At 66.7% G+C, this 230,686-nt stretch carries 217 protein-coding genes, 1 tRNA gene and 14 pseudogenes (2 of these 232 running past the window's edge); 121 read left to right on the top strand and 111 right to left on the bottom strand.

Going from position 1 to position 230,686, the window contains the following annotated elements; genetic code table 11:
• Positions 1-1,467, bottom strand: the 5' portion of a protein-coding gene (locus tag EET10_RS04295; protein ID WP_063466607.1) for a GH92 family glycosyl hydrolase. 1,176 nt of this gene lie to the left of the window's left edge; 1,467 of the gene's 2,643 nt are visible here — the first part of the coding sequence; its start codon is at positions 1,465-1,467; its stop codon lies off the left edge, out of view.
• 203 nt (positions 1,468-1,670) lie between these two features.
• Between EET10_RS04295 and lpqN the strand changes: the two genes are divergently transcribed.
• The 4 genes from lpqN (at position 1,671) to EET10_RS04275 (ending at position 4,736) form a co-directional block, all read left to right on the top strand.
• Positions 1,671-2,348: an envelope biogenesis lipoprotein LpqN gene (lpqN, locus tag EET10_RS04290; protein WP_063466608.1), complete on the top strand. Its 678-nt coding sequence runs from the start codon at positions 1,671-1,673 to the stop codon at positions 2,346-2,348.
• 246 nt (positions 2,349-2,594) lie between these two features.
• Positions 2,595-2,966 (top strand): group I truncated hemoglobin, encoded by a 372-nt coding sequence (locus EET10_RS04285; RefSeq protein WP_036398509.1) that lies wholly within the window; start codon positions 2,595-2,597, stop codon positions 2,964-2,966.
• A gap of 215 nt (positions 2,967-3,181) precedes the next feature.
• On the top strand, positions 3,182-4,171 hold the full coding sequence (locus EET10_RS31565; RefSeq protein WP_036398510.1) for a PE family protein: 990 nt from the start codon (positions 3,182-3,184) through the stop codon (positions 4,169-4,171).
• 79 nt (positions 4,172-4,250) lie between these two features.
• A complete protein-coding gene (locus tag EET10_RS04275) occupies positions 4,251-4,736 on the top strand; it encodes a hypothetical protein (RefSeq protein ID WP_063468169.1) in 486 nt (161 codons plus the stop codon).
• Positions 4,737-4,785: 49 nt separating this feature from the next.
• On the opposite strand, the gene EET10_RS04270 is transcribed toward EET10_RS04275, so the two are convergent.
• Complete coding sequence (locus EET10_RS04270) at positions 4,786-5,547, bottom strand: Mut7-C RNAse domain-containing protein (protein WP_036398513.1); 762 nt, start codon at positions 5,545-5,547, stop codon at positions 4,786-4,788.
• Between the two features lie 89 nt (positions 5,548-5,636).
• On the opposite strand from EET10_RS04270, the gene EET10_RS04265 reads away from it, so the two are divergent.
• The 13 genes and pseudogenes from EET10_RS04265 (at position 5,637) to EET10_RS04205 (ending at position 16,839) form a co-directional block, all read left to right on the top strand.
• Positions 5,637-6,791, top strand: a complete 1,155-nt coding sequence (locus EET10_RS04265; RefSeq protein WP_281279995.1) for a CapA family protein — start codon at positions 5,637-5,639, stop codon at positions 6,789-6,791.
• A 75-nt stretch (positions 6,792-6,866) separates the two neighbouring features.
• The gene (gene ald, locus EET10_RS04260; RefSeq protein ID WP_036398514.1) at positions 6,867-7,982 is read left to right on the top strand and encodes an alanine dehydrogenase; all 1,116 of its coding nucleotides are present in this window, start codon (positions 6,867-6,869) and stop codon (positions 7,980-7,982) included.
• Positions 7,983-8,116: 134 nt separating this feature from the next.
• Complete coding sequence (locus EET10_RS04255) at positions 8,117-8,431, top strand: ANTAR domain-containing protein (protein ID WP_036398515.1); 315 nt, start codon at positions 8,117-8,119, stop codon at positions 8,429-8,431.
• 114 nt (positions 8,432-8,545) lie between these two features.
• Positions 8,546-9,907, top strand: a complete 1,362-nt coding sequence (locus tag EET10_RS04250) for a nicotinate phosphoribosyltransferase (RefSeq protein WP_036398516.1) — start codon at positions 8,546-8,548, stop codon at positions 9,905-9,907.
• 65 nt (positions 9,908-9,972) lie between these two features.
• Positions 9,973-10,422 (top strand): cytochrome P450 family protein, encoded by a 450-nt coding sequence (locus EET10_RS04245; protein WP_063468167.1) that lies wholly within the window; start codon positions 9,973-9,975, stop codon positions 10,420-10,422.
• A gap of 25 nt (positions 10,423-10,447) precedes the next feature.
• Positions 10,448-10,840 (top strand): hypothetical protein, encoded by a 393-nt coding sequence (locus EET10_RS04240; protein ID WP_122501916.1) that lies wholly within the window; start codon positions 10,448-10,450, stop codon positions 10,838-10,840.
• Positions 10,831-11,736: a radical SAM protein gene (locus EET10_RS04235; RefSeq protein WP_051490197.1), complete on the top strand. Its 906-nt coding sequence runs from the start codon at positions 10,831-10,833 to the stop codon at positions 11,734-11,736. The genes EET10_RS04240 and EET10_RS04235 overlap by 10 nt, the downstream gene beginning before the upstream one ends.
• A 64-nt stretch (positions 11,737-11,800) precedes the next feature.
• Positions 11,801-12,733 carry a leucine-rich repeat domain-containing protein gene (locus EET10_RS04230; RefSeq protein ID WP_063468164.1) on the top strand — a complete coding sequence of 311 codons (933 nt, stop codon included), beginning with the start codon at positions 11,801-11,803 and terminating at the stop codon, positions 12,731-12,733.
• Between the two features lie 38 nt (positions 12,734-12,771).
• Positions 12,772-13,218 carry a carbamoyltransferase N-terminal domain-containing protein gene (locus EET10_RS04225; protein ID WP_063468163.1) on the top strand — a complete coding sequence of 149 codons (447 nt, stop codon included), beginning with the start codon at positions 12,772-12,774 and terminating at the stop codon, positions 13,216-13,218.
• Positions 13,128-14,237, top strand: coding sequence for a carbamoyltransferase C-terminal domain-containing protein (locus tag EET10_RS04220; RefSeq protein ID WP_244601834.1), 1,110 nt, complete (start codon positions 13,128-13,130; stop codon positions 14,235-14,237). The genes EET10_RS04225 and EET10_RS04220 overlap by 91 nt, the downstream gene beginning before the upstream one ends.
• Positions 14,170-15,392: pseudogene (locus tag EET10_RS04215) on the top strand (MFS transporter). The gene EET10_RS04220 and the pseudogene EET10_RS04215 overlap by 68 nt, the downstream one beginning before the upstream one ends.
• A gap of 157 nt (positions 15,393-15,549) precedes the next feature.
• Positions 15,550-15,984 carry a CBS domain-containing protein gene (locus EET10_RS04210; RefSeq protein WP_036398523.1) on the top strand — a complete coding sequence of 145 codons (435 nt, stop codon included), beginning with the start codon at positions 15,550-15,552 and terminating at the stop codon, positions 15,982-15,984.
• A gap of 438 nt (positions 15,985-16,422) precedes the next feature.
• Positions 16,423-16,839 carry a hypothetical protein gene (locus tag EET10_RS04205; RefSeq protein WP_081260752.1) on the top strand — a complete coding sequence of 139 codons (417 nt, stop codon included), beginning with the start codon at positions 16,423-16,425 and terminating at the stop codon, positions 16,837-16,839.
• A gap of 49 nt (positions 16,840-16,888) precedes the next feature.
• On the opposite strand, the gene EET10_RS04200 is transcribed toward EET10_RS04205, so the two are convergent.
• Complete coding sequence (locus EET10_RS04200; RefSeq protein WP_036399503.1) at positions 16,889-17,320, bottom strand: DUF2267 domain-containing protein; 432 nt, start codon at positions 17,318-17,320, stop codon at positions 16,889-16,891.
• Positions 17,321-17,556: 236 nt separating this feature from the next.
• On the opposite strand from EET10_RS04200, the gene EET10_RS04195 reads away from it, so the two are divergent.
• From EET10_RS04195 to phoU, 4 genes are read left to right on the top strand one after another with little or no spacing between them, the layout of a single operon-like run.
• Positions 17,557-18,888 (top strand): phosphoribosyltransferase family protein, encoded by a 1,332-nt coding sequence (locus EET10_RS04195; RefSeq protein ID WP_063468161.1) that lies wholly within the window; start codon positions 17,557-17,559, stop codon positions 18,886-18,888.
• A 12-nt stretch (positions 18,889-18,900) separates the two neighbouring features.
• Complete coding sequence (locus EET10_RS04190; protein WP_063468160.1) at positions 18,901-19,323, top strand: archease; 423 nt, start codon at positions 18,901-18,903, stop codon at positions 19,321-19,323.
• Positions 19,324-19,335: 12 nt separating this feature from the next.
• A complete protein-coding gene (locus EET10_RS04185) occupies positions 19,336-20,757 on the top strand; it encodes an RtcB family protein (RefSeq protein ID WP_063468159.1) in 1,422 nt (473 codons plus the stop codon).
• A 23-nt stretch (positions 20,758-20,780) separates the two neighbouring features.
• Entirely contained in the window at positions 20,781-21,446 is a 666-nt protein-coding gene (phoU, locus tag EET10_RS04180; RefSeq protein WP_036398527.1) for a phosphate signaling complex protein PhoU, read from the top strand.
• Positions 21,447-21,456: 10 nt separating this feature from the next.
• On the opposite strand, the gene EET10_RS04175 is transcribed toward phoU, so the two are convergent.
• The 4 genes from EET10_RS04175 to EET10_RS04160 all read right to left on the bottom strand — a co-directional run bounded on the left by EET10_RS04175 (position 21,457) and on the right by EET10_RS04160 (position 25,061).
• Entirely contained in the window at positions 21,457-22,260 is an 804-nt protein-coding gene (locus EET10_RS04175) for a ribosome hibernation promotion factor (RefSeq protein WP_036398528.1), read from the bottom strand.
• Positions 22,261-22,340: 80 nt separating this feature from the next.
• Positions 22,341-24,419, bottom strand: a complete 2,079-nt coding sequence (locus tag EET10_RS04170) for an adenosylcobalamin-dependent ribonucleoside-diphosphate reductase (RefSeq protein WP_036399506.1) — start codon at positions 24,417-24,419, stop codon at positions 22,341-22,343.
• 30 nt (positions 24,420-24,449) lie between these two features.
• Positions 24,450-24,716, bottom strand: a complete 267-nt coding sequence (locus tag EET10_RS04165) for a DUF1918 domain-containing protein (RefSeq protein WP_063468171.1) — start codon at positions 24,714-24,716, stop codon at positions 24,450-24,452.
• Positions 24,717-24,845: 129 nt separating this feature from the next.
• On the bottom strand, positions 24,846-25,061 hold the full coding sequence (locus EET10_RS04160; RefSeq protein WP_244601833.1) for a hypothetical protein: 216 nt from the start codon (positions 25,059-25,061) through the stop codon (positions 24,846-24,848).
• A gap of 237 nt (positions 25,062-25,298) precedes the next feature.
• Here EET10_RS04160 and istA point away from each other — a divergent pair, with 237 nt between their 5' ends.
• Positions 25,299-26,558, top strand: a complete 1,260-nt coding sequence (gene istA / locus EET10_RS04155) for an IS21 family transposase (protein WP_036398116.1) — start codon at positions 25,299-25,301, stop codon at positions 26,556-26,558.
• Positions 26,555-27,370 carry an IS21-like element helper ATPase IstB gene (gene istB, locus EET10_RS04150; protein WP_051490151.1) on the top strand — a complete coding sequence of 272 codons (816 nt, stop codon included), beginning with the start codon at positions 26,555-26,557 and terminating at the stop codon, positions 27,368-27,370. Before istA ends, istB begins: the two co-directional genes overlap by 4 nt.
• A 545-nt stretch (positions 27,371-27,915) precedes the next feature.
• Here istB and EET10_RS31560 read toward each other — a convergent pair.
• From EET10_RS31560 to EET10_RS31555, 3 genes and pseudogenes are all read right to left on the bottom strand, one after another.
• Entirely contained in the window at positions 27,916-29,850 is a 1,935-nt protein-coding gene (locus EET10_RS31560) for a serine/threonine-protein kinase (protein WP_081260756.1), read from the bottom strand.
• Positions 29,851-30,447: 597 nt separating this feature from the next.
• The gene (locus EET10_RS30490) at positions 30,448-30,699 is read right to left on the bottom strand and encodes a hypothetical protein (protein WP_244601836.1); all 252 of its coding nucleotides are present in this window, start codon (positions 30,697-30,699) and stop codon (positions 30,448-30,450) included.
• A pseudogene (locus EET10_RS31555) lies at positions 30,596-30,838 on the bottom strand (P-type ATPase actuator domain-containing protein); the annotation flags it as partial. The pseudogene EET10_RS31555 and the gene EET10_RS30490, both read right to left, overlap by 104 nt.
• 156 nt (positions 30,839-30,994) lie before the next feature.
• Between EET10_RS31555 and EET10_RS29460 the strand changes: the two are divergent.
• The 3 genes from EET10_RS29460 (at position 30,995) to EET10_RS04130 (ending at position 32,504) form a co-directional block, all read left to right on the top strand.
• Positions 30,995-31,159, top strand: a complete 165-nt coding sequence (locus EET10_RS29460) for a hypothetical protein (RefSeq protein WP_167480126.1) — start codon at positions 30,995-30,997, stop codon at positions 31,157-31,159.
• A gap of 57 nt (positions 31,160-31,216) precedes the next feature.
• Entirely contained in the window at positions 31,217-31,495 is a 279-nt protein-coding gene (locus tag EET10_RS32590; protein WP_484200464.1) for a hypothetical protein, read from the top strand.
• 292 nt (positions 31,496-31,787) lie between these two features.
• On the top strand, positions 31,788-32,504 hold the full coding sequence (locus EET10_RS04130; protein WP_122501915.1) for a YoaK family protein: 717 nt from the start codon (positions 31,788-31,790) through the stop codon (positions 32,502-32,504).
• Positions 32,505-33,627: 1,123 nt separating this feature from the next.
• Here the strand turns inward: EET10_RS04130 and EET10_RS04120 are convergent.
• On the bottom strand, positions 33,628-33,870 hold the full coding sequence (locus tag EET10_RS04120) for a hypothetical protein (protein ID WP_136624710.1): 243 nt from the start codon (positions 33,868-33,870) through the stop codon (positions 33,628-33,630).
• A gap of 408 nt (positions 33,871-34,278) precedes the next feature.
• Between EET10_RS04120 and EET10_RS30480 the strand changes: the two genes are divergently transcribed.
• Positions 34,279-34,488 (top strand): hypothetical protein, encoded by a 210-nt coding sequence (locus EET10_RS30480; protein WP_425461703.1) that lies wholly within the window; start codon positions 34,279-34,281, stop codon positions 34,486-34,488.
• Between the two features lie 103 nt (positions 34,489-34,591).
• Positions 34,592-36,388 carry an IS1634 family transposase gene (locus EET10_RS04110; RefSeq protein WP_425461682.1) on the top strand — a complete coding sequence of 599 codons (1,797 nt, stop codon included), beginning with the start codon at positions 34,592-34,594 and terminating at the stop codon, positions 36,386-36,388.
• Positions 36,389-36,578: 190 nt separating this feature from the next.
• On the opposite strand, the pseudogene EET10_RS04105 reads toward EET10_RS04110, so the two are convergent.
• The 4 genes and pseudogenes from EET10_RS04105 to EET10_RS04090 form a co-directional block, all read right to left on the bottom strand.
• Positions 36,579-36,995: pseudogene (locus EET10_RS04105) on the bottom strand (ArsR/SmtB family transcription factor); the annotation flags it as partial.
• A gap of 48 nt (positions 36,996-37,043) precedes the next feature.
• Complete coding sequence (locus EET10_RS04100) at positions 37,044-38,126, bottom strand: galactokinase (protein WP_036398545.1); 1,083 nt, start codon at positions 38,124-38,126, stop codon at positions 37,044-37,046.
• The gene (gene galT / locus EET10_RS04095) at positions 38,123-39,193 is read right to left on the bottom strand and encodes a galactose-1-phosphate uridylyltransferase (protein WP_122502740.1); all 1,071 of its coding nucleotides are present in this window, start codon (positions 39,191-39,193) and stop codon (positions 38,123-38,125) included. The genes EET10_RS04100 and galT overlap by 4 nt, the downstream gene beginning before the upstream one ends.
• Positions 39,194-39,235: 42 nt before the next feature.
• Positions 39,236-40,117, bottom strand: coding sequence for a haloalkane dehalogenase (locus EET10_RS04090; protein ID WP_036398547.1), 882 nt, complete (start codon positions 40,115-40,117; stop codon positions 39,236-39,238).
• A gap of 253 nt (positions 40,118-40,370) precedes the next feature.
• Between EET10_RS04090 and EET10_RS04085 the strand changes: the two are divergent.
• Together EET10_RS04085 and EET10_RS04080 are read left to right on the top strand one after the other, a co-directional pair.
• A pseudogene (locus EET10_RS04085) lies at positions 40,371-41,534 on the top strand (FAD-binding domain).
• 296 nt (positions 41,535-41,830) lie between these two features.
• Positions 41,831-43,192, top strand: a pseudogene (locus tag EET10_RS04080) (HNH endonuclease signature motif containing protein).
• Positions 43,193-43,294: 102 nt separating this feature from the next.
• Here the strand turns inward: EET10_RS04080 and EET10_RS04075 are convergent.
• Both EET10_RS04075 and EET10_RS04070 read right to left on the bottom strand, forming a co-directional pair.
• Positions 43,295-44,689, bottom strand: a complete 1,395-nt coding sequence (locus EET10_RS04075) for a cytochrome P450 (RefSeq protein ID WP_122501913.1) — start codon at positions 44,687-44,689, stop codon at positions 43,295-43,297.
• Positions 44,690-44,914: 225 nt separating this feature from the next.
• Positions 44,915-45,370 (bottom strand): DUF5994 family protein, encoded by a 456-nt coding sequence (locus EET10_RS04070; protein WP_051490205.1) that lies wholly within the window; start codon positions 45,368-45,370, stop codon positions 44,915-44,917.
• Between the two features lie 504 nt (positions 45,371-45,874).
• On the opposite strand from EET10_RS04070, the gene EET10_RS04065 reads away from it, so the two are divergent.
• Positions 45,875-46,078 (top strand): cold-shock protein, encoded by a 204-nt coding sequence (locus EET10_RS04065; protein ID WP_036398548.1) that lies wholly within the window; start codon positions 45,875-45,877, stop codon positions 46,076-46,078.
• A 639-nt stretch (positions 46,079-46,717) separates the two neighbouring features.
• Positions 46,718-47,086 carry a DUF5994 family protein gene (locus EET10_RS04060; RefSeq protein WP_425293901.1) on the top strand — a complete coding sequence of 123 codons (369 nt, stop codon included), beginning with the start codon at positions 46,718-46,720 and terminating at the stop codon, positions 47,084-47,086.
• A gap of 73 nt (positions 47,087-47,159) precedes the next feature.
• Here EET10_RS04060 and EET10_RS04055 read toward each other — a convergent pair whose 3' ends face one another.
• From EET10_RS04055 to EET10_RS04035, 4 genes are all read right to left on the bottom strand, one after another.
• Positions 47,160-48,647 carry a wax ester/triacylglycerol synthase domain-containing protein gene (locus EET10_RS04055; RefSeq protein WP_036398554.1) on the bottom strand — a complete coding sequence of 496 codons (1,488 nt, stop codon included), beginning with the start codon at positions 48,645-48,647 and terminating at the stop codon, positions 47,160-47,162.
• Positions 48,648-49,304: 657 nt separating this feature from the next.
• Entirely contained in the window at positions 49,305-49,544 is a 240-nt protein-coding gene (locus EET10_RS04050; protein ID WP_036398556.1) for a hypothetical protein, read from the bottom strand.
• A gap of 210 nt (positions 49,545-49,754) precedes the next feature.
• Positions 49,755-50,078, bottom strand: a complete 324-nt coding sequence (locus EET10_RS04045; protein WP_244601831.1) for a metal-dependent hydrolase — start codon at positions 50,076-50,078, stop codon at positions 49,755-49,757.
• A gap of 818 nt (positions 50,079-50,896) precedes the next feature.
• The gene (locus tag EET10_RS04035; RefSeq protein WP_082273154.1) at positions 50,897-51,307 is read right to left on the bottom strand and encodes a DUF2784 domain-containing protein; all 411 of its coding nucleotides are present in this window, start codon (positions 51,305-51,307) and stop codon (positions 50,897-50,899) included.
• 389 nt (positions 51,308-51,696) lie between these two features.
• On the opposite strand from EET10_RS04035, the gene EET10_RS04030 reads away from it, so the two are divergent.
• The gene (locus EET10_RS04030; RefSeq protein ID WP_036398560.1) at positions 51,697-52,704 is read left to right on the top strand and encodes an SDR family oxidoreductase; all 1,008 of its coding nucleotides are present in this window, start codon (positions 51,697-51,699) and stop codon (positions 52,702-52,704) included.
• 505 nt (positions 52,705-53,209) lie between these two features.
• Positions 53,210-54,013, top strand: a complete 804-nt coding sequence (locus EET10_RS04025; RefSeq protein WP_036398562.1) for a mycofactocin-coupled SDR family oxidoreductase — start codon at positions 53,210-53,212, stop codon at positions 54,011-54,013.
• A gap of 216 nt (positions 54,014-54,229) precedes the next feature.
• Here EET10_RS04025 and EET10_RS04020 read toward each other — a convergent pair.
• Positions 54,230-54,838: pseudogene (locus tag EET10_RS04020) on the bottom strand (LLM class flavin-dependent oxidoreductase); the annotation flags it as partial.
• A 763-nt stretch (positions 54,839-55,601) separates the two neighbouring features.
• On the opposite strand from EET10_RS04020, the gene EET10_RS04010 reads away from it, so the two are divergent.
• Positions 55,602-56,324 carry a DUF523 domain-containing protein gene (locus EET10_RS04010; protein WP_036398564.1) on the top strand — a complete coding sequence of 241 codons (723 nt, stop codon included), beginning with the start codon at positions 55,602-55,604 and terminating at the stop codon, positions 56,322-56,324.
• A 21-nt stretch (positions 56,325-56,345) separates the two neighbouring features.
• On the opposite strand, the gene EET10_RS04005 is transcribed toward EET10_RS04010, so the two are convergent.
• A complete protein-coding gene (locus tag EET10_RS04005; protein ID WP_036398566.1) occupies positions 56,346-56,945 on the bottom strand; it encodes a TetR/AcrR family transcriptional regulator in 600 nt (199 codons plus the stop codon).
• Between the two features lie 131 nt (positions 56,946-57,076).
• On the opposite strand from EET10_RS04005, the gene EET10_RS04000 reads away from it, so the two are divergent.
• The 3 genes from EET10_RS04000 (at position 57,077) to EET10_RS03990 (ending at position 58,144) form a co-directional block, all read left to right on the top strand.
• Entirely contained in the window at positions 57,077-57,388 is a 312-nt protein-coding gene (locus EET10_RS04000) for a YybH family protein (RefSeq protein WP_036398568.1), read from the top strand.
• Positions 57,389-57,513: 125 nt separating this feature from the next.
• Positions 57,514-57,750, top strand: coding sequence for a hypothetical protein (locus EET10_RS03995; protein WP_036398570.1), 237 nt, complete (start codon positions 57,514-57,516; stop codon positions 57,748-57,750).
• 1 nt (position 57,751) lies between these two features.
• Positions 57,752-58,144, top strand: a complete 393-nt coding sequence (locus EET10_RS03990) for a PIN domain-containing protein (RefSeq protein WP_036398572.1) — start codon at positions 57,752-57,754, stop codon at positions 58,142-58,144.
• Between the two features lie 280 nt (positions 58,145-58,424).
• Here EET10_RS03990 and EET10_RS03985 read toward each other — a convergent pair.
• Positions 58,425-58,508 (bottom strand) — tRNA-Tyr (locus EET10_RS03985).
• Between the two features lie 66 nt (positions 58,509-58,574).
• On the opposite strand from EET10_RS03985, the gene EET10_RS03980 reads away from it, so the two are divergent.
• The 4 genes from EET10_RS03980 to EET10_RS03970 all read left to right on the top strand — a co-directional run bounded on the left by EET10_RS03980 (position 58,575) and on the right by EET10_RS03970 (position 61,899).
• Entirely contained in the window at positions 58,575-59,066 is a 492-nt protein-coding gene (locus EET10_RS03980; protein WP_036398574.1) for a YajQ family cyclic di-GMP-binding protein, read from the top strand.
• Positions 59,067-59,199: 133 nt separating this feature from the next.
• A complete protein-coding gene (locus EET10_RS29455; RefSeq protein WP_036398579.1) occupies positions 59,200-59,715 on the top strand; it encodes a hypothetical protein in 516 nt (171 codons plus the stop codon).
• Positions 59,709-60,326 (top strand): RES family NAD+ phosphorylase, encoded by a 618-nt coding sequence (locus EET10_RS03975; RefSeq protein WP_051490208.1) that lies wholly within the window; start codon positions 59,709-59,711, stop codon positions 60,324-60,326. Before EET10_RS29455 ends, EET10_RS03975 begins: the two co-directional genes overlap by 7 nt.
• A 76-nt stretch (positions 60,327-60,402) precedes the next feature.
• The gene (locus EET10_RS03970) at positions 60,403-61,899 is read left to right on the top strand and encodes a flavin-containing monooxygenase (RefSeq protein ID WP_036398580.1); all 1,497 of its coding nucleotides are present in this window, start codon (positions 60,403-60,405) and stop codon (positions 61,897-61,899) included.
• A gap of 51 nt (positions 61,900-61,950) precedes the next feature.
• On the opposite strand, the gene EET10_RS03965 is transcribed toward EET10_RS03970, so the two are convergent.
• Complete coding sequence (locus EET10_RS03965) at positions 61,951-63,495, bottom strand: trypsin-like peptidase domain-containing protein (protein WP_122501912.1); 1,545 nt, start codon at positions 63,493-63,495, stop codon at positions 61,951-61,953.
• Positions 63,496-63,663: 168 nt separating this feature from the next.
• Here EET10_RS03965 and EET10_RS03960 point away from each other — a divergent pair, with 168 nt between their 5' ends.
• The 4 genes and pseudogenes from EET10_RS03960 to EET10_RS30115 all read left to right on the top strand — a co-directional run.
• Entirely contained in the window at positions 63,664-64,689 is a 1,026-nt protein-coding gene (locus EET10_RS03960; RefSeq protein ID WP_099188645.1) for an NAD(P)H-dependent glycerol-3-phosphate dehydrogenase, read from the top strand.
• Between the two features lie 243 nt (positions 64,690-64,932).
• Positions 64,933-66,483 (top strand): SulP family inorganic anion transporter, encoded by a 1,551-nt coding sequence (locus EET10_RS03955; protein ID WP_081260787.1) that lies wholly within the window; start codon positions 64,933-64,935, stop codon positions 66,481-66,483.
• A gap of 294 nt (positions 66,484-66,777) precedes the next feature.
• Positions 66,778-68,367, top strand: a complete 1,590-nt coding sequence (locus tag EET10_RS03950) for a SulP family inorganic anion transporter (protein ID WP_081260786.1) — start codon at positions 66,778-66,780, stop codon at positions 68,365-68,367.
• 217 nt (positions 68,368-68,584) lie between these two features.
• Positions 68,585-68,889, top strand: a pseudogene (locus EET10_RS30115) (NAD(P)/FAD-dependent oxidoreductase); the annotation flags it as partial.
• 17 nt (positions 68,890-68,906) lie between these two features.
• Here the strand turns inward: EET10_RS30115 and EET10_RS03940 are convergent.
• A complete protein-coding gene (locus EET10_RS03940) occupies positions 68,907-70,640 on the bottom strand; it encodes an IS1634 family transposase (protein ID WP_036398586.1) in 1,734 nt (577 codons plus the stop codon).
• Between the two features lie 124 nt (positions 70,641-70,764).
• Here EET10_RS03940 and EET10_RS03935 point away from each other — a divergent pair.
• From EET10_RS03935 to EET10_RS03910, 7 genes and pseudogenes are all read left to right on the top strand, one after another.
• Positions 70,765-71,715 (top strand): annotated as a pseudogene (locus EET10_RS03935) (FAD-dependent oxidoreductase); the annotation flags it as partial.
• 455 nt (positions 71,716-72,170) lie between these two features.
• Complete coding sequence (gene lpqS / locus EET10_RS32585) at positions 72,171-72,572, top strand: putative copper homeostasis (lipo)protein LpqS (RefSeq protein ID WP_484200455.1); 402 nt, start codon at positions 72,171-72,173, stop codon at positions 72,570-72,572.
• 180 nt (positions 72,573-72,752) lie between these two features.
• On the top strand, positions 72,753-73,022 hold the full coding sequence (locus tag EET10_RS03930; protein ID WP_036398589.1) for a hypothetical protein: 270 nt from the start codon (positions 72,753-72,755) through the stop codon (positions 73,020-73,022).
• A complete protein-coding gene (locus EET10_RS03925; protein ID WP_122501910.1) occupies positions 73,009-74,079 on the top strand; it encodes a PPE family protein in 1,071 nt (356 codons plus the stop codon). The genes EET10_RS03930 and EET10_RS03925 overlap by 14 nt, the downstream gene beginning before the upstream one ends.
• A gap of 394 nt (positions 74,080-74,473) precedes the next feature.
• The gene (locus EET10_RS03920; RefSeq protein WP_036399537.1) at positions 74,474-75,094 is read left to right on the top strand and encodes a cation efflux transmembrane domain-containing protein; all 621 of its coding nucleotides are present in this window, start codon (positions 74,474-74,476) and stop codon (positions 75,092-75,094) included.
• A 104-nt stretch (positions 75,095-75,198) separates the two neighbouring features.
• Positions 75,199-76,161, top strand: coding sequence for a cation diffusion facilitator family transporter (locus EET10_RS03915; protein WP_036398591.1), 963 nt, complete (start codon positions 75,199-75,201; stop codon positions 76,159-76,161).
• Between the two features lie 398 nt (positions 76,162-76,559).
• The gene (locus EET10_RS03910; RefSeq protein ID WP_036399539.1) at positions 76,560-77,228 is read left to right on the top strand and encodes a YoaK family protein; all 669 of its coding nucleotides are present in this window, start codon (positions 76,560-76,562) and stop codon (positions 77,226-77,228) included.
• Between the two features lie 189 nt (positions 77,229-77,417).
• Here the strand turns inward: EET10_RS03910 and EET10_RS30110 are convergent, their stop codons facing one another.
• Entirely contained in the window at positions 77,418-78,053 is a 636-nt protein-coding gene (locus EET10_RS30110; RefSeq protein ID WP_218028433.1) for a hypothetical protein, read from the bottom strand.
• A 577-nt stretch (positions 78,054-78,630) separates the two neighbouring features.
• Between EET10_RS30110 and EET10_RS30105 the strand changes: the two genes are divergently transcribed.
• The 6 genes and pseudogenes from EET10_RS30105 to EET10_RS32140 form a co-directional block, all read left to right on the top strand.
• On the top strand, positions 78,631-79,047 hold the full coding sequence (locus EET10_RS30105; RefSeq protein ID WP_218028431.1) for a hypothetical protein: 417 nt from the start codon (positions 78,631-78,633) through the stop codon (positions 79,045-79,047).
• A 155-nt stretch (positions 79,048-79,202) separates the two neighbouring features.
• Positions 79,203-79,607 (top strand): hypothetical protein, encoded by a 405-nt coding sequence (locus EET10_RS03900; RefSeq protein WP_036398593.1) that lies wholly within the window; start codon positions 79,203-79,205, stop codon positions 79,605-79,607.
• Between the two features lie 60 nt (positions 79,608-79,667).
• The gene (locus tag EET10_RS03895) at positions 79,668-80,864 is read left to right on the top strand and encodes a hypothetical protein (RefSeq protein WP_051490210.1); all 1,197 of its coding nucleotides are present in this window, start codon (positions 79,668-79,670) and stop codon (positions 80,862-80,864) included.
• Positions 80,865-81,111: 247 nt separating this feature from the next.
• Positions 81,112-81,393, top strand: coding sequence for a DUF1490 family protein (locus EET10_RS03890; protein ID WP_036398596.1), 282 nt, complete (start codon positions 81,112-81,114; stop codon positions 81,391-81,393).
• A 10-nt stretch (positions 81,394-81,403) separates the two neighbouring features.
• Positions 81,404-83,644, top strand: a complete 2,241-nt coding sequence (gene ctpC, locus EET10_RS03885) for a manganese-exporting P-type ATPase CtpC (protein WP_122501909.1) — start codon at positions 81,404-81,406, stop codon at positions 83,642-83,644.
• Positions 83,645-83,850: 206 nt separating this feature from the next.
• Positions 83,851-84,060, top strand: a pseudogene (locus tag EET10_RS32140) (DUF732 domain-containing protein); the annotation flags it as partial.
• Positions 84,061-84,325: 265 nt separating this feature from the next.
• On the opposite strand, the gene htpX reads toward EET10_RS32140, so the two are convergent.
• Both htpX and grcC1 read right to left on the bottom strand, forming a co-directional pair.
• Positions 84,326-85,186 carry a zinc metalloprotease HtpX gene (htpX, locus tag EET10_RS03875; protein WP_036398597.1) on the bottom strand — a complete coding sequence of 287 codons (861 nt, stop codon included), beginning with the start codon at positions 85,184-85,186 and terminating at the stop codon, positions 84,326-84,328.
• Between the two features lie 96 nt (positions 85,187-85,282).
• The gene (grcC1, locus tag EET10_RS03870) at positions 85,283-86,290 is read right to left on the bottom strand and encodes a nonaprenyl/(2E,6E)-farnesyl/geranylgeranyl diphosphat synthase (protein WP_063468305.1); all 1,008 of its coding nucleotides are present in this window, start codon (positions 86,288-86,290) and stop codon (positions 85,283-85,285) included.
• Between the two features lie 21 nt (positions 86,291-86,311).
• On the opposite strand from grcC1, the gene menJ reads away from it, so the two are divergent.
• Both menJ and EET10_RS03860 read left to right on the top strand, forming a co-directional pair.
• Positions 86,312-87,532, top strand: coding sequence for a menaquinone reductase (menJ, locus tag EET10_RS03865; RefSeq protein ID WP_036398599.1), 1,221 nt, complete (start codon positions 86,312-86,314; stop codon positions 87,530-87,532).
• Between the two features lie 49 nt (positions 87,533-87,581).
• The gene (locus tag EET10_RS03860) at positions 87,582-87,920 is read left to right on the top strand and encodes a DUF732 domain-containing protein (protein ID WP_036398601.1); all 339 of its coding nucleotides are present in this window, start codon (positions 87,582-87,584) and stop codon (positions 87,918-87,920) included.
• Here the strand turns inward: EET10_RS03860 and EET10_RS03855 are convergent.
• From EET10_RS03855 to EET10_RS03820, 8 genes and pseudogenes are all read right to left on the bottom strand, one after another.
• Positions 87,917-88,615 carry a demethylmenaquinone methyltransferase gene (locus tag EET10_RS03855; protein WP_036398603.1) on the bottom strand — a complete coding sequence of 233 codons (699 nt, stop codon included), beginning with the start codon at positions 88,613-88,615 and terminating at the stop codon, positions 87,917-87,919. The genes EET10_RS03860 and EET10_RS03855 overlap by 4 nt on opposite strands.
• A gap of 89 nt (positions 88,616-88,704) precedes the next feature.
• The gene (locus tag EET10_RS03850) at positions 88,705-90,567 is read right to left on the bottom strand and encodes a PE family protein (RefSeq protein ID WP_122502737.1); all 1,863 of its coding nucleotides are present in this window, start codon (positions 90,565-90,567) and stop codon (positions 88,705-88,707) included.
• Positions 90,568-90,783: 216 nt separating this feature from the next.
• The gene (locus EET10_RS03845) at positions 90,784-91,935 is read right to left on the bottom strand and encodes a glycosyltransferase family 4 protein (RefSeq protein WP_063466993.1); all 1,152 of its coding nucleotides are present in this window, start codon (positions 91,933-91,935) and stop codon (positions 90,784-90,786) included.
• Positions 91,936-91,997: 62 nt separating this feature from the next.
• A complete protein-coding gene (locus tag EET10_RS03840; protein WP_036398604.1) occupies positions 91,998-92,510 on the bottom strand; it encodes a DUF3592 domain-containing protein in 513 nt (170 codons plus the stop codon).
• Positions 92,507-94,156: a 2-succinyl-5-enolpyruvyl-6-hydroxy-3-cyclohexene-1-carboxylic-acid synthase gene (menD, locus tag EET10_RS03835; RefSeq protein WP_036398606.1), complete on the bottom strand. Its 1,650-nt coding sequence runs from the start codon at positions 94,154-94,156 to the stop codon at positions 92,507-92,509. The genes EET10_RS03840 and menD overlap by 4 nt, the downstream gene beginning before the upstream one ends.
• Positions 94,157-94,190: 34 nt before the next feature.
• Complete coding sequence (locus tag EET10_RS03830; RefSeq protein WP_036398608.1) at positions 94,191-94,979, bottom strand: alpha/beta fold hydrolase; 789 nt, start codon at positions 94,977-94,979, stop codon at positions 94,191-94,193.
• Positions 94,976-95,892 (bottom strand): annotated as a pseudogene (locus EET10_RS03825) (o-succinylbenzoate synthase). The gene EET10_RS03830 and the pseudogene EET10_RS03825 overlap by 4 nt, the downstream one beginning before the upstream one ends.
• Before the next feature lie 50 nt (positions 95,893-95,942).
• The gene (locus EET10_RS03820; protein WP_036398610.1) at positions 95,943-97,547 is read right to left on the bottom strand and encodes an amidohydrolase; all 1,605 of its coding nucleotides are present in this window, start codon (positions 97,545-97,547) and stop codon (positions 95,943-95,945) included.
• Between the two features lie 77 nt (positions 97,548-97,624).
• Here EET10_RS03820 and fadD8 point away from each other — a divergent pair, with 77 nt between their 5' ends.
• From fadD8 to EET10_RS03760, 12 genes are all read left to right on the top strand, one after another.
• A complete protein-coding gene (gene fadD8 / locus EET10_RS03815; protein ID WP_099188001.1) occupies positions 97,625-99,226 on the top strand; it encodes a fatty-acid--CoA ligase FadD8 in 1,602 nt (533 codons plus the stop codon).
• A 99-nt stretch (positions 99,227-99,325) separates the two neighbouring features.
• A complete protein-coding gene (locus EET10_RS03810; protein WP_122502736.1) occupies positions 99,326-99,781 on the top strand; it encodes a nitroreductase family deazaflavin-dependent oxidoreductase in 456 nt (151 codons plus the stop codon).
• A gap of 18 nt (positions 99,782-99,799) precedes the next feature.
• Entirely contained in the window at positions 99,800-100,702 is a 903-nt protein-coding gene (locus EET10_RS03805) for a 1,4-dihydroxy-2-naphthoyl-CoA synthase (RefSeq protein ID WP_036398612.1), read from the top strand.
• A 24-nt stretch (positions 100,703-100,726) separates the two neighbouring features.
• Positions 100,727-101,614: an SDR family oxidoreductase gene (locus EET10_RS03800; protein ID WP_122501908.1), complete on the top strand. Its 888-nt coding sequence runs from the start codon at positions 100,727-100,729 to the stop codon at positions 101,612-101,614.
• 13 nt (positions 101,615-101,627) lie between these two features.
• Positions 101,628-102,257, top strand: a complete 630-nt coding sequence (locus EET10_RS03795) for a maleylpyruvate isomerase family mycothiol-dependent enzyme (protein ID WP_036398614.1) — start codon at positions 101,628-101,630, stop codon at positions 102,255-102,257.
• 24 nt (positions 102,258-102,281) lie between these two features.
• Positions 102,282-102,689, top strand: coding sequence for a VOC family protein (locus EET10_RS03790; protein WP_063466988.1), 408 nt, complete (start codon positions 102,282-102,284; stop codon positions 102,687-102,689).
• A 97-nt stretch (positions 102,690-102,786) separates the two neighbouring features.
• Complete coding sequence (locus tag EET10_RS03785; protein ID WP_036398616.1) at positions 102,787-104,034, top strand: inorganic phosphate transporter; 1,248 nt, start codon at positions 102,787-102,789, stop codon at positions 104,032-104,034.
• Positions 104,031-104,315 carry a hypothetical protein gene (locus tag EET10_RS03780; protein ID WP_036398618.1) on the top strand — a complete coding sequence of 95 codons (285 nt, stop codon included), beginning with the start codon at positions 104,031-104,033 and terminating at the stop codon, positions 104,313-104,315. Before EET10_RS03785 ends, EET10_RS03780 begins: the two co-directional genes overlap by 4 nt.
• Before the next feature lie 52 nt (positions 104,316-104,367).
• On the top strand, positions 104,368-104,673 hold the full coding sequence (locus EET10_RS03775) for a DUF3349 domain-containing protein (RefSeq protein WP_036398621.1): 306 nt from the start codon (positions 104,368-104,370) through the stop codon (positions 104,671-104,673).
• 59 nt (positions 104,674-104,732) lie between these two features.
• Positions 104,733-105,818 carry an o-succinylbenzoate--CoA ligase gene (menE, locus tag EET10_RS03770; protein ID WP_218028501.1) on the top strand — a complete coding sequence of 362 codons (1,086 nt, stop codon included), beginning with the start codon at positions 104,733-104,735 and terminating at the stop codon, positions 105,816-105,818.
• An 11-nt stretch (positions 105,819-105,829) separates the two neighbouring features.
• Entirely contained in the window at positions 105,830-107,182 is a 1,353-nt protein-coding gene (locus EET10_RS03765) for a hypothetical protein (protein ID WP_036398625.1), read from the top strand.
• Between the two features lie 8 nt (positions 107,183-107,190).
• Positions 107,191-108,438, top strand: a complete 1,248-nt coding sequence (locus EET10_RS03760) for an APC family permease (RefSeq protein ID WP_036398627.1) — start codon at positions 107,191-107,193, stop codon at positions 108,436-108,438.
• Positions 108,439-108,441: 3 nt separating this feature from the next.
• On the opposite strand, the gene EET10_RS03755 is transcribed toward EET10_RS03760, so the two are convergent.
• The 3 genes from EET10_RS03755 to EET10_RS03745 are packed head-to-tail and all read right to left on the bottom strand — an operon-like array spanning position 108,442 to position 111,704.
• Complete coding sequence (locus EET10_RS03755; RefSeq protein ID WP_036398633.1) at positions 108,442-109,104, bottom strand: TIGR04282 family arsenosugar biosynthesis glycosyltransferase; 663 nt, start codon at positions 109,102-109,104, stop codon at positions 108,442-108,444.
• Positions 109,101-109,757 carry a glycosyltransferase family 2 protein gene (locus tag EET10_RS03750; protein WP_036398635.1) on the bottom strand — a complete coding sequence of 219 codons (657 nt, stop codon included), beginning with the start codon at positions 109,755-109,757 and terminating at the stop codon, positions 109,101-109,103. The genes EET10_RS03755 and EET10_RS03750 overlap by 4 nt, the downstream gene beginning before the upstream one ends.
• 33 nt (positions 109,758-109,790) lie before the next feature.
• Positions 109,791-111,704, bottom strand: a complete 1,914-nt coding sequence (locus tag EET10_RS03745) for a DUF7159 family protein (RefSeq protein WP_122501907.1) — start codon at positions 111,702-111,704, stop codon at positions 109,791-109,793.
• A gap of 313 nt (positions 111,705-112,017) precedes the next feature.
• Between EET10_RS03745 and EET10_RS03740 the strand changes: the two genes are divergently transcribed.
• Positions 112,018-113,607 carry a DUF7937 domain-containing protein gene (locus EET10_RS03740; protein WP_122502734.1) on the top strand — a complete coding sequence of 530 codons (1,590 nt, stop codon included), beginning with the start codon at positions 112,018-112,020 and terminating at the stop codon, positions 113,605-113,607.
• A 3-nt stretch (positions 113,608-113,610) separates the two neighbouring features.
• Here EET10_RS03740 and EET10_RS03735 read toward each other — a convergent pair whose 3' ends face one another.
• Both EET10_RS03735 and EET10_RS03730 read right to left on the bottom strand, forming a co-directional pair.
• Entirely contained in the window at positions 113,611-114,651 is a 1,041-nt protein-coding gene (locus EET10_RS03735; RefSeq protein WP_036398637.1) for an NAD-dependent epimerase/dehydratase family protein, read from the bottom strand.
• A complete protein-coding gene (locus EET10_RS03730) occupies positions 114,648-115,424 on the bottom strand; it encodes an S-methyl-5'-thioadenosine phosphorylase (protein ID WP_218028430.1) in 777 nt (258 codons plus the stop codon). Before EET10_RS03730 ends, EET10_RS03735 begins: the two co-directional genes overlap by 4 nt.
• A gap of 65 nt (positions 115,425-115,489) precedes the next feature.
• Between EET10_RS03730 and EET10_RS03725 the strand changes: the two genes are divergently transcribed.
• Positions 115,490-116,362, top strand: coding sequence for a 1,4-dihydroxy-2-naphthoate polyprenyltransferase (locus EET10_RS03725; RefSeq protein ID WP_036399541.1), 873 nt, complete (start codon positions 115,490-115,492; stop codon positions 116,360-116,362).
• A 104-nt stretch (positions 116,363-116,466) separates the two neighbouring features.
• Positions 116,467-117,483: a beta-ketoacyl-ACP synthase III gene (fabH, locus tag EET10_RS03720; RefSeq protein WP_036398638.1), complete on the top strand. Its 1,017-nt coding sequence runs from the start codon at positions 116,467-116,469 to the stop codon at positions 117,481-117,483.
• A 10-nt stretch (positions 117,484-117,493) separates the two neighbouring features.
• Here fabH and EET10_RS03715 read toward each other — a convergent pair whose 3' ends face one another.
• On the bottom strand, positions 117,494-117,853 hold the full coding sequence (locus tag EET10_RS03715; RefSeq protein WP_122501905.1) for a DUF4229 domain-containing protein: 360 nt from the start codon (positions 117,851-117,853) through the stop codon (positions 117,494-117,496).
• Positions 117,854-117,899: 46 nt separating this feature from the next.
• On the opposite strand from EET10_RS03715, the gene EET10_RS03710 reads away from it, so the two are divergent.
• A complete protein-coding gene (locus EET10_RS03710) occupies positions 117,900-118,046 on the top strand; it encodes a hypothetical protein (protein WP_089025030.1) in 147 nt (48 codons plus the stop codon).
• Positions 118,047-118,062: 16 nt separating this feature from the next.
• Here the strand turns inward: EET10_RS03710 and EET10_RS03705 are convergent, their stop codons facing one another.
• The 7 genes from EET10_RS03705 to hemL all read right to left on the bottom strand — a co-directional run bounded on the left by EET10_RS03705 (position 118,063) and on the right by hemL (position 125,371).
• On the bottom strand, positions 118,063-119,361 hold the full coding sequence (locus tag EET10_RS03705) for a MinD/ParA family ATP-binding protein (protein WP_081260495.1): 1,299 nt from the start codon (positions 119,359-119,361) through the stop codon (positions 118,063-118,065).
• Positions 119,362-119,409: 48 nt separating this feature from the next.
• Positions 119,410-120,384: a c-type cytochrome biogenesis protein CcsB gene (gene ccsB / locus EET10_RS03700; RefSeq protein WP_036398644.1), complete on the bottom strand. Its 975-nt coding sequence runs from the start codon at positions 120,382-120,384 to the stop codon at positions 119,410-119,412.
• Positions 120,381-121,925 carry a cytochrome c biogenesis protein ResB gene (locus EET10_RS03695; RefSeq protein WP_036399544.1) on the bottom strand — a complete coding sequence of 515 codons (1,545 nt, stop codon included), beginning with the start codon at positions 121,923-121,925 and terminating at the stop codon, positions 120,381-120,383. The genes ccsB and EET10_RS03695 overlap by 4 nt, the downstream gene beginning before the upstream one ends.
• Positions 121,926-122,071: 146 nt before the next feature.
• Positions 122,072-122,836, bottom strand: coding sequence for a cytochrome c biogenesis CcdA family protein (locus EET10_RS03690; protein WP_036398646.1), 765 nt, complete (start codon positions 122,834-122,836; stop codon positions 122,072-122,074).
• Positions 122,833-123,435, bottom strand: a complete 603-nt coding sequence (locus EET10_RS03685; RefSeq protein ID WP_036398648.1) for a TlpA disulfide reductase family protein — start codon at positions 123,433-123,435, stop codon at positions 122,833-122,835. Before EET10_RS03685 ends, EET10_RS03690 begins: the two co-directional genes overlap by 4 nt.
• Positions 123,432-124,040, bottom strand: coding sequence for a histidine phosphatase family protein (locus tag EET10_RS03680; RefSeq protein WP_036398650.1), 609 nt, complete (start codon positions 124,038-124,040; stop codon positions 123,432-123,434). Before EET10_RS03680 ends, EET10_RS03685 begins: the two co-directional genes overlap by 4 nt.
• Positions 124,040-125,371, bottom strand: coding sequence for a glutamate-1-semialdehyde 2,1-aminomutase (hemL, locus tag EET10_RS03675; protein WP_122501904.1), 1,332 nt, complete (start codon positions 125,369-125,371; stop codon positions 124,040-124,042). The genes EET10_RS03680 and hemL overlap by 1 nt, the downstream gene beginning before the upstream one ends.
• 104 nt (positions 125,372-125,475) lie before the next feature.
• Between hemL and EET10_RS03670 the strand changes: the two genes are divergently transcribed.
• The 4 genes from EET10_RS03670 (at position 125,476) to EET10_RS03655 (ending at position 127,570) form a co-directional block, all read left to right on the top strand.
• Entirely contained in the window at positions 125,476-125,928 is a 453-nt protein-coding gene (locus EET10_RS03670) for a hypothetical protein (protein WP_136624708.1), read from the top strand.
• Between the two features lie 210 nt (positions 125,929-126,138).
• Positions 126,139-126,630, top strand: coding sequence for a YflT domain-containing protein (locus tag EET10_RS03665; RefSeq protein ID WP_122501902.1), 492 nt, complete (start codon positions 126,139-126,141; stop codon positions 126,628-126,630).
• Positions 126,631-126,681: 51 nt separating this feature from the next.
• Positions 126,682-127,248, top strand: coding sequence for a peroxiredoxin-like family protein (locus EET10_RS03660; protein WP_122501901.1), 567 nt, complete (start codon positions 126,682-126,684; stop codon positions 127,246-127,248).
• 4 nt (positions 127,249-127,252) lie between these two features.
• Positions 127,253-127,570: a glutaredoxin family protein gene (locus tag EET10_RS03655; RefSeq protein WP_036398654.1), complete on the top strand. Its 318-nt coding sequence runs from the start codon at positions 127,253-127,255 to the stop codon at positions 127,568-127,570.
• Here EET10_RS03655 and EET10_RS03650 read toward each other — a convergent pair.
• On the bottom strand, positions 127,567-127,860 hold the full coding sequence (locus tag EET10_RS03650) for a DUF427 domain-containing protein (protein ID WP_036398655.1): 294 nt from the start codon (positions 127,858-127,860) through the stop codon (positions 127,567-127,569). The genes EET10_RS03655 and EET10_RS03650 overlap by 4 nt on opposite strands.
• 102 nt (positions 127,861-127,962) lie before the next feature.
• Between EET10_RS03650 and EET10_RS03645 the strand changes: the two genes are divergently transcribed.
• Genes EET10_RS03645 through EET10_RS03635 form a run of 3 tightly spaced genes read left to right on the top strand, consistent with a single transcriptional unit; the run spans position 127,963 to position 130,460 of the window.
• Positions 127,963-128,358 (top strand): nitroreductase family deazaflavin-dependent oxidoreductase, encoded by a 396-nt coding sequence (locus EET10_RS03645; RefSeq protein ID WP_122502733.1) that lies wholly within the window; start codon positions 127,963-127,965, stop codon positions 128,356-128,358.
• Positions 128,359-128,367: 9 nt separating this feature from the next.
• On the top strand, positions 128,368-129,525 hold the full coding sequence (locus tag EET10_RS03640; protein WP_036398657.1) for an enolase C-terminal domain-like protein: 1,158 nt from the start codon (positions 128,368-128,370) through the stop codon (positions 129,523-129,525).
• An 11-nt stretch (positions 129,526-129,536) separates the two neighbouring features.
• On the top strand, positions 129,537-130,460 hold the full coding sequence (locus tag EET10_RS03635; RefSeq protein ID WP_036398659.1) for a ketopantoate reductase family protein: 924 nt from the start codon (positions 129,537-129,539) through the stop codon (positions 130,458-130,460).
• 354 nt (positions 130,461-130,814) lie between these two features.
• On the opposite strand, the gene EET10_RS03630 is transcribed toward EET10_RS03635, so the two are convergent.
• From EET10_RS03630 to EET10_RS03585, 9 genes and pseudogenes are all read right to left on the bottom strand, one after another.
• Positions 130,815-131,813 (bottom strand): Rv1681 family radical SAM protein, encoded by a 999-nt coding sequence (locus EET10_RS03630; protein ID WP_036398661.1) that lies wholly within the window; start codon positions 131,811-131,813, stop codon positions 130,815-130,817.
• On the bottom strand, positions 131,807-132,631 hold the full coding sequence (locus EET10_RS03625; RefSeq protein ID WP_036398662.1) for an Rv1680 family SBP-like protein: 825 nt from the start codon (positions 132,629-132,631) through the stop codon (positions 131,807-131,809). The genes EET10_RS03630 and EET10_RS03625 overlap by 7 nt, the downstream gene beginning before the upstream one ends.
• A gap of 8 nt (positions 132,632-132,639) precedes the next feature.
• Positions 132,640-133,761 carry an Rv1679 family acyl-CoA dehydrogenase gene (fadE16, locus tag EET10_RS03620; protein WP_036398663.1) on the bottom strand — a complete coding sequence of 374 codons (1,122 nt, stop codon included), beginning with the start codon at positions 133,759-133,761 and terminating at the stop codon, positions 132,640-132,642.
• Positions 133,761-134,669 (bottom strand): Rv1678 family membrane protein, encoded by a 909-nt coding sequence (locus EET10_RS03615; protein ID WP_036399548.1) that lies wholly within the window; start codon positions 134,667-134,669, stop codon positions 133,761-133,763. Before EET10_RS03615 ends, fadE16 begins: the two co-directional genes overlap by 1 nt.
• Before the next feature lie 11 nt (positions 134,670-134,680).
• Positions 134,681-136,030 carry an amino acid permease gene (locus EET10_RS03610; protein ID WP_036398666.1) on the bottom strand — a complete coding sequence of 450 codons (1,350 nt, stop codon included), beginning with the start codon at positions 136,028-136,030 and terminating at the stop codon, positions 134,681-134,683.
• A 100-nt stretch (positions 136,031-136,130) separates the two neighbouring features.
• Positions 136,131-138,884 (bottom strand): annotated as a pseudogene (locus EET10_RS03605) (cation-transporting P-type ATPase).
• Between the two features lie 154 nt (positions 138,885-139,038).
• Positions 139,039-139,918: pseudogene (locus EET10_RS03595) on the bottom strand (universal stress protein).
• Positions 139,919-140,123: 205 nt separating this feature from the next.
• Positions 140,124-140,867 (bottom strand): class I SAM-dependent methyltransferase, encoded by a 744-nt coding sequence (locus EET10_RS03590; RefSeq protein WP_122502732.1) that lies wholly within the window; start codon positions 140,865-140,867, stop codon positions 140,124-140,126.
• Between the two features lie 202 nt (positions 140,868-141,069).
• Positions 141,070-142,212 carry an LLM class flavin-dependent oxidoreductase gene (locus EET10_RS03585; protein WP_036398668.1) on the bottom strand — a complete coding sequence of 381 codons (1,143 nt, stop codon included), beginning with the start codon at positions 142,210-142,212 and terminating at the stop codon, positions 141,070-141,072.
• A 274-nt stretch (positions 142,213-142,486) separates the two neighbouring features.
• Here EET10_RS03585 and EET10_RS03580 point away from each other — a divergent pair, with 274 nt between their 5' ends.
• Both EET10_RS03580 and EET10_RS03575 read left to right on the top strand, forming a co-directional pair.
• A complete protein-coding gene (locus tag EET10_RS03580; protein WP_051490216.1) occupies positions 142,487-143,398 on the top strand; it encodes an alpha/beta hydrolase in 912 nt (303 codons plus the stop codon).
• 10 nt (positions 143,399-143,408) lie between these two features.
• Positions 143,409-145,586: an acyltransferase family protein gene (locus tag EET10_RS03575; RefSeq protein WP_063466974.1), complete on the top strand. Its 2,178-nt coding sequence runs from the start codon at positions 143,409-143,411 to the stop codon at positions 145,584-145,586.
• A 263-nt stretch (positions 145,587-145,849) separates the two neighbouring features.
• Here the strand turns inward: EET10_RS03575 and EET10_RS03570 are convergent, their stop codons facing one another.
• Together EET10_RS03570 and EET10_RS03565 are read right to left on the bottom strand one after the other, a co-directional pair.
• Positions 145,850-146,524, bottom strand: a complete 675-nt coding sequence (locus tag EET10_RS03570) for an Rv0518 family GDSL lipase (protein ID WP_063466973.1) — start codon at positions 146,522-146,524, stop codon at positions 145,850-145,852.
• A 77-nt stretch (positions 146,525-146,601) separates the two neighbouring features.
• Positions 146,602-147,819 carry an acyltransferase family protein gene (locus EET10_RS03565; RefSeq protein ID WP_423793614.1) on the bottom strand — a complete coding sequence of 406 codons (1,218 nt, stop codon included), beginning with the start codon at positions 147,817-147,819 and terminating at the stop codon, positions 146,602-146,604.
• 445 nt (positions 147,820-148,264) lie between these two features.
• On the opposite strand from EET10_RS03565, the gene EET10_RS03560 reads away from it, so the two are divergent.
• Entirely contained in the window at positions 148,265-148,714 is a 450-nt protein-coding gene (locus EET10_RS03560; RefSeq protein WP_036398676.1) for an STAS domain-containing protein, read from the top strand.
• On the opposite strand, the gene EET10_RS03555 is transcribed toward EET10_RS03560, so the two are convergent.
• The 12 genes and pseudogenes from EET10_RS03555 to EET10_RS03500 form a co-directional block, all read right to left on the bottom strand.
• Complete coding sequence (locus EET10_RS03555) at positions 148,711-148,995, bottom strand: hypothetical protein (protein ID WP_036398678.1); 285 nt, start codon at positions 148,993-148,995, stop codon at positions 148,711-148,713. The genes EET10_RS03560 and EET10_RS03555 overlap by 4 nt on opposite strands.
• Positions 148,992-149,531 carry a hypothetical protein gene (locus EET10_RS03550; RefSeq protein ID WP_036398680.1) on the bottom strand — a complete coding sequence of 180 codons (540 nt, stop codon included), beginning with the start codon at positions 149,529-149,531 and terminating at the stop codon, positions 148,992-148,994. The genes EET10_RS03555 and EET10_RS03550 overlap by 4 nt, the downstream gene beginning before the upstream one ends.
• 11 nt (positions 149,532-149,542) lie before the next feature.
• On the bottom strand, positions 149,543-150,523 hold the full coding sequence (gene hemB, locus EET10_RS03545) for a porphobilinogen synthase (protein ID WP_036398682.1): 981 nt from the start codon (positions 150,521-150,523) through the stop codon (positions 149,543-149,545).
• A gap of 223 nt (positions 150,524-150,746) precedes the next feature.
• Positions 150,747-152,414, bottom strand: a complete 1,668-nt coding sequence (locus EET10_RS03540) for a bifunctional uroporphyrinogen-III C-methyltransferase/uroporphyrinogen-III synthase (protein ID WP_099188639.1) — start codon at positions 152,412-152,414, stop codon at positions 150,747-150,749.
• Positions 152,415-152,430: 16 nt separating this feature from the next.
• On the bottom strand, positions 152,431-153,384 hold the full coding sequence (gene hemC / locus EET10_RS03535; protein WP_036398684.1) for a hydroxymethylbilane synthase: 954 nt from the start codon (positions 153,382-153,384) through the stop codon (positions 152,431-152,433).
• Positions 153,385-153,397: 13 nt separating this feature from the next.
• Positions 153,398-154,804 carry a glutamyl-tRNA reductase gene (locus EET10_RS03530; protein WP_063466971.1) on the bottom strand — a complete coding sequence of 469 codons (1,407 nt, stop codon included), beginning with the start codon at positions 154,802-154,804 and terminating at the stop codon, positions 153,398-153,400.
• A gap of 50 nt (positions 154,805-154,854) precedes the next feature.
• A pseudogene (locus tag EET10_RS03525) lies at positions 154,855-155,192 on the bottom strand (glutaredoxin family protein).
• A 102-nt stretch (positions 155,193-155,294) separates the two neighbouring features.
• Positions 155,295-158,342, bottom strand: coding sequence for an MMPL/RND family transporter (locus tag EET10_RS03520; protein ID WP_246013597.1), 3,048 nt, complete (start codon positions 158,340-158,342; stop codon positions 155,295-155,297).
• Positions 158,339-158,776, bottom strand: a complete 438-nt coding sequence (locus tag EET10_RS03515; RefSeq protein ID WP_099187995.1) for an MmpS family transport accessory protein — start codon at positions 158,774-158,776, stop codon at positions 158,339-158,341. The genes EET10_RS03520 and EET10_RS03515 overlap by 4 nt, the downstream gene beginning before the upstream one ends.
• A gap of 262 nt (positions 158,777-159,038) precedes the next feature.
• On the bottom strand, positions 159,039-161,216 hold the full coding sequence (locus tag EET10_RS03510; RefSeq protein ID WP_063466967.1) for a xanthine dehydrogenase family protein molybdopterin-binding subunit: 2,178 nt from the start codon (positions 161,214-161,216) through the stop codon (positions 159,039-159,041).
• Positions 161,213-162,190, bottom strand: a complete 978-nt coding sequence (locus EET10_RS03505; RefSeq protein WP_122501899.1) for an FAD binding domain-containing protein — start codon at positions 162,188-162,190, stop codon at positions 161,213-161,215. The genes EET10_RS03510 and EET10_RS03505 overlap by 4 nt, the downstream gene beginning before the upstream one ends.
• Before the next feature lie 3 nt (positions 162,191-162,193).
• Positions 162,194-162,784: a (2Fe-2S)-binding protein gene (locus EET10_RS03500; protein WP_167480124.1), complete on the bottom strand. Its 591-nt coding sequence runs from the start codon at positions 162,782-162,784 to the stop codon at positions 162,194-162,196.
• 168 nt (positions 162,785-162,952) lie between these two features.
• Here EET10_RS03500 and EET10_RS03495 point away from each other — a divergent pair, with 168 nt between their 5' ends.
• From EET10_RS03495 to cmaA2, 3 genes are read left to right on the top strand one after another with little or no spacing between them, the layout of a single operon-like run.
• A complete protein-coding gene (locus EET10_RS03495; RefSeq protein WP_036398695.1) occupies positions 162,953-163,861 on the top strand; it encodes an HAD family hydrolase in 909 nt (302 codons plus the stop codon).
• A 45-nt stretch (positions 163,862-163,906) separates the two neighbouring features.
• Positions 163,907-164,407 (top strand): FAS1-like dehydratase domain-containing protein, encoded by a 501-nt coding sequence (locus tag EET10_RS03490; protein WP_036398697.1) that lies wholly within the window; start codon positions 163,907-163,909, stop codon positions 164,405-164,407.
• 33 nt (positions 164,408-164,440) lie between these two features.
• Complete coding sequence (gene cmaA2 / locus EET10_RS03485) at positions 164,441-165,349, top strand: cyclopropane mycolic acid synthase CmaA2 (protein WP_023370452.1); 909 nt, start codon at positions 164,441-164,443, stop codon at positions 165,347-165,349.
• Between the two features lie 95 nt (positions 165,350-165,444).
• On the opposite strand, the gene EET10_RS03480 is transcribed toward cmaA2, so the two are convergent.
• From EET10_RS03480 to EET10_RS03440, 9 genes are all read right to left on the bottom strand, one after another.
• On the bottom strand, positions 165,445-166,521 hold the full coding sequence (locus EET10_RS03480; protein ID WP_036398699.1) for a lysophospholipid acyltransferase family protein: 1,077 nt from the start codon (positions 166,519-166,521) through the stop codon (positions 165,445-165,447).
• Between the two features lie 15 nt (positions 166,522-166,536).
• Entirely contained in the window at positions 166,537-167,673 is a 1,137-nt protein-coding gene (locus EET10_RS03475; RefSeq protein ID WP_063466965.1) for an SDR family oxidoreductase, read from the bottom strand.
• 78 nt (positions 167,674-167,751) lie between these two features.
• The gene (locus tag EET10_RS03470) at positions 167,752-167,853 is read right to left on the bottom strand and encodes a 30S ribosomal protein bS22 (protein ID WP_003402602.1); all 102 of its coding nucleotides are present in this window, start codon (positions 167,851-167,853) and stop codon (positions 167,752-167,754) included.
• A 179-nt stretch (positions 167,854-168,032) separates the two neighbouring features.
• Entirely contained in the window at positions 168,033-168,290 is a 258-nt protein-coding gene (locus EET10_RS03465; RefSeq protein ID WP_023370446.1) for a helix-turn-helix domain-containing protein, read from the bottom strand.
• A gap of 140 nt (positions 168,291-168,430) precedes the next feature.
• The gene (gene proC / locus EET10_RS03460; protein ID WP_174719672.1) at positions 168,431-169,303 is read right to left on the bottom strand and encodes a pyrroline-5-carboxylate reductase; all 873 of its coding nucleotides are present in this window, start codon (positions 169,301-169,303) and stop codon (positions 168,431-168,433) included.
• A gap of 28 nt (positions 169,304-169,331) precedes the next feature.
• Entirely contained in the window at positions 169,332-170,177 is an 846-nt protein-coding gene (locus EET10_RS03455) for a thioesterase family protein (protein ID WP_036398703.1), read from the bottom strand.
• A 1-nt stretch (position 170,178) separates the two neighbouring features.
• The gene (locus tag EET10_RS03450; protein ID WP_036398706.1) at positions 170,179-171,021 is read right to left on the bottom strand and encodes a sugar phosphate isomerase/epimerase family protein; all 843 of its coding nucleotides are present in this window, start codon (positions 171,019-171,021) and stop codon (positions 170,179-170,181) included.
• Between the two features lie 15 nt (positions 171,022-171,036).
• Positions 171,037-172,086: a hypothetical protein gene (locus tag EET10_RS03445; RefSeq protein WP_099187993.1), complete on the bottom strand. Its 1,050-nt coding sequence runs from the start codon at positions 172,084-172,086 to the stop codon at positions 171,037-171,039.
• A complete protein-coding gene (locus tag EET10_RS03440) occupies positions 172,083-173,117 on the bottom strand; it encodes a Ppx/GppA family phosphatase (protein WP_036398709.1) in 1,035 nt (344 codons plus the stop codon). Before EET10_RS03440 ends, EET10_RS03445 begins: the two co-directional genes overlap by 4 nt.
• A 141-nt stretch (positions 173,118-173,258) precedes the next feature.
• Between EET10_RS03440 and EET10_RS03435 the strand changes: the two genes are divergently transcribed.
• Positions 173,259-174,056 carry a DUF3109 family protein gene (locus EET10_RS03435; RefSeq protein WP_036398711.1) on the top strand — a complete coding sequence of 266 codons (798 nt, stop codon included), beginning with the start codon at positions 173,259-173,261 and terminating at the stop codon, positions 174,054-174,056.
• A gap of 116 nt (positions 174,057-174,172) precedes the next feature.
• A complete protein-coding gene (locus tag EET10_RS31550; protein ID WP_276862740.1) occupies positions 174,173-174,295 on the top strand; it encodes a hypothetical protein in 123 nt (40 codons plus the stop codon).
• A 175-nt stretch (positions 174,296-174,470) separates the two neighbouring features.
• Here EET10_RS31550 and EET10_RS03425 read toward each other — a convergent pair whose 3' ends face one another.
• A complete protein-coding gene (locus tag EET10_RS03425; RefSeq protein ID WP_036398713.1) occupies positions 174,471-175,193 on the bottom strand; it encodes a FadR/GntR family transcriptional regulator in 723 nt (240 codons plus the stop codon).
• A 44-nt stretch (positions 175,194-175,237) separates the two neighbouring features.
• Here EET10_RS03425 and EET10_RS03420 point away from each other — a divergent pair, with 44 nt between their 5' ends.
• The 4 genes from EET10_RS03420 to EET10_RS03405 all read left to right on the top strand — a co-directional run bounded on the left by EET10_RS03420 (position 175,238) and on the right by EET10_RS03405 (position 180,425).
• Entirely contained in the window at positions 175,238-176,197 is a 960-nt protein-coding gene (locus EET10_RS03420) for a hypothetical protein (RefSeq protein ID WP_122502731.1), read from the top strand.
• Positions 176,194-176,523 (top strand): hypothetical protein, encoded by a 330-nt coding sequence (locus EET10_RS03415; RefSeq protein ID WP_036398715.1) that lies wholly within the window; start codon positions 176,194-176,196, stop codon positions 176,521-176,523. Before EET10_RS03420 ends, EET10_RS03415 begins: the two co-directional genes overlap by 4 nt.
• A complete protein-coding gene (locus EET10_RS03410; RefSeq protein ID WP_036398718.1) occupies positions 176,520-178,400 on the top strand; it encodes a GMC family oxidoreductase N-terminal domain-containing protein in 1,881 nt (626 codons plus the stop codon). Before EET10_RS03415 ends, EET10_RS03410 begins: the two co-directional genes overlap by 4 nt.
• A gap of 108 nt (positions 178,401-178,508) precedes the next feature.
• Complete coding sequence (locus EET10_RS03405) at positions 178,509-180,425, top strand: PE family protein (RefSeq protein ID WP_122501898.1); 1,917 nt, start codon at positions 178,509-178,511, stop codon at positions 180,423-180,425.
• 180 nt (positions 180,426-180,605) lie between these two features.
• On the opposite strand, the gene regX is transcribed toward EET10_RS03405, so the two are convergent.
• From regX to EET10_RS03375, 6 genes are all read right to left on the bottom strand, one after another.
• Positions 180,606-181,289 (bottom strand): two-component sensory transduction protein RegX, encoded by a 684-nt coding sequence (gene regX, locus EET10_RS03400; protein ID WP_036399571.1) that lies wholly within the window; start codon positions 181,287-181,289, stop codon positions 180,606-180,608.
• Positions 181,290-181,338: 49 nt separating this feature from the next.
• Positions 181,339-182,565 carry a sensor histidine kinase gene (locus tag EET10_RS03395; protein ID WP_099187987.1) on the bottom strand — a complete coding sequence of 409 codons (1,227 nt, stop codon included), beginning with the start codon at positions 182,563-182,565 and terminating at the stop codon, positions 181,339-181,341.
• Between the two features lie 136 nt (positions 182,566-182,701).
• On the bottom strand, positions 182,702-183,457 hold the full coding sequence (locus EET10_RS03390) for a phosphoglyceromutase (RefSeq protein ID WP_036398720.1): 756 nt from the start codon (positions 183,455-183,457) through the stop codon (positions 182,702-182,704).
• 13 nt (positions 183,458-183,470) lie between these two features.
• Positions 183,471-184,034, bottom strand: a complete 564-nt coding sequence (locus EET10_RS03385) for a type III secretion system chaperone family protein (RefSeq protein ID WP_174719671.1) — start codon at positions 184,032-184,034, stop codon at positions 183,471-183,473.
• Positions 184,031-185,374, bottom strand: coding sequence for a D-inositol-3-phosphate glycosyltransferase (gene mshA, locus EET10_RS03380; protein ID WP_081260489.1), 1,344 nt, complete (start codon positions 185,372-185,374; stop codon positions 184,031-184,033). Before mshA ends, EET10_RS03385 begins: the two co-directional genes overlap by 4 nt.
• Before the next feature lie 58 nt (positions 185,375-185,432).
• A complete protein-coding gene (locus EET10_RS03375; RefSeq protein ID WP_063466961.1) occupies positions 185,433-186,734 on the bottom strand; it encodes an ROK family transcriptional regulator in 1,302 nt (433 codons plus the stop codon).
• A 174-nt stretch (positions 186,735-186,908) separates the two neighbouring features.
• Between EET10_RS03375 and EET10_RS03370 the strand changes: the two genes are divergently transcribed.
• Positions 186,909-187,667 carry an SDR family NAD(P)-dependent oxidoreductase gene (locus tag EET10_RS03370; RefSeq protein WP_036398722.1) on the top strand — a complete coding sequence of 253 codons (759 nt, stop codon included), beginning with the start codon at positions 186,909-186,911 and terminating at the stop codon, positions 187,665-187,667.
• Here the strand turns inward: EET10_RS03370 and EET10_RS03365 are convergent.
• Together EET10_RS03365 and EET10_RS03360 are read right to left on the bottom strand one after the other, a co-directional pair.
• Positions 187,645-188,967 carry a L,D-transpeptidase gene (locus EET10_RS03365; RefSeq protein ID WP_423793627.1) on the bottom strand — a complete coding sequence of 441 codons (1,323 nt, stop codon included), beginning with the start codon at positions 188,965-188,967 and terminating at the stop codon, positions 187,645-187,647. The genes EET10_RS03370 and EET10_RS03365 overlap by 23 nt on opposite strands.
• A 95-nt stretch (positions 188,968-189,062) precedes the next feature.
• Positions 189,063-190,175: a UDP-N-acetylmuramate dehydrogenase gene (locus EET10_RS03360; RefSeq protein ID WP_036398724.1), complete on the bottom strand. Its 1,113-nt coding sequence runs from the start codon at positions 190,173-190,175 to the stop codon at positions 189,063-189,065.
• 26 nt (positions 190,176-190,201) lie between these two features.
• Between EET10_RS03360 and EET10_RS03355 the strand changes: the two genes are divergently transcribed.
• Genes EET10_RS03355 through EET10_RS03345 form a run of 3 tightly spaced genes read left to right on the top strand, consistent with a single transcriptional unit; the run spans position 190,202 to position 192,660 of the window.
• A complete protein-coding gene (locus tag EET10_RS03355) occupies positions 190,202-190,726 on the top strand; it encodes a DUF2505 domain-containing protein (protein WP_036398726.1) in 525 nt (174 codons plus the stop codon).
• A 39-nt stretch (positions 190,727-190,765) separates the two neighbouring features.
• The gene (locus EET10_RS03350) at positions 190,766-191,596 is read left to right on the top strand and encodes a carbon-nitrogen hydrolase family protein (protein WP_036398728.1); all 831 of its coding nucleotides are present in this window, start codon (positions 190,766-190,768) and stop codon (positions 191,594-191,596) included.
• Positions 191,593-192,660, top strand: a complete 1,068-nt coding sequence (locus EET10_RS03345) for an LmeA family phospholipid-binding protein (protein ID WP_063466960.1) — start codon at positions 191,593-191,595, stop codon at positions 192,658-192,660. Before EET10_RS03350 ends, EET10_RS03345 begins: the two co-directional genes overlap by 4 nt.
• A gap of 6 nt (positions 192,661-192,666) precedes the next feature.
• Here EET10_RS03345 and deoC read toward each other — a convergent pair whose 3' ends face one another.
• The 6 genes from deoC to EET10_RS03315 all read right to left on the bottom strand — a co-directional run bounded on the left by deoC (position 192,667) and on the right by EET10_RS03315 (position 196,989).
• A complete protein-coding gene (deoC, locus tag EET10_RS03340) occupies positions 192,667-193,347 on the bottom strand; it encodes a deoxyribose-phosphate aldolase (RefSeq protein ID WP_063466959.1) in 681 nt (226 codons plus the stop codon).
• On the bottom strand, positions 193,347-193,787 hold the full coding sequence (locus EET10_RS03335) for a DUF2599 domain-containing protein (RefSeq protein WP_036398730.1): 441 nt from the start codon (positions 193,785-193,787) through the stop codon (positions 193,347-193,349). Before EET10_RS03335 ends, deoC begins: the two co-directional genes overlap by 1 nt.
• Before the next feature lie 4 nt (positions 193,788-193,791).
• On the bottom strand, positions 193,792-194,079 hold the full coding sequence (locus EET10_RS03330) for a DUF2516 family protein (RefSeq protein ID WP_023370391.1): 288 nt from the start codon (positions 194,077-194,079) through the stop codon (positions 193,792-193,794).
• Between the two features lie 132 nt (positions 194,080-194,211).
• Complete coding sequence (hbhA, locus tag EET10_RS03325; RefSeq protein WP_036398732.1) at positions 194,212-194,826, bottom strand: heparin-binding hemagglutinin HbhA; 615 nt, start codon at positions 194,824-194,826, stop codon at positions 194,212-194,214.
• A 300-nt stretch (positions 194,827-195,126) separates the two neighbouring features.
• Positions 195,127-195,543, bottom strand: coding sequence for a helix-turn-helix domain-containing protein (locus tag EET10_RS03320; RefSeq protein WP_036398734.1), 417 nt, complete (start codon positions 195,541-195,543; stop codon positions 195,127-195,129).
• A gap of 84 nt (positions 195,544-195,627) precedes the next feature.
• On the bottom strand, positions 195,628-196,989 hold the full coding sequence (locus tag EET10_RS03315; protein ID WP_036398736.1) for a DUF445 domain-containing protein: 1,362 nt from the start codon (positions 196,987-196,989) through the stop codon (positions 195,628-195,630).
• A 137-nt stretch (positions 196,990-197,126) separates the two neighbouring features.
• Between EET10_RS03315 and EET10_RS03310 the strand changes: the two genes are divergently transcribed.
• Together EET10_RS03310 and pcaA are read left to right on the top strand one after the other, a co-directional pair.
• The gene (locus EET10_RS03310; protein ID WP_063466956.1) at positions 197,127-197,834 is read left to right on the top strand and encodes a TetR/AcrR family transcriptional regulator; all 708 of its coding nucleotides are present in this window, start codon (positions 197,127-197,129) and stop codon (positions 197,832-197,834) included.
• Positions 197,835-198,001: 167 nt separating this feature from the next.
• Positions 198,002-198,865: a cyclopropane mycolic acid synthase PcaA gene (gene pcaA / locus EET10_RS03305; protein WP_036398739.1), complete on the top strand. Its 864-nt coding sequence runs from the start codon at positions 198,002-198,004 to the stop codon at positions 198,863-198,865.
• 33 nt (positions 198,866-198,898) lie between these two features.
• On the opposite strand, the gene EET10_RS03300 is transcribed toward pcaA, so the two are convergent.
• The 3 genes from EET10_RS03300 to EET10_RS03290 all read right to left on the bottom strand — a co-directional run bounded on the left by EET10_RS03300 (position 198,899) and on the right by EET10_RS03290 (position 202,331).
• Entirely contained in the window at positions 198,899-199,762 is an 864-nt protein-coding gene (locus EET10_RS03300; RefSeq protein WP_036398741.1) for a 3-hydroxybutyryl-CoA dehydrogenase, read from the bottom strand.
• 210 nt (positions 199,763-199,972) lie between these two features.
• A complete protein-coding gene (gene aceA / locus EET10_RS03295) occupies positions 199,973-201,259 on the bottom strand; it encodes an isocitrate lyase (RefSeq protein WP_063466955.1) in 1,287 nt (428 codons plus the stop codon).
• Between the two features lie 274 nt (positions 201,260-201,533).
• Complete coding sequence (locus tag EET10_RS03290; RefSeq protein ID WP_036398743.1) at positions 201,534-202,331, bottom strand: acyl-[acyl-carrier-protein] thioesterase; 798 nt, start codon at positions 202,329-202,331, stop codon at positions 201,534-201,536.
• Between the two features lie 163 nt (positions 202,332-202,494).
• Between EET10_RS03290 and ramB the strand changes: the two genes are divergently transcribed.
• Together ramB and EET10_RS03280 are read left to right on the top strand one after the other, a co-directional pair.
• Positions 202,495-203,919: an acetate metabolism transcriptional regulator RamB gene (ramB, locus tag EET10_RS03285; RefSeq protein WP_036398745.1), complete on the top strand. Its 1,425-nt coding sequence runs from the start codon at positions 202,495-202,497 to the stop codon at positions 203,917-203,919.
• Positions 203,916-204,482, top strand: a complete 567-nt coding sequence (locus tag EET10_RS03280) for a carboxymuconolactone decarboxylase family protein (protein WP_036398747.1) — start codon at positions 203,916-203,918, stop codon at positions 204,480-204,482. The genes ramB and EET10_RS03280 overlap by 4 nt, the downstream gene beginning before the upstream one ends.
• Positions 204,483-204,486: 4 nt before the next feature.
• Here the strand turns inward: EET10_RS03280 and EET10_RS03275 are convergent, their stop codons facing one another.
• On the bottom strand, positions 204,487-204,762 hold the full coding sequence (locus EET10_RS03275; RefSeq protein WP_036398749.1) for a hypothetical protein: 276 nt from the start codon (positions 204,760-204,762) through the stop codon (positions 204,487-204,489).
• 8 nt (positions 204,763-204,770) lie between these two features.
• Positions 204,771-206,165, bottom strand: coding sequence for a dihydrolipoyl dehydrogenase (lpdA, locus tag EET10_RS03270; protein WP_036398751.1), 1,395 nt, complete (start codon positions 206,163-206,165; stop codon positions 204,771-204,773).
• Positions 206,166-206,515: 350 nt separating this feature from the next.
• On the opposite strand from lpdA, the gene EET10_RS03265 reads away from it, so the two are divergent.
• From EET10_RS03265 to EET10_RS03255, 3 genes are all read left to right on the top strand, one after another.
• Positions 206,516-207,259, top strand: coding sequence for a hypothetical protein (locus EET10_RS03265; RefSeq protein ID WP_122501897.1), 744 nt, complete (start codon positions 206,516-206,518; stop codon positions 207,257-207,259).
• 366 nt (positions 207,260-207,625) lie between these two features.
• Complete coding sequence (locus EET10_RS29085) at positions 207,626-208,789, top strand: hypothetical protein (RefSeq protein ID WP_136624707.1); 1,164 nt, start codon at positions 207,626-207,628, stop codon at positions 208,787-208,789.
• Between the two features lie 371 nt (positions 208,790-209,160).
• A complete protein-coding gene (locus tag EET10_RS03255) occupies positions 209,161-210,453 on the top strand; it encodes a PPE family protein (protein WP_122501895.1) in 1,293 nt (430 codons plus the stop codon).
• On the opposite strand, the gene EET10_RS03250 is transcribed toward EET10_RS03255, so the two are convergent.
• The 5 genes from EET10_RS03250 to EET10_RS03230 form a co-directional block, all read right to left on the bottom strand.
• Positions 210,450-211,016 carry a hypothetical protein gene (locus tag EET10_RS03250; protein WP_036398753.1) on the bottom strand — a complete coding sequence of 189 codons (567 nt, stop codon included), beginning with the start codon at positions 211,014-211,016 and terminating at the stop codon, positions 210,450-210,452. The genes EET10_RS03255 and EET10_RS03250 overlap by 4 nt on opposite strands.
• Positions 211,009-211,287, bottom strand: coding sequence for a putative holin (locus tag EET10_RS03245; RefSeq protein WP_036399587.1), 279 nt, complete (start codon positions 211,285-211,287; stop codon positions 211,009-211,011). The genes EET10_RS03250 and EET10_RS03245 overlap by 8 nt, the downstream gene beginning before the upstream one ends.
• 20 nt (positions 211,288-211,307) lie before the next feature.
• On the bottom strand, positions 211,308-211,796 hold the full coding sequence (locus EET10_RS03240) for a DUF779 domain-containing protein (protein WP_036398756.1): 489 nt from the start codon (positions 211,794-211,796) through the stop codon (positions 211,308-211,310).
• The gene (exaC, locus tag EET10_RS03235; RefSeq protein ID WP_036398758.1) at positions 211,796-213,319 is read right to left on the bottom strand and encodes an acetaldehyde dehydrogenase ExaC; all 1,524 of its coding nucleotides are present in this window, start codon (positions 213,317-213,319) and stop codon (positions 211,796-211,798) included. Before exaC ends, EET10_RS03240 begins: the two co-directional genes overlap by 1 nt.
• Before the next feature lie 68 nt (positions 213,320-213,387).
• Positions 213,388-213,990, bottom strand: coding sequence for a TetR/AcrR family transcriptional regulator (locus EET10_RS03230; protein WP_167480123.1), 603 nt, complete (start codon positions 213,988-213,990; stop codon positions 213,388-213,390).
• A 55-nt stretch (positions 213,991-214,045) separates the two neighbouring features.
• On the opposite strand from EET10_RS03230, the gene EET10_RS03225 reads away from it, so the two are divergent.
• The 14 genes and pseudogenes from EET10_RS03225 to EET10_RS03175 all read left to right on the top strand — a co-directional run bounded on the left by EET10_RS03225 (position 214,046) and on the right by EET10_RS03175 (position 226,690).
• Positions 214,046-215,221, top strand: coding sequence for an acyl-CoA dehydrogenase family protein (locus EET10_RS03225; protein WP_051490222.1), 1,176 nt, complete (start codon positions 214,046-214,048; stop codon positions 215,219-215,221).
• Positions 215,218-216,072, top strand: coding sequence for an amidohydrolase family protein (locus tag EET10_RS03220; RefSeq protein ID WP_051490223.1), 855 nt, complete (start codon positions 215,218-215,220; stop codon positions 216,070-216,072). Before EET10_RS03225 ends, EET10_RS03220 begins: the two co-directional genes overlap by 4 nt.
• 10 nt (positions 216,073-216,082) lie before the next feature.
• Positions 216,083-217,234: an acyl-CoA dehydrogenase family protein gene (locus EET10_RS03215; protein WP_063466950.1), complete on the top strand. Its 1,152-nt coding sequence runs from the start codon at positions 216,083-216,085 to the stop codon at positions 217,232-217,234.
• Positions 217,231-218,265 (top strand): zinc-dependent alcohol dehydrogenase, encoded by a 1,035-nt coding sequence (locus EET10_RS03210; protein ID WP_099187985.1) that lies wholly within the window; start codon positions 217,231-217,233, stop codon positions 218,263-218,265. The genes EET10_RS03215 and EET10_RS03210 overlap by 4 nt, the downstream gene beginning before the upstream one ends.
• Positions 218,262-219,038, top strand: coding sequence for an enoyl-CoA hydratase/isomerase family protein (locus EET10_RS03205; RefSeq protein ID WP_036398766.1), 777 nt, complete (start codon positions 218,262-218,264; stop codon positions 219,036-219,038). Before EET10_RS03210 ends, EET10_RS03205 begins: the two co-directional genes overlap by 4 nt.
• Positions 219,031-220,179, top strand: a complete 1,149-nt coding sequence (locus EET10_RS03200) for an acyl-CoA dehydrogenase family protein (protein ID WP_036398767.1) — start codon at positions 219,031-219,033, stop codon at positions 220,177-220,179. Before EET10_RS03205 ends, EET10_RS03200 begins: the two co-directional genes overlap by 8 nt.
• A gap of 20 nt (positions 220,180-220,199) precedes the next feature.
• Positions 220,200-221,267, top strand: coding sequence for a zinc-binding dehydrogenase (locus EET10_RS03195; protein ID WP_063466997.1), 1,068 nt, complete (start codon positions 220,200-220,202; stop codon positions 221,265-221,267).
• Positions 221,268-221,377: 110 nt separating this feature from the next.
• A pseudogene (locus EET10_RS32135) lies at positions 221,378-221,695 on the top strand (alcohol dehydrogenase catalytic domain-containing protein); the annotation flags it as partial.
• A gap of 184 nt (positions 221,696-221,879) precedes the next feature.
• Positions 221,880-222,197, top strand: coding sequence for a zinc-binding dehydrogenase (locus EET10_RS31545; RefSeq protein ID WP_211191050.1), 318 nt, complete (start codon positions 221,880-221,882; stop codon positions 222,195-222,197).
• Positions 222,197-222,394, top strand: coding sequence for a zinc-binding dehydrogenase (locus tag EET10_RS31540; RefSeq protein WP_211187886.1), 198 nt, complete (start codon positions 222,197-222,199; stop codon positions 222,392-222,394). Before EET10_RS31545 ends, EET10_RS31540 begins: the two co-directional genes overlap by 1 nt.
• Positions 222,395-222,622: 228 nt before the next feature.
• Positions 222,623-224,629: a prolyl oligopeptidase family serine peptidase gene (locus EET10_RS03185; protein ID WP_246013596.1), complete on the top strand. Its 2,007-nt coding sequence runs from the start codon at positions 222,623-222,625 to the stop codon at positions 224,627-224,629.
• Positions 224,630-224,969: 340 nt separating this feature from the next.
• Positions 224,970-225,137, top strand: coding sequence for a hypothetical protein (locus tag EET10_RS29450; RefSeq protein WP_167480122.1), 168 nt, complete (start codon positions 224,970-224,972; stop codon positions 225,135-225,137).
• A gap of 76 nt (positions 225,138-225,213) precedes the next feature.
• Positions 225,214-226,164: a crotonase/enoyl-CoA hydratase family protein gene (locus EET10_RS03180; protein ID WP_051490225.1), complete on the top strand. Its 951-nt coding sequence runs from the start codon at positions 225,214-225,216 to the stop codon at positions 226,162-226,164.
• A 76-nt stretch (positions 226,165-226,240) separates the two neighbouring features.
• The gene (locus tag EET10_RS03175) at positions 226,241-226,690 is read left to right on the top strand and encodes a DUF5078 domain-containing protein (protein ID WP_036398774.1); all 450 of its coding nucleotides are present in this window, start codon (positions 226,241-226,243) and stop codon (positions 226,688-226,690) included.
• A 95-nt stretch (positions 226,691-226,785) separates the two neighbouring features.
• Here the strand turns inward: EET10_RS03175 and EET10_RS03170 are convergent, their stop codons facing one another.
• The 3 genes from EET10_RS03170 to EET10_RS03160 form a co-directional block, all read right to left on the bottom strand.
• A complete protein-coding gene (locus tag EET10_RS03170) occupies positions 226,786-229,764 on the bottom strand; it encodes an MMPL/RND family transporter (protein WP_082273166.1) in 2,979 nt (992 codons plus the stop codon).
• Positions 229,761-230,207 carry an MmpS family transport accessory protein gene (locus EET10_RS03165; protein WP_099187983.1) on the bottom strand — a complete coding sequence of 149 codons (447 nt, stop codon included), beginning with the start codon at positions 230,205-230,207 and terminating at the stop codon, positions 229,761-229,763. The genes EET10_RS03170 and EET10_RS03165 overlap by 4 nt, the downstream gene beginning before the upstream one ends.
• A 253-nt stretch (positions 230,208-230,460) precedes the next feature.
• On the bottom strand, positions 230,461-230,686 hold the final stretch of the coding sequence (locus EET10_RS03160; RefSeq protein WP_036398777.1) for a TetR/AcrR family transcriptional regulator. It continues 461 nt past the right edge of the window; the window shows 226 of its 687 coding nt (coding positions 462-687); its start codon lies beyond the right edge, outside the window; its stop codon occupies positions 230,461-230,463.

Genomic DNA, 230,686 nt, shown 5'->3' with positions numbered 1-230,686 from the left:
GCCGGCGATCCGGCCATCGGTGCGGAACTCCGCCGTCTGGGGCCCGTAACCCAGCTGCAGGTAGGTGGCGATTCCCGGGCGCTCCACATAGCCGCCCAACCCGGCGCCACCCTCGGTCGCGCCCCGCACCATGTAGCGTAGCGCCGTGTCGACATCAAAGTCCTTGCCGCCGAAGGTATATAAGTTCACGATCAGCGGCACCACGTTGTCCCCGGTCATCATGCCTGTCGCCGAATTCGCCAGGGCCCAGCGCGGATAGGACCCGCTCTGCTCGGCATCGTTGACCAATGATTGCGCCATGTCGCCGGCACGCTCGGGGAAGAGCAGGCCCTGCAGGGGAGCCAAACTGCGGTAGGTGTCCCAATCGGAAAAGTTGGCGTACTGGGTATGTCCTTGGGCAACAGCGTGGATGAGACCGTCGAACCCGAGGTAGCGACGGTCCGCGTCGTTGAATGTGTTGGGGTGCAACAGTGACCGGTAGAGGCAGGTGTAAAAGGTCGACACCTCACCGGGATCCCGCCCGGCCACCCCGATGCGCGACAGGGCGTTGTTCCATTCGGTGGCTGCGGCCGCGCGAACGTCGTCGAAGCTTGTGCCACCCTCGGCGGCGAGGTTTGCCCGGGCCCCGTCGATGCTCACGTAGGAGATCGCGGTCCGCACTTCGAGCACCGAGCCGGCCGGAAACTCCACGTATCCCCCGCTGTAACGCGACTGCGCCCGGCGGGCACCGGCGTACACCGCATAGCCGTCCCAGGTGCCATAGGAGGTGAACGGCCTGCTGAACCGCATAGCGAAGTACACCGTGTAGGTGTTTTTCTTGCCGCAGAACCCTCCGCTGGTGGCCCAACCGGTGATGGTGGTGTTGTCCGTGCCGATCTCGATGGCCGCGCGCGAGTTTCCGGCGAGTGACGCGCCCGAGCGCACCCGAAACGACGCCGGCCGGCCGTCACGCGGATAGCTGAACCGGCCGAAGCCGGTGCGGGTGGTGGCGGTGAGTTCGGCGGTCACCCCGGTCGCGGGGAACCGCACCGTGTAGTAGCCGGGCACCCCGACCTCGGTGTCGTCGTGGGCGATCCGCTCCGCGGCGCGCCAGGGTTGCGCACCGATTGCGGTCGTGGTCGGCAACATCGAAATGTCGCCGAAGGCAGCGCAACCCACCGAGGCGTGGGTCATGCTGAAGCCGGTGGAACGCGAATTCTGGTACTGGTAGCCGGCGTAGGTGTGGGTGGTGTCCGGTGAGTACTGCACCATGCCGAACGGCACCGACGCGCCGGGGAAATTGTTGATCTCCCCGACGATCTCGCCCCCGGAACCGGTGCCGACGAGCGTGTCGACGTGGTCAACCGGATTGGCGACGAAGGTCGGTTCACCGTCGTAGGCCGTGGGCGAAGCCGCAATCAACGGCACGAAAAGACCCAGCACCGCGACGAGTGCCACCAGGGCCCGCAGCGACCTCCGTGACCGCATAGCTGTCTCTTACTGCACGTGGCGCCCTCTCGTGGCTGTTTCGAGGCGATTGACACCGACAAGCGGCCGGAGATTTCCGCCGGTGCAACGGTATGCGTCAAAGTCGTGCACTGATACCGGCCGCGTTTCGCGCGGGTTCGGCTAGTCTCAGTGCCGACGTCGCCGGTGCAGGTACCGGGACCCAGATTCGGGAGATGCAATATATGAAGCACCTGACCGCGGTAGTCGCAGTCGCAGCGGTGAGCCTGGCGCTGGCCGGTTGCGGCTCAAAGACCGAAACCAAGACCTCCACGTCGACGTCATCGACGACGAGTTCCACGTCGACAACCTCCGCGTCTTCGACCAGCGCGACACCGGGCGCACAGGCCAAGAAGACCATCTCCGACTATCTCAACGAGAACCACATCACCGAAACCCCGGTCCACCTGGGTGATCCCGGCTCGCCGACGATCAATTTGCCGATGCCCAACGGCTGGCAGACAGCCAACGACAGCAGCACCTCATACGGCGCCATCGTCTACAGTCAGCCGGCCGACCCCAAGGACCCGCCCACCATCTCCGCACTGGTCTCCAAACTCACCGGCAACGTGGACCCGGCGAAAATCATCGAGTATGCCCCCGGCGAACTGCAGAACCTGCCCGGATACCAGGGTTCGGGCAACGGGTCCGCGTCCACGCTCAGCGGTTTCCATGCCTGGCAGCTGGGCGGCACCTACGTGCGGGACGGCAAGACACGCGCCGTCGCCCAGAAGACGGTGGTGATCCCCGGTCAGGACGCCGTTTACGTGCTTCAGCTCAACGCCGACTCACTGGAAAGCGAGCAAGGCCCGTTGATGGATGCGACCAGCGTCATCGACGAGCAGACCACGATCACGCAGTAACGCAGTAGCTGGCCAGCGCCTGGCCCGCCGGCGGGAGCCGGCGAGCCACGCGTCGGTGCGTCACGTGTGGCGCGAGACGACCGGCCTGTGGCGGCGCACTCACGCCGGAATCGCATGGCTTTGACTGTGGCACAACACCATCGGCGGCAGTCGACAGCACGCCTTGCTTCGGATTCACTACACTGAACGACAATCTGGATCGACAAGTGCAGGTGTCCCGCACCAACGCAAGCCGAACGGACGACGATGAGCAACAGAACACTCTACGAACGGTTGGGCGGTTACGACGCCATTTGCGCTGTGAGCCACGATCTCGTGGACCGCTTGCAAAATGATCCGCAGCTCGGCCGTTTTTGGCAGCACCGCGGCGAGGACGGCCTGAAGCGGGAACGCCAACTGCTCGTCGATTTTCTATGCGCGGCAACCGGCGGCCCCATGTATTACCGGGGCCGAGACATGACCCTTGCCCATCGAGGCATGCGTATCAGTGAAAGCGATTGGGCCATTTTCCTCCAGCACGCCGACGCAACCCTGAAGAGATTTGAAGTCCCTCAAGCCGAACACGACGAAGTTGTCGCGTTCATCCAGACCACAAAAGGGGAAATCGTCGAAGTGTGAACCCCGGCTCGCAGCCGGGCATCGACCGCGACGCATTGCCGCGTGATCACCGCCATCAGCTCACCACGACCAGCGGCCCGACAAGGCCAGCCCGAAGGACGGTGATTTGGGCCAGGAAAGACTTCACGTTTTCCGCCCGTATCGCGGGCTCGCCATTAAGCTGACCGTCGTCTCGATGACCAGCGACCGCGGTAACGAATCGATGGGAGGCAGAAATGTCTTTTGTGCTCACGCCGGAGACGGTGACAACGGCAGCACAAGATTTGGCGGCCATGCATTCCACATTGGGCGAGGCGAGTGCGGCCGCTGCCGGCCCGACAACAGCATTGGCAGCTGCGGCAGAGGACGAGGTATCGGCCGGGATCGCGGCGCTGTTCGGCGCTTTTGCCCAGGAATATCAATTAGTCAGCTCCCAAGCTCAGACATTTCATGAGCGGTTCGTCAAACTGTTGAATGCGGGCACCAGCGCCTACTGCAGCGCCGAGGCCGCCAATGTGAGCTCATTCACCGCCGCCGCAGCATCGGCGGGCACCGATCCGTTGCAGAACCTCGTCGCGAATACCACCGCCAATCTGCAAAGAATCAGCAATACCTGGACTAACAAGACGGCACCTTCCCTGCTTAAAGCGGTCACCGGGTACCCGCAGCTGATCTCCACGTCGCTGACGACCGGAAATCCGCTGCCGCTCCTGGGCATACCCGTACGCCTCGCTCAGGGTGGCACCACGCTGTATCAAGCGATCTCCGCACCGATGTCGCTGTCGCCGTCCCTGACTTTGTCGGGCCTATCACTCGAGTTGAATCCCGGACTGCCAGAGCTTTTGGGGCTCAACGCCTTAGGTGCACCGTTCAACGCGGCCGTGGCGGCCGGAACAAGCGCCACATCATTTGTCGGCGCTGTGTTCACGGGGGACCCGGTGGGAGCGGCCACCGCACTCTTGGGTGCACCGGCCCACATTGTCGACGGTTTCCTCAATGGCCACCAGACCCTATCGACGCAGCTACTGCTGCCGGGACTCACCGTGACGGCCACTGTCCCGCTAAACGGGCTTCTCGGTCCGCTCGAACCGCTGACCGCGACGGCCACGCTGCCCGGTCTGCCGCTACTCAATACACTCACCGTCACCGGCTCACACTTCGGCGGCCTCGTCCCGACCCTGTTGGAATATGTACCAGAACTGCTCGTGACGGCACTGGGTCCCTAAGTCGCTCACCAGCGGACCGGGCAAGGAGAGAGTGCGGCAAACCCCCCGCTACCAGCCCGCATTGCCCTACGGTATTGGCATGACAGAACAGTCGTACGCGGTGGACGTCGGTCACCCGCCTTCGGCCCTGCTTCGGGCCGTCAACCCGGTTCTTGGCTTCCTCCTGGGCACTCCGCTGGCGGGCCCGATACGCAAACAACTGATGGTGCTGAACTTCACGGGGCGAAAGACGGGACGGCAGTTTTCACTTCCGTTGAGCGCCCATGTGATCGACGACGAGCTGTATGCGCTGACCGGCGCCGGGTGGAAGCAGAATTTCCGCGGCGGCGCGCCCGCGCAGGTCCTCTACGACGGTAAGACGACCGCCATGCGGGGCGAGCTCATCCGGGACCGCGAAGTGGTATCAGATCTTTTCCTGCGCTGCGCCCAGTCCTACGGTCCCAAACGCGCCCAACGGATGATGGGATTGAAATTCCGTGACCCACGCATCCCAACACTCGACGAGTTCGCCGAGGCGGTCGACCGATTGAAGCTCGCCGCGGTCAAATTGACTCCGGCCAGCTAGTACGGAATCGGTTGTGCGCCAGCGCCTTCAGTGCCTCGTCGTCGTTGATTCATCCGGCATAGCTGGACAACTGATCAAGAAGTCGTCCGACCAGGCGGACCAGCCGCGCATGATGTGAACCGGCCCAATAGATCCGGCCGCAGTCCAGGCAGCGGTTGAATTCCTGGTAGTAGCGGCGGGTCAGCGGCTCGAGACGGTCCATCACCTCGTCCTTGGAGACCGCGGCCAGCCTGCCGTTGCATCGCACGCAACGGGTGAACGGCGCCAGCCGTTGTCGCACGTCCAGTCGCCGGATCACCTCGAGCGTCTGCTCTTCCGGATTCTGGGAGTGGACGAACAACCCATGGGTGACGGCGCGGCGCTTCAACAGACCACGGTCTCGGGTCAACAGGATTCGCTGCTGCGCCACGCTGACGTCGACCAGGGTCGGGTCATCGGCGGCGCTTGACCACCACACGTCCAGGCCGAGCAGTCGAAGCAGCCGCGCCAGCCGGCCGAGGTTCACGTCCACCACGAACCGCGGATTACGCAACGGCACCGACCGCAGCCTGGTCGTCGACTCGATGTCGAGCGCCTCGAACATCGGATAGGCGGCAATGCGGTCCCCCGCGGCCGGCCGGTGGCTGAAATCAGCTGGATGACCGTTCACCAGGATGAGGTCCACCTCGGTATGCGGAATGCCCATCGCTTCCAGGACATCCTTGACCGTCTGATGGCTGCGGAACGGTCTGCGCACAGTCAGACCGCGCGACTCCGGGTCGACGAAGTCGTTGAGTTCCGCGTAGGCCCGCACATCCACGTAACCGACCACTCCTCATGTTCTACCGCTTGCGGGGAAGCTGGTTGGTAGGTACACCGAAGTGCGGTGTTCCGATTGACGGTGGACGGCGGTGGTTCGGCGTGGTCTCTGCTGTGGTGACGCTGCTGGGCGGCGACGTCATGCTCGGCCGCGGTGTCGATCAGATCCTGGCGCACCCCGGCCACCCGGAATTGCGTGAGCGGTACCTGCGGGATGCGACGGGGTATGTCCGACTGGCCGAGCGGGTGAACGGGCCCATTCCGCGTCCCGTCGATTGGCGGTGGCCGTGGGGTGAGGTGCTCGATGTCCTCGACGACGTCGGCACCGACGTCCGCGTGGTCAATCTGGAGACGACGATCACCACCGGCACAGAATTCGCAGACCGCAAGCCGGTGTGTTACCGGATGCATCCGGATAACCTGGCGGCGCTGACGACGTTGCGACCGGACGCATGCGCGCTGGCCAACAACCACATTCTCGACTTCGGCTACCAGGGGCTGACCGACACCGTCGCGGCCCTCGCGGCCGCCGGCATCCGGGGCGCCGGGGCGGGTCCCGACCTGCCCACCGCTCGCCGCCCGGCGGTGGTCACGGTCGGCGACCGGCACCGGGTCGTCATCGGCTCGGTCGCGACCACGTCGAGCGGTGTCCCCGAATCCTGGGCCGCGCAACACAACCGGCCCGGTGTGTGGCTGGTCCGTGACCCGTCACAACGCGAGGCCGCCGATGACGTCGCGGCACAGGTGCTGGCCGGCAAGGGCGACGGCAAAGGCGATGGTGTCACCGTCGTCTCGGTGCACTGGGGATCCAATTGGGGCTACGCGGTAGCGCCGGGTGAAATCGCATTCGCGCACCGGCTGATCGACGCCGGCATCGATATCGTGCACGGCCACTCGTCGCACCATCCCAGGCCGATCGAGATCTACCGCGGCAAACCGATCATGTACGGGTGCGGTGACGTCATCGACGACTACGAGGGCATCGGCGGGCACGAATCGTTCCGCGGCGACCTCAGGCTGCTGTATTTGACCTCCACCGATCCTGCGACGGGAAATCTGTTCTCGCTGAAGATGATTCCGCTGCGGGTCAAGCAGATGCGCCTGCACCGAGCCTCCTCGACCGACACCGAGTGGTTACGCCGCACCATCGAACACGTCAGCCGCAGGTTCGGGATTCGGGTCACCGCCGGGCCCGACGATCTGCTCGAGGTCTCCTCAGCCGGGGACACCCATTCCCCGGTGGCGGTGCGGGGCTGAGGCCACACCACCGGCCAGACGTGCGCACCCGCCGGATATGGTCGTCGGCGTCATCGACCAACCCCAGGAGTTGCCATGCGCGTCGGCGTCCCGACCGAGATCAAGAACAACGAGTTCCGCGTCGCCATCACCCCGGCCGGCGCCAGGGAACTGACCCGGCGGGGCCATCAGGTCACCATCCAGGCCGGCGCCGGTGAAGGATCGTCGATTCCCGACGCCGACTACGTCGCGGCCGGCGCCAAGATCGCCGCCGCCGCTGAACAGGTATGGGCCGACGCAGAGCTGCTGCTGAAGGTCAAAGAGCCCATCGAGATTGAGTACGGACTGCTGCGCCGCGGGCAGATCCTGTTCACCTACCTGCACCTTGCCGCGTCGTTACCGTGCACCGAAGCGCTGCTACGTTCGGGGGTCACGTCGATCGCCTACGAGACGGTGCAGACGGTCGACGGCGAGTTGCCGTTGCTGGCCCCGATGAGCGAGGTCGCCGGCCGGCTGGCCGCCCAGGTAGGGGCCTACCAGCTGATGAAGCCGGCCGGCGGACGCGGCATCGTGATGGGCGGGGTGCCCGGTACCGGGCCGGCCGATGTCGTCGTGATCGGCGCCGGCACCGTGGGCTACAACGCGGCGCGAGTCGCCGCCGGGATGGGCGCGCACGTCACCGTCCTCGACGTGAATATCGAGCGGCTGCGCCAGCTCGACGCCGAGTTCGGTGGGCGGATCCGCACCCGGTATTCCACCGGCCTGGAACTCGAGGGTGCGGTCATGCGGGCCGACCTGGCGATCGGCGCGGTCCTGGTACCCGGGCACAAGGCACCCAGACTCGTGTCGAATTCGCTTGTGGCGCAGATGAAACCAGGCGCGGTGCTGCTCGATGTCTCGATCGACCAAGGCGGTTGCTTCGAGGACTCCCGGCCCACCACTCACGACGAGCCCACGTTTCGCGTGCACGACACGGTGTTCTACTGCGTGGCCAACATGCCCGGCGCGGTGCCGCGGACATCCACGTTCGCGCTGACCAACGCGACGCTGCCCTATGTGCTCAAGCTGGCGGACCAGGGCTGGCAGTCCGCGTGCCGGTCCGATGTCGCGCTGGCTAACGGCCTGTCCACCCACGAGGGTTTGCTGCTCAGCGACGAGGTGGGCGCCGACCTGGAGTTGCCGTTCACCGATCCGGCGCAGCTGTTGAGCTGACCGATCGGGAGGCTTCGGCCGGTCGGGCCGGCACCGGGATGCCCTTCGGCCCCACGTTGATGGGCCTTATGACTCTGCCCACACCACGACGCGGCTGGCCACTATCGAGAGCATCGCCAACAAGGGAGCACACGGTGGAACTACGACAGACCGACCGCGCGCGCGATGCTCGCCGCGGTGGCCAGCGAAGGCTCGGCGCCGCCGAGGGTGTGCTGGTTGCGCTGCGGCATTGCAGCCTCGACGAGGCGTTCACCGACATCGTGCAAACGGCCCAGCGGCACAATGTGGCCCCGATGGAATTGGCCGACGGGTTGGTGGCGATCGCCGAGAACGACGCGACGTACGACGTTGACGACGCCGTCGTCGCCGCCGTGAGCCGCGCCTGGGGCGACCTGTTGGCCAGGCCCGGGCAGGATCGGTACGGCGAACCCGCGCCGCAATCGCACTAGCCGATGCCGGTGGCTCCATTGGCCTGCCAAATTCATTGGACACCAATGATGTTCGAAGTTCTTGTCCGCACGTGTAGACGTTACGAGCCGAGAGGCAGAGGGTAACCGGCAGCCATGGCCATCCGTCAGGATATCGGGGCGTTGTTCACCGATCTGTACGAAGTGGCGATGGCGCAGGCCTACTGGACCCAAAGAATGTCGGGCACAGCGGTTTTCGAAACGTTTTTCCGCAAGCTCCCGCCGGGCCGGTCGTACGTGATGGCCGCCGGCCTGGCCGACGTGACCGACTACCTGGAATCGTTTCGATTCGACGATCAGGACCTGGACTACCTTCGTGGTCTTGGCCAGTTTTCCGACGAGTTCCTGCGGTGGCTTGCCGGCGTGTGCTTCACCGGAGACGTCTGGGCGGTGCCGGAAGGAACCGTGGTCTTTCCCAACGAGCCGATTGTCGCGGTGATCGCGCCGATCATCGAAGCGCAGCTCGTCGAAACCTTTGTGCTGAACCAGATTCACCTGCAAAGTGTGCTCGCGAGCAAGGCCGCGCGGGTGGTCGGCGCCGCACGCGGACGGCCGGTGGTGGACTTCGGTGCCCGGCGCGCCCACGGCGCCGATGCGGCCCTGAAGGTGGCGCGCACCAGCTACCTTGCCGGTGCCGCGGGCACGTCGAATCTTCTGGCGGCCCGCCACTACGGGATTCCCGCGTTCGGCACGATGGCCCACAGCTATGTGCAGGCCTTCGACAACGAGAGCGACGCCTTCGACACGTTCGCCCGCCTCTACCCCGGCACCACGCTGCTCGTCGACACCTACGACACGCTGCGCGGCGTCGACCGGGTCATCGAGCTGGCGCGACGACTCGGCGATCGCTTCGACGTGCGGGCGGTCCGGCTGGATTCGGGAGACCTCGGCGCACTGTCGACGGCAGTGCGCGCACGGCTGGACGCCGCGGGTCTGCACCAGGTCGAGATCTTCGCCTCGTCGGGCCTCGACGAGCACCGCATCGCCGCGCTGGTGGCTGCAGCCTGCCCGATCGACGGCTTCGGCGTGGGCACCAAGCTGGTCGTCGCGGCCGACGCGCCCGCCCTCGACATGGCCTACAAGCTGGTGGAATACGGCGGCATCGGCCGCACCAAGTTGTCCAGCGGCAAGGTGATCTATCCGGGTCGCAAGCAGGTGTTCCGCACCCTCGAGCACGGGAGGTTCCACGGGGACATGCTCGGCCGGCACGACGAAAAACTGCCCGGTGAGCCGTTGTTGGCGCCCGTCATGAGCAACGGCCGGCGCCTCGCGCAGCACGTGTCCGACTTGGCTGCCGCACGCAACCGCGCGCGGCAGCAGACCGACGCGCTGCCGCCGGAGCTTCGTTCACTCGAGGACACCGGCTACACATACCCGGTGGTCGTCAGCGACGCGGTGGTGGGTGAACTCGAGCGGATACGGCACTCCGGCGCGGCAATGCCGGGGCCGCCGAGGTGATCCGGTTTCGGCCACAAAACCCCGAACTACCGACAAAAGCGCGCTCGCGCAAGACAATCGAACGCATGCAGCTCGATATCGACCCCGAAGCGCCGGACTATATCGAGGACCCATACTCGTTCTTCGCCCAACTACGTGCCGAAGCACCCGTCTGCTACAGCCAGTCGCGGCGATGCTGGGTCGTATCCACATACGACGACGTTGCGGCGGCGCTTCGCGCACCCGCAGTGTTCTCCTCGGCGATCAACCCCGCGGGTGGCATGGATCAGTTCACGGCAGGGCTGGCGCCGCCGCTGCTGTGCGACGATCCGCCACGCCACACCTTCCTGCGCCGCTTCCTGCGGCCGCACTTCACCCGGAAGGTGCTCGCCGCCTGGGAACAGCGGGCGCGTGCCGCCGCCGAGGCTCTCATCGGTGAGATGCAACAGACATCCGCGGGGGGCAACCGGTCGACTTCGTGGCGTCGTTCGCGAGACCGCGCTGTTGATCGGCGGCGAGCCATTGCTTTTCCCTGACCGGATCCGGGCCTACGTGGAAGGCATGGAATACGTCTCGTTATCGACCAACGGCATGCGCCGGCTGCCGCGCGAGGGGTTCGAGCGCGTCCAGTTGTTCGTCACGGTGTTCGGCGGTGACGCCCTCGACGACGAGTGGCGGGCAATCCGCCCCGGCGGCAAGCGCTTCACCGGACTGTTCCAGACCGCGCTGGACAACGTGCGCGACGACCCACGCGCGATGTTCATCGTTCACCTTGCCGAGCAACCGATTTCGAGCATCGAGCCGACGGTGGAGCGCATCGCCGACAACGGCAACAGGGTGACACTCGGCCTCTACGGCGCCTACGACGAGCACGACCCGATCGGACTTCGAGACCCGGATCGGCTGATCGACGAGGCGCTGCGGGTCAAAGAGCGGTTCCGGACGTGGTGCTGAACACGCCCTACTACCTGCGGGCCATCGTCACCGGTACGGCACACTTCGGGCGCTTCGGTTACGACGCCTGCCCCAGCATCGGCTGCAATCGACCGACCTGCAAATTCTGCATGTGCTCCCTGATGCCCAAGACCGAGAGCTACGTGCGCGAGCCCGCCGACATCCTCGCCGACATCGACGAGGCGGGAGACAAGTACGGCGCAGCGGTGGAGAAGGTGTTCTTCACGCTCGCCAGCGCGCTCTGCGCGCCGACGGACACGCTCCTTGCGGCGGCCGGCCCGCTGCCGGGAACGGTTCCCGAACCTGCGGCAGATATCGCGTCCTACGCCCACCCGCTCGACATCCTGCGCAAGACCGACGATGAGCTGCGGGCGCTGGTTGCCGCCGGGCTCAAGCGGATCTACGTCGGCGTCGAGTCGGGCAGCGACACGGTACTGCGAGCCGTGCACAAGGGCGGTAGATCCGCGCAGGTGGAACGCGCTTGCCTACGGGCGATCGATGCCGGGCTGGAGCTGTCGTGTCAGGTCATCCTCGGCCTCGGCGGGGTCCGGCACACCGACGATCATGCCGAGGCCACCGCACGCATCCTGACCAACGTCTCCCCCGACTACGTGGGCTTCCTCAGCCTGATGGTCACGCCGCGCACCAAGCTGGCCGAGGAGGTCGAGGCGGGTACGTTCCAGCTGCTGGACGAGAAGCAATACCTGGACGAGTTCGAGCGGATCATCGAGGGCACCCGCCCGCGGCGGCCCATGGTGGTGCGATCCAATCACCCGTCCAACCACCTCACTGTGCGGGGGACGCTGCCGCACGATCGCGACAAGATCCTGGCATCGTTCCACACGGCGCGATCGGGAAACCTGCGCCGCAACGAAGAGTTTATGCGCAACCTGTAAGTCGGAGGGAGACAACACCATACGAGAGAACCCGCCCGGCGAAGAGCGACGCGCACTCGACGACTTGGCGGCCGCACTGGGCGAAGAACTCCCGGTACACCCGAAGCTGGGCGTCGACGGGTTCGGTGTGACGGTGCGGGACGGCCATGTCGTCACGATCAACGTGTCGACGCATCGGCTGCGCGAATTGCCGGAGTCGATCGGCGCGTTCACCCGACTCGAGCAGCTCGACGTCGAGAACAACGAGCTCACGCGCCTGCCCGAGTCGCTGCTGGAGCTGCGGGCGCTGGAGGTGCTCGGGTGCGCTCGCAACCCGATCTCGGCGCTGCCGCTGGGTTTTGGCGCGCTTACCCGGCTCCGCGCGGTGACGCTCGCCGGAAACATCTTGCGGCAGTTGCCCGACAGCATCGGCCGGCTCGAGTCGCTGCGCGTGCTCGACCTCGACAACGACGAACTCGAGCGGCTGCCCGACGCATTCGGCGGGCTGCGCGCGCTCGAAGACCTCAACCTGGGGGCTAACCGGCTCTCGACATGCCAGGAGAACGCCGGCGGCGGACTCGGATTCAAGATGCTGGGACTCACCACGCAGACGCCCATGCAGGCGCTCGGCGGCGTGGAAGTCATGACGGATCTCCCGGAAACCTTGCTCGGCCTGCAGGCGCACCTGCTCGGCATGCGCTACAACCGGCTGACCGAGCTACCCGAGTCGTTCGGTGAGCTGCAGGCGCTCTCGACGCTGTCGATGGTCAACAACCGGCTGACACGGCTGCCCGACTCGTTCGGCACGTTGACGTCGCTGCACGTCGCGAACCTGCGCGCAAATCGGCTCAGCGCGCTGCCCACCTCCATGACGGGCCTTACCGCGTTCGAGGAATTGGACCTGCGGGACAACGCATTCACCGCGCGACCGGCCGTCCTCGACGAGCTGCCCAGCCTCAGCCGTGCGCGCTTGGAGGGCAATCCGATCGCGGCGGCAACGCCGGTGGCGGTTGCCTAGCCCGGCCGGCGCTCTCGCCTTCGATCGCCGCTGATTGCATGCGCACGCTCGGCATCGCATTCGGCGGCATCAGCGCCGAGCACGAAGACAACATCCTGCCCGGCTTCAGCGGCCACGACGCCGCGGCGGCGCTCATGGTCGACGGGCGGGTGGTCGCCGCGGTGGAGGAGGAGCGGCTCTCGCGCCTGAAACACTCGAACTTCTTCCCGGCCCGCGCCGCCGCATTCTGCCTCGCTCACGGCGGACTCACCAGCGAGGATGTCGACGCGGTAGCCGTCAGCCTCTCGCGGACATCCGCCGATGGATACGCGCGACGGATGGCACTGGAAGATACCCGCGCCACCGAGCGCGACGGCGTGTCCTGGATCGCGGGCCTGTTCCGTCGCCACCTCGGGTGGGAGGTCGCCCCAAGTTGCGCTTCTGCGCACACCACGAGGCGCACGCGTGGAGTGCGTTGCGGTGTGCGCCTTTTGACGAGTCGCTGATTCTCGTGCTCGACGGGATCGGGGAGGACGGCACGGGCGGGTATGCCTCCGGGTTGGTGGCCGACGGGCGCCGCGACGGCCCGGCGATCCGGCGCACTTTTACGCTGGAACAGTCGCTCGGGCTGTTCTACCAGCGGATGATCGGTGTCGTCGGATTCGGCGTGTTCGACGAGTACAAGGTGATGGCGCTCGCCGCCGACGGCGACGCCGGGCTGTATGGGGATCTCTTTGCCTCGATGTTCGAACTTCTGCCCGACGGCGACTACCGATTCGCCACGCCCGCAGCACAATTCGACCGGCTGGCCGGTGCGGGACTGATCGGGCGGGCTCAACTGCCCGCCACGCACACACATCTGGGGCACATGAACGTCGTCGTCGAGGTGCGGCCCGACCGGCGCGCGGCCCTCGCAGGCCAGACCGTTGCCCGCGCGGACAATCCCCGGCTGTGGGAGCTGCTTGAGGCGTTGGGCGAACGCACTGGCGTGCCCGTCCTCATCAACACGTCGTTCAACCGTGCGGGCGAGCCACTCGTCGACTCACTTGACGACGCCGTCGACGCGTTCCTCGGCATGGGCCTGGACCGCATGGTCCTCGGTGAGCGCCTCGTCGCGCACGTCGGCTCGTTGGACACCACCCTTCCCTCGCTCACCCTCGGCCTCGCGCCCTACAAAAAGGTGGTGCGGCGCGCCTTGTCGTTTCGGATGGCGGGTTTCGGCACGCCATCGAAAGCACCGCGTCCCGCTTTTTCGACGACGTCAGCGTGTGTGTCTCACCGGCTGCGTTCGAACTGCTGGTGCGCTGCGACGGCAGCCCGACCGTCGGCGAACTCCGTATCCGATGGGGTGGCGACGAGCGCCAATGGGCAGACCTTGTCGCCGAATTGCTCGACCTCTGGCGTCGGAGGGCGATCGTGCTCCGGCCGCCGAATGCGAATCACTGAGTACCCGGCCCTTGTCCGCATTGTCGCGCCGCCCGGTCTATCTCATCCTGTTGGCGGCCCTGACCGCCGCGGCGGGTAACGGTATCTCGATGGTCGCGTTTCCGCGGCTGGTGCTGCAGCGCACCGGCAGCGTGGTCGATGCGTCGATCGTCGCCGGCGCCGCGTCGTTGTCGCTGCTGCTCTCCACGCTGATCGCCGGCGCTGCGGTGGATTACTTTGGACGGCAGGGTATTTCGATTATCTCGGATGCGATTTCGGGTAGCAGCACGGCCGCGGTGCCGTTACTGGCCGTCGGCCTGGGTCCCCAGAGCGTCACCGTCGGCGTCCTCGCGGTGCTGGCCGCATTGGGCGCGGTGTTCAAGCCGGTAGCGATTAGCGCGCGGATATCGATGCTGCCCGAGGCCGCCGCGCAGGCGGGGTGGACGCTCGATCGTGCCTACCAGGCCAGCTACCATGTCGCCTACATCATCGGGCCCGGAGTCGGCGGCATGCTGATCGGGACCATAGGCGGGGTCAACACGATGTGGTCACCGCCAGCGCGTTCGGCCTGTCCATCTCGGCGATCAGCGTGTTACGGCTGGCGGGCGCCGGACCGGTCAGCAAGCGACCGGCACAGGCGTGGTCCGGGATGGTCCGGGGGCTGCGGTTCGTGTGGAACGTCACCGTGCTGCGCACGCTGGCGCTGATCGACCTGGCGATGACCGGGCTGTACCTGCCGATGCAAAGCGTGCTGTTTCCCAAGTACTTCACCGACCGCAACGAACCGGCGCACCTGGGTTGGGTGCTGATGGCACTGAGTATCGGCGGGTTGACCGGCGCCACGGCCTACCCGTTGCTGGTCCGGTGGCTGAGCCGGCGCACCATGCTGCTCGTCGCCACGCTGACGCTCGGTGGGTGCACCGCACTGTTTTCGTTGTCGCCGCCGCTGGCGGTGCTCTTGCTGCTGTGCGGGCTCATCGGATTGGTCTACGGGCCGGTCGCGCCGATCTACAACTACGTGACCCAGATCAAGTCGCCCCCGCGGCTGCGGGGCCGCGTCGTCGGCGTCATGACCTCGCTGTCTTATGGGGCCGGCCCGGTGGGCTACCTGCTGGCCGGCCCGCTCTTCGAAACCACCGGAATGCGGCGGACGTTCCTGGTGCTGGCCATCCCGATGATCGCGATCGGCGTGGTGGCACTGCGACTGTCCTCGCTGCGGGAGCTGGATCCCGTCGCGGAGACGTCGAGCAGGTGACGGCGGTGCGTTTTCGTGAGTCTCACGGCTACCTTTCCGGGCCCAACGTCGTCGCCCCGAAGGCCCAATGGCCCTAGAACGGCGCGATCGGCATGTCTAGATTTCAGACTGCCGCACCGTCGAAACCTAGCGTTACCGAAGTTACAGGAGAAATGCCATGAGCACCGCCAAAGACATCATGCACATCGGAGCGACCTGTATCGGCGAACATGAGACCCTCGCCGCTGCGGCCGGGCACATGCGTGACCTGGGGGTGGGCGCCCTGCCGATCTGCGGGGACGACGACCGCCTGCACGGCATGATCACCGACCGCGACATCGTCACCAAATGCATTGCCGCCGGCCACGACCCGAACACGATGACCGCCGGCGAACTGGCCCAGGGCAGCACCTACCACGTCGAGGCCGACGCCAGCATCGAAGCGATGCTCAACGTGATGGAAGAGCATCAGGTGCGACGGCTGCCGGTCATCGAGGGTCACCGGCTGGTGGGCATCGTCTCCGAAGCCGATATCGCCCGGCACTTACCGGAACACGCAATAGCCCAATTCGTCAAGGCGATCTGCGCGCAGCAAGCAATCACCAGTCGCTGACCCCTCGGAGCAGATGGCAAGCCACGAGTGTTCATCGAAGACGGGAAGTCGCCCGCCCGTGAACCGATGGTGGACACAGTGAGGCCTGGGAAGTGAGGAGCATATGGTTGCCCACCCGCAATGCGCACGCTGCAAACAGTCGATTGAAGCCGGATGGCTCTACATCACCGTACATCGCCGCGGCCAAGCCGCAACGTCCGAAGACAGCACAGTCCTCATCCATGTGCCCGGCGAATGTCCACGGCCCGGGGAACACGTTCCGCCAAGCTAGCCAGTCGCCCGGGTGGTCGAACAGGTGCGCCGAAGGGGCTTAAGGCCGGTACAGGAGAACGCTAATGTGTTGTCCAACAACGTTTCTGGAGGAGGAATGAGCAGCGGCGTGCCGTGGCGACATTGTGTCATTACAGCAACCGGTGATTCATAGAGAGGGCAACGCCAATGGCTGAGCACGCCACGGAACAACAGAAGCCGCAGAAGAAGACGAGCGCCAAGAAGACGACCGCCAAAGCAAAGAAGGCCGTAGAGCACCCCGGCGCCAGGAAGGCGGGGCAGAACGCAACGGCGAAGACGGCAGTAGAACGCGGTGCGAGGATCCTGGTCCTTACCGATGATCCCCGCAGGAGCGTCGTGATTGTGCCCGGTTGCCACATCGATTCCATGCGCCAAGAAGGCGACGCGTACTTCTTCGAGGACGGCAATGCGCTGGTTGGGATGATCGTCGAGGGCGGCACCGTTGAGTATCACCGTGCCGACCGCACATATGTCGTGCGGCTCACCGACGGAAGGCATACGGCTGGGTCATCTGCCGAATGTTCATCGGCGCGTCGATCGACCCCGTTCGAAGGTCAGCGATGAAATTACTTCCGGCCCCGGAACTTCATGCGCATCCGAAGTTGTGCCGCGGCTACGCCTGGGGCTGCAGCAGCAACCGGATTTCGTTCGGGAGCTGATCGAGAGCCTTGGCCACCTGGGCCGGTGGCAGGAAGTGCAGTAGGGCAGCGGTAACCGCACGAGCCGCGTTGTCGACGTCCCGGAGCGAGATGTTCGCGTCACGGGCAAACCGGGCGATGTAGGCCTCGGCGTTGTACTTCACCGGGACGCCACTGGGATCCCAACCCGCGTAGAAGATGCCCCTGATCAGGTCCGGCAGTTGGGCCGCAAAGTGCGCAGCTGCCTCCACTGGAAGCCGATCCCGAAGTGTATGCAGCCATGCCCGCAGCACTCCATAGGCGAACTCGCGATCATCGGTGCCGAATTCTTTGGCCACTTCGTTAACCCACGTGTGAGCAACATGCATCGCATGGTCGAGCGCCGAAACCTTCGTGTTGGCGGGCATGACTACCTCCTCGCGGCTGTCTCCAGCACACACCGGCCGCCATTCCACCCGCCAGGGGCCGAAAGTCACTACTTACTAACGCCGCACAAAGCCAATGGGACGACAACATGTCACCGATCTCCGCAGTCGTTCGCCCCGGCCCGCTGCGTGACACCGCCGGTCCAAGGGACCGTGGTCAGTCACCCAAGGGACCTAATTCCATTCCGCTGGGCCTTACATCGCGACACACTCGGCAGATGAGCCCATTTGCGGATCGCCGCGACGCCGGACGGCAGCTAGCGCAGCGGCTCAAGCATCTGTACGGCCAAGGCGTGGTCGTCCTCGGGCTACCGCGCGGCGGGGTGCCGGTGGCCTTCGAGGTCGCCGAGGCACTGCAGGCACCACTCGACGTCCTCGTGGTACGCAAGCTCGGGGTGCCGTTTCAACCGGAATTGGCCTTTGGAGCCATCGGGGAGGACGGCGTGCGAGTGCTCAACGACGGCGTCGTTCGCGCGGCAAGCCTCGATGACGAAGACGTGCGGGCGGTCGAATGCACGCAACGGATCGAACTGCGACGTCGCGTGGAACGCTTCCGCCGCGGACGTGACCGGATCCCTTTGACCGGACGGATCGCGGTAATCGTCGATGACGGTATCGCGACCGGCGCGACGGCCAGGGCGGGCTGCCAAGTCGCCCGCGCGCAGGGGGCCAGCACGGTGATCCTGGCCGTTCCCATTGGCCCCGACGACATCGTCGCGCGATTCTCCGGATATGCCGACGAGGTGGTGTGCCTGGAAACCCCGCCGCTTTTCTTCGCCGTCGGACAGGGTTACCGCAACTTCGCCCAAACCTCCGACGACGAGGTGATCGCGCTCCTCGATCGCGCCCGGAAAGACTTTGCCTCGGCTGCGGCGATCGACACCGGGGCCGACCCACCCCTTCGAGACGAGGAAGTCCGGGTGCTCGCTGGCCCCGTCTCGGTGGCCGGACACCTGATCATTCCCGAAAACCCCAGGGGAATTGTAGTTTTCGCTCACGGCAGCCGAAACAGCCGGCACAGTCCACGCAATCGGTACGTGGCCGATGTCTTGAATGGAGCCGGTCTTGGCACGCTGCTGTTCGACTTGCTCACGCCCGCAGAAGAACGCAACCGGGCCAACGTCTTCGACATCGAGCTGTTGGCTTCTCGACTCGTCGACGTAACCCGTTGGCTGGCCACCCGGCCAGACGCCGGGGACCTGCCGGTCGGCTACTTCGGCGCGAGCACCGGGGCGGGCGCAGCGCTGGTCGCGGCCACTGACCCGCGAATGGAGGTGCGAGCGGTGGTGTCCCGCGGTGGTCGGCCCGATCTCGCGGGTCGCTCGCTGTCGAACGTCACGGCGCCGACCCTGCTGATCGTGGGTGGACGCGATCACGTGGTCCTCGAGCTGAACCGACAGGCGCAAGCGGTGATCCCTGGGCCCTGCGAGCTCGCGGTGGTTCCCGGCGCGACGCACCTGTTCGAAGAACCGGGCACGCTCGAACAGGTCGCGAATTTGGCGTGCGACTGGTTCATCGATCACCTGAGCCGCGCCGTCACCACCGGGTAGATGTGAGAAGCCATGCGCCACAACGTATCAGGGCATCGAAGTGTCCCGCACACGGCGGATCTCCGCATCGAGGCGTGGGCACCCACCCGCAACGGGTGCATCAGGCAGGCGGTGCTCGGCACGGTGGAGAGCTTCCTGGATACATCGTCGGCCACGGCACAACAGACCCGGCGACGCCGGATCACCGCGAACCGCGACGACGACCTGCTGGTCGCGGCCCTGGAGGAGGTCATCTACCTGTTGGAGACGACCGGCCAGGCCCCGGCCGACCTGAGACTGAGCGAGGCTGACGGCGGTGTCGACATGACGCTGGAGATGATCGATGCCGGCGCGGTTGCTCAGGTGGGAGCGGTGCCAAAGGCGGTGTCGCTCAACGACCTTTGCCTGGTACGCGACGAGCATGGCTGGCAATGCTCGGTAACTCTGGACGTCTGACGGGGCCGCCGCATGAGGCTGATCGAAGAGACTCCATACCGGTTCCGGATCGAACAAGAGGGCGCCATGCGGGTGCCGGGGATCGTGTTCGCGTCTCGCGAGCTGCTACCCGACGCACCCGGGGACCAGGCATTGGCTCAGGTGGCCAACGTGGCGACCCTGCGGGGCGTCGTCCGGGCCTCCTTTGCGATGCCCGACGTGCACTGGGGATACGGTTTCCCGATCGGCGGTGTGGCCGCAACGGATATTGACGACGGCGGCGTCGTCTCCCCCGGCGGCGTCGGATTCGACATTTCCTGCGGGGTCCGCCTGCTGGTGAGCCCGGAGCTGGACCGCGACCGGCTGCAGTCACGGATCCGGGCGGTGATGGACCGCCTCGATGCGGCCATACCGCGCGGAGTCGGCACCAAAGGTGTGTGGCGCCTGCCGGACCGCCGCGCGCTGGAGCAGGTCCTCACCGGCGGCGCCCGCTTCGCGGTGGACCAGGGCCACGGCGTCACACGGGACTTGCAGCGCTGCGAAGACGGCGGCGTGCTCGACGGCGCCGACTCGGCCACCGTCAGCGAGCGGGCGATCGAACGCGGCCTCGGTCAGATCGGCAGCCTGGGTTCTGGCAACCACTTCCTCGAGGTGCAGGCCGTCGATCGCATCTACGATGACGGCGCGGCCGCGAGCATGGGGCTGGCCGCGGGCGGGGTCTGCGTCATGATCCACACCGGCTCCCGGGGCCTGGGGCATCAGATCTGCACCGATCACGTCCGGCAGATGGAAAATGCCATGGGCCGCTTCGGCATTGAGGTGCCCGACCGACAGCTGGCATGCGTGCCGGTCGACTCCCCCGAGGGTCGGGCCTACCTAGCCGCGATGGCAGCCGCGGCCAACTACGGACGTGCCAACCGTCAACTGTTGACCGAGGCGGCCCGTCGCGTGTTCGAACAGGAGACCGCCACGACGCTGGACGTGCTGTACGACGTGTCGCACAACCTGGCCAAGCTCGAAGAGCATCCCGTCGACGGCCAGTTGCGCACCGTCTGTGTGCACCGCAAGGGGGCGACTCGCTCGCTGCCGCCGCACCATGCCGACCTGCCCCCCGACCTGTCCGCGGTCGGCCAGCCGGTGCTGATCCCAGGCACCATGGGCACAGCCTCCTATGTCCTGGCGGGAGTACCGGACAACCCGGCATTCTTCTCGACGGCGCACGGAGCCGGCCGAGTGCAGAGTCGGCACCAGGCGGCCCGCCACACCGACGCCGACGCGCTGCGCAGTGGTCTGGAACGGGCCGGCATCCTCGTCCGCGGCAGCTCACGGCGGGGGCTGGCCGAAGAGAAGCCCGAGGCATACAAGGACATCGACACCGTCATCGAGACCAGCGACCGCGCCGGGCTGGCGCGTAAGGTCGCGCGGCTGGTGCCGCTGGGCGTCGTTAAAGGCTGACCACACAAGGAGGGCACAACACCATGCGAACCGTCTACCATGAGCAACTCACCGACCTGGCTGATCAGCTGGGCAGGCTATGCGGTTTGACCGCGGCGGCCATGGAGCGTGCAACGCGGGCGCTGTTGCAGGCCGACGCCGCCGCTGCGGAGCAGGTCATCAGTGACCATGACCAGCTGGCGGTGCTGCGAAAACGCGCCGAGGAGAGCGCCTTCAGCTTGCTGGCGCTGCAGCAGCCGGTGGCCGGCGAGCTGCGCAGCATCGTCGGCTCCATCCAGATCGTCGCCGACCTGGACCGGATGGACGCGCTGGCGGTGCACGTCGCCAAGATCGTCCAGCGGCGACAGCCAGAACACGTGCTGCCCACCGAAGTTGAGCATGGTTTCGCCGAAATGGGCAGGGCCGCAGCAGAGCTGGCGCATTGCGCACAGGAAGTGGTGATGACCCGTAATACCGACATGGCAGCCCACATTCGCGAACAAGACGACGAGATGGATGAGCTGCACCGACAGCTCTTCACCACACTGATGGACCGCGACTGGAAGCACGGGGTCAAAAGCGCTGTCGACATCGCATTGCTGGGCCGCTTCTACGAGCGCTTCGCCGACCACGCCGTCGAGATCGGCAGGCGCGTGGTGTTCGAAGCGACCGGTGCTGTTCTTCCCGAACAGGAAATCGGGACGTATTAAATTTAGGCCGTTAGCCTGCCGGGGTGATCAACCCGTAATGACCGTCGTAGCGGTGATACAGGACGCTGGCACGGCCCTGGGCGGCATCGATGAAGAACAGGAACGGCAGCCCGAGCAGGCCCAGCCGCTCGGTGGCCTCCTCGAGACTCAGACACGGCGCCGGTTGCGTGCTGATGGTCACGTCGAGCTCGAACGGACTGAGCTGATCCGCGGGAACGGGGGCTACCAGCGCCAGGCGGTAGCCCGTCGGACCACCACGGTAAAGGACGCCCGCGGTGGCGGTGGACTTCTCGGTGAACAGGTGAAAGTCGTAGTCGAGCATGTTCATTTCGAGCACGGCCTCGTCGACCGTGCAGGGCGCCATGGTGAACGACTTGCGTCGGATGACGCGGCGTTCGTCGGCCGGACGGGGAAAGTGGCTCGGCCGGTGGCTGGGCTCCGATACATGGCGCCACTCGTGCGGGCCGGCTGCCGGTTGCTCGCCCCGCCGCGACTCCCAATGTTCGGCTATCCTTTCCAGCCGATGCCGCAACCGCGACTCGAGCAGATCGATCGCTTCCTGCGCGGTCTCCCCCTGAGCTTGGGCCCGCACCAGCCGGCCGTCGACGTCGAGGTTGCCCTGCGCGACCACGGGTCGATCTACCGCGGGGTCACGATGCTCGGTAACCCTGACGCGCGCGCGCAGCACCGGTTGGTGGGCGAGCCGGCCCAGTTGGCCGATCTTGGTGCGGGCGTAATCGGCCGCTCCGGGAAGCTCGCCGCGGGTGGTCACGTCGACCTCGATGGCTGGTGGTAATTCTGTTTCGTGGCGCATGTCCTCCTTACTACGCCGCGAATCTGCGTGCGGGCCAGGGCCAAAGGTCATCACGAAGCCGAGAGCGGCCGAGGGCACGGTCAGAACTCGCAAGACCGCCCGGCGCAGCCGCCGCTGAACTCGGTGTCGGCCCGGGCCAGCACCGGCTCCGGGGCAGCGTAGGACAACACCTGACCTTCCCGACTGCCGTAGCGATAGACCGTGATGCCCTTGACCTTGGCCTGCCACGCGGAGAGATAGACGGCCCGGACGTCGTCGACCGTTGCGGCGGCCGGCAGATTGACCGTCTTGGATACCGCGGCGTCGACGTGGCGCTGCACGGCGGCCTGCATGCGCAGGTGCCACTGCGGCGCGATCTCGGCCGCGGTCGGAAACGCCGCACGCACCTCGGCGGGCAACCGGGGATAGCCGCGTACTCCGCCGCGTTGCGCGATCTCGGCGACCAGCTCGTCACGGTAGAAACCCTGATCGCGGGCCAGCCGATCGAAGCACGGGTTCACCTCCAGCAGATGTCTGCCGACGATGGCGCGGGTGAAGGCGATGGCGAACATCGGCTCGATCCCGGCCGTGGTGCCCGCGATCAGTGAGATGGTGCCGGTCGGGGCGACAGAGGTGACTTGTGCGTTGCGCCGCGGGCCGGAACGGACCAACCGGCTGTCGGCGAACGCCGGGAAGGAACCCCGGTCTTCGGCCAGCCGCCGCGACGCCAGGTGCGCGTGCCGCTGGATGCGACGCATGACCTGGCCGGCCAACCGCACACCCTCGGCACTGTCGTACGGGATGCCCAGTGTGGCAAGCAGTTCCGCCAAACCCATGACCCCCAGCCCGACCTTGCGGGTGGCGCGGGCGGCCTCGGCCAGCTCGGGGAAGGGATAGCGGCTGACGTCGATGACGTCGTCGAGGAACCGCACCGCCACTTCGGTGACCGCCCCGAGCCGGTCCCAGTCGACGTGGCCATTGGTGATCATCCGGGCCAGGTTGATCGAGCCGAGGTTGCAGGACTCGTACGGCAGCAGCGGCACCTCCCCGCACGGGTTGGTCGCCTCGATCCGGCCGCGTGCCGGCACCGGATTGGCTCGGTTGATCGTGTCGAGAAACACCAGCCCGGGGTCGCCGCAGGCGTGCGCGGCGTGGCAGATCGCGTCGAACAGTTCGGCCGCGGGCATCCGTGCGACCGTCTTGCCGGTGCGCGGGTTGACCAGTCGGTGCGCGCCGCCGCGCTCGACGGCGCGCAGGAACGCGTCGCCGACGCCGACCGACAGGTTGAAATGGGTGAGATGACTGGGCGATTCGGACTTGGCGGTGATGAAGTCGCAGATATCGGGGTGCGACGCGTCGAGCACTGCCATGCAGGCGCCGCGCCGTCGACCGCCCATCGAGACGACACTGGCGGCGGTGTCGTACAGCCGCAGAAACGAGACCGGCCCGCTGGCCGTGCCGCCGGTGCTGGCCACCCGGTCCCCGGCGGGCCGCACCCGGCTGAACGCGTAGCCGGTGCCGCCGCCGGCGCGCTGCACCTCGGCAGCCTGTCCCAGGGTCGCAAAGATCGACCGCAACGAATCCTCAACCGGCAGAACGAAACAGCCGGCGAGCAGCCCCAGGTCGGTGCCGGCGTTCATCAGGGTGGGCGAATTGGGCAGAAATTCGAGGCTGCGCAACAACGTCGCAAACCGCTCGGCCCACTGCCCCGACGAGCCGATCCGGTACTCGTCCTCGGCCGCGGCGACACAGCGCGCCGCCCGGTCCATCATCTCGCCCGTCGACTCGGTGGGCCGGCCGCGCGCGTCGCGCAGCAGATAACGTTCTCGCAGGACCGTCACGGCCGCCAAACTCAGCTTCAGCTCGTCACGCACACCAAGCAGTGCCTTGCCCGCGCGCAATTCGGCGCGGCGCTGCCGGTAGATGATGTATGCGCGGGCGACGTCGTCGAGACCTGCCTCTCCGAGCCGTGCCTCGACGAAGTCCCCAACGCGCTCAACGGACGCAATCCGGGGACCCAATGTGTCGGCGACGGCCCTGGCCACGGTGGCCGGCATGTCGGGGTCGTCGTAAGCGACCTCACGGGCGGCCCGCGCCACCGCGGCTTCGATCCGCGCGATATCGAACGGCACCAACGTGGCGTCTCGGCGTCGAACTTGTGCCGGCCATCGAGCCGCCATGGCCGACTCCATCGCCCGAGCCGATGCTGCCTACGTGCTCTTGCCGTGCAAAATCGCCGACTGCACGACCCCGAACCGATGCTGGGCGCGCTCGTCGGCCGCCTTCTGCTCCGCTGCGGTAACGACGACCGCGTCCGGACCGGGCACCACCGTGGCCACGTGATCGGTGTCGAGCCATCGCACGACGTAGGGCGGTGAGCCATCGGCTGAATGCACTTCGATGATCAACCCGCGGTGGTCCGGTCGGTCGATCGTCGTGCCCTTGATCACCAGCCAGTCTCCGACATTTGCCTTCATCAACATCCCCCTTCCTCGCACGAGTCCAATCGTCCGCTCATCCGGCGCGCTTGCGGGAGGGCAGTAGGCCACTAGCTCCGGTGGCCGAAAGTCCCTCGGCACGCCGGTTCTGCTGGCTCAGTCACGGCATCATTGCCATCTCAGATCGTCGTCCAGCTCGTCGCGTTGGTTGCCGTGCTGATCCGCCGGCCGGGTGTCAATCGTGACCTCCTGCCAGTATGACGGACTGTAGAGATGAATATCGTTGCCGCTGAGGACCTTTAGTACACCGCCGGTGAGCACTTCGTAGGAGGTGCCGTCCGGGAACTCGGCATCGTCGTCGCGGTCTCGAATTTGTATCCACATTTTCATACTGCGAGCAGTCCCTCGGCATCGACAGATCAGGATTCTTGACGCTACCGCACTACCATGCCGGCGATTGGGAAAGTCCCTCGAGCACACGGCACTCCTAGCAGGCCCGCCACCACGCGGCTTGGGCCGGCCAACGCTGTCGGCGACGCCTGAAAACTGACCCCGTGTCGACGCCCGAATTTTGACCCCCTTCGTCTGAGTCTCGGCTTACGAGCCGAGAGGAGAAGGGAGTTGTTAGCTGTGGAGGACTGGGCTGAGATCCGCAGGTTGCATCGAGCGGAAGGGTTGCCGATCAAGACGATCGCCAGGACGTTGAACATCTCGCGCAATACGGTGCGCTCGGCGTTGGCCGCTGAGGGCCCGCCGAAGTATGAGCGCAAACCGGCGGGCTCTGCGGTGGATGCATTCGAAGACGCGATCCGTGCCCAGCTCAAGGCGGTGCCGACGATGCCAGCGACGGTGATCGCCGAGCGGGTCGGCTGGACGCGGGGGATGACGGTGTTCAAGGAGCGCGTGCGGGAGTTGCGGCCGGCGTTTTTGCCGCCGGACCCGGCGGGGCGTACGACGTATGAGGCCGGCGAGATCGCCCAGTGCGACTTCTGGTTCCCACCGACCACGGTCCCAGTCGGCTATGGGCAGGTCCGTACCCCGATGCAGCTTCCGGTGCTGACGATGGTGTGCGGGTATTCGCGGTGGCTGGCCGCGATCTTGGTTCCGTCGCGGTGCGCTGAGGATCTGTTCGCCGGGTGGTGGCAGTTGATCCACGCGCTGGGGGCGGTGCCGCGCACCCTGGTCTGGGACGGGGAGGGCGCGATCGGACGCTGGCGCTCAGGCCGGGTCGAGCTCACCGGCCAGTGTCAGGCGTTCCGCGGGGTTCTGGGTGCGAAGGTGGTGGTCCTCAAACCTCGAGAACCCGAGCACAAGGGCATCATCGAACGCGCCCATGACTACTTGGAGCGCTCGTTTCTGCCGGGCCGAACCTTCAGCGGTCCCGGCGATTTCAACCACCAACTCCAGCAGTGGCTGCAGACGGTGAATCGGCGGACCCGCCGGGTACTGGGCTGCGCCCCGACCGAGCGCATCGGCGCGGACCGTCAGGCCATGCTGGCGCTGCCGCCGGTGGCGCCGGCGACCGGTTGGCGCGCCACCACACGGCTGGCGCGCGATCACTACGTGCGGTTGGACTCCAACGACTACTCCGTGCACCCGGGCGTGATCGGGCGGCGCATCGAGGTCCTGGCTGATCTGGACCGGGTACGGGTGTTCTGCGAAGGCAAGCTGGTCGCCGATCACGAGCGGGTGTGGGCGTGGCATCAAACCATCACCGACCCCGAACACCGCGCGGCGGCGAACATGCTGCGCTGCAACCGCATCGGCGCGCTGCGTCCGGTGCGTGAACCTGCGGATCAGATCAGCGTGGAACAGCGGGCGCTGGCCGACTACGACACCGCCCTGGGCATCGATCTCGGCGAAGGCGGGCTGGTGTCATGACCACCACCAAAACCACGCGCACGACCGTGGCGTCCTCGAACCACCGGGACCTGAGTGCCGAGATCAGCTTTTTGACCCGCGCCCTGAAAGCACCCACGATGCGCGAAGCAGTCGCCCGATTGGCCGAGCGGGCCCGCACCGAATCCTGGACTCATGAGGAATTCCTGGTGGCCTGTCTGCAGCGCGAGGTTTCGGCTCGCGAGTCCCATGGCGGTGAGGGCCGCATCCGCGCGGCCCGGTTCCCATCGCGGAAGTCGTTGGAGGAGTTCGACTTCGACCATGCCCGCGGCCTCAAACGTGACCTGATCGCGCACCTGGGCACCCTGGACTTCGTCACCGCCCGTGACAACGTGGTCTTCCTGGGGCCGCCGGGCACCGGCAAGACCCACTTGGCGATCGGAATCGCGATCCGGGCCTGTCAGGCCGGCCACCGGGTGTTGTTCGCCACCGCCTCCGAATGGGTCGCCCGGCTAGCCGAAGCCCACCACGGCGGGCGGCTTCAACCCGAACTCCTCCGGCTGGGACGCTACCCACTGCTCGTCATTGACGAAGTCGGCTACATCCCCTTCGAACCCGAAGCCGCCAACCTGTTCTTTCAGTTGGTGTCATCGCGCTACGAGCGGGCCAGCCTGATCGTCACCTCCAACAAACCGTTCGGCCGCTGGGGCGAAGTGTTCGGCGACGACGTCGTAGCCGCGGCCATGATCGACCGCCTCGTCCACCACGCCGAAGTCATCGCCCTCAAAGGCGACTCCTACCGCATCAAAGACCGCGACCTCGGGCGCGTCCCGGGATCGACCACCGAAGAATGAACACCAAGGGGGTCAATTTTCAACCGTCGAAAAGGGGTCAATTTTCGGCCGCCGTTGACAAACACAGCGTTCGATCTTCAAAACGCCGCCGAGACTGTGCCAAAGTCGCCTTGGGCACGTACAACTGACCACCACGCAGATCTACCTGACCCCCTCACAAGGAGGACGTCGTCCAACGCGTGCTGGCCACCACGGCAATCCACGATCGGCGGTCAGGTCCAGCCCGTTGGGGTGCATAACACGATCATCGGCCACGATACCGGGCTGCGAGGGCGTGCCCTGTCGGGCGGCGTGCTGGATTGTCCGACACCGCACCGAATGCGCGCAGAACGAATAACCCAACCTGACCGCCTTCAAGAAACCCCGGGGTTTCCGGAGCGCAGCGATTGGGCACCCAGGCCGGGATAGGAAAATTGGACAAACAGTGCCGTCGCAAGGTAATTCGGCACGCGCAACCACGCGTCAATCCCAGCCGACTCCTCACCGCTTAATGCGCTCGGCGAGGTGGAGCATCGCCGAGCGCCCCGACCGGCCACGAACTAACCTCAATCGCCCGTGCGCTCGAATGTTTCCTCGAATTCTGTGATGTGGGTGCATGACCCAGACTGTTGGTGGTGACCGTGCCCGGTGAGCCGAATGATCGGATCCTGCGGTGGTTGAGGCGGGGCAAACTCCGCGGTATTTTCCACATGCGACGTGCCGCCGTTTCGGCACTTCACGTGGTCCTCGCTGGACAACACCCAGGTTCTGCCGCCAAATACCAGCGGCTTGGAGCTATTAGGCGGTGCATGGAAGTAGCTCATGCACCGATCCCCCATGCGCAGACAGTGAGTGGAGACCACCCAGTCGTACTCCTGTTTGGGCTCTTCCGCCCAGTTGATCGTGTCGTGGTAGCGGCCGCGCAGCGCTTCGGCTGGAGACACCACCCGTGGCGGCTGGCCCGCAGGGTCGGAAACGCTGTTGATGTCGACGTCCCCGGTGCGTGTGAAGGTCACGGGACTTTTCATGCCGCAGCCATTGGCGCTGGTTTTACTGATTTCGCCAGCCAGGGTGCTGTCGGGACGTTGTTGCAGGGTCATCACCACCCAGAATTCACCGGGAACATCGAGGCACGTGTCGGTGCCGGTGCCTACAGCCAGCCAGCGTCCGCCGACGTCGTCGAACACCATCGTCGACAGCATCGTGGTTTCGCCGCCAACGCGTGACGCCGTCGCCACGCACCCAGTGGGGCGGCACACCGAACGCACGCCCCACGTGGTCGTCGATGGCCTCGAACCTTCAACAGGCCCACCGTCGATCCCGATGGCAGGGCCATAGTCGCCCCGGTAGGTGCCGGTGAAGGGACCCGCTGCGGTCGGCGCCGCGCTGTTCGGAGGTGCGGAAGCGTTTGGACTCTGGTGTGTGGAGAGCTTGATGACCGCAAAGATGCCCCCTCCGATTAGCAACGCGATGGCCGCGACGACGGCAACCACGAGGCGGGGGCGTCGCCCCTGTCGCTTACCGGTGGGTGGTGATGGTGATGGCGGTGGCGGTAATGGCGGCCGGACGGGCGCGTATCCGTTGAACGCAACTTGTGTCTCTTGGGTGTTGGCCACGTAGGTCGGTTTTGGTGCGGGTTGGCGGGCGGGGTTGCCGGCGACCCAATCCAACCCGCGTTGCAGCTGCGCAGCGAAGTCGTGGCAACGGGTGAACCGCTCGGCCGGATTCTTGGCCATCGCTCTGACGAACACCGGCTCAAGCGCTGCCAGCTCGGGGCGGTATTCGCCGATCGCAGGCGGCGGGGCCATCACGTGTTTGGTGATGACGACCGCAGCGCTGGGATAGTCGTAGGGCTGCGTCCCGGTAAGCAGGTGAAAAGCTGTGCAGGCCAATGCATACTGATCGGCGCGCCCGTCGACCGGCTGGCCCATCAGCTGTTCGGGCGCGGCATAGGCAACCGTACCCATGGCCACATTGGTGGCGGTGAGACCCGCGGTGTCATCGAAATGCCGTGCGATGCCGAAGTCGGCCAAAAACACCCGTTGCGCCTCCGACCCAGGGTCGGCGATCAAGATGTTCGCCGGTTTGACATCACGATGCAGCAGACCGCGCTGGTGCGCGTAATCCAGGGCCGACGCCATCGCGGTAATGATCTGCACCGCCAGGCCTACTGGCATCCCGCCGGGATAGCGCTCGCGCAGCAACCTGGCTGCATCAGTGCCATCGACAAAATCCATCGCGATCCAAATTTGGCCGTCGCACTCGCCGCGGTCATGGATGCCGAGAATGTTTGGATGCGACAGGCTGGCTGCAATGTCCGATTCGCGCACGAACCTGGCCCGGTACTCCGGTTCAGCGGTGAGGGAAGCCGCGAGCACCTTCAGGGCGTCGCGGCGCGGCAAGCGCGGATGTTGGGCCAAATATACCGTGCCCATCGCGCCCGCACCGAGCACCCGCAAAATGGTGTATCCCGCGAACACCTCACCAACCGCCAACGGCATGGGCAAAATCATAGGTCCTATGCGCCGGGAAGCGGGCGAAACACCGGCAGAATCCGGTGTCGCGAGGATGAGGCTGGCCTGGTCGTCGTACCGGTCATCCACCACTCCGTCATGGGCGATCGCCGCCGCGGCGTCAGCGGCGGACAAGGTGATTCCGGTATCTGCAGCTGGTGGTAAAAGCGCTGGCTGCCGACGTGCCAGGCCAGTGTGGCCACGATCCTGGACCGCGTCAGCCGTCGACGGGTTTCGACGATATGCACATCAATCAGGCCGTCGTCCGTGCGGGTAAGCCGGGACGCTCCGCTGCGCTGCACATGTTGGCGCCCAACTTCTTTGACTTCAACACACGCGTCGATTACAACGATGAACCTGACCGACGAACCGATACCGGGCCACTGGCGGCGGGTGTGGTCGCTGGCACGACGTGCACGTGTGCTCGGCCTCGACCTCTGCGGGGCCGGCGACCCAGCCGTGCATCAGCCTTCGCTGGTTGACCAGCCGATCCACGCCGCGGTGAGGTCTTCGGGAGGCGCTGTGACCAGCCGGCGAGCAGAGGCTCCGGAACGACGGCCATGGCGCGACCGTCGATGATGCCCTCTAGATCGAGTCCCTGCGTGGGGTGGGGCCCTCGACCGCGGGAAGCTCGCCGACCTTATCGGCGAGCCCCCTTGGCGATCGCTTTCCCGATGGGGCGCTCTGAGGCATCCTCGAGTGCACCCGCAGTCGCAGCAACTCATCGGGCTGTTCACCATCGGCGGTAACGACGTCGAACAGTCTCAACACGCCGGTGGTGATGGAACCGGTCTTGCTGCGCAGGATCGTGTCCATGCGCGGCGTCGATTGCAGCATCTCGGACTGCTTGGTCAGGATTCGCGCGCTCGTTTCGGCCGTCGACGATTACCGTTGCGTCGATCCCTCGGTCGTCATGCCGGATCTCCACCGGCATGGATTCTCCGGTGAGCATCGACGCGTCCACTGCCGAAGAGCTCTCGACGACGCCGCCCGCGGGTTACCGCCAGTTGTAGGGACACCGGGACTGTGTGCCCGGCTGCGCTCGAACGTCTGCAATGGACGCTCCGCCAAGGAGATCCGCGACAGCTGGTTCGTGATCGAACTCCCACCTTGATATAACGAAGACACTCCAATGCCTGCAACGAACCAGGCCGATGGCGACCATCGGCGCTATCATGCCATGCGTGTAGACATCGTCGACACCAATGGCCTCGGCCAGCAGCGTCATCAAACGTCCCGAGAAGTCAGCCTGGTCGACCGGGGGTCGGGCTTCGATGACAGGCAAGGCAAGCCGTGACAACAACGGGCTGTAACCCCAGGTTTCCAGCACCCGCCGTGCGCGAGCTGAGCCTGATTGGCGCCCTTTCGCGGTCGAGACCAGTGCGGGGCGCCGCATGCTGTCCATGTGCTGCCGGCGTCATTGGGTGGTGAGTTCGCCCTCAACGTTGATCACCCGCACGTGGACAGCGGCTCGTCCTCGGCTCACCCGATCTGCGAACTGTCCAGCGTGCTATGCGCGCCAATGATCAGAAGCCTGCCGACTAACCACACCACCGCCGCCACCACAGCCACGGGTCGGCACCGTAACCGACCGATGCTGTCGGGCTCATACGCCTCACCGCGGCAGCGCTGAAGGCCAGACAACCGCTGGACTGGAGGCCGTGTGTGCCGACTCGTGATCCACCCCGCGGCGCGGCGATGTGCAGCACGTCATGACCACTACCCAGCAGCGGCGTATCGAAGCGTCGAACAGGCACACGCTCATGCGTGATATACCCTATGGAGGTATACGCTAAACCCATCGCCTCGCCGTTTGATGCGGGCGAGGGGTTCGATCGCATGCCCATGGCTAATGGGTGCCAGTACTTCACTGAGACCAGGTGATCGCTGATAAGCCCCGGCCGATCACTAGACAGGAAGAGACGATGGCCACTTCGCCCGATTCCAGCACCGGGGACCCAGCGGTATTGCTGCTGGCTTTCACCGGGGCGCTCGCTGGCATCGCCGGGTTTGTCAATTCGGTGGCTCTGCTGGTGTGGGCGTTTCCGGTAGGGAATCTCACCGCCTTGACGACTAAGGCGGGTATGCACAGCACATATCCGCTTCTTTATCAGGGCCGCATGATCGCGGCGATCGTGGCCGCATTTTTTGTCGGAGCCGCCGCCGCGGGTGCGGTGCTGGCTGCTGCGCGCACCGTGACCGGCCCGCGTCATGCCGCGGTCTTGCTGGCTGAGGCCACGCTGCTAGTCGCCGCAGCTGGCGTCGAGCACCCGATCGCCAGAGCGGCCCTCGCCGCCAGCGCTTGCGGGCTGCAAAATGGGATGAGCTCCAACTTTTCTGGGATGCCGATTCGCACCACGCACTTCACCGGCACCATCACCGACCTCGCGCTGCTGGTGGGCCGCAGCTCGCGCCACGGCGTGGACAAGTGGAAAACCACCGTGCTGTCCACGACCGTGGTGCTGTTCGTCGCTGGCGCGGCGGCGGGTGTGCTGCTGGGCAACCGAATCGGCGACCACGCGCTGCTACCACCTGCCGTCGCCTGCCTGGCTCTGGCCACAGCCATTATGCTGCACCGACGGCGCAGGGGCCATGCCACTCCGATGACCGCCGCGATCGAGCCTGCACAACAAAAATTTTGACGTCTCGGCGCGCCATGGGCCTGGCTCTTACTCCGGTCGTCACCGCCGCCGACGCGCGCGTCGGTCAAAATTGACACGAGTCAGGTCGCCCCCTTCATCGGCGCACCGTCTGCGGCTTGCCCCGATAGGCGGGCACGTGATGACATCGACAGCCCACTACCCATGCCTGGCGTAGATCACCGTTTCGCGGGCATTCCTACTTGATGCACCGAGGGTTGTTCGCGGGCACTTTTCGTGATGCTCGTCGAGGTGCTGCAGAAGGTGTGGGCGGCCTCGGGTGGGCAGTGCGGCCGGTGCTTGGCCGCTCGATCGCCCGACCCAAACACGGTGGTCCATGGTTTGGTGGCCAACCGGTGGTCCCATCCTCGTGGCAAATGACATGTCGGTCGGCCTACCACCAAAAATCAACGTCGAAAATGGTCGCGGCTCGACACCATCAGCCCATCGGTTGGATTCAGGTTTAGATACTGGTGTCGTTGGGTACTACCTGGGGGTATGAGGCAAAAACACAGTATGATACAAGCTGGGCGCTTCGCCGCAGCGATTGCCATCTTGACCGCTGGCCTAAGCGTGGCAGGTTTGGGGGCGGCCGCTGACGTCAGCGCCCAACCAGGTTCCCTGTCAGCTTCCAGCTGCCCCTGGTATAACCCCTACTGCCACGGCGGCGGTCATGGCGGCGGTCATGGCGGCGGTCATGGCGGCGGCCATGGCGGCGGCCATTAGCACGCTAATACCGCAGCTGTAGTTCGGGATTGGCGTGTTGTGGCGTGGCTGCGCTGGTCGTCCGGAGCGGTGGTCGCGGCATTGTTCGGAGTTTGTGCAGACTTCTGGATATGCCGCGGTCGCCGCGGTTCATAGAGTAGACCCTCAGCGGTGGTGGACTGAGTTCTCGGCGGTGATTGAGCGGATCGCGCTGCCACGGCTGCAGGTCTGTTGCCGAGCGCTCAAAATGGGGATGAGAGCGGCACTTTCGGTGAGGACGAACAGCCGTAGTTGGTGTTCATGCTGAGGTGTTGTTGTTCACGGTGACGGCGTGGGGTCGGCGTTGGTGTTCATCGTGCCGGTCGGAGCCGGGCATGCGACATCCCAGGCCCCGGCCGTCGGGTCGGGCCTTTGGAGGGGCTCAGCCGGGCGTCGCGAGGAGGCGCCCGCCGGTGTAGAGCCCGATGAGTGTCCATACGGGCTCGGTGATGCCCAGCCGGCAGCGTGCCCACCAGGCCGCGGCGGCCAGAATGGTCAGGGTATCGCGCAGCCGGTTGCCGGTGCTGGCAAGCGCGTTGAACGCGTCTGCGTTGAGCCGGATCAGCTGTTGGGCTCCGTGTTGCCAGAGCCGGTTCAGATGAGCGGGATCGCGGGCGCGACGCAACCTGCGGCGCACGGTAGATGGCGAGCGGCCCTGGCTATCTAAGGACCTGTGTTGAACGGCACCCGGTATGGGGACCACAGCGTCTGTGGGTGAGGATGAGAAGTGCGGTCGTGCGCGGCGGCATGATGACCACGACCAGGGGCAGCCCGGGAACGGGCGGATACCAGATCCCTGGTCGGTGTTCATGGTGACGGTTGCCGGCAGGGGAGATCAGCTGGCGCAGAGCCGATTCCGAACCGGGCACTCCCAACACGAATTGGCCCCTTGCTCGACGAGGACGTGATAGACCACGCTGATGGCTGATGTCACTCGTATCGCTCGATGATCATCGTGCGCGCCGCCGAGGCAGCCGAGCAGGACCTGGCCGACGGGACCATGCGCTGACCCCGCCGCGGATGCGGCGACACCCTGCAGCGGTGGGGACACGGCAGGCGCCGACGCATCCGCGGCTTGGGCACGGACCCGATCGACGTGCAGCCGCGGCGGGTGCGCTGCCGCGGCTGCAAAGTCACCCAGATCCTGCTGCCGGCCGCGTTGCAGCCCCGTCGGGCCGATTCGACCGAGGTGATCGGCATCGCACTGGCCCGCAAGGCTAACCCGAAGTTGCGACGGTTTTGACTGGGGATTAGTGGTTTGAACTGACATTATGGGTGCTGTTGTGTGCTCATATGTAGTCACGAATAGATGCGTGTCGTTGCTATCATTTCAACGGAATCAGGCTATGATTCTTGGTGTGCCACGCAATACTGGCAAAGCTCACGTAGTCAGAGTTAAGAAGACTCACGTGGATAAGCACGGCCACGAGCGCGTCTATGAGTCTGTGCTGTTGCGCCGCACCTACCGGGACGGGGCCAAGGTGCGCAACCAGACCGTGGCCAACCTGTCGATGCTGCCGCCGCAGGCCGTCGATGCGATCGAGGCGACGCTGAAGGGCCACACGCTGGTGCCGGCCGGCTCGGAGTTCAGCAAGTCCCGGTCGCTGCCGCATGGGGACGTGGCGGCGGTGGCCGCGATGGCGCGCAAGCTCGAGCTGGCCGCACTGCTGGGCCCGCCGTGCCGAGCCCGCGATATCGTGCTCGCCTTGATCATCTCGCGGGTGGTGCGGCCCACCTCGAAGCTGTCCACCCTGTCGTGGTGGCCCAACACCACCCTCGGCGTGGATTTCGGGGTGGCCGAGGCCTCCACCGACGAGATCTACGCCGGGATGGACTGGCTGGCCGACCGGCAGGACAAGATCGAAAAGAAGCTGGCGGCAAAGCATTTAAACGAGTCGGTGAACCCGGGCCGGATGGCGTTGTTTGACCTGACTTCCTCGTGGGTGACCGGCCGATGCTGCCAGCTGGCCGCGCGCGGCTACTCCCGCGACGGCAAGAAGGGCTGCCAGCAGATCGAATACGGGGTGCTCACCGACCCTGAGGGCCGCCCGGTCGCGGTGCGCGTGTTTTCCGGTGCCACCGCCGACCCGACCGCGTTCACCCAGATCGTGCAGGTGATCAAAGACAAGCTCGCCATCCAACAGCTGGTGCTGGTCGGCGATCGCGGCATGATCACCACCGCCCGCATCGACGCGCTGCGCGAACTCAACGACAACCCCGACACCCCAACCGCCTTCGATTGGATCACCGCGCTACGTGCACCCGCGATCGCCAAACTCGCCCGCGACGACGGGCCGCTGCAGATGAGCCTGTTCGATACCCAAGACCTCGCCGAGATCACCCACCCCGACTACCCCGGCGAACGGCTGATCGCCTGCCGCAACCCCACCCTGGCCGCCGAACGTGCCCGCAAACGCCACGACCTGCTGGCTGCCACCGAGAAACAACTGGCCCACATCGCCCAACGCGTCACCAAAGCCACCCTGTCCGGCGCCGACAAGATCGGCATCGCAGTCGGCAAGGTCAGCGGAAAATTCAAGGTGGGCAAGCTCTTCCACCTCACGATCACCGACACCGAATTCACCTACCACCGCGACCAGGCCGCCATCGACGCCCAAGCTGCCCTCGACGGCATCTACGTGCTGCGCACCAGCGTCAACACCAAGGTCCTCGACCCCGCCGCCGTGGTGCAGGGTTACAAAAACCTCGCCAACATCGAACGCGACTTTCGCATCATCAAGACCGACGACCTCGACCTACGCCCCATCCACCACCGCCTCGAGGACCGCGTCAAAGCCCACGTGCTGATCTGCATGCTGGCCTGCTACCTCATCTGGCACCTGCGCAAGGCCTGGGCGCCACTGACATTCACCGACGAAACACCACCGCATCGGGACAACCCCGTCGCCCCCGCGCAGCGTTCCCCAGCCGCACACGCCAAAGCCTCCACCAAACACGACGCGGCCGGCAACCCAGTACGAAACTTCCGCGACCTGCTCAATCACCTGGCCACCCTCACCCGCGACCGGATCCGCTACCACCACACCAACATCGAAATCGACAAACTCACCGAGGCCACCCCCACCCAGCGCCGCGCCTTCGACCTCATCGACGCCCCGATCCCAGTCACCATCACCGCGTAGCCAGAACCACCACCCACCCAAACCAGCCAATACCCAGGTCAACCCAGGAATTCAGCCAGTTCAATAGCCTTAACTTCGGGCTAACGACCTGGGATACCGGCGCATCGCTGTCGCGCTGAGGGTATCTCCTGGCCTGCGCAGCTTTTTCGGTGCGTTTGATCGGGCCTTTCGGCGGTGGTCAGGCGGGTGGCGCCACGGTCATCCAGCGGCGCCGGTCTAGCCGAGTGATCAGCGCGAAGGCCTCGTCGGGATCCAACGGCACGAGTACCTTTTCGTATGGCATCGCGATTCGTACCGCATCGCGAACTCCCCTTGCGGTAACGGGTAGTCGTTGGCATCGACGACGAGGCGGTCGAGCTCCTGGCTCCAAAACGACTCGAAAAGCGAACGCAACCGCCGCAACCCCCGCTCATCGAGCCGGTAATAGCGTTCACGCTCCTGCTTCCGGCACGTAACCAACCCCCACCTCGGCGAGGATCGCGAGATGTTTCGAGATCGCCGACAGGGTAGCCGGAAACCCCGACGCGAGCTGGGTAACGGTGCGTTCACCAGGTGCCAACAGTTGAAGTAGCCGACGCCGAGTCGGCTCTGCCGCGACTTCCAACAAGTCGAGCACACGCCAATACGTTGGCCGCTGCTAACTGCTCGCAGGGCCTCAACCCGGACCCGCGCCCGCAGCAGCATGGGTCCGGCTGACCAGCGGCTGTTGGTAGCCGGCGTCGCGCACCGTCCGTCGCACCGCCTGCCCCACGCCCTCCACCCGGCCATGCGGCACCAGGGCGATCACGCAGCCACCGAAACCGCCGCCGGTCATCCGGGCACCCAGCGCACCACTGCGCACCGCGGTGTCGGCGATCAAATCGAGGTGTTCGGTGGTGATCTCGAAGTCGTCGCGCATGGACGCATGCGAGGCGGTGAGCAGGCGGCCCGCCTCGGCGAAATCCGAAACCGTCAACGCGGCAACGAAATCCAGCACGCGCTGGTTCTCGGTGAGCACATGTCGGGCACGCCGGGCGTCGAGCCGGTCGCCGATCGCGGCCAGCGACGAGACGTCACCGATGTCGCGCAATGACGAGACCTGTAGAGCCGCGGCTGCCCGCTCACATGACGCGCGGCGCTGCGCGTATTCGCCGGCGGCGTGACGATGCCGGGCCCGGGAGTCGATCAGCAACAATGTGATCCCGGCAGCGTCGGGGTCGAAGGGCACCGGCCGGATGGCGAGGTCGCGGAAGTCGATCAGCAGCGCCGTCGACGGCTCCCCGAACAGCGCGGCCAATTGGTCGAGTAAACCCGTTGGTGCGCCGACGTAGTCGTTTTCGCCGTGCTGGGCGAGCCGGGCCTGCTCGATCCGGTCGATGCGGACGCCGGCCGCGGTTGTGATCGCGCCCAGGACAGCGCATTCCAGCGCCGCCGAGGACGAGAGCCCAGACCCGATCTCGACGTCGCTGGCGATCGACATCTCTCCCCCGGGTACCGGATGGCCGGCGCCGCGCAGCGCCCACATCACCCCGGCCACATAGCCGGCCCAGCCGGTCACCCCACCGGGGGCGGTGTCCAGCGGTATGCGCTCCGCGGCATCCACGCGGTCGCTGCGCACCGTGATCGCGCCGCTGCCGTCGGGTGCAAACGTCGCCACCGTGCGCTGCGGCAGCGCGATGGGCAGCGCCCAGCCGAGGTTGTAATCGGTGTGCTCGCCGATCAGGTTGATTCGCCCCGGTGCGGCGTAGCGGATGGTCATGCCAGGTCTCGCAACCGCTCGGCCACGCTTTCCGGCGTCACGTCGCTGATGAACGCATCCATCGCCGACTCGGAGCCGGCTAGGTATTTCAACGCGGTAGCGCTGCGGCGGATCGACATCAACTCGACATGAAAGTAGCCCTCCGGCTGCGCATCGGTGTATTGGTGCAGCGCTGAAATATAGGGGAGCGGTACGGAATACATGCGGTCGAAGCGGCGCAGCACGTCCAGATAGAGCTGCGCGAACCCGTCCAGCTCGTCGGCGTCGAGTTCGATCAGGTTGGGCACGAACCGGTTCGGGTAGATGTGCACCTCGACGGGCCAGCGCGCGGCGAACGGCACGAACGCGGTGAACAGCTCGTTGCGAGCGATGACACGACTACCGTCGGCCACCTCATGGGCCAGCAGATCTTGGAACAGGTTGCTGCCGTGCCGCATTCGATGCTCGCGTGCCTGATGCAGCATGGTCGCCGTCCGCGGGGTCAGATAAGGGTAGCCGTAGATCTGACCATGCGGATGGGTCAGCGTCACACCGATCTCCTCGCCGCGATTCTCGAAGCAGAACACCTGCTCGATGCCCGGCTGACTCAACAGCTCGGCGGTACGATGCCGCCACGCCTCGACGACGAGGCGGGCGTGCGGCGCTTCCAGGCCGGCGAACGAACCGGTGTGGTTGGCCGAGAAGCAGATCACCTCACAGCGACCGTGGCCCGGCGCCGAGGCGAACCCGTCGCCGACCGGTGGGAGTCCGCCGGCGCCGGACAGGCTCGGGAACCGGTTCTCGAAGACGACGACGTCGTAGTCGCGCGCGGGCACCTCGCTGGTCAACCCCGTCGGACCCGGACACAGCGGGCACTGATCGGGCGGCGGCTTGTAGGTGCGGTCTTGACGCAACGCCGCGATGATCACCCACTGACCGGTAGACCGGTCGAACCGCAACTCCGAATGTTGCTTGTCTCGCGGCGGCAGCGGCCGACGATCGGGAACTTGTTGCGAACGGTGACCGGGCAACGCGAAGAACAAGATGTCACGGCCATCGGCCAGCTTCGCCCGCGTCGGCGCCGTCACGTTTCGAACATTAACCGACCGATGGGCCGAGGCCGCGCTCACTCAGTCCAGTGTGGCGAGCCAATCGGCTATCGCTTGCCCAATCTCGTGCGGGCTGTCCTCCTGAATGAAGTGACTGCCACGCACCGTCACCTCGGTGAGATTGGCCCAGCTGCGGCAGAACTCGCGCTGCGCCCCCGTGAGAATGGCTCCGGGGTCGGCGTTGACGAAAAGCTTCGGAAAGTCAGCTGCGGGCAGCCACTGGGCGTAGCCGGCAACGATCTGGTGAACGTCGGCGGGCTCGCCTTCGATCGGGATCTCGCGTGGCCAGGTGAGGGTCGGCCGGCGGTGTTCTGGCTCAGTGAACGGGCGTCGGTATTCGTCATGCTCCGCGGGTGTGAGGCTGCGCAGAATCGCGCCGGGCAGGACCGCCTCGACAAATAGGTTCTTCTCGATGACCATCTGTTCTCCCGCATCGGAGCGAAACCCCTGAAAGATTCCGGTCACGGCCTCAGGCCACTCAGCCCAGGTGAGCGGCCGGACGATCGCTTCCATGAAAGCGATGCCGCTGACGCGGTCACGGTGGCGGTTGGCCCAGTCGAAGCCGAGGGCGGAACCCCAGTCATGGACGACCAAGACGACATCGTCGCCGAGGTCGAGCTGATCAAGAAGTCCGTCGAGGTAGTGGCGGTGCTGGGCGAAGCGGTAACTGCACGGACCGGTGTCGTCGAGCTTGTCCGAGTCGCCGTGGCCGATGAGATCGGGCACGAGGCAGCGACCGCGATCGACAACGTGCGGAATGACGTTGCGCCACAAGTACGACGACGTCGGGTTGCCATGAAGGAATACGACCGGTCGGCCCTGCCCGGTCTCGTGGTACGACATCCGCTTGCCGTCGACGACGAGGTACCGTTTGCTGAGCGGGGTGGGATCGATCGCAGTCAAGGGGTCTCCTGGCGCACTTCATCAAAAGAACCGGCAGGTTGCTTGCTGACGGCGATCTTAGCCGGGCGGCGGCAAGGGGGCTTCAGGCCCAAGGAGTCGAGACCGCAAGGCTGCGGGCAGCTCAGCAGGTCGTCAGCGGCAGCCTGCGGCACCTTGCCAGCGCGGCGCGAATCCCGATCCGGAAGCGTTGGATCCGATTAGCGTCGGTAGGCGCGGCCTTGAACCGAATTTTGCCATAGGGCACAATTGCATTATGCAAGTAGCGATCAGCGGTGCTGGAGTCGCGGGAGTCGCGCTCGCACACTGGCTGCAGCGCACTTGCCACACCCCTACGGTGATCGAGCAGGCGCCGCAATTCCGCACCGGCGGCTACCTGATCGACTTCTGGGGCGTGGGCTACCAAGTGGCCAAGCGGATGGGCATCGAAAGCACTCCCAACCGCCGGGTACCAGGTTGAGCGGCTGCGTTCGGTCGGCTCCGGCGGCCAGATCCAAGCCGAGGTTCGCATCGACGTCTTTCGACGGATGGTCGGCCCGGACCTCACCAGCCTGCCCCGCGGCGATTTGGCCGCCGCGATCTACGCCACCGTCAACGGCAAAGTCGAAACCATGTTCGGCGATAGCATCACCAAGGTCGATCAGCGTGACGACTGTCAGGCTGACGTTCAGCAATTGCGCTCCAAGGGATTTCGACCTTGGTCGTAGGCGCCGACGGGCTGCACTCAAACGTGCGTCGGTTGGTCTTCGGCCCGGAGCGCTCCTACGAGCACTACCTCGGCTGTAAGGTCGCAGCCTGGGTCGTGGAGGGCTACCGGCCACGCGACGACCTGAGCTACGTCACCTACAACACTTCCGGCCGGCAGGTGGGGCGGTTCGCGCTGCACGGCCACCGCACGATGTTCGTCTGCATCCTTCGCGCCCCGCGCTGCGGCGTCGATGAGGCGCCAAAAGGCCAGCTGCACAACGCGTTCGGCGGGGCCGGCTGGGAATGTCCTGAGATCCTGGCCACCCTCGACGATGTCGACGACCTCTACTTCGACGTTGTGAGTCAGATCCGAATGGAAGGTTGGTCACGCGATCGGGTTCTGCTCATCGGCGATGCGGCCGGGTGCATCTCGCTGCTCGGCGGCGAGGGTACCGGCCTGGGCATCGCCGGGGCTTATGTACTGGCCGGGGAACTGGCGCGGGCTAGCGGCGACCACCACCGCGCCTTCGGCGCCTACGAGCAGCGGCTGCGCCCGGTCATCGCGAAGAAGCAAGCCCCCGCGGCGAGATACATCGGGTTCTTCGCCACCCGGACCCAGCTCGGGCTGTGGTTTCGCAACGTGGCGATGCGCGCGATGAACTTCGGACCGCTTGCCGCGCTGTTGGCCGGTAGCGTGCACGACGACTTCGAATTGCCTGACTATGGCATCTAGTGCCACTGCTGGTGTAGTCCCCGGCTGGTTGTCGTGCTCGAGTAATCCTGGTCACTTGAGTCACTTCAGTCAGATGGGTGGGCACACTCACTGTTGGTCGATGGGTGACCGGTGTGGCGGGGTGGCTCACGTTGGCGTCGGGGTGATGAGATCGGTTGTCGGACCGCTGCGTTGGTTTGCGGTGGGCACCGGCGAATCCAGTGCGTTGTTCGCTGTGGGTGAACATGTGAAATCGGTTGTTCGGCAGTCACTTTCTGCCCGGGTTTGTGTCAGAGGCCGCCGATAGGTTGGGTGTCATGGCGGAGCGCGAAGCGATCACGGCGGCCTTCGACGGGTTGGATGCCGCGCTGGATGTGGTGGTGGGTCTGGACTTTGACGCGTTGACCACGTTGGAGTGGTTGGCGTTGCTGGAGCGCTGCGAAAAAGTGCGCCGGCGCCTACCCGTACCCGAGCACCAGCTGATCAACCACCTGGCCCGCCAAGCCAGCGCCGAAGAGCTGGGCGGCAAACTGTCGCATGCGATCGCCGAGTGGACACTGACCAGCCGCGCCGAGGCCACCCGGCGCATCAACGCCGCCGCCGATCTGGGGCCACGGCGCGGGCTCACCGGTGAACCGATCGCCCCGGCGCTGGCCGCCACCGCCGCCGCCCAACGCGACGCCAAGATCGGCGCCGAACACATCACCGTGATCCGCCGGTTTTGCCGGCAGCTGCCCGGCTGGGTCGACCAGCCCACCCGCGAGCGCGCCGAAGCCCAACTGGCCCGCCAAGCCAGCCAGTTTCGCCCCGAACAACTCGCCGAGCTGGCCGCCACCCTCGCCGACTGCCTCAACCCCGACGGCACCTACACCGATCAGGATCGGGCGCGGCGGCGCGCTCTGACGTTGGGCAGCCAACACGCCGACGGCATGTCGGAGCTGCGGGGACTGATCACCCCCGAACTACGCGCCACCCTGGAAGCGGTGCTGGCCAAACTGGCCGCCCCGGGCATGTGCAACCCCGAATCTGAAAGCCCATGTGTCGAGGGCACCCCCAGCCAAGACGCCATCGACGCCGACACCCGCTCGGGCGCGCAGCGCCACCATGACGGGCTGCTTGCCGGGCTGCGCACCCTGCTGGCCTCCGGAAACCTGGGCCAACACAATGGGCTGCCCGCCTCGATCATCGTGTCCACCACGCTCAAGGATTTGGAGTCGGCCGCCGGCGCCGCACTGACCGGCGGGGGCACCATCGTGCCGATGTCGGATGTGATCCGCCTGGCTCGCCATGCCCACCACTATTTGGCGGTTTTCGACCAAGGCAAAGCGTTGGCGCTGTATCACACCAAGCGGCTGGCTTCCCCGGGGCAGTGAATCATGTTGTACGCCAAGGAACGTGGCTGCACCGCCCCAGGCTGCGACGTCAAAGGCTACTACGGTGAAGTCCACCACGTGATCCCCTACGCCCAATCGCCCACCACCGACATCAACCAACTCACCTTCGCCTGCGGACCCCACCACAAACTCCTCGACAACGGCTGGACCACCCGCAAAAACACCCACGGCGACACCGAATGGCTCCCCCCACCCCACCAAGACCGCGGCCAACCCCGCACCAACACCATGCATCACCCCGAAAAACTGCTCCGCCACGGAGACGACGACGACGAACCCCCATAGCCGGCACCGCAATGACATTGCAGCGCAACGCCGTACCGCGGCAGACGCAAACCGCAAACAGGCCGGCCAACCGCCCTCAGCGGATCGGCGCCACCGCGGGCTTCAGGTCGCGCCGCGCACGCCGCTGGCACCGTGAGTCGCGGGCAGGGCCGCGGCACCCCGTACCGGCGGCAGGTCATTGATCGCCCGGACGCGGATGCGCGCGCCGCGATGCGGCACCACGACGACGTGCTTGAGCTTCTGCCGTTCGCCGGGCTCGGTGGTGGTCGTCAACACGGCCCGCCGCAAGATCTCCCGCAGGACCACCCGCATCTCGACCAGGGCGAAGGTCGCGCCGAGGCAGCGCCGGTTGCCGCCGCCGAAGGGGAACCACGTGGCCGGACTCAAAGTCGCGCCGAGCATGCGATCCGGATCGAACCGGTCCGGTTCGGGGTACAGCGTGGCGCTGCCATGCACCAGACCGATCCCCGGAGCAACCATGGTTCCCGCGGGCAGTCGATAACCGGCCAGATCCGCCGGTTTCGTCAGGATCCGGCCCACGTCGAACACCACCGAGCGGATCCGCAGCGTTTCCTTTGCCACCGCATCCAGATACTCGTCGCCGGCCGGGTCACCCACCGCGCTGGCATCGGCGGCTCGTACAGCCTTGGCGAGGACGGCCGGGTGGCGGGTCAGCCGCTCCAGCGCCCAGGACAACGCGGTCGCGGTGGTGTCGTGGCCTGCCACCAGCAACGTCATCAACTGGTCGCGAAGCTCACCGTCGGTCAGCGAATCTGTGTCGTGGTGTGCGCCGCGGACCAACATGGCCAAGGCGTCGGTGCGTGTCGTGAGATCGGGATCGACACGGCGATCAGCGATTTCGGCGTAGAGCAGTCGGTCGGCTTCCGCGATGCGCCGGCGTAGCCCGCGCCACCCACGATGACGCAGCAACTCCGGCTTGACCAATGCCGGCGACTCCCACGGACGTACGCGAAGCAGCCGGGGCATGACGTCGCGCAGCGCAGCCAACCGGACCGGGTCGCTGGCACCGACCACTGTTCGCAGGATCACCTCGAGGGTGATCTGGGACATCTTGGGCGCCACCGCGAAGTCGCGTCCCACAGGCCAGGTGGCAATGTTCGCCGCGGCGATCTCGGCCATCAGCGCGGCCTGCTGTGCGACGGCATCGCGGTGGAATGGCGGCAGCATCATGCGGCGACGATCCCGGTGCAGGTCGTCGTCGATCACCAACAGGGAGCTGTCGCCGAGCAGCCCTCGCAAAATCGAATTCGCTTCGCCGGCGTGAAAGACGCTCGGGTCACCGCCGAACACGGCCTTGATATCGGCGGGGTCAGCCAGATAGACGATCTTCCCCACCCCGACGACCCGCAAGGTGAAAGCGGCACCGTAGCGGCAGTGACATGCGGCCACGAAATGCGACCCGCGGGTCAGCATCATCAACGCCTGTACCCATCGGGGCAGCCGAGGTCCGCGCGGCAGTGACCTGGAATCGCCCATCGGTACAAGTCTAGGTCGGTACCGGCCCGGCCAGCAGCGCGCCGGCACATTGACGGCGTTCCGCCTGGGTGCGCGTTGGCCGCGCTTCCGGTTCCTGGCACTCCCTGGAAACGTCCGCTGTCGTCGTCGGATCCACTGCCCGGGCGGACTCGGCGAACGCGCACAACCGCATCGATGCCATAGGGCTTCGCGCTATGAAATGTTTCAATCAGTCACGAATGAAGCTCAATTCCCTGTCTGTGCCGATCCGGCGTCGTGGAACCGACGATTACGCAAGAACTTTTCAGCGCGAGCGGCGCGCACAACGTTTTCGCTGGTCCGAAACGCTTGAGTGCTGCGTTCGATGGGCATGATCGGCAGGGTCGCGGCCTGACGCAACACCATAATGGCGAGGGCAGGAGAAGTTCGGCACGGTACCACTAGGAGATTCGCCGATTCTTCAACGCCCGTGACCCTCATCAGCCGTTGGTGGCCGATGATTCCGCCGGGGTTCGCCATCCTCATGCAGTTCATCAAGTCCAGGTCTGGTGAACCCGCCACCGACGACCAGTTGATGCTGATTGCGGCAATCTCGCCCAGCCGCGTCGACAGCGCATCAATCAGCTCGGGAAGCTCCCCAGCTATCGAAGCCTTGTGCGGCCACCATCCCCCGTCCAGTGGTGCGCCCAGGTTCGTCGCCAAGGTAAGCCGAACCGGGCTGGCCAGGCGTCGTCCGTGTACTGCTGCGTTCACGGAACGGACGCAGTTTCCAACCGAACCGCGCGCGCAGTTCGGGCGGTGACACGAGGGTGCGCGGCGAACTCCGGCCCGGCGGGTATCAACGAAATCGTCACTGCCAGTGGGCGATCCCGACATTGCCCAAGGAGATTCATCGCAGATCCCTCCGCCTAGGTCTGACCCGGCACAGGTATGTGAGGGACGACAAACGAAGCCAATCAATGATCGTCACGCCCGCAGTGGTCGCACCCGAGGATCCAGTTTGGCTAAGGAACGTTCATCAGCAACGCTACACCTCGCGGGGACTCGAACCGCAACATATTCGAAAAGTATTGAGCGAACTACTAATTCGCCAACGACCAGGTGAGGATGCACGCATGGTACAGCGAGCCTCACCGAACGTGCTACCTTGATGAAGGATGTCCTTTCCGTACATCCGTTTCTAAGAAGAGAGAAGTAGAAAAAGTTATGACACAGGGGACTGTGAAGTGGTTCAACAGCGACAAAGGCTTCGGTTTCATCGCTCCTGACGGCGGTGCAGAGGATGTATTCGTTCACTACACAGAAATACGCGGGAGCGGTTATCGATCACTCGAGGAGAACCAGCGGGTTCAGTTCGAGGTCGGCCAGGGTGCCAAAGGACCCCAGGCAATGGGAGTGACACCCGTCTAAGCTAAGAGACCGCTTCATCAGGTGGGCTGGCAGGCAGTGTCCCGCCGGCCCACCTCGGTTTTGCTGTACTAGCCTTTATCCGCCGGAGCGGCGTACGATCCTGAAACCGGGACCAACCAGGCCCCATACGAAGGGTCAGTCGCGTCCGATAAGTCTCCCCGCCAATCTCTGGGCAAGAAATCCAGCCAGACGCTTAAGCAGAAGTGTGCCGCCAAACGTGCCAAAGCAGAACACGGTCGCCAGGGACGATTCGCTGAAGCCGAATCGCCACTGAGACAGTGGCTTTCGCGGCCATGGCCCTTAAGTCTCGCCCGGTAACTCTCACGACATCGCATTGTTTGTCTGAAAACATCGGCGTGCAATGCTTTTCGATCCAAATCGGCAATCAGCGCGCCGGGGAATAAGCACCCCGAACACAGCAAACAGGCGGGTGCGCGCCGGCTGCCGGCTGCCGGCTGCCGGCTGCGAGTAGTATCTGACCATCGGCGGTACCTCGCACGCGACCATCTGAGATTGCGTCATCACCGAAATGGTTTGGCCGGACCGCGGCCGAGACGGGAGCGTCGGATGACGCGAAAACGAGACTCAATCACAGCCGGCTCCCGGCACACACCGCCGGAGAACACCCCGCGCCTGCGCTTGAAACCCAAGGCGCCAACTACCGGGTACGTCGATGGGGCATGGTGGCCGCACGGCGACGACCTTCCGATTGAACTGCCCGACCTGCTGGCAGTACTGTCCGTACGGCTCGGACCCATCGACCGCGTGACATACCACCTGGCCGAATGGGCGGAAGCACCGGCAAAGATGCGCGTCGGTCAACGACTGGTAAAACTGTCCGGTTACTACCGGCAGCCGCCGAATACCATCGAAGTGTTCGGTGTGAACCAAAAGATCGTCCTGCTGGTAGTTCCCCATCACACCGACCCGCACCACGCACAAGACTCCATGAGGGCGGCTGCCACCCGCGATAACGCCTCGACAACCGACTGCCTGCTCCATGACTAGTACCCGAGACGGACAATAGGTGCCTTCGGTTTAGGTTGTTATGCAACGAGTTCGGGCACAGACTGCACCGTTGTTACTGACGCCGGCTACGCGAATGCTTCGTCACGTGTGACGTCATTTGCGTTACGACTGAGCGGCCCTGCCCCCGGGGGAATTCACGTGCGGCCGCCACAAGAATGTCCACCGAATCGGCGATACCGTTTGCTATGGCATCGACGGCGGGTACGTTGTCCGGACACACGCACACGCTCAGATCCAGCACGTCGCCGCGAGCGGTCATCGCGATGTTCAGCCCGCAATCTCCTTGTAGCGGGTCCACCGTTTGCATACCAACAACTTTGACACCTGCGCAGTATGCCGGCACCGGCTGGCCGGAAAAATACGATACGTTGCCATGACAGTTTCCCGGAGGCCGTTGCCGCAAGCCCAGGCTGGCATCAAGTCGCTTCGCCGCCTGACGGATAGCCGACTGGAATACCGCCGCGATGCTCGCCAAATCTAAACTTGGCCTTGATTTTTCGGGATTGCGCAGCCTCGCTGAGTTCAGCCTGTCGGTGGCAGTGTGGAGATTGACCAGCACCTGAACGGGATCGCTGAGTTGTACTGGGATACCAATTCGACCGACGGCCAGCGCATTACCACAAGATGCGGGATTACCCCCTGACAGCGGCAGCGGCACCCGCATCAGCAGCGGCTTGTCAGGCACAGTGTCGTAGCGTTCGAGCCAGGCGCGCAAGGACAATGTGCACGCCGCCAGAAAAACGTTGGTGACGGAACCGCCAAACGCATGGCTCACCGCATCCAGGTCGGCTCGCTGTATCGAGGCGAAGGCCACCGCCCGCCGCCTGGTTAGCGGCGCATTGAACACACAGTCCGGCACCGGCGAGCTCCTCGACGACACCGCCGGCGGCATCTGAAGGAGTTCACTCAAGCCGGACAACATACCGCGAGCGGCCAGCACCACGTCGCTTGCGGACCCTGCCAGCTGCCAAAGGCTGCTGACATAATTCTCAACGAGCCCGCTAATTGCATCGGCAACGAATTCGCCGAAGCAGGGTGCGCCAGTGCCCGGCCCAGCCGACTGAGGATCAGCGGGGTCTTCGTGTGGGCTCGACCGAAGTAGCCGCGACCACACGTACTCTGGGCCACTCCCGGCAATATCGAGTGCGGGCGACGTCGCCACCACCAGCGCCCGCCGACTGCCAGCCAAACCGTCGATGATCCAGGCTTTCCACCCGGCCTCCGGGCGATCATATGGTTCGACAATCAACTGCGCTATGAAGTCGGCCAACTCACGTTGTCCGCCGGGCGCGCAAATCGTCGCGCTGCGAATCGGCGACGTTGGGTCGTCGTCATCGATCTGGGAACTCAAGCGCTTTGCCAGTCTCAGGGGCGTGGCAGCCAACCGGCTGCCGAAGCGGTCCGGCTGTGCCAACGACGAGTCGATCAGCTGATGTAATCGCTGATGACTGAGCCGATCGGATGGCTCCATGACAATCACTGCAATCGTGCCGGACGGCATCGCCGTTCGGAAGTAGCGCCGCACCCCATCTGCGTTCACAGTGCGGGTACCATCAGCATGGTCTTGCCTTGTCAGCTGAAAGCTGTTGTGACACAGCCTCTATAGCGCCTGGCGAATATCGGCGATGAGGACTGGCCACTTCGATGGAGGCTTTGGGGGCCAGACATGTCAGCACCTGGGCTGTCATATTCCTAGTTGTTCCTGCTTCAGCTCGCTGAGTTGGTCCCGAGTTCAGCCAGGGCACGTGTGGTGACTCTTGGTGCCAGAGCCGGCGTGCAGCTGCACTACCGCTCTACGGTGGCCGCATGCGAGACCGTTGCTTCCGACGGTACGTCGTCAGTGCGAAAACCGCTACGCGTCCTGACCGCCGGGTTTCGCTAACTTGTCAGTTGTGGGCGGCAATTCGAGCACGAACTACAACACGACTGCGATCGATGGCCGCGCGGCAACGGCCCGGGTCACTTGGTACCGATCGCATTCGCTTGAATCTTGTGCCCCGCTGATTGCGGCTTGACTGGCACCTGGAGTCGAAGCGTTCGGCGTTTGGGTATTTGCCGAGCCCTTAGCTTAGGTAGCGGATGCCCCGGGCCCGGTCGCGCTCGACGAACTGCTCAACCCGGCCCTCATGACGCTCCCAGCCTCGACCGTGCGTGGCCGGCAGCGGGTGCGGGTCGTCGTCGCCGCGGAACACCTGGTTCAGTGGTGTTGCATACCTCGCTTGCCTGCCAGACGCTTGCCCTGCATGTCCTCGCCCGAGGCGGTGAGCGCGAGCGCGATCATCACGTCGGCGTAGGTGACAAAAAGCCCGATCCAGTACGCCCACTTCATCGTGGAATCCGGCTGCGACACGAAAAACATGACCAGGAAAATCGGCCCGACAATGCCGAACACGAACATCATCAGCTGAATGACGACGTAGCGCCGCAAGGTTGCCACTCTGCAAACTCCCATCCTGCTGGGTGGCGGGTCGGCTCACCTTACCGCTATTCCCCGGGGACCGGTCGTCGTCCGAATCTTCTTGTGCCCGAGCTACCTTCTGCCGAGCAGCTGTCGCGGCGGGCGAATGTTCGAGGTAGTCCATTACCATCTGCGTCGTCGTCTCGGTGCTCGGGGGATGGCTGGGCCGCAGGTAGCGGATCGGCACCGTCACCAGAATCCGCCACGGCCTGGCGAGTTGTACTGGCGGGCCGCTGGCAACCAGTCCCGCCAGCGCCACTTCGCCTCGATGGTGGGGTCGTTGGCCATCAGGTAACGGGCTCCGGCGATCCACGACGACACGAACAGCGGGGCCGTCATCAGCATCGAGACCGCTCTGATCATGTAGTTTCCGCAGATGTTTTGGTTTTGGTAGACGTCGTATACCAACGCGCGGTGCTCGATCTCCTCGGGCCCGTGCCAGCGCAACAGGTCCAGCATGACCGGGGTCCGTTCCTGCGTCGTCCAGGCCCCGTTTTTTGGCTCTACTGCCATGAATGTGGATGACGGCCCGCGTGGTATGGCAGTTCGAGATTGCCACGACGAGTCGACCTTACGCGTGTCGTAGCGTTGCCGTGTCGTGAACTCGCATCGTGGACACGCCAGCCGCCGCCTGCACAACCCGACCCTCACCCACAGCTCGCCGTCAACTACAGCAGTCTTGCCGGCCCGCACACCGGGCAGCTCCAGGACAGCATTGAGTAGGGTTGACGCGCGCACGGACGGCTCCAGAATCGATCGGGGTCAGAGCCATCGAACCTAGATCACGTCCGTGCGCCCCCAGCTCACCGGCCACCGCCCATACCACACGCTCCCCGACCCACACCTACGTCAGCAGAGCCCGTTTTTTTGAATTACCCACTGGCCGAGCACCGCGGTGAAGTGTTCCAGCGCTGCCCCGTCGGCCACCCGGCGATAAAGCCACCATCGTCGTAACGGCTGGGGCCAGTTGGTGATCAGCCGCTCCTCCCACCTAGCCGAGGCGTGTCATGTGTCGGCACCAGAGCGGCCGCCCCCGGCCTCGGACGTCGCTGCCAGCACGGCAGACCGGGCGGCGCCCGCTGACCGCATCCGGATATACCCGCGGGAACCGACGGTGAAACCACCTACCGTCCCTGCGTGACGATGAGGTGGCGGTGCCGACTTCGGCAGGAGATTAATCACGTTGGGGCACAAGGTATTACGACGATGCGGCAGCGCGCCGTTGGCCGTCCGCCACGCGGGTCCGCTGGCGCGGCCCGACACCAGTGTACGGTGACCCGGCCCATGTGCGATCGATGCGCGCGGGTTCTCCTGTCGAATCGTCCGGCCGCTTACCCGGTGATCTCGAGCAGACCGGGTGCCCGCCGCCTTCTCTTCGCATGGGCCGTTCGGCAGCGCACCTGCCACCCGACGACCAGCAGCCACGAGATGGCGACGAGCGTGAAGACGGCTATCGCGACCTTGACGGACCACTCGGACGGATACACCACTCCGGTGATGTAGTGCGCAATGAAGCCGTCCGGCGACAGCGGCGCCATCCCGGCATGCGCTCTGCCCCATCGCTCAAGGCCTGTCAGCGGACAGTTGAGGTGCTCGGTGACGCTCACCATCGACCACCCCACCGCCAACGCGTGACAGGCAATCGTCCGAGGCCATCGCAACGCGACGAACCCGCCGGCCACCAGGTAGGCCAGGTGGGCAAAGTGGACGGCAACCGCCGCGACGACTACGGCGATGTACACCAGCGAACCGTCCGGTCTGCGGTCAACGCGTGCACCCTTCCGTCGCGCATCCGAGGGGGCCCCTTACCACGGTAGATCGGATGTCCGCCGATTTCACCGAGGTTGCGCACGGGTTGCGGTACGGCACACCCGGCGAGAGGCATTCATCAATTTCCGTGACTCAACACCTCCCCAACGGGGTAACCGGTTGGCGTGACGAGAAGCGCCCAGTGTCTCGATGAGCAATCCGGCCAGGCCGGACGCGAGCCGATATACCGCTGGCGGTTGTCCACACAGTCGTGTCCGCGGTGTCCGGCCGGCTAACGCATCCGGCCTAATAGCTGGCCCCACAAGAAGCACAAAAAGCACCACAAAAAGCACCACAAGAAGCAGTAGTAAAGGAGCATTTCGTGACACTCTCAAAATCCCCGTCGACGGTGGTCATCACCGGAGCCAGCGCCGGTGTCGGGCGTGCCGCCGCCCGCGAATTCGGCAAACACGGTGCCCGGGTAGGACTGCTGGCCCGCGGCCAAGCCGGACTGGATGCGGCCGCCGCGGAGGTGGAGGAAGCCGGCGGGCAGGCGCTGGCCATACCGACCGATGTCGCCAGCTACGACGAGGTCGAGGCGGCGGCCGAACAGGTGGAGGACTGGTTCGGGCCGATCGACGTCTGGGTCAACGTGGCGTTCACTTCGGTGTTCGCGCCGTTCCATGAGATCACTCCCGACGAATACCGTCGCGCGACCGACGTGACCTACCTGGGCTTCGTCTGGGGCACCATGGCGGCGTTGCGCCGGATGCGGCCCCGCGATCACGGCACGATCGTTCAGGTCGGGTCCGCCCTGAGCCACCGCTCAATACCGCTGCAATCGGTCTACTGCGGGGCCAAACACGCGGTCAACGGATTCACCGAGTCGCTGCGCACCGAGTTGTTGCATGACAACGGCAACGTCCAGGTGACCGTCGTCCAGATGCCGGCGCTGAACACGCCGCAGTTCTCCTGGGTGTTGTCCCGGCTGCCGCGACAGCCGCAACCGGTACCACCGATCTACCAACCGGAGGTCGCGGCGCGAGCGGTCTACTATGCGGCCAACCACCCCAAGCACAAGGAATACTGGGTAGGCGCCAGTACCACCGCCACGCTGTTGGGTCAGCGACTGTTTCCCGCCCTGCTCGACCGCTATCTGGCCCGCAACGGCTACTCGTCGCAGCAAACCGACCAGCCCAACACTGAAGCCGCTAACCTGTGGCAGCCGGTGGACGACGGGGACGGCAAAGATTATGGCGCGCATGGGGTTTTCGACGGCCGTTCGCACGCGGTCAGCGCACAATGGTGGCTGCGCGAGAACGCCAAGCCGCTGGCGGTCGCGGCCGGCGCGGTACTGGCCAGCATCGCCGGCGCCGCCGCTCGGCACTGATCGCTGCGAGGGATGCCCATTCCGGCCGCCGATATGCACCGACGCGGCTCGGCACCTCACGTTTGGCAACCTGTACTACCCTACAAACAAACACTAGGTATAACGTTAAGATATTTACTGAACTCACGCCGCTGGCCTTTAGGTTTAGGAGGCGAATCCGGTGGTCGCTCTCAAGATGCTGCTAGTAGGCGCGTTCGCCGCAGGCGTGGTGGTGGCGAACGAGCCGATGGCGCAGCCCGACCCGCTGACCCCTGGCCAGACGCAGTACCTCAGCGACGGCGAGGACGATCGGCCTTGCCCGGATGGGACATGCCAGCGGCCACGCCAAGCTACCAAGCCACCTCGCGGTGTCATGGGGTGTGTCAGGGGTGCCTGCGTTCCCCGGCGCGTTCGCCCATGACCAACTGAACTGCTGGCTGGCGCGAAATGCCCTCCCCTGCAATTGGTTTCGCGGCCAAGCCGGTGGTGTGTCGATAGCCGAGCATGGCTGCTAACCTAGCCGGCTATGGGTGCCTTGGATGGACGCGTGGCCTTCATCACCGGCGGGGCTCGAGGGCAGGGGCGTGCACACGCCTTGGCCCTGGCGGCCGAAGGGGCGGACATCGTCATCGGCGATGTGCCCGCGCCGATGGCGAACCTGAGCTATCCGCTTGGCACCGAGGAGGAGCTGCACGACACGGCCAAGCGAGTCGAAGAGCTGGGCCGGCGGTGCCTGCCGATCACCCTCGACGTTCGCGACCCCGACCAAGTTAGCGCCGCGGTGCAGCAGACGCTCGACGACCTGGGCAGCCTGGACATCGCGGTGGCCAATGCCGGCGTCGTCAGCACCGGGCCGTTGGATGAAGTCAGCGATCAGGTGTGGCAGCAGCTGGTGGACACCAATTTGAAAGGCACGTTTCATACTCTGCGGGCGGCCATTCCGGTGATGCGGCGCCAGCGCTACGGCCGGATCGTGGTGACATCCTCGATGGGCGGGCGAATGGGCATCCCCGAACTCGCCGCATACAACGCCACCAAATGGGGTGTCATCGGACTGGCCAAGTCGGTGGCGCTGGAGGTCGCCAAAGAAGGCATCACGGTCAACGTCGTCTGCCCGACAACCACCCAGACACCGATGGTGCAGCCGACTGGAAGTGACGACGTTCCCGACGATTTGGTGCGCCGCATGATGAAAGCCAACCCGATACCGCTGCCCTGGCTGCAGCCCGAGGATGTCAGCCGTGGAGTGGTCTACCTGGTCACCGACCCCGGGGTCATCACCGGCAGCGTCTTGGAGATCGGCCTTGGCGGCAGCGCCCGCATCCACTGACGTGGCGTTGTGATCGGCCGGTAATGTCGGCGACGGGGCCTGACCTAGCCGCTGCGGGATGCGAACTCCCGAAGTGACCGCGCCACCCGACCGGTGGCCCAGAGTCCTTAGCCGGCCGCGTATTTGGAGACCAGAACCGACACGGGAGCGAGGACCACGTGGCGCCCGAGCCTCGCGCTCGGTGGCCGCGATCACCATGAAGCGGTGCAGCGCAGGTGTGACGGCGGCTGGGTTTCGCCCGGCAGCGCGGGCCGCGGTTCGTACCGTCGCCAGCTTGTCCGCGTACTCGTGCGGCGACACCACCGCAGTGGGGTACCACCCGTCGCCGTAACGTCCGGTCAACGCGAGCATGCGCGGACCATGGCCGGCGATCCAGATCTCCGGCACCCTGCCCGTTGCAGGCTTGAGGTCCACCGTCGCCCGGTCGAGACGAAAGTACTTGCTGCAGAACGTGATCGGTCCTCGTACCGACAGGCACAGCCGGACGATCTGCAGGGCCTCCTCCAGGCGGGTGACCGGGTGGGCGAAGTCCAGCCGGTAGGGGTCGATGTTCATCCGTTCGCCGGCCCCGATACCGAGGATGGGCGCGCGTTTGGTGAGATGCGACAGCGTCATCATGGCCCGGGCAATCAGAACCGGGTGCCGCCGAATCGATTCGGTCACCCCGACGCCCAGACGCATCCTTTCGACACGTGACGCGAGGTAGCCGAGCAACACCTGGTAGTCGAAGAATTCGTGCGGCGTGGGGCGTCTTGCGGCGAGCCAGGTCAGCTCCTGATCCCAGATAGCGCTGGGAAAGACTTTCTGGAAATGGTCGATGAGCATCACGGAGTCCAGCCGCATCGCCCGTGCTCCGAGGAGAAAGGCGCGAGTGGCGCTCAATGGAGGCTGGGTGCCCAACTGAAGCCCGATCGAGATTCCCGCGCTGCTCACGACGTACTCACCGGTTATCGCGCGACTGCCCGAGGATCCAGGCCCCAGCGAGCGTCGCAATCGGCATCACCCGTCTCCTTTATACCGGTGTTGCCGCAAGTCAAGTCCCGGCCGGGCTTACCGGGCTAGTGCCGAAAGTCCTTGGGAGTGTGACCATGTGGATCCGCGCTCGGGGTCGCGGGCAGCAACCGTGCCGCACCTGGTGACGCCAGTGCGCTGCGCCCTATGCCGCGCGGTGATGACCTGAATTCTGCCCGCTGGGGACTTCGGTCCCTAGCGACCGGTACCGCGTGAGCCAAGACTGAATTGGCAATGTCCGTGCAGCGGCGACTTGGCCCGCGTCCGTCACCGACGTGAGGTAGTGAAAGGGGAATGCCATGAATCGCGAGGTGTGCAAGTTTTTCTCCGGGTCGTTCGCTGCGCTCGCCTACGTCCACGCCGCGTATGCGGTGGCGACCTCTCGTGGGATCGTCGACGAGCCGGTCTTCCTGGGCAGAAGGTGGGGGGCATCGGACATATGTGGGCTGAGGCCGGTGTCTACGCTGCGGTCAGCCTGGCGCTCGGGTATGCCGGCGGGATTGCTAAACCTCAACTGCCGCAACATGAATCGACAATGACCAACATCGACTGTTCGCAGCTCGCGACATATTGACCCATGTCGAAGTCCGGTGAATCAGCCCGGCTGCTGCTCAACCAGCTGGCAGACGAACGCAGCCGACGCGTCGTCCCGGTATCGCACCGCCTTCTCAACGAGAACACCCGCTACGCCGGCGGCGCTACCCGCCCCGGGGCGGTGACCGAGGTGGTCGACGAACTGATCACCGCACGCGTCGGTATCCACCAGCTGCCCTGCCCCGAACAGCTGGCGTGGGGCGGCGTGCTCAAACGCCACAGCCTGCGGCTCTACCACTCCAAGGGCGGACCGCTGTATGCGGTGCGCGGCGCGTTGCTGAGCGCATTCATCGTGTGGACCAAGGTGGTTTACCGGCATCTGGCCCGGCGGGTCGCGCGTCAAGTGGCCGATTACCACCGGGCCGCGATCACGGTCGCCGGCATCGTCGGAATCGGCGCCTCACCTTCTTGCGGAGTGAGCACCACCCTTGATATGCGCGCTTCCCTGGAGGTGGTGGCCGCTTGCCCGGCGGCCGCTCTCACCCGAGACGTCATGAACGAGCAGGCCGTTCTGGGCTGCCGGTGCTGCGGGCAGGGCTTGTTCATCAACGCGCTCGACCGCGAGCTGACCCGCCGCCGACTGACCCTGCCCGCGTTCGAACACGACCTCGCCGCCGAACTACGCGGCCAACCCCAAGCGGTGCCCGCCACACCGGCGCCGAGAACACTGGGTACTGCGGCAGCGGCCGCAGCCCAGGGCCATTAGGTCAACCCGCACCCGGAACGCTCACTGCGCCAGGCCGGCGATCCGCTTGGCCAGTTTTTCGGTGAGCGCCGGACGGTCCAGGGGTCCCAATTGCCGAAGACGGGCGCGGCTGGGCTTCTCGAGCGTGGCCATGCCGTGCATGCCCACCCAGAGCAGGAAGGTATCTTCGTGCGGATCCGCGCTGGTCGACAAGCCGGCCGCGACGCAGTCCCGCAAGGCGTCTTCGATGCGAACGAAGATGCTGATGGCTTGCGGGGCAAAGCCGTTGGCCGCGGTCATGAATCGGTAGCGCGACCGATATGCCCACCCGTACCGGACGTACGCCAGGCATCCGGACACTAGCCGCGCTTGCGGTGTTTGTTCCTTCGACATGGTCTTGGCCACCGTCGCATCGAGGTCGGCGAAGCTACGCTCCAGGACGGCGTCGAGAATGTCGCGGAGATCGCGGAAATGCGGGTAGATCGACGGGGCGCTGATTCCGGCTTGGCGGGCTATGCCTCGCAGGGTCACCGATGCGGGATCCTCAGCGGCATCGACCAATGCGCTCGCGGCGACGACGATGCTGTCGCGCAGCTTCTCGCCCTCCCCGCGCCGGTTTCGGCCACGCGGCACCTCGCTCATACCTTGACCCGCTTTCCATCTTCGTCAGGGCAGTTGCGCCGCAAGTCTAACGGTCGTAAGCTAACGGACGTTAGGTTACCATCTGTTAGTTTACGGTTGTTAGACGATCCGGCATTGCAGGAGCCCGCCGGGTGAACCCTCACACCAGCTCGACCCCGCCCGACATCGTCGGACTCGAACCGTTCGACGAGGCTGATCGCGCGGCCATCACCCGAACACTGACCCGGCTCTTCGCCGGGTTCGCCCACCGCGACGCCGGCCTGTTGACGGACGTCTACGCCGACGACGCGGATTGGATCAACGCGTTCGGCACGGTGCGACGGGGCAGTGAGCACATCACGGCTTACCTGCGGGGCCTGTTCGCCGACAAGAACTTCAACGACGGACGCATCGTCATCGGCCTCGGTGCACGGTGCGCCGGCTCGACCGAGACCATGCGCTGATCCACGCGCACCTGCAGATCGAAGGCCAGGGACTCGTCGCAGGGATGGTGTGACTCTCGACGGGTCGAAGATTCGGAAGCCTTGTGGCAAGTGAAGCCGGAGCGCTAGTGGGCTATAGTCAGCACATGCGACTGCACATCACCGTCGATGACGAGCTCGTTGCCGAGCTCGATCGGCGGGCCGGAAGCAGGCGACGCAGCGCATTCATTGCAGAGTTGATTCGCCGCGGACTCGATGACGAGCGGCGATGGGACGATATCGAGGCAGCGCTCGGGGCGATCGCCGACGAAGGCCACGAATGGGATGACGATCCCGGTGAATGGGTCCGCCGCCAGCGCTCCGACCGACGTCGCGTCGGCTGACGTGGCAAGGATCCTGCTCGACTCGACCGTGCTTATCGACGCTCTACGTGGCCGTCCGGCCGGCGAGCGCCTACGCGCTCTGCGTCGCCAAGGTGACGAGCCCTGGACTTGTGCGATCTCGATCGAGGAGATCTGGCGCGGACTGCTTCCCGGCGAAGAAGCCGTAGCACAACGGCTGGTGCGCGGCCTACGGTGTGCACCGTTGGGTCCGTCCGAAGGAATTCGCGCTGGACGGTGGCGCCGCCAGTTCGCCGGACGAGGGATCACACTTCACCAGGCCGACTGCCTGATTGCCGCAGCCACCGCCGGCATCGATGCCCGCTTGGCCACGGGCAACCCCGCTGACTTCCCCATGGACGACATCACAGTCGAGCACTGGCCCGTCGGGCGCTGAAGCGTATTCGCCAAGGACACGACTGCGGCACCCGACATATGTGCACTGCCAGGAGCCTGCGCCGGCAGACGCAGCGCGCAGGTTGGCCCGCGCACATCGAAGCGCCCTCGCAGTCCCGGCTGGCGGCTTCAGCGGCTACCGATTGTTAGCTGAGCTGAACCGGCGTCCGCCCTACAGCACCGCATGGTCAGCCGCGAGTTGTGACAACCCCGTGCCAATTTCACTGTCGACGCAGAAAGCCGCGGCTCGACCAAAATACCCTGTGACCTGCTGAAGTAAGTGGTGGCAGGTACAGGATTCGAACCTGTGAAGCTTTCGCGACGGATTTACAGTCCGCTCCCATTGGCCGCTCGGGCAACCTGCCGCCTAGCAGGTTACAACGACCGGGTAGACAAAGCACAAAAGGGTATCGGAAGAAGGGACGGACCGTATGGCGGACTCATCGTTCGACATCGTCAGCAAGGTTGACCGGCAGGAAGTCGACAACGCGCTCAACCAGGCGGCCAAGGAGCTGGCCACGCGATTCGACTTCCGCGGCACCGACACCAAGATCGCGTGGAAGGGTGAGGAGGCCGTCGAACTGACCTCGTCCACCGAGGAGCGCGTCAAGGCCGCCGTCGACGTCTTCAAGGAAAAGCTGATCCGCCGCGACATCTCGATGAAGGCCTTCGATGCCGGCGAGCCGCAGGCCTCCGGCAAGACCTACAAAGTCACCGGCGCCATCAAGCAGGGCATCAACAGCGAGAACGCGAAGAAGATCACCAAGCTGATTCGTGACGAGGGACCCAAGACCGTCAAGACCCAGATCCAGGGCGACGAGATTCGCGTCACCAGCAAGAAACGCGACGACCTGCAGGCCGTGATCGCGATGCTGAAGAACGCAGACCTCGAGGTTGCGCTGCAATTCGTCAACTACCGATAGGCCCGAGCCGCATCGAGCGTGACGTCACTGCGGGATCAGACGCCTTGGATCCAAGCGGTGGCGTCACGCTCGTCGTGCATTCGCTTCGTGCGGTATCCTGGAAGTGCATGAATCGAACGCAGGAGCCGTGTGCATGACCCCCGTCAAGACCCTGGACGAGCTGACCGCGGCGGATCGGCGCCTCCGCGAGAGCGCTCAGGCGGTGGGCGCCGCCTTGTCGTCGGTCGCGGTGTACACCGAGCCGGCGGTTGCGCGCGCGGTGCAGGCCGAACAGAACCTCTACGCCCGAATGGAGGCCGAGTTCGGCTTGCTGACCAGCACCGAAGCCGGCAAACGGATGGGCTCACGATCCAGCGCGCCACGCAATCTGGCCACCACCGCACACCGCAACAAGGCGCTGGTCGCCATCCGGCGCGGCAACTACCTCGCCTACCCGGGGTTTCAATTCGGGGCAGACGGCAAACCCCTGCCCGCCATCGAGCGCTTGCGTGACGTCGCGGAGACCAACGGCTGGTCGGAGACCGGCCTGGTGCAGTGGCTGTGCGCACCCACCACCTATCTGGATGGGGACCGCCCGGTGGATCACCTGCTCACCGAACCCGACCGGGTCGTCGCGGTGGCGGCGGAGGCCATGGCCGTGTCTTGGTAAGGCGGCCGCCGGACCCGTTCGAGCCGGCCACCGCGACCCTGCCGGCCGGGCAGCTGCTCTATCGCGTGCTCTCGTCGTCGCGCACCGCCACCGACTTCAACCCCGGCATCGGCGCGCCGACGCGGTTCGGCTTCTTCGGCACGCCGGTGGTGCCGATCATGTACGCCGCCGAGACCGAAGACGCGGCCATCGCCGAGACGCTGCTGCACGACATCCCGGTGTCGGGCGGCGTGCTCCCCTACGACCAATACGCCGACAAGGTGCTGGTGCGGCTGAAAGTGACCCGCCGGCTGCAGGCCGGGGTGCTGCACGGCACCGGCCTGCGCCGTCTGAAGGTGACCGCCGCCGAGCTCACGTCCAGCCCGGCGTCCAGCTATGCCAGCACCGTGTTGTGGGCCGAAGCGGCCCATGATGCCGGCCTGGACGGGCTGGTGTGGATGTCCCGGCAATGCAACGACGCCAAGGCGTACGTGTTCTTCGGCGACCGGTGCGCGGGTGCTGTGACGCAGGATCGCACCCATGCCCGGATCTTCGCCAGCCCGGCCGACCAGATCTGGCTCATCGACCGCTGCGCGCCCCTGCACGTCGACGTGCTCATGCGGCCTGCCTGAGATACCGCCAGCTGGCCCGACCAACCGGTCGGTGCCTACTCTGGTGAGCAATACCCGAATTCAAGCGAGGTTTGGCATGACCGTGAGCCCCCGAGAAGCCATCGACACGGCCTACTTCGACGTCGTCATCGTCGGTGCCGGGATCTCCGGCATCGGCGCGGCCTACCGGCTGCTGCAACGCAACCCCCAACTCAGCTACGCGATCCTGGAGCGGCGCGAACGGATCGGCGGCACCTGGGACCTGTTCCGCTACCCGGGGGTACGCTCCGACAGCAGCATCTTCACCCTCAGCTTTCCCTACGAGCCGTGGACCCGGGAAGAAGGCGTGGCCGACGGCGAGCACATCCGCGAGTACCTGACCACCACCGCTCACAAGTACGGCATCGACCGCCACATCCGGTTCGGCAGTTATGTCTTGGCAGCAGACTGGGATTCGGCCACCGACACGTGGACGGTCACCTTCGAGCAGGGCGGCGTCGCACAGCAATGCTGCAGCCGGTTCGTGTTCTTCGGCAGCGGTTACTACAACTACGACGAGGGCTACACCCCCGACTTCCCCGGCATCGAGCAGTTCGGCGGCACCGTCGTGCATCCACAGCACTGGCCGGACGACCTGGACTACACCGGCAAGAAGGTCGTGGTGATCGGCAGCGGGGCCACCGCCGTCACGCTGATCCCGTCGATGGCCGAAAAGGCCGCCAAGGTGACCATGCTGCAGCGCTCGCCCACTTACCTCATCTCGGCGTCCAAGTACAGCAGGTTCGCCGCCGCTGCTCGTAAAGTACTGCCCTGCAAGACTTCTCATTTGGCCATCCGGATGTACAACGCGCTGCTGGAGGCAGTGCTGTGGTTCCTGTCCCGCAAGACGCCGCGACTCATGAAGTGGCTGCTGCGCCGCACGGCGATCAAGAACCTGCCCGCCGGCTACGACGTCGACACCCACTTCAAGCCCAGCTACAACCCGTGGGACCAACGGCTGTGCCTGATTCCCGACGCCGACCTCTACACCGCTATCGCCGACGGGCACGCCGACGTCGTCACCGACCACATCGACCATTTCGACGCCACCGGCATCGCGCTCAAGTCCGGCGAACACCTCGATGCCGACATCGTCGTCACCGCCACCGGCCTGCAGCTGCAGGCACTGGGCGGCGTCAAGATCAGCCTGGACGGCGTCGAGATCAATCCCTGTGACCGCTTCGTCTACAAGGCGCACATGCTCGAAGACGTGCCCAACCTGTTCTGGTGCGTGGGCTATACGAATGCGTCCTGGACGTTGCGCGCCGACATGACGGCGCGGGCGACAGCAAAGCTGTTGGCGCACATGGCCGCTCACGGCTACACCCATGCCTACCCGCACCGCGGCGACGAGCCGTTGACCGAAAAGCCCTCCTGGGACATTCAGGCCGGCTATGTGCTGCGCTCGCTGCACGCACTGCCCAAATCAGGCACCAAACGGCCGTGGAATGTGCGGCAGAACTATTTCGCCGATGCCCTCGACTACCGGTTCGACCGCATCGACGAGGCGATGGTGTTCGGCCGTGCCGCCGACCGGGCGGCAGTAGCGGGCTAAAAGCGGGCTAGAGGCCGGTTAAAGGCCGGTTGCCGGTGGGCTGAAGGCGGGCTAAGCGGGTTTCGCCGATTCGCCGGCCGGGATTTTCCTGCCGCAGTTCGGGCAGAACTTCTCGGCAGGGTGAAGCGCCGCTCCGCAGTTGGCACAGAAGTGCGGCTCACTCGACGGTGCGGGAACAAGACCCAGCGGCCGGACCGTGCCGGTCGCCCGCGGTGGCCGCGCATCCGCAGCGGTGGCTTCCGCGGCGGCTTCGGCGTGTCTTTCGGCTTCGGCTTCCGCTTCGGCGATAGCTTCGGCTTCGGCTTCCGCCTCGGCCATGGCTTCGGCTTCGGCTTCGGTGCGACGCTGCCGACGGCTCTTGCGCACCATGAAGGTCACCCAGCCGCCCACCGTGAGCAGCAGCAAGACGCCGCTTACCGTGTACCACACCGGTTTTGATCGAAGAAACACCGGCGCGTCACCGTACTGCTGACGTAGGTTGGCCGCGCTCGTCTTGAGATCGGCCACGCCCGGATAGTCGGGTGACAGCGCCAGGGCCTGGTCGAAGTCGTAGATCGCGTCGCTGTACTGGCCCGAGAAATAGTGGTTGAGCCCTTGACGGTAGTACAGGTCGGCGGGCCCGAGCATCGGCTTGACACCCTTGCCGGCCAGTAGCGCCGCGAGACTGTCTGCGGGCGCGATGAAGTTGAACGGCTGCGGCTCGCCGACGGGGCCGAAACTGTTCACGCCGATCACCTTGCCGTTGAGTTCGACGGTCGGGCCGCCGCTCATGCCCTCGGCGACGGGGGCGTCGATCTCATAGATCGGACTCGATTCCATGGTCGACTTCTTGCTCACCTTGCCGCTCTTGTTCGTCGGGTCCAGCGACATACCGGTGACCCGTTGAGTCGTCTCGGGGAAACCCACCGCCAGAACCGGTGCCCCGATGCTGACGTCGGCGTCGGTGCCGAGCTCCGACGACGGCAGGTTGTGCTTTTGCACCTTGAGCAGCGCGACATCGCCTTTGCCCATCGGCCGGAAGTCCACGACGGTGGCCGGGAGCTTCTCGGCGAGCTTCGTCCCGGTTCCGTATCCCAGCATGAGGCTGATCTCGGGCCCCCGATCGGGGGTCTGACCTTCGACGCGCGCATTTTTGGTGAGCCAGTCCAGCGTCGCGGCGGGGTTCTGGCCCGCGGGCGAGTTGGGAAGCTGAGTCAGGAATTCCGTGACGGCGCGTTTGAGGATCAGCTGTTTGGCCGTCTGCGGATCGACGCAGTGACCTGCGGTCGCCACCCAGCCGTCGGGATTGACGACAAAACCCGTGCAGGTCCACGTCGCCGTGAAGGGAATACCCGAACCTTCGCCGAGCGCCGACAGCAGCTGGCCGTCGGGCAGCCGGACCTGACCGTGAGCCTGGGCCGCAAGGTACATGACGGCCGGCCGGATCATCGCCGCCGCTCGTTGTTCCGGGTTAGCCTGCGGGCGACCGCCGTCGGCGAAGGCAATACCCGGCGACCCGGCCAGCAGCGCCAACGCGGCCGCGATCAGCAGTACGAACGTCCGGACGCAACACGACGGCAGATACCTCTCGCGCGGCCGGCTCGCTCGTCGCGCCATGATTCCTCCTCGATAGAACAGCTATCTTTCACGATCCCGGCGTGGTCGCCCCGGCGGGTAGGGACCGAAGTCCCATGCTCGGAGGTCGTTGGTTTCGACTTCGTCTCGGGGCCGCGGGCGGCGATCAACCGCTGTCAAATGTCGGGCTACCGCAATAGGCTGTGCCCCATGGCAGCTGCGAAGCGCGAACCCAAAGTCGTTGTCCTCGGTGGCGGTTCCTGGGGGACCACGGTGGCGTCCATTTGTGCACGGCGAGTGCCGACGTTGCAGTGGGTGCGCTCGGCGGCGACCGCAAGCGACATCAACGACAATCACCGCAATAGCCGCTATCTCGGCAACGACGTGGTGCTCAGCGAGACCCTGCGCGCCACCACCGATTTCTGCGAAGCCGCCAACAGCGCAGACGTCGTCGTGATGGGAGTGCCCTCGCACGGCTTCCGGGGTGTGCTCACCGAGCTGAGCAAGGAACTACGGCCCTGGGTACCGGTGGTGTCCCTGGTCAAGGGGCTCGAGCAGGGCACCAACATGCGGATGTCGCAGATCATCGAGGAGATCCTGCCCGGTCATCCGGCGGGCATCCTCGCCGGTCCCAACATCGCCCGGGAAGTCGCCGAGGGCTACGCGGCCGCGGCGGTCCTGGCCATGCCCGATCAACATCTGGCCACCCAGCTGGCAGCATTTTTCCGGACCCGCCGCTTCCGGGTGTACACCACCGATGACGTCATCGGCGTCGAGATGGCCGGGGCGCTCAAGAATGTGTTCGCCATCGCGGTCGGCATGGGCTACTCGCTGGGCATCGGCGAGAACACTCGAGCGCTGGTGATCGCCCGCTCGTTGCGCGAAATGACCAAACTCGGTGTCGCGATGGGGGGCGACACCGAGACCTTCCCCGGACTGGCCGGTCTGGGTGATCTGATCGTCACCTGCACCAGCCAGCGCAGCCGTAACCGCCACGTCGGCGAACAACTGGGCGCGGGCAAGCCCATCGACGAGATAATCGCGTCGATGAACCAGGTAGCCGAGGGTGTCAAGGCGGCCAGCGTGGTCATGGAGTTCGCCAACGAGTACGGGCTGAACATGCCCATCGCTCGTGAGGTCGACGCCGTGATCAACTACGGCTCCTCCGTCGAACAGGCCTATCGGGGCCTGATGCTCGACGAGCCCGGACACGAGGTGTACGGCTCAGGGTTCTAAAGCATGGCGTTCCACCTAGTCAGCGCCCATCGCATCCGAAATCTGCGTTCGGTATGCGCGCTGCGCGCCAGCTTGACCCCTGTTGAGCTGCCCGAATACTGTCAAGGGCAGTGGCGGGCGCCTGCAGAATACCTTCAGCCGAATGTATTCGCCGGTGCGCCAACGATTTACGAATAGGTGACCAAGTAGTGCGGGGGCCGTTGTCGGACCGTCCCCCGCAATGCCCAGACGGGGGAATGACCGATGCAGCCCAGCGAACCACCCAGCCAGGCCCCGGACAAGGGCCCGCCAGTGTCGCGGACTGACCGACTGCGATCGATCATCCGGCACGACTTGCCCTCGTCGCTGGTGGTCTTTCTGATCGCACTCCCGCTGTCGGTGGGGATCGCGATCGCTTCGGACGCACCGGTGCTCTCGGGCCTGATCTCGGCAGTCGTCGGAGGCATCGTCCTCGGAATCATCGGCGGGTCGCCGTTGTCGGTGAGTGGTCCGGCGAACGGGTTGATGGTCGTTACCGCCGGTCTCGTCGCCCAGTTCGGTTGGCGGGCGACGTGTCTGATCACCGTGGCCGCCGGTGTCCTGCAGCTCATCTTGGGGCTCAGCCGGATTGCCCGAGCGGTACTGGCGATCTCGCCGGTCGTCGTGCACGCGATGCTGGCCGGCATCGGCATCACGATCGCACTTCAACAAACGCACGTCCTGCTGGGCGGGGAGTCGCACAGCACATCGTGGGAAAACGTCGTTCAGTTGCCGGGACAAATCATCGGCGCACACAAGCCCGGAATGTTTCTGGGTGTGTTGGTGATCGCCATCATGGTCGCCTGGCGCTGGGCCCCGGCCAAATTGGCTCCCATTCCGGGTCCGCTGGTCGCCATCGTGACGGCAACCATTATCTCCGTGGTGTTTCCGTTCGACTTGGCCCGGATCACCCTCACCGGGTCGCCGCTGGACGCGTTCCAGCTGCCGGCCCTTCCCGAGGGGAAGTGGGGAGCCTTCGCGGTCAGCGTGCTCACTGTTGCCTTCATCGCCACCGTCGAGAGCCTGCTGGCATCGGTGTCTATCGACCGGATGCATCCCGGGGCGCCCACCAACTTCAACCGCGAGTTGACCGGACAGGGCGTCGCAAACATCACCTCCGGGATGATCGGCGGCCTCCCGATCGCCGCCGCCATCGTCCGTAGCTCCGCGAATGTGCAAGCGGGCGCCAAGAGCCGCGCCTCGACGATCATGCACGCCGTCTGGATCCTCGTCTTCACGCTGTTTTTTGCCGGGCTGATCCAGCAGATCCCCACCGCCGCACTTGCCGGCCTGCTCGTTTTCGTCGGGATCAGGCTGCTGCAGCCCGCCCATATCGAAACCGCCATGCGAAACGGGGACCTGGCCGTCTATCTGGTGACCGTCGTCGGTGTCGTATTCCTCAATCTCATGCAGGGCGTGTTGATCGGACTCGTCCTGGCCATCGCGCTGACCGCATGGCGGGTGATGTGGTTCAGGATCCATGCCCAGCCCGCCGGTGACGAATGGCACGTAGTCGTTGAAGGGGCGGCCACCTTCCTCTCCCTGCCCCGGCTGACCCAGGTGCTGGCGTCCATTCCCGCCGGCAAGACGGTCAACGTCACCATGTCGGTCATCTACCTCGATCACGCCGCGCATCAGGCGATCGCCGACTGGCAGCGACGGCATCAGGCGACGGGAGGGGTGGTGCACATCCATGGCGGGGTCCATACCGGCCACCGCGCTCGTCGGGCGATGGACGACCTCGTCGACGCCGAAGGACCCGAAACGGCGGCATAGCGAGGGGCTTGAGAGCGAAGGCCGGAATATCGCCGGCTTGTGCCAGGCCAATGCATTCGGGCTTGAGAGCGTCGGCGCGGCCACAAAAATTTGCGTTCGCTATGCAGCTAGCGCGTCCGGTTGACCCTTGCTTCGCCGGCAAAATACCGTCGAATTCCGGAGCCAACGGGCGCCTGCCTCGAACATTGGAGTTTGGGCAGATTTAACTGCCTGTGCGCCAATCATTTACGACTACGTTACGTAATTCGGGGCGGGATCATCGGAACGTCCCCCACGGAAACGAGGGAGCTACCGATGCAGCACACAAAATACCGCGGCAAGCCGTGTCTTGACCGCAGCGATCGGCTTGACCCGGGTAGCCAAGACATCGTTTCGCGCCAGGTGGCGCAGTCGCGAACCGATCGAGTTCGATCGGTCATCCGCCACGACCTGCCGTCTTCGATTGTTGTCTTCCTGGTTGCGCTGCCGTTGTCATTGGGCATCGCCATCGCATCCGATGCGCCGGTACTCGCAGGTCTGATTGCCGCGATCGTCGGGGGAATCGTCGGCGGAGCTATCGGCGGATCACCGCTGCAGGTCAGTGGCCCCGCTGCCGGGCTGACCGTGGTGGTCGCCGATCTTATCGCCCAATTCGGTTGGGGATTAACCTGTTTCATCACCGTGATCGCCGGGCTCATGCAAGTCTTGTTGGGGCTCAGTCGTGTTGCCCGGGCCGCCCTAGCCATCTCGCCCGTGGTCGTGCATGCGATGCTGGCCGGCATCGGGATCACCATCGCGCTTCAACAAACGCACGTGCTGCTCGGCGGCGAGTCCCATAGTTCGGCCTGGGACAACGTCGTTGAGCTGCCCGCGCAGATTCTGGGTGCGCACAAGCCCGGAGTGGTGCTCGGCCTACTGGTGATCGCCATCATGGTCGCCTGGCGCTGGGCCCCCGCAAAGGCAGCCGCCGTTCCCGGTCCGTTGGTCGCCATCGTGGCGGTCACCGTCGTCTCGGTAGTGTTTCCGTTTCACGTGTCGCGGATCGTGCTTGAGGGTTCACTGCTGGATGCACTGCAACTTCCGGTAATTCCGCACGGAAACTGGGGTGCCGTCGCTATCGGGGTCATCACGGTCACACTTATCACCAGCGTCCAAAGTCTGCTGACGGCGGTCGCGACGGACAGGATGCACAGTGGCGCGCGGTCCCAACTGGACCGCGAGCTGATCGGGCAGGGCGCCTCGAACATGGTGTCGGGAGCGATCGGCGGCCTCCCCATCGCCGGCGTCATCGTCCGCACGTCCGCAAATGTCAAGGCAGGAGCCAAGACTCGTGCGTCGACGGTCTTGCACGGATTCTGGGTGATGTTGTTTGCGCTTCCGTTCGCAGGTCTCATCGAACTGATTCCCAGTGCCGCGCTCGCCGGATTACTGATCGTCATCGGAATTCAGCTACTTCAGCCGGCACACATCGAAACCGCGGTCAAAACCGGCGATTTCGCCATCTACCTGGTAACCATTGTCGCCGTCGTGTTCCTCAATCTCCTGCATGGGGTGATGATCGGGCTTGTTCTGGCCATCGCGATGACCGGATGGCGGGTGATACGGGCCAAGATTGACGCTCACCCGATTGGCGACGAATGGCGTGTGGTAGTCGAGGGTACCTGCACCTTCCTGGCGCTGCCCCGCCTGACGCAAGTGCTGGCCGCCATCCCGCAACGCACCACAGTCACGCTTCATATCGCGGTCAACTACCTCGACCACGCAGCGCACCAAGCGATTACGGACTGGCAGCGTCAGCACCACGCCACCGGCGGGAATGTGCACGTCCATGGTGGCCTGACGAGGGGCCATTCGTCGCGGAAGGTACCACTAATCGAAGGGGAAACGCCCGAAGCTGCCGGCTGATTGACGATCCGCCGGATTCGTGCATATGCACGCGCGGTCCGGCATTCATCAGGGGCCGCTCCGCGCTCCCCAAGACAATAGGCCTCCGCGAATCTGATCGTGCGGGTGCTGGCGTATTCGAAATGGTGCACGTGCCCACATCGAATTGGCTCTCCCGGGAAATAGGACACCGCTAACATTAGAAGGGAAGCAAAACCGTGCCACCAATAAGCTCGTTATTCTCGGTGTCGGCGTCGGCGGACTCAGCGTCATCAAAGAACTCACCGAATCCGGCGTCCTCTCGATAATCTCGACATCACCGTCATCGACGAAGACTTCTCCCACTATCTGGGCTTCACCCTGCCATGGGTGATGCGCGGCTGGCGCGGCCAGGCCAGCGTGCCCATTCGCCCCACCCCCGACGCACTGCCCGGGCTCACGACCATCACCGGCTCAGTCGGCAGCATCGACCCCGTCGCGCGCACCGTCACACTAGCCCGAAGTTCCCCCTGCTGTGTTGACGAATGGGTGCTGACCTGCGGTTTTGGCTTGTTCACTGACTACATGTAGCCCAGGCGGTGGGTGAGGCCGAGGAGTTCGAAGGCTCGTCGCTGCAGTGGGGTGGGGGTGGTGAGTTTGGTGAATGTTGGCATGTCGTCGGCGGGTTGAATGTGGTTGGCGCAGATGGTTTCCAGGTCGGTGAGCAGGCTGGTGAAGCTGTGCACTGGGGTGCCGTCTTGGGTATGTTTGCGGGCGGCCTTGGCTAGTGCGGCATCGGAGCGTTGGGCCGCGGCAACGGGATTGGTGCGTGTGGCGGCGGCGGCGGGTTTGTCGTGGTCGACAAACAGGATCGGGGCCAGGGCTTGTTTCATGTGCCAGCTGATGTAGTAGGACAGCATCCGCAAGAACATGTGGGCGCGGACCCGGTCGGCGAGATGGTGGCGGATGGGGCGCACGTCGAGTTCGCTGTTGCAGGTGCGGAAGAAGCGTTCGACGTCTTCGAGTCCCTTGTAGCGCAACACGACGTCGCCCGCGACGAGGGTGTCGGCGGGCAGGCTGGTGCGTATCACGTAGATGCCGTCGAGGGCGGCCTCGGCGGCGATGCTGTCTTGGTTGCGGGTGTAGGTGAACGTCTCGTCGGTGATCTCGGTGTGAAAGTGCTTGGCCATTTTGTAGTGGTTGATCACCTTGCCCACCTTGAGCGCGATCTTGTCTTGGCCGCGCAGCGGGCGCCGTGCTCGGGTGGTGGCGGCGGCGATGAGGGCGAGCTGTTTTTCGGTGGCGGCCAACAAGTCTTGGCGTTTGCGGGTGCGCTGGGCGCCCAGGACCGGGTTGTGGCAGCACATCAGCCGCTCCCCGGGAAAGTCTGGGGAGGTGATCTCGACGAGGTCTTGTTGGTCGAACAGGGTCAGCTGCAGCGCGTCGGCCTCGACGAGGGCCTTGATCTGCGGGGCGCGCAGCGCGGTGATCCAATCCAGCTCGGCGGGGCGCAGCTCATCGCGGATGCGCGCGCAGGTGAGCATGCCGCGGTCCCCGATCAAGCAGACCCGGGTGAGCCCGAAGCGTTTTTTGAGCTTGGTGATCTGGGCGCTCAGGGTTTTCGGGTCGGCGGTGTTGCCGTCGAACACCTCGATCGCTATCGGTATCCCGGCGGTGCTACACAGCAGCCCGTAGACGATCTGCGGCCGGCCTTTGACCCCGTCGCGGGCGTGCCCGATCTTGCCCAGCGGGCAGGTGTGGCCCTCAAACGCCGCCGAGGACACGTCGTAGAGCACCAGGGTGCCGTTGGCCAAATGCCGTGCGGCCAGCTTGGTTTCGATGGCGTCCTTGCGCTGAAGCACCCAGTCCATCGCCGCATAGAGGTCATCCTCATCACAGCCGGACACGCCCAGCACGTCACCGAGAGAGCTGGTCGCGGTCTCAGAACGCAACCCGCGCGCCACCGCCAGCTTGGAGCCTGGGTCGATCACCTGGGCCACCAACATGGCGGTCACCAGATTCCGCCGCCGCGAGGGCGCCGGGTCGATCAACTCCTCCACGCCGAGTGCCCGCGCGGTGCCCAGCACCGCGGCCACGTGCCCGTGCGGCAGGCTGCGGGTGATCTCGAACGCCTCGGCCAGCTCCACCGTTGGCGACAGTCCCTTAAGCACCCGCGATAGCGCATCCACCTTGGGCGCCGGCCAGCGGGTCAGGTTGGCCAGGGTGCGGTTTTTCACCTTTCCGCCTTCGCGGTAACTTTCCCGCAGCAGGATCGCCGGCGGTGACCCCCGGTTCGGCACCCGCGCCACGTACATGTCTACTTTATAGCATATCGATAGGAGTTATAACGCTTATTCAATTGATGACGCGCCGTACGAGTCTATCGTGCACATGTCTACATATTCGCCTTTACGTGGGCGCAAAAACACCTGCTCACAAACCACATCGGCGACTCAGACCCCACCTAACGGGGGGAACTACGGACTAGCCGACTCCACCGACATTGCATTCGACGCATTGGTCATCGCCACCGGCGCCCGCAACGCCGTCGACAAGGTGCCGGGGCTGTCAGCCGCTGTGGACAACGGCACCGCAGTCCATTACTACAGCGCCGACGCCGCCACTGACGCGCACCGCGCCTTGCGTAGCTTCGCCGGTGGCAAGCTGGTGTTCCTTGTAACCTCCCAGCCGTACCGCTGCCCAGTAGCCCCCTACGAAGGAGCCCTCCTGGCGGCAGACCTTCTCAGTGAGAACGGCTCCCGCGCCGCGACGCAGATCTCCGTATACAGCCCAGAAAAACAACCCATGCCCTCGGCGGGCCCCTATGCAGGCCCCGAACTCGTCGCGCTACTCCACGCCAACAACATCGATTTCTACGGCGAACACAGCGTTGCCCGCGTCAACAACGACACCCGGGTCATCGAGTTCCAAGACGGCGCCGTCGTCGAGTTCGACCTTCTGGTGTTTATACCCCCGCACGAACCGGCGCTCACGCTCGACGGACCGGGCTGGATCGGTGTCGACGCTACCACCATGCAAACCCAATACCCCGGAATTTTCGCGATCGGAGACACTACCGCGATCACGTCCCCATCCGGCCGACCTCTGCCCAAAGCGGCGATCTTCGCCAAGAACGGCGCCAAAGCCGCCGCGGAAAATGCACTCCGCTACCTTCGCCAGACCGACCACGCTGGTGTCCTGTCGGGGCGGGGATACTGCTTTATCGACACCGGAGCACACACCTCCGCCCAAGGCGCGGGAGACTTCTTCGGCCTGCCTCACCCCGCCATCCACCTCACCCCGCCGTCCGAGGAGCTACACCAGGACAAGCAGAAAGAAGAACACGACTGGCGAGCCCTCTGGGAACACCCCGTCTCGGCCACGCAGTAAAAGGCCGCACCAGTATCGACGACCCAAGTACCTTTGGCTAGATTCCGGCGGGGCGAAATAGTCCCCGGGGCGGGGCGGTGCTCGCCGCGCTGGGCACGAGCACGCGGTTGTCAGTATCGGGGTATGAGCTTCGTGGTGTTTGCACTATCCACGCTGCCAATCCGCGTGACCGACTGCGGGCGGCGTGATGGGCCGGCGATCCCGCTGACATGAGGAGATGTTCACCGGCATGCACAGCAGCCGCTTTGGCGGCTGGAGAAGAGGCACGTCGAGCTGTCGCGCCTGGCCTTGGCGCAGCCTGTGGGGTAGCGCGGGCGGCATTGCACCTGTTTTGGGGCGGGCCGCGAAGGCTGTGCGGACACCGGCGTGTGGCCATGCCGATCTGATAGACACCTGGCATCAGGGCTGCAACGTCGGGTGCCTGCGTTGCAAGTGCTGCTACATTCGAGGGCATTGTGCGGAGCGGCCTACTTGGACAGTCACTGCTGCGATCGGCCATTGCCATCGTCGCGGCGCTCTGGTTGCTGGGCGGTGCCGTCGAGCACGCGTGGCACGCGGCTGTCTCGCTTGATGGGGCCCATGGGTCGGTTAGCTCATCTAGTGGTGCACTCGCCGTTACTGGCGATCACGCGCAGTGTGATAGCGGACTATCGCCGTCGTGTCTCGTATCGACTGCGGCGGTGGATCTCCCGCGGTGGGACACTGCGCTTCTCGCTTCCGCCGCGGCCGCGACGGTGGCCACTGTCGGTTGGCGCTTTGACCGGGTACGGCAGGCCAGACGCGGCCCGCCCCGGGGCCCTGCCACGCCCATCGCAGGTCAAAAGCTGTTGAGACAGTTGTGTCTCGCACGGCGTTGATAGGTCAGCGTCAGGTCATTCGACGCTGCGCTTTCCGCTGGTAACCGCTTGCCCATTCGACAGCCCTGGCTTATTGCCGGAATCGGTTGCCGACCTGCCGACACATTGAGTCGATACGGAAGCGCACTGCGTCGAGTCATCTGACGTCCGAGCTGACAGCCCGGCCAAAAACGATCGGTCATGCCTGAGAACACCGAAGTGGACCACGCCGAGTGTGTTGCTTCGTCTAAAGCCCATATCTTCACGGAGAACTCAATGTCTCATCGCACCATCAAATTCAAGTCACTGGCCCCGGTTGACGATACAGGCGTCAGCGGGCCGCCGGGCTCTACGGCGGGCGCCGGCGCAGCGCCTGTCATCGAGGCGGCTGTCTGTGCCGCCGGCGTGCGCGCGCTGGTGATCACTGCGCCATTCCACCACTACGGCCCGCTGAGCAATGGCGGCCAGTAACATGGATTTTGGAGCATTACCGCCGGAGGTCAACGCAGCCAGATTGTATTCTGGTCCCGGCTCGGGACCGATGTTGGTTGCTGCTGGCGCTTGGGAGGGCCTGGTCGACGGGTTGTATTCCACCGCCGCCTCGTTCGAGGCGGTAATTTCTGGGCTTGGCGACGATTCGTGGCGAGGCTCCGCGGCGGCGGCGATGGCGGAGGCGGTGGCGCCATATCTGAAATGGATGCTCGCCACTGCCGGGCAGGCGCAGCAGGCCGCCGCCCAGGCCAGGCTGGCAGCAACTGCCTATGAAACGGCGCTGGCGATGATGGCCTCCCCGTCGGTGATTGCGGCCAACCGTGACCGCGTGGCATCGCTGGTGGCGGCCAACTTTCTGGGTCAAAACACTCCTGAGATCGCGGTCACCGAGGCCCAGTACAGTGGCATGTGGGCCCAGAATGCCGATGCGATGTATCGCTATGCCAGCAGCTCGGCGGCGGCTTCCCGGGTGACTCCGTTTACCGCACCTCCGGTCGAATTGAGGGCCGCTTCGCCACGAGCCTCGGGCGACGACACGTCAGCGGCGACGAACACGCTTCCGATGGTGGCGGCCGATCCGGGGTTGTTTTCCGCGGTGCCTGCTGCGCTGAACCAGCTTGCATCGCCGGCGGTCTCGTCGTCTGGCTTGGATCTGTCGACATTGAGTTTGGTTGGCGGTGAAGCGGATTCGGGTTGGGCTTCGCCTTGCTCGATGTTCTCATCTCTGGTCTCTCGGGTGACGTCGGCGATAGCGGGTGGTGTGGCTGGCGAACGCTTTCGGGTGAGGGGCCGGCCGGTGTCGGTGCGGGCGTGGTTTGGGGGCAAGTGTGCGGACTGGATGAGCCGACGTCGTGGGCCCGCAGGCCGCGATGAGGCGCTGTCGCACACGAACATCGATCCGCCGACTATCGTCGGGAAGTTGTTGGTGCCGCAGTCCTGGCTTGTGACCGCCACAACAGAGTGCGTTGAAACAGCCTCGGGGGCAACCAAATTCATCCTCCCTTCCGAGGTGCCGGCCGTAATGGGATGGAGATAACCGTGAGAAGACAACCGCTTGCCGCACGCTGGACCCCGGTGACCATCTCGGGAGTCCAGCCGACCACGACAACCGGGAGCTTTAGCAGATCTTCAGGCGCCGGACGGTCACCGTATCAGCGTGTGAACCAGCATTTGCGGTGGTGGCCCTACGTTGCCAATGGTGCCAGCCCAGGCATCTGCCCGGCCATCTTGAAACGACCTGACATCAGGCAGGCTTGGATAGGGCAAATGGTCAGGGCCAACGACTGTAGGCTCGCGCCACGAGCAACGCCGAAGTACGTGCTGATGCTCGGCGCACCCGCAGAGCGGCCCTCATGACATCGCTTGATTCAGCCGCCACCCCGGCAATCGACGACGACATCTGTTGTACTGCAACCACTTGCGTATCACAGATGGCATCTCGTCGCGATGCCCGGTGGCACCGGGCCGCGCGATGGGCGCGAGGGCTGGCCTGGGCCAGCCTGGTTTTTGTGGTCGCCGACGGGGCGGTCGGCTTGTGGCAGGGCGTGGCCGCGGGATCCGTCGCTTTGACTGCATGGGCGTTAGGAAGCGTGCCTGAAGCGATGGCCAGCCTGATCGTGATTTGGCGGTTCAGCGGCGCGCGGGCCCTGTCCGAAACAGCCGAGCTTCGCGCGCAACGCGGTGTGGCGGTAACGTTTTGGCTCAGCGCCCCCTACATCGCCGCTGAATCCATGCACCATCTGCTCAACGAGCACGCATCGCATGCCACGCTGGGCGGCGTTTTGTTGACCGCGGCCGCATTGGTGCAGATGCCGATCCTAGGCCGTGCGCAGCACAAACTGGGTGCACGGTTGGGTTCGGGCGCCACGGTCGGCAAAGGCATCCAAAGTTATCTGTGCGCCGCCCAGGCTGCCGCAGTTCTGCTTGGCCTGGCGCTCACCCTCAGGTGGCCCGGCGGGTGGTGGTTGGACCCTGCCATCGGGCTGGCCATCGCCGGCATTGTCGTCTGGCAAGGTCTGCGATCGTGGCGCGGCAAGGACTGCGGATGTTGAAGAACGAGGATGGTAAACAGCGCCGGAATACTAGACATCCTGATTGCATATATCGCGATGTACGCATAGTTTGTGGGCATGGGTCAGGCAGCGCGAGTGCGGCGATGAGCGCCGGACATAGCCACACGCATGGGCATGCGTCGCCGGATGCTGACCGCCGCTGGCTGAGCGGTGCGCTGGCGGTGATCGCCGCGTTCATGCTGGGCGAGGTGGTGGTGGGTCTCGTCGCGGGGTCCTTGGCGTTGCTTTCCGATGCGGCGCACATGCTCACCGATGCGGCCTCGATTGCGCTGGCGCTGTGGGCGATTCGGCTGGCCGCGCGCCCGGCGTCGGGGCGAATGACCTACGGGTGGCGGCGCGTGGAGATTTTGTCCGCGCAGGCCAACGGCGTGACCTTGCTGGTGTTGGCGGCATGGTTGGCCTACGAGGCGATCAAAAGGCTGATTCATCCGCCGCAGGTCACGGGCATGCTGGTGCTGATCACCGCGCTGGTCGGTGTGGTTGTCAACCTGGGGGCGACGTGGATGATCAGCCGGGCTAACCGGGCCAGTCTCAATGTGGAGGGCGCTTTTCAGCACATTCTCAACGACTTGTTCGCATTCATCGCCACTGCGGTGGCCGGGGTGGTGATCGTGGTCACCGGGTTCGGGCGTGCGGACGCGATCGCCACGTTGATCGTGGTGGCGCTGATGCTTCGAGCCGGTGTCGGATTGGTGCGTGCGGCCAGCCTGGTTTTCCTGGAGGCCGCCCCGGCGGGTATTGAGCCGGGCGCGATCGGGCAGGCGATGGCCGCCCATGACACGGTCGTGGAGGTTCACGACCTGCACGTGTGGGAAATCACCTCAGGGACACCGGCGCTGTCGGCACACGTGATTGTCGCCGCGGCCCGCGACTGCCACGCCACCCGAAATGACTTGGCGCAGCTGCTGGCCCGCGAGCATGGCATCTCCCACGCCACGTTGCAGCTTGACCACGCCACGTCTGGAACCGGCAAGCAGGGTGCGACTGGCGGGTGTGCGTACTGCGAGGATCCGCACGGTCCGACGCATCGCTCCACCGGCACATAACAGACAGGCACCGACCGCAACCATGGCATCGTGGTGCTCAACGCAGGTCGTGACCGCCGCTCAGGGCACAAGTCGGCCGGGAGCGTCACTCAACGTCGATGAGCAGCGCTCGCTCTGTGGGCGACGAGCGGCGGCAATCTGTAAGCACGAGAAGGGGGACTTTAATTTTTATGGCCGATCACGGATTTGATCAGGACAAGGAATCACGCCCGCAGTGTGGGCGCTGCGATACACAGGTGCTTGCGCGGCCACAGTGGGCGGTGACCGTTCACCCGTGCACAGGCTGCGGGGACGCCGTCGTTGATTGGGCCGAGCTGGACTCATCCGTCGATGCAGCGGCGGTGAGCGACCCGGTGCGGCAATCCGCGGCAGCTTCGCCGGCGTCCGCGCATAGTGCGATCTTCGGCCGTGAAGCGCGGTTGTCTTGGGTGCTGGCGGGGTTGGCGGGATTAATCGGGGCGGCGGCGTTTACCCACTCCGCGGGCTACTTTGTCACCTTCATGACGGGTAATAGCGAGCGCGCCGTATTGGGACTCTTTCGCAATGAGCAGTGGCTGTCGATCGCGGCGGCGTTGTTGTTGGCGTCTTTTGTCGGTGGTGTCGTGACCGCATCGCTGTGTCGCCGGCACTGGTGGCTGGCGCACCCGCATGGCCCGACCGTGCTGACCGCCCTGTGCCTCTTCGTGGCCGCCGGCGTCGATATCGCCGTGGACGGATGGTCCACCAATCAAGTCTCCTTTGTCCCGGTGCTGTTCGCCGCGTTTGGGATCGGCGCGTTAAACACCTCCTTTGTCAAAAACGGCGAGGTCTCGATCCCGCTGAGCTACGTCACGGGCACGCTGGTCAAGATGGGTCAAGGAATCGAGCGTCACCTCAGTGGCGCAAGCGCGAGGGAATGGCTTGGATACTTCCTGCTGTGGTTCAGCTTCATCGCCGGCGCGGCGACCGGCGGCGGTATCAGCTTGGTAGTCAGTGGGTCCCAGATGCTTGCGGTCGCGGCCCTCGTCTGCACGCTCACCAGTGGCTACACCTTTTTTCACGTCGACCGTCGCGCACTGCGCAACTAAATCCCACACGCGCGCAGACGGCCCACCCAACCAGATTTCCAGCGAGGCCAGCCTCGGACCGCCGAGGTGGGCGGTTAGGTGGGGTGGGTTCGTTGCCGGTTAGCTGCCGGTTGAGAAGCGGTCCGAGCCTGCCCTCACGTGCGCCGCGCCGGGATTGGTCGCTGGTCAGGACCGGTTTGACCGAGCAGGCTAAGGGTCATGGCTGCGGCAGTGACGGTCAACGATGTGCTTGATGGGCATGTGGTTCTGGATTTGGACTGCATGGATCGGATCTGTCTCAATGGCTATGTGCCCAATCTGCAGGTGGGCGGGCAGGTGGTGTCGTTTATGACCGCGCACCTGGGTTATCCGATCCCGTCGCCGGCGATCATCGAGAAGATGGGCACCACGTTTCGCCGGGCGGTCGAGCGCTTCGCTGCCGACAACACCATCCCGGTGGTCAGGTTCGGCAAGGACGACCGCAAGATTGAGGTGATGCGCCCATATTTGGTTGGACAGGCGGGTACAGGCCGCTCCGGGGTGGTCGCAGTCGGGATCGGCCAGGAGTTCCAGAATGTGTTCGCCTCGGCAAAACACATCGGCAACAACGGTGTGCCGTGGTTTTCGTTCTACAAGGCAGACCGGCGGGTCACGTGTTTTTATTTTTATGTCTGGGACATCGATTTCGGGCCGGCGTTCATCAAGATTTGCACATCCTTCCCGTACCCGATCAAGGTGTGGCTCAACGGCCATGAGTACGCCAAACGGCAGGCCGCCAACGCCGGCATCGGGTTTGACGAGCTGTCCAACGGGTTTGCCGCCTGTGCGGATCCCGCCGCGCTGCAAGCCATCTGCGACCGGCTGGGCCCAGGCGCCATCGAGGTATTTTTCGAGCGTTGGATGAGCCAGCTGCCGCTGCCGCTGACTGACGCCGACCGGGCGGCGGGCTACTGGTGGGAACTGTCGATGCGCCAGGTCGAGGTGTCACGGACCCTGGTTTTCAACGCCCCACGCCACGCCCGCTCATTCTTTGAAGCCCTGGTCGCCGATAACCTCGACATCGGACGTCCCGACACCGTGGAACTGATCTTTTACGGGCCCCGCCGAGGCGGTCGGCCCCCGAAACTCGACTGTGTGCCCAAGACGAAAGTCGTCACTCGCGGTACCGAGGTCACCGTCAACGCGTTCTACAAGAGCTCACGCATCAAGCAGTATTTGAAAGGCGGGCGGGCGCTGCGGATCGAGACCGTGATCAACTCACCCGATGACCTACGCTGCCAGCGGCGCCTGGTCCATCTCGATGAGTTGCAGGCCCGCGCGCGTGCAATCAATCGGCGCCTGCTCGATACTGAGCGTGTCGGCCAGGGCTGCGTCCTTGCGAGTCCAGCCTTTGAGCGGATCGCGCGGCCGACCCTCACCGAGGATGGCGCGAAGACCCCGGCCTTACGGTTCGGCGATCTTCGGGGTCCAAGCCCTGGCCGGCGCCCTGTGCACGACGATGCTCGCTGTCACCGGCATCACCAACAAGAGCCTGCGTGCCTTGATGACCGGACTGCTCGACGGCACCGCCTACACCACCAACCAGGCCAGCTACGACCTCACCCGGTTACGCGTCAACGGCCTGATCACCCGAATCCCGGGCCGCAACCTCTACCGCCTCACCGGCGACGGGCTGCGGTTTGCGATCTTCTACACCAAACTGCACAACCGTCTACTGGCGCCCCTCATGGCCGCCGACCAGCCACCCGCACCACCGCCATTACGAAACGCATTGCGCACCATCGATACTCACATCACACAACGCACCGACGCCGCCAGACTGCTACCCAAAGCAGCCTGAAACTCAAGACAATCCTCAAGGTCCTAGCGACCAAGGGTCCCTAGCGACCAAGGGTCGCCAAGGGTCGCTACGCCGCCGCCGGGACTTCGCCCGGCGGCGGTGGCCCTTCGGGCAGTTTGACCTCGCGCGGGCGGGTGGTTTCGTAGGTTGAGCGGGTGTCTGGGGACGAGTTCAGCCTGCGGTATTCGGATTTGGTGACCGGCAGCTATGACTGCGTGGATCGGATCGTGCTCAACGCGTTCTTCCCGTTGGGGTATGACCCGGGCGGGTTGCGTACCTGGTGGCGACGATTGCACGGCGGCAGCGACGCCGAGCTGGACAACACCCATTTAATGCGGATGGCGGGCCGGTGCGCGCGCCGGGTCAAGGCCTGGGGTGCAGCCAACGCGGTACCGGTGATCTTCTGCAAGGCAGGGGAACGCAAGCATCGCATCGCCGAGGAGTACCTGGCCACCCATGAGGTCGGCATTGGGGTGTTTTTGGTGCTGGTGGCCAAGGCGCCGGCACCGGTGTGGAAGGTGAAACGCTCACCGAACACCGGCCGGATCGTCAACATCTAGAGGAGGCGCGAATACGTCAACCACTATTCGTTTCACATCATCGACCCCGATTGGGGGCGTGTGACGATCAAGATGTCGGGGCATCCGCCGTTTGGCGCGCAGATCATGCTCAACGGGCATGAGTTCGTGGCTCGGCAGGCCGCCGCGGCGGGGATAGCATTTAGCAAGGTCGGCAACTGTTTCACCGCGGTGGCCGACCCGGCGGGCCTGGCCCGGATCGCAGATGCCTTGTCGCGCGATGCGGCTGTAGGGCGGCTGGGCCAGGTCTGTCACCGGTGGATTTATTCGGCCTGCCTGTGCTTCGGGCTGGATCTTGACGAGCAACAGCGAAGCGGATTCGGCTACGGGTTGGCCGTCTATCAGCTTGAGTACAGCCGCAACCTGATCTTCGCCGACGGCCCAACGATGCAACGGGTGTTCGACACCGTGGTGGATCGCACCCGCTCGCGGTTGGACGTGCCCAAGATCCGCACCATCTTCGGCACCGCGCAGCGTCCGCGGCGCACCCGCAAACGCTCCTCGGTGATCGAGGCCGCGATCGAGACACCTACGTATGACCTGACCGTGTTCAAGCTGCACTTCGGGCGCCTGACCGGCAAGGCCTACACCAAAGGCGAACGCGTGCTTCGGTCCGAGGCGATCGTGCACAACACCGCCGAGCTGCGCTGCGGGCGCATGATCGAGCACTTCCCCGAGATCGTGACCCGCCTCGCCGGCATCGCCGACCGGTTCGCCACCGCGCTGGACTGTGTGGACACCGGATTCCTCCGCGACGGCGTGCTCGATGAGCTGCCGACCGGCACCCAGTTGGGCGCCACCCGCGTCGGCCGTGTCGACCTCAACAAACCCCGCATGCATGACGCGCTGCGTGCCGCCCTCGCGTTGGCCCCGGCCCCCAACGGCTTTACCGTCTCCGAGTTCACCGCCAAGGTGCACGCCCTCACCGGCCACGACCACTCCGACTACAGCGTCCGTCAGGCGGCCTACGACCTGCGCAAATTGCGCGGCAAACAGCTCGTTGACAAGCCCAGCCGCGCACGTCGCTACCTCGTCCCGCCGCTGGCTGCGCGCACGATCGCGGCCCTGCTCACCTTGCGTGACCAGGTCATAACCCCGATCCTCGCCGGAGTGCGTAGCCCCAGGATGGGACGCAAACCCGCGCACTGGACACGCGTGGACCGTGACTACGAACAGATCCGGATCGACATGCAAACCCTCTTCAATGACCTGGCCATCGAAACACCGCTAGCCGCTTGAGGATTCGCCACAAGCCAACCATTTCACATCGACAACAAATTGTCGAAAGTCAATCCTCAAGCGGCTAGACACCTCAATAGCGGGCGCCAAAAGCGCGAGCAACTGCGATTCGATCCACCCACGCCCAACGCGGTCGTCGTCCAATCCGAAAGAAATTCATAGTCATATTGCGATGTATCTATGTTATACTCGGGCGTGGCAGCGATAAAGCTGTGCTCAACTGGACCCAAACACGAGGAGGAAATCGATGTTTCCGCACGCGCTAGCGGCAAAGGCAGCCGCCACGGTGGTCACGGGATTGGTGGGCGTGAGCGCCTATGAGTTGTTGCGGAAGGCGGCCGGCGCGGCGCCGGTGCGTCGGGCGACGGTCGCGGCCGCGGAATTGGGTCTGCGAGGAACGCGGCGCGCTGAAGTGGCAGCGGAATCGGCGCGGCTGAAGGTGGCCGATGTGGTCGCCGAGGCGCGTGAACGCATCGGTGAAGAGGCTTCCCCGCCGGCTGCCGCCGCAGACGACGACCACGACCACTGATCGCTCAACGATGGCTGTTGTCGATGACACCACCGTAAGAATTCTTTCCGACGCGGCGGGGCGGATGCGCGTGCATGTGCCGTGGGTTCGTTCGGATTCCCGCCGTGCGGTGGCGGTCGAAGAAACGGTGGATATGCAGACCGGGGTGCGCGCGGTGCATGCCTATCCCCACACCGGATCGGTCGTGGTGTGGTATTCCCCCAAGCGTTGTGATCGCTTGGCGATCGTGGCGGCCATCTCGGCGGCTAAACACGTCGCGGCTGAGTTGATTCCGGCACGTACGCCGCGCTCGGCCGATGTGCGCAACACCGAGGTGCTGCGGCTCGCGATCGGCGGGGCCGCACTGGTGTTGCTGGGTGTGCGCCGCTACGGTTTCCGACGCCCGCCCCTTCTGGGCCCCAAAGCTCAGCTGGTGGCCACCGGTGCGACGGTGTTCATGGGCTATCCGTTCTTCCGCGGGGCGCTGCGTTCTGGTCGCGTGGGCACCGACACGCTGGTGACGGTGGCCACGGTGGCCAGCATGGTGTTGCGGGAGAACGTGGTCGCGCTCACCGTGTTATGGCTGCTCAACATCGGCGAGTACCTGCAGGACCTGACGCTGCGGCGGACGCGCCGGGCCATCGCCGACCTGCTACGCGGCACCGCGGACACCGCCTGGATCAGGGCTAATGATGGCAGCGAAGTCCAGGTGCCCATCGACACCCTGCAAATCGGTGACGAGATTGTGGTCCACGATCACGTGGCGATCCCGGTGGACGGCGAGGTGCTCGACGGGGAAGCGGTGGTCGACCAGTCCGCGATCACCGGGGAGACGCTGCCCGTGAGCATGGTCGTCGGCTCCCGCGTGCACGCCGGATCGGTGGTGGTACGCGGACGCCTAGTGGTGCGCGCCGCCGCTGTCGGCAACGAAACCACGATCGGGCGCATCATTTCCCGCGTCGAAGAGGCCCAGCACGATCGGGCACCGATTCAAACGGTCGGTGAGAACTTCTCCCGCCGGTTTGTTCCGATCTCGTTCATCGTGTCCGCGGCCACGTTGGCTTTCACCGGGGACATTCGGCGCGCGATGACCATGCTGTTGATCGCGTGCCCGTGCGCGGTGGGGTTGTCGACCCCGACCGCGATCAGCGCCGCGATCGGCAACGGCGCGCGCCGCGGCATCCTGATCAAGGGCGGATCTCACCTCGAACAAGCCGGCCGGGTGAACGCCATCGTGTTCGACAAGACCGGAACGCTCACCATTGGGCGCCCTGTCGTGACGAATGTTGTTGCCTTCCAGAAGGACTGGCAACCTGAAGAGGTCCTGGCCTACGCGGCCAGCTCAGAGATCCACTCTCGCCATCCGCTGGCCGAAGCGGTGATCCGCTCAACTAACGAACGCCACATCGCTATCCCGCCCCATGAGCAGTGCGAAGTGTTGGTCGGCCTGGGCATGCGCACCTGGGCTGATGGCCGGGTTCTGCTGCTGGGCAGCCCCTCGCTGCTACGCGCCGAAAAAGTCCGGGTCTCCAAGAAGGCAGCCGAGTGGGTGAGCAAACTGCGCCGTCAAGCCGAGACCCCGCTGCTGCTGGCCGTGGATGGCACGCTGGTCGGGCTGATCAGCCTGCGCGACGATATTCGTCCCGAGGCGGCCGACGTGCTGAACAAGTTGCGCAGCAACGGCATCCAGCGCATCGTGATGCTCACCGGTGATCATCCCGAGACCGCTGAGGTCGTCGCCGGCGAACTCGGTATCGACGAATGGCGCGCCGAGGTGCTACCCGAAGACAAGCTTCAGGCGGTGCGCCAACTCCAAGACGAAGGCTACGTCGTCGCCATGATCGGTGACGGCATCAATGACGCTCCGGCGCTGGCAACCGCCGACATCGGGATCGCCATGGGCCTGGCCGGCACCGACGTCGCAGTGGAAACCGCCGATGTCGCACTGGCCAACGACAACCTGCACCGCCTGCTTGACGTACCCGATCTGGGTGCGCGGGCCGTCGCGGTGATCCGGCAGAACTACGGCATGTCTATCGCCGTCAACTCTGTTGGCCTGTTGATGGGTGCTGGAGGTGTGCTCTCGCCGGTGCTGGCCGCGATCCTGCACAACGCGTCCTCGGTCGCGGTGGTCACCAACAGCTCTCGACTGATCCGCTACCGCCTGACCAACGGTCAATCTGCGACCGCCAACGGGCACTCGACGACAGCGCCGGCACCAATCTCTCGCACGGTGAGGAGGCCAAATGAGTCCATCAAAAGTGTCGGCTGAGCAGGCGGGGCGCGGCCGGTAACCCATCTCTCTCTCTGAGCTGCTGCGCGCTCCGGTACTGGCACGCGGGTCGTGACTAGGACGACGGGACTTTCAGAGCTACCTGGCAAAAGTGCGCCCACTCACGTTGCCGCGCCGAGGCTCATTGGTTCTGATCATTGCCCCGTGCTCGACCCGGAGCCCAGCTGCCGCCGTGAAGGGAAACCGTGACCCAAACGAAGGCAGAGTTTGGGAAGTGGTCGATAATCAGCGCGATCCTGCTCTCCGCCGCCGCGCTGATCTCCGCAACGCCAGCAGCAGCGGATCAAACCGATGATGAGTTCTTCGGGGCGCTCAAGAAACACGGGATCGTCTTTGCGAACCGCAACGCCGCGATTGCTATGGCCCATAGCATGTGCGCCGGATTGGACAAAGGCCAAAAGCCAACGCTCCTGGTGAACCGTCCCCGGTTTCCTGCACACCTCTTTACGTGTGACCGGTGTGCTCCCCGGCCTGGAGTCGAGCGTAGTACTCGGCCTCGGCTTCCGCGGGTGGGATGCGGCCCAGGCGGTGCATCAGCCGGGTGGTGTTGTACCAGCTAACGCTAAATCTGATGGCGCGGGCGCTAGCGTATTCGCGGCTTTCCACGGAAATAGGACTCCGCCAGATGCGATAGCGCAGGTGCTATCACAATAAAAACCGTTAACCGCGGGCCATCGCCTCCAGGCGGCGGATGCGGTCCTCGATCGGCGGGTGCGTCGAGAACAACGACCCGATCCGCTCGCCTGCCCGGAACGGGTTGGCGATCATCAGGTGCGCCTGGCTGGCCAGTTGCGGCTCCGGCGGCAACGGAGCCAGCTGCACGCCACCGGAGATCTTGCGCAGCGCCGACGCCAACGCCAGCGGGTCGCCGGTCAGGACGGCACCCGATTCGTCGGCCTGGTATTCGCGGGACCGCGACACCGCCAACCGCACCACCGTCGCGGCGATCGGGCCGAGCAGCGAAACCAGAAGCAACGCAAAAGGATTGCTGTTTTCTCGGTTTCCGCCGAACATGCCCATCCACATGGCCATATTGGCCAGGGCGGTGATCACGCCGGCCAGCGCGCCGGCCACGCACGAGATGAGGATGTCGCGGTTGTAGACGTGCGACAGCTCATGGCCCAGCACCGCACGCAACTCCCGCTCGTTGAGGATCTGCAGGATGCCGGTGGTGCAGCACACCGCGGCGTTACGTGGGTTGCGGCCGGTGGCGAACGCGTTGGGCGCCGCGGTGTCGCTGATGTACAGCCGCGGCATCGGCTGATGGGCAGCGGTGGCCAGCTCGCGCACGATCCGGTACATCAACGGCGCCTGCAGCTCCGAGACCGGCTGCGCATGCATGGCCCGCAAGGCCAGCTTGTCGCTGTTGAAGTAGACGTAGACGTTCATCCCGACGGCGAACAGCACCGCCAACCACATTGCCGTCGTGCCGAACAGCCGGCCGGCGAACACGATCATCGCTGACATAACGACCAACAGCAGGAAGGTCTTCAGTCTGTTGGCATGCGGATGCCAGGTCATCTGTGTGTGTCCTCCTACGAACACCTCGGCTTGCCGATTTACTGTTGACTCAACGCCCGGAGGGTCCGCCGGGTTCCGCGGGTCCGATAATCCCCGCTAGCCGTGCCGGCTCACGGTGTAGTCGACCAGCGCCGCCAGTGCCTGCCGACCCGGAACCTCGGGCAGCAGGTCCAGCTCATGACGCGCCGCGGCAGCGTATTTGCCCAGCACCTCCTTGGCCATGGCCATCCCCGGCGACGCGCGCAACAGCGCCAGCGCCTCGAGCACCGCGTCGTCGTCGTGGATGGGTCCGGCCAGCAGCGCACGCAGCCGTGCGCCGTCGGGCCCGGTATCGCGCAGCGCGTAGAGCATCGGCAGCGTGCGCACGCCTTCGCGCAAGTCGGTGCCGGGCACCTTTCCCGACTCGTCGGATTCGCTGTCGATGTCGATGATGTCGTCGGCGATCTGAAAAGCCGTGCCGACGATGCCGCCCAGGCGGCTCAGCCGCTCGACCTGATCACCGTCGGCGCCGGAGAACATGGCACCGAACCGGCCCGCGGCCCCGATCAGGCTGCCGGTCTTCTCATGCACCACCGTCAGGTACTGCTCGATCAGGTCCGCGCCTTCCGGGGCGCCGCGAGTCTCACGCATCTGACCGGTCACCAGGGCAGCGAAGGTGTCGGCGACGATCCGCACCGCGGCCGGCCCCAACCGGGACACCAGCCGTGACGCCGTCGCCAGCAGGTAGTCGCCGGCCAGAATCGCGACGTTGTTACCCCACCGTGCGTTGGCGCTGGGGGCGCCGCGGCGGACCTCGGCCTCGTCCATCACGTCGTCGTGGTAGAGCGTCGCCAGATGGATCAGCTCGACGACCGCGCCGGCGATGATCACTTCCTCAGCCTCCGGGTCCGGCCCGACCTGGGCCGACAGCACGGTGAACAGCGGCCGGAACCGCTTACCCCCGGCCTTGAACAGGTGCAGCAGCGAGTCGATCATCACCACGTCGGCGCTACGCAACTCGGTGTCCATGAGCTGCTCGATCCGCGCGACACCGTCACGCACAGCCGTGGCGAACCGGGCATCCCCGAAGTCGACGCCTGCCACCACCGTCGCCGGAGTTTTCATCCGACCAACATACTGGTGAGCATGAAGACCGGAGCCGACCTGGTAGTCGTGGGCGCCGGACCGGCCGGGTCGGCAGCGGCCGCCTGGGCTGCCCGCAGCGGCCGGGACGTACTCGTCATCGACTCGGCCGGTTTCCCCCGCGACAAAGCCTGCGGTGACGGCCTGACGCCGCGAGCGATCGCCGAACTGGAACGGCTGGGGCTCGGCCGGTGGCTGGCCGGCCGCATCCGCCACCACGGCCTACGGATGAGCGGATTCGGCGGCGAGGTGGAAATCGCCTGGCCCGGACCGTCCTTCCCGGCGCACAGCAGCGCGGTGGCCCGCACGGAACTCGACGACCGGATCCGCAAAGTCGCCGAGGACTGCGGGGCCCGCATGCTGCTTGGTACGAAAGTCGTTGCAGCGCATCATGACTCGTCGCGGCGAGTGGTGTCGGTCAGGTTGGCCGACGGGACCGAGGTGGCCTGTGGGCAGTTGATCGTCGCCGACGGCGCGCGGTCGCCGCTGGGCCGCAAGCTGGGCCGCCGATGGCATCAGGAGACGGTCTACGGCATTGCCGCACGCGGCTATTTGACGACCGAGCGCGCGGACGATCCGTGGCTCACCTCGCATCTGGAACTGCGCTCTCCCGACGGCGCCGTGTTGCCCGGCTACGGCTGGATTTTCCCGCTGGGCAACGGCGAGGTGAATATCGGCGTGGGAGCGCTGTCGACCACCAAACGACCGGCCGAGCTGGCGCTGCGGCCGCTGATGTCGTACTACACCGACCTGCACCGCGACGAGTGGGGCTTTCCCGGCGAGCCCCGGGCGGTGGCGTCGGCGCTGCTGCCGATGGGCGGCGCGGTTTCCGGGGTGGCCGGGCCGAATTGGATGTTGATCGGCGATGCCGCGGCGTGCGTCAACCCGCTCAACGGCGAGGGCATCGACTACGGGCTCGAGACCGGGCGGCTGGCCGCCGAAGTGCTGGACGCAGCCGACCTGTCCCGGGTGTGGCCGTCGCTGCTGCACGACCACTACGCCCGGGGATTCTCGGTGGCACGCAGGCTGGCGTTGTTGCTGACTTTCCAGCGGTTCTTGCCCACCACCGGTCCCGTGGCGATGCGCTCCACCACATTGATGACGATCGCCGTGCGCGTGATGGCCAATTTGGTCACCGACGACGACGCCGACTGGGTGGCGCGGGTGTGGCGCGGCGCCGGTCGGGCGTCGCGGCTGATCGATCGCCGGCCGCCGTTCAGTTGAGCCCTGCTGCGCCTCTTGCGACGTGCAGCAGAGGTGTATAGTCCGGCTAATGAAGGGAACGGGGCTGGCTCTTATCGCCTCCACAGCCGCGGTCACCGTCGTGCTGGCCGCACCCGCGCGGGCCGACGACTACGACTACACATTCAAGCAAACCGTCAACGGTTTCGGCGTTTACGGCCCGCAGGACCAGCTCGCGTGGCTGGCCAAGATCAGCTGCGAGCGGCTGGAACGAGGCGTCGACCACACTGCCTACAACTCGGCGACCTTCCTGCAGCGCAACCTGCCGCGCGGGACCACGCAGGGGCAGGCGCTGCAATTCCTGGGTGCCGCCATCGACCACTACTGCCCCGAGCAGGTCGGCGTTCTGCAGGGTGCCGGCATCAGCTAATCGGGTTCGCCGGTCTTGTACCCGGCATGCAGCGCCACGATTCCGCCGGTCAGGTTGCGCCACCGCACCGCCGACCACCCGGCCCGCGAAATGTGGGCCGCCAGGCTCGCCTGGTCCGGCCATGCCCTGATCGACTCCGCGAGGTACACATAGGCGTCGGGGTTGCTGGACACCGCACGCGCCACCCGCGGCAACGCCCGCATCAGGTATTCCTTGTAGACCGTGGCGAACAACGCGCTTGTGGGCGTGGAGAATTCGCACACCACCAACTGGCCCCCGGCCCGGGTGACCCGGGCCATCTCGCGCAACGCGGCCGGGAAGTCGGCCACATTGCGCAGCCCGAAACTGATGGTGACCGCGTCGAATACCCCGTCGGCGAACGGCAGCCGAGTGGCGTCACCGGCGACCTTGGGCACCTTGCGGGCCCCGCCGGCGGCCAGCATCCCGACCGAGAAGTCGGCCGCCACACACCATGCGCCGGACTTCGCCAACTCCACGGTGGACACCGCCGTGCCCGCGGCCAGGTCCAGCACCGTGTCGCCGGGACCGATCCGCAACGCCGACCGGGTGGCGCGCCGCCAGTACCGGTCCCGGCCCAGCGACAGCACGGTATTGGTCAGGTCGTAACGGCGGGCGACACCGTCGAACATCGACGCGACGTCCCGGGGATTCTTGTCCAGGGCGGCGCGGCTCACCAGCCAGACGCTACCCGCCTCAGGCGGACTGCGAACTGCCGGCGCCGTTCGTTCGCCGCCCCCGCCAGCGCGGGCCCGTCAAGCGCGTATCACCCGGGCCGGCCGTCGTCGCCGGTCGCCCCGGTCTGACCGGCCTGACCGGCAACGCCAGTCGACAACCCCGCCCCGAAAGAACCTCCGGACCCCGGGTTGCCGCCGGTGCCGCCGGCACCCGCGCTGCCGCCGGCGACCGACGCGCCAGCATGGCCCCAAAGCCCGCCTGCCCCGCCAATACCGCCGCTTCCGCCGTTGCCACCGGCACCTCCGGTGCCGCCGTTGCCGCCATTGCCGCCATTACCGCCGGCACCGGCCAGGTTCCCGACAACCAAGCCGGTGTTGCCGCCGCCGCCGCCGGCGCCGCCGGTGCCGCCCATGCCGCCGCCGCCAGCGTTTCCCCCGATGCCACCGGCGCCGCCATCACCAATCAGGAAACCACCGTGGCCACCGGCACCTCCGGCGCCGCCCGTGCCGCCGGTGCCCCCGGTACCTCCGACACCCCCAAAACCACCCGCTCCGCCGTTACCGTTGGCGCCTCCACCCGCGGCGGGTGCGGCGCCGCCGCTGCCGCCGGAGCCACCGGCACCGGCGGTGGCGCCGGTGCCACCGGCACCGGCGCCACCACCCACGCCACCGGATCCGCCATTGCCGATCAGTAGGCCGCCATGACCGCCCGCGCCTCCGGCGCCCCCGGAGCCGCCGGAGCCACCCGCGGTGCCAACACCGCCCGGCCCGCCCGAACCGCCACCGCCGCCCACGAAACCCGGCCCGCCGGTGCCCCCGGTGCCGCCATCCGCGCCGGTACCCCCAGCGCCCCCGGTGCCGCCGGTGCCGGCGTGTCCTGAGGAAGTAAAGGAAGTACCGCCCCACGCACCGCCGGTGCCACCCTGCCCTCCCGCGGCGCCCGCACCGCCGTTGCCCCCGTTAGCGCCATTGCCCGCTTCCGAGCCGCCAAAGCCGCCATCACCGCCCGCACCGCCCGGGGCGCCCACCCCGCCGTTACCCCCGACACCCCCATTACCCCCGTACGTAGTACCGCTGCCGCCGACGCCGCCGGTACCGCCGGCCTGCCCCTGGGTGGGGCTGCTGACTCCATTGGTGCCGGCTCCACCGTTCCCACCGAAGGTTCCAGCGCTACCCGGTGAGCCGTCGCTCGCCGGGGGGCCGGCAGGCAGCGGGCCTGGGTTGACGCCGTCGGCACCGGTGGCACCCAGTCCGCCCGCCCCACCGGCCCCGCCCTGACCGAAGAACCAGGCCGATCCCCCGCTGCCACCCGCCCCGCCATTCTGGCCAGGCATGATGGCGTTGCCACCGGCCCCACCGGCCCCACCGCCGCCGAACCACAACCCGCCGCTACCGCCATTGCCCCCGGGCGCACCCGGCGCACCCAGACCACCGCTGCCACCCCAACCGAACAACCCGGCGTCACCGCCGTTGCCGCCACCGGGATGGGTACCGCCACCGGATCCGCCATTGCCGCCGTTGCCGAACAGCAGCCCACCGGCCCCGCCGTTTTGCCCCGTCCCGGGCGCCCCATTGGCGCCGTTACCAATCAGCGGGCGTCCCAGTAGCAGCTGTGTGGGCGCATTGATCACACCCAGTACCTGCTGCTCAAGGACCTGCAGGGGTGCGACGTTAGCGGCTTCAGCGGCGGCATAGGCATTCCCGGCAGCAGTCACGGCCTGGACGAATTGGCCATGAAACGCCGCCAGCCGCGCGCTCAGCGCCTGGTAGTTCTGGGCGTGCGCAGCAAACAGAGCCGCGATAGCCGCAGACACCTCGTCAGCACCCGCCGCCGCCAACGCCGTTGTCGGAGCGGCCGCCGCGGCGTTGGCCACACTGATTACCGACCCAATGCCCGCCAAATCCGTTGCGGCGGCTGTCACCAGATGCGGTACGGCGATCACATACGACACCACGCCGATCCTCCTCGCCAGCCCACCAACCGCAGCATCAGCCGCTAGGGGCCCGAACACGCCGATGCTATCGCCATGCCGGGATGTGCATCGGCACATTAAGCAACTTAGGCGCCCAATACCGCGACCCGGAATTGGACCCGCCACGAACCCGCATCCATGAGCACCCACGACGAGAAAGACTCCGAGCATCGAAACCTGAAACGTGCCTTAGGCTTAGGCACGACGCGTTCGCCACACCGAATCGCGCGCCCGCGCAGCCGGCGAGAGCACCGCCGCGTAGTGGCCCAGCAGCTCGTCGCAGATCGCCGGCCAGCCCCGGCCCAGCACACTGCGCCGCGCCGCCGGTGCGTAGCGGCTGCGTTCGGACACCAGGTGCGCGACGGCAGCCGGCAACCGGGCCTCGAACTCGGCGACCGGCAGCAGCAATCCGGTGCGGTAGGGGACAACCAGGTCGCGGGGGCCGCCGGCGTCGGGGGCGATAACCGGCAGCCCCGACGCCAGCGCTTCCTGCACGACCTGACAGAACGTCTCGTGTTCGCCGGGATGCACGAAGACGTCCATGCTGGCATATGCCCTCGCGAGCTCGTCACCGTGCAGAGCTCCGGTGAAAAGTGCTGTGGGCATTGCCGATTCGAGTTTGCGACGGTCGACTCCGGCGCCTACGATGACCAGCCGCACCGCGCCGGAGGCGCTCAGCGACGCGAGCCGCTCGACATGCTTCTCCGGGGCCAGACGGCCGACAAAACCGACAATCGGCCTACCGTCGGGCGACCAGTGCCGGCGCAGCGCCGCGTCGCGGGCGGACGGCACGAACCGCAGCAGGTCGACTCCGCGCGCCCATCGGTGGACTCGCGGGATACCTTGGACGGCAAGGTCTTCCATGGTTGCCGTGGACGGCGCGAGGGTACGGTCGGCGAGGCTGTGCAGGTGGCGAAACCAGACCCACGCGGCCCGTGACGCCAGCGGAATGCCGTAGCTGGCGGCGAACCCCGGTACGTCGGTCTGGAACACCGCGACCGTCGGGGCGCCGAGACGGCGGGCCGCGCGCAGCCCGCCGTAGCCGAGCAGCGCCGGTGACGCCAGATGCACCACGTCGGGGTCGAAGCCGCGCAGCACCCGAAGGATCCGCGGGGTCGGCACACCCAGTGGCAGCGTGGTCACCTTGGGGAACATCCGGGCCGGCACCCGGTGGACCCGGAGACCGTCATGCAGCCGGTCGGCGCGCGGCTCGCCGGGCGGGTTGTCCGGGGCAATGACGAGGGCCTCATGACCGGTGCGGCGCAGATGCTCGAGTATGTGGAGCACCGAGTTGCTGACGCCGTTGACGTTGGGCAGGAACGACTCGGCGACGATCGCAACGCGCACCCGGCTACGGTGTCAGGCCTGATTGTCGGCAAGGTTTCGCACGGGCATACGCGGCGCGAAAACTAGCCGCACGGCGGGCTGTTCAGGTGCTTGTCCAGCCGCCGGTCCAGCAGGGCCAGACCGATCAGCGCGACCGCCGCGGCCAGCCAGGCCACGACCGCGATAGACCCTGCCGGGATGATCGCCAGGCTCGCGTTGCGGTGCTGCACCCGGACCAGATTGGGATCTTTCTTGTTGTATTCGACGTAGATCCGCATACCGGTAGCCAGCTCGGAGGGATACAGCACGCCGAGCTCGGGGCGATAGGTGATCCGCTCGGGTGTGACGAACTCGATGGTGGAACGGCGCGGGCCGGCACTGAGCACCTCGGCCTGCGCGACGCCCATGTTGCGTTCGATGGCCAGGTCGTTACGCCAGGCGCCGGCCACCAGCAGCACCGACTGCAAGGTGACCAAGGCGGTGATGATCAGGACGGTGATGCGGACCCACCGCACCACCCGTCGCGGCCAGGTGTCCGGCAGTTCTTCGCTGGTGCCATGGATCAGGATGCGCAGCAACAGCTTTGGCGAAATCACAGGGCCGCCTTGATAGCGGCGTGCAATTGCCGCAGCGACGACCGGTCCGCTTTGACCTCGAGCACCCGCAGTCCGGGGTTGGGTTCGTCCAACGCGGCCCGCAGCTGCTGGACCTCGATCTGGCGGCTTTCCACGTGGTAGGCGCGACACAGCGCGCCCACGTCGACGTCGTGTGGGGTGCCGAAGATCCGCGACGACACGTCGGAGAACCGCGGGTCACCCTGCTCGAGCAGTTCGAAAATGCCGCCGCCGTTGTCGTTGGACACCACGATCGTCAGGCGCTGCGGCGTCGGCTCGGTGGGACCGATCAGCAGCCCGGAGCTGTCGTGGACGAAGGTCAGGTCTCCGATCAGGGCGATGGTGCGACCTTGGTGCGCCGTCTCATAAGCCCGCTCATAAGCTAAAGCCGCGCCGATGGCCGTGGAGACGGTGCCGTCGATACCGGCGACGCCGCGGTTGGACCGGACCTGGATGCCCCGGGTGTTCAGCCCGACCAGGGCCGCGTCGCGCACCGGGTTGGACGCCCCGAGGACCAGCTGGTCGCCGGGCCGCAACGTGTCAGCCACCGCCGCGGCGACGTGCAGACCGGTGGTCAGCGGGTGGGCCGCCAGCTGCTCGCGCACCGCGGCGAGCGCGTGGCGATTCAGGTCCGCACAGCGCTGCAGCCACTTCGGGTTGGGCGTGCCGCACAGGACCGCCCTGGTGCCGGTGGCCTGTGAGTTGCCCGAGACGTCCGGCCAGCGCGGCCCGGTCGTCAGCGCGTAGACCGGCACTGCCGGGTTGGCCAGCAGGGCCGACACCGGGCGATGCAGCGTCGGGCGGCCCAGCATGATCACCTGTTGGGGACGCAGCAGCGGCAGGGTGAGCGGATGCAACGGGTTGGGTGCGTACGGCGCGGTCGGCTCCGCGACGGTCGGCAGCTCCGCCAGATTGCGGTTCACCCCGGCGCCGTGTCCGGCGATGACGACGGTGTCTGCCGACACGTCGATGTCCAGCGGCTGGTCGAAGGTGACCGGCGGTGTGTAGGTCCACGGTTTGCCGTCCGGCCGGCCCGGGGGCACGGCGGCGCCGTGGGGCTCCGGGTCGGGAACCAGCGGTTCGCGCAACGGGATGTCGAAATGCACCGGTCCGGCGTTGGCGGTACGAGAACCCTTGGCCGCCACCAATACTCGGCAGGTTGCCGATCGCCACGTCGCGTTGAGGGCGGGCAGGCGCTCGGGCGCATCCTCGGCCAGACCCAGGCTGATAGTCGCGCGGACCTGGGTGCCGAAGTAGCCGAGTTGCTCCATGGTCTGGTTGGCGCCGGTGCCCAGCAGTTCGTAGGGCCGGTTGGCCGAGAGCACGATCAGCGGCACCCGGGCATAGTTGGCCTCGACCACGGCCGGGCCGAGGTTGGCGACGGCGGTGCCCGACGTCATCGCGACACATACCGGTGCGCCCGCCGCGACCGCCAGCCCAATCGCCAGATAACCGGCGGTGCGTTCGTCGATGCGCACATGCAGCCGAACCCGGCCGGCCCGGTCGGCGTCCTGCAGCGCGAATGCCAGCGGCGCGTTTCGTGAACCCGGACAAAGAACCACGTCGCGGACGCCGCCGCGAATCAGCTCGTCAACGACGACGCGGGCCTGTGTCGTCGAGGGGTTCACCAGTACAGGGTGTCACAACCCGCGGTCAAGGCGTTCAGGCCTTGACGCTGGCGAAAAACCGCAGCACCGCGGCGTTGACGGGCTCCGGCCGCTCGAAGAAGCCGAGGTGGCCGGCATCGGGTATCTGCAGGTAGCGACCGTTGGGCAGGGCGTCAGCGACCTCTCGTCCCAAGTGCGGCGGGGTCACGATGTCATCGGCGAAGCCGATCACCAGCACTGGCGCGGCAATATTGCGGTAGGCGGGCAGCCGGTTGGTCTGCGGCGAGCAGTCCAATTGACACCGAAGTCCCGGTGTCTGCTTGACCGGCCACATGGAGAACATCGCGATCCAATCGGCCACGGCCGTGTCGTCGTTGAGCGTCTTGCGCGAAAAGCTCTCCAGCAGGCGAGCTCTCGCATCGTATGCGAGCGGCAACTGGGTGCCGGAGTCATACAGCTCGGCCTCGGCGGCGCGGAAGAACTGCCGGGCGCGGTCCAGCCGGCCGCGGGTGGCCATCAATACCGCGGCGCTGACCAGTTCGGGCCGCACCACCATCAGCTCCTGGGCGATATAAGCGCCCATGGATACCCCGACGATGCGCACCGGGGCGATACCCAGGGATTCGATCAGCGCCGCGGTGTCGTTGACCATGGTCTGCGTGGTGAAGCCCTCGGCGTTTTCGGTGGCGCCGACCCCGCGATTGTCAAACGTGATGCAGCGATATCCGGCGGCCAGGAACGCCGGGACTTGGTGAGGATGCCAGGTGCGTCCGGCACCGCCGCGACCGGCGATAAAAAGGACCGGGTCACCGGTCCCTTTGTCGTCGTAAGCCAGGTTGATCACCCGAACGACGGTACAGCAGCGGGTAGCAGGCCTTGATCCGATCGATCCACCATTGCCGCCGGTCAGGCGGCGCGGCCAGGGCGTGCAGCCGCGCCGGGTCGGGCGTGACCGGCCCGACAGCCACAGTGCCGTCGACGGGCATGACCGGATCGGTGACATCCTCGACGAACAGTCCCCCGGTGCCCAGCCCGCAGGCGTGATCGAGCTCGGGCAGGGCCGCGGCGGCGGTGAGGCCATGGCTTATGCCCACGGCCGAATCCAGCGCGCTGGAGATCACCACCGGGATGTCGATCTGCGCGGCGATGTCCAGCAATGCCGAAACTCCGCCCAGTGGAGCAACTTTCAGCACGGCGACATCGGCGGCCCCGGCGCGGACGACGGCCAGCGGGTCGTCGGCCTTGCGGATGGATTCGTCGGCGGCAATGGGCACATCGATCCGCCGGCGCAGCTCGGCAAGTTCGGCGACGGTCGCGCAGGGCTGTTCGAGGTATTCCAGCGGGCCGTCGGCCGTCAGGGCGGCAGCGGCCGCCACGGCCCGGGCGACGCTCCAGCCGCCGTTGGCGTCCACCCGCACCGTCGGGACCAGCCGCCGTACCGCGTTGACCCGCTCGACGTCGTCGGCCAGGCTCTGTCCCGGCTCGGCGACCTTCACCTTGGCGGTGCGGGCGCCGGGGAACCGGGCCAGCACCTCCGGCACCTCGGCGGCGGCGACGGCGGGCACGGTGGCGTTGATGGGGATACGGTCGCGTCGCACCGGCGGCGGCTCACGATAAGCGGCCTCTAGGGCCGAGGCCAGCCAGGCGGCGGCTTCCGGCGGCTGGTATTCCAGGAATGCTCCGAATTCGCCCCAGCCGGCAGGGCCGTCGATCAACGCCACCTCACGGGTGGTGAGGCCGCGAAAGCGCACCCGCATGGGCAGAGCCACGACGTGTACGCGGTCCAGCAAGTCCGCCAGCGCGGGCGTCACTGCCGATAGACCTGCCGGCCCGCCAGAAATGTCGCCCGCACCTCGAGATCGGCGATCTCCTCGGGCGGAACCGTCCGCGGATCCGCCGACAGCACCACCATGTCCGCGTACTTGCCCACCTCGAGCGAGCCGACGACGTCGTCGGCGAACATCTGCCAGGCGGGATCGAGGGTCTGCGCACGGATCGCCTGCTCGACCGTCAAACACTCCTGGGGGCCCAGCACCCGACCGCTGGGCGCCACTCTTGTCACAGCCACGCTGATGTTGCGCAGCGGTTCTTCCGGGGTCACCGGCGGATCGTTGTGCAATGAGATCCGCATGCCGGTGGCCACCGCGGACCCGGCCGGCATCCAGCGGGATCCGCGTTCCGGCCCGAACAGGCCGTCGACCACGACGTCACCCCAGTAGTGGATCTGGTCGACGAAGATGCTGCAGGTGACGCCGAGTTCGGCCGCCCGCTGCAGTTGGTCGGGCCGGATGGCGCCGACGTGCTCGAGTCGCAGCCGGTGATCCTCGCGCGGGTGCGCGCGCAGCACGTCTTCGTAGACATCGAGGATGGTGTCGACACCGGCGTCGCCCTGCACGTGACAGGCCATCTGCCAGCCCTTGGGGAAGTAGGCGTGCACGATTTCGGTGAGCTGCTCGCGGGTGTAGTTGGCGCAGCCACACGAGCCGGGTGGCACACCGATGGTCCGGGTGGCTGCGGTGTCCAGGTAGGGAAAAGACAGGTCAATGTTGCCGACATACGGGGAACCGTCCACCCAGATCTTGATTCCCACCTGACGCAGGATGTCGTCGCCCTGGCCGGGCGTGGCGTCGGTGGACATCCGCGCAGTGGACATCTCGTAGGTGCGTAACCGCACCGTCAGATCGTCGCGGACCTGCTCGACCAGTGGCCCGTAAGCCGGATCGAAGGCCATTTCCGAGCACATGGTCAGGCCTGCACGGTTGAGCCGGACACATTCGGCCCGCAGCATCGCCGGGTAGTCGTCGGGTTTGATCGCATCGCCCAGCAGGGAGAACACCGCCCCGATTTCCACGGCGGTGCCGTCGAGTTCCCCGTCGGCGTCGCGGCCGTAGCTGGAGCCCTTGGGATCGGGAGTGTCGCGGGTCAGGCCGTTGATCCGGGCCGCGTGCGAGTTGAAGAAGGCCTTGTGGCCGGAGTTGTGGATGATCACCAACGGCCCCTCGGGCGCCGTCTCGTCGAGCCAGGCCAGCGTGGGTTTCGGAAGACCCGACTGCAGCAGCGGGTCCCAGCCGTTGAAGTAGGCGCCCTCGGCTCCGCGTCGGGCGACTTCGCCGCGGATCGCCTCGACGACGGCGTCGGCCCTGCCGATGGTGACCGGACGGATGTCGACGAACCGGTCTGACAGCGCGACCGCTTCCATCAGCGGATGGCCATGGGCCTCAACGAAACCCGGCATGACACAGCCCGAACCCAGGTCGATGGTCCGGGTGTCGGCGCCGATGAGGTCGTTGACGTCGGACCGGTTTCCGACGGTGACGATCCGGCCGTCGGTCACAGCGAGCGCTTCGGCGGTGGGGCGGGACTCGTCGACGGTGAGCACGGTTCCGATAATGACGAGATCTGCATGGCCCATGAGCGGCGATCCTAGTGATAACTGCGGCCCGCGAGGGTGCGGTAAGCCCGAATTGCAACACGTTCTAGTCTTGCCACATGAGTGACGAGTCGTTGCGCAACCCGGTCCATAACGGCCATCTGCTGGTGGGCGCACTCAAGCGCCACACGAACAAGCCGGTGCTGTTCCTGGGCGACACCACCCTGACCGGCGGCCAGCTGGCCGACCGGATCAGCCAGTACATCCAGGCCTTCGAGGCGCTGGGTGCCGGTACCGGCGTCGCCGTCGGCCTGCTGTCGCTCAACCGTCCGGAAGTGCTGATGATCATCGGCGCCGGGCAGACCCGCGGCTACCGGCGCACCGCGCTGCACCCGCTGGGGTCGCTGGACGACCACGCCTACGTGCTCTCCGACGCCGGGATCAGCTCGCTGATCATCGACCCCAACCCGATGTTCGTCGAGCGCGCGCTGGGGCTGCTGGAAAAGGTGGATTCGCTGAAGCAGATTCTGACCATCGGGCCGGTGCCGGACGCCTTGAAAGAGGTGGCTGTCGACTTGTCCGCAGAGGCGGCCAAATACCAGCCGCGGCCGCTGGTGCCCGCCGACCTGCCGCCGGACCAGGTCATCGGGCTGACCTACACCGGGGGCACCACCGGAAAGCCCAAGGGCGTGATGGGGACCGCGCAGTCGATTGTCACCATGACATCGATTCAGCTCGCCGAATGGGAATGGCCGGAAAACCCGCGGTTTCTGATGTGCACGCCGTTATCGCACGCCGGCGCGGCGTTTTTCACGCCGACCGTGATCAAGGGCGGCGAAATGGTGGTGCTGGCCAAGTTCGACCCCGCCGAAGTGCTGAAAGTCATTGAGGAGCAACGCATTACAGCTACGATGCTGGTGCCGTCGATGCTCTACGCGCTGCTGGACCACCCGGACTCGCACACCCGCGACCTGTCGTCGCTGCAGACCGTCTATTACGGCGCCTCGGCGATCAACCCGGTGCGGCTGGCCGAGGCGATCGCGCGGTTCGGCCCGATCTTCGCCCAGTACTACGGCCAATCCGAGGCCCCGATGGTGATCACCTACCTGGCCAAGGGTGACCACGACGAGAAGCGGCTGACCTCGTGCGGGCGCCCGACCCTGTTCGCGCGGGTGGCGCTGCTCGGCGAGAACGGCACGCCGGTGCCGCAGGGCGAGCCGGGCGAAATCTGTGTCAGCGGACCGCTGTTGGCCGGTGGTTACTGGAATCTGCCTGACGCGACGGCCGAGACATTCCGGGACGGCTGGCTGCACACCGGCGACATGGCCCGCGAAGACGAGGACGGGTTCTACTACATCGTCGACCGGGTCAAGGACATGATCGTCACCGGCGGATTCAACGTGTTCCCCCGCGAGGTCGAAGACGTGGTCGCCGAGCATGCTTGCGTTGCCCAGGTGTGTGTGGTCGGTACGCCCGACGAGAAGTGGGGCGAGGCCGTCACCGCGGTGGTGGTACTGCGGGCCGACGCCCCCCGCGACGAGGCGGCCATCGAGGCGATGACCGCCGAAATCCAGACCGCCGTCAAGGAACGCAAGGGTTCGGTGCAGTCGCCCAAGCGGGTGGTGGTTGTCGACTCGCTGCCGTTGACCGGGCTGGGCAAGCCGGACAAGAAGGCGGTGCGGGCGCGGTTCTGGGAGGGTGCGGGCCGCGCCGTCGGCTGATGCTGGGCTGGTGCGGCGCCCAGCGTGACGCTGCAGGCGCGTTCGCGGCCGGGCGTGACTGTGGCGTCACGCTCGGGGGTGGTGACTACTGTGGCAGCCATGACTGACGGTGACCGGGTCAAGCCGCCGTGGTGGCTGAAGGCGACCAACAGGGTCATGATGACCGTGTCGCGACTGGGACTGGCTGCTGGCGCGGAAGATCCGGCCGTGTTGACGGTGCCCGGCCGCAAGTCCGGCATTCCGCGATCGACGCCCGTCACACCGATGGTTGTCGACGGAGCCAGGTATGTCGTGGCCGGCTTCCCGGGCGCCGACTGGGTCGAAAACGTCCGTGCCGCAGGCGAAGTCACCCTGACCCGGGGCCGCAGGTCCGAACGCCTGCGGCTGGTGGAGCTGCCGCCCGCGCAGGCCCGTCCGATCCTGCGCGCCTTTCCGGCCCACGTGCCCACGGGCGTGCGGGTGATGAAGCGATGCGGCCTGATCACCAAGGGCAGCCCCGACGAACTCGAGGCAATGGCCGGGCGCTTCGTCGTCTTCCGGTTCGAGCCCGCGTGAGAACGGAGTCCACAAGATTTGAGCGACAACCCCTTTGACCCTAACGTGTGGCGGCCGGTCGACGGATTCGGCGACCTGACCGACATCACCTACCACCGCCACGTCAGCGACGCCACGGTCCGGGTGGCGTTCAACCGTCCCGAGGTGCGCAACGCCTTCCGGCCGCACACCGTCGACGAGCTCTACCGGGCGCTGGACCACGCGCGGATGTCACCCGGCGTGGGCGTGGTCCTGTTGACCGGCAACGGGCCCTCCCCCAAAGACGGCGGCTGGGCGTTCTGCTCCGGCGGTGACCAACGCATCCGCGGGCGTAGCGGTTACCAGTACGCCTCCGGCGAGACCGCGGACACCGTCGACGTAGCCCGCGCCGGGCGATTGCACATCCTCGAGGTGCAACGGCTGATCCGGTTCATGCCCAAGGTGGTCATCTGCCTGGTCAACGGGTGGGCCGCCGGCGGCGGGCACAGCCTGCACGTCGTGTGCGACCTGACCCTGGCCAGCCGCGAACACGCCCGATTCAAACAGACCGACGCCGACGTCGGGAGCTTCGACGGCGGCTACGGCAGCGCGTATCTCGCCCGTCAGGTCGGCCAGAAATTCGCCCGCGAGATCTTCTTCCTGGGCCGGCCGTACACCGCCGAGCAGATGCACCGCATGGGCGCGGTCAACGAGGTGGTGGACCACGCCGGGCTGGAGACGGCCGGTCTGCAGTGGGCGGCGGAGATCAACGCGAAATCGCCTCAGGCGCAACGGATGCTGAAGTTCGCGTTCAATCTGCTCGACGACGGTCTGGTGGGTCAGCAGCTGTTTGCCGGTGAGGCCACCCGATTGGCGTACATGACCGACGAGGCCGTCGAGGGCCGCGACGCGTTCCTGCAGAAGCGCCCGCCGGACTGGAGCCGGTTCCCGCGGTACTTCTAGGGCCGCCCCCTAGACTGCCCACCTGTGAGCAAGAGTCCGCTGCGCCGGTTGGCCGAGCAGATCTCGCTGGCCACCATGCGGCCGCCGGCGTCACCGCAAGTGCTGGTCAACCGGCCCATGATCAAACCGGTAAACCTGGCCGGGAAGCGCATCCTGATCACCGGCGCCTCCTCCGGCATCGGCGAGGCAGCGGCCGAGTTGTTCGCCCGCCGCGGCGCCACCGTTGCCGTCGTCGCCCGCCGCAAGGATTTGTTGGACGCCGTGGCAGACCGCATCACGACGTCCGATGGAGTGGCGCTGTCGATGCCCTGCGACCTTTCCGACATGGAGGCCGTCGACGCCCTGGTGACCGACGTGCAACGGCGCATCGGCGGCGTCGACATCCTGATCAACAACGCCGCGCGGTCCATCCGTCGTCCGCTGGACGAATCGCTGCAACGCTGGCACGACGTCGAACGGACGATCGCGCTGAACTACTACGCCCCGTTGCGGCTGATCCGCGGACTGGCGCCGGGGATGCGCGAGCGCGGCGACGGCCACATCATCAATGTCGCGACGTGGGGCGTGTTGTCGGAAGCGGCACCGCTGTTCTCGGTGTACAACGCGTCGAAGGCCGCGCTGTCGGCGGTGAGCCGAACCATCGAAACCGAGTGGGGGCGCAACGGGGTGCATTCCACGACGCTCTACTACCCTTTGGTGTCGACTCCGATGATCGCACCGACGAAGGCCTACGAGGGAATGCCCGCCTTGACGCCACGGGAGGCGGCCGAGTGGATGGTGACCGCCGCGCGCACCCGGCCGGTGCGGATCGCGCCGCGGATCGCCCTGGCAGCCAAGGCACTGAACACCATCGGCCCCCGCTGGGTCAATGCCCTTATGCAGCAACGCGACAACCAGCTCGACGGCAACTAACCCGGGAGTTTTCATGGCCGACATCTGGACCACCATTGCGGCCGAGCGCGGCGCGCTCGCCGACGACCTCGCCACCCTGACACCCCCGCAGTGGGACACCCCGTCGCTGTGCACCGGATGGACGGTGCGCGACGTCGTCGCGCACCTGTCGGCGACGGCAGCACTGAACCCGGCCAGCTTCATGCTGGCGTTGGCCAGAGCGGGGTTCAACTTCGACAACTTCGCCGAGGGCCAGATAGCCAAGCGCCGCGGCCCCGATGCGGCCGCCACCCTAGAGGAGTTCCGCCGCTTGCAGCATTCCACCTCCGCCCCGCCCGGGCCGAAGACGTCGTGGCTCGGTGAGGTCGTCGTGCACGGCGAGGACATCCGTCGTCCGCTGGGCATCTCGCACGCCTATCCGCCCGACGCGGTTGCACAGGTGATCGACTTCTACAAGGGCTCAAACATGCTCATCGGCTCCAAGAGCCGCATATCCGGGCTGGCGTTGCGGGCCACCGACCACGACTGGCAGCACGGCCGAGGCGACAAGGTCGAGGGTCCGCTGCTGTCACTGCTGCTCGCCACGACGGGCCGGGTCGCCGGTTGCGACGAGCTCACCGGCCCCGGCGTGCCTACCCTGCGGAGCCGATGCGGCCCCAACTGACGACGACGTGATAGACACGACACCATGGAAATCCTGGCCAGTCGGATGCTGCTGCGGCCGGCCGACTATCAGAAGTCGCTGAGCTTCTACCGCGACCAGCTGGGGCTGGCCATAGCCCGCGAATATCCTTCGGGGACAGTGCTTTTCGCTGGCCAGTCGCTGCTCGAGCTGGCCGGCTACGGCGAGCCCGACCACTCCCGCGGCCCGTTTCCCGGGGCGCTGTGGCTGCAGGTGCGCGACCTGGACGCGACGCAGGCCGAGCTGGCCGACCGGGGGGTGCCGATCGCCCGCGAGCCGCGGCGCGAACCCTGGGGCCTCTACGAGATGCACGTGATCGACCCGGACGGCATCACACTGATCTTCGTCGAGGTCCCCCAAGGCCACCCGCTGCGCAGAGACACCCGAGGTGAACGCGGCGGAACGGCGGGTTAACGGCAAAGTAATATCTGGCGACGAGTCGCAATACACCTGGGTTTCGGGTACTCAGTTATTCGACAGCGGATCAGCCCAACCACCAGAATCAGGTGCCGTGAGCCTCGACTTCTTCCTATTGGTGATCGTCGTAATCACCGCGTTGGCCTTCGATTTCACCAACGGTTTCCACGACACCGGCAACGCCATGGCCACCTCCATCGCCAGCGGCGCATTGGCGCCAAAAACAGCGGTCATTCTGTCGGCGGTGCTGAACCTGGTGGGCGCGTTCCTGTCCACCGCTGTCGCCGCCACCATCGCCAAAGGTCTCATCGACGCCAACCTGGTGACACTGGAGTTGGTGTTCGCCGGCCTGGTCGGCGGCATCGTGTGGAACCTGCTGACCTGGTTGCTGGGCATCCCGTCGAGTTCGTCGCACGCCTTGATCGGCGGCATCGTCGGAGCCACTATTGCCGCCGTGGGCGGTCACGGCGTCATCTGGAGCGGTGTGGTGTCCAAGGTGCTCGTGCCGGCCGTGGTGGCCGCGTTACTGGCCACGCTGGTCGGGGCGGTCGGCACCTGGCTGGTATACCGGGTCATCCGTGGCCTCCCGGGCAAGCGAACCGAAGCCGGGTTCCGGCACGGTCAGATCGGCTCGGCGTCGCTGGTTTCGTTGGCGCACGGCACCAATGACGCCCAGAAGACAATGGGCGTCATCTTTCTGGCCCTGATGTCCTACGGCGCGGTCAGCAGGGCCGCGACGATGCCGCCGCTGTGGGTCATCGTGTCCTGCGCGGTGGCGATGGCCGGGGGCACCTACCTGGGTGGCTGGCGCATCATCCGGACACTGGGCAAGGGGCTGGTCGAGATCAAGCCGCCACAGGGCATGGCGGCCGAGTCGTCGTCGGCCGCGGTGATCTTGTTGTCCGCACACTTCGGGTACGCGCTGTCGACCACCCAGGTGGCGACCGGATCGGTGCTGGGCAGCGGCGTGGGCAAGCCAGGCGCCGAGGTGCGTTGGGGGGTAGCCGCCCGGATGGTGGCCGCATGGCTGATCACGCTTCCATTGGCCGGCCTGGTCGGGGCGATCACCTACGAGCTGGTGCACGTCATCGGCGGATATCCCGGCGCCTTCGTCGGCTTCGGCCTGCTGTGCCTGACCTCCGCGAGCATCTGGCGGCGGTCCCGAAAAGCGCGAGTGGACCACACCAACGTCAACGCCGACTGGGAGGGCAGCCTGACGGCCGGGCTCGACGGGCCGGGGAAACCCGCCGCGCAGCCGCCTTCGCCACCGGCACCCGAAACCAATGGCCACCTCCCGGAGTTCGGCGCCGACGACGCGCTCAAGGCGGGTAACGCGTCATGAATCACTGGTTCAATTACGAGGCCACGTCGAAGATCCTGGTATTCAGCATGCTGCTCGGCGCCGGGCTGCCGGCGCTGTTCGCGCTCGGGGTGCGGCTGCAGGCCGCCGGGGCGGGCGTCATCGCGGACCACGCCGCGCCGCGGCGCCCGGTGTTGGTCGTGCTCGGATGGGCGATCTTCGCGCTGGTGCTGGCGGTGGTCGTCATCGGCGTGCTGTATATCGCCCGCGACTTCATCGCCCACCACCTCGGCTGGCACATCCTCGGAGCCAAACGCGCGTAGCGTCGGATTAGTCCTGACATAGTTTGACGGGCCGACCGGAAGTTGTATCAGCGTGAACCGATTTCTCACCTCGATCGTGTCGTGGCTGCGGGCGGGCTATCCCGAGGGAGTTCCACCGACCGACTCCTTTGCCGTCCTCGCCCTGCTGGCCCGGCGACTGACCAACGACGAAGTGCAGGCCGTCGCCAGCGAACTCATGCGGCGCGGCGAGTTCGACCAGATCGACATCGGGGTGGTGATCACCCAATTCACCGACGACCTGCCGTCACCGGATGATGTCGAGCGGGTGCGCGCCCGGCTGGCCGCCCACGGCTGGCCGTTCGACCCGCTCGACGAAACCCGCGAGGACCACGCATAGCCGTCCTGCGGGCGCTGAGCGTCCCACCCGGTTTCGCCGTCTCGGTACTGCTGCCCGCCCTGCAGCGGGTTCTCGAGGGCCGCGACCCGGCGCTGGTCGTGACGGCGGCACCCGATGAGTCTGCCTCGGCCGCATTGCGGGTAGGGGAAGAGATCGACGACGACGTAGCACTGGTGGTGACGACGTCGGGAACCACCGGTGCGCCCAAGGGCGCGTTGCTGACCGCGGCCGCTCTGGCCGCCAGCGCCTGGGCCACCCACCACCGTCTCGGCGGCCCGGGCAGCTGGCTGCTGGCCGTGCCGCCGTATCACATCGCCGGACTGCAGGTGCTGGTTCGCAGCGTGCTAGCCGGTCGCAAGCCCGTCGAGCTGAATGTTTCCGCCGGCTTCGACGTTACCCAATTGCCAAGCGCGGTAATGCGATTGGCCCCGGGGCGGCGATACACGTCGCTAGTGGCCGCCCAGCTGGCCAAGGCGCTCACCGACGCGGCCGCCACCGCGGCGCTGGCCGAACTGGACGCCGTGCTGATCGGCGGCGGCCCGGCACCACGGCCCGTCCTGGACGCCGCGGCGGCGGCCGGCATCAGGGTGGTACGCACCTACGGCATGAGTGAGACCGCTGGAGGCTGCGTGTACGACGGAGTGCCGCTCGACGGGGCCCGGGTGCGGATCCTGGCCGATGGCCGCATCGCCCTCGGTGGTGCGATGCTGGCCAACGGCTACCGCAACCCGGTCGATCCCGACCCGTTCGCCGAACCGGGCTGGTTCCACACCGATGACCTTGGCGCGGTGGATGATTCGGGTGCGCTGCGGGTCCTGGGGCGGGTGGATGACGCGATCAGCACCGGCGGTCTGACCGTGCTGCCGGGGCCGGTGGAGACCGCACTGGCCAGCCACCCCGCGGTGGCTGACTGTGCGGTTTTCGGGCTGGCCGATGACCGGTTGGGCCAGCGAGTGGTGGCCGCGATCGTGGTCCGCGCTGATTGCGCCGCGCCGACATTGGAGGCATTGCGGGCACAGGTCGCGCGCACGCTCGATGTCACCGCCGCGCCCCGGGAACTGCACATCGTCGACGAGCTACCGCGCCGCGGCATCGGCAAGGTCGACCGGGCGGCGTTGGTGCGCCGCGTCGCTGGCGATCAATAGGCTGAGCGATCGTGAGAATTGCCCGTCGGGAAACGGCAGCCGTCGCAGTCGGGGTCGTCCTGGTGGCAGCCGCCTTCCTGCTGCCGCGGATGAACCTGGGTGTCAAACCGCGCAGCGATATCGGCCTGGAACGCTTCGCCTTGCGGGCCGGCGCGGCGCCGATATTCGGATATTGGGACATCCACTCCAGCTGGGGCACCACCGCCGCGATCGTCATTGCGCTGGCCGTCGTGACGTGGGGTCCGGTTGTGGCGCAACGTCTTTCGTGGCGGTTATTGACCCTGGGCAGCTGGGTCACCAGCTGCGCCTGGGCGTTCTCGCTAGCGATGATCGACGGCTGGCGGCTGGGCTTCGCCGGCCGCTTGACCACCAAAGACGAGTATTTGTCGGAGGTGTCGGGCATCAAAGATATCCCGGCGACGGTGCGGACGTTCACCGGCCGGATCGTCGACTTCCAGCCGGATTCCTGGACCACGCATGTCTCCGGGCATCCCCCGGGTGCGCTGCTGACGTTTGTGTGGCTGGACCGGCTTGGCCTGCACGGCGGCGCCTGGGCCGGGCTGCTGTGCCTGCTGGTCGGTTCCAGCGCCGCCGCGGCGATGGTTATCACCGTCCGCGCGCTGGCCGGCGAGCACACCGCGCGGCGCGTCGCCCCGTTTGTCGCCTTGGCGCCGACGGCGATCTGGGTCGCGGTGTCGGCCGACGGATATTTCGCCGGCGTCGCGGCGTGGGGTATCGCGCTGCTCGCGGTTGCCGTGCACGGTGGGACGCGGTTTCCCGGGCTGGCGGCCGCCGGGGTGGGCCTGCTGCTGGGCTGGGGTGTATTCCTCAGCTACGGCCTGCTGCTGATGGGGCTGCCCGCAGTGGCGGTGCTGGTGTCTTCCAAGGATTGGCGAGCGGCCCTGTGGGTGCTGGGGCCGGCCGTCTTGGCCGCGGCGGCGGTGGCGGCGGCCTTCGCGGTTGCAGGCTTTTCCTGGTTCGAGGGCTATACGCTTGTGCAGCAACGCTATTGGCAGGGCATCGCCCATAACCGGCCGTTTCAATACTGGAGCTGGGCCAACCTGGCGTGCGTGGTGTGCGCGATCGGGCTGGGCAGCGTCGCCGGCGTCAGCCGGGTGTTCGACCGCGACGCGATCCGCCGCCGCTCCGGGTTCCACCTGCTGCTGCTGGGGGCGCTGGCCGCCATCGTCTGCGCGGACCTGAGCATGCTGAGCAAGGCGGAGACGGAACGGATCTGGCTGCCATTCACCATCTGGCTGACCGCGGCGCCGGCGCTGCTGCCGGCGCAGTCCGACCGGCTGTGGCTGGCGGTCAACGCTGTCGGTGCCCTGCTGCTGAACAGCATCATCTTCACCAACTGGTAGGCGGACGCATGGAAGAGTCGGCACTGGCGCGTCGGCTCGGCACCACCGATGCGGTGGTGATCGGGCTGGGATCGATGATCGGCGCCGGGGTGTTCGCCGCGTTTGGCCCGGCCGCCCGTGCTGCGGGCGTGGGGCTGCTGATCGGGCTGGCCCTCGCCGCGGCGGTGGCCTACTGCAATGCGATCGCCTCCGCCCGGCTGGCTGCGCGGTATCCGGTGTCCGGCGGCACCTACATCTACGGGCGGGAACGCCTGGGACCGTGGTGGGGCTTCGTCGCCGGTTGGGGGTTTGTGATCGGCAAGAGCGCCTCGTGTGCGGCGATGGCGTTGACCGTCGCCTCCTACACCGTCGCCGGGCCGGGCTGGGCGCAGCGAGCCGTCGCGGTCGCGGCCGTGGCCGCGTTGGCCGCACTGAACTATCGCGGCATCACCAAGACCGCGATGCTGGCTCGAATATTGGTGGCCTGCACCTTCATTGCGCTCGCCGTCGTGGTGATCGGCATCGCCGCGGCCAGGCCCGGATCGGCCCATCTGATCGACGCCTGGTCCGCCGTCACGCCCTACGGGGTGCTGCAGTCGGCCGGACTGCTGTTCTTCGCGTTCGCAGGTTATGCGCGCATTGCCACGATGGGGGAAGAGGTTCGTGACCCGGCCCGTACCATCCCGAAGGCGATAACCCTGGCCCTGACGATCACGGTGGTCACCTATCTGGTGGTGGGGGTGGCGGTGCTGTCGGCCGCCGGCCCCCAGCGGCTGGTCAGTGCCTCCGCTCCGCTGGCCGAGGCGCTGCGCGCCGCCGGTGCCGCGTCGTTGGTGCCGGTGGTGGCCGTCGGCGGCGCGCTGGCCTCCCTCGGCGCGCTGCTGGCGCTGATCGCCGGGGTGGGGCGCACCGCGCTGGCGATGGCCCGTCATCGAGACCTGCCTCACTGGCTGGCCGCGGTCCATCCGCGCTATCAGGTGCCGCATCACGCCGAGATCGCGCTTGCCGTCGCGGTGTGCGTGCTGGTGGCCACCGTGGATCTGCGCGGCACGATCGGTTTCTCGTCCTTTGGCGTGTTGATCTACTACGCGATCGCCAACGCGGCCGCATACACCCTGGCGGGCCGCGTCCGGCTGCGGGCGCTGAGCGTCTGCGGGCTGATCGGTTGTCTGGTCCTGGTGGTCACACTGCCGTGGGAATCGGTCGCCGCGGGACTGGGCATGTTTGCCGTCGGGATCGCCGGGCGCTGGGCGGTGCTGCGGCGGAGAGCCCCTTAGCAATCACAGCCCAGCCGCGCGGGTGACCCGGGCGAAGCGGCTGTCCGGGGCGCAGGCGTCGCGGACCACCGCGAGGTCGTCAATGACGTCGACATCGGCCAGTGCAGCCACCGTTGTTGCCTCAATACCGTCGTGGCGCAATGCCTTTAGGGTGAGTTCACCGGTGTCCGACTGCGACATCGGGATGCCGCGCAGACACTCGGCCGCGGCCGGAGTGTGCACGCCCAGTACCCACCAGCCACCGTCGAGTGCCAATCCGAGCACCGCCGGCGTCTCGAGCAGCCGCTGCGCGCACACGGTCAGAAGCCCGGCACTCACCTGCGGGGTGTCCATTCCGATTTGCAGCACGGGATAACCGTCTGCAGCGTCGGCGTGTGCGTTGGCGAGCCGGTCGGCGAAGCCGTCGCCACGCTGCGCGATCACCGTGAATGCCTCGAGCCGTTGCCGGATGTCGGTAGCCGCGGCGGCGTTATCGAGATTGCCGGTGAGCGCCACCACCCGCGCGGCGACCGGCGCCGCGGCGACCGCATCGAGCGTGTCCAGCAGGGCTGCCGCGGCGATGTCGGCGGCGACCCGGTCACCGACCGTCGCGGCCAGCCGCGTCTTGGCGAATCCGGGCTCCGGCGCCTTGGCGACCACCAGCACCGTGACCGGCAGCACGCTCACGAGATCACCTTCCAAAAGTCCAGAATCGCGAAGATGCTGCCCCGCAACGAACCACTGACCTTGGATCTGCCGCCGGTCCGGGGACCGTAGCTGACGTCGAGTTCAACCACGCGCCAGCCGGCTGCAGCCGCGCGGACCAACAGTTCCAGCGGATACCCGGACCGCCGATCGGCGACGCCCAGATGCAGCAGCGCCTCGCGGCGAGCTACCCGCATGGGCGCGATGTCGTGCACCGGCAACCCGTGCCGGGTACGCAGCCGCCAGCTCATCACTACCGTGCCCACCCGCGCTACCCAGGGCCAGTGCAATCCGGGCACCGGACGCCGGCGGCCCGTCACCAGGTCAGCGCCCCGCTCCAGTTCGGCGACCAGCCTGGGCAGGTCACCAGGATCCATTGAACCGTCGGCGTCGATGACGGCGACGATGGGCGTGGTCGCGGCGACCACGCCGGCATGCACTGCCGCGCCGTAGCCGGGGCGCGGCTCGGTAACCACGTGAGCGCCGTGCCCGACGGCCACCGCAGCGGTGTTGTCGGTGCTGTTGTTGTCCACCACCAACGCCCGATAGCCGGCGGGAATAGCGGCCAGTACCGCCGGCAGCGACTCTTCCTCGTCGAGACAGGGCAGCACCACAGTCACCGCATCGCCAGGCATGCCCACCGACCTTAGGCGACGCCGCAACCGGGGTCAGTGGCCGCCGCTGCTACCGCCGCCGCCGCCGCTGCTGCCGCCGCCACCGCCGCTGCTGCTGCCGCCGCCACCGCTGCTGCCGCCGCCGCCGCTGCTGCCGCCGCCGCCGCTGCTGCCGCCGCCACCGCTGCTGCCGCCGCCACCGCCGCTGCCACCGCTACCACCGCCGCTGCCGCCGCCACCGCCGCTGCCACCGCTACCACCGCCGCTGCCACCGCTACCACCACCCCCGAGCGGCGGCTGTGGAGCCGGGGCCACTGTCTGCGGCGCCTGCGGGGCCACAGTCTGCTGCTGGGTTGGTACCTGTTGGGTTGGCACCTGTTGGGTTGGCACCTGTTGGGTTGGCACCTGTTGGGTTGGCACCTGTTGAGTTGGTGCTTGCGTCGGCTCCTGGGTCGGCTGCTGCGTCGGCTGGGGAGCGACGGTGGTCGGAGCGACCGTGGTCGGAGGAACGGTCGTCGGAGCGACCGTCGTGGTCACTGGGGCCATCGTCGTGGGCGGAGTGGTCACCGGTGTGGTCGGTGGCGTGGTGGGTGGCGTCGTCGGCGGAGTCGTCGGCGGAGTCGTCGGCGGTGTCGTCGGCGGAGTCGTCGGCGGCGTGGTCGGCGGTGTCGTCGGCGCCGTGGTGGGCGGGGTCGTCGGCGGCGTCGTCACTCCCGGTGACCAACCCGGCCAGGGCGGAATGATGACCGGAACCGGGATCGGGATGGGTGCCGGCACGATGCCGGGAGGCGCCGGGGCCGGTGCAACCGGCTCTCCGCCGGTCGCGGGCGGCGTTTGCTGCCGGGGAACCACGCCCTGGACGGCCGGGACGGTGCCTCCCTGGAAGCCTGCGGTGGGGTTGTCGACAGGTGGCGGTGGGACCGGTGCCTGCTGTTCCGTCGGCAATAGCGGCATGAACTTGCCCGGCTGCGCGTTCTGGTAACCCTGGACCGGCTGCGACGCCGCTGTCGGCCGGATGGCGACCGCCACCGCCACCGCCAGCGAAGCAAATCCGATGACCATGAATGCCACCACGGCATTGCTGATCAGCAACGACCGCGAGTTGAGCCGCGGACGGCCCGAGGCGGCCGCCTCGTCGTCGCCATAGTCGCTGTGCTCGCCGTACTCGCCGTCATAATCGTCATAGTCGCCCGCATAGTCGTCATAGTCGCCGGCCTCCGAGTACGCCAGCTGGGCATCTGCTGCCTCACCCGCAGGCACCACGGCCGGCGGCAGAAAAGTCGTCGCGTCTGCGGCCACGGCCGGCTGCGCCATCGTCGAACCCGACGCGCCCGCCGCCGCCCCGGCGACCAACGCCGCGCCGCGGGCCAGGGCGAACGTCGGATCGTCGGCAACCTGCACCCGCATCGTCGAAGCGGCCTGGAACTGGTCGGCCAGCACCGAGGTCTGCTCGGCAGAGGCACCCACCAGCAAAACCTCACCGGGTGCGCCCGACTGCTCGTCGAGCCGCGCCATCAGCGTGTCGAAAGTCGCCGCGGCGTCACCCTCGACCGGCGCGGCAGCCAGCACGGTCGGCGGCGCGTCACCGCCACCGGCGACCGACAAACTCGCCGTCTGATCGCCGACCAGCAACACAGCCGAGTCCGAGCCCTGCGCGCCCAACAGCGCGGTGGCAGCCTCCGACTCCGACAGCACCTCCACATCGTGGACCCCGGAATCGACCAAGGCCTGCCGCAGTTCGTCGGCTTTGCCGTGATCCGGCCAGCACAGCCGGGTGGCGACCAGCCGGTGGCCCTCGTCGGCCAGCAATCGGTCCGTGCCGGCGACCGTCTCGGTCAACACCGAGATGGGCTCTTCGGCCACATCGACCGAGGATTGGTCGATCACGGCGGAACCGCCGGCGCCCGCCCCGACAAGCGCCAACCGCGCGACCGGACCCGCGACCGCGACCCCCAACACGACGTCCATTTACGGTCTCCTTCGGCTGGCGACCCCACGGCCAGCAATGTCCGGCATCATTAGACTGCGATACGGTCGGCAGTATTCATCTTTTCAGGCGACAAACGCAGCGTAACTGGATTTCCGAAGGGCTGGGTCACACCCGGAACCCCGCCACCTGCCGCGCCGTCCGAATGGAGGATATGTTCGCAATCCAACAACGCCGAGCGGCCGGCAGGGGGTTCCCTCGCCGCCGCGCCGACCCCGAGGCAGCCGCAACCGATCTCGATCCCAGGGAGGCATCGTGAGCCTGAGCAGCGACGACACGCCTACCGGCCCGATCATGGGTGCGCGGCCGCCGGCCCCGCCCGGTCAGCCACGACACTCGCTACAAAGGTGGAACATCAACCGGGACCTGGCCGCCGGTGTGCTGGTGGTCAGTGCACTGTTCTTCCCATGGAATCTGTATTTCGGCTTCCGGATTCCGGGCAGCGGCAGAATCTTGTTCGGGGTCCTGCTCCTGGTGACGCTGCTGTCGTTGACGGCGGCCGTGGTGCCGTATCTGGGTAAACCCGATCCCGGCCGGGCAGGCCGGCTGCGTCTGGGCCTCAACACCCCGTATCTGCTGCTGGTGTTGGCGTTCGTCGTCTACGACGCGTTCCAAACGATCCGCTTCGGTGGCACCGTCAACGTGCCGGGCGGTGTCGGGCCGGGCGGCTGGCTGGGAACCGCCGGCGCGGTGCTCAGCGCACAACCGTCGATCACCAGCGCGATCACCGACGATGACAAGCACCGCAACTGGTTGCTGGCCGCCCGAATCATCGGCTATGCGTCGATGTTCGGTGCCGCCCTCAGCGCTGGTTTCAACCTTGTCTGGCGGGTGCGATACGCGTTGCATCCCGCTGGGGCCGCCTCCGGGTTCGGCAAGCAGAACATCGTGGTGATCGACACGGCGGTGGTCTATGGCGTTGTCGCCCTCGTTGCGGTCCTGGTCGCGTCCCGGTGGATGCTGAAGGGCACCGAAGACTACCGGCTGTCCACGATTGCGCTGGGAGCCTCGGCGCTGGTCGCCGGAGTCATCGTGTGGATCCTGCCGGTCGGCCGCGAAATCGACGCATTCCACGGCATCGCGCAGAACACCTCGACCGCCGGAGTCGGATACGAGGGGTTCCTGGCGTGGGCGGCCGGCGCTGCCATCTTCGCGCCGCTGACCTTGGTGCGACCCCCGGGCGGCCGGCCGATAGCCAAGGCGGTCTGGCGCGCAGCGGCCCGAAACGGCTTGCTGCTCATCGCAGCGTGGTGCCTGGGTTCGGTGGTGATGAGGCTGACCGACCTGACCACGGCGGTGATGTTGGATTACCCCTATTCGCGCTATGACACCATGACGCTGGCGGGCTTCGATCTGGTCACCGCGGTGCTGGCGATCTGGCTTCGGCTCAACCTGACAACCGATGCGCTGCCCGGCCGGCTGATCTCGTCGCTGTCCGGATTTCTGTTCGCGTTCAGCGTTTCTCGCGTCATCCTCGGCGTCGTCCTGGCCCCACGCTTTGCGACACCGCCCGGCACCCAGGCGAACCCGGTCTATGGCAACAATCTGGCCCAGCAGATCAGCAGCGTCTTCGACGTGACGCTGTGCGGCCTGGCACTGGGCATTCTCGCCGCCGTCCTCATCGCCCGACGGCCGCGCCCACCGCGGCGACCCCGGCCGCACTCGCGACGCCCTCGGCCTGGTCGGCGCCGGACCCCACCCGGCGGGCGGCCCGCGCTGCCGTCGGAAGCAGAGACGGCCCAGTTCCGGGCACCGGACGCGGGCCATGACGCACCCACCACCGTCCTGTCCGGGCCGGGGCCGTCCCCCCGGATCTTCCGGTCAGCCGAGACGACCGCGCCCGTGCGCCCGAAGATCTACCGTCCGCCAGGCGATTCGCAGTAACTATCAACGCAGGGCTGCGAACGCGAACTCGCGCAGCCCGTCGCCCGGCGCCACGACCGCACGGAAGCCCAGCACCTCGGCGGCTCGCGCCGGATCGGCGACGATGTGGCGCACATCGCCGTTGCGGTACTGCCCGGTGATGACCGGAGACATCGAGTCGCCCCGGGCCTCGCACAGCACGGTGGCCACCTCCAGGATCGAGATCGGCCGGCCCGAGCACACGTTGACCGCGGTGAACCCGCCGCCGTCCGCCGCGGTCAGATTCGCGGCGGCCAGGTTGGCCGCGGCGACGTCGTCGACGTGGACGAAGTCACGCATCTGACCGCCGTCTTCGAAAACCCTTGGCGGCTCGCCCTTTTCCAGTGACGAGCGAAATATCGCCGCCACCCCGGAATACGGGGTGTCGCGGGGCATGCCGGGACCGTAGACGTTGTGGTAGCGCAGGGCCACGACCGAGCCGCCCGTCGACTCCGACCACGCCAGCGCGTAGTGTTCCTGCGCCGCCTTGCTGGCCGCGTACAGGCTGCGCGGCCGCACCGCGGCGACTTCGTCCACCAGCCGCCACCTGACCGGGTCCCCGCAGACCGGGCAGCGGTGCTCGAAGACGCCGGCGTCCAGGTCGGCCCGCCGCCGCGGCAGCGGGTCGACCAATCCGTGCCGGCCACAGTGGTAGCGGCCCTGCCCGTAGACCACCATCGACGACGCCAGCACCAGGCGACGTACGCCGGCAGCGAACATCTGGGCCAGCAGCACCGTGGTGGCCAGGTCGTTGTGGGCGCCGTATTCGGGCGCGTCGGCGGCGTCTACCCCGGCACCCACCATCGCCGCCTGGTGACACACCAGGTCCACCCCGGCCAACAGCGGCGCCAGGGCGTCGCCATCACGGACGTCCACCCGGTGACACCCCGGCGGCAACTGCGCATCGGGCCCGTGCGCGGCCGGCAGCAAGGCGTCGACACCGACCACCTCGTGGCCGGCGGCGCTCAGCGCGACGGCCACCCGGGATCCGATGAAACCGGCCGCGCCGGTCAGCAACACCTTCACGGCAACTCGAACGGCAACGTGACGCCGGCATGCAGCACGCACAGGGTGCAGGTGCGCTCCGGGGCGACCCGGGGGATCGCCGCCCGCACCAGCTGCTTGAGCACCTCGATGTTCTCGCCGAAGCTGGCGAACACGTCGGCCGCCGTCACCCCCTCCCCGACATCGACACCTGCATCGACATCCGTCACCAAAGCTATTGCTGCATAGCATAATTCAAGCTCTCTGGCGAGGACAGCCTCCGGGTAGCCGGTCATGTTGACCAGGTTGAACCCAGCGGCGGCAAACCACTGGCTTTCCGCGCGGGTGGAAAAGCGCGGCCCCTGGATCACCACCAGGGTGCCGCCGTCGACCACATCGGGTAACCCGGTGACCGCGCCGCGCAGCGTCGGACAGTACGGATCGGCGAAGGTGGCGTGCACACCGCCGGAATCGAAGTAAGTGTCGGCCCGGCTCCGGGTGCGATCGACCAGCTGATCTGGCACCACCACCGCGCCGGGACCGAGCCGGGGAGTGAGGCTACCCACGGCGCAGGGGGCGAACACCCGTCGCACGCCGAGGGCGCGCAGCGCCCACATGTTGGCCCGGTAGGGCACGGTGTGCGCCGAGTACTGGTGGTGGACACCGTGCCGCGGCAGGAATGCGACGTCGTGGCCTGCGATGGTGCCTATCGTGATCGGGCCGCTGGGCTGACCGTACGGGGTATCCGGCTCGACGGCGCGCGCATCGGGACCGAAGAAGGTGTAGAAACCGGTACCGCCGATCACTGCGAGCATCCGATCATTGTGGTCCATGCCCTCGGAAGTTGATCGCGGGTGCGGGGCACCGGCAGGATGCCTTGGTGGCCAGTTTTGCGCAGTGGATCGCCGGCGCTCGCCCACGCACCCTGCCGAACGCGGTGGCGCCCGTCGTCGCGGGGACTGGCGCCGCCGCGTGGCTGCATGCCGCCGTGTGGTGGAAGGCGCTCCTGGCACTGGCGGTCGCGGTTGCGCTGACCGTCGGCGTCAACTACGCCAACGACTACTCCGACGGCATCCGGGGCACCGACGACGAGCGGGCCGGCCCGGTGCGGCTGGTCGGCTCACGGTTGGCGGCCCCGCGCTCGGTGCTGACCGCGGCGATGGTGAGCCTGACGGTCGCCGCGCTGGCCGGACTGGTGCTGGCGCTGGTGAGCCAGCCGTGGCTGATCGCGGTCGGCGCCGCCTGCATCGCCGGGGCGTGGTTGTACACCGGCGGGGCGAAACCCTACGGCTACTCCGGTTTCGGCGAGGTCGCGGTGTTCGTGTTCTTCGGCCTGATCGCGGTGCTGGGCACCCAGTACACCCAGGCCTTGCGGGTCGACTGGGTGGGGCTGGTGCTGGCCGTCGCGACGGGAGCGCTGTCCTCGTCGGTGCTGGTGGCCAACAACCTGCGCGACATCCCGACCGACACCGTGTCGAACAAGATCACCCTGGCGGTGCGGCTGGGCGATGCCCGCACCCGAGTCCTCTACCAGGGGCTGCTGGTCACGGCGGGGGCGTTGACGCTGCTGCTGACGATCGCGACGCCGTGGTGTGCCGTGGGCCTGGTGGCCACACCGCCGGCCCTGCGTGCCGCCGCGCCGGTGCGATCCGGCCGCCGCGGGCCCGAGCTGATCCCGGTGCTGCGCGATACCGGACTGGCGATGCTGGTGTGGGCTGTCGCGGTGGCCGCGGCTTTGGCGGTGGCCACATGAGCGCGCGCGCCGGGGGGTCGGCCGCGTATTCAGGCGGGTGCCGTTGGCGCGCCGCGACCCTGGGCGCACACTCGATATGTGGATAACAGCGACCGAGGACGGGTATGACGGAGATCGCCACAGCCAGCGGGACCACCAACGTGGGGTTGCTCAGCGTCGGGGCGTACCGCCCCGCACGGGTGGTCACCAACGACGAGATATGTCAGAACATCGACTCATCCGATGAATGGATCTACACCCGAACGGGTATCAAGACCCGCCGGTTCGCCGCCGCCGAGGAATCCGCCGCATCGATGGCGATCGACGCCAGTAGCCAGGCGATCGCCGGTGCCGGCCTTGAGGGCAGCGACATCGACGGGGTGATCGTCGCCACCAGCACCCACTTTCTGCAGACCCCGGCGTGTGCCCCGATCGTTGCCGCGGCGTTGGGCACCCAAGACGTTCCCGCATTCGACATCTCAGCAGGATGCGCCGGATTCGGATACGCGGTGGGGGTCGCGGCCGACATGATCCGGGGCGGCAGCGCCGGAACGGTGCTGGTGATCGGCACCGAAAAATTGTCACCCACGGTTGATATGCAGGACCGGAGCAACTGCTTCATCTTCGCCGACGGTGCCGCCGCGGTGGTGGTCGGGCAGACGCCGACGCAAGGCATCGGACCGACCGTCTGGGGCAGTGACGGCGAACAGGCCACGGCGATACGGCAGGACATCGACTGGATCACCCACGCCGAGAACCCGATCGGACCACGGCCGTTCCTGCGCTTGGAAGGTACCGCCGTCTTTCGGTGGGCGGCGTTCGAGATGGGTAAAGTCGGTCAGCGGGCGCTGGACGCAGCGGGCATCGCACCCGACGAGATCGACGTGTTCATCCCGCATCAAGCCAATAGCCGGATCAACGAACTACTCGCCAAGACCCTGCAACTGCGGCCGGATGCGGTGGTGGCCAACGACATCGAGCACACCGGGAACACCTCGGCGGCGTCCATTCCGCTGGCGATGGCCGAACTGCTGGCGACCGGGGCAGCCAAGCCGGGTGACCTGGCGTTGTTGATCGGTTACGGCGCCGGCCTCAGCTATGCCGCGCAAGTGGTCCGAATGCCTAAGGCGCCGAAGGGATAAGCGGGGGGGTTCAGCCTTCGCCGGCGCGCTGGTCGGAGTTAGGATCGTCGGGATTCTCACCTCGCAGCCGGGCCCGCAGCCGTTCGCGTTCGGCGCGCCTGCGCTCCCCCGCAAACGCCAAGGCGGCGGTCGCCCGCCGGCGCAGCGGAGTGAACATCCACATACCCAGGGGCATCGCAATGGTCAGGCCGAACAGCGCGGCGACGACAACCGGGAACTCGGCGATGCCGGCCAGCCGCGCCACCCCGTAGATCACCCCGGTGACCACGAGGGCGAGCAGCAACCGGGCCGTAGCGTAGAGCGCCACGTCGACGACGCCGCGGTGCCCGGTGGTTTTCTCGGCGCTGTTGCCGTTAGGCGCTGCTGACACAGCCTGAGCCTACGGCGCGGGTATATTCGCTCACAGGAGGTGTCGAGTGCTTTACCTGCTCGTCGTCCTGGTATTGGGGACGCTGATCTACATCGGCTGGCGTGCGGCACGGTCGCAGACAAGCCGGCCCAAGACTCGCGTTATCGGACCCGACGACGACCCAGAATTCTTGCGCCGGTTGGGACAAGGCTGACTGCCGCTAGGTCGACCTAGATGAACGCCGGGTTGGTTCGCCGCTGATCGCTGGGAAACCCGTCGGCGACCACGGCGGCCAACTCCATCAGCGCCTCGCGAGTCTCCCGCTTCAACCGCTCGAAGCGGATCTCGGCGCCCTCTTCGAGATGCGGGTCGAACGGCACCAGCCGCACGGCGCGGCAGCGCCGCGAGAAGTGATCGACCACCTTTTGCATGTCGACCTTGCCGGACCGCGGCCGGACGGCGTTGATCACCGCGACCGATCCGCGTACCAGCTCCTCGTATCCGTGTGCATCCAGCCAATCCAGAGTTGCCGAGGCGCTGCGAGCGCCATCGATGGATGCCGAGCTGACCACGATCAGCACGTCGGCCGTGGCCAACACCGCCGACATCGCCGAATGCAGCAACCCGGTCCCGCAGTCGGTGAGCACCAGGCCGTAGAACCGCTCGAGGATCTCGAGGGTGCGGGCATAATCGTCGGCGCTGAACGCCTCCGACACCGCCGGATCGGTTTCCGAGGCCAGCACTTCCAGCCTGCTGGGGCCCACCGAGGTGTAGCTACGGACATCGCTGTAGCGCTCGATGCCGTCGGCGTCGCGCAGCAGATGGCGCACCGTGGCCGGCGTCTCCACCGGCACCTTCTGGCTCAGCGTTCCGCGGTCCGGGTTCGCGTCGACCGCCACCACCCGGTCACCGCGGATCGAGGCGAAGGTACCGCCCAGGGTGGCGGTGATGGTGGTTTTGCCGACGCCGCCCTTCAGGGAGAGCAGCGCGATCCGATAGCAGCCGCGCAATGGCCTGTTCACCTGAACCACCAGGTCGTTGTATCGGTTGACCCGCGGGCTTTCCCCCAGGTTGATCAGCTTGCCGGACACCATGTAGAGCCAGCGGCGCCAACCCTCCGACGGCGGCGGTTTGACCTGCCGCAACAGCGTGCTGGTGGACAATTCCGGATAACGGGTCGACGGCGTGCCCGCCGGTCGCTGCGCGGTCTCCCCCGAGGTGTCGGCCGGCTGTCCGCCCAAGTAGCCGTAGGGCTGCGCATCCGTGATGGTCGGCAACCCCTTGGCCGGCGTGGTGGCCGCCCACGCGCGGGGTTCGGCGCGGGTCGGCGGCGGGGGCACGACGTGCGTCTCCGATTCGGAGAAGCGTCGCTCGGTGCGGAATCCGGCGAAAGCCCGGGTGGGCGCCTCGCTGGAGTCGCCGCCCGTCTCGCCGGCCGGCAGCTGTGTCGTCGGGCGATCGGCGTCCGGGCGTTCCGGGCCTTCCTGTCCCAGTGGCGCCCCCACGCCCTCCGTCGGATGGTCAGACACGTGCACGTCCCCTCGTCGCAGTACTTGGTCTTTGTACCCGCTGCCTGGTCACCCCACACCAGCGTAGGAGTGCAAACCGACGGTAACCAGGTTAACGAAGAACAGGTTGAAGACCATGGCCACGAACCCGACGACGTTGACCCAGGCCGCCTTCCGGTCCCGCCAACCCGCGGTTGACCTGGCATGAAGGTATGCGGCATACACCACCCACGCGACGAAGGACACGGTCTCCTTGGGATCCCAGCCCCAATAGCGGCCCCAGGCTTCCTCGGCCCAGATGGCGCCGAAGATGACCCCGAAGCCGAACACCGGGAAGGCGAAGATCGTGGTCCGGTAGGCGATCCGGTCCAGGGTTTGGGCATCGGGGAACCGCTGCACGAGACGGGCGAGGGTGCCCTGCGCGTCGGGTTCGCCCCGCGGCGAGGTCCGCAACAAGAACAGGATGCTGGCGATGCCGGCAACCAGGAACACCCCCGAACCCAGGCTGACCACCGAGACGTGAATGGGCAGCCAGTACGACTGCAGTGCCGGCATCACCGGGGCCGCGTTGGCGTAGAGCCAGCGCCCGGACACCGTCAGCAGGATCAGGACCGGGACCAGCAGGAAGACCCACAGCGGCCGGTTCTGCGGGCGGCGCAACACCACCGCGCCGGCGACCAGCCCGGACATGCAGGTGAGGTTGATGAACTCGTACATGTTTCCCCACGGCACCCGCAGGGTGGCCAGGCCCCGCAGCACGATGCAGGCAGCCAGCAGCCCGATGCCGAGGTAGAGCACTGCCAGCCCGGCTCGCCCGACGCGTTCGTCGAACGGTCGCCGCGGTCCGTCGGTCACGATGCCCGGGGTGGCGCTGTCGACGGCGACCGATCCGGCGGCCACCGCGACCGGTTCGAGTTTGCGGCCGCGGACGTAGGCCAGCTCGAAGGCCAGCAGCAGCAGCGCCACCACCAGAGCCACCACGGCTGAGGTGAACGCCCAGTCGGAGTAACGGGCCAGGCCGATGTTGATGTGTGCGGTGTTCATCTGACGTCCTGCGGGCTCCTTCTGGCGGGCGCCGTTTCGGCAAGCCCGGCCAATAACCGCTCGGTCAGCCGCTCGAACTCGTCACCCCAGCCGGAGTTGTCGGTCCGCGCCAGGCCGCCCAGCTCGACGTTCACCGTACCCGCCGCGGGCGTCAGCCGAATCCACACCCGCCGCCGGCGCACCAGCAGCGACACCAGCAGCCCGGCCATCATCGTGACGGCGAACACCAGCACCCACGTCTGGCCGGGGTCGTGCGAGACCTGCAGGTTGACGAAGGGCACGGCGCCGTCGAAGCGAACGGTGGTGCCGTCCTGATCGAGGCGCACCTGTTCGCCGGCGCGCAGGTTGACCCGCTTTTCCTTGGTGAGCCGGCCCTGGTCGATCAGCCGGGGATCCAGGCTGAACAGCGACTGCGGTCGCCCGGTGTCCAGGCCGGTGTCGCCGCGGTAGATGTCGATGGCCACCGCGGGGGCGTCCAACGCCGGGAAACGCGACGACAACAGGGTGCCGTCGAGCTGCTCGGTCGGCGCCAGCAGGCCCTGGATCGCGATTTGGTGCCGACGGCGTTCTTCGGCGGTGGAATAGCTGCCGGCCGGCGGGTCGATGCGGATCACGCCCGACGACAGCAGGGTCTGCGGGTTGTCGGGCCGCCATTGCACGGTCGACGTGCGGGTCTGCCCGTCGGGGAAGGTCACGGTGAAGCTGGGAGCGTAGCCGTGGCCCTGCAGATACACCCGGTCCCCGCCGACCCGCAGCGGATGGTTGACCTCCAGCCGGTAGGGCCGCCATATGTTGGCCGCCAGATCGTCTCCGGCTTGATACGTGATGTCCGCAGCGAACGACGTGGCCTGGCCCGACGGCTGGTAGTGCGCCTGGAAGTCGTTGACCCGGATGCAGATCGGATGCAGCGACGTGCCGTCGACGGTGTTGCCGGCGCGAAACGAGTCGAAGGCCGCCGGCGAGGCCGAACAGAAGCCGGGACCGCCGTCGGCGATGACGATGACGTTGCCCTCGTAGCCGAACAGCTTGCCGACGGCCACCGCGACCAGCAGGCCCAGCAGCGAGAAGTGGAACACGATATTGCCGAATTCGCGCAGGTAGCCCTTTTCGGCGGAAACCTCGACGGTGTTGGGGATGGCCGGGTCATTGCGGCGGACGGCGGTGCGCCAGCCACGCAGCCTGGCCGCGATGGTCGCGGCCAGCGCGTCGGGGTCCCCGGCGATCTGGGAGCTGGCGTGCTTGGGCAGCCGGGCCAGGTTGCGCGGCGCGGCGACCGGGGTGGCCCGCAGGCTGCGGGCGTGCTCGATCATCCGCGGGGTCAGGCAGCCGACCAGCGACACGAACAGCAGCACGTAGATCGCGGTGAACCAGAAGCTGGAGAACACGTCGAAGGCCTGCAGCTCGTTGAGCCACGGGCCGATCACGGGGTGGGCTTTGAGATAGTCGTCGACCTTGCCCGCGTTGAGGCTGCGCTGCGGCAGCATTGCCCCGGGGATGGCAGCCAGCGCCAGCAGAAACAGCAGCACCAGCGCGGTGCCCATCGACGTGAGCGATCGCCAGGTGTTGCGCGCCTTCCCCGCGAGCAGCCGCAAAAGCCCCCCAAAACCGCCGGTTTTGGGAGCTTTTGCGGCTGCTCGCGAGCGGGAGGTGCCCCCAGCTCGCCCGGCTCGCCCGGCTACTCGCGCCGTCAAATCGGCAACCTCACGTCGGAGACGAAGGCGTCGCGCAGCCAGGACACGACGTCGTTCCACACGCCGGTGACCAGCGCCAGGCCGACGGTGATCAGCAGCACGCCGCCGAAGACCTGGATGGCCCTGGTGTGCCGGCGCAGCCAGCCCAGGCCCGCGACCGCCCCCGCCGAGCCGAACGCCAGCAGCACGAACGGGATGCCCAAACCCAGGCAGTAGGCGATCACCAGGACGATCCCGCGCGCCACACTGGCGCCGTCGGTGGCCGAAGCCACGGTGATCACCCCGGTCAGCGTCGGCCCCAGGCACGGCGTCCACCCGAGCGCGAACACCGCGCCGAGCAGCGGCGCCCCGGCCACCGTCGTCAACAGCCGCGGACTGAACTTGACCTGACGCTGCAGGGCCGGGATCAGACCCACGAACACCAACCCCATCACGACGGTCAGCACCCCGCCGATCCGCTGCAGCAGCACCTGGTTGCTGATCAACGTGGTCGTCATACCGAGCACGGCGACCGTGCCCAGGACGAACACCGCGGTGAACCCCGCGACGAACAGCGCCGCCGACCCCGCGACCCGCCACCGGGCCGCGGGCTGGGGCCGTGGCTCCTCGTTGACGCCGACCACGCCCGCCAGATAGGAAAGGTAGCCCGGCACCAACGGCACCACGCAGGGGGAAGCGAACGACACCAGCCCGGCCAGCACGCACACGCCCAGCGCCAGCAGCAGCGGCCCGGCGGCGGCGATCTCGGTGAAACCTGTCATTGGCGTCCCGGCGGGGGTTCCTCGGCAGCTACCCGCTGCACCACCGGCTGCAGATCCTCGGCCAGCAACTCGCGCAGAAACACCGCTGCGACCCGGTGCCGGCGATCCAGCACCAGCGTGGACGGAATGACGGTCGTCGGATACTTGCCGCCGAACGCGATCAGGGTGCGCATCGCCGGGTCGTAGATGGACGGGAACGTGACGTGCCGGTCGTTGACGAAATCCAGTGCGGCGTCGCGGCTGTTGTCGCGCACGTCGATGCCGAGGAAGGACACCCCGGATGCGTGGGTGGCGTCATACACCCGCTGCAGCTGGGTGACCTCGGCCCGGCAGGGCCCGCACCACTGGCCCCAGACATTGACGACGACGACCTGCCCGGGGAAGTCGTCGAGGGACAGCGTGCGCGCCGGGTCGCGCAGGTCCGGCCCGGAAAGCGGCCCCGGACGGCCGCGGCTGGCCGGCGGGTCGTAGAAGATGTCGGTCTTACCGCCGGGAGAGACGAATTCGAAGGTGCCGCCCTGTGCGACGGCATCGCGCCCGGAACAGCCGGTCAGCACGGCTGCCACGGCCAGAGCAATCGCGAGCCGCCGCACGCTCAGCAGCCCGCCGGTTCGGAGTAGACCACGTCGACCAGCCGGTCGCCGTCATAAACCAGGGAGGTCACCGACGCCAGCGAGCACTCGCGGCGCCGCGGGTCGTGCCACAGCCGCCTGCCGGTCACGTGCAGTCGCAGCGTCCAGACCGGAAGCTGGTGACTGACGCACACCACCTCGTGGCCGGCGGCGCGCGCCCGCGCCTTGTCCACCGCGGTCGACATCCGCTGCGCGATCTGGGTGTACGGCTCACCCCACGACGGGGTGAACGGGTTGCGCAGCTGCCACCACACCCGCAGGTCACGCCAGGCACCGTCACCGAGGCCGACGTGGCGGCCCTCGAAGAAATTCGCCGATTCGATCAGGTCGTGGTCGGTGTCCACCGGCAGATCGTGGCGGGCGGCGATGGGCGCAGCCGTCTCCTGGGCGCGTTGCAGCGGCGAGGCGATCACCGCGACGACGTCGCGGCCGGCCAGGAAGTCGGCGACCGCGGCCGCCTGCGTTCGGCCGGCATCCGACAGGTGGAAGCCGGGTAACCGGCCGTAGAGAACCCCGCTGGGGTTGTGCACCTCGCCGTGGCGCACCACGTGCACCCGGGTTTCTTCGGCCATCAGGCGCTGTCCTCTCGGGCGGCGGCGGCGGCCCGACGGGCCGCAATAGGCAGCGCGTCGGCGATCCGCTCGAACGCGGCGTCATCGAGGGCGGCCGAGACGAACCACGCCTCGAACGCACTGCACGGCGGGTAGACGCCCGCGTCCAGCAGGGCGTGAAAGAACGGGGCATAACGCCACGTCTGGCTGGCCCGGGCCGACGCGAAGTCGGTGACCGGCCGGTCGGTGAAGAACACGCTGAGCATGTTGCCGGCCCGTGGAATCTGATGCGGCACCTCGGCCTCGGTCAGCGCCTCGGCCAGCAGCGCTGCCAATCGGTCGGCATTGGTGTCCAGCGCCGCGTACACCGCGTCGTCGGCAGCCCGCAGCGTGGCCAGCCCGGCGGCCACCGCCACCGGGTTGCCCGACAGCGTCCCGGCTTGATACACCGGCCCCAGCGGTGCCAGCCGCTCCATCACCTCGGCGCGGCCGCCGAACGCGGCGGCGGGCAACCCGCCGCTCATCACCTTGCCGAAGGTGAACAGGTCGGCGGCCACCGGATCCAGGCCGTACCAGCCACTTCGGCTGACCCGGAACCCCGTCATCACCTCGTCGACGATCAGCAGCGCGCCGTGTTCGGCGGTGATCGAGCGCAGCGCAGCGTTGTAGCCCGGCCCGGGCGGGACGACGCCCATATTGCCCGGGCTGGCCTCGGTGATCACCGCGGCGATCTGCTCGCCGTAACACGCAAAACTCTCCCGGACAGCGTCGACGTCGTTGTAGGGCAACACGATGGTGTCGGCTGCCGCGGCGCCGGTGACGCCCGGCGACGACGGCAGGCCCAGCGTGGCCACGCCCGAGCCCGCGTCGGCCAGCAGCGCGTCCACGTGGCCGTGGTAGCAGCCGGAGAACTTGATGATCTTGGCGCGGCCGGTGTACCCCCGCGCCAGCCGGACCGCGCTCATGGTGGCCTCGGTGCCGGAGTTGACCAGCCGTATCCGCTCAACGGGTGCCACGCGGGCGATGATCTCGGCGGCCAGCTCGGTCTCGGCCGGCGTCGGCGCCCCAAACGACAGGCCGTTGGCGGCGGCGGTGGCGACGGCGTCGACGACGGCGGGATGGGCATGGCCGAGGATCATCGGTCCCCAGGAGCACACCAGGTCGACGTAGTGGTTGCCGTCGGCGTCGCTAAGCCGGCAGCCGTGCGCTTGGGTGATGAACCGCGGGGTGCCGCCGACGGCCGTGAAGGCGCGCACCGGGGAGTTCACCCCGCCGGCGATCACCGCGCAGGCGTCGGCGAACAGCTGCGCGGAGACGCGCGTCCGCGCGGTCGCCTGGTCCGTGCTGCCCATGACGACTAGTGTCCCAGCCGCCGCGGCCCGTTCAACTACAGGGTGTAAGAGTCCGCCGGCCGCGCGCGGGTGTAAGCACGCGCATGGCGGGGAAAGCATCCTCCATGGGCGTAGGCAAGCCAGCCAGAGTGGGCGCGGCATCCGCGGACCTGGTGACGGCAGTACTCACCGGCGGCTGCGGCAGCGACAACCCGGTGATCGACTCGTCCAACCGCGGCTCGAACTCCCACACCAAGGACACGACGGTGCAGAACGCCTACATCGTGCCCTGCTTTCAACCCGGATCGTGTGCGATACAGGTGGGTGACGCCGCGGCGCTGGCTTTCACGGCCACCAACAATCGCAGCACCGAATCGGAACACCTGCTCTCGATCGCCACCCACGCGGCCGATGCCGTGCACATCGCTCCGGCCGCGCCACTGGAAATCCCCCGGGATCGTCGATCGCGGCGGGACAACCGATCGAGCAGGTCGGTCAGGGCGCTTCGGACCAACCGTTCACCGTCAGCGTGCGTGGCCTTCGGGAATCCGCCAGGCCGGGTACGTCGGTGCTGGTGACCTTCGTCTTCGACAACTACGGCGACCTGACCATGCGGGTGCCCATCGAGGCGTGTCCCAACCAGCAGTAGCCCCGAGGTCGAAAAGCCATGGCAAACAACCGCTTTCGGCCGGATTCGACGCGGTGTGCATACGACCGGCCGGCACGGGGTAACCCTCTGACGACTGACAGTGACAGACAAAGACACGAACCGGGAGGAATGAGGACTGATGACCGACCGCGCGGGGGAACGCCCGACATCGAGCACCGGACAACGGCTGGTCGCATCGTTTGACACCTACCACGCGGCTCAGGAGTTGGTAGACCGCATGTCTGACGGGGGATTTCCCGTCGAGCACGTGCGCATCGTCGGTGACGGCCTGCGCACCGTCGAACAAGTCACCGGCCGCATGACCAAGGGCAAGGCCGCGCTCGCCGGTGCGGCCAGCGGCGCCTGGATCGGTGCGCTGATCGGCCTGCTGTTCCTGCTCTTTGCCGTCAGTCCGCTATGGCTGTGGGTGTGGGTGCTGCTGCTACCGATTGCTTTCGGCGCGCTGTGGGGGGCCGTCTTCGGCTTCGCGGCGCATGCGTCGACGGGTGGAAAGCGAGACTTCACCAGCGAGCAGAGCCTGCTGGCGCGCCGTTACCACGTCTATGTCACCGCCGAGTACGCCGACCACGCCGCCCACTTTCTGCCGGCAGCGCAGAGCGCGGCTCGCTGAAACCCGGCCTGAAAGTTGGAGACAGCCGAGCCGGCGCGGTGTACTACGTTTATGACGGCTGCCAGATTGTCGACGGGCGCGACGATTCCCGCACAGGTGCTGGAAACCATCACCGGCCGGTCCGTGCCGGTGCCGGCACCCCGTAGGCGCACCCATCTGCAGTTTCGCCGGTTTGCCGGGTGCCCGATCTGCAGTCTGCATCTGCACAGCTTCGCCGACCGCCACGACCAGCTCACCGACGCCGGTATCACCGAGGTGGTGTTCTTTCACTCGCCGGCCGACGCGCTGCGCGGATATCCGACCGTGCTGCCGTTCGCCGTGGTCGCCGACCCCGACAAGGTGCACTACCGGCGATTCGGGGTGGAGAGGAGCTGGCGTGCCCTGGCCAGTCCGCGTGCCTGGTCGGCTTCAGTCCGCGGCTACCGCGACGCGCTGCGGCATCGCCGCGACCCGGCTTACGCCGGCGTCGGATCTACTGACGGCACAACGCATTTGGGACTGCCCGCGGACTTTCTCATCGATCCGGAAGGCAGGCTCGTCGCGGTGCATTACGGGCGTCACGCCGACGACCAGTGGTCGGTCGACGAGCTGCTGAGTATCGATCGGTCGCTGGGGTAACGGCATGGCCAGCGAAGTCGTGGTCTACTGGCGTCCGGGCTGTCCGTTCTGTTGGCGCCTGCGCAGGGCGCTACGACGACGCCGGCTGCCCACCCGGGAGGTCAACATCTGGACCGACCCGGACGCGGCCGCGGTGGTCCGCTCGATCGCCGATGGCAACGAGACCGTGCCCACCGTCGTCGTCGGCGACATCGCCATGGTCAACCCGACGGCCGGCCAGGTCATCGATGCGGTCCGCAACCAGGCTCCGCACCTTCTCGCCCACGTCTCGTCTACCCGGTGGCCGTGGACATTTCGGGGGCCAAAGCTGAGGCGCCGTTAGCCCGGCCGGCCCTCGATGCTCACACCCCGCCAGAACGCCACGTGGTTCTTGATGTCGCTGGCCCGCGGGCTGGGGTCCGGGTAATACCAGGCAGCGTCCGGGTTGGTCTGGCCGTCCACCACGACGGTGTAGTAGTTGGCCACCCCTTTCCACGGGCATATCGACGTGGTGGGGCTGTCGATCAAATACTCGCGGCGCACCGATTCCGGCGGGAAGTAGTGATTGCCCTCCACCCTGACGGTCTGCGCCACTTCTGCGAGCACGGTCCCGTTCCATACGGCGCGAATCATCGGCCCACCTCCCTGTCGGTTTCGATAGTGCACGTTTTCGACAGCCGGCGCGGCCGATTGCCCGCCTTGAGATGTGCCGCCGGAAGCGAGTTGGATGGTGGCATGCAGTTTCCGCAACGGCTCGCCCGGTTCAACCGCCATGTCACCAATCCCATTCAGCGGATGTGGGCCGGCTGGCTGCCCCCGTTCGCGATCATCGAGCACGTCGGACGGCGCTCCGGCAAGCCGTACCGCACCCCGGTCAACGCCTTCGACGCCGCCGTCGACGGCAAGCCCGGCGTGGCGATCGTGCTCACCTACGGCCCGGACCGGGACTGGCTGAAAAACCTCACGGCGGCGGGCGGCGGGCGAATGCGCCGGCGCGCCAAGGTATTTGGCATCACCGATCCGCGGGTGGTGAGCATGGCCGAGGCGGCCTCGCACGTGACCCGCGGCTGGCGGCCAGTTTTCGCGCGGCTGCCGTTCGAAGACGCGGTGCTGTTTACCCGGACCTCCTGACTCCGGGCGATGCGGCTCACCGCGGTCCGGGAACACCCGGTCGCACTGCACGGAGGCCCCGCCAACGCCGTCGTCAACTTCGCCCACCACACGGTGTCGCTGGTGGCAGTGGTCACCGACGTGGTCCGGCACGGAAAGCCCGCCACCGGGGTGGCATTCAACTCGATCGGGCGATTCGCCCAGAGCGGGATCCTGCGTGACCGGATGACCCCCCGCCTGATGTCGGCAGCCCCGGACGCCCTCCTGGATCAATGCGGCCGGATCGACCCCGCCGCCGTCTTGGCAGCTGCGCTGACCGACGAGAAGCCGGGCGGCCACGGCGACCGGGCGGCCGCGGCCGCCGCCCTGGAACTGGCGTGCTGGGACCTTACCGCCAAACTCGACGACGAACCCGCCTACGCGACCATCGCACGTCATTTCGGGCGAACCCCGGCGCCCGCGGTCGCGGTGTATGCCGCCGGCGGCTACTACCACCCGGGACGCGGCCTGGCCGGGTTGCGCGACGAGATGCGCGGCTATCTCGATCAGGGCTATGACGCGGTCAAGATGAAGATCGGCGGCGCCGCGTTGCCCGACGACCTCGCCCGCATCGAGGCGGTGATCGACGTCGTGGGCGCCGAACGCATCGCGGTCGACGCGAACGGCCGGTTCGACCGGTCCGCCGCGACGCACTGGGCGACCGCGCTGGCGCCTTACGGCCTGCGCTGGTACGAAGAGCCCGGTGATCCACTCGATTTCGAACTGAACCGCGAGGTGACTGCCTACTACGACGGCGCGATAGCCACCGGTGAAAACCTGTTCTCGGTGCCCGACGTGACCAACCTGGTCCGCTACGGCGGCATGCGGCCCGGCCGCGACGTCTTCCAGATGGACGCCGGCCTGAGCTACGGGCTGGGTGAGTATGCGCGGATGCTCCAGGTGATCGAGGCGCACGGATTCGATCGGAGGTTCGCCTTCCCGCACGGCGGGCACCTGATCAACCTGCACATCGCGGCGGCCCTGGGGCTGGGCGGTTGCGAGTCCTACCCGGGAGTTTTCCAGCCCTTCGGCGGATATCCCGACGAGTGCGCGGTAACCGAGGGCCGGATCTCGCCGACGGACGCGCCGGGCTTCGGGCTCGAGCAGAAACCCGGCTTAGCCGACCTGATCACCGAGCTGACGGCATAGGAGCACCCCGGATGAAAATCGCGATAATAGGCTGCGGCGCAATGGGTTCCATCTATGCAGCCAAGCTGACCGCCGCGGGCAATGACGTCGTGGTCATCGATCGGCAGCGGGCCGGCGTCGAGCAGATCGCCCGACACGGGCTGCGGGTCACCGGACCCGGTTATGAGCAGCTGGTGCCGCTGCGGGCCGCCACCGCCGCCCCCGCCGAGGCGATGGACCTGATTGTGCTGGCCGTCAAGGCCGCTGATGTGGAAACCGCTGCGCGGCAGGCGCTTCCGATGCTGGGCGCCGCTACCGCGGTCCTGACCATCCAGAACGGTCTGGGGTCGGCCGAGACCGTCGCCGGTATCGTCGGAGACCGGCGGGTCGCGGTCGGGATCGCCAGCGGCTTCGGCGCGGCGCGGATCGCACCCGGGCACGTGCGCCACAACGCCATGCGCGCCATGCGGTTCGGGGCTTATGCGTCGCTGCCGCACGAGACCGTCGAGTCGATCGCCCGGGCCTGGACCCAAGCCGGTTTCGATGCCGCCGCGGTCACCGACATCGCCGCCATGCAGTGGGAGAAGCTGATCTGCAATGTGGCCTACAGCGCGCCGTGCGCATTGACCGCGATGACGGTGGGCCAGGTGATGGACGACCCGGAGATGGGCCCGGTGAGCCGCGCGGCCGCGACCGAGGCGTGGGAGGTAGCGCGGGCATCGGGTATTGCGGTGGCGGTGACTGACCCCGTCTCCCATGTCCGGGCCTTCGGCGCGGCGATGCCCGACGCGAAGCCGTCGGCCCTGCTGGACCACGAAGCGCGCCGGATCAGCGAGATCGACGTCATCAACGGTGCGGTCCCGCGGTACGGCGCCCGGGTCGGGGTGGCGACGCCGGTGAATGCGACCTTGACGGCGGTGGCCAAGTCGGTGGAAAAGCATTGGGGCGGCTGCTGATCCGAGGTCGGATATACGCCTGGTGCGTCGACGAGGCTGCGACCGAGAGAAGGGCGTCGATGACTGCCACCGCCTCTGCGCGGCCTGCGGCCCTCCCCGAATTCGGCACCATCACCGTCGGATGCGACTACCACTGTCACTTCAACCACACGTGTCTCCACGGGTAAGGGGGGTGGTGCCCGTCTTTCAGCGACAAGTCCATTGCCCCCTTCGGTTGTCGCTGCAAGGCAGGCAAATTGGGTACCGAATCAGTCAGCGCCCACGAGAACGATGTGATTGCCGCGGGGTGGGACTCCGAGATCGAGGCGCCTTCGATGAGCAGCCGCGATTAGTCGGTCGGCTGAGCGTCGCGCACTACGCGCACGGGAACAGCGCGGCCGCCTCGGCGGCCCGCGCCCACTGCTCGGTGAACAGCCGGCTTACCGCGTCCAGCGCCGGGGTCAGCGGTTCGATGGTCCGCGACACCAGGGCCCGCTCGTCGGTGGCGGCTACCGGATGCCAGTACACGCCGTCGGCGGTGACGGTCACCTCCGGAACCAGCGATTCGCGGCGCAGCGACAACCCCTTGGACGCAACGCCTTCCAAGGCGATCGGTCGCACCAGCTGATCCTCGCCAGCGATGCCGAGTGCGTCGAGGAACTCGTGAAATGCGGCCAGTTCGCCGGGCCCGGGGGCGGCGACCGTCGCGGCCACGCGTACCCGGAAGCCCAGCGACAACGCGAAACGGATTCCGGCGACCGCCTTTTCCCACGTCCCGGCGCCGCGATGCAAGTCGTGCAGCTCCGGCGTCGCCGAGTCCAGGCTGATCTGCAGGGCGAGCCCATCTCTGGGCAAGGATTCCAGCGCCCGGCGCGCCCGGCCTTTGAACACCATCCCGTTAGTCAGGACGGTGGTGGGCAGCGTCTCGACACAGGTCGAGATGATCGTGGCGATGTCGGGCAGCAGGAACGGCTCACCGCCGGTGAGGAACAACTCCCGTACCCCCCAGCGCGCGGCTTCACCGACAATGCGGCCGATTCGTTCGGCCCCGAGTTCGCGGTGCGCAGCCTGCGGCGACGAGGAGACACAGCAGTAGTCGCAAGACAGATTGCAATGAAAATTGGTATAGAGCCACAGCCGGACCCCGGGCAGCCGATCGGCGCCCAGCACCTCGGCGGGATCGGGCGGATGACCGCGCCGCACTATCACGGTACCGGCTCCCGCCTCGTCCAGGTCCGCACGCACCAGAGTGTTTCCGGTTCGGGCGCACCACTTTTCGGCAAGCTCTCGGTCGCCGGGACTGCTGACGGCAACCTCGACGGTGGCGCCCTGTGCAAGACCACCCACCTGGCGCATCAAGTCCAGGATTACCATCGCGGGTCGATACCCTGCTCCTCGACGGCCTCGAACAACGGCTTGTATCCATCCAGATGCGGCGGCACCCAGCGTCGTAACCCCTCGAGTTCCAATATCTTTCGGTGCTCGGGGTTCTCCCAGTTCATCGCCAGCAACCGGTCCAGCCACGGCTGGTACCGCTCGGCGGCCAAGGTGTCCAACGCGGTGAACATGCAGTGGCAGTAGCCGTCGGTGCGCCAGACTTCGGCCAGCGACTCCCCCATCAGCTCTGCGGCACCCATAGCCGCCCACGTCGAGCTCCCGATGGCCGCCACATCGGCCTCCCCGGCCAGCACGGCGTCCACCGCGTCCAGTTCGCTGCGGCCGGTGTCGCCGTGTTTGCCGATGTCGGTGTTGAATCGGATGACGTGCAAGGCCGTCTCGGCGATGCCGGCGCGCCGCAGGTAATACAGCGGCAGGATCGCTGCGTGCGCGGAGTCGGCGGACCCGAGCGCAAGACGTTTTCCGGCAATATCGCCCGCGCCGTGCAGTCCACCGCCGGCGCGCGCCACGAAGACGGTGGTGTAGTCCACGTCGGTGTCCCGCTGGGCCAGGGCCGTGCAGTGCCCGCCCGTCTGCAGCACGGTTCGCACATAAGCGAGGTTGGTGTTCCAGGCGATGTCGATGTGACCAGCAATCAGCGAGTCGACCAACCGCCCGTAGTGAGAGTAGAGCACGAAATCCATGTCGGTATCCGGGTTTTGGGAGTCCCGAAAGTAGCTTCGGATGCCCTCCCAGATCGGGACCACATTGGGCGTGTATGCCACAGCCCCGACAACCAGCGGTTCGGCTGACATATCCCTCCCTAGAACAGCGGCAGCCCGGTGACGGCCCGGCCGTAGAAGTCGTACAGTGCGTCGGCGGTCGGTGCCATCACCGCCCCGGCGCGAGCGTCGCGGAAAGCCCGTTCGATGGGCAGATGCTTGGAGAACGCCGCACCGCCACACACCCGCATCGCCGACTCGGTGATGGTCAGCGCGGCGTCGTTGACCGACGCTTTGACTCCCAGCACATGTGTCAGTGTGGTGTCGTCGGGCGAACTCACCCGGTCGGCGACCTGCGCCAGATATGCCTCCTGCGCCGCCAGCCCGGTGCCCATCCGAGCGATCTGGGCGCGGATCGTCGGCAACTCGGCCAGGCTCCCGCCGAGGTGTTCCAGCCGGGCGCTGGTGACGTGCTTGACCGCGGCGCTGGTGGCGGCGGTCGCCAAACCCAGTGACACGGCCGCATTTCCGAGGTTGAACCACGGCAGGACGGTTTCCATCATCATGCCGAATCCGCCGCCCGGCGGGCCCAGGCGATTGGAGGCGGGCACGCGAATGTCGACCGACATCGGCGCCGAGGCATTGCCGCGCAGACCCATCCCGGTGAAGGTGCCGGTCACCCGCAGGCCGGGCGTATCCGCCGGAACCGCGTAGAGATCAACGTCTCCGGCGACGCCACTGACCGAACCGGTGGAGACGACGTAGACGTCGGCGAACCCCGCCGACGTCACCCAGCTCTTGTCGGCCTGCACGACGACGGCGTCCCCGTCGGCCGTCGAGGTGGACACCGGCGCCCAGAAGTGCGAACGAGAGCCCTTTTCGCTGAACGCCAACGTGCCTAGTTTCTTGCCAGAAGCCATGTCCGCCAACAGATCCGGCAGGCCCGGCGGGGGCGCTGCGGCGACCGCGACGGCCGCGGCCACATGCATCAGATAGATCATGGCTGTCGATCCGCAGGCGGCCGATAGTTGCGCCACTACCTGCGTGAATTCCCTTGGGCTAGCAGCCATTCCACCGACATCGGCCGGTAGCACCAGACCAAGGAGGCCGTTGGCCCGCAGGGCATCCACCGACTCCACCGGAAACGAACAGTCGGCGTCCACTCGCTCGGCGTGTTCTGCAGCGACGGCAACGACTTGCGGAACAACCCCCGATGCGGTCATCACGCCCCTTTCGTCCATCCGATTCTTGGCCCCGCTGCCAGACTCACCACCGCCGCGCAGACGAAAACTACTGCGGTGGTGTTGGTTCCACCGAGCCATACCGAAGTCCCGGCTACTTGGACATAGATGGAGGCCGCGGCCAGCGCTGCTACCGCGGCGGCCGCGATCGCGATCACGCGCTGGCCGACCTTAGCCGCTGCCAGCATCGCCACTGCGACCGCGATCAGCACCACGGCGCCGCGCAGATTGTATTGGCCAAGTGAGAATTCCAGCGGCCGGATGCCGACGTAGGCGGGCCAACTACCGGCAAGACCGCGCCACACGGCGATCAGCCCGATCAGCAACAGCACGGTTGCCCAACCAGCCAGCAACCGCTGCGCGGCCGACCGGACTGCCGATGGGGTGCTCGCCGCGCGCACGGCGTCGACGGCGGCGTACCGGGTCGACGCCACGAATAACAAGACGACGTGGATGCCGAGCAGCATCGCATACGCCCACGGCCATTCCCCGGGGGACTCGGCGACGGAAAGGCCTATCGCCAGTGACTGCCCGATGCCGATCAGGGCAGCCAGCCGCACCGCCGTACCGGTCAGCAGGAGCACCGCCAACGCGGACTCGGCGACCAGCACCGCCCAACCGAAGGCGGTGAAGTACGGCAGCACCAGGTGCTCGACGGCCCAGCTGAATGGTTTGAACACCGGATGTTCGATCGCCAGATGGGTGAAGTGGTACAACCCGCTGTTGCTGCGCTGCCCGAAATCAGGTGGCAGTTTCCAGACCACGTTGTAGAGCCAGATCAAGCCGGCCAGCAGCCGCAGACCGGCCAGAGCTATCAGACCACCGGTCTCCGGCGCCGCGGCGGGAGAAAGCAACAATTTCGTTCCGCGACGAACGCCGGCCGTCCTCATGCGTTGCAGTATCACACGCGGCGCAAGAGTCTGCGCGTCGTCTTCTTGGCGACGAAGTAGACCGCGACCACCACCAACCAGGACAGCAGGCTGAGCCACAGCTGGGTGCGCGCGGTGCGTTCGAACGCCATTTGCACCAGTACGGCGACGATTCCGGCGACCGTGAGGATCGACAGCGCCGGGAAGAACCACATTTTCACCCTCAGCTTCTCGGCGGGTGTGCGGCGGCGCAGCATAATTTGCGACAGCGCGATGAGCAGGTAGACGAACAAGATCACCGCACCTGAGGAGTTGAGCAGGAAGAGGAACACCGTGCCGGGCGCGAGCCACGCCATGACGACGCAACCGAACCCCACCGCCGACGAGGACAGGATGGCGACGTGCGGTACCCCGCGCCGGCCGACCCTGACCAGAAGTGCCGGCGCCTCGCGCCGGTCGGCAAGCACGAACAGCATCCGCGACGCGGTATACAGGCCGGAGTTGAGACAGGAGAGCACCGCGGTGAGCACCACCGCGTTCATGATCTGGTCCGCGCCGGCAAGACCCATGTGCTTGAGGGCCGCGACGTACGGCGAGGCGCCGAGTTCCACTGAGTCCCAAGGCAAGATCACGACCACCAGAAATACCGAGCCGACGAAGAAGATCGCGATCCGCGCCACCACCGAGTTGGTGGCTCGGTGTATCGCGCGCTGCGGGTCTCGACTTTCGGCCGCGGCGATGGTGACCACCTCGGCGCCGACCATGGAAAAGATCACCACCACGATGGCGGCGAAGACCGCCCCGACACCCTTCGGGAAAAACCCGCCATGCGCGCTGAGATTGGCGAAATCTAGATCATGGCCCGGCAAGAACCCAAGCACGAAAGCCGTGCCGACACCGAGAAAGATCATGATGGTCGCGACTTTGATTCCGGCGAACCAGAATTCGAACTCACCAAACGACGACACCGAGAACAAGTTGGTCGCGGTCATCAGCACCATCAGACATAACGACAACAGCCACAGCGGCGCAGGAAACCAGTAGGCCAGCACCTTGCCGCCGGCCACGGCCTCAAAACCGACGACGATCACCCAGAAGTACCAATACAGCCAGCCCACCGAAAACCCGGCCCAGCCCCCCAGGGCCTTGGCCGCGTAATCCGCAAAGGAACCGGTGGACGGGTTCGCGGTAGCCATCTCCCCGAGCATCCGCATCACCAGCACGATCAGCACCCCGCACATCGCGTAGGTCAGGAAGGCCGCGGGCCCGGTCGCCTGGATCACCACGCCGGAGCCGACGAATAAGCCGGCGCCGATCACCCCACCGATGGCGATCATGTTGAGCTGACGCTGTGACAGCCCTTGGCGCAGTTGAGAAGTCATACCCGAAGGCGGGCGGGCCGGCCCACCCTCGGTGTTCGTGCGAGCCACGCGATGCGCTCGGTTCTGCGTCCGCCGCATTACCGGACGCTAGCAGTAGTTGTCAGCGATCGCCGCCAGTTGGCGCGGCGCCTCGTGAGCGATCGTGTTCTCCTGTGCGGTGCGCGCCACGGCTCCTGCGCAGCAGCTTGTCGGCGGCCACGACGAGGGTGACGACCGTGGCGACGGCGAAGATCCGCATCCAGGCGCGCGCCCCGATCGGTGCGGTACCGAACACCGCGTTCATCGCGGGTAGATGGGTGATGGCAAGTTGAGCGATGGCCTGCACGGTCACGCCCACGATGATCCAGCGGTTGGAGAAGATGCCGATCGGAAGGCCGAGTGGGTCAGCGACCGGCAGCTGAACAGGTAAAACGCCTCAACCACCACAAAGAGGTTCAGCGCCGCGGTCCGGGCCGCTTCGACGCTGACGCCCTTGCCGATTTCCCATTCGAACAACCACCAGGCAGTGGCGACCAGCATGGTGGCGACCAGCAGAATCCGCGCCACCAGGCCCCGGGTCAGCAGCGGCTGGTCGGGATCGCGCGGCGGACGAGTCATGATGCCGGCTTCCTTGGGCTCGAAGGCGAGCATGAGGCCGAGCGCGATCGCGGTGGTCATGGTGATCCACAGAATCTGGGTCGGCAGTATCGGCAGGGCGGCGCCGACTGCGATCGCAACCAGGATCACCAGTCCCTCACCGATGTTGGTGGGCAGCGTCCAGGTGATGAACTTCGTCAGATTGTCGAAGACCCCGCGGCCCTCTTCGACCGCGGCCTCGATGGTGGCGAAGTCGTCGTCGGTCAACACCATGTCGGCGGCGTCCTTGGCGACCTCGGTGCCACCGAGTCCCATCGCGACGCCGATGTTGGCCTGCCGCAAGGCCGGTGCGTCGTTGACGCCGTCACCGGTCATGGCGACCACGTGACCCCTGGCCTGCAACGCCTGCACGAGCCGCAGCTTCTGCTCCGGCGATACCCGGGCGAATAGCGTGGCCCGATCCACCGCGTCGGGATACTCGTCGCTACTCAGGGCGGCCAACTCAGCACCGGTGAGCACCGCGCCCGCGGTCGGTTCCTCGTCGTCGAGCAATCCGACCTTGGCCGCGATCGCTGTAGCGGTACCGGCGTGGTCACCGGTGATCATCTTGACCGCGATACCGGCGGTGTGACAGGCCGCGACAGCGGATGACGCGGCGGCCCGAGGAGGATCAAGCATTGCCTGCAGCCCGGTGAACGCCAACGTGCCCGGCAGCGCATCGTCGTCGAATTCGCCGGGCTCGCTTCCGGCGCGGACGGCAGTGGCCAGTACCCGTAGACCCCGGGCGCTGAGTAGGTCGGCGGCCCGCAACACCGTCGCGCGGTCCAGCGGACGCAACGCGCCGTCGGCACCCAGCTGCGTGCTGCTCAACTCGAGCATCCGCTCCACCGCGCCCTTGGCCAGCACCACGTGGTCAGCGCCGTCACGATGCAGGGTGGCCATGTACTGGCGCTCGGAGCTGAACGGGATGGCCGCCACCCGCGGCATGCCCGCGGCGGCGCGCTCCACATCGAGCCCAGCCTTGGCCGCGACGACCAGCATCGCGCCCTCGGTCGGGTCACCGATAACACTCCAGTGCCCATCGTCGTGGCTCAGTGCCGCGTCGTTGCAGCGCGCACCGGCGATCAGTGACCAGCGCAGTGCCGCATGGGCATCCACCGACACAGGGGCGCCGTCGCGATCCTGCAGGACACCGTCGGGCGCATAGCCCGTTCCGGTCACCTCGACCATGCCGTCGGGAGTCCAGATCGCCTGGACGGTCATCTGGTTCTCGGTCAGCGTTCCGGTCTTGTCGCTGCAGATGACGGTGGTGCTGCCCAGCGTCTCCACCGCCGGCAGCCGGCGAATCACCGCGCGGCGCTTGGCCATTCGGGCCACACCGATAGCCAGCGTGATGGTGACGGCGGCCGGCAGGCCTTCGGGGATGGCCCCGACCGCGAGGGCGATCGCCGCGGTGAAGGTTTCGACGGCATCCTGGCGGCGCAGCAATCCCGCGGCGAAGGTGACCGCCGCCAGGGCCAGGATGGCGATGGTCAGGACCTTGCTGAACCAGGCCAGCTTCGCGGTCAGCGGCGTCATCAGGGTTTCCGCGGCACCGACCAGCCGATGAATTTCACCCAGTTCCGTTTCGGCGCCGGTCGCGACGGCGATGCCGGCGGCGTGCCCCGCGGTCACCAGGGTGCCGGAGTAGACCATATTGCGGCGATCGGCGACCGGAGTGGCCTCCGGTAGTGCGACCGCGTCCTTATGGACCGGCACCGACTCTCCGGTGAGCGCTGATTCGTTGACGTGCAGTTCGGTTGCCCGCACCAGCCGCAGGTCGGCCGGCACTTTGTCGCCGCTCTCCAGCAGCACGAGGTCCCCGGGAACCAGGTCCGCCGACGGCACGGTGCGCTCGTGGCCGCCACGGACCACCTTGGCCTGGGTGCGCACCATGGACCGCAATCCCTCCAGCGCGGCCTAGGCCTTGGATTCTTGGGATGAAACCCACGATGGCGTTGACGACAACCACGCCCAAGATCACGGCGGAATCGACGTATTCCCGCAGGCCCGCGGTAATCAGCCCCGCGGCGAGCAGAACGTAGATGAGCGGATGGTGAAACTGCCGCAGAATGCGCACCAGCACGCTGCCCCGCGCAGCCATCGGCAACGTGTTGGGTCCGAAGCGCTGCAATCGCTCCGCCGCTTCGCCGCCGGACAGCCCGCGGTGCGGATCGGTCTCCACGAGCAGCACCACTTCATGCACCGGCAAACCGTGATGAGCCGTGGATTCCGGCACTCACCTCACCCCTCGCTACCCCTTGCGACCCTTGCGACCCTTGCGACCCTTGCGACCCTTGCGACCCTTGCGACCCTTGCGCACTGACCAACCACCTGTTCGTTTCACAGTGCCGGCGGGGGCCGCGGCACCGCTGCCGGCCCGGGCCGGCCGATCACGATCCGGAGACGACCTCCCACCCGCCCGGGACGACCATCACCGGTCGATGGGAGTGGTGCACGGTTCCCACGGCTACGCTGCCCAGCACGACGTCCCGAGCACCGGAGCGTCCTCGCGATCCGACGACCACCAGAGCCGCATTGTGGTCGTCGGCGGCCGCCACCAGTGCTTCCGAGACGGCACGGGCACGCAAACCATGACCGCGGTTGACGGTCAACCGAAGCACGTCTGCGGCTACCGCTCCCGAGGGATCGACCGGCGGTCCGGGCGCTGGGCCGTCGCCGACGGCTATCAGCAACACATCTCGCCGCGGGCACAGCCGCTTGGCCGCCGCCAACGCCGTAGCGGCACCGCTCGAGCCGTCCCAGCCGACGAGGATCGGTCCGTTGGCGAGCGCTTCGTACTCGGCTGACAGCATCGGATGCGGTACCACGACCACCGGCCGGGGGCAAGTAATGCAGCACCATGTCGGACACGCTGCCCAGCACCGCTTGGGTACCTCCGAACCCGCGAGCCCCGACAACCACCAGGTCCGCCTGCACGTCGTCGACCGCTTGCGCGATTCGCAGCCCCTCCGGACCCCAGGTCCGCCTCAGCAGCCGCTCGGCATGCCACCCGGCGGCGCGAGCCAGCGTCACGCCCATCCCGACTATTCGCTGGGCCTCGCACTCACCCTCGCGCTCGACCATTTCAGCCAGCTCGTTTGCGTCGCGAGCCATGGGGCACAGCCGCCGACGAACCTTGTCACTCGCGAACGGCGGAACCCATAGATAGGTGGTCCACCCGTGCGCCCCGGGAAACAACAATGCGCCGGCAGCTATCGCCGCGCTCGCACCCGGCGAGCCGTCGTATCCCACAATCGCATCCACCGGCACTCGCGCACCTCCTCACCACAGACGTTAAGCAAACGTCGGCCGCGGCGTCGGGAGGCATTGGTCGCTAATCGTCCGGTCACCCGTCACACGTCGAGCGCGGACCGGCTGCCGGCGTACCGGCCTGACCGGCGGTGACGCGAAAACCGTTGGACTCATGAGGGTTTGGCTACTACCGCGGCGGTCTCAGTCCAGGCGGGCGGCGGCCTCAGTCCCGGCGGGTGGCCACCACCGACCACACCGGAATGTGTACCCGGTGGTCCTGCAGCAGCGGCTGCAGGACGTTCAACTGCTGCATGAGCGGTCGCATGCGCTCGAGCATCTCGTCCTGACTTTCCGAAACCACTTTGGTCATGGCATCGAAAGTCTTTGGCAGGAAGCGTGCTTGATAGGTGGTGCCACCCAGGTAATCCACGCGCCACCCGCTTGCGCCCAGCACCCGGTCGAAATTGTCCGCCGGGATGCCGGCCCATTGGATGCCGTTGACGTTGTGCGGGCTGAACTCGAACATGTAGAGCCGTGCCCCGGGTTTGGTGGCCCGGTGCAGCGCCTGCGCGTAACGCGTCTGGGTGGCCTCGTCGCCCAGGAAGACGTGATAGAAAGCGCTGTCCACCACGGTGTCGAAGCGGCCCTCGAAGCCGTCCAGGCGAGTGGCATCGGCCACCTGGAAGTCGACTGTGACGCCGGCGCGTTCCGCGTTGCGCCTGGCCCGCTCGATGGCCGAGGGCGACCCGTCAATCCCGGTCACCGAAAACCCTTGCGACGCATAGTGAATCGCATGGTAGCCGGGACCCGTGCCCGGGTCGAGGACCTCGCCGCGGATGGCGCCATAGGCGACCAGCTGCTCGACGACGGGCTGCGGTCCGCCGATGTCCCACGGGATCAGTCCCTCGGCCAGTTCCGCGTCGCCGTACAACGGCTCGAATCCGGCAACGTTGGTCTCGATTGTCATGTTCTTCTCGCTTCCTTCTCCGACAGGGAACGGCATGCGCAGATTGTATACGGTGTCGTTCACTAAATCCGCAGCCTAATCGACGCACGCAGGGAACGCAAGCGTCTACAAAAAGATGGGCGAGGGAACGCCGGTACGGCGCCATGTGGCGCACCGATCAACCCGCCAAATCACCTGGCGGGCAGGGTAAAGCGATACGGCGCTAATGCGCCGAGACAACCGCCAACGGCATCGGGGCCGGTGTCGACTGATCGTTGGGCCGCGCCCACAGACCCCTGCGCTCGAGCAGCGGCAGCACGCCTTCACCGAACCAGTAGGCCTCTTCCAGGTGCGGATATCCCGACAGGACGAAGTGGGTGATGCCCAACTGCGCATACTCGGCCAACCGGTCGGCGACCTCGTCGTGCGACCCGACCAGCGCGGTGCCCGCCCCGCCGCGCACCAGGCCGACCCCGGCCCACAGGTTGGGCGCGATCACCAGCCGGTCGTTGTTGCCGCCGCGCAACTCGACCATGCGGCGCTGTCCCTCCGACTCGCTGCGCGCCAGGTTGGCCTGCATCCTGGTGACATCTGCCGGGTCGACACCGGCGAGCAGCCGATCGGCCTCCGCCCAGGCCTGCGCGGAGGTGTCCCGGCTGATGACGTGAATCCGTAAGCCGTACTGCAGGGTTCGGCCGTGCTCGGCCGCCAGCCCGCCAATCCAGTCCAGTTTGTCGCCGACCGCGCCCACCGGCTCGCCCCAGGTGAGGTAGACGTCGGAATACTTCGCTGCGACCGGCCCGGCAGAGCCGGACGATCCGCCGAAAAACACCGCGGGAACCGGGTCGGGCCGGTTGTTCAGCGCCGCGCCTTCCACACGGATGTGGTCGCCGGTGAAGGTCACCGGCTCACTCGACGTCCACAGTTGCCGCACCACGTGCAGGAATTCCCCGGTGCGGGCATACCGCGACTGTTTGTCCAAGAAGTCCCCGTAGGCGCGCTGCTCGTGCGGTTCACCGCCGGTGACGACGTTGAGCAGCAGCCGGCCACCGGACTGGCGCTGGAAGGTGCCGGCCATCTGGGCGGCCAGGGTGGGACTGGTCAGGCCGGGACGCAGGGCGACCAGAAACTTCAGCGTCTCGGTGCGCTCGACCAGCATCGCCGTCGTCAGCCACGCGTCCTCGCACCACAACCCGGTGGGGGTGAGCACCGCCTCGAAACCGTTGGTTTCGGCGGCCGCACAGATCTGGTGCAGGTACTTCAGCGTCGCGGGCCGGTCGCCACGCATCGCGGTACCGTGCCCACCCGCAACCAGATTGCGAGAATCGCCGTACGTCGGCAGAAACCAATGAAAAGCCAGGCTCATCCGGGTCCTCTTTCTGCTACCAAGGTCAACGGCCGATCGTGCCCACCGACGCCGGGCCGGGCGCGGGTCGCTGTCCTGATTTTGAGCTGCCATGACGTGCCCTGGTCATCTCCGATGCCCGACCGCGTGCTTTCCATGATCGGGGCCACACCCCCGCCGCCCAAGGGCGAAACCTCCCCAATCCGACCGACGGGTGGTGCAAGAGTGTGCATTCGCAGCGTGAGGACCCCTGGGATCCCAGCAGCCCCGGCCCAGCGTCACGATTGGGCTACCGATGCGGCGTGGCTCGCCGGGAAAAACCCTGTCGGGGCGGCATTATGGCCCCGTGGCTGACCTGACCCGTCGCGCAGTGCTGCGGATGGGCGCCGGAGCCAGCGCAGCAGCCGCTGGTGTGTGGGCTCTGAGCGCCCTGCTGGATCCGCTCAAACCCCAGGCGGCGCCACCGCAGGCGCCCGCCCCGTTCGAGCCCCCGGCAGCCGGCAGCAGCTTGCCGACCAAGCTGTCCGGCTCATTCATCTCGGCAGCCCGCGGCGGTATCCAGACGAACTGGGTGATCGCCCTGCCGCCGGGCCAGACCAGGTTATTGCGGCCGGTCATCGCCCTGCACGGCAAGGACGGCAACGCCGGCATGATGCTCGACCTCGGCGTCGAAGAGGGGTTGGCCCAGCTGGTCAAGGCGGGCAAGCCGCCGTTCGCGGTGGTCGGTGTCGACGGCGGCAACACCTACTGGCACCGCAGGGCATCCGGCACCGACTCCGGCGCGATGGTGCTCGACGAGCTGCTGCCGCTGCTGGCCTCGATGGGGATGGACACCACCCGGGTGGGGTTCCTGGGATGGTCCATGGGTGGATACGGCGCGCTGCTGCTGGGTGCTCGGCTGGGCCCGGCGCGGACGGCCGGAATCTGCGCGATCAGCCCGGCCTTGTACAGCTCGTTCACCGGCAGCGCACCGGGCGCGTTCGACAGCTACGACGACTGGGTGGCCCACAGTGTCATGGGTCTGCCGGCGCTGAACCAGATTCCGTTGCGGGTGGACTGCGGCATCGGCGATCGGTTCTACTTCGCTACGCGTCAGTTCGTCAGCCAACTGAAGACGGCCCCGGCGGGCAGCTTCTCCGTCGGCGGGCATGACATGGACTATTGGCGCGGACAACTGCCCGGCGAGTTGGCCTGGATGGCGTCGTGAAGCGAGCCCGATGACACTCCCCCCAGCAAACCCAGCAGGCCCCGCGGGCCCGCTGCCTCCCGGGGGGCGACCCCGTCGGGGGATCGGTTTCCGCCCCGACATCGAGGGCTTGCGCGCGGTCGCGGTGGTCGCCGTCGTGCTCTACCACGCAGGCATACCGGGCGTTGTCGGCGGGTACATCGGTGTGGACGTCTTCTTCGTCATCTCCGGCTTCCTCATCACCGGCTTGCTGTGGCGCGAGGTGACCACCACCCGTACCGTCCGGCTGGGCCGCTTCTACGGTGCGCGGGCGCGCCGGCTGCTGCCCGCCGCGGCTACCGTCGGCGTGGCCACCGCGATCGGCGCCGCCGCACTGCTGCCACCCCTGCAGGCGCGGCGGGTCTTCGTCGACGGCATTGCCAGCGCGTTGTATGTCGGCAACTACCGGTTCGCCGGGCAAGGCACCGATTACCTGTCCGCCGACCAGCCGCCGTCGCCCTTCCAGCATTACTGGTCACTGGGCGTCGAGGAACAGTTCTACCTGGTGTGGCCGGCGCTGATCATCGGTACCGGGTGGCTGGTCCGACGTGTCGGTCGCGGCACCGGGTCGCGTTCCATGCCGTATGCCGTCGCCCTGGGTTTGGTGGCGGCGGCGTCGCTGGCAGCGGCGGCGATCTGGACCCGCACATCGCCGTCGTGGGCGTTCTTCTCGCTGCCCACCCGCGCCTGGGAGCTGGCGGTCGGCGGGTTGGTGGCCCTCTCGATCGGTCATTGGCGACGGCTGCCGCTGGCGCCCGCGGCAGTCGTCGGCTGGGGCGGTCTGGCGCTGATCCTGCTGACCTGCACCCAGCTCGGGCGAAGCACTCCCTACCCCGGCACCGCGGCGCTGCTGCCGGTGCTGGGCACCGCGCTGGTGATCGGCAGCGGTTGCGTCACCGGCGCGATGGGAGTGGGTCGCGTGCTGTGCCGCCCGGCCATGCGGGCGATCGGGCGGGTGTCGTACTCGTGGTACCTGTGGCACTGGCCGGTGCTGCTGCTAATGCCGCCGCTGCTGGGCAATGCCGCCGGATTGCCGGCCAGGCTGGCGGCCACCATCGTCTCGGCCGGGCTCGCGGTGATCACGCTGCATCTGGTCGAGAATCCCGGCCGGTTCGCCGCGGCGTTCCGCCGATCCGCCAAGGCGAGCCTGGCGCTGGCCGGTGCGGCCAGCGGCGTCGCTGCGTGCGCGTCCGCGGTCCTGCTGACCGCGGTACCGGTGCCGGCCGGCCGCGGAGCGGCCGCGCCCGAGGCCAAGATCGCCGCGCTACCGTCGGCGGCCGCGGGCGCGAACGCCCCGAGCCCGCAGGAGGCGGCAATCCGAAGCCTCTTCGCCCAGGTGCGCGACGCCGTCGCAGCCGCCGCGGACCTGCAGGCGGTGCCGGCGAATCTGAACCCGCCGCTGGCTGTGGCGCCCGGCGACAAGGCCCCGGTCTTCGCCAACGGCTGCCTGCGGTCCTGGCGTGACGTCGGTCAGCGCGAGTGCGCTTCGGCCGACACCTCGTCGGCGACGACCATCGCGCTGGTCGGCGACTCGCATGCCGCCATGTGGGACCCGGCGCTGCAGCAGGCCGCCGAGCAGCGGCACTGGCGGCTGGAGACGTTGGCCAAAGTCACCTGCCCGCTGCTGGACCTGCCGATCGTCAGCCCGTACCTGGGCCGCAGGTACACCGAGTGCGAACAGTGGCGCGCCGAGATACTCGACCGGCTGCGGGCCGAGCGGCCGCGCCTGGTGGTGCTGGGCATGAGCCGCCGCTACCACGCCGACTTCAGCTTCGCGTCCTACGACCCGGCCTGGATCGATGCGCTGTTCCGGACTGTGGCCCAGCTGCGCAGCAACGGTTCGGCGGTGCTGGTGCTGGGCCCGGTGGCCGATCCGCAGTCTTCGGTGCCGACGTGCCTTTCCGCCCACTTGGACGACGCACGCGGCTGCGCGCCCCTTCGGTCGGTGGCCGTCAACGGCGACGGCATCGGCGCCGAGCAGGCGGCCACCGCAGCCGCCGGCGGCCACTATGCGGATCTGACCGATCTGTTCTGCAGCACCGAGCGATGCCCGGTGATCGTGGGCAACACGCTGGTGTTCCGCGACGACAACCACGTGACGACCGAGTACTCGCAGCTGCTGACACCGGTTATCGGTGCGCTGGCCGATCGCGCCCTGGGCGATCGGTGAAGTTGGGTGATGACACGGATGAATTTCTTTGCGAATGAACCACATAACCACGCAGGACGTGTTATCACTGAAAGAGTCTTGGAGGTTTCGAGATGAGTCCGTTGATGCTGATATTTGTGACGGCGCTCACGCCAGTCGCCGGGCTCGGTCTCGTGCAATTGCAAGCGCGCCTTGAGCGTTGGGACTACGAAAGGCACGCAGAAGACTGAATGGCGACACTTGAGACGTTGGGCGGCTGACGGTTTGGACGACAATCGGCCCGTTCATCGAAGCAACTGCGCGCGAATGAGCGGTGCGATCTTGTCCGCCAGATATTGATGCCCGGCGTCGTTGGGGTGCACGCCGTCAGCGCCGATCAACTCGGGCCTGTCCACGAACCAGCTGTCGCCGATCGGATCGACGAATGCTGCTCCCGCGGCGTGAGCCGCGGCGTTGAGCACGTCGCGAATCTGCAGCATCCAGTCGGGGACGTCGGCGGTCGGCCACGGTGGCCCGATCACCAGCAACCTCGCGGCCGGTGCGTGGCGGCGCGCCAACTCGAAAGTCCCGCGGGCCTTTTCGGGCAGGAGTTCGGGATCGACGCCCTCGTCGTTGCGGGAACCGAAGAACACCACCAGCACGTCGTCGGGCTTGACGGCCCGGGCGGTCAGATCCTCGAAGATGCGGCCGTGGTCGCCCGGTACCCCGTAGCCGGCCCGGCCCTCGGCTGCCACCTCGGGTGCAACCCGCTCACCGCCTTGTGCCAGCATCTGCCAGGCACGTGCCGTCCATGACTTGGCACCCAGGCCGCCCTCGTCGGTGCCGGCGGTATAGGAGTCACCGATGACCGCGAGGTGGGTGAGCCGGAAATCCATGGTCAGCGGGCGGTAGCCGGGGGTTGCCGGGGTTGCGCCGGTCATCAGAGTCAGACCAATGATGAACATGGCCACCCGGCTCATTACCAACCTCCGCTGGGATACGGCGTCGTCATCGTACGAGGAGAACAGGCGAACTCGCCGTCGACGCGCTGCAACCGTCACCCCGCGCGCGCCGAAACCGCTTCCCGCGCACCGTCGATCGGATGAAGCGTGGCGCTCGTCGACTCAGCGGATTCGCTTTTCCGGTGCACTCCTCTTACATCTACCATCTTGCGCATCCAGCGGCGCGCGGGCTCCTCGACGAAGTGATACAGCAAGATCGAGGCACCGACGGCGATCGTGAGCAGGCCGATGATGTTCCATTTCCACGGGTTGTCCTGCGGCGTCAGATCGAATTGAAGAACGGCCCAGCCCCACCCGGTGTGCACCAGCTCGTGCACCATGTACAGGCAAAATGAGATTTGCCCGCCGTAAACCATCAGCCGCGTCGACAGCAGTCTCGGCAGGCTGCCCAGGCCGACCGCCAGCGTGATCACCAACGGAACGAACAACACGTCCACCACGCCGCCGCTGTCCACGACTCCGCTGATGGGATGCGCGTCCAACCAGTACATGACGACCACCATGACCGCGATCAGCAGCAGGGAAAGGTAGCCGGCCACGCGGCGAGCACGATCGGACAACCGCAACCGGCGCACCGCGGCGCAGGCCAGCGCGCCCGCGATGAACTGTGTGACGATGCGCGGCAGCCAACTCCACGGCGTGTAGAACTGACCGCTGGCCAGCAACAGCAGCACCGGCGGCAACGACGCGGCGAAAGCCAACAGCATCAGGCTGCGGGCGCGCGTACCGCGCTCCATCCGCAGGATCACCAGGATGAGTACACCGAACAACAGGTAGGCCAGCCATTCGGCGCTGATCGACCAGGCCGGACCGTCCCAACTGGACCCGTCGAAGAAAGGCTGAAACCACAACTGCACCAACAGGATCTGCCGCACGTAGCTGATAGCGGTGAGATCTCTCACTTCCGGTAGCGGCACATGCCCCACGTGCAGGCTCAAGATCACCAAGAGTGCCGCCAGGTGCAAGGTGACCAGGTAGACCGGCCACACCCGGGCCAGCCGCAGCCACAGAAAGTGCAGGGTGGCCCGGGTCGACCAGGACCTGCCCATGCGGTCGAGGTAGTTCCAGGTCAGCACAAAGCCACTGAGAATGAAGAACAGGTCGACGCCCTGTGCACCGCAGTTGAGCACCGGCGCGAGCGCATCACGGAAATCCGGCGATGCATCGCCCAGCATGGGCCGGAAGTGAAACAGCACGACCCACACCGCGGCGATGATGCGAAGTCCGGTCAGCGACTTGATCTCCCCGCGGATCTCACCCCTGATGTCTGCGGTGATGTCTCCGGTGCGCACGACGCTCTTTCCGTCTGGACTCTGCTGTTTCGTCATCTGATTGCCCGACTCCGCCCCGCAAGCTCCCCGACGGGCGGGCGGTGCCGGTACCCCACCTCGCTACGTGGCGCGCATTGTCGTCGGGCGTGCGCCTGCTGCTTCGGCCGAGCGGGCGACCGGCCTGTTCTCCAGCCCGCCGACTGGCGATGGGCAGCCATCGCAGCCTAACAGCGACACGGTCCCGACGGCACCGGCGCATCGTGGGAGGTTGCCGTGGGAAACCGCCGCCCCGCTGCGACCGACGTTGCTGAAGGCTTGGCAAGCGTCGCGAAAATCGCTCTTAGCAAAGAGTTAAACGCGGCTTTCGGTCCCCTTAGGTTTGCGGGTTAGCGTGGGGCACAGACTGCCACGGGGAGTGAGGCCGCTCATGACTATCGCCGACGTCACTGATCCGACGGGTCGACGGGGAAACTGGACCTACGACTGCGCCGGCGCACAGATCCGGGCGCACTGTCGTCACCTGGCGACGGTGCTAACGATCCGGGGAGACATCGACGCCGTCAATATCGATGAGGTCAACCGGTACCTTCGGCGGTTCATCCTCGAGGATCACCCGGTCGTCCTCGACCTGAGCGGCGTCAGCTATTTCTCCGCGGCCAGCATCTCACTGTTGCAGACGCTTGACGAGAACTGCCATGCCGCCGGTGTGCAGTGGTCACTGGTCGCGAGCCCGGCCGTCCGCCAACTGCTCGGTGACGACCGCGACAACGCACCGTTTCCGCTCACCGGCTCCGTCCACGAGGCGCTTCGCGACCTGGCCGACGCCATCGTCAACCGCCGTCAGCTGGTCCTGCCGCTGATCAAGAAGACGGCTTAGTCGCCGGCCGGGGTGTCGACGGGGCCCTTGATCGGACCTGGCCGGGCGCTGCGCCGCAACCTGACCGTCCCCACCACCGCGAGAATTCCGGCGACCGTTGCCAGCAACAACGTCAGAACCAACAGTTGCGGGTGATAGACCACCGACACGGTGACCGGTTGCCCGTCGGCAACCGGTCCGACGGCCACCGTTGAGCGGGTGTGCAGCCAGCTTGCCGCAGTGGCCACTGCCGCGGCCAAGGCCAGGGCCAGCTCGGCCACCGCCCGGTGACGGCCGGTCATCGCGCCGGCCCGGTGTCGTCGTCATCGACGTCCACCTGGACGGGCTCGACGCGCTCGGTGACCAGTGGAGTCAGCGCAGCCCGCAGGTGACGATGCCGGCGCGCCCAGGCTTGGGCGGTGCGGCCCCCGGTGAGCTTCAGACCGATGCCCACCCGGCCCCGCGGCACCCCGACCAGTTCGCCGAGGGCCCGCGCCGACTGCCACTTGGCCAACGGCTTGCCCGATGCCTCCGAATTCTCCGCCTCGGGAAACACCTTCACGATCTCGGACACCAGGATGGTCTCAGTGCCCTGCCGCAGCGCGTCTTCGGTGAGCTCCACGGAGGTGTGGATCCGCGCCGCCTTCACTTGCACCGCCACGAACGCCGACACCATCACCAGGAAAATCGCCGGCGTCACCAGCCCAACCCCGCCGCCGCCGGACATTTCGATCAAAATCATCGACACCGCCGCGATCGGACCGGCCAACAGCCAAAACCAGCTGGCCCCGGGTTCGTAGAACAACGGCTTGGATTTGGTGTCCCCCGCTGATGTCATGGAAGCCTCCGTCACGAAAGCCAACCCGCCGCGTGGGCGGCCCAGTAGGTGAGCACGATATCGGCCCCGGCGCGCCGGATACTGGTCAACGATTCCAGCGCAGCGGCCCGTTCGTCGATCCAGTTGTTGGCCGCGGCCGCGCAAATCATCGCGTACTCCCCCGAGACCTGGTAGGCGGCCACCGGCACCGGCGAATCGGCGGCCGCCGCAGACACGATGTCCAGGTACCCCATCGCCGGTTTGACCATCACGATGTCGGCGCCCTCCTGCAGGTCCAAGTCGATTTCGCGCAGCGCCTCCCGCGCATTGCCCGGCTCCTGCTGGTAGCTGCGCCGGTCGCCGGACAGGCTGCAGCTCACCGCCTCACGGAACGGGCCGTAGAACGCCGAGGCGAACTTCGCGGCGTAGGCCAGGATCACCACGTCGGTGTGGCCGGCGGCGTCCAAGCCGTCGCGGATAGCGCCCACCTGGCCGTCCATCATCCCGCTCGGACCGACCACGTGGGCACCCGAGTCTGCTTGTGCCACAGCCAATTCCACGTAGCGAGCCACAGTTGCGTCGTTATCGACCCGGCCACGCTCGTCGAGGACACCGCAGTGCCCGTGGTCGGTGAACTCGTCCAGGCAGGTGTCGGCCATCAACACCGTCGCGTCGCCCAGGTCCTTGGCCAGGTCCCGAAGCGCGGCGTTGAGGATGCCATCCGGGTCGGTGCCGACCGAACCGACAGCGTCCTTGTCCCGGTCCCGGGGCACACCGAACAGCATCAGCCCGCCCACTCCGGCGGCGACCGCGTCGGCGGCGGCGGTGCGCAGCGAATCACGGGTGTGCTGCACCACGCCCGGCATCGAACGGATGGGTCGCGATTCCGATATACCGTCGGCGACGAACATCGGTAGTACCAAATGCCTTGGCTCCAAAGAGGTTTGCGCCACCAAACGACGCATCGCGGGGGTTGAGCGGAGCCGGCGTGGCCGCTGCCGCGGCCAGCTCATGCGCGGCGACCCGCTGCGCCCGGCCCCGCCGCGCTTGCGATCTCCGCGGAGCTCATGCGCGGCGACCCGCTGCGCCCGGCTCCCGCCGCGCTTGCGATCTCCGCGGAGCTCATGCGCGGCGACCCGCTGCGCCCGGCTCCCGCCGCGCTTGCGATCTCCGCGGAGCTCATGCGCGGCGACCCGCTGCGCCCGGCTCCCGCCGCGCTTGCGATCTCCGCGAGCACTAGCGCCTGCGGCTCTTCTTGCGCGGCGGCGGCAGTGCGCCCTCGGCGCGCAATCGGGCGGCGTGTTCGGCCAGGGCGTCGACCAGCGGACCCACCGCGGCGGTCTCCGGCTGGACATCCACCCGAAGCCCGAATTCGGCGGCGGTCTCGGCGGTCTTGGGGCCGATACAGGCGATGATGGTGCGTGCGTGCGGCTTGCCGGCAATGCCGACCAGGTTGCGCACCGTGGAGCTCGAGGTGAAGCACACCGCGTCGAAACCGCCCGTCTTGATCATTTCCCGGGTGGCCGCCGGCGGCGGCGCCGCCCGCACGGTCCGGTAGGCGGTGACGTCCTCGATTTCCCAGCCGCGTTCGCGCAGCCCCTCGGCCAGCGTTTCGGTGGCGATGTCGGCGCGCGGCAGCAGGACCCGGTTAACCGGGTCGAAAATGCTGTCATACGGCGGGAATTCGTCGAGCAAACCCATCGACGACTGCTCGCCCGACGGCACCAGCTCGGGGCTGATCCCGAAGGCACGAACCCGGTCGGCGGTCGACTCGCCAACACAAGCGATCTTGACCCCGGAGAACGCCCGCGCATCCAGACCGAATTCGCCGAACTTCTCCCAGACGGCCCGCACCGCGTTGGTCGAGGTGAACACCACCCATTGGAACCGGCCATCGACCAGGCCCTTGACGGCGCGTTCCATCTGCGCGGGGCTGCGCGGCGGTTCGACGGCAATGGTCGGCACCTCGACCGGCAGCGCCCCGTAGGACGTCAACCGCTCGCTCATCTCGCCGGCCTGGTCCTTGGTGCGGGGCACCAGCACCGTCCAGCCGTACAGCGCCCGGCTCTCCCACCAGTTCAGCTTGCCCCGGTTGCTCACGGTCTTGCCGATGGTCACCACCAGCGGCCCGGCGAACGGGCCAGCGGGGTCGGCGCCGCCCAGGATGGCCGGATCGGTCAGTCCCTGCAGCGTGGTTTCGACGGAGCGCTGCTGGCAGGTGGTGCCGTGCGCGGTGACCACGCACGGTGTCGTGTCGGCCAGCTCGTGGTCGAGCAGGGTGCGTGCGGCGTCGGCCAGATGCGACGCGGTCGCCTGCAGGATCAGTGGTCCGGGGGCGGCGGCCAGCGCGTCCCAGTCGGTGTCATCGAGTTCGCCGCGCACGTCGGCCACCGTGTGCGAGGAGCCCAGCGGCAGCCCGGCATACGTCGGGACCGCGCTGGTGGCGGCCAGCCCGGGCACGACCTCGAAGTGCACGTGGGTGCGTGCCACGGCGTTCACCTCGGTGATCACCGCGTCCACCGACAATGGGTCGCCGGCGACCAGCCGCACCACGTCGGCACCCGAACGTGCCTCGGCGGTCAGCGTCTTGGCCACGTCGGCGGGTTCGCCCAGCGCCGGGCGGATATCGGGGCCGCTCGAGACCACCGCCGGGGCGCTCTGGGCGGGCTCTCCCGCACCCGCGCCGACGTTCTCCCCCGCATGGGCAGCCGGCGCCGGCCCGGATACCGGTGGCAGGTCCTTGCCGATCAGCGCCAGCACCGGCTCGGGTACGTCGGGGTCGGTGAACACCAGAGCGGCGTTGGCCAACACCGCGGCAGCCCGGGTGGTCAGCAGACCCGGGTCGCCGGGACCAGAACCCACGAAAGTGATGCGGCCCGGAGTCGGCTTACGCCCTCGCGTCATCATTGTCGCTCCCACGTCACTCAAATTTTTCCTTGCGCGGGTCTTGCCGCGCTCCCCACATCAGTTCTCGGGCGCCCAGTTCGAACAGCTCCGCGGCGACCGAGAGCCCCAGCTCCCGTGCCCGACCGGAGGTGCCGACGCCGGACGCGCGGATCACGTCGGATCCGTCCAGCGCCGCCACGCAGCCGCGCAACGACAGCTCTTCGAAGACCCGCCCCTCCTCATCGATGGACTCGACCACCTCGGCGATCGCGCCCACCGGTGCCGAGCAACCGGCCTCCAGTTCGGCCAGCAGGGCTCGCTCCGCAGTGACCGCCGCCCGCGTGTCGGCATCGTCCAGCTCCGCCAGCACTGCCGCCAACCAGCGGTCAGCGGCCCGGCATTCGACGGCGAGCGCGCCTTGCGCCGGCGCTGGCAACATCTGCACGGGCTCCAACGTCTCGGTGACATCATCGAGGCGGCCCAGCCGGGCCAGACCTGCCCGGGCCACCACGATGGCGTCAAGATCACCACTGCTTACCCTGTTCAACCTGGTATCTAGGTTGCCTCTTAGGGGGCGGATTTCCAAACCGAGACCCAATGCTCTAAGCTGTGCGGCCCGCCGCGGGGAGGAGGTGCCGACCAGCGATCCGGCCGGCAACTCCCCAAGCACCAGCCCGTCGCGGGCCACCACCGCATCGCGGGGATCGTTGCGCGGCGGTATCGCCGCGATCGTGAACCTCGGATCTTCGGCGGTGGGCAAATCCTTGTGCGAGTGCACGGCCGCGTCGACGCGACCGTCTTCGATGGCCTCACGCAACGCGGTCGTGAAGGCGCCCACCCCGAGCGTCTCGATCGGCGCTGACGACCGGTCGCCGGCGGTGCTGATGGTCACCAACTCGGCCGGGTGGCCGTTGGCGATGAGCGCGTCTCTGACCGTCGCGGCCTGGGTGGTGGCCAGCAGACTGCCCCGGGTACCTATCCGGATCACGTGTGACAATCAGCTACTCGCCAAACGGGTTCCGGTCGTGCGGCAGGTCACCGGGGTGCATGCCCGCGTCGAATCCGCTGGACACCGCCGGCAATTCGGCTGCGGTGGCGACGGCAGCTACGGAGTTTATGGCCGTCTGATCGAGTTCGAAAAGCTCGCGCAGCGCCTCGGCGTAGCTGTCGCCGCCGGGAGCGCTGGCCAGTTGCTTGATCCGCACCGTGGGCGCGTGCAGCAATTTGTCCACCACCCGCCGCACGGTGCGGGCCACCTCGTCCCGCTCGGCGCGCTCCAGCCCGGGGAGCCGGTTCTCCAGGCGCAGCAACTCGGCCTCGACCACGTCTGCGGCCCGCTGGCGCAACGCCGTGACCGTCGGGGTGACCTCGGCCATCCGCTGCCCCACCAGGTAGGCGGCGACTTCGGCGGCGACGATGTGGCGGGCGGCGTCGACGTCGGCCGCCGTGGCGTGGGCCGACGGCTCGTGTTGGACGCGGTCGACGTCGACGACCCAGACGCCCGGCAGGCCGGCCACCGCCGGATCGACGTCGCGGGGCATCCCCAGATCGCAGATGACCAGCGGCTGTGTCTCTTCGTCTCGGCGGGCATGAGCCAGCGCGTGGTGCACGTCGGCCAGCAAAACCACCGGACTCACCGCTCCGGTGCAGCTGACCACCACGTCGGCATCGGCCAGCGCCTCGGCCAGGCGGTCGAGCCTCATCACCTCGGCCGGCACACCTGCTCCGCGGACCTTGCCCGCAAGCCGCTGCGCCCGCGGCAGCGAGCGGTTGAGCACATGGATCCGCCCGATACCGGCCCGAGTCAGGTGTGCGGCCGACAGCGCACCCATCGCCCCGGCGCCGACCACCACGGCGGTCTTGGCCTCCAGCCCGCCCAGGTGTCGTTCGGCAATGCTCAGGGCGACGGACACCACGGAAGCACCGGCAGCGTCGATTCCGGTTTCGGAGTGCACCCGCTTGCCCACCGACAACGCCCGCTGGGCCAGTTCGTGCAACACCCGGCCGACGGTGCGGTTGGCCTCGGCGGCGGCATACGAGCGCCGTACCTGGCCCAGCACCTGCTGCTCGCCGATCACGGCCGAATCCAGGCCGCTGGCCACCGCGAACAGATGCTCGACCGCGGCCTCGCTGTAGCGGACGTAGGCGTGTTTGGTCAGGTCACCCATCGACATGCCGGAGTGCTCGGACAGCACCTGGCCGATCACCGACAGGCCGCCGTGAAACGCCTCCACCACCGCATACACCTCGACGCGGTTGCACGTCGACAGCACCATGGCCTCGGTGACCAGCGGTGATTGCAAAACCTTGTCGACGATCTTGACTTGCTCGGATTCGTCGATGCTGAGTTGCTCCAAGACGGAAACCGGCGCGCTGCGATGCGAAACCCCGAAGAGCAGGATGCTCACGGCAGCACCACCTGGCCCGCTCCCTTGCGCATTGAGAAGTGAACTGCTTTCTACGGTAGACGCTCGTCAGGTGGGCTACCAAATAATTGAGCGACCTGCCAGCGCCTTCTCAGCCGGCCAGATCAGCGCGCAGCCGGGCTTCGTCTACTTCCCAGTAGCTATGTTCGCGGCCATCGAGCAAGATCACCGGCAGCCGGTCGCCGAACTCGGCCCGCAGGCCGGTGTTACCGGCCGCGGCCGCGGCGTCGACGTCGGTGCTGACCAACTCGAACCTCAGCTCCTGGGACAGCTCGGCCAGCTGCGCGTGTACCCGCAGGCAGATCGCGCAGCCGTCGCGGGTCAGTAGCTCCACCTGCCGGCGCCCGGATCGCGGTGCTGACGGCGTCATGGGCACCAGTGTGGCATTCGGTGGCACTCCCGGTGCCGCAGGATGCGGACTCGTCGGGTTCTCGAGTGCACGGCGGAGCGCGCCTTCCGGGCGCCGGGTCCGTTAGGGCGCGGGTTCGGGGTCGGTGTCCCGGGCTTGCCACCGGCGTGGGCCGGCGGGGCCTGAATCGTCGGCGTCGTCGGAACGCCGGAATGCCGACTCGTGGGGCGACGACATCCCTGATCGGGCTCCGCCGGGACCGACGCCCCCGCGCCGGTCCCCGGTTGCCGATCCGCCGTTGGGCGGCAGCAGCAGGGCGCGAACCAGCCGGCGAGGCCCGTAGGCCCGCAGCATCCGACTCGCCGGACGCGGCCGCACCCGCTGCGGCCACCAGAACCAGCGTCCCAGCAGCGCGGCAATGGACGGTGTCATGAACGAGCGGACGATCAACGTGTCGAACAACAGGCCCAGCCCGATGGTGGTGCCGATCTGACCGATAATCCGCAGATCGCTGAACACGAAGAGGGACATGGTCACGGCGAACACCATGCCCGCGGCCGTCACCACTCCGCCGGTGCCGGCCATCGCGCGGATGATCCCGGTGTTGAGCCCGGCTCCGATCTCTTCTTTGAGCCGCGAGATCAGCAACAGGTTGTAATCCGATCCCACGGCCAGCAGCAGGATCACCGACATCGCCAATACCAGCCAGTACAACTCGATGCCGAGGATGTCCTCCCATACGAGCACGGACAGACCGAAAGACGACCCCATAGACAGCAGCACCGTCCCGACGATGACGGCCGCGGCGACGACACTCCGGGTGATGAGCATCATGATGATCACGATCAGGCTGATCGCGGCCACTCCGGCGATCAGCAGGTCGTAGGTGGCGCCCTCTTGAATGTCCCGGAACGTCGCCGCGGTACCACCCAGATAGATCGCGGCACCCTGCAACGGAGTGCCTTTGATGGCCTCCCGCGCCTCATCCTTGATCTGCTCGACCCGGGCGATACCGGCCGATGTCGCGGGGTCCCCCTCCAGGGCAATGATGAAACGGGCCGCTTTGCCGTCCGGCGACAAGAACATCTTCAGGCCGCGCTGGAAGTCGGGATTCTTGAAGGCCGACTGCGGCAGATAGAAGGAATCATCGATTTGGGCGGCGTCGAAGACCCGGCCCATCGCGCCGGGATCCTTGCTGCCCGTATCCGATTGGTCATAGAAAGACTGCAACGTGCCGTGCCAGACAACCAGCATGTCCCGCATGATCGTCATCGTCTCTATCATCGGCGGAATCTGGGCACGCATTTGCGGCAGGAGTTTCACCAGAATATCCATGTCGGTGACCAGATATTCGAGTTTCTCGCTCATCTGGTCGACGTTGTCGATCATGTCGAATATTGATCTGATGGACCAGCAAACCGGGATATCGTAGCAATGTTTGTCCCAGTAAAAGTAGCTGCGAATCGGCCGGAAGAAATCCTCGAAGTCGGCGATGTGATCTCGCAACGTGTTCGTGATATTCGACAGATCATGAGTGAGGTGATCCATGTCGACGGTATTGTCGATGACTTCACCCATGAGTTCGTACATGGTGTGCATGGTCGCAATGGAGACATCCATCGCCTTTACCTGTATCAGCATGTCGTCCATGCGGGCCTTCATAAACTGCATGTTTTCGGTGTTCGATACCCCTTGCATGCTGATGATAAATGGTATCGAAGTGTGCTTGATGGTGGTTCCCAGCGGCCGGGTAATCGCTTTGACTTGTTCGATACCGCGACTGTGGTAAATGTTCTTGGCTATTTTGTCCAATACCAGCATGTCCACCGGATTACGCATATCGTGGTCGGTCTCGACCATCAGCACCTCGGGGTTGAGCCGGGCCCGCGAAAAATGCCGGCCCGCTGCCGCATCCCCGACGTTGGACGGCATGCTGGCCGGCATGAACTTGCGCAGATCGTATGTCGTCTTGTAACTGGGCAACGCCAGCAGGCCGATAAACGCGATCACGCAGGTCGCGGCTAGAACCGGCCCCGGCCAGCGGACGATTGCCGTCCCCACGCGTCGCCATCGGCGGGTGTTCAATCTCCGCTTGGGATCGAAAAGCTTGAATAAACTGCCGATGGTTAGCACCGCGGGCCCAAGCGTGAGGGCTGCGAAGACCGCGACAAGCATGCCTATCGCGCATGGCGGGCCGAGTGTATTGAAATACGGAAGCCGGGCGAAGCTGAGGCAATACATGGCGCCGGCAATGGTCAATCCGGAGCCCAAGATCACGTGGGCGGTCCCATGGAACATCGTGTAGAACGCGGTCTCGCGATCTTCGCCGGCGTTGCGCGCTTCGTGGTAACGACCGAGCATGAATATGGCGTAGTCCGTGGTGGCCGCAATGGCCAACAGGACCAGCAGATTGGTTGCGAAGGTGGAGAGACTGAATACGTTGTGGTCGGCGAGAAAGGCAATGGTTCCCCGGATTGCCCCCAGGTCAATCCCGACCATGATCAAGACGAGAAACGCGGTAACCACGGAGCGGTAAATGAAAAGCAACATCACCGCGATCACCAGGCTGGTGATCGCGGTGACCTTGGCGATGCTTTTATCCCCGGCCTCGGCCTGGTCAGCGTTCAGTGCCGATGGGCCGGTGACGTAAGCTTTGACCCCCCGCGGCGGCGGTGTGGTGTCCACGATATGCCGGACGGCGTGCACCGATGCGTATGCTTCGGTTTCGTTGTCACCGACGAGATACACCACGACATATGCGGCTTTGTCGTCCGGGCTCTGAGATCCGCCGGCGGTCAACGGATCACCCCAGAAGTCCTGAATGTGCGCGACGTGCCTGGTATCAGCTGAAAGCCTTTTCATCAGCTCGCCGTAAAATTGGTGTGCCTCGTCGCCGAGTGGCTTATCGCTTTCCAGCACAATGGTCACGGCATTATCGGAGTCGAACTCCTTGAATGCTTGGCCGACGCGCCTTATCGCCTCGATCGACGGCGCGTCGCTGGGGCTCATCGATACCGAGTGGGCCTTTCCCACCGCCTCCAGCTGCGGAACGGCGAGATTGACGATCGCGGTGAACCCCAGCCATAACAACAGGATCAGCACCGCAAAACGGCGGATCAATCGCGGCAGAGGCGGGCGCTTTGGCGCCGCCGCGCCATCCCGTTCGCTCATGCCGATGTCACCTGGCAAAAGGTCAGGGCTTTGGGTCTGGTGACCGACCTTTCGTCCTTGACGGTGCCGTTCACGATGATCCGGCAGCCGATGGTGTCGGCGTTGCTCTGCGCCATCAGGTTCACACTGACCGCGGGCAGCGTCGTGGTGACCGTCTGCGACCACGGCAGCGGCACGTCCGGCAGCTGCAGCACATGGGCGTCGGGGTCCAGGTAGGCGATCCTTGCGGTCGGGGCGGGGCCGAAAACTTCGTAGATCACTTGCTTCGGGTTGAACAGCGGGACATCGACATCAGCCTTGGCCATCACGGCGGGATGCTCGTGAACGCCGAATACGCGGTGCAGACGATAGATACCCAGCGCCGCGACAATCGCCACGGCTGAGACGGCCAGCAGCAGCCACATTCGTTTCACAACGCTGGTAACCGGACTCATCCTCACCTTCGTGCTTCGCCACCGGGCCCACACCATAGACTGCGGCATCGGGTGCGTCGCCCCCGGCTCGTCCCAATCAAGGTGCGTGGTCGAGAGCGCCCATTGCGCGAATCTGAACCTCCCAGAAATCTCCAACGTGTGTGGCAATCCGATGCGTCGTTTGCGCTCGCAGCGTAGACGCTACCGCCGACCCGCTGAATGCATTTCGGATTTCAGACAAACCTCGTTACCGGTGCCCCCGGCGACGGCCGGATCAGACGGGTCACAGCAGCTTCTCCAGGGTGATGGGCAAATCGGTGACGCGTCTGCCGGTGGCGTTGAACACGGCATTGGCGATCGCAGCGGGTACCCCGACGATGACCAACTCGCCGAGTCCCTTGACGCCGATCGGGTCGGCAATCGTGTCCTCGGCCGGCAAAAAGGTCGCGTCCAGGGCGGGGACGTCGGCGTTGACCGGAACCAGGTAGTCGGACATGTTTGCGTTGACTATCCGGCCGTCGCGGTAATCCAGCTCCGTCCGCTCCAGCAACGCCATCCCGATCCCGCCGACCATGCCTCCAATCGCCTGACTGTGCGCGAGTTTGGGATTGATCACCCGGCCGGCGTCGTAGCACGCATACATGCGGCGGATCCGCACCGTCGGCAGCAAACGGTCGACGACCACCTCGGCGAATACGGCTCCGTAGCCGTAGGTGGAGTATCGGCGATCGGCGTCGTCCGGCGTCCAGGTCTGTTGTGAATCCAAACCGGACCAGCCGCGGCGGCGCAACAAGTCCTGATACGACTCGCCGCGCTCGGATCCGGCCCTGGAAGCCGTGGCGCACATACGGCCGTCGGCAACCACCACCTCCTCCGGACGCAGGCCGCTCAGCGGAGATCGCGGGTCGGTGACCGCCGTGCGAATAAACCTGTCGCGCAGCATGTTCGCGGCGGTGTACACCGCAGAACCCACACTGGCCATGGTTCGCGAGGCCGAGTGCGGGGGCGCCGGCGGAAAACTGCTATCACCCAACGCGAATCGTACCCGGCTCAACGGCATTCCGAGGGCATCGGCAGCGACCTGCGTCATCGACGTATAGGTCCCGGGCCCCATGTCGCTGGTTCCGCATTGCACTTCGGCGGTGCCGTCGGCGAAAACCTTCGCGATCGCCGAGCACTGGCTGCGATACGTGTAGTAGGCAGCGGCGGCCACCCCGATCCCGACGAAGAGATCGCCCTCGCGGGTGGCGGCGGGCGCCGGATTGCGCCGGTTCCATCCGAACCTCGCCGCGCCCCGGGTCAGGCATTCGGTGAGCCGACGGGTGGAGAACGGCATCCCGTTGGTCTGGTCGACGTCGGGTTCGTTGCGCATCCGCAATTCGATCGGGTCCATGCGCAGACGGTGTGCCAGATCGTCCATGGCGCACTCGAGCGCAAACGCTCCGGTGACCGCGCCGGGGCCCCGCATGAACCACGGCAGGCCAACATCCAACGGCACCACGCGATACGTCGAACGCATGTTGGGGACGCGGTAGAGCAGTCGGGGACTGCGGACGAGTCCGTCCTCATAGTCCCCGTACCTGGCCGTCTCCGTATGCCCTTCGTGGATCATCGCCCTGAGGCGCCCGGATTCGTCTGTCCCGATCGCCATACGCTGCCGACTGGTGGGCCGGTATCCGATTGCGCTGTACATCTGCCGGCGGGTCAATACCAGCTTGACGGGTCGTCGCATCCGGCGAGCCGCGAAAGCGGTCAGCACTTGATGCGGCCAGGTCCGGCTGGCACTACCGAACGAGCCGCCCACGAACGGCGAGATCAGCCGGACACGATCTGTGGGTAGACCGAAGGCGTCGGCGTAGAACTGTCGGGCAGCGCTGATGTCTTGCACCTTGTCCCATACCGTGAGCCGATCGCGCTCCCAGGTGGCAATCGTCGCAGGCATCTCCATGGGGCTGTGATCGTTGCGCGCGATGCTGAACCGCATGTCCGTCATCACCGCGGTACGGCGAATCGCCTGATCGGCGAACCCGCGGAAATAGTCGCGGATGAACCGGCCGGGTCGCTTGTCCGCTTGTGCCGCATCAATATCGGTCAGCGGCGGCCGACTCGAATACCGGACGTCGACCAGTTCTGACCCGTGGACCGCCGACTCGAGCGTCGTCGCGATCACCACGGCGACCGGCTGTCCGAAGAAGGTCACCAGCCGGGTGTCGAAGGGCAGTTTCACCCCGGTGAAGTCGGTCAGCACGGCAAGCACGTCAGGCTGCCGCAACGCGGCACCGGCGTCCATGCGCTTGATCCCGCCGCATGCCACCGTGCTACAGACCAGTGCGGCGTAGAGCAATCCGGGAATCTGGTTGTCGGCGGCGTAGCTGGCCTTGCCGGTCACCTTCAGCGGCCCGTCCACCCGGCTGACCGGCTGGCCGGAAACGACCTGGGCGGCGTTGAATGCGTGGGTCATGGCATTGCCGCCACGGTGGCCAATTGCTTTTCGACAGTGCGCTGGAGAAGTTCGACCTTGAAACCGTTCTCCCGCAACGGTTGAGTACCGGCAACCGAAAGTTCGGCGGCGCGGCGGAACAGGCCCGTGTCGATCGGGCGGCCCTGCAGCTCCCTTTCGACGGCCGGTAACCGCCACGGGACGGTGGCGACGCCGCCAACGGCGACCCGCGCGCTGCGTATCGTGCCGGCGACGATGTCGAGTGCCACGGCCGCCGAGGCCAGCGCAAATTGGTATGACTGCCGATCGCGCACCTTGAGATATCCGGACCGGCGGGCCTCCGGCCCGAGAGGTACCTCGATCCCGACGATCAGCTCGCCCGGTTCGAGGTTGTGCTCGCGGTGCGGTGAGTCACCTGGCTGGCGGAAGAGTTCCGCCAGCGCAAATCGCCGCTGCCCGGCGGCTCCCCGACTGACGACGACGGCGTCCAATGCCAGCAGCGCAACCGCGAGGTCCGAAGGGTGGGTAGCGCTGCAGTGCCGGCTGGTACCGAGGATTGCGTGGGTGCGGTTACGTCCGTCGATCGCCGAGCAGCCGGTGCCCGGAGCGCGACGGTTGCATGCGGCCGACACGTCGCGGAAATACAGACACCGCGGGCGTTGCAGCAGGTTGCCGCCGATCGATGCCATGTTGCGAAGCTGAGCCGAGGCGCTGAGCTCGAGTGCCTGACCGATCACCGGGGCTTGTTGCCGGACGACGGGATGAGCAGCAAGGTCGGACATCCGCACCAGGGATCCGACACGGATCATTCCCGGCTGCACGTCGATCCAGCGGTACGGAAGCGCGTTGATGTCGACCAGCGAATCGGGGCGTTCGACCGATTCCCTCATCAAGTCGACCAGCGTGGTGCCCCCGGCGATATAACGGGCGCCGGCCGCCGCCGCCCGCAACGCCGCCTGCTCGTCGAACGCTTTGAGGTAGCGGAACGGGAACACGTGCTACCGGTCTCGTGCCACGGTTGCGACCGCCTTGACGATGTTGGTGTATGCACCGCACCGACAGATGTTGCCGCTCATCCACTCTCGTATTTCCGCGGGCGAACCCGCGTGCCCTTCGGCGATACAACCGACGCCGGACATGATTTGGCCGGCGGTGCAGTAGCCGCACTGGAAGGCGTCCTCATCGATGAACGCTTGTTGCAGGGGATGGAGTCGGCCGCCCGAACCGGCCAAGCCCTCGATGGTGGTGATCTGCGCACCCTCGTGCATGACCGCCAAAGTCAGGCAGGAGTTGATCCGCCGACCGTCGACCAGCACCGTGCAGGCACCGCATGCGCCGTGGTCGCAGGCCTTCTTGGTGCCGGGCAATCCCACCCGCTCGCGCAGCATGTCCAGCAGCGACGTGCGGTTGTCGACGGCGATTTCTCGAGGTTCGCCGTTGATCTCGGCCCGCACCACGGCGGTGTGGATTTCGTCCTGGACGGTTCGCTCAGATCCGGCAACGGTAGTGACGGCGACGACACCGCCCGCGGCGACGGAGGCACCCACAAACGTCCGGCGATTGACTCGGAACCCAAGTCGGTCGTCCACGGCTCAACTGTAGAAGCGCAGCTCGCAACATCGTTGATAAACTCGGATCCCGGCCCGTGTTCGTCTCGCGTCAGCCTGGAAAACCTCCCCAACACATATGCCGGATAGGGTTTATGTTGGCCGAAGTGTCGCCCACCGGCCGGGTACCGCGATTGTGAGAGGTTTCTGATGGCTTCCTCTGATCTGGGCACCTCGAATCGCATCACCGGCGCCGACCTGGAGTCGGTGGCCGCAAATGCCAGCGCCGAACGCGCCCTCGACGGCCTGCGCGCGACCGCCGCTGCGCAGGATCGTCCGCAGCCGCCGATCGACCTGACCGCGGCGGCGTTCTTCGATGTGGACAACACGTTGGTCCAGGGCTCGTCCGCGGTGCACTTCGGCCGGGGGCTGGCCGCCCGTCGTTACTTCACCTACCGCGACGTCCTGGGCTTCGTCTACGCGCAAGCCAAGTTCCAGCTGCTCGGCGTGGAGAACAGCGAGGACGTCGCAGCCGGGCGGCGCAAGGCGCTGGCCTTCATCGAGGGCCGTTCGGTGGCCGAACTGATGAACCTGGGCGAGGAGATTTACGACGAATTCATCGCCGACAAGATCTGGCCGGGCACCCGCGAGCTCACCCAGATGCATCTCGAAGCCGGGCAGCAGGTTTGGCTGATCACCGCGACGCCGTACGAGCTCGCGGCGACGATCGCCCGCCGGCTTGGCCTGACCGGCGCGCTGGGCACGGTGGCGGAGTCCGTCGACGGGGTGTTCACCGGCCGGCTCGTCGGCGACATCCTGCACGGCACCGGTAAGGCTCACGCGGTGCGTTCACTGGCCATCCGGGAAGGTCTGAACCTCAAACGCTGCACCGCCTATTCCGACAGCTACAACGACGTGCCGATGCTGTCGCTGGTGGGCACCGCCGTCGCCATCAACCCGGATTCGCGGCTGCGCAGCCTGGCCCGCGAGCGGGGCTGGGAAATTCGGGATTTCCGGACCGCGCGCAAGGCCGCCCGGATCGGGGTGCCGTCGGCCCTGGCGCTGGGCGCGGCCGGCGGCGCGTTGGCGGCTCTGGCGTCCCGGCGCCAATCACGCTGATAAGCTGCGCCGCTGAGCACACATTCGAGCAGAGAGCACAGCGGCATGACAGTCCCCCAGGAAGCAGAAGGACTCATCGGCAAGAACTACCGCGCCCCCGACTATTTCGAAGTCGGGCGGGAGAAGATCCGCGAGTTCGCGGCCGCGGTCAACGACGAGCATCCGGCGCACTATGACGATGCGGCCGCGGCCGAAGCGGGCTATCCCGCATTGGTGGCCCCGCCGACCTTCCTGGCGGTCGCCGGACGGCGCGTGCAGATGGAGATTTTCACCAAATTCAGCATTCCGATCAACATCGCCCGGGTCTTCCATCGCGACCAAAAGTTCCGGTTCCACCGGCCGATCCTGGCGGGCGACAAGCTTTTCTTTCATACTTACCTAGACTCTGTGATTGAGTCACACGGCACAGTGCTCGCCGAGATTCGAAGTGAAATCACAGATGCCGACGGCAAGCCGGTCGCTACCGGCGTCGTCACCATGTTGGGGGAAGCAGCGCACCACGAGGCCGAGGCCGATGCCACCGTGGCGGCAATTGCATCTATTTGAAACAAGTCGAAGCCAGAAGGTAGGGTCCGTTCAATGACGTCTCAGGGTGAAACGGGTGGCACGCAGCTCAAGCCGCCGGTCGAAGCAGTCCGTTCCCACTACGACAAATCCAACGAATTCTTCAAGCTTTGGCTTGACCCGTCGATGACGTACAGCTGCGCGTACTTCGAAGAGCGCCCCAATATGACGTTGGAAGAGGCGCAGTACGCCAAACGCAAACTTGCCCTGGACAAGCTGAACCTCGAGCCGGGCATGACGCTACTCGACATCGGCTGCGGCTGGGGCGCCACCATGCGCCACGCCGTGCAGGAATACGACGTCAACGTGATCGGCCTGACGCTCAGCGAGAACCAGTACGCCCACGACGTGGCGAAGTTCGAAGAGATCGACAGCCCCCGCCGCAAGGAGGTGCGGATCCAGGGCTGGGAGGAATTCGACGAGCCGGTCGACCGGATCGTGTCACTCGGTGCGTTCGAGCACTTCGCCGACGGCGCCGGCGATGCCGGGTTCGAGCGCTACGACACCTTCTTCAAGAAGTACTACAGCTTGACGCCAGACGACGGCCGGATGCTGCTGCACACGATCATCATCCCGGATGCCGACGAAGCCAAGGAGCTCGGCTTGACGTCGCCGATGAGCCTGCTGCGCTTTATCAAGTTCATCCTGACCGAGATCTTCCCGGGCGGTCGGTTGCCGCGAATCTCGCAGGTCGACCACTACTCGTCCAACGCCGGCTGGAAGGTCGAGCGCTACCACCGCATCGGCTCCAACTATGTTCCGACGCTGAACGCCTGGGCCGATGCGCTCGAGGCACACAAGGATGAGGCGATCGCCCTGAAGGGGCAGGAGACCTACGACATCTACATGCATTACCTGCGGGGCTGTTCGGACCTGTTCCGCGACCACTACACCGATGTTTGCCAGTTCACATTGGTGAAGTAGCGCTCGCATTTTGCTTCAGTCGCGAACGTAACGCCAAGGCGAATTCCGGCCCCGGCGTTACGCTCGCGCACCTCCAACAGACCGCGCCCAGTACGTCAGCCTAGGAAAATGTTGCGGCGCCCGGCCAACAGCCGGTACAGCGTCTGCTGAATGGTCTCACGCACCTGATCGGTCAACTCGAAGGTGACCATCGGATCCTCGGCGTCGGTGGTCGCGTAGTCGGCCGTGTGGATCGGCTCCCCGAATGCGATGCGCCACTTCGACGGCAGCGGCACCAATCCGGCGGGGCCGGCCAACGGGAACAGTGGAGTGACCGGGAAATAGGGCAAACCGAACAGCCGCGCCAGCAATTTGACATCGGTCAGCATCGGGTAGATCTCCTCCGACCCGATGATCGAGCAGGGCACAATCGGCGCCTGGGTACGCAGCGCCGCCGATACGAAGCCGCCGCGTCCGAATCTCTGCAGGCGGTAACGGTCCTCGAAGCGCTTACCCAGGCCCTTGTAACCTTCGGGGAACACGGCCGTGAGTTCGCCGGAGGCCAGCAGTCGGTGCGCGTCGGTGGTGCAAGCCATGGTGTGCCCGGCCTTGCGGGCGGCCTCGCCCACCACGGGCAGGTCGAACACCATGTCGGCGGCAAGCAGCCGCAGATCCCGGTGGGCGGGATGTTCGTCGTGAACCGCCACCGAAAGCATCAACCCGTCGAACGGCAACACTCCGGCATGGTTTGCCACCACCAGCGCGGCGCCATCGCTCGGAAGATTCTCGATTCCGCTGACTTCCACGCGGAACCATGACCTGAAGAAAAACCTCAGCAAAGGCCGAACGATCGCGTCGTTGAAATGCGGGTCGAATCCGAATTCGTCGACGCTGTAATCGCCGGTCAGGCGTTGCCGCAGGAATCCGGCGACCGCGGCGACACGCTGCGCGAGATCGCTGAGCGGCGCTTCGCCCGACCCGGGAACGGCAGTCGCACCCGCGGCACGCCGATGCTCGTCGATTTCACGGACCACTGCGGCGATCTGTTCGGCCGACGCGCGGCCGTTCGGATCGGACAGCAGCGACGGATGCTCACGGGACGAGTCGGCGCGTTGACCGGCACGGCGGCGCGCTGCTACCCGACCCCGATTACTGTGCAGTGGAATGACATTCGCTCTGGTCTCACCCGCCACGATAGCTACCCAAATCTACCTGACCCCCACCCATGGAATTGGCTTCCGGGTTCCCCACCGTTGCGCTAACGCGATCACGCGACCCTCCCAGGAGCGTACCCGATGCGGATCGATAATGGGAGTTAGGCCACGGCCCCGAACGTAGTCGTCGAAAGCCTCGGCCGTCGTCCACTTGGGCTGATAGCCAAGTTCGGAACGCATTCTGGTGGTGTCCATCACCCTGCCGTAACTCAAATAATCGAATTGCTCGCGGTTGATCTCGGTGTATCCGTTGGCTCGTCTCAGCGAATCAAGCGCCCACACCCCAAATCCCGGTACCGGCAACGGAATTCGGCCGGCCCGGCGGATCGCCTGCGACAGCATGATGATGCCGTCGGCACCGATGTTGAAGGTGCCGGCTTTGCCGGCCATCGCAGCGCGCTCCAGGGCACCCAACGCATCCTGCTCGTGCAGCAATTGCAGTCGCGCGTCGCGACCGAACATCGTGGGCACGAACGGCCCGGCAAGATACCGCGACAGTGTGGTGTCCATCGCGGGGCCGATCATGTTGGCCAGCCGCAGGATGGTCACCGCGATATCGGGTCGACGCCGGCCCAGCCCGCGCGCATACCCCTCGATATCGAGGCTGTCCTTGGCGAAACCCTCCCGGAAGGGTCGACGGCTGGTGCTGTCCTCGGTGAACACCACCGGGTCGTGTGGGCTCGAGCCGTAGACCTCGGACGTGGATTTCAGCACGACGCGGCGAACCGAGGGTGACTTCTGGCAAGCCGCGAACAGCTGCATGGCGCCCATCACGTTGATTTCCTTCAACGCGGCACTACCGCCGGACCGTGGCGCGTAGGAAGCGGCGGCCGCATGCACCACAGTGTCGACATCGCCATTTCGAATCACCTTGGCAATGAAGGGATTTCGAATGTCGGCGCGGACGAACTCGGCCCGGCCCATGCGACGCAGCATGTCCTTGCTGGGTGCGATCGCATCGACCGCGATCACCGAGTTGATCAACGGGTTCTGCGCCAGCCGGGCGGTCAGGTAGCCACCCAGAAACCGGCACGCACCGGTAACCAGCACTACCTTGGGGTAGTGCACGGTGTCGTCATTGCGGCCGCCGATTCCTCCGGCGCCGCCCCCCTGGCCGCTCGATGAGTTCACCCCGACAGCCTAGCGGCGTCGAGAGACAGCGGCGTTACAAGCCGGTGACGGTACGCGTCAACTGGGGCCGGCCGAGCCTTACTTGCCGAGTTTCCTGCGCTGTACCCGGGTGCGGCGCAGCAGCTTGCGGTGCTTTTTCTTCGACATGCGCTTGCGCCGCTTCTTGATTACTGAACCCATGGACTCCGCTACCTGACCATGCCCGCTTGTCAATGTTTACAAGGGACTACCAATGACTACAAAGGACCCAGTCACTTTACCCAGCCCGCCGCACCCAACACCAAACCGGCGCCATTGGTGGCCGCCGGGCCAGCCGAAGCAGACCCGTGGCGGCCTGCTCGGACCTGCGGCGCTGTCGGCTAGCCGGCGAAGTACGAGGTCTGCAGCATGTCGTGGACGGCCTTGGCATGCACCCGGAAAGACCGCCCGACCCGAACCGCGGGCAACTCGCCGTTGTGCACCAGCCGGTACACGGTCATCTTCGAGACCCGCATCAGCGAAGCCACCTCGGCCACGGTGAGGAATTGAGTACCGGCCTGCTGGCCTTCCCCCGTGCCGCTGTCGCGCACCGATTTACCTGCGGAATCCCGTGCTGATGGCCCGTTCGTTGACGTCATCGCAACCCAATCATGTCAGGCACGCGCAATGCCAGCGGCTTCCCCTCCGCTGGCACCCACACGTGCATACAAAGAGGAGAATAGCGGGACTAGTGGGGTTATTGGTACTGGTGAGAGGAAATCAGTTCAAAATTCCCGAATTATTCCGATGTAATTCTTAGCTGCTCAGAGCGGCTTTTGGCGGCTTGGACGGCCGCATCGACGATCCCCCGAAACCCGCCTTTCTCCAGCTCGCGCAGCGCGGCGGCAGTCGTCCCACCGGGGGAGGTGACCGACGCCCGCAGTTGCAGCGCCGTGGTGTCGACCAGCAACCCCGTCGGCTCACCGGCGGCCGGACGCTCTTGCTCCATCCGCTCCAGCAGCATCGCCGTCGACCCGGCCAGGGTCTGCGCGGTCAGCTCGGTGGCCACCTGACGGCTCAAGCCCACCGCGACGCCGGCGTCGACCAGGGCCTCGACCAGCAGGAAGAAATACGCCGGCCCGGAGCCCGACACTGCGGTCACAGCGTCCAACTGTTGCTCCGGAACGTTCAGCACGACGCCGACGGCATCGAAGAGTGCGGACACTTCGTTCAGCTGTTGCGGGGTAACGAACCGCCCCTTGGCCAGCGCGGTGACCCCGGCTCCCACCAGTGCGGCGGCGTTCGGCATCGCCCGGACCACCGGCGTGCCCGCCGGCAGCTTGGATTCGAAGTAGGAGGTCGTGACACCGGCGACGACCGTGACGACCACCTGCTCGACACTGTCGCTGCCGGCAGCCGTGGCCGCTGCAGCCAAGTCCCCCATCACCGTTTCGACGTCGGCCGGTTTCACCGCGACGACCACAAACGTCACGTGCTCGATCGCTTCGCTGACCGAGGTGACCAGTACCGAGTAGGTGCTGGCCAGGTACTTGGCGCGCTCGGGGATCCGTTCGGCCACGACCAGGTCCTTGACCTGCCGGCCCGCGCGCAGCAAACCCGACAGCAACGCTTCGCCGATACTGCCCCCACCGATGATCGCGATTCTTGCCATGCCGCACAGCATCGCAGACCCCGGAGCGCTAGCCAGCGGCCGGGACCATTGCCAATTGACGTGCTTGCACCACCAGACGGCCGTTGCTGTCGACGACGGTGTGGTCCTCGTCGAACCAGTCGTGTCCGATCTCCATGCAGGTGGCGATGATCCGCAGCCAGCCGTCGGCGGGCAGTGCCCGAAGGAAGGCGGTGAGCTGGACGGTCGGCGCCCAGCCGGTGCGGTCTACGGCAAAGGTGACCGGCGCCGACAAATCCCCGCACATGAGCGCGAAAAGCGGATCAGGAGCCACCCCGCGCGGGCGCGCCCACATCTGGATGACCGGCGGCCGCCCGTCGGTACCGGGCTGCAGCGTCGACAGCAGCGGCCGCACGTCGCAGCCCTCGCCCAGGTGCACCAGCCCGGCCAGCGGGTGGCCCGGTCCGATCGGCGCCACATCGTCGGGAGGTTCAGGTGCCATCAGATCCACGACCGGGTTCGCCGACAGCAGCGGGGTCGTCACGCCGAGCAGTTGGTGCTCGGGTTCGCCCAGCGTGACGACGGCATGCACCGCGGTGCGCTCACCCTGGGTCAGCTCGACGTCGACCACGCCGATCCGGCGGCCACGCTTGCGGATCGACGTCACCAGTCGCATCGCTCCCGGATCCGGCGCCCACAGGAAGTTGGCCGATACGACCACCGGTTGCAGTGCCGGCTGTGGCGCCGCCCCTCCATAAGCCATCCGGGCGGCATTGGCACACAGCGCCATCATCGCGCCGCCATGCACCTTGGGACCGATCGTCCAGTGCCGGTTCAGCTCGCCGTGAAACACCGCGTCATCGGCAGCAGCGTCGACCTGCCGCAGCGCCATCGCGGTGGTGAACATCGCGCTCATTTCACCGCAGCAGATGGGTCCGGGCGAACTGCAGGGACTCAACCAGCATGGCTTCCCGCTCACTCGCCGAACGTGCGGACGAGGTGGACACCTCCAGCACCACATGACCGGTAAAGCCACCGCTCGCCAGCATCTGGCACACCTCGGCAGTGGGCTGCGTGCCGTGACCGGGCACCAGGTGTTCATCGGCGGGCAGCCCGCTGCCGTCGCACAGGTGCAGATGGACCAGACCCCGGCCCATCCGGCGGGCCATATCCAGCGCATCGGTGCCCGCGGTCGAGGTATGCGAGAGGTCCAGCGTGTAATGGGCGTGATTGCCGTCCAGTGGGTCGTAGGACGGCGCGAACGCCGAAATCGCCGGACCCGGACCACCGCCGCGCCGGCGCATCCGTTCCCGTGATTGGCCGACCCCGAAAAGCCGGTCCGCCCGGAACGGAAACATGTTTTCGACGGCGACCATCACGTCGCTGGACGCTTCCAACGCGGCGACCTGCTCGCCGAACCCCTCGGCGTAGCGACGTTGCCACCGGAACGGCGGGTGTACCACGACCGTCTGCGCGCCCAGTCGTTCGGCGGCCCGCACACTGCGCTCCAGCTTGGGAATCGGGTTGGCGCCCCATACCCGTTGCGAGATCAGCAGGCATGGCGCATGCACGGACAGCACCGGCACGCGGTAGCGTCGCGACAGTCTCTTGACCGCGTCGACGTCCTGGCTGACCGACTCGCCCCACACCATCAGCTCGACTCCGTCGTAGCCGAGTCGGGCCGCGTACTCGAATGCGGCTTCGGCCCGCAGCGGGTACACCGAAGCCGTCGACAAGCCGACTTTGATTGCTGGACGCACTGGGTATCGGCGCGCCTAGCCTGTTTGCAGGGATAGCACCAACGGTCCCCAGGTAATCAGCGCGCCAACCGCAACCGCGATCAACGTACTGGCGATGTCCTCGGTCTTACGGACTACTCGCACCGCGACCACCAGCCCGAGGATCACCAAGACCGAGAGCACCAATGCCACGATGCTGTTCCATCGCCACAGCTGGTCGAAGGCGATGAACAGACCGGCGCCGAACACGACGGCCAGGATCGACTGCAGCACCACCACAGTGCCGCGCCACAGGGCCACCAGCGCACCCGGGGCACGGCCGGAGCCTCCGGTTTTGTCGGCACGGTCACGGTCGAGCCGTTCCTCGTCGAACACCGCCGGGGCCGCCTCGCCCCGCCGCCGGGCCACCTCGTCGGCCAGCGACTGCCCGCCGAACAGGGTCCGCTCCGCGGCGCCGTCCACATCGTGTAGGTAGGAACGCACGTAGGCTGTCTCGTCGGCGGCCGGTTCAGCCTCGTCCACCGCAACGTCTATCGCGTCCACCGAGGTGTCGACGTAGTGGCCTACCGGGTCGGGACTCATGTGCTCGGCACCGGACTGCTGCTCGGAGGTGTCGCTTTCTTCGGTGTGACGCAAGGGTCGCGGGTACTCGCTGCGTTCGGGGCCCGACTTGCGTCGGGCGATCGGCTCGGATCTGGGCCAGCGCGGTTCGGGCTCGGACCAGTACCTGGCCTTGGCCGGCTCCTCGATTACCGGTTCTGCGGCGACCGGCTCAGGTTGTGGAGGCGACGGCGTGACCGGCTCGGCAACCTCGACGCGTGGTTTGCCGGGCTGTGGCTGAGTTGGCGGTTCGGCCGGGACTGTAGGCGCCGGAGTCTCGGCCGTCTCGCGCCGGTCTTCGCGCCGGTCCTCGCGAATGATCGGGATTTCGCCGGTCAGCTCGGCCACCGTGACCGCATCGCTATCGCCGCGGCGACGGCGACGCCGCCGGGTCACGGCAGGGGCGCCGATGGTGCCGTTTCTGGCCAGTAGTTCGGCGACCGAGATCTGCTTGGTGTCCTCCGTGTCGGAATGTGGTCCAGTCATGGTTTGTTGCCTCTCGATCGGGGAGCGGCATTCCGATCTGCTAACTGACCTCCAGCATCGCGCACCGACGTCGCCACCGGCGAAGTTTCCATGAAGGCGGTCCCGTCGGCCTCGCTGTCGAGTCGGCGCAAGATCACACCTTCTCGCAGCGCCCACGGGCAGATATCCACCGCGTCTATCGACAGCGCTCGCATGCTTGCCTCCGCGACCAGAGCCCCCGCTACGATCTGCGGCGCGCGCTCGGCGCTGACTCCTTCCAGTTCTGCACGGTCAGCGGTCGTCATCCTAGAGATGAAAGATATGAGTTGCCTGAGGCCGTCGGCCGTCAGCATCCGTTTCACCCGCGGTCCGGCGGCCGACGGCGCGGCTCCGGTCAGCCGTGCCAGCGACCGAAAGGTCTTCGATGTGGCGACCGCGAGGTCAGGATTGCCCGCCTCCAGAACGGCCACACTGGCGTCCGACAGCTCTGCGTCGAGCCAGTCACGCAGCATCGCCACCCGCCGCCGGCCGGGCGGATCGTCGGGCAGCCATTCGCGGGTCAACCGGCCGGCGCCCAGCGGCAGCGACAGCGCCACCTCGGGCTCCTCGTCCACGCCGCTGGACAGCTCCAGCGAACCGCCGCCGATGTCGAGGTTGACGATGCGGCCCGCACTCCAGCCGTACCATCGTCGCACCGCCAGGAAGGTCAGCCGGGACTCGTCGACCCCGCCCAGTACCTGCAACTCGACACCGGTTTCCTTGCCTACCCGGGCCAGCACATCTTCGGAGTTCTCGGCTTCCCGCACGGCCGAGGTGGCGAAGGCCATCAACTCGGCACAACCGGAGCTCACCGCGATCTTGGCGAACTCGTCGATGGTCGACACCAGTTTGTCGGCGCCACGCCTGGTGATCTTGCCCGAGCTGTCGGTGGCTTCGGCCAGCCGCAGCGTGGCCTTCGTCGAACTCATCGGCGTCGGATGCCCGCCACGGTGAGCATCTACCACCAGTAGATGGACCGTGTTGCTGCCCACGTCCAGCACGCCCAATCGCACGAGATCAAACTAGCGGGCGACGACGCGGGTCGCTCAGCGACCCGATGCGGGAGCACCATCGGGCTTGCGGGGAGAGCCCGCGCAGGATGCGCCTGCCGCTGGCCGCCCAGACGACCGCAACGGTGGACTAACGTTGCAACCGTGGCAAACTCGCGCCTGAGGCCGGTGCACCCGGGGCAAGAGGTCGAATTGGATTTCCCCCGTGAGTGGGTGGAATTCTACGATCCCGACAATCCCGAGCACCTGATCGCGGCCGACCTCACCTGGCTGCTGTCGCACTGGACATGTGTGTTCGGCACGCCCGCCTGCCAGGGTACGGTGGCGGGCCGGCCGGACGACGGGTGTTGCTCGCACGGAGCCTTCCTATCCGATGACGACGACCGTGCCCGGCTCGACGACGCGGTGCAGAAACTGACCGACGAGGACTGGCAATTCCGCGGAAAAGGCCTGGGCCGCAAGGGATATCTGGAACTCGACGAGCACGACGGCCAACCGCAGTACCGCACCCGAAAACACAAGGACGCCTGCATCTTCTTGAACCGGCCGGGCTTCAAGGGCGGCCCCGGCTGTGCGCTGCACACCAAGGCACTGAAGTTGGGTGTGGCGCCGCTGACGATGAAACCTGATGTCTGCTGGCAGTTGCCGATCCGGCGCAGTCAGGAATGGGTGACCCGGCCCGACGGCACCGAGATTCTGAAAACCACCGTCACCGAATACGATCGCCGCGGCTGGGGTTCCGGCGGGGCCGACCTGCATTGGTATTGCACCGGCGATCCGGCCGCCCATATCGGAACCAGACAGGTGTGGGAGAGCCTGGCCGACGAGCTCACCGAACTGCTCGGCGTGAAGGCGTATGCGGAACTGGCCGAAATATGTAAACGCCGCAGCCGGTTAGGGCTGGTGGCCGTCCATCCTGCGACGCGCGCAGCGCCGAGGTAGCGGACAGGCCCCGGGGGAGTTTGCCGCAACGGCGCTATCCGGCCTCCGCAGCACGATACGATCGGCGCCCAGGCTACGGCGTTTCATCAGCAGTTCGTGGCAGTTCGTGGCAGTTGGTGCAGGCGTTGACCGCGGGCGCCGGCTCGTATGCGGCGGCCGAGGCCGCCAACGCCGGACCGCTGCAATCGATACTCGACCTGATCAACGCGCCCACCCTGGGGCTGCTGGGCGTCCGCTGATCGGCAATGGCGCCGCGGCGCCCGCGGGCAGTGGCAAAAACGGTGGGGATGCCGGGATATTGATCGTGAAACGGGGGCAATGGCGTCTCTGGCACCCTCAACCAGGGGCCGGGCGGCACCGGTGGCACCGGCGGCCTGCTGTTCGGCCAGTACGGGATCAACGGCTAGCACACAGTCAGCTCGTAGATCCCTCGGTGTAGGCCACGATCATCCGCAGCGCACTGGCGCGTAGATACGCCTCGACGGCCGCACCTGCGACAACGGGGTCGCGCGCGAGCACCGCCTCGGTGATCGCGTGCAGATCGGCCAGGACCGGCTCGGCATCGTCGTAGGCCCCGGTCAGCCCGTGCTCGCGGTCGCCGAAGGCGTGCTCGACCCAGCGATACAGCAACCCCAACGCGCGGTTGCGGCTGCTGTGGATGAGCACCCGGAAATAGGCGAGGTCGGCCTCCTGCCGGCCGGCGGCATCATCGGCGTCCCGCAGGGCCGCCAGCGCGTCGCGCAATGCGTGGGCATCGTCGGGGGTGTGTCGCTGCGCGGCCAGGCGGCCGATCAACGGACCTAAAGCCGCGCGGATCTCCAGCAGTTCGGCGAGGAAATCCGGACCCAGTTTGCGTACCAGCGCCTCGACAACGGCGGGATGAGTAAGCCCCTCGGGATCGCGTACCACGCTGCCGCTGCCGTGTCTGACCTCGATCAGGCCCATCTGCTGCAGCCGGGCCAGCCCCTGCCGCAGCGACGTGCGGTTGACCCCGAACTGCGTGGCCAGGTCACGTTCCGGCGGCAGCGTCGAGCCCGGCGGGAAGACCCCGTCCAGGATGGCGTCCGCGATCGACGCGGCGATCTGTTCGTCGACGCGCTGACGGTCCGGCGGCTGAAAGGCACTTGACTGGTTCATTGGCTCAACCAATATAGTGGACGAATCAACCGGAGGTGGAGCAAGTGGACGATGAATTGCGGTCGGCGACAGCCCCGCGCTGGCAAGGTAGGGCCGGACGCCTGGAAGTCTGGTACGCCACCCTGTCCGACCCGTCGACGCGTGCGGGTCTGTGGGTCCATTGCGAAACGGTGGCGCCGACAACCGGATCGCCCTACGGGCACGGTTGGGTCACCTGGTTTCCGCCGGAGGGCCCGCCGCGCACCGAACGTTTCGGTCCGACACCGGTCCAGCCCGCCGCCGGCTCGGCGTGGTTCGACGCCGCCGGCGCCCGGGTGGCGCCCGGAAAGCTGACCGGGCGGGCGGGATCACTGGCCTGGGACCTGGCTTGGGAGGACGCCGGCGCGCCGCTGTGGACGTTTCCCCGGGTAGCGTGGGAGCGCGAGTTGCTGCCGGGCGCGCAGGTGGTGCTTGCCCCCACGGCCGACTTCACCGGCTCGCTGAACGTGGATTCTCAAGGCAACACCACCCATCCCGTCACCGGCTGGCGCGGCGGCGTCGCACACATCTACGGGCATGGCAATGCCAAGCGCTGGGGCTGGATCCATGCCGACCTCGGCGGCGGCGACGTGGTGGAGGCCGTCACCGCGGTGTCGCACAAGCCGGGACTGCGCAAGCTTGCGCCACTGGCGTTCGTCCGGTTCCGCATCGACGGAAAAGACTGGCCGGCAAGCCCTTTCCCGTCCCTGCGGATGCGCACCACGCTCGGCGTGGCGCACTGGCAGCTGGAGGGACACATCGGCGGCCGCAAGGTGCTGATCCGTGTCGATCAACCCCCGGACAGGTGCGTGAGGCTGGAATACACCGACCCGGACGGGGGCCGGGCGGTGTGCACCAACACCGAGCAGGCGGACATTTACGTCGAGGTCGAGGACCGGCGTTGGTCGGTGTTGGGCATCGGGCATGCCGAAGTCGGGTTGCGCGGAGCCGACGCACCCGCCGTCCACGAAAGGACCCCGTCATGAGTTTTCTCCTGGACCCGCCGCTGCTGTTCGCCAGCGGAGCGCTCATCGAGCGCAGGGTGCCCGAAGACCGTCGTGATCTCGCCGAAGCCGCCGTGCTCGGTGTCTTCTTCGCGGGATCGTTCGGGCTCTACAACAACGTGCCCGGCCTGGGGTTCTTGTGGCGCCCGTTCCGCTCGCAGAACGGCCGTGACTTCATGTGGAACAGCGGCGTGTTCGACGTGGATACCGCGGAAGCAGGGTGGCCGTTGCACGCCGCCGCCGGCGGCATCTTCGGGACCTATCCGTTCTTCATCAAACTCGGTCGACGGTTCGGGCGCCGGCGATGAGCCGGCTGGCGGATCGGGCCGTGGCCGCGTTCGGCACGGCGTTGCTACCACCCGAGCACGGTGGTCCAGCGCCGGCTCAGTTCGTCGAACGCGTCGGGCGCTACGTCGAACAGTTGCCGGCGATGCAACGGTCCGCGGTCCGCGCCGGGGTGCTGTCGCTGGCGGCCGCGAGCTACCTGACCACGGGCCGGTCGTTGCCGCGATTGAGTCCGGCGCAGCGGGCCCGGGTGCTGGGCCGGGTCGCCGCCGTCGGCCCCGATATGGGTGCCGCGGTGGAGGGCCTGAAAGCGATCGTGCTGCTGGCCAACGGCGCGGACGCCTACGCCGACGAGCTGCTCGCCCGCGCCCAGAGAAACGACCCGGCGCGCCCGGACGCGGAGCTGACCGTCCGCTCGTCGACGGATAGCGCTTCGGTCGTCACCACCGATGCGGTGATCGTCGGCTCCGGGGCCGGCGGCGCCATGGCCGCGCGCACGCTGGCGCAGGCCGGCGCCGGCGTCGTCGTACTCGAAGAGGGGCGGCGCTGGACGGTCGAGGAGTTCCGTAGCACCCACCCGATCGACCGCTATGCCGGCCTTTACCGCGGCGCCGGGGCCACCATCGCGCTGGGCCGCCCGTCGGTGGTGCTGCCGATGGGCCGGGCGGTCGGGGGCACCACCGTCGTCAATTCCGGCACCTGCTTTCGGCCACCCGATGCCGTGCAACGCCGCTGGCGCGACGAATTCGGGCTCGGCCTGGCGGACCCGGACCGGCTGGCCGGTTACCTCGACGAGGTGGAGCGCACGCTTCAGGTCGCACCGGCGCCGCGCAACGTCATGGGCCGCAACGGCAACCTGCTGCTCGAGGCCGCCACTGCGCTGGGCTGGCGGGCTGCGCCCATCCCGCGCAACGCGCCAGGCTGCGAAGGCTGCTGCCAATGCGCGATCGGCTGCCCCGGCAACGCCAAGTTCGGCGTACATCTCAACGCACTGCCGCAGGCCTGCGCGGCCGGCGCGCGGATCGTCTCCCACGCGCGTGTGGAGCGGGTGTTGCACGAGCACGGACGCGCCCGTGGCGTGCGGGCCCGCCGGCCCGACGGCACCGCGATCGATGTGCTGGCAGACACCGTCGTCGTCGCCGCCGGAGCCACCGAGACGCCGATGTTGTTGTGGCGCAGCGGTCTTGGCGGCCATCCCCGGCTCGGCCGGAACCTCGCACTGCATCCGGCGACGATGCTCGCCGGCCGCTTCGATGACGACGTGTATGCCTGGCGCGGCGTGCTGCAAAGTGCGGCGGTCCACGAGTTCCACGAATCCGACGGGGTGCTGATCGAGGCGACCGCCACGCCGCCGGGCATGGGCTCGATGGTCTTTCCCGGCTACGGCGCCGAACTGCTCGGCTGGCTGGACCGGGCTCCCCGGGTCGCCACCTTCGGTGCGATGGTGGCCGACCACGGCGTGGGATCGGTCCGGTCGGTGCGCGGGGAGGCGCTGGTGCGCTACGACATCGCCCGCGCCGACATCGCCAAGCTGCGAGTCGCCATGGAGGCCATCGGCCGGCTGCTTTTTGCCGCCGGGGCGGCCGAGGTGCTGACCGGTGTGCCTGGCGCGGGCACCGTGGCATCACCCGCCGCGCTGCAGGATGTGCTGCGGCGCGCCGACCCGCGCGGCCTGCACCTGGCCGCGTTCCATCCGACCGGGACCGCGGCCGCGGGCGCCGACCCGCAGATCTGTCCCGTCGACCCGAGCGGCCGGCTGCGCGGCGTCGACGGCGTGTGGGTTGCCGACGCATCGATCCTGCCCAGCTGCCCGGAGGTCAACCCGCAGGTGTCGATCATGGCGACGGCGCTGGCGGTGGCTGACCAGATAGTCGCCGGCCGTACAGCGCCGACTATGTGAGCTAAAGAGCGCCAGCCAGCGCATTTCAGGTTCTCCCAACAACTACCAAAGGCGCATCCGGATAGTGAGATCCGGCGGCGACAAAGGCCTGCGTTGGGAGGACAAGTCATGTCATTCGTGATTGCGACGCCCGAAGTTCTGGCGTCGGCATCAGGAGACTTGATCGGCATCGGCTCGGCAATCAGCTCAGCCAACGTGGCCGGGGCCGCCCCCACGACCGGGTTGGCGGCGGCCGCCGGCGATGAGGTGTCGGCGGCCATCGCCGCGCTGTTCAACGCACACGCTCGGGAGTACCAGGAGTTCAGCGCTCGGGTAGCGATGTTTCACGACCAGTTCGTGCGCACGCTGCAGGCGGGCACGAACTCCTACACGACCGCCGAGGCCGCTAACGCCGGCCAGCAGTTGCTCGACGTGGTCAACGCACCGGCGCGGGCACTGCTGGGACGCCCCCTGATCGGTAACGGCTACGACGGGGCGCCCGGCACCGGGCAGGCCGGTGAAGCCGGCGGCGTGTTGTTCGGCAACGGCGGCAACGGCGCGTCCGGTGCGCCTGGACAGGCCGGCGGCGCCGGTGGTGATGCGGGATTCATCGGCAGCGGCGGGACCGGCGGGACCGGCGGAGTCGGTGCGCGCGGCGGAAACGGCGGTGCCGGGGGCTGGCTGCTGGGCAACGGCGGCGCGGGCGGAACCGGGGGGATCGGCGCCGCCGGCGGTAATGGCGGCAACGCCTACTTCTTCGGTGACGGCGGCGCCGGCGGGCGCGGCGGCACCGGTCTGGCCGGCGCCAACGGCCTCAGCCCCACCGATTCCGGCACCGCCGCCACCGGGCAGCATGGCGACAACGCGTCGGGAACCGATAACTTCCCGCAAGGCGGCTCGGGCGAGATTGGCAGTCCGGGCGGGACCGGCATCAGCGGCGGCACGGGCGGGGCGGGCGGTGACGCGAAGCTCGTCCTGACCAAGGCCGCCGCTCCGGTTCTGTACGAAGCGATCGCGGGTAACGGAGGCGACGGAGGTCCCGGACCCAACGGCGGCGCCGGCGGGGCCGGCGGCAACGCGACTGTCATGCCGGATGGAAGCGGCCCCGGGCTGTCAGTCACGGGTTTGGCTCGCGGCGGCGGCGGCGGTTACGGCGCCGACGCTGGCGCGCCCGGCGGCTCGGGCGGCGCGGGCGGCCCCGGCGGTGCCGCCACGTCCTCCACCCTCCGTGCGACAGCCTTCGGAGGCTTCGGCAGAGGCGGTGGCAACGGCGCGGCCGGTGACCTGTCCGGCGGGGCGGGCGGCAACGGAGGTGCTGGTGGTAACGGCGGCCAGGCCGGGCTATTCATCGGCAACGGCGGCGCCGGTGGCGCCGGTGGCGCTGGAGGCGCCGGCGGGTTCGGGATGTCGGGCGGTGTGGGTGGCGCCGGCGGTGACGGCGGAATGGCATCAGCTGCCGGTGGCAACGGCACGGGTGGTCTGGGCGGCGACGGCGGCGACGGCGCTGACGGAAAGACCGCAGGCGGCCACGGCGGTAACGGCGGCACCGGCGGTATCGGGGGCAACGGCGGGCGGCTGTACGGCAACGGCGGCGCGGCCGGTGATGGCGGTGCCGGCGGCGCCGGCGGCGCCGGTGGTTCGGGCGGTTCTGGCGGAACCGGCGGCGCCGGGGGTGATTTCACCGCAGGCATAGGCAAGGGCGGCGATGGCGGCCATGGCGGTGACGGCGGTGACGGCGGCGACGGTGGCGACGGCGGCAACGGCGGGGCAGCCGGAACGTTCGGCCTCGGGGGATTGCTCGGGCCCACCAGCGATGGCGGAATCCGGATAGGTATTGGCGCCGGCCCGCTGGGATCGGGCGGAGCTGCTGGTGCGGGCGGAGCGGCCGGTGCCGCTGGGGCGGCCGGCGTCGGCGGAACCGCCGGAACCGGGTTGTTCGAGGGCACCGCTGGGATTGACGGCACCGATGGCACTGCCGGCACGGCAGGCGTCGCGGGCCAAGCCGGTCAGCCCGGCCCATCAGGGACCTGGCCGGGATTATTCTAGGCCTGACCAGCCAAAGATGTTGTGGCCCATCGGCTTTGGGCTCCCGTGTTGGGCCGAATGACACTCGATCGGCGAACCGCCCGCCGCCCGGTCACACTCGCGGGGCGTGATTACCGTCGGCTCGGTTCCGCCGCCGGCGGCACCGGGATCGATACCAACCCGTCGGGCCCGAGCAAGCGGTTAGCCCTCCAGCTTGTAGCCCAGGCCCCGCACCGTCACCAGGTGCACCGGGTTGGCGGGGTCGGCCTCGATCTTGGACCGCAGGCGCTTGACGTGGACGTCGAGCGTCTTGGTGTCGCCGACGTAGTCCGCACCCCAGACCCGGTCGATCAGCTGGCCGCGGGTCAACACCCGCCCGCTGTTGCGCATCAGGTATTCCAGCAGGTCGAACTCCTTGAGCGGCAGCGTGATAACTTCGCCGTTCACCGAGACGACATGGCGTTCGACGTCCATGCGCACCGGCCCTGACTCCAGGATGCCGTCGCTGGACTCGGCGTCGTCGTCGCCGCCCCGGCGCAGCACCGCGCGGATCCGGGCGATCAACTCACGTGCCGAATACGGCTTGGTCACGTAGTCGTCGGCGCCCAACTCCAGCCCGACCACCTTGTCGATCTCGCTGTCCCGAGCTGTCACCATGATCACCGGCACGCTGGACCGGGCACGCAACTGCTTGCACACGTCGGTGCCCGACATGCCCGGCAGCATCAAATCGAGTAGCACGATGTCGGCGCCGGCCCGATCGAACTCGGCCAACGCCGACGGACCATCGGTCACCACGGTCGCCTCAAAGCCCTCCTTGCGCAGCAGAAACGCCAGCGGATCGGCCAACGACTCCTCGTCCTCCACGATCAACACGTTGGTCACCAGCGCCACTCCTTCTCATTGCTTCGCACTGCATCGTCGCCGGCGCGGGTCACCGCCTCAGCTCTTCCTCTCGTTGCGGCCGGTTGGGCCGCACCTCACGGGCACGCGGTTGGTCCCACTGCTCGGCATCGTCCTTCTCCGGCGCCGCCGGAATCGACAACGTGAACGTGGAGCCGGTTCCGGGTTTGCTCCACACCCCGATGCTGCCGTTGTGGTTGGCGGCCACGTGTTTGACGATGGCAAGTCCCAGTCCACTGCCGCCGGTGGCCCGCGAGCGCGCCTTGTCGCCCCGGAAGAACCGCTCGAAGACTCGCTCCTGGTCCTCGAGCGCGATCCCGATTCCGCGGTCCGTGACCGCGATCTCGACGTTGTCGCCACGGCGGCGCCGGCTGATCGAGACCAGCGACCCGCGTGGTGAATAGGCGATCGCATTGGAAACCAGGTTGGCCAGCGCGGTAACGAGCAGGGTTTGGTCGCCGAGCACCCGCAACCCGCTGGGCGCATCGGTGCGAACCTCGATGTCAGCAGTGTCCGCAGCCACTTTGTGACGTGAAATCGCCTCGGACACAATGGTATCGACGTCAACGTCGGTCACATTGTGCAGCCCCTCGGCACCCTGCAGCCGGGACAGCTCGATCAGCTCCGCGACCATGTCGCCCAGTCGATTGGCCTCGATGAGCACCTTCTCAGCGAACCGCCGAACGGTGTCGGGATCATCCGGCGACGCGAGTAGAGCTTCGGCAAGCAGGGCCATGGCGCCAACCGGGGTCTTGAGTTCGTGACTCACGTTGGCCACGAAGTCGCGCCTGGTCGCCTCCATCCGGGCATAGTCGGACTGGTCATGGACGAAGACCACGACGAACCTGCGGTCTTCCTCGCTCAGCAACCGGGCGTGCCCGTGCACCAACAGTCCGGAGCGGCCGGCCACACGCTTGGCGGGTGACAGATCGAACTCGACGTCGTCACCGCCCAACGCCTGCTGCGCGGCCCGCCAGGCTTGGTCGTCGAGCTGCCGGTCGCGCACCAGGCCCAGCTCCCTGGCCCGATGGTTGAGGTAGACGACATCACGATGAGCATCCACCACCGCCGCACCCATCGGCATCAGGGCGACGATGCGCTGCAGCATCTGCGCGACGGTGATCCCGGCTCGCTCGGTGGCCGCGTGCTGGCGGCGCCGCGCGACCCGCTGCGACAGGCGGTTTCCCGCCGCAACACCTACGGCCAGCGCTAGCGCGGACAACACCCCAGCCAGCAACAGTGCCGAGAACACAGTCACAAGCAAAATCCTACAAACTCCGGTGAACGCGGCCCTAGCCGAGCAAGGCCGAAATCGGACAAGTCACACCAATCGCCACAGGTGTTCGGCTGTCGTTCACGCGTTGTTCAGCAAACAGGCCTACCAGCGCCGACGATCAGACTTTGGCCGTGCCTTGGCTGGCCACCGCGGCAGCGCCGGCAGCCGCGGCCTCCGGATCCAGGTAGCGGCCGCCGGGCTGCACCGGGCGCAATTGGCGGTCCAGGTCATAGCGCAGCGGAACGCCTGTCGGGATGTTCAGTCCGACGACGTCGTCGTCGGACATCCCGTCCAGATGCTTGACCAGCGCCCGCAACGAGTTGCCATGCGCCACGATCAACACCGTCTTGCCCGATCTCAGGTCGCCGACGATGACGTCGGTGTAGTAGGGCAGAAACCGGGCCACCACGTCGGCCAGGCACTCGGTCAGTGGGCCACCGCCGATATCGGCGTACCGCGGGTCGGCGTCCTGGCTGAACTCGCTGCCCTTCTCGATTGGCGGCGGCGGTGTGTCGTAGCTGCGCCGCCAGGCCATGAACTGCTCTTCGCCGTAGCGCGCCTTCGTCTCCGCCTTGTTGAGACCCTGCAGCGCCCCGTAGTGGCGTTCGTTCAGCCGCCAGCTGCGCCGCACCGGAATCCACAGTCGGTCGGCGTGGTCCAGCGCCAGATGCGCGGTCGTGATCGCGCGCCGCAACAAGGACGTGTAGAGCACGTCCGGCAGCAAGTCGTGCTCGGCCAGCAGCTCGCCGCTTCGGATCGCTTCGGCCTCGCCCTTTTCGGTCAGGCCGACGTCCACCCAGCCGGTGAACAGGTTGAGCGCATTCCAGTCGCTCTCACCGTGGCGCAGCAGCACCAACGTGGCAGTGTCTCCCATGCCGGCAAGTCTCTCACGCGTCCTCACCGTCATCACCGTCCTCACCGTCATCACCGTCGATCAGATGCGCAAAAGCCTGCAGATTCTTCAGCGATTCGCCGCGCGACACCCGCCATTCCCACTCTTTTTGAATCGATGAACGAAAACCCAACTCCAGCAACGTATTAAAGTCCGAGTCCACCGCCTCGAGCACCTGCCCGAGCACCCGGTCGATCTCCTCGGCGTCGACCGAGGCCAGCGACATCCGGCCCACCAGGTAGATGTCTCCGACCTTGTCCAAGGTGTACGCGACACCGTAGAGCCGGCGGTTGCGTTTGAGCAGGAACCGGTAGACACCCTCGTGGTTCTCGTCCGGTTTGCGGCACACGAAGGCTTCGACGCGCACCGAATGCTCCCCGATGCTCAAGATGGTGTTGGTCTTGAGCTTGCGTTCACCCGGCAACTCCACCACGATGCCCGCCGGCCCACCATGCGCGCCGGCGTGTCGCGAATAGTTCAGCCGACTGGCCTGCAGCGCCTGTTCGATCACCTGCGTCACGGTCTCGGCCGCATCGGAGGCCCACGGGGAGGAAGTCACGCGCCCACCCCGCGACGAGCCGTCCAGCGGCGCGGTTTGCGCACCGCAACCAGGTCGCGCACCCGGCGCCGGCGCCCCGCGGTGAAGTCGCCGATCGCCCGCCGGTAACTGGCCAGCAGTGCGTCGGTGGTGTGGTCCCACGAGAACGCGGCCGCGTGTTCGGCCGCCGCGGCACTCATCACCCACCCCTGCGGGCCGTCGTTGCCACGCAGTAGCCGCCCGATCGCGTCGGCCCACCGGTCCACGTCGTGTCCGGACACCAGCGTGCCGGTGATCCCGTCGCGCACCGCGACCGGCAGCCCCCCGACCGCCGCCGCCACCACCGGCGTACCGCAGGCCTGCGCTTCGATGGCCACCAGACCGAACGACTCCGAATAGCTCGGCACCGCGACCAGGTCGGCGGCGTGGAACACCGTCGCCAGATCCGTGCGGGACTGTGGCGGCAGGAACGTCACTCGCTGCGCGATACCGAGTTCGCCGGCCAGCCGCGCCAGTCCCGCCGGCGCGGCAAGTCCACTGCCCGACGGCCCGCCGGCGACGACGACGCGCACTCCCGGGAGCTTGGCGGCGGCGCGCAGCACGATGTCGGGTGCCTTCAGCGGCTGGATCCGTCCGACGAAGGCCACCACGTGGCCGTCCAGCGGCAACCCCAGAGCGGCCCGCGCTGCCCGCCGGTCGCCTGGTGAGAACACGTCGAGGTCGACACCGGGATGAACGACGTCAACGCGCGCCGGATCTGCATGATGGATCGAAATCAGTTGTCGGGCTTCATCTTCGGTGTTGACGATGAGCCGGTCCGCCTCGTCGACAACCTGCTGTTCGCCGACGATACGCAGCGGCGGCTCGGGCGCGTCACCGTCGGCCAGCGCCGCATTCTTCACCGCGGCCAGCGTGTGGGCGGTATGCACCAACGGCACCGCCCAGCGATCGCGGGCCAGCCAGCCGACTTGGCCGGACAGCCAGTAGTGCGAGTGCACGATGTCGTAGTAGCCCGGTTCGTGGGCGGCTTCGGCGCGCAGCACCCCGGCTGCGAACGCGCATAACTGGGTGGGCAGGTCGTATTTGTCCAGACCCTCGAAGGGCCCGGCTACCACGTTGCGCACCAGCACGCCCGGCGCCACCTCAACCACCGGTGGATCCATCGAAGCGGTGGCCCGGGTGAAGATCTCCACCTCGATACCCCGCCGGGCCAGGTGCAGCGCAGTTTGCAGCACGTAGACGTTCATGCCGCCGGCATCGCCGGTCCCCGGCTGGGCCAGCGGCGAGGTATGCACCGCCAGCAGAGCGACCCGGCGTGGGTGTTCGTCTCCGGCTAGCCGGGGACTGTCGCTGTGGCGCACACTGTCATCTTTACAGGACGGTTTCCGGGGCCAGGCCCGCGCACGGGCAGAAGCCGCACTAAGCGAGCGCCCCCGGCTCGGTATCCGACAGCCGGGTGTCCAGTGCCCCGGCACGACGCATCGCGCCCAACGGGTCGGCGTAGAGCCCGCCCAGCGACACGATGCCGGCCCCGGCTTCTTGCACTCGGTTGCCGAACGCGGTGACCCGGATGTCCCGCGGCGGCAGCACCGAGGATGCGGCGAAGGCCTGCTCCACCTGCTCCATACCTTCCGGGTACTCGGTGAACGCCTGACCACCCACCACCAGTTCGTCGGGGTTGAGCAGGTCGCGCAGCAGCGCCACCGACTCGCCGAGCACCCGGGCCCGCTCCCCCAAGAGCTCCCTGGCCTGCTGGCTACCGGCGCGTGCCGCCCGGAGCAGGTCGGTGACGGTGCCGGCCGAGCCGTTGGCGCGCGTCGCCGTGGCGGCCGGAATGATCCGCAGGCGGCGCGCGGCCGCCAACACCGCCTCGTCACTGACGGTGGACTCGAGCTGTCCGGTGCCGCCCAGGAGCTCGGAGCGGGCCGGCAGGCCCGCAATGGTGCCGGGCCCGCTGGCCGGGCAGTGCACCCGCCCGTCGATCACCAGCGCGTAACCCACGGTCTCGCGCGCATAGACGTACAGGCTGGTCGACGAGCCCGGCGCGAACCGTCGCATCCCGAGCAGCAGCTCGGCACCGGCCATGGCATCCACGTGGGATGCCACCGAGACGGGAAGGCCCAGCGCATCGGCCAGCACCGGGCCGACCGGTGCCCGCTGCCAGCCCAGCCGGGCGTGATCGACGTGGCCGGTCGCTCCGTCGACGGTGCCGCCGATCGCCACTCCCACCCACAACGCCCGACGCCGATGCCAGCGCCTCAGGTAGCGGCAGGCACTGTCGGCCAACGACCCCAGCGCCGCCCCCGCGGCACTGAGCGGTGTCGGCGTCTCGACCGCGTCGAGGGTGCGACCGAACAGGTCGGCGGCCACGATACTGGTCGTGCGCGCACCGATGTGGATGCCCAGCGTCACGAACGGCTCGTGGTTGACCTCCACGGGGACCCGGGGCCGCCCGATCGCCCCGGAAACCGCCAAGTCGGCGCGCTCACGCAGCAGACCGGCCTCGAGCAGCGCGATGACCTGGCGATTCACCGTCGCGATGCTCAGCGAGGTCACACTGGCGATGACGTCGCGTCCGACGGGGCCGCGCAATCGCACGGCCCGGAAGACGGACGCAGCCGCGGAGTCAGCCAGGTGCAGCGACGGCGGCACGACCTGGCGGTACGGTCGCGGCCGGCTACCGCGGGCGGGGCGATGGGTGGTGAGAGTAGTCGAGTGCACTGTCGTCCTTATTCCGAGTTCAACTGGCCGGGTCCTTGGCCACGCTTGACCTGAGTCAGGCGCGACAAAGTACGCGGCAACAACAGGCGCCCGCGCAAAGACACGCGGTCGTCGTGTTGAACCAGGCGCTGCAGTACACACCGAAAATTTAGCACGTTTATTAGAGTGGTCCCGATGACAACTCCCGAGGCGCCGAACCGGGTTGCGGTGGTTACCGGTGCCAGCTCCGGTATTGGTGAAGCAACCGCTAAAACCCTTGCGGCACAAGGGTTTCATGTAGTCGCGGTGGCTCGTCGCGCGGATCGGATCAGTGACCTGGCAGACCAGATCGGCGGCACCCCGGTTGTGGCCGACATCACGGACGACGCGGCCGTGGCCGCGCTGGCCGCGAGACTGAGCCGGGTCGACGTCCTGGTCAACAACGCCGGTGGCGCAAAGGGCCTGGAACTCGTCGCCGACGCCGACCTGCAGCACTGGCGCTGGATGTGGGAGACGAATGTGCTGGGCACGCTGCGAGTGACCCGCGCGCTGCTGCCCAAGTTGATCGAATCGGGTGACGGGCTGATCGTCACCGTCACTTCCATTGCGGCACTTGAGGTTTACGACGGTGGCGCCGGCTATACGGCCGCCAAGCACGCCCAAGGTGCGTTGCACCGCACGTTACGGGGGGAGCTGCTGGGAAAGCCGGTCCGGCTCACCGAGATCGCGCCCGGCGCGGTGGAGACGGAGTTCTCGCTGGTCCGCTTCGACGGTGACCGGCAACGCGCGGACGCCGTCTACTCCGGGATGACGCCGCTGGTGGCCGCCGACATCGCCGAGGTGATCGGATTTGTGGCCTCGCGGCCGCCGCACGTCAATCTGGACCAGATCGTGATCCGGCCGCGCGATCAGGCTTCAGCGACGCGCCGCGCTAACCACCCGGACCCGCGCTAGGTTCCGGCGTGCCGGACAAGCTGGGCGCAGTCGACGGTGTGGCCGGTGCGGTGACCGGGATCTGCGTCCCCGGGGGACGCGAGGTCGGGCGTGGCAGCGCCGACATCGACAACCAGGTGTCCCAGTCCACGGCCCAGTCCCAGATGTCGCCGTCGGCGTAGGACAGCTGGATCGTGCTGCCGGTCACCTCAACCGGGTCGCCGTACATCGCGGTGTGGAAGTACTCCTCGGCGTTGTCCGTCGACAGGTTGATGCAACCGTTGGTGACGTTGCTGTTGCCCTGCGCCCCCGCGCTCATCGGGTTGGCATGAATGAATTCGCCGTTGTTGGAGATGCGCACGGCCCAGCGCTCGTGCACATTGCTGTAGCCGGCCGCCGGGTTGGACATGTAGAAGTCCGCGTATTTCTCGGTGACCACGTGGATCCCGTTGCGAGTCACATTGCGCGCCTTATCGGCTTCGCCGTAGCTGCACGGGAAGTCCATGATGACGCCCTCGTCGGTGACGACCTGGATGCGGTGGGAGGAGACTTCGGCCTTGACGACTTGCCGCCGCCCGATCTGGATGCTCAACGAGAAATCCTGGGCGCCGTAGGCCCCGTCACCGAACGGCAGCCCGTAGAGCTTGGCGTCGACGTTGACGGTGGCGCCCGCCGGGTAGTACTCGCGGGGACGCCAGTGCACCCGGGCCCCTTTCGCCTCGTCCGGCAGCCAGGCCCAGCTGCCCTCGACGGGCGGGTTGGTGGTCACCGTGAGCGCCCGCTCCACGGAAGCCTTGTCGCTGATCGGCGCGTCGAACTGGATGATGATCGGCGCCGCGATCCCGACGGTCTGGCCGTCGGCCAACTGGAAGCCGCCGTCGATCTTCTTCTTGGGTGTCACGGTGGTGAATTTGCCGGCGACCGGAATCGCCTTGCCGTCATGGCCAACGGCCGCGCCGCTCCAGCTGTAGGTGGTGTCGTAGCCCAGCGGCTCGGTGATGGTGTACACCGTGTGGTCCTGGTTGTAGGTGCCGGCAACGAGCTTGCCGGACGGGTTGGTCAGCGCTACGCGCTGGAACCAGCCGTCGCCGACCTCGACGCTGATCGGGGCGATCGGCAACACGTCGTCGGCGGCATCGGCCGGCCGGAATGTCAGATGGGGCGCAGCCGGCGGCTTCTTCTCGGATTGCCTGGTGACCCCGCCCGCGCAGGCGGCCAGCACATTGGGCGCCAGCACCCCGGCCCCCAATGCCATCAAAGCCAAGCGCCGGTTGATCGGCCCCTGACCTTGGGGGGTGCTGGAGGTGTTCACGAGATTCAAAGATACCGGGCGAATCCGTCCGTAACCGGCTGCAAGCGCCGGCGAACCCGCCGCGGCAACTGTGCGGTGAGCGTAATCGGGCACGAAAGTAGCAGCTACAACCGGCAACCGATCAGGATCGGTTCGGGTTGCAATGTGATACCAAACACATCACGGACGCCGTCGCGGATCGTGCGGGCCAGTAGCATCACGTCGGCCGCCGTCGCGGTGCCCCGGTTGGTCAACGCCAGCGCGTGCTTGGTGGACAGCCGGCACGGGGCGGCCTCCCCGGTGAGCGCCGGATCCGGATACCCCCTGCCGAAACCGGCGTGCTCGACCAGCCAGCCCGCGGCCAGCTTGACACCGCCCGGCGCCGGATAGTGCGGCACCGGACCGTCCACCGCCACCGCCAGCCGTTCGTAGACGTCCGGTGCGACCACCGGGTTGGTGAAAAACGACCCCACACTCCAGGTGTCATGGTCGGTCGGGTCGAGCACCATGCCCTTGCGCGCCCGCAGTGTCAGGACGGCCGCGCGGACGGCTTGCGGGTCGGCCCGCTCGCCGCTGACCGCACCCAGCGCCGCCGTCAGTTCGCCGTAGCGCAACGGCGCGCTGCGGCCCGAGGCATCCAGCGCGAACTCCACCTCCAGCACCACGGCCGGCAACCGCAGCCCGTCAGCCTGCTTGAGCACGCTGGTGCGGTAGCCGAAGCCCAGGGCGGCGCCCGGTACCCAGTGCACCTGGCCACTGCTGCGGTCCAACAGCCGTACCCGGCTGATGACGTCGGAGACTTCCACGCCGTACGCCCCGACGTTCTGCACCGGGGTCGCACCGGCCGATCCGGGTATCCCCGACAGGCATTCCAGCCCGCCCAGACCGTGGCCGATGGCCCTGAGCACCACGTCGTCCCATACCGCGCCCGCCTCGGCGCGCACCAGCTTGCCGTCGACGGTGATGCCGGCATTGGCCAGGCGCACCACGGTCAGGTCGGCCACGGCATCGCCGATCACCACATTCGAGCCGCCAGCAAACACCAGCACCGGCCCACTGTTTTCGGCTCGGGCATCGGCGTCCAGCTGCCGCAACACCGCGACCACCTGATCGCTGGTGGCGCAGGTGATTACGCGCCGCGCCACGGGTCCCACCCGCAATGTCGTCAGCGGCGCCAGCGGCACCGACTCCTCGACGCGCGCGCCGGCAAAGCGTGAACCGACTGCGCTCCATTTCATGGCCCGTAACGGTAGCCTGACCAGCTATGCCGCGTTCATTCGACATGTCGGCCGACTACGAAGGCAGCGTCGAAGAAGTTCACCGGGTTTTCCACGATGAGGAGTACTGGCGGGGCAGGCTGGCCGAAACCCCGGTCGACATTGCGACCCTGCACTCGATGCGCGTAGGTGGTCAGTCCGGAACCGAGGGCACCATCGAGGTGGTCACGCTACAGACCGTGCATCGGCACAACCTCCCCGGTTTGGTCACCCAGTTGCATCGGGGCGACCTCTGCGTGCGGCGCGAGGAAATGTGGAGCCCGGTGACCGACGGCATCGCGACGGCATCTATCGCCGGATCGATCGTGGACGCTCCGGCCAACCTGTGGGGCACCGCCGTGCTGTCTCCCAACGCCGACTCGGGCGGCGCCCGGCTGTCGCTGCAGGTGACCATCCAGGTACGTATTCCGCTGATCGGCGGCAAACTGGAGAGCATCATCGGCACCGAGCTGCGCCAGCTGGTGACGCTGGAGCAACGCTTCACCACGCAGTGGATCGCCAACAACGCCTAGCCACACCAGCGGGTATCGGCGGCTCCTAAGCTGACCAGTATGCGGATCGCGTTGGCGCAAATACTCAGCGGTACCGACCCAGCAGCGAACTTGCTCCTGGTGCGCGAGTACGCCAACCGGGCTGTCGACGCCGGTGCCGAGCTGGTGGTGTTTCCCGAAGCGACGATGTGCCGGTTCGGTGTGCCGCTGGCACCGATCGCCGAGCCTGTCGACGGCCCCTGGGCCAACGGTGTGCGGCGGATCGCGACCGAAGCCGGCATCACCGTGGTCGCGGGCATGTTCACCCCCGCCGATGCCGGGCGGGTGATGAACACCCTGCTCGCAGTGGGTCCGGGGAGGCCGAATCAGCCTGACGCGCACTACCACAAGATTCATCTCTACGACGCGTTCGGCTTTACCGAGTCGCGTACCGTCGCCCCGGGACACGAGCCGGTGGTGATCACAGTCAACGACGTGCGGGTAGGTTTGACCGTTTGCTACGACATCCGCTTCCCGGCGCTCTACACCGAGCTGGCCCGGCGCGGCGCTTCGCTCATCGCCGTGTGCGCGTCCTGGGGTTCGGGTCCTGGCAAACTCGACCAGTGGACATTGCTGGCCCGGGCCAGGGCACTGGACTCCACGAGCTATGTCGCCGCGGCGGGTCAAGCCGACCCGGGCGGCAGGCTCACCAGTTCGGGCGCGCCCACCGGCGTGGGCGGCAGCTTGGTCGCTTCGCCGTTAGGGCAGGTGGTGGCATCGGCCGGCGCCGAGCCGCAGCTCCTGGTCGCCGATATCGATGTCGAGAACGTGACCGCGGCCCGCGACAGTATCGCCGTGCTGCGCAACCCCTCAGACTTCGTTCATATTGATAGGGCACAATCGCGTAGGTGACGAACCCGCAAGGGCCACCCAATGAGGGCCCGTCGACATGGTCGCGTCCCAGCAATCCAGGCCCCCTTGGCCGGCCTCCGGCGCCTACAGATCCCTCCGGCGGGCAGTTGCGTCCCGGCGGGCCCGGCTCGACCCCTGCCCAGGATCCGGCCCCTCAGGCCGGACCCGGGGCCGGCCAGGCAACCCAGCCGACGGAGCACTTGGCTGCGGCCAATGCCGATGCACAGCGACCCGGGCCACCGCAGGCCGCCGCGGCCGCCGCCAAGACCACTGCGATCGCCAAGCCGCAAGACGACGCCGAATCGGGAGCGCCCAAACGGAAACGCCGCTGGCGTCGGGACCCGCTGTCGATCTTCCTCATCCTGATCATCGTGTTTTCGCTGGTCGTCGCGGGCCTGATCGGAGCGGAGCTGTACGTCCGTCATGAAGCCAACAGCAAGATTGCCGAAGCGGTGGCATGTGAGGTCAAGGACAAGGCCAGCGCTTCCTTCGGTGTGGCCCCGTTGGTCTTGTGGCAGCTCGCGACCAAACATTTCACCAACATCTCTGCAGAGACGGCGGGCAATCAGGTTCGTGATGCCAAGGGCATGAAGCTGCAAATCAACATTCGGGACGTCCAACTCAGAGACACCCCCAACTCCCAGGGCACGGTGGGTGCGCTCGATGCCACCGTCACGTGGACGTCTGTGGGCATCAAGGAATCGTTCCAAAACGCGATACCGGTGCTGGGCCCGTTCGTTTCCAACACCGTGACGACCCACCCCAGAGACGGCACAGTCGAGATGAAGGGCTTTCTCGACAACATCGTGGTCAAGCCGCAGGTGACCGGAAACGGTCTGCAACTGCCGATTGTCACGTTCAACGCGCTGGGCTTCACGCTGCCCAAGGAGTCGGTGCAATCGATGCTCGACGACTTTTTCAGCAAGCTGACCAAGGATTTCCCGCTGGGTATTCATTGGGACAATGTGCAGGTCACCGATACCGGTGTGGTCGCTCACCTATCGACCCGCAACGCCACCATCCCCGCCGGCGGCGAGCAGGATCCGTGTTTCGCCAACCTCTGAGGCCCGTCAGTCGGGGCTGAGCCCATCGAGAACCGAACGGGTTCCGGACAGGCCGAGTCGGGTGGCGCCGGCGCGCAGCATGTCGATAGCGCCGGCGGCGGTGCGAATGCCGCCACTGGCCTTGACCCCCAGACGACCGCCGACGGTGTCGGCCATCAGTGCGACCGCGGCCACCGTCGCCCCGCCGGCGGGATGAAACCCCGTCGACGTCTTGACGAAGTCGGCGCCGGCGCCTTCGGCGACCCGACACACCGCTCTCAGCAGGTGCTCCCCCGCCCGGTCCAGCAGCACCGCCGACTCCACGATCACCTTCAGCACGGCCCCGGCCGTCGCGGCACGTACCGCCTCGATGTCCGACCGCACCGCATCCAGGTCTCCGGCCAGCGCAGCGCCGATGTCGATCACCATGTCGATTTCGACTGCCCCCGACGCGACGGCCTGCGCCGCCTCGAGCGCCTTGACCGCTGACAGGTGCTTGCCCGACGGGAAACCCGTCACCGCCGCGATCCGCACGTCACCGGCTCCGAGCGCGGCCGGCACCATCGATGGCGAGACACATACCGCATAGACGCCCAGCCCGGCGGCTTCTCCGACCAGTGCCGCCACATCGGCAGCGGTCGCCTCGGGCTTGAGTAGCGTGTGGTCGACCAACGCCGCCAGCTGCCGTCGCGTCGGCGGGCCCGGCATCAGAACTGCTCTTCGGCGCCACCCGGGTTGCACCGGGAGGCAAACATCTCCGTGTCGTCGACGACCGGCCGCCACGGCTCGAGGTTCCAGCTGATCTTCCCGGGTAGTGCGAACTCGGCCAGCTGCCAGTGACAGTCGAACTGTGCCCGCATGCCGGGTGTGTCGGCGTCGGGGGCCAAGCCGAGTACCTCCGCCCAGGCCTCGTCGGCGGCTGCGGCGCTGCTGCCGGGGTCGCGGGAAGCCGCGCGACCGGATGGCGTCGGGTAGACCCGCAGGCTGCTCAGGCGCCCCGAATACGCCCATTGGGTGTGATCGACGAACGGCGGCGAAAATACCGAGCCCGACGGGTCAGCGACACCGCCACCGAGACCGGCTTCGGCGGGAACAGCGCACAGCACGCCGACCAGCACCGCTACCGCCGCGGCCACCAGGGCTTTCATCCGGTCAGCGGGACTTACCCTGGATTTCCAGAAGCTTGGGCCGCACGTCGACCAGATAGACGCCGGCCGCGCAGGCGGCGATTGCCATCCCGAGCACGCCGAAGACGAAGCCGAGGATTGAAGTCAGCGCCACCGCCGCCCCAAGGATCACCAACCACACCGGCTTGGTCAGCTTGTCTGCGGCGGTATAGGCGTCTGGCCGCTGCAGCGCCGCATGCACGAAGGCATACACCGCCGTCACCAGGACGGCGATCTGCAAGACCAACATGACGGTACCCACAAGGTGGCTCACGCTTAAAGAGTATGCGGGCAGCGCCCAAAACGTCGACTCCGGGTCGCCCGTTGGGCGACTCGGACCCCCAAAAAACGTCGACTCCGAGTCGCCCGTTGGGCGACTCGGAGTCGACGGTCGAGGGTCGCCGGCTTACTTTTGGGTGACCTTCTTGGCCGGAGCCTTCTTGGCAGGCGCCTTCTTGGCCGGAGCTGCCTTCTTGGCCGCAGCCGGGGCCTTCTTCGCCGGAGCCTTCTTACCGGACTCCGCCTTCTTCGGCAGCTCGATGCCGACCAGCTTGGCGGCACGCTCACCGACGGCGCGGGTCTGCGACGCGACGGTGCCCAGCGCCTCCTGGGTCAGCTCGACGGCCTGGTCCACGTAGCCCTCGGCACGCGCCGACGCATCTTCGAAGACCGGCTGGCTGCGCAGCCGCTCCAGGGCGGCTTCGCCGCGCTGGACCAATTCGTTGTACCGGTTGGTGGCAGCCTCGAGGTAACCCTCGGCAGCCTTGCGCAACTCCTCGGCGGTGAAACGCTCACGGAGTTCGCTGAACTGCTCGGGAAGGTCCTCCTGCAGCTTGGTCAGGCGGGCACGACTCTCCTCAACGCGGGCCTCAACGCGGGTGCGGGTGTCCGTGCGGGTCTCTTCGGCACGCTCGCGCAGGTTGGCGATCAAGTCGTTGACGGTGGCCAGAGCCAGGTCGGCGGCACCAAGCGCGGCGAGCAACGGAGCCCGCAGGTCCTCGATGTTCGGGTTTTCAGCCATGGTATTTCCTTTCCATCAATTGTTTCGTTATCGGTGTTATTGCATCGTGATATGAAGTTGGAGCAAGCGTCGGCTCCTCTGGCGGAGTAGTCAAGACCCGCGGATTGACCTGGCACGCGACTTGCTGAAGACCTCCTGATGTGTCGGGTCGGTTGGTGATCGAGTTCGTCGTTGTCCGGGCCGCGTTATCGGGTCGGTCAGGCGGCTTGCCTGAAACAGAATTCCCCGTCCCTCTTGGGTTGCCCGGCGGCCGTCGATCTAGACCTCACCTGACGTCGGATCTGACGGCCGACACGCTGATCAATCGTCAATGTCGGATGGGCTCGAACACTCCTCACGGGTGGCTTCGTTCTGGTGGGTGAACGCGGCGTAGATATCCAGCAGAATCTGCTTTTGACGCTCGGTGATCACCGTGTCTGTGATGATGGCGTCACGAACTTGGCTGGTCTCGCTGGGCTCGAGAATTCCGGCCCGCACATAAAGGACCTCGGCGGAAACCCGCAACGCCTTTGCGATCTGGGCCAGGACGTCGGCCGACGGCTTACGCAGGCCGCGCTCAACCTGGCTCAGGTATGGATTGCTGACACCGGACCGTTCGGCAAGTTGCCGCATCGAGACCTGCGCCGTTTCGCGTTGTGTCCGGATGAAGCTGCCGATGTCGGAGGCTCTGGAAGTCACACTGGACACCTTCGCGCCGAACTTTTCCTCCGGCGGCATTGGTGCGCTCCTTACATGCTGTTTGATCTTGACGCACTCAGGGTACGGACAGGTGCTTGCTTTTGCAAGCGCTTGTTAGCACCCCTAGAAGAACAGCTGGGCGATGGCGTAGATGGCCAGCCCTGCCAACGCGCCTACCACGGTGCCGTTGATCCGGATAAATTGCAGGTCGCGGCCCACGTGTAATTCGATTCGCCGACTGGCTTCCTCCGCGTCCCAACGTTCGATCGTGTCGGTGATGATCGCTGTGATCTCCACCCCATATTGCGAAACCAGGTGTTGGGCGGCCCGAACCATCCAATTGTCGAGCTTGTCGCGCAGCTCGGCGTCGTCGCGCAGTGATTCGCCGACTCGGATCACCGTGTCGGCGATCCGGGTGCGCAAACTGCTGGACGGGTCGTCGACGCCCTCGAGCACCAGCTGTTTGAGCGTCTTCCATGCCGCCGCGGCGGCGTTGGCGACCTCATCGCGCGCCATCAGCTGCTCTTTGACCGCATCGGCGCGTGCGATGGTGGCGGCGTCGTTTTGCAGGTCGTCGGCGAACTCGAACAGAAAGCGCGTCGCTGACCGGCGCAGTTCGTGATCGGGATTACGGCGGACCTTGTCGGTGAAGTCCATCAATTCGCGATGGATACGGTCACCCACCAGATGGTCGATGAATCGCGGCGACCAGGTAGGCGAATCGCGTTCCACCACCCGCTGAATAACCACCCCGGCATTGAGCGACCACTGAAATGCGCGGTCGGCCAGCAGCTGGATCAGCGCCTCCTGCCGGTTCTCGGACAGCGCGGTCTGCAGCATCCGTCCCACCGGCGGGCCCCACTGCGGCTCGGCGATGCGCCGCATGATCATCCGGTCGATCAGCTGATGAATCTCGTCGTCGTTGAGCAGCTCCACCAGCACCCGCAGCACCGTGGCCGTCTCGGCCGCCACCCGACGGGCGTGCGCGGGATCCGACAGCCACTTGCCCAACCGGCTGGGTACTTGCGCGTCGCGCAGTTTGGTCTCCACCACCGGCCCGGACAGGAAGTTCTCCCGGACAAAGGTGCCCAGGCCCTCGCCCAGCTGGTCCTTCTTGCGCCTGATGATGGCGGTATGCGGGATCGGAATGCCCAGCGGATGCTTGAACAACGCAGTGACCGCGAACCAGTCGGCCAGCGCGCCCACCATGCCGGCCTCCGCGCCCGCGCCGACGTAGCCGACCCACAGCGGTGCAGCGCCATCCGCCTGCGCCCACCTGCAGGCGAGAAACACGACCGTGGCGCCAAGCAGAAAACTCAACGCCACCAATTTCATCCGCCGCAGCGCCCGCCGGCGCTCGGCGTCCGCCTCCGGATCGGCTCCGGCGAACGACTCCGCCAGGGACCGCCGACGCACCCCTGCCGCCGGCGTGCCCACCCCAAGCCTCGGCGGCGAACCCGACGCGTCGACTCTGTGTGCCACCACACCATCATCCGCTATCCCCGCGGCCAGTTAGTGTGACGGCACTCTTCCCGGGCTTCACCCACAGGCAGCCGATGAGCCATATGAGCCCCCGCACGCCGTAGTATCGACTGCGTCTAGTAAATGGGAATCGGCGGAGAGTGACAGAGCATATCCCGGCCGCGACGGGCAAAACGGATGGGCGCAAGCGGCGCTGGCACCAGCACAAGGTGGAGCGGCGCAACGAACTCGTTGACGGAACAATCGACGCCATACGGGTCCGCGGCCGCTTCCTGAGCATGGACGAGATCGCAGCGGAGATCGGTGTTTCCAAGACCGTGCTCTACCGCTATTTCGTCGACAAGAACGATCTGACGACCGCGGTGATGATGCGGTTCGCACAGACCACGTTGATTCCGAACATGGCCGCGGCGCTGTCATCCAACCTCGACGGCTACGAGCTGACCCGCGAAGTCATCCGGGTGTACGTGGAAACGGTGGCGTCCGAGCCCGAGCCATACCGGTTCGTGATGGCCAACAGCTCGGCCAGTAAGAGCAAGGTGATCGCCGACTCCGAGCGGATCATTGCCCGCATGATCGCGGTGATGCTGCGCCGCCGCATGCAGGAGGTCGGCATGGACACCGGCGGGGTGGAACCGTGGGCGTATCTGATCGTCGGCGGCGTTCAACTGGCCACCCACTCCTGGATGTCGGCCCCGCGGATGTCCAGCGACGAGCTGATCGACTACCTGACGATGCTGAGCTGGAGTGCTTTGTGCGGGATCGTGGAGGCCGGCGGGTCGCTGGAAAAGTTCCGCGAGCAGCCACATCCGTCGCCGATCGTGCCACCACGGCGGCCGGTGGAATAGGCTGCCCCGGCAGGGCGCGGCGCGGCCGAGGGTAGCGGTGCGGACCCGGTGGCGGCTGCCGCGGCCGTTGCAGGCCTTTCGCAGCGGCTAACATGCTTGAGGGGCATCCCGGGGGGAGACCAGGGTGCGCTGAGCCACGCCCTGCGAAGCAGAAAGGCCCAACCGCTATGTCCGTGCAGCTCACACCGCATTTCGGAAACGTGCAAGCCCACTACGACCTGTCCGACGACTTCTTCCGGCTGTTTCTGGACCCCACCCAGACCTACAGCTGCGCATACTTCGAGCGCGACGACATGACGCTGGAAGAGGCGCAGCTGGCAAAAATCGACCTGTCGCTGGGAAAGCTCAAGCTCGAGCCCGGGATGACGTTGTTGGACATTGGCTGCGGCTGGGGCGCCACCATGCGGCGAGCCATCGACAAGTACGACGTCAACGTTGTGGGCCTGACATTGTCCGAGAACCAGGCGGCCCACGTCCAGCAGATGTTCGACAAGATGGACACCCCCCGCACCAGGCGGGTGTTGCTGGAAGGGTGGGAGAAATTCCACGAGCCTGTCGACCGGATCGTCTCGATCGGCGCATTCGAGCACTTCGGCCGTCAGCGCTACCCACGCTTTTTCAAGATGGCCTACAACGTACTGCCCTCCGACGGCGTGATGCTGCTGCACACCATCGCTCGTCCCACCTTCAAAGACGCCCGAGCTCGGGGGCTGACCCTTACCCACGAAATCGTGCACTTCACTCAATTCATCCTGGCCGAGATCTTCCCCGGCGGCTGGCTGCCAACAATCCCAACGGTTGAAGAGCACGCCACCACGGCCGGTTTCAAAGTCACCCGGGTTCAGTCGTTGCAGCTGCACTACGCAAAGACACTGGACACCTGGGCAGCGGCGTTGGAAGCCAACAAGGAAAAGGCGATCGCGATCCAGTCCGAGAAGGTCTATGACCGCTATATGAAGTACCTCACGGGTTGCGCGAAACTGTTCCGCGAGGGCTACACCGACGTCGACCAGTTCACGTTGGAGAAGTAGCGTCGCTGCCCGGCCCGTCGCTACGCGTGAATGTCAATACGTGTAGAAACCCCGACCGGATTTCTTACCCAACTGGCCTGCCTCGACCATCCGCAGCAACAGCGGCGGCGGTCCGTACAGCGGCTCCTTGAACTCCTCGAACATCTTGTCGGCGATCAGTTTGAGCGTGTCCAGGCCAACGAGGTCGGATAGGCGCAATGGCCCCATCGGATGCGACAGCCCGGCAACGACGGCCTTGTCGACGTCTTCGACGGTGGCGAACCCGGCTTCGACCATCCGGATCGCCGACAACAGATACGGCACCAGGAGGGCGTTCACCACGAAACCGGATCGGTCGGAACAGCGCACCACCTGCTTACCCAGGACGGTGCCGGCAAACTCCTCGGTGCGGGCCGCAGCGGCCTCGTCGGTGACCAGCGTGGTGACCAACTCGACCAGCGGCAGTACCGGGACCGGATTGAAGAAATGCAGACCTAACACACGCTGCGGGTTCTTGGTGGCCGCGGCGATTCTCATCACCGGGATGCTCGAGGTGTTGGAGGCCAGCACCGCGTCGGGATCGGTGATGACTCGGTCGAGTTCGGCGAAGATCGCCGCCTTGACGGCTTCGTCCTCGACCACGGCCTCGATCACCAGCTGCCGGTCGGCCAGGTCGTTCAGGTCAGTGGTGAAGGTCAAGTTACTCAGCGCGCGGTCTCGCTCGCGCTCTGTCACCTTGCCAGCGCTGACGCCTCGCTCCAGCGATTTCACGATGCGGTTGCGTCCGGCGGTGACCAGCGCCTCGGTCGCCTCGAACACCGTCACTTCGACGCCCGCGCGTACCGAGACCTCGGCGATTCCGGACCCCATCTGTCCGGCCCCGACCACCCCTACCCGCTGGATCGCTGCGTCACTCACTGTTACCTCTTCCGAATCGTATTGCCTTGCACCGCAATAGGCCCCGCCCAGGTTGACTGAGCGGGACCTATGCTGTCAACTTCGCCCGCGAGCAGACGCAGACTCGCATCAACTGCACGCTAGACGTGCGACTCTGTGGCTGCTCGGCGTGGCGTCAGTGACCCGAGCCTTCGGTTTCACTTCCTCGTCGCGGGCTGCACCCGCTCCTCGTCAGTGAAACTGGCCCTCTTCGGTCGAACCGGCCAGTGCCGTGGTCGACGACGTCGGGTCCACCGTGGTCGCGATCCGGTCGAAGTAGCCGGCACCGACCTCGCGCTGGTGCTTGGTGGCGGTGTACCCGCGCTCCTCGGCGGCGAACTCGCGCTCCTGCAGCTCGACATAGGCGCTCATCTGGTTGCGGGCGTAGCCGTAGGCCAGGTCGAACATCGAGTAGTTGAGCGCGTGGAAACCGGCCAGCGTGATGAACTGGAATTTGAAGCCCATGGCACCCAGCTCCTTCTGGAACTTGGCGATGGTGGCGTCGTCGAGGTGCTTGCGCCAGTTGAACGACGGCGAGCAGTTGTAGGCCAGCAACTGGTCGGGGAACTCCGACTTGACACCCTCGGCGAACTTCTTGGCCAGCTCCAGGTCGGGAGTACCGGTCTCCATCCAGATCAGGTCGGCGAACGGCGCGTAGGCCTTGGCACGGGCGATGCAGGGCTCCAGGCCGTTCTTGATCCGGTAGAAGCCCTCGGCGGTGCGCTCACCGGTGATGAACGGACGGTCGCGCTCGTCGACGTCGGAGGTGATCAGCGTGGCCGCCTCGGCGTCGGTGCGGGCGATGACCACGGTGGGGACACCGGCGACGTCGGCCGCCAGGCGCGCCGAGGTCAGCGTGCGGATGTGCTGCTGGGTGGGGATCAGCACCTTGCCACCCAGGTGGCCGCACTTCTTTTCCGAGGCCAGCTGGTCCTCCCAGTGGGTGCCGGCGACACCCGCGGCGATCATGGCCTTCTGCAGCTCGTAGACGTTGAGCGCGCCGCCGAAGCCGGCCTCACCGTCGGCGACGATCGGCACCAGCCAGTTGTCCACGGAACGGTCATTTTCGACCTTGGCGATTTCGTCGGCGCGCAGCAGCGCGTTGTTGATGCGGCGGACGACCTGCGGCACCGAGTTGGCCGGGTACAGGCTCTGATCGGGGTAGGTGTGACCCGACAGGTTTGCGTCGCCGGCGACCTGCCAACCCGACAAATAGATGGCCTTCAGGCCGGCACGCACCTGCTGCACGGCCATGTTGCCGGTTAACGCGCCCAGCGCGTTGACGAAGTCCATCTCGTGCAGCTGCTCCCAGAGCACCTCGGCGCCGCGCCGGGCGAGAGTGTGCTCCTCGACGACGTGGCCCTGCAGGGCGACGACATCTTGGGGGGTGTAGGTGCGGGTGATGCCCTGCCACCGGAGGTTGTGGTCCCAATCGTGCTGGATCTGCTCAGCGCTCTTCGGGGTGCCAACCACAGACATTGGACTGCTCCTAACGGTCACTCAATTTGCTGGACTGCTGAGACCACAGCGCGACCGCGACGGTGCGGAGGGCCCAGCTTCACTGGTGTGCTAATCCGACCATGGCACAGCCAGCTAACCTGGTCTACCCATTTCATTTGCCAAGTTCAGCAATGACTTTCGGCGATTTTGCTAATTTTGCAAAGTCACCGCTGAACTGAACCGTTACAGAACTTACCTGTCAGTAACGGCAAAGCCGCAGGTCAACACGTGGATTTCCGGTAACGGACCGGCCTTAGCGGGCGAAGATGGCGGCGACGGCTTTGGTCTCGTCGCCAACCGCATATGTGAGCGTTGTAACAGTCCGGTCGGCCAGGCTGGAGCCGAATTGCTCGGTCGAGCCGGGCGGATGAACGTGCGAGATGATCTCCAGTTTGTCGCCCAGCGCCACCGGCGCCTCGTGCTCGATGGTCACCCGCAACGGCCCCGCCAACAGGTCGGTGTGGCCGGCCAGGTAGTCCTCGATCACGCTCCAGTACACCGAGTTGTTCATATGGTCGAACAAGTCGATGTCGGTGACCCGGACCGGGAATTCGTGGATTTCGGTGGCGTCATCACGGCTGCCGGGCTTGAGGTAGCCCTTCCACCGCAGCCGGTCAACGGAGGTGGTCTTGTGCAGCCCTGCCAAGAAGTCGTCGGCGATACGCGCCGGCATCTCGGTTTCCCGGTTGACGTGGATCCAGAACGCCTCGGACTCGATGAGGCCGCGTCCGCGCTTCCCGTCTATACGAACACGCATTTCACACCACCGGTTGGAGGTTCCCGAACACCAGCGCCGACACCGCAGCATGTCCTGGAACTCGATCGGCCGGATCATGTCCACCATGGTGCGCCGGACTATCCACAACGGGTGGGTCTCCTCGAAACCCATCTCGCGCAACTGGTCCTGGCCGATGTCCTGGATATGCCGGCACGCCGCGTCCAACCGCAACCTGCCGGTGCGGTCGATATCGCCGACACGCAATGGCCACTCGCGATCGAACACGCTGGGGTGACCGTCCGGCACCGGCATCAATTCTTTGTCCAGGCTCACGGCTCTACTCCCCGTTCCCTCCTTGTGCGAACCCCAGGTTTACCCTGAGAGGCTGATGCGAATCATGCCAACGACGCGTTGAAAACACCAATCGGAACACCGCCCGGCGCGGATATGCGAACTCTGCGAAACATGGCTTCGCACAGCCGGTACGCTCATTGAAGTGTCCAAAACGTTCGTCGGCTCCCGGGTCCGCCAGCTGCGGAGCGAACGCGGGTTCAGCCAGGCGGCGCTGGCCCAGGTGCTCGAGATCTCGCCGAGCTACCTCAACCAGATCGAGCACGACGTCCGCCCGCTGACGGTGGCGGTACTGCTCCGGATCACCGAGGTGTTCGGGGTGGACGCGACCTTCTTCGCTTCCCAGGACGACACCCGGCTGGTCGCCGAGTTGCGGGAGGTCACCCTGGACCGCGACCTGGATATTGACGTGGACCCGACCGAGGTCGCCGAAATGGTCGGTGCACACCCGACCCTGGCGCGGGCGATGGTCAATCTGCACCGGCGTTACCGCATCACCACCGCGCAGCTGGCCGCCGCCACCGAGGAGCGGTTTTCCGACGGCAGTGGCACTGGGTCGATCACCATGCCGCACGAGGAAGTCCGCGACTACTTCTATCAGCGCCAAAATTATCTGCACGAGCTGGACACCGCCGCCGAGGACCTGACGGTCCAGATGCGGATGCACCACGGCGACCTGGGCCGCGAGTTGACGCGCCGCCTCACCGAGGTCCACGGCGTCCATATCAACAAGCGGATCGACCTCGGCGACGGCGTGCTGCACCGCTACGACCCCGCGTCCAAGACGCTGGAAATCAGCAATCACCTCGCGCCCGGCCAGCAGCTGTTCAAGATGGCCGCCGAGCTGGCGTACCTCGAATTCGGCGACCTGATCGACACCCTGGTCGAAGAGGGCAAGTTCACCAGCGACGAGTCGCACACGCTGGCCCGGCTGGGGCTGGCCAATTACTTCGCGGCGGCCGCGGTGCTGCCCTACCGCCAATTCCACGACGTCGCCGAGAATTTCCGCTACGACGTCGAGCGCCTGTCGGCGTTCTACTCGGTGAGCTACGAGACCATCGCGCACCGGCTGTCGACGCTGCAACGGCCGTCGATGCGCGGCGTGCCATTTTCCTTCATCCGGGTTGACCGCGCCGGCAACATGTCGAAACGCCAGTCGGCCACGGGTTTTCACTTCTCCTCCAGCGGCGGAACCTGCCCGCTGTGGAACGTCTACGAGACGTTCGCCAATCCGGGGAAGATCCTGGTGCAGATCGCCCAGATGCCCGACGGGCGCAACTACATGTGGGTGGCCCGCACCGTGGAGCGACGCGCCGCCCGGTATGGTCAGCCCGGTAAAACCTTCGCGATCGGACTGGGTTGCGAACTTCGCCACGCGCACCGACTCGTCTACTCGGAAGGACTCGACTTGTCCGGGGATCCGAACATCACCGCAACACCGATCGGCGCGGGTTGCCGGGTATGCGAACGCGACAACTGTCCGCAGCGGGCCTTCCCCGCGCTGGGCCGCGCGCTCGACCTCGACGAGCATCGCAGTACCGTGTCGCCCTACCTGGTCAAGCAGCCATGACCGGGGACCAGGTCGCGCGCATCCCGTCGGGCCGGTTACGCCAGCTGGGACCGGTCAACTGGGTCCTCGCAAAGCTGGGAGCCCGTGCGGTCCGTGCACCGGAGATGCACCTGTTCACCACACTGGGCTACCGCCAGTCGCTGTTCTGGGCCTGGCTGATCTACGGCGGCCGGCTGCTGCGCGGACGGCTGCCCCGAATCGACACCGAGTTGGTGATTCTGCGGGTGGCGCATTTGCGATCGTGCGAATACGAGCTGCAGCACCATCGCCGGATGGCGCGCGCCGCGGGGCTGGATGCGCAGACTCAGGCCACGATCTTCGCGTGGCCGGACGTTCCGGAGGGCGACGGGCCCCGAAAGGTACTCAGCGCGCGGCAGCAGGCGTTGTTGAAGGCGACCGACGAGTTGATCAAGGACCGGTCGATCACCACCGACACCTGGCAGCAGCTGGCGGCCCACCTCAAACAGCGTCAGCTGATCGAATTCTGCATGCTGGCAACCCAATACGACGGGCTCGCGGCGACGATAACGGCGCTCAACATTCCGTTGGACAACCCGCGCTAGCGGTTCAGAGGTAGATGTCGGCCAGCACGGCCAACGTCAGCACCACCGGAAGAATCGGCAGGCCGAACACGAAGGCCGCCCACAGGTGGTTACTGCGCCAGCGCAGCAGCAAGCCGCCCAGCGCGGCGCAGACGGCCAGCACTCCCGACAGCAGCAACACCGCTTTGCTCCAGCTGTTCACTGTGGTGAGGTCTTCGCCGATCGAAATGGCCACCAGCCACAGCACATAGCCGGTGGCCACACCGCCGATGCCGCCCAGGAGAGTCTCGGTGCGAATCATCGGGTGGCTCAGAAGTTGATCATGTGCCCGGTCAGGCCGTGGAAGCACTCCTGCAGCGCCTCCGACATGGTCGGGTGGGTGTGGACGTTGCGGGCCAGCTCGGTGGCCGTCAGATCCCACTTCTGTGCCAGGGTGAGTTCGGGCAACAGCTCGGACACATCGTGGCCGATCAGGTGCCCACCGAGCAGCTCGCCGTGGTTGGCGTCGGCCACCAGTTTGACGAAACCGCTGGGGTCGCCCAGGCCGTGCGCCTTGCCGTTGGCGGTGAAGGGGAATTTCGCCACCACGACGTCGTAACCCTCGTCGCGCGCCTGCTGCTCGGTGAGCCCGAAGCTGGCGACCTGGGGCTGGCAGAACGTCGCACGCGGCAACATCCGGTAGTCGCCCAGTGCCAAAGTCTCTGCGCCGGCAATGGTTTCGGCTGCCACAACGCCCATGGCCTCGGCGACATGGGCCAGCATCAGCTGCCCGGTGACGTCACCGATGGCGTAGATGTGCGAAACGCTGGTCTGCATGTACTCGCTGATGCCGATGGCCTTGCGGTCGGTCAGCGCAACGCCGGCCTTGTCCAGCCCGTAGCCGTCGACATTGGGCGCAAAACCGATGGCCTGCAATACTTTCTCGGCCTTGAGCTCCTCGGATTTGCCGTCCTTGCTGACCACCACGGTGACCCCTGAGCCGTTGTCGGTGATCGACTCGCACTTGGTCCCGGTGAGGATCTTGACTCCCAGCTTCTTGAATTGCTTCTCGATCTCCTTGGAGACCTCGGCGTCTTCGTTGGGCAGTGCCCGCGGCAAGAATTCCACGATCGTCACATCGACGCCGTAGTTCTTCAGCACGTAGCCGAACTCCATGCCGATGGCGCCGGCTCCGGCAATGATGATGGACTTCGGCAACTCCCGGGACAGGATCTGTTCCTCGTAGGTGACCACGTTGGCCGATAGCGACGTGCCGGGCACCAGCCGGGTACTGCTGCCGGTGGCGATGATGGCGTTGTCGAAGGTCACCGTGTCGGTTCCGCCGTCGTTCAGGTCGACCGAGAGCGTGTTGGCGTCGGTGAACCTGCCGTAGCCGTGGATCTCGGTGATCTTGTTCTTCTTCATCAAGAAGTGCACCCCGGCGACGCGACCCTCGGCCACCTTTCGGCTGCGGTCGAAGGCGACGCCGTAGTCGAACGTTGCCTCGCCGCTGATACCAAAAGTCTTGGCGTCCTTGGTGAAGATGTGCACGAGTTCGGCGTTGCGCAGCAACGCCTTGGACGGGATGCAGCCGACGTTGAGGCAGACGCCGCCCCAGTATTTCGGTTCGACGATTGCGGTGTTCAGACCGAGCTGCGCGCAACGAATGGCGGCCACGTATCCGCCCGGACCGGCCCCGAGGACGACGACGTCATAGTGAGTCACGGGCACTACCCTAACGGCTGCAATGCCTGGGCAGGGATCGAGTCACGGGCAGTCGCGGCGGCGATCCCACAGCCGTCGGCACTGCGGCGGCGACTGGCATAGCCGCCGCGATTCCGTCAGCGGCCGTGACGGTGCCGTACTCGGCGGGCACCGGGAGCTGCCTGCGCCCGTCCGATCGGCCGCGGACGCTAGTTACTTCGCCGATTCAGCCGCGGAGGCCGGGGCCGCGACCCTAGAATTGACACGATCGAAGAAATGAGCGCAATGGGAATCACCGATATCTGCGAGCATCGTCGCGGCCCGGCGGATCGCCGGGCCGTCCCCGGGACAGCGGCACCACCACGGCCACGATGCTCGCCGTAAGCGGGCTGCCATCGTGGTCGTTCACCACGATCGAACGCTGTATTGCGACGCTGCCGCCGATTGAGGAGGTTTGGGCGAGGCTGCCCGACGCCGGGGCGACGGCCCAACTGAAGCGGCGTGAAAATCTGCTCGATGTCGCGACTCTTTCCTGTCCCGCGATCGAGCTCCTGCATCTCCTCATTTCCAGACTGGGTATTTTCCACACGATTATTCGCCATCCGCCCTCCGTGAAAGCCAGCACTAAGCAGACCCTGATAGCGGGTGGGCTCGACGGCAGCGTGCTACTGGTCAACAAGACGATGACGGTGCGGCTGGATAACCAGCATTTTCTGTTCACCGGGGCGGGCGACTTCACCATCAATCGCCGGTTGTTACACCGCGTCGCAGCGGAACTGGGACTTGCCAAACGTGCCGTGAAAGATTGCCGGATCAATCCGGCGGATTACTGCCCCGAATCCGAGCTGAGGCTATTGAAGGGCATCGTCTCGCCTTTCTTCTCACCCGCGATAGCACGGCCCACCCTGCGAGGGGTAGTGCTGATTGCGCCAACCGAGGTTGACCGGGCCGAAGGGCACATGGTTGCGATATCGCTGTCGCCATTTGAGAGCCTGGTTGTGCGGGTCGCCGACTTGCCTGCATTGGTGCGGTATTACGCGGCGCGCGCATATCCCGACCTCAAGAGGACCACACTTGGTGCTGAACTCAGCGGGGTCGGGGGCCTTCGCGGATAACTGCCCACGTACGCGACTGCGCCCGACGACGATGGGCCGCAGCGTCTCTCTGCAAACGTCGTCGGTCGATGCAGCGACGCCGCCAGCAGCCGGGTCGATAATCCGGCACCGACAGCTGGCCGCACAGGTGACTTGTGCAACTATGTCCCAATACAGTTGTATCCTATACAATATATCCGTATGACGTCGCGGAATCCGGCGGCGTCAGCTTCACAGTCTGAGATGACCTGGAAGGGGTTGTGGCGGTGATGTTGTGGGCCGTCCCTGACGACATGGCGAGCGCGGCTGGCGCCGTAGCGGTGCCGAGCGCTCGACCGGCGGCCGCGCACGCCGCTGCCGCACCGGCGATGCACACGGTGGTGGCACATGTCGGCTAAGCGAGAAGCCGCCAGTTGTCACGGCGACGCCAAGGCCGACGGCCTGAATCGCGCGGCGAGTCGCGGTAAATCCCGAGCAGGCAAATCGCCGCGGCAACGCGCCCGGGTGGCCGGCGTCGCACTGGGAGCACTCGCCCTGACCAGCGCCGCCGGTGCCAACCTGGATGTCGCGGCACCCGAATCGGTGACGAGTTCTCAGCTCGGCGTAGGCCGACTCGCTATCACGCTGAATGCTCACGAGGTATTCAAACTCGATACCTGCACATCAGAGGACCCTGGCGGTTCTGTCACCACATCCACCGACGATTCAGATGGCATGGGAGAAACGCCGTCAAACAACGCGACCACCAATCCTCATACGGCACGCATCCGCATCCCCGAGCCCATGCCGATACGCGCCCTGGCGCTCCTCTCTGAATCTGAAGAATCCGAGGCCGTACGAAATCTTCCGGTCCATCTCGATGAGTTTGAAGAATCATCGAGCGAATCATTCGAACCTACTAATCCCGTGGAAACAGTCAGAAGGATATTCGAGGAAATCGACACACCGGAAGCAGAAGCGGAGTTCAGAAGCGTATTCACTCCAACGAACGTATCCTCGACAAGAACAGCAGAGACTCCATATTTCATACCCGACGTCGGTTGGGTAGATGAGAGTTTCGCCAGTAGATTCAGGTATGAGCTGGACGAATTACAGGACCAGCTCAACCAATTCAACCCTGAGGTGGGTGGGAGCAAAGTCGGATTTTCGAGAGACAACATTGACGACCATTTAACTACCCTGCGCGCGAATTTGCCTGAGATTTCTGCGTCAGACCAGCGTGACAGTTCTGAGTCGGACGCGATGGTATTGAGTGGGGAAGAAGATAATTCCGTCTTCGTTACTCTCGGTAACAGCCCTTCCAACGATAACCTCTCGAACCTCTCGAACAATAATATTCCTGACTATAACGCGGTCGACTATGAGGTGAATACCGAGCCGTCTTCAATGCAGATCCCGTTGATCGACCCTTACGCCGACACACCCGACTACCACGGTATGAGCGTGGCGGCGCTTTCGGCGTTGGAATATAGCAATCTAGTCGGCGTCGGCGACAATTATGTTACCGTAGCCGACGTCTTCAATAACGCAGGTTCCACCGATAACAATTGAACATCGCTGGCGGTTAAATACTTCGGCGAGCTAATTGTTTTTTGGTGGTCTAATCGGTTGCCAGGTGCACCAGCGAACGGGAGTAGTGAAATGACGTATCCGGTGGGTCCGACATCCCCGGCGGCCGTCGTTGCCGCGCGGGAGTCATTGCGTGCTATCCGGAGCACGACCGACCCCGCTGCTACGCCAGCGACCACCACGCCGGGCGCCCCCGCGGGCAGTCCGATATCGCCGAGCACCGCGCAAGCCGCGGCGAACAGAACCGCAGGCCAGGTACTGGGCCGCTGGCGGATCGGCGCTCATCGACACGCTGGTGGCTTCGCGGCCCGCGATGCCGCCATGGTCTCGAAGGCGCTCGCAGGTGGTGCGAAGTGACGGCGCCGCTGTGGTCGGCGTCGCCGCCGGAGGTGCATTCTGCATTACTTCATACGGGCCCCGGACCGGGTTCGTTGCAGGCCGCGGCGCAAACCTGGGCAGCGCTCAGTGCGGAGTATGGGTCGGTTGCTGAGGAATTGACCGCGGTGCTCGCTGCGATGCAAGCCGGCACGTGGGACGGTCCCACCGCGGGGTGTTGCATCGCGGCCTACGCGCCGTACACGGCGTGGTTGCTGCAGGCCAGCGCCGACAGTACGCAAGCCGCTGCTGCTCATGAGGCCGCGGCGACGGCCTATGTGAGTGCCTTGGCGACCATGCCGACGCTAGGCGAGTTGGCGGCTAACCACGCCACCCACGCCGTGTTGGTGGCGACGAATTTCTTTGGCCTCAACACCATCCCCATCGCCCTGACTGAGGCCGACTACGCGCGGATGTGGATCCAAGCCGCCACCACGATGAGCGTTTACGAAATGTCCACTGCCGCTCTCCTGTCATCCGTACCATGCACGAGTCCGGCACCGGTCATCGTCAAACCCGGAGCCGCTATCGCCGGCAACGTCGCCCGAGCCGCCGCCCTTCCCGACCCGATTGATAGATTATTGAATGAGCTACTGCTATTAATTGTGAGCGAATGGTTCAATAGCGTACTGGCGATCTTTGAGTCATTTTTGTTGATTTTATGGGGACCGGAATTCTTTATCAAAGCGCTTTGGTTCCTTTTGACTGGCCACTTTGCCGCCGCCCTTGTTTTGCTGGAGAATTATCTCCTAATCTGGTACTTTTTCCCTTTGTCATTGGCTTGGCAGGTACTGACAGATCCTCTCATCGTCGCAGGTGCGATCCTCGAATGGATTCTCGGCGGCGCCGGTTTCGGTCTTATTCCGGCTTTGTCGACGTCAGTTGCTGGGGGAATGGCGCTGTCGACGGCTACGTTGGCTGCTGCCGACTCGAGCGTGGCTGCGCTGACCGCCGCGCCGGCGGCGGGTGGGGCTGTTGGCACCCTGGGGCCGTTGGCGGGCGCATCGGCGGTATTGCCGCAAGCCCCGTTGGTATCGGCAGTAACGACCGGGGGCGCGCCGACCATATCGGCGCCGGTGGCGGCTGCCGATCAGGGTGCTGGCGCGATGGGGTTCGCCGGGACCACACCCACCGGCGCGCTGATGCAGGCCGGCGGGTTGGCCACGATCGGCGGCGTCGAGTCAGGTGGTGGCGCGCAGGTCCCCATGCTGCCGACCGGTTGGCAGCCAGGTTTGCTCGACGCTGCCCACACCGTGCTCGCGAGCATCTAGTACGGGATGACGCCGACCAGACAGTGGCCCACCCGCTCGCAGTAGTAATAGCCGTACAGCGGTGCCGCAGCGGCGACGGAGGCGAACGGCCCCGACATCACGCCAATTGACAATGCCGCGATCATGGGCCGACCCTGCACCATCGACAGAATCAAGCCACCCACGGCGCACGCGACGACATAAACCAGGACGACAAAGACGGCCGCCGTCTTGTCCAGCGTGTGATACCACCAATAGAACAGACTCAGCCCGACCTCGGCCGCGCCGAACCATACGCCGAGGATGACCAGCAACAACTTCCACCACTTCAGATACTGGTAGCGGCCGGGCACCTGCACCGGTGCGGCAGCCGGCTCGCCCGTCGACGTGTCGGTGTGTGCCTCCGCGACGGTCGGGGTGGACGACGGGCTTTCAGGTTCCTCCCTAAGCTGCGTCGCCGAGTCCGCCTTCTCGGCTTCGGCGGCTAACACGGGCAAGGGCTCCGAGCCGGTGTCGAAATCGGGCACGAACGGAGCCGTCCCCGGGTCTGAAACGTGATCTTGGTCAACCTCTTTGTCAGCCACCGGATGCCACCTCGATTGCCACCAGCACACCGAACCAGCCCGGCGCCAGCGCAAGGATGAACGCGCCCAGCGTCGTCACCCAACGGCGCCCGGAAAACAGGATGATCGCCAGCCCGAGCACGCTGGGAATCGCGACCACCAGCGCAATGACCAGATCTGGCCGGATCGGAGTATGCACCAGCACGGTTCCCGCCACCCCCGCCAGCAAGCCGACCGCATTACCGACCAGCAACGCGCTGGTCAACAGCCGCGCTCGCGGAAGGGGAATCACGTTGTACGACCTTACTGCGGTCACCCCCGAGTGGCCCGGCACGCTCCCGGCGCGTTGTCGGCCACGACTTCACCTCGTACCGGCGGCCGTTCGCCGCGCGCGTAAGCCAGACCCGTGATCACCGGAACTGCTACCAGCGCGGACTTCTCCTCGTCGGTGAAGACCCGGCCGCGACTGAGGAAACGCACCCCCTCCGGTGCTTCCAGGCTGAACCCGCTGCCGCGGCCCGGCACCACGTCGATCACCAGTTGGGTGTGCTGCTCTCGATATTGAGCCTGATACTGCGGACCCGAGATCCATACCGGCACGCCCGGTTCCGTCACATCGAGCACGCCCAGCAGGACGTCGCGGTCACCGACGAGAAAGTCCCCTTGCGGATAGCACATCGGCGAGGACCCGTCGCAGCAGCCGCCGGACTGGTGAAACATCAGCGGACCGTGCCGGTCGTGCAGCCGGGCCAGCAACTCGGCGGCCGACGCGGTGATGACCACACCGGGCGGCGCAACCATCAGAACAACCCGAGCGCCTTGTCGCTGTAGGACACCATCAGGTTCTTGGTCTGTTGGTAATGCTCGAGCGCCATCTTGTGGCCCTCGCGGCCGAAGCCGGACTGCTTGTAGCCGCCGAAGGCCGCGTGCGATGGATATACGTGGTAGCAGTTGACCCACACGCGGCCTGCCTGGATGTCGCGGCCGGCGCGGTAGGCGGTGTTGCCGTCGCGGCTCCACACGCCCGCGCCCAGGCCGTAGAGGGTGTCGTTGGCGATCTCGATCGCATCGTCGTAGTCCCGGAACGACGCCACCGCCACCACCGGTCCGAAGATCTCCTCCTGGAAGATCCGCATCGCGTTGTTGCCGGCGAAGATGGTGGGCTGGGCGTAGAAGCCGCCGGCCAGGTCGCCACCGAGGTCGGCGCGCTCGCCACCGGTGATGATCTTGGCGCCCTCCTCCTTGCCGATCTCGATGTAGGACAAGATCTTCTCGAGCTGGTCGTTGGAGGCCTGCGAGCCCAGCATCGTCTCAGTGTCCAGCGGATCGCCCTGGCGGACCGCCTTGGTCCGGATCGCCGCCAGCTCCAGGAACTCGTCGTAGATGTCGGCCTGGATCAGGCTGCGCGACGGGCAGGTGCACACCTCGCCCTGATTCAGCGCGAACATGGTGAAGCCCTCCAGCGCCTTGTCCTGGAAATCGTCGTTTGCGGCCATCACGTCGGAGAAGAAGATGTTGGGGCTCTTGCCGCCGAGTTCCAGGGTGACCGGGATCAGGTTCTGGGAGGCGTATTGCATGATCAGGCGTCCGGTGGTGGTCTCGCCGGTGAAGGCGACCTTGGCGATCCGGTTGCTGGACGCCAGCGGTTTTCCGGCCTCGAAGCCGAATCCGTTGACGATGTTGACCACTCCCGGCGGTAGCAGCTCACCGATCAGCGACATCAGGTGCAGAATGGACGCCGGGGTCTGTTCGGCGGGTTTGAGCACCACGGTGTTGCCGGCGGCCAGTGCCGGCGCCAGCTTCCAGGCGCCCATCAGGATCGGGAAGTTCCACGGAATGATCTGCCCGACCACTCCGAGCGGCTCGTGGAAGTGGTAGGCGACGGTGTTCTCGTCGATCTGGGAAAGCGAGCCCTCCTGGGCGCGGATCGCCGCGGCGAAATAGCGGAAGTGGTCGGCGGCCAGCGGGATGTCGGCGGCCAGCGCCTCCCGGATCGGTTTGCCGTTGTCCCACACTTCGGCCACCGCCAGGGCGGCCCGGTTTTCGTCGATGCGATCGGCGATCTTGTTCAGGATCGCCGCCCGCGCGGCGGGCGCGATCTTGGCCCACCCCGGCGCCGCGGCATGCGCGGCGTCGAGCGCCTTGTCGACGTCGGCCTCGTCGGATCGCGGTATCTCACAGAACGGCTGACCCGTCACCGGCGTCAGGTTTTCGAAGTAGCGGCCCTGGGTGGGTGCGACCCATTCGCCGCCGATGAAATTCTCGTACCGGGATTCATACGACATCAGCGCACCGGCGGAACCCGGACGTGCAAACACAGTCATCTGCTCGGCTCCTCGCTAGTCATGTAATACAGCTCACAGTAGCGCTGTGGCGGTACCTCTGGAGGTGGTCAGGGCCGTGCGGCGCGGATGCCCCGACCGACGATGTGGTTGAGGGTGGTCAGGGCCGTTTCGAGGGGTACCCCGCTGGCCTCTTCGATCCCGGCCCGAACCACGCCCCATCCCATCTCGAACAGCACCGCTGCGCTGGTTTCCGGATCAATGTCGGCGCGCAACGTTCCGTCGCGGCGGCCTTCCTGGAGGATCTCGGTAAGCACCGCCCTGATGCGGCTGCGCTGGATGTCGGCGGCCAGCGCTGCGGGCCGGCCGTCAACCAGGTTCGAGTCACCGAGCAACGAGGCGCGCAGCAATTCGTCGTGCCCGTAATGTTCGGCGGTCACCTGGGTCAGGGCGGCGAGCCGGCGGGGGACGGTGCCCTCGGCGTGCAGCGCGGCGGTGGCCCGCGCGACGAAGCGTTCGAGGGAGGCTTCGATGACCGCGAGGTAAACGGATTCCTTGGAGTCAAAGTGCAGGTAGAGGCTGCCCTTGCCGGTGCCGGCCCGACGAGTGATGTCGTCGATGGTGGTCCTGCGATACCCGAAACGCCGGAACTGCTCCTCGGCGGCCGCCACCAGACGCTCGCGCGGTGGTGGGCCGGCGACGACTGGGGCCATGCCCGTCATGATAGCGGTTGACGAATACTGACCAGATTTGTATTTTGGTCAGTCGATGACATATCCGCGTCAACCGTCGGCGTACCTGAACGACGACCACGACGCCTTCCGCGCCGCGGTGGCCGCCTTCGTGGCGCGCGAGATGCGGCCCCACGCCCAGGAGTGGGAGACGGCCGGCGTCTTCCCCCGCGATCTGTATGTCAGGGCGGCGCAGGCCGAGCTGCTGGGGTTGCGGTACGAGCCGCAGTGGGGCGGCAGCGGCCTCGACTACTTCGCCACCGTGGTGCTGTGTGAGGAGCTGGCCAAATGCGACTCGATCGGCACCGCGGTCGGGCTGATGGCCCAGTCGGAGTTCGCGCTGTCGGCCATCGCCGACGAGGCGTCCGACGAGTTGAAGGCCGCCTACCTGGCGCCCGCGATCCGCGGCGAGCTGATCGGCGCCATCGGCGTCTCCGAGCCGGGCGCGGGCTCCGATGTCGCCTCGATCGCCACCTGGGCGCGCCGCGACGGCGACGAGTACGTCATCTCGGGGCAGAAGACGTTCATCTCCAACGGCACCCGGGCCGACTTCCTCACCCTGGCCGTGCGCACCGGAAAGCCGGGGCCGCATGGCATTTCGCTGGTGGTGTTCCCGACCGACACGCCGGGGTTCTCGGTCGGCCGGCGCCTGGACAAGTTGGGAGCGCGGGCGTCGGATACCGGCGAGCTGTTCTTCGACAACTGCCGCATCCCGGCCGCGAACCTGGTGGGCGAGGAGGGGTGGGGTTTTCGCTACATCCTGTCGCACTTCGCCGGCGAGCGACTGGTGATCGCCGCGTTCGCGGTCGGGGCCATGGAGCACCTGATCACGATCGGCCTCGACTATGCCAGGACGCGTCGTGCCTTCGGCCGCGCGCTGTGGGACTTTCAGGCGTGGCGGCACCGGTTTGCCCAGATGACGACCCGGCTGGAGGCGACGCGGCTGCTCACCTATCAGGCCGCCGACCTGCTGAATCGCCGCGACCCGGCCGCCGAGGTGGCGGTGTCGATGGCCAAGCTGGCCGCCGCCGAGGCCGCCCAATTCGTGGCCGCCGAGGTGCTGCAGCTGCACGGCGGCTTCGGCCAGATGGAGGAGTCCCCGGTGCCCCGCTACTACCGCGACGTCGCCGGGTTCTCCGTCGGCGCCGGCACGTCGGAGATCATGCGCGAGCTCATCGCCCGCGCACTCGACCGAGCAAGGGAGAAGTCGTGAGTGAACGCGTGGGCGCGATCGACGCCTGGATGACGATCTGCGGGCCGGGCGCCGCCGATCGCTGGCCTGACCCGTTCTGGCATATCTTCGCCAAATACGGTGTGGCCGAACGGTTTCGGCGGGGATTCACCCTCGACGAGGTGCTGGCCGAGATGGACGCCGCCGGAGTCGAGTGGGGCGTGGCGTCGTCGTTTAAGTTCCTCGACACCTGGGTCGTCGACAACGACGAGACCGCCGCCTACGTCGCCAAGGCGCCGGACCGGCTGATCGGCTGCTGCACCGTCGACATCCGCGACCCGGTGCCGGCCATGCGGGAGCTGCGCCGCTGCGTCGAGGAGCTGGGCATGCGGGCGGTGCGCCTCGAGCCCTACCAGTACGGCGACGGCCGCACGACCGCACCGCCGCCCACCGACCGGATGTACTGGCCGATCTACGTCGCCTGCTGCGAGTACGGCATCCCGGTGGCCATCCAGGTCGGTCACACCGGCCCGCTGCTGCCCTCGGAGTGTGGGCGGCCCATCTACCTCGACGAGGTCGCGCTCACCTTCCCCGAGCTCACCATCGTGGGCACCCACGTCGGCAACCCGTGGGAGGAGGAGATGATGATCCTGGCCTGGAAGCATCCCAACGTCTATGTCGAGACGTCGGCCCGGCCGGCCCGCCGCTGGTCGGCGTCGCTGCGCGAGTTCGCCGGCGGCTGGGGTCAGGACAAGCTGATCTGGGGCACCGACTACCCGCTGCTGCCGTTCGACCGCACGGTCAACGACGTCTTCGACTGCGGCTTCTCTGCCAGCGCGACCCGAAAGATCCTGCGCGCCAACGCCGCCCGAGTGTTCGGCATCCCTGTTTGAGGCGGGCTCGATGATCGACGTCTTCCTCACCGACGAACAGCGCCGGCTGCGGGCCGAGGTGCGCGAGTGGCTCGATGATGCCTACCCCCCGGACCGCGTCGTCGCGCTCGAGCGTGACCGGGAATACCCCGAGGAGTTCTGGGCGGCCTGCGCCGAGCGGGGTTGGTGCGGCATCCCGGCGCCGGTCGAGCACGGCGGGCGCGCCGGCACCGTGACCGACCTGTGTGTGTTCGTCGAGGAGGTCGCCAAGACGACGATCTCGCTGGCGACGTTGTACATCACCGCGACGATCTTCGGCTCGCACGCGCTGGAGATCTGCGGCTCACCAGCCCAACGCGAGCGGCTGCTGCCGGCCGTGGCCACGGGCGCGGTGCGATTCGCGCTGGCCATGTCCGAGCCGGGGGCCGGTTCGGACTTTGCGGCGATGACGACGACCGCGACCCGGGTCGACGGGGGGTGGCGCATCGACGGGCGCAAGGGTCCCATCAGCGGCGCCGAGCGGGCCGAGGTGCTGATCACCGCGGCCCGCACCGCGACCGACCCCGGCTCGCGGCACCGCGGCATCAGCCTGTTCCTCGTCGAGCCGCCCGTGGCTGGGCTGACCTTCGAGCGGCGCGAGTTCGCCGCGATGCGCGGTCTGCCGGTCGACGACGTCGGCTACGACTCGGTGGTCGTGAGTGACGACGCGCTGCTCGGCGCCGAGGGCGAAGGATGGCGCAACCTCGCCCGGCTGATGGACCCCGAACGGCTCGCCAACGCGGCCCAGGCCGTCGGCGTCGCACAGGCCGCGGTCGACGACGCGGTCGCCTATGCCCGCGCCCGCCACCAGTACAGCAAGCCGATCGGGCAGTTTCAGGCCGTCGCCCACCCGCTGGCCACCGCTCACGCGGAGATCGCCGCCGCCCGGCTGCTCGTGTACGGCGCCGCCCGCAAGCGCGACGTCGAGGGTCCGTGCCCGCTGGAGGCGTCGATGGCGAAGATGGTCGCCAACAACGTCGCGGTGCGGGCCACCGAGGCCGCGCTGCAGACCGCCGGGGCTCGCGGCTACCAGGCGGACTCACCGTTCATGCGTAGGTTCCTCGAGGCCCGCGGCTGTGAGCTCGGCGGCGGAACCAGCCAGATCCAGCGCAATATCGTCAGCCACTACCTGGGGTTGCGATGAGAGCAGTGGTGTTCCGGGAACCGGGCGTGGTCAAGCTGGAGACGGTCGCCGATCCCCCCGCCGGCCCCGGCGAGGTGGTCATCGAGGTCGCGGCGGCCGGGGTATGCGGCACCGACCACCATCTGGTGGCCGGCGAGCTCGGCGTGCCGGCCGGAACGATCCCGGGCCACGAGACGGCGGGATGCGTGGTCGAGATCAGCCCCGATGTTGATGGCGTCGCGGTCGGTGACCGCGTGGTCTGCTACGGCCAGGTGGTGTGCGGCCGCTGCGAGGCCTGCCGCAGCGGGCACGACAACCGCTGCACCCGGCCGCAGGGATTCGGCATGGCCCGTCCCGGCGGGTTCGCCGAGTACCTAGCCGCGCCGGCGTCCTGCCTGCTGCCGCTGCCCGACGGGGTCGAACCGGAGATCGGAGCCATCGCCACCGACGCCATCGCCACGCCGTTTCACGCACTGGACTCGGTGGGCGCGGTGCGGCCGGGCGAGCGGGTGGTGGTAGTGGGCACCGGCGGCCTCGGGCTGCATGCGGTGGCCCTGGCTCGGCTGATGGGCGCCGGCCGGGTGGTCGCCGCCGACCCGTCCCCGCAGGCGCGGTCGCTGGCGCTGGCGGCCGGGGCCGACGACGTGCTCGACCCGGCCGCAGTGGCCGACCCGGGCCGCGAGCTGCGGGCCCTGGCGGGCGGCGCACACGCCGCGTTCGAGTTCGTCGGCCGCGCCGACACCGTCGAGCTGGCCCTGCAATCCCTGACCGCCGGTGGCCGCCTCGTCGTCGTCGGGGTGGGCCACGACCGCCCACGACTCCCCCCGATCATCCGGTTCGTCGGCATGGAGCTGGCGGTGCGCGGCTCGTTCGGGTCCACGAGGACCGACATCGCCGCCGCCCTCGCGCTCGTCGCAGCCGGACGCCTCGACGTGTCCCGCTCGGTGAGCCGCCGCGTCGACCTCGACGAGGCACCCGACGTGTTCAACCGGCCGGCGTGCCCGGCACGCACCGTCATCACGCCGCACCCACCGCAGAACGGGACGCGATGACTACCGAGGTCGAGTTCGACGTCACCGGTGCGGTGGCCACCGTGACACTCAACCGTCCCGACCGGCTCAACACTCTTTCCATCCCGATGGTCGACCGGCTGGTCGACGTCCTCGCCGAGGCCGCGGCATCGTCGGCGCGAGTCGTGGTGCTGGCCGGGGCCGGTCGGACGTTCTGCGCGGGGGCCGACCAGGCCGAGATGTTCGAGCGGGACGCCCAGGAGTGGGAACGGGTCGTGCGGCGCTACCTCGACCCGGTCCGCGCGATCGTCGCGATGGACAAACCCGTCATCGCCGCGCTGCACGGCGACACCGTCGGTGGCGGCCTAGGCCTGGCGATGGCATGCGATCTGCGGATAGCGGCCGACGGTATCCGCCTCGGCTCGCCGTTCACACCGATCGGGCTGGCCGGCTGCGACATGTCGGCGGGATGGTTCCTGCCGCGCCTGGTGGGCCTGGGCGCGGCCAGTGAGCTGATGCTCACGGGTCGGTTGGTGACGGCCGAGGAGGCCCTGCAACTCGGCTTGGTTCACCGGGTTGTGCCGCGAGATGACTTCGCCGACGAGGTGCGGCGGTGGAGCGAGCAGCTGGCCGCGGGTGCGCCGGTGGCGCACGCGTGGACCAAGCGGGCAATCCACCGCTCGCTGGGCGTCGACATGGACGGCGAGTTCGAATTCGAGATCTTCGCCCAGGTGCAATGCCTGCAGACCGCCGACCACCGCGAGGGTGTGGCCGCCTTTCAACAGCGCCGCCGCCCGGAGTTCACCGGTGAGTGACCTCGGCGCCGAACAGGAGGCGTTCCGCGTCGAGGTCGCCCGGTTCGCCGCCACCGAGATCGCGCCGCATGCCGGTCGGTGGGATATCGAAGACCGTTACCCCACCGAGCTTTTCGCGCGGCTTGCCCGGCTGGGCTGGCTGGGCGTCGGGTTCGCCGAGGAGGACGGCGGCTGTGGTGGCGGCCCGGTCGAGCGCTGCATCCTGATCGAGGAGCTGGCCCGCGCCTCGGCCGGGGTCGCGCTGGGCATCTATGTGCACACCGCGCTGGCCGCGGCCGCCCTCGCCGACGTCGCCGCGCCCGCGCTGCGCGGGCGGTTCCTGCCTGGGCTGCTGGCCGGGCAGACCACCGCGGCGTGGGCCTACGCCGAGCCCGACGCCGGTGCAGACGTCACCCGGGTGCGCCTGGCGGCGCGCCGTGACGGTGGTGACTACCTGCTCGACGGGTCGAAGCTCTACATCACCAACGGCACGTTCGCCGACGTCATCCTCGTCGTCGCCCGCACCGGTGACGAACCGGGCCGGCTACGGGGCCTGTCGGTGCTCGTCGTCGACGGCGACACGCCGGGGCTGACCCGCCGGCCGATGGCCAAGGTCGGCATGCACCCCGCGGAGCTGGCCGAGCTGCATTTCGACGGTTGCCCGGTGCCCGCCGACCGGCTCGTCGGCGACGAAGACGACGGGTTGCGCCAATGCCTGCCGGTACTGTCCCGCGGCCGCGTCTACGGCGGGGCGCTGGCCCTGGGGCTTGCCGGCGCCGCACTGGACGCGGCAATCACCCACGTGGCGCGCCGCGAGCAGTTCGGCGCGCCACTGGCCGCGCTGCAGGGCGTGCGGTTCACGCTCGCCGACATGGCAGCCCGGCTGCGCGCCGCCCGCGCCCTGGTCTACGGCGCGGCGACCACGCTGGCGGCCGCCCGCGAGGCCGGTACCGACGCCTCGATCGCCAAGCTGGTGGCCTCCGAGGCGGCCACCTGGATCGCCGAGCGGGCCATGCATCTGCACGGCGCCCACGGCTTCATGCTCGACAGCGCAGTGCAGCGCTATTACCGGGACTGCAAGGTCCTCGAATACGGTGAGGGCGCCAACGAGGTGCAGCGCGAGCTGATCGCCAAGGCGCTCACCGGCGGGTTTCGCCCATGACGAATGCACCGAACGCAGTGGTGAAGGCCGCGGTGATCGAGGCGCCCGGCTCGCCGCTGCGCGTCGAGGAGCTCGAGCTCGCCGGGCCCGGTCCCGGCGAGGTGGCGGTACGGATGCGCGCCACCGCCATGTGCCGCAGCGATCTGCACGTTGCGCAGACCGGCGAGGGTCTGCGCTTCCCGGCGGTGCTCGGCCATGAGGGCGCCGGCGTGGTCGACTGCGTCGGGGAGGGCGTCGGCATCGCGGTCGGCACGCCCGTCGTCTTGTCGTGGACGCCGCGCTGTGGTCGCTGCCCGCGCTGCCTGGAGGGCCGTCCCCAGCTCTGCCAGCGGCTTTCCACCAGCCCGCCGGGCGGCCACCTGTCTCGGGCCGACACGGTCATGGGCGCCTACATGGGTCTGGGCTGCCTGGCCGAGGCGGTCGTGGTGCCCGAGGCGTGCGCCGTGCCGGTGCCGACCGGCGCCGACCTGGAACGGCTGTGTCTGCTCGGCTGCGGCGTCACCACCGGGTTTGGCGCCGCGGTGCACGCGGGAGCCGTGAAAACCGGTGACACCGTGGCGGTGTTCGGTTGCGGTGCTGTCGGCCTGTCGGCCATCCAAGGCGCTCGCATCGCCGGCGCCAGACGCATTTTCGCGGCCGACCCGATAGCCGCTCGCCGCGCGCTGGCCGCCGAGCTCGGCGCCACGGATCTGATCGACACTGTCGATCGGATCGTCGACTGCACGGCCGGCGGCGTCGACGTCGCGATCGAAGCGACCGGCGCACCGGAAGCGATGGAACGGCTGCTCGACGTCGTCCACCCCGGCGGTACCGCCGTCGTTGTCGGTCTGCCCGGCTTCGCGGCGACCATCACCGTGTCGCCGTTCCACTTCCTGATGGAAAAGACGCTCACCGGCTCGATCTACGGCTCCGCCGACCCCTGGCGCGATTTCGCTATCCTCGTCGACCTCTACGCCCAGGGGCGGCTGCGCCTCGACAAGCTCACGGGCGGGCGGTTCGATCTCGCCGGCGCCAACGACGCCCTGACCGAACTTGCCGACCACCGCTCTCCCCGCCCGATCGTCACCTTCTCCGCCGAAGGGAGCTGAAGCGTCGCGTGTCGGCCTGTGCGCCTGGCGCCCGGTCGCGCCGGCCGCCGTTAACGCGCTGGGGTCGAAGCGCACTTCCTACCCTCATCAGCGAAAGCTACGGTTCGAAGATGAAGCGCGTAGTGGTGCCACGCTACGGGGGGCCGGAGGTCCTCAGCGTCGTCGAGGAGGACCAACCCGTCCCGGGTCCAGGCCAGGTTTCCGTTCGCGTGCTGGCCGCGGGCGTGTCATTCACGGATACGCTGCTTCGGGCCGGGACCTATCCAGGCGGACCCAAGCCGCCCTTTACCCCTGGGTATGAGTTCGCCGGCGTTGTCGAGCGGATCGGTCCGGGATGCTCGACGCTGGTGCGCGGAGACCGTGTCGCCGCGCTGGTGGTCCGGGGCGGCTACGCCGAGATCGTCTGCGTTGCAGAGTCATTGGCGATCAAGGTGCCCGATGATGTCGACCCGGCCGTGCTGGTGAGCGTGATTTTCCCGTACCTGACCGCCTACCAGCTCATCCATCGCGCGGCGAAAGCTCAGCCCGGGGCAACCGTGCTCTACCACGGGGCCGCGGGGCGGGTGGGGGTCGCATTACTCGAGCTCGCCAAGCCTGCAGACCTCCGCGTCTATGGGACGGCGTCGACCGCGGACTGCGCGTGTCGAGCGACTCGGCGGTGTGGCGATCGACTACACCCGCAAGGATTTTCTCCGATGCGTGCGCGAGCTGCCCGGCGGCGGGGTCGACGTCGCGCTCGATGGAATCGGCGGATCGCTGTCGTTTCGTTCTCTTCGCGCATTGCGGCGCGGCGGTCGGCTGGTGCTCTTCGGCCACTACTCGACCGTTGCCCGCGGACGCCGCACTTGGCGCGGTTCGGCTCGGTTCTACGCCTGGGCGGGCGCTGCCGCGCTTGGCGGGCTTGTCTCGCCTAGTCTGGGCGGCACGTAATGACCTACCGGATCGCCAAGCTGCGCGACCGACATCCCGACTGGTTCCGTGACGATCTGCTCGAGCTAATCCGGCTGCTGCGCGAAGGCAGTATTCATCCGGTCGTCGCACAACGCATACCGTTGGCCGACGCGCGTCGCGCACATGAGTTGCTCGAAACCGCCGCCGCCCAGGGCAAGCTTGTCTTGATCCCTTGATCGACCTGCGGTGCCGGGCCGCAAGAGCCGCAAGCCCAGCCGATTCCCCCTCGGCCTGGCCACAGTCGACGGCCGGCCCTGCCTCGGGTCCATGCCGTTGCGCTGCCGAGATGCGGCGGCGAAGACCATTGATCCGGTCACAACCACTGCTCCTTCGTCACAGCGGGCCCCGGGACCGGTGCGCGGCCGCTGCATCGTGGGCCAGCGGCTGCCATCACAATGGCCTTCGTGAGGACTGATCCCTATCTTTGGCTCGAGGAAGTCACCGATGAGAAAGCACTTGATTGGGTGCGCGCCTGCAACGAACGAACCCTCGCGCAGTACGGCGGTGAGCAGTTCGAGCGGATGCGGACCGAGGCACTCGAGGTGCTCGACACCGACACCCGAATCCCCTACGTGGTGCGGCGCGGCGACTACCTCTACAACTTCTGGCGCGACGCCGCCAACCCGAGGGGGCTGTGGCGGCGCACCACGCTGGACAGCTACCGCACCGACAACCCGGAATGGGATGTCCTGATCGACGTCGACGAACTCGGTCGTGTGGACGGCCAGAAATGGGTGTGGGCCGGCGCCGGCGTGATCGAACCCGACCACACCCTCGCCCTGGTGGCCCTCTCCCCGGGCGGGTCGGATGCATCGGTCGTGCGTGAATTCGACATGCGGACACGCCGATTCGTCGACGGCGGATTCGAGCTGCCGCAAGCCAAGTCCCAGATCGCCTGGCAAGAACCGGATACCGTGCTGGTGGGCACCGACTTCGGCGCCGATTCGCTCACCGAATCCGGCTACCCTCGCGTCGTCAAGCGATGGCGCCGGGGCACCCCGCTGGCTGACGCGGAGACGGTGTTCGAGGGCACCCGCGCCGACGTCCGCGTCATGGCATCGGTGGATCGCACCCCCGGGTTCGAGCGCACCATGATTGCGCGGGCCCTCGACTTCTGGAACGACGAAGTCTACGAGCTGCGCGGCGCGGAGCTGATCCGTATCGATGCACCCACCGACGCCAGCGTGTCGGTGCACCGCCAGTGGCTGCTGATCGAACTGCGCACCGACTGGGCGGTCGGCGCCACCACCTATACCGCGGGTTCCCTACTGGCTGCTCGCTACGATGAATTCCTTGCCGGCACAGCGCAATTGCGAGTGGTATTCGAGCCGGACCCACATACCGCCCTGTATCAGTACACGTGGACCCGCGATCGGCTGCTGATCGTGACGCTCGCCGACGTAGCCAGCCGCGTCGAAATCGCCACCCCTGGCGACTGGCGCCGCGATCCGTTGTCGGGCATCCCCGCGGCGACCCACACCGTCGTCGTCACCGCCGACAGCTACGGTGACGAATTTTTCCTCGATTCCAGCGGATTCGACACGCCGTCGCGACTGCTGCGCGGCACCGACGACGGAGAACTCGCCCCGATCAAGTCCGCGCCGGCCTTCTTCGATGCCAAAAACCTCACGGTGGCACAGTATTTCACCGAGTCCGACGACGGGACGGCCATTCCGTATTTCGTCGTACGGCCCGCGGACACCGACGGACCCGGCCCCACGCTGCTCAGCGGCTACGGTGGATTCGAGGTGCCCAGGACACCCGCATACGACGGCGTGCTGGGCCGGTTGTGGCTGGCCCGCGGCGGCACCCACGTGCTGGCCAACATCCGCGGCGGCGGCGAGTACGGACCCGGCTGGCACACCCAGGCGATGCGCGCTGACCGGCACAAGGTGGCCGAGGACTTCGCCTCAGTTGCAACGGATTTGGTGAAACGAGAACTCACCACGGTCGAGCAGCTCGGCGCCCGGGGCGGCAGCAACGGCGGGCTGCTGACGGGCATCATGCTGACCAAGTACCCGGAGAAGTTCGGCGCGCTGGTCTGCGATGTGCCGCTGCTGGACATGAAGCGCTATCACCTGCTGCTGGCCGGAGCCTCCTGGATGGCGGAATACGGCGACCCCGACAACCCCGACGACTGGAAATTCATCTCCGAATACTCGCCTTACCAAAATATTTCAGCGGACCGGAAGTACCCGCCGGTGCTCATCACCACCTCCACCCGCGACGACCGCGTCCACCCGGGCCACGCCCGCAAGATGACCGCCGCCCTGGAGGCCGCGGGCCATCAAGTCTGGTACTACGAGAACATCGAGGGCGGACACGCCGGCGCGGCCGACAACGAGCAGCTGGCCTTCAAGTCGGCGTTGAGTTACTCCTTCCTGCACCGGATGCTGGGCGGCGGCCGGTAGCCCGGTCGCCAGGGCAGCCGCGATGGCGGATGGTCGCGGTCGCGACGTCTAACGCCACGCATCTTTGGGGACCCCGGTTGTCATGGCTGCGCAACTGCCCGGTGTACTTCACTCGCTTGCACCCGTCGTGGACCGTGACGGTTACGCGGCGATCATCGTCCTGGTCGGAGTGCAGGGTGCGGGTGGCCGCCACCGAGCGTTTCTTCGCCAGGCGCGGCGCCATCTTCGTGGCCGGCGCGCGGTTCATCGACGGGCTCCGCCGGGCCAACGGTGTCGTTGCCGGGGCAGCCCACACGGGTTGGTGGCGTTTTCTGGCGTTCAACGCGCTGGGGGGCGCCGCGTGGGTCACTCTGTGGGTGTTGGTCTGGCCGGTGATCACATCGGGGCGATCTACGCGGATTTCCAGCGGTACGAGAAGTACGTGTGGGCAGCGTCGGCCGTCCTTGTCGTCGCCCTGCTGATCCGTTGGCTGCTCACATGGCGATCCGGGCGCGACATGGAAGCGTAAGAAGCGCAAGGCGTCCCGTGCGCCTCGCAATGACGAGCGCTTGACATTGAAGTCCCTCAGCGGCTTCGCTTCGGCTATGTCTTTTTCCCGGCCCGATGCCCGGCCTGTTCCCCGCCCTGTGCCCGACTTCGAAACGCTGCTCTACTCCACGGCCGGGCCGGTCGCCACCATCACGTTGAATCGCCCGGAACACCTCAACACCATCGTTCCGCCGATGCCCGACGAGATCGAGGCGGCGGTGGGGCTGGCCGAGCGTGACCGAGACATCAAGGTCATCGTGCTGCGCGGCGCCGGACGTGCCTTCTCCGGTGGTTACGACTTCGGCGGTGGCTTCCAGCACTGGGGTGAGGCCATGATGACCGCCGGCACGTGGGATCCGGGTAAGGATTTCGCGATGGTCAGCGCCCGCGAGACGGGCCCCACCCAGAAGTTCATGGCGATCTGGCGGGCGTCGAAGCCGGTGATCGCGCAGGTGCACGGTTGGTGCGTGGGCGGCGCCAGCGACTATGCGTTGTGCGCCGACATCGTGATCGCCAGCAACGACGCCGTGATCGGCACCCCGTACAGCCGCATGTGGGGGGCCTATCTGACCGGGATGTGGCTGTACCGGCTGAGCTTGGCCAAGGTCAAATGGCACGCGCTGACCGGCCGGCCGTTGACCGGTGTCCAGGCCGCCGAGGTCGAGCTGATCAACGAGGCGGTGCCCTTCGAACGGCTCGAGGCGCGGGTCGCCGAGATCGCCGCCGAGCTGGCGCGAATCCCGTTGTCGCAGTTACAGGCACAGAAGTTGATCGTCAACCAGGCCTACGAGAACATGGGACTGGCGTCCACCCAGACGTTGGGCGGCATTCTCGACGGCCTGATGCGCAACACCCCCGACGCACTCGAGTTCATCAAGACCGCCGAAACCCAGGGGGTGCGGGCCGCGATCGAGCGTCGCGACGGCCCCTTCGGCGACTACAGCCAGGCTCCGCCGGAGCTGCGTCCCGACCCGAACCACGTGATCATCCCTGATGGCAATGCATAGTGAGACGGGCTAGGAATGTGACTGAATACGACGGCCGACGCTATGCCCGGGCCCCGAAAGTGTTACCGTAACAACTATGTCTCGGCTGAGTTCTAGCCTGCGCGCAGGCGTTGTTCTTCTCGCGTTGGGTGTCGCCGCAGTGGTCGCCCCGAAGGCCGCAACGGCCGATTCCACGGAAGACTTTCCGATCCCTCGCCGGATAATCGCCACCACCTGCGACGCCGAACAAATACTCGCGGCCACCAGGGACACCAGCCCGGTGTACTACGAGCGCTACATGATCGACTACAACAACCATGCGCAGTACCAGCAGGCGACCCAGGACAAGGTGCACTGGTTCTTCTCGTTGTCACCCGCGGACCGCCGGGATTACTCCGAGCACTTTTACGACTCCATCGATCCGCTGTGGTGGGGCTGGCGCAACCACATGAAGATTTTCTTCAACAACAAGGGCGTGGTCGCCAAGTCCACCGAGGTGTGCAACCAATACCCGCCCGGCGACATGTCGGTGTGGAACTGGGGGTAGGCACCGCCGTTCGCCGAGATCGACGGCAGCGCGAGGTGTTTCGCATTTCTTCCCGCTGGCGTAATCTCGCTGCGGCTCAAAACGAATGGTCCCCGTCAGTAGTGCGGGGTGCTCACCGGGAATCGATCGGTGTCCGCGGTTCCGGAGGGGTCCGCGGACTTACCGTCGCGGGGCAGCAACAAGGCACGAACCAACGGGCGTGGGCCGTAAGGCCGAAGTAGCTGACTGGCCGGGCGCGTGCGCACCCGCTGCGGCCACCAGAACCAGCGGCCCATCAGCGCCGCCACCGACGGCATCATGAACGACCGGACGATCAGCGTGTCGAACAACAGACCCAGTGCGATCGTCGTTCCCACCTGCCCGATCACCTTCAGATCACTGAAGATGAACGAGGCCATGGTGGCGGCGAAGACCAGGCCCGCAGACGTCACCACCGCACCGGTGCCGGCCATCGAGCGAATGATCCCGGTCTTTATTCCGGCGCCGATTTCTTCCTTGAAGCGCGATACCAGCAGCAGGTTGTAGTCCGATCCGACGGCCAGCAGCAGGATGACCGACATCGCCAGCACCATCCAGTGCAATTCGAAACCAAGGATGTCCTGCCAGACCAGAACCGAAAGCCCGAACGAGGCACCCAACGACAACAGCACCGTACCGACAATGGTGAAGGCCGCCACCACGCTTCGGGTAATGACCAGCATGATGATGAAAATCAAACTGGCGGCGGCAATTCCGGCGATCATGAGATCCCATTTGGAACCGTCGCGCATATCCTTGAAGACCGCGGCGGTTCCGCCGAGATAGATCTTGGCGCCCTCCAGCGGAGTCCCCTTGATGGCCTCCTTCGCCGCCTTCAAGATCGGCTCGACGTGCGAGATGCCTTCGGGGGTCGCCGGGTCACCTTCGTGGGAAATGATGAAGCGAACCGCGTGCCCGTCCGGCGACAAGAACATCTTCAGACCCCGCTTGAAGTCGGGGTTGTCGAAAACCTCCGGCGGAATGTAGAACGAGTCGTCGTTACGCGACGCGTCGAACGCCTGCCCCATCGCCGTCGAATTCTTGGACATCTCGTCCATCTGGTCATACAGCGACGACATCGAGCTGTGCATGGTCAGCATCATCGTCCTCATCGTCTTCATGGTCGCGATCTGCGGCGGCAGCTGGGCAAGCATCTGCGGCATCAACACGTCCAATTGATCCAGGTTGCCGGAAAGTTCTGCCAATTTCTCGTCGATCTGGTCCAGACCGTCCAGCGCATCGAATATCGACCGCAGCGACCAGCAGATCGGAATGTCGTAACAGTGCCGCTCCCAATAGAAGTAACTGCGAATCGGCCGCCAGAAATCGTCGAAATCGGCGATGTGATCCCGCAATTGATTGGTGATGACGACCATTTCATGCGTCAAGACATCCATATTGTGGGTGACTTTCACCGTCTGGGCCATGATGTCGTACATGTGCTGCATGGTGTCGATCGACTGCTGCATCGCGTCGGCCTGCGTCAGCATGTCGGCCATCCGCTGCTTCATGTACTGCATGTTCTCGACCTGGACAGTGTTTTGCATGCTGATCTGGAACGGAATCGAGGTGTGCTCGATCGGCCTGCCCAACGGCCGGGTGATCGCTTGCACCCGCGAGATACCGGGCACATGAAAGACCGCTTTGGCGATCCGGTCGATGACCAGCATGTCGGCCGGATTCCGCATATCGTGATCGGTTTCCACCAGGAGCAGCTCCGGATTCATCCGGGCCTGAGAGAAATGACGACCGGCAGCTGCGTAACCCACATTGGCGGGGGTCCACGGCGGCAGATACTTCTTGCTGTCGTAATTGGTCTTGTACCCCGGCAGGGCAAGCAGCCCGATCAGGGCGATCGCGATGGACACGGCCAGGATCGGTCCGGGCCAGCGCACGATGGCGGTGCCCACCCGTCGCCAGCCCCGGGTCCGCATCTTGCGCTTGGGGTCGAAAATCTTGAAGTAGCTTCCGACGACCAGCACGGCCGGCCCCAGGGTGAGTGCGGCAAGCACCGCTACCAGCATTCCTATTGCGCACGGGGCGCCCAGGGTCTGGAAATACGGAAGCCGGGTGAAGCTCAGGCAATACATCGCGCCGGCAATCGTGAGGCCGGAGCCGAGGACCACGTGCGCGGTTCCGTGGAACATCGTGTAGAAGGCCGTTTCCCGGTCCTCACCGAGGCCGCGCGCCTCTTGATATCGGCCGAGCACGAATATCGCATAGTCGGTGCTGGCTGCGATCGCCATCAGCACCAGCAGATTAACCGCGAAGGTGGAAAGCCCGATGATGTTGTAATGCCCCAGGAAAGCGACGACCTGCCGGGCCGCCATCAACTCGATCCCGACCATCACCAGGACCAGTAGCACCTGGACAATGGATCGGTATACGAACAGCAGCATCACGATAATCACCAGAAAGGTGATCATCGTGACTTTCTTGACGCCTTTGTCGCCGGACGTGGACTGATCGGCGGTGAGCGCGGCCGCACCCGTGACATATGCCTTCACACCCGGCGGGGCCGCAACGCTGTCGACGATCTTGCGCACCGCTTCGACGGACTCGTTGGCCAGGGACTCGCCCTGGTTACCGGCGAGGTTCAGCTGGACGTAGGCCGCCTTGCCGTCGGGACTCTGCGAACCGGCCGCCGTCAGCGGATCACCCCAGAAATCCTGGATGTGCTGAACGTGTTTGGTGTCGGCGGAAAGCCTGCGGATCAGTTCGTCGTAATAGTGATGGGCTTTGTCATCGAGCGGCTTGTCGCCTTCCAGCACGATCATCACCGAGCTGTCGGTGTTGAACTCATGGAAGACGTTGCCGACACGCTTCATCGCGACCATCGACTCCGCGTCATTGGGGCTCAACGACACGGTGTGGTCTTTACCCACCTTTTCCAGCGACGGGACGAAAATGCTGAGAACGACGACCAGTCCAATCCAGAGCAGCACGATCGGCACCGCAAGGCGGTGAATTATCCGGGCCAACGACGGCCGTTTGCCGGCCCCGTTTACGGTTGGGTCCGCGGGACTGTTTCCGGTGGCCGTCTGGATATCGCTCATGCCGATTTCACCAAGCAGAAGGTTTGGGCGTTCACTTCGTTCTCGGACCTTTCGTCCTTGACTTCGCCGTTGACGATGATGCGGCAACCGATCTGGTTACTGTCGCCCTGCGCCACCACGTTGACGCTCACCGAGGGCAATGTCGTCGTGACGGAGAGCGTCCACGGCAGCGGCACATTACTGACCCGCTGCGGCTGCGCATTGATGTCCAAATAGTTGATGTTGGCGATGGTTCCGGGGGGACCGAACACCTCATAAACCACGTGCTTGGGGTTGAACGGCTTGATGTCGTCGGCAATGCCGCTGGTGATCGGTCCCTTGTCCGTATAGCCGAAAAAGCCGCGTAGCCGGTAGACACTGAAACCAGCCACCACGACCACGGCAATGATGACGAGCGGGATCCACACTCGCTTCAGCGCGCTGGCAACCGAAATCCTTGCCACCGATCACCTTCCGCTCGCCGGGACCGGGACCATGCGTCGCAGCGCTCGACCCACCGCGCGCGCCGGGTTTGTCGAAGGGATCCGGGAAGCAAACCCGAGGCGGCCGGCAACGGCCGGTGTAGGCGACCACCCCATCCCGATGGTTTGTTGCACTAAGTATCTTAGACGTACCCCGGGCGGGCCGCTGAACCTCGCCCCCGCCATGGTCTCAACCGGTTGTGGTCTGGTCACAAAGCTTTCCATCCTCGGTGGCTCAAGGAGATTCGGCGGTGAGGCCGAAACAGGTCGCGGTGAGGAGCCGGGTAAGGGCGGAGGCGAAGTCGAGGTTCCATTCGGGCGGCAGGACGTCCGGCTCCTCGGCGTAGGCGTCGGTGAGCCGTTCCGGCGGATTGGCGATCTGCCACAGCGTGGCGGCCAACGAGTACGCAGCCAGCAGGATATCGAAAGCACCGGAACGCCCCAGCGCCGGCAGCGCGTCC

The sequence above is a fragment of the Mycobacterium pseudokansasii genome (genome assembly GCF_900566075.1).
Taxonomy (GTDB): domain Bacteria; phylum Actinomycetota; class Actinomycetes; order Mycobacteriales; family Mycobacteriaceae; genus Mycobacterium; species Mycobacterium pseudokansasii.
The sequence above is the reverse complement of the archived record's forward strand: the minus strand, read 5'-3'. Positions and strand labels throughout refer to the sequence as shown.

Coding starts and splice junctions, on each gene's coding strand:
- hemB (WP_036398682.1), bottom strand. CDS start 150,523: ATGAGCTGGCCGCGGCAGCGGCCACGCCGGCTCCGCTCAACCCCCGCG.
- EET10_RS03445 (WP_099187993.1), bottom strand. CDS start 172,086: ATGACTGGACCACATTCCGACACGGAGGACACCAAGCAGATCTCGGTC.
- EET10_RS03225 (WP_051490222.1), top strand. CDS start 214,046: ATGACATATCCGCGTCAACCGTCGGCGTACCTGAACGACGACCACGAC.
- EET10_RS03920 (WP_036399537.1), top strand. CDS start 74,474: ATGGCATCTCGTCGCGATGCCCGGTGGCACCGGGCCGCGCGATGGGCG.
- EET10_RS03320 (WP_036398734.1), bottom strand. CDS start 195,543: ATGCCGCCGGAGGAAAAGTTCGGCGCGAAGGTGTCCAGTGTGACTTCC.
- EET10_RS03560 (WP_036398676.1), top strand. CDS start 148,265: ATGACTATCGCCGACGTCACTGATCCGACGGGTCGACGGGGAAACTGG.
- EET10_RS03370 (WP_036398722.1), top strand. CDS start 186,909: ATGACAACTCCCGAGGCGCCGAACCGGGTTGCGGTGGTTACCGGTGCC.
- fabH (WP_036398638.1), top strand. CDS start 116,467: ATGACGGAGATCGCCACAGCCAGCGGGACCACCAACGTGGGGTTGCTC.
- EET10_RS04100 (WP_036398545.1), bottom strand. CDS start 38,126: ATGACCATCCGCTACGCCGCACCGGGGCGAATCAACCTGATCGGCGAG.
- EET10_RS03610 (WP_036398666.1), bottom strand. CDS start 136,030: ATGACTTCTCAACTGCGCCAAGGGCTGTCACAGCGTCAGCTCAACATG.
- EET10_RS03210 (WP_099187985.1), top strand. CDS start 217,231: ATGAGAGCAGTGGTGTTCCGGGAACCGGGCGTGGTCAAGCTGGAGACG.
- EET10_RS04190 (WP_063468160.1), top strand. CDS start 18,901: ATGCGCCACAACGTATCAGGGCATCGAAGTGTCCCGCACACGGCGGAT.
- EET10_RS03940 (WP_036398586.1), bottom strand. CDS start 70,640: ATGTACGTGGCGCGGGTGCCGAACCGGGGGTCACCGCCGGCGATCCTG.
- EET10_RS03355 (WP_036398726.1), top strand. CDS start 190,202: ATGCCGCGTTCATTCGACATGTCGGCCGACTACGAAGGCAGCGTCGAA.
- EET10_RS03425 (WP_036398713.1), bottom strand. CDS start 175,193: ATGAACCAGTCAAGTGCCTTTCAGCCGCCGGACCGTCAGCGCGTCGAC.
- fadE16 (WP_036398663.1), bottom strand. CDS start 133,761: ATGACCGCATCGGGGGTTGTTCCGCAAGTCGTTGCCGTCGCTGCAGAA.
- hemL (WP_122501904.1), bottom strand. CDS start 125,371: ATGGGCAGCACGGACCAGGCGACCGCGCGGACGCGCGTCTCCGCGCAG.
- EET10_RS31545 (WP_211191050.1), top strand. CDS start 221,880: ATGGGACGGCGTCGACCGCGGACTGCGCGTGTCGAGCGACTCGGCGGT.
- EET10_RS30490 (WP_244601836.1), bottom strand. CDS start 30,699: ATGCTGCAATCGACGCCGCGCATGGACACGATCCTGCGCAGCAAGACC.
- EET10_RS04160 (WP_244601833.1), bottom strand. CDS start 25,061: ATGTGGATACAAATTCGAGACCGCGACGACGATGCCGAGTTCCCGGAC.
- EET10_RS03540 (WP_099188639.1), bottom strand. CDS start 152,414: ATGACGCGAGGGCGTAAGCCGACTCCGGGCCGCATCACTTTCGTGGGT.
- EET10_RS03180 (WP_051490225.1), top strand. CDS start 225,214: ATGTCTTTTTCCCGGCCCGATGCCCGGCCTGTTCCCCGCCCTGTGCCC.
- EET10_RS03740 (WP_122502734.1), top strand. CDS start 112,018: ATGGGTGCGCGGCCGCCGGCCCCGCCCGGTCAGCCACGACACTCGCTA.
- EET10_RS03520 (WP_246013597.1), bottom strand. CDS start 158,342: ATGAGCGAACGGGATGGCGCGGCGGCGCCAAAGCGCCCGCCTCTGCCG.
- deoC (WP_063466959.1), bottom strand. CDS start 193,347: ATGCCGGGCCCGCCGACGCGACGGCAGCTGGCGGCGTTGGTCGACCAC.
- EET10_RS03580 (WP_051490216.1), top strand. CDS start 142,487: ATGCGGCGTGGCTCGCCGGGAAAAACCCTGTCGGGGCGGCATTATGGC.
- EET10_RS03930 (WP_036398589.1), top strand. CDS start 72,753: ATGCCTGAGAACACCGAAGTGGACCACGCCGAGTGTGTTGCTTCGTCT.
- EET10_RS03635 (WP_036398659.1), top strand. CDS start 129,537: ATGAAAATCGCGATAATAGGCTGCGGCGCAATGGGTTCCATCTATGCA.
- aceA (WP_063466955.1), bottom strand. CDS start 201,259: ATGTCTGTGGTTGGCACCCCGAAGAGCGCTGAGCAGATCCAGCACGAT.
- EET10_RS04245 (WP_063468167.1), top strand. CDS start 9,973: ATGCAGCTCGATATCGACCCCGAAGCGCCGGACTATATCGAGGACCCA.
- EET10_RS03890 (WP_036398596.1), top strand. CDS start 81,112: ATGTTTCCGCACGCGCTAGCGGCAAAGGCAGCCGCCACGGTGGTCACG.
- ccsB (WP_036398644.1), bottom strand. CDS start 120,384: ATGAACACCGCACACATCAACATCGGCCTGGCCCGTTACTCCGACTGG.
- EET10_RS04170 (WP_036399506.1), bottom strand. CDS start 24,419: ATGGCGGCTCGATGGCCGGCACAAGTTCGACGCCGAGACGCCACGTTG.
- EET10_RS04045 (WP_244601831.1), bottom strand. CDS start 50,078: ATGGCAGTAGAGCCAAAAAACGGGGCCTGGACGACGCAGGAACGGACC.
- EET10_RS03730 (WP_218028430.1), bottom strand. CDS start 115,424: ATGCTCGCAGTGATCGGCGGTACCGGTTTCTACACCTTCTTCGGTCCC.
- EET10_RS03230 (WP_167480123.1), bottom strand. CDS start 213,990: ATGGCCCCAGTCGTCGCCGGCCCACCACCGCGCGAGCGTCTGGTGGCG.
- EET10_RS03625 (WP_036398662.1), bottom strand. CDS start 132,631: ATGTCAGCCGAACCGCTGGTTGTCGGGGCTGTGGCATACACGCCCAAT.
- istB (WP_051490151.1), top strand. CDS start 26,555: ATGACCACCACCAAAACCACGCGCACGACCGTGGCGTCCTCGAACCAC.
- EET10_RS03950 (WP_081260786.1), top strand. CDS start 66,778: ATGCAGCACACAAAATACCGCGGCAAGCCGTGTCTTGACCGCAGCGAT.
- menJ (WP_036398599.1), top strand. CDS start 86,312: ATGAAGACCGGAGCCGACCTGGTAGTCGTGGGCGCCGGACCGGCCGGG.
- lpqN (WP_063466608.1), top strand. CDS start 1,671: ATGAAGCACCTGACCGCGGTAGTCGCAGTCGCAGCGGTGAGCCTGGCG.
- EET10_RS03860 (WP_036398601.1), top strand. CDS start 87,582: ATGAAGGGAACGGGGCTGGCTCTTATCGCCTCCACAGCCGCGGTCACC.
- EET10_RS03495 (WP_036398695.1), top strand. CDS start 162,953: ATGGCTTCCTCTGATCTGGGCACCTCGAATCGCATCACCGGCGCCGAC.
- EET10_RS03280 (WP_036398747.1), top strand. CDS start 203,916: ATGACCGGGGACCAGGTCGCGCGCATCCCGTCGGGCCGGTTACGCCAG.
- EET10_RS03925 (WP_122501910.1), top strand. CDS start 73,009: ATGGCGGCCAGTAACATGGATTTTGGAGCATTACCGCCGGAGGTCAAC.
- EET10_RS03275 (WP_036398749.1), bottom strand. CDS start 204,762: ATGATTCGCACCGAGACTCTCCTGGGCGGCATCGGCGGTGTGGCCACC.
- EET10_RS03205 (WP_036398766.1), top strand. CDS start 218,262: ATGACTACCGAGGTCGAGTTCGACGTCACCGGTGCGGTGGCCACCGTG.
- EET10_RS03955 (WP_081260787.1), top strand. CDS start 64,933: ATGCAGCCCAGCGAACCACCCAGCCAGGCCCCGGACAAGGGCCCGCCA.
- EET10_RS04075 (WP_122501913.1), bottom strand. CDS start 44,689: ATGGGCGATTCCAGGTCACTGCCGCGCGGACCTCGGCTGCCCCGATGG.
- EET10_RS03640 (WP_036398657.1), top strand. CDS start 128,368: ATGCGGCTCACCGCGGTCCGGGAACACCCGGTCGCACTGCACGGAGGC.
- EET10_RS31565 (WP_036398510.1), top strand. CDS start 3,182: ATGTCTTTTGTGCTCACGCCGGAGACGGTGACAACGGCAGCACAAGAT.
- EET10_RS03465 (WP_023370446.1), bottom strand. CDS start 168,290: ATGACGTCAACGAACGGGCCATCAGCACGGGATTCCGCAGGTAAATCG.
- EET10_RS31560 (WP_081260756.1), bottom strand. CDS start 29,850: ATGCCGTTGGCGGTTGGTGAGGTGTTCGCGGGATACACCATTTTGCGG.
- EET10_RS03790 (WP_063466988.1), top strand. CDS start 102,282: ATGGAAATCCTGGCCAGTCGGATGCTGCTGCGGCCGGCCGACTATCAG.
- EET10_RS04065 (WP_036398548.1), top strand. CDS start 45,875: ATGACACAGGGGACTGTGAAGTGGTTCAACAGCGACAAAGGCTTCGGT.
- EET10_RS04200 (WP_036399503.1), bottom strand. CDS start 17,320: ATGCCCGCCAACACGAAGGTTTCGGCGCTCGACCATGCGATGCATGTT.
- fadD8 (WP_099188001.1), top strand. CDS start 97,625: ATGAGTGACGAGTCGTTGCGCAACCCGGTCCATAACGGCCATCTGCTG.
- EET10_RS03750 (WP_036398635.1), bottom strand. CDS start 109,757: ATGCCTGGCGATGCGGTGACTGTGGTGCTGCCCTGTCTCGACGAGGAA.
- EET10_RS04130 (WP_122501915.1), top strand. CDS start 31,788: ATGGCCACTTCGCCCGATTCCAGCACCGGGGACCCAGCGGTATTGCTG.
- EET10_RS03215 (WP_063466950.1), top strand. CDS start 216,083: ATGATCGACGTCTTCCTCACCGACGAACAGCGCCGGCTGCGGGCCGAG.
- EET10_RS03550 (WP_036398680.1), bottom strand. CDS start 149,531: ATGACATCAGCGGGGGACACCAAATCCAAGCCGTTGTTCTACGAACCC.
- EET10_RS03960 (WP_099188645.1), top strand. CDS start 63,664: ATGGCAGCTGCGAAGCGCGAACCCAAAGTCGTTGTCCTCGGTGGCGGT.
- EET10_RS04275 (WP_063468169.1), top strand. CDS start 4,251: ATGACAGAACAGTCGTACGCGGTGGACGTCGGTCACCCGCCTTCGGCC.
- cmaA2 (WP_023370452.1), top strand. CDS start 164,441: ATGACGTCTCAGGGTGAAACGGGTGGCACGCAGCTCAAGCCGCCGGTC.
- EET10_RS03690 (WP_036398646.1), bottom strand. CDS start 122,836: ATGACAGGTTTCACCGAGATCGCCGCCGCCGGGCCGCTGCTGCTGGCG.
- EET10_RS04025 (WP_036398562.1), top strand. CDS start 53,210: ATGGGTGCCTTGGATGGACGCGTGGCCTTCATCACCGGCGGGGCTCGA.
- EET10_RS03680 (WP_036398650.1), bottom strand. CDS start 124,040: ATGGCCGAAGAAACCCGGGTGCACGTGGTGCGCCACGGCGAGGTGCAC.
- EET10_RS29460 (WP_167480126.1), top strand. CDS start 30,995: ATGCCTGCAACGAACCAGGCCGATGGCGACCATCGGCGCTATCATGCC.
- EET10_RS04195 (WP_063468161.1), top strand. CDS start 17,557: ATGAGCCCATTTGCGGATCGCCGCGACGCCGGACGGCAGCTAGCGCAG.
- EET10_RS03915 (WP_036398591.1), top strand. CDS start 75,199: ATGAGCGCCGGACATAGCCACACGCATGGGCATGCGTCGCCGGATGCT.
- EET10_RS03585 (WP_036398668.1), bottom strand. CDS start 142,212: ATGAGCCTGGCTTTTCATTGGTTTCTGCCGACGTACGGCGATTCTCGC.
- EET10_RS03965 (WP_122501912.1), bottom strand. CDS start 63,495: ATGGCGCGACGAGCGAGCCGGCCGCGCGAGAGGTATCTGCCGTCGTGT.
- EET10_RS03660 (WP_122501901.1), top strand. CDS start 126,682: ATGACGGCTGCCAGATTGTCGACGGGCGCGACGATTCCCGCACAGGTG.
- EET10_RS04210 (WP_036398523.1), top strand. CDS start 15,550: ATGAGCACCGCCAAAGACATCATGCACATCGGAGCGACCTGTATCGGC.
- EET10_RS03510 (WP_063466967.1), bottom strand. CDS start 161,216: ATGACCCACGCATTCAACGCCGCCCAGGTCGTTTCCGGCCAGCCGGTC.
- EET10_RS03470 (WP_003402602.1), bottom strand. CDS start 167,853: ATGGGTTCAGTAATCAAGAAGCGGCGCAAGCGCATGTCGAAGAAAAAG.
- EET10_RS04010 (WP_036398564.1), top strand. CDS start 55,602: ATGTCGAAGTCCGGTGAATCAGCCCGGCTGCTGCTCAACCAGCTGGCA.
- EET10_RS03335 (WP_036398730.1), bottom strand. CDS start 193,787: ATGAAAGCCCTGGTGGCCGCGGCGGTAGCGGTGCTGGTCGGCGTGCTG.
- hbhA (WP_036398732.1), bottom strand. CDS start 194,826: ATGGCTGAAAACCCGAACATCGAGGACCTGCGGGCTCCGTTGCTCGCC.
- EET10_RS03515 (WP_099187995.1), bottom strand. CDS start 158,776: ATGAGTCCGGTTACCAGCGTTGTGAAACGAATGTGGCTGCTGCTGGCC.
- EET10_RS03175 (WP_036398774.1), top strand. CDS start 226,241: ATGTCTCGGCTGAGTTCTAGCCTGCGCGCAGGCGTTGTTCTTCTCGCG.
- EET10_RS03980 (WP_036398574.1), top strand. CDS start 58,575: ATGGCGGACTCATCGTTCGACATCGTCAGCAAGGTTGACCGGCAGGAA.
- EET10_RS03575 (WP_063466974.1), top strand. CDS start 143,409: ATGACACTCCCCCCAGCAAACCCAGCAGGCCCCGCGGGCCCGCTGCCT.
- EET10_RS03360 (WP_036398724.1), bottom strand. CDS start 190,175: ATGAAATGGAGCGCAGTCGGTTCACGCTTTGCCGGCGCGCGCGTCGAG.
- EET10_RS31540 (WP_211187886.1), top strand. CDS start 222,197: ATGACCTACCGGATCGCCAAGCTGCGCGACCGACATCCCGACTGGTTC.
- EET10_RS03265 (WP_122501897.1), top strand. CDS start 206,516: ATGCTCGCCGTAAGCGGGCTGCCATCGTGGTCGTTCACCACGATCGAA.
- proC (WP_174719672.1), bottom strand. CDS start 169,303: ATGGCAAGAATCGCGATCATCGGTGGGGGCAGTATCGGCGAAGCGTTG.
- EET10_RS03665 (WP_122501902.1), top strand. CDS start 126,139: ATGACCGACCGCGCGGGGGAACGCCCGACATCGAGCACCGGACAACGG.
- grcC1 (WP_063468305.1), bottom strand. CDS start 86,290: ATGAAAACTCCGGCGACGGTGGTGGCAGGCGTCGACTTCGGGGATGCC.
- EET10_RS03780 (WP_036398618.1), top strand. CDS start 104,031: ATGAATCACTGGTTCAATTACGAGGCCACGTCGAAGATCCTGGTATTC.
- EET10_RS04110 (WP_425461682.1), top strand. CDS start 34,592: ATGATTCTTGGTGTGCCACGCAATACTGGCAAAGCTCACGTAGTCAGA.
- EET10_RS03615 (WP_036399548.1), bottom strand. CDS start 134,669: ATGAGGACGGCCGGCGTTCGTCGCGGAACGAAATTGTTGCTTTCTCCC.
- EET10_RS03650 (WP_036398655.1), bottom strand. CDS start 127,860: ATGATTCGCGCCGTATGGAACGGGACCGTGCTCGCAGAAGTGGCGCAG.
- EET10_RS03645 (WP_122502733.1), top strand. CDS start 127,963: ATGCAGTTTCCGCAACGGCTCGCCCGGTTCAACCGCCATGTCACCAAT.
- EET10_RS03405 (WP_122501898.1), top strand. CDS start 178,509: ATGTCATTCGTGATTGCGACGCCCGAAGTTCTGGCGTCGGCATCAGGA.
- EET10_RS03455 (WP_036398703.1), bottom strand. CDS start 170,177: ATGAGCGCGATGTTCACCACCGCGATGGCGCTGCGGCAGGTCGACGCT.
- phoU (WP_036398527.1), top strand. CDS start 20,781: ATGCGAACCGTCTACCATGAGCAACTCACCGACCTGGCTGATCAGCTG.
- EET10_RS03555 (WP_036398678.1), bottom strand. CDS start 148,995: ATGACCGGCCGTCACCGGGCGGTGGCCGAGCTGGCCCTGGCCTTGGCC.
- EET10_RS29455 (WP_036398579.1), top strand. CDS start 59,200: ATGACCCCCGTCAAGACCCTGGACGAGCTGACCGCGGCGGATCGGCGC.
- EET10_RS03695 (WP_036399544.1), bottom strand. CDS start 121,925: ATGGGCACCGCGCTGGTGCTGCTGTTTCTGCTGGCGCTGGCTGCCATC.
- EET10_RS30105 (WP_218028431.1), top strand. CDS start 78,631: ATGGCGCGAAGACCCCGGCCTTACGGTTCGGCGATCTTCGGGGTCCAA.
- EET10_RS03240 (WP_036398756.1), bottom strand. CDS start 211,796: ATGGTTGCGCCGCCCGGTGTGGTCATCACCGCGTCGGCCGCCGAGTTG.
- EET10_RS04005 (WP_036398566.1), bottom strand. CDS start 56,945: ATGAGCGAGGTGCCGCGTGGCCGAAACCGGCGCGGGGAGGGCGAGAAG.
- EET10_RS04240 (WP_122501916.1), top strand. CDS start 10,448: ATGGAATACGTCTCGTTATCGACCAACGGCATGCGCCGGCTGCCGCGC.
- EET10_RS03760 (WP_036398627.1), top strand. CDS start 107,191: ATGGAAGAGTCGGCACTGGCGCGTCGGCTCGGCACCACCGATGCGGTG.
- EET10_RS04225 (WP_063468163.1), top strand. CDS start 12,772: ATGCGCACGCTCGGCATCGCATTCGGCGGCATCAGCGCCGAGCACGAA.
- ald (WP_036398514.1), top strand. CDS start 6,867: ATGCGCGTCGGCGTCCCGACCGAGATCAAGAACAACGAGTTCCGCGTC.
- EET10_RS03745 (WP_122501907.1), bottom strand. CDS start 111,704: ATGGACGTCGTGTTGGGGGTCGCGGTCGCGGGTCCGGTCGCGCGGTTG.
- EET10_RS03590 (WP_122502732.1), bottom strand. CDS start 140,867: ATGACAATCGAGACCAACGTTGCCGGATTCGAGCCGTTGTACGGCGAC.
- exaC (WP_036398758.1), bottom strand. CDS start 213,319: ATGACTGTGTTTGCACGTCCGGGTTCCGCCGGTGCGCTGATGTCGTAT.
- EET10_RS03170 (WP_082273166.1), bottom strand. CDS start 229,764: ATGAGCGATATCCAGACGGCCACCGGAAACAGTCCCGCGGACCCAACC.
- EET10_RS03995 (WP_036398570.1), top strand. CDS start 57,514: ATGCGACTGCACATCACCGTCGATGACGAGCTCGTTGCCGAGCTCGAT.
- EET10_RS03795 (WP_036398614.1), top strand. CDS start 101,628: ATGGCCGACATCTGGACCACCATTGCGGCCGAGCGCGGCGCGCTCGCC.
- EET10_RS03810 (WP_122502736.1), top strand. CDS start 99,326: ATGACTGACGGTGACCGGGTCAAGCCGCCGTGGTGGCTGAAGGCGACC.
- htpX (WP_036398597.1), bottom strand. CDS start 85,186: ATGACCTGGCATCCGCATGCCAACAGACTGAAGACCTTCCTGCTGTTG.
- EET10_RS29085 (WP_136624707.1), top strand. CDS start 207,626: ATGTCGGCTAAGCGAGAAGCCGCCAGTTGTCACGGCGACGCCAAGGCC.
- EET10_RS03390 (WP_036398720.1), bottom strand. CDS start 183,457: ATGGGAGACACTGCCACGTTGGTGCTGCTGCGCCACGGTGAGAGCGAC.
- EET10_RS03670 (WP_136624708.1), top strand. CDS start 125,476: ATGGGCGTAGGCAAGCCAGCCAGAGTGGGCGCGGCATCCGCGGACCTG.
- EET10_RS04250 (WP_036398516.1), top strand. CDS start 8,546: ATGGCCATCCGTCAGGATATCGGGGCGTTGTTCACCGATCTGTACGAA.
- EET10_RS04165 (WP_063468171.1), bottom strand. CDS start 24,716: ATGAAGGCAAATGTCGGAGACTGGCTGGTGATCAAGGGCACGACGATC.
- ctpC (WP_122501909.1), top strand. CDS start 81,404: ATGGCTGTTGTCGATGACACCACCGTAAGAATTCTTTCCGACGCGGCG.
- EET10_RS03490 (WP_036398697.1), top strand. CDS start 163,907: ATGACAGTCCCCCAGGAAGCAGAAGGACTCATCGGCAAGAACTACCGC.
- EET10_RS03630 (WP_036398661.1), bottom strand. CDS start 131,813: ATGGTAATCCTGGACTTGATGCGCCAGGTGGGTGGTCTTGCACAGGGC.
- EET10_RS03410 (WP_036398718.1), top strand. CDS start 176,520: ATGAGCCGGCTGGCGGATCGGGCCGTGGCCGCGTTCGGCACGGCGTTG.
- EET10_RS03350 (WP_036398728.1), top strand. CDS start 190,766: ATGCGGATCGCGTTGGCGCAAATACTCAGCGGTACCGACCCAGCAGCG.
- EET10_RS03655 (WP_036398654.1), top strand. CDS start 127,253: ATGGCCAGCGAAGTCGTGGTCTACTGGCGTCCGGGCTGTCCGTTCTGT.
- EET10_RS04205 (WP_081260752.1), top strand. CDS start 16,423: ATGGCTGAGCACGCCACGGAACAACAGAAGCCGCAGAAGAAGACGAGC.
- EET10_RS03415 (WP_036398715.1), top strand. CDS start 176,194: ATGAGTTTTCTCCTGGACCCGCCGCTGCTGTTCGCCAGCGGAGCGCTC.
- EET10_RS04175 (WP_036398528.1), bottom strand. CDS start 22,260: ATGCGCCACGAAACAGAATTACCACCAGCCATCGAGGTCGACGTGACC.
- EET10_RS03820 (WP_036398610.1), bottom strand. CDS start 97,547: ATGGGCCATGCAGATCTCGTCATTATCGGAACCGTGCTCACCGTCGAC.
- EET10_RS03570 (WP_063466973.1), bottom strand. CDS start 146,524: ATGAGCCGGGTGGCCATGTTCATCATTGGTCTGACTCTGATGACCGGC.
- EET10_RS03970 (WP_036398580.1), top strand. CDS start 60,403: ATGACCGTGAGCCCCCGAGAAGCCATCGACACGGCCTACTTCGACGTC.
- EET10_RS04185 (WP_063468159.1), top strand. CDS start 19,336: ATGAGGCTGATCGAAGAGACTCCATACCGGTTCCGGATCGAACAAGAG.
- pcaA (WP_036398739.1), top strand. CDS start 198,002: ATGTCCGTGCAGCTCACACCGCATTTCGGAAACGTGCAAGCCCACTAC.
- EET10_RS04285 (WP_036398509.1), top strand. CDS start 2,595: ATGAGCAACAGAACACTCTACGAACGGTTGGGCGGTTACGACGCCATT.